Genomic DNA, 230,686 nt, shown 5'->3' with positions numbered 1-230,686 from the left:
CACCGTCGAGGACGTGATCTTTTCCTTCGAGATCCTGCGCGACAAGGGCCGACCGCATTTCCGCTCCCGCTATGCGCGAATCACGAAGATGGAGAAGACCGGCCCCCGCAGCATCCGCTTCACCTTCGTGAACGGCGACGACCGCGAGCTGCCGCTTCTCGTCGGCCTGTCGCCGATCCTGGCGAAGCACACCATTGATCCCGAGACGTTCGACCGCAGCACTCTGACGCCGCCGGTCGGTTCGGGCCCCTATGTGATCGAGAAAGTCGACGTCGGCAACGCCATCACCTACCGCCGCAATCCCGACTACTGGGCCAGGGACCTGCCGATCCGCAAGGGCCTCTACAATTTCGACCAGGTCCGGATCGAGTATTTCCGCGACGAGAACAGCCTGTTCGAAGCCTTCAAGAAGGGGATCGTGTCGCTGCTGCCGGTCCCTGATCCCGCGCGCTGGATGACGGCGCTCGACTTTCCCGCCGTCGCCAGTGGCGATGTGATCAAGGAAGGCTTCAAACTCGGCACGCCGGCTGGAATGCAGGGCTTCGTCTTCAACACCCGCCGCCCGATCTTTGCCGACGTGCGCGTGCGCCGGGCGCTTGCCATGCTCTTCGATTTCGAGTGGGTGAACCGCAACCTCTACTACGGGCTCTATCAGCGCACCGGCGGCTATTTCGACAATTCGGTGCTCTCCTCGCTCGGCCGCCCGGCAAGCGAGGGTGAGCGCATGCTGCTTGGCAAGCACATCGAGGAGATCGATCCGGACGTGCTGGCGGGAACCTGGAAGCCGACGCAGGCGGACGGTTCCGGACGCGACCGCAAGGTGCTGCGCGCCGCCGTGTCGCTGCTCGCGGAGGCCGGCTACACCATCGACGGCAAGACCATGCGCGGGGCCGACGGCACGCCGCTTGCCTTCGAGATCCTGACCGCGACGCCGGACCAGGAGCGGCTGGCCCTCGCCTACCAGCGCACGCTGCGCCTCGTTGGCGTGCAGGCATCGATCCGCTCCGTCGACGGCGCCCAGTATCAGCGTCGCCGCCAGACGTTCGACTTCGACATGGTGATGAACGTCTGGCTCGTGTCGCTGTCGCCGGGCAACGAGCAGCGCTACCGCTGGAGCAGCGATGCCGCCGGCCAGGACGGGTCCTTCAACTATGCGGGTGCGAAAAGTCCGGCGGTCGATGCCATGATCGACGCGCTGCTTGCCGCGCGCGACGCGGAAGGCTTCACCGATGCGGTGCGCGCCTTCGACCGCGCGCTGATCTCCGGCGCCTATGTGGTGCCTCTGTTCCATCTGCCCGAAAAGTGGGTGGCACGATGGAAAGACATCATGCGTCCCGATGCGCAGTCGCTGTCCGGGCCGCGTTTTGAAACCTGGTGGTCCGCCAAGAGCGGTTGAACGTTGTGGATGTAATGACATGATCCTCACGCCCCTGAAGACGATCGAGGCCCACCAGCAGAGCGGTATCTGGGGGCGCGTCACGCTCGACACCCTGTTCCGCAAGACCGCTGCCGGCCACCCGGACAGGCTCGCGTTGTGCGATCCCGAGGGCCCGGGGATGCGCGCCACCGCGAGCCCCGGCCGCAAGCTGACCTATGCCGAGGCCGATGCCGAGATTTCGCGGCTCGCCGCCTTCTTTGGCGCCGTGGGGATGTCGCCGGACAGCGTCGTCGGGCTGCAGAGCGCCAATTCGGTCGATGCCGTGATCGCGCTTCTTGCCGCGGTCCGCGCCGGGCTCGTCGTCGCGCCGCTGCCACTGTACTGGCGTCAGAAGAACGTGCTGGAGGCGCTGACCCGCGCCGGCGCGCGTGCGCTGATCGCCGGCGACAGCTTCGGCGGACGCAGCCTCGGGCATGAGGCCCGCGACGCGGCCGCCGAGCTCTTTGCCCTGCGCTTCGTTTTCGGACTGGGCAGCAATGTCGCGGACGGCCTGATGGAACTCGGCAACGTGCTTGACGAGCTTCCCGGCGACATCGGCGAAGTCCAGGGCCGGCGCGGCACGGACGCGGCCGACCATGTCGCCACGCTGACCTGGACGCGCTCGACCAGCGGCGAGCCCTTGCCCATCGCCCGCAGCCACAACCAGTGGATCGCCGCCGGGCTGATGCCCTTCCTCGAGCTGTCGCTGCCGCAAGCCCCGGTGATCGTGCAGCCCTATGCGCTGACCGGCATGGCCGGCCTCGGTGCGGGCCTCGTCCCCTGGCTGCTGAGCGGCGGCACCTTGCATCTGCATCACCCGGGCTCCCTGCGTCGGCTTGCGGCCCATGCCGATGCGGTCAAGGCCGATCTCGTGCTCTGTCCCGGCGCGCTGGTGCCGGCCTTCGAGCGCCGGCTCGACAGCGGATCGTGCCGCATCGTCGCGGTCTGGGGTCCGAATTCGGCCTCGCCCGTGCCGCACAACACCAACCGCGACCTGGTCGATCTTCACGTCATCGACGAATTTGCCATGATCGCGCGACGGCGCGAGGGCAGTTCGCTGCCGCGGCCCATCCTGCCCGGGCGCATCGGCTCCCCCTCGACCGCACCGCAGGGGCCAGCACTTCTCGAGATCGATCTCGACACGGAAACCGCGCCTTCGACACTGAAGGTGCGCGGCGCCATGGTTGCCGATTCCGCCTGGCCGGCCTGCAAGGTCCGCATTCCCACGGACAAGGCCGGCTTCGTCGACACCCTGCTGCCCGTGCGCCAGAACGAGAACGGCATTTGCGGCCTCGGCATTCCGGGAAGCAGCGCGCCGGGCATCGGCTCGCTCCCCGCCGTCGATGCGCTCTATTCGGCCTTCCCGGGCGTCCGCGAGGCGGCCGCCTTTCTGGTCGAGGATGGGATCCTCGGCGCGAGACTTTATGCCGCGCTCGTTCCCCAGCCCGGCCTCATCCTGGATGTCGAGGGCTTTTTCGCCTTCCTCGAGGCGGAGCATGCCGGCCTCGCCGAAATCCCGCACCGGGTGCTGGCGCTGCGCTCGTTGCCGCGCACCGAGACGGGCAAGGTCGACCGCGAGAGCCTCGCCGACCGGCTGGTCAACCCGTTACGCTCCGCCGTGGCGTGATGCCGATGGCGGAGGGGACGAGAGATGCAGTTGCAAGCGTGAGCGCACCGGCGATCGCGGTCGACGGCGGCGACGCGGGCGATGCACTGCGCACGCTCTTGCAGGCAGCCCTGCCCCAGGGGCTCCTTCTCGACACAGACGGCGCGCTGGCGCGCTTTCGCGACCAGGGCGTGGTGCCCGACGCGGTGGTCACAGCCGCGCCGCAAACGACCGACGCGCCGATGTCCGTGCTCGTGCGTCATGCTCGGGCGGCCGGGTCCATGCTCCCGGTCATTGCCGTCGCACAGGCCGGCGCGCTCCCCGTGTGCCAGCCGCACATCGATACAGCGGTGGATCCCGACTGCCCACCGGAGCGGCTTGCCTGGCGGATCGGGGAAACACTGCGGCTTTCCGCGCGCCTGGAGGAGGCCCTGCTTCGCCGGATCGCCTTCGGCAGTGGTTTTGCAGGCCCCCGTCATCCCTGCGTGTCGCACGCCGGAGCGACGGTTCTTATCCATGGCGACGGCCAGCGCCTCGGCCTCGCGCTCGCCGAACACGGCAGCCGGGTTGCGACGCAGGGGGCCTTCAGCGTCGCACAGGTGCATGAGCAGCTTGCCCAAGGTGGCGTCTGCGCGCTGCTGATCGATGCGCCATACGCGCGGACGATTGATCTCGTCGCAGCGCTGCGTCGCGACCCACGCCATGTCTCGCTTGCGATCCTCGCTCTTGCCACGCCGGGCGAGGAGGCGCAGGAGATCCACCGCGCCGGGGCGAGCGACGTTCTCTCCCGCGCCACTCCGGCCGCCGCGATCGCCGCGCGCCTGTCGCTGTTGCTGCGTTCCGGCGTTCGGCGCAGCCTCTCCTCCGCCCGGCTCGAGCGGTTCCGCGAGGCCGTTCTCGTGCGTGACGCCGAACTCGACGCGACCTGCTACGCGGACTATCTCAAGCGACTGAGCCGCGCGCTCGCGGTGCGCGGGCGCAGACCCGTCGTTGTTCGCCTTAAGGACGTGCACGCCGGACCGCGCCATCTCGCCCTGGCCAATGACGATGCCTTCGAGCGGGTGCCGCAAAGCCCGGTGCTCTCCACCGCGCTTGCCGCATCGCGCGACGAGGATTTTATTGCTAGGGTGGAGCAAATGGGCGAGCTCGCGGTGCTGCGCGACGAGGAAGCGCTTGCCGCGTTTCGCCGCAGGGTCGCTGGCATTGTCGAACGAACCAGTTTCACCTGAACGCCCGCACCCGGCGGGCGAGCCATCATGGAGACCGCCCGCATGGACGCAGCCCCCACGCCGGATCCGATGCCGATCGACGTCATTTCGGACGTGGTCTGCCCTTGGTGCTTCATAGGCAAGCGTCGGCTGGACAAGGCGCTGCAGAGCCTGCCCGACATTCCCGTCGCCGTGCGCTGGCAGCCGTTCCAGCTCGACCCGACGATCCCGCGCGAGGGCAAGGACCGGCAGGTCTATCTGATGGAGAAATTCGGCAGCCCCGAGCGCATCGAGGCTCTCCATGCGCCGCTTCGCGAGGCGGGCCTGCGCGAGGGCATCCCCTTCGCCTTCGAAAAGATCACCTCCTCGCCCAACACGCTGGACTGTCACCGGCTCATCCTCTGGGCGCGGGCGGAGAACGCGCAGTCGGCGATGGTCGAGCGGCTGTTCCAGCTCTATTTCATTGAAGGCGCCGACCTCACCCGCCCCGAAACGCTGGTGAAGGCGGCGGATGACGCGGGACTGATGTCGGATCTCGTCGCCGAGCTGCTCGGCACGGACGCCGATCACGAGAAGATCGCGCGGGACCTCGAAAAGGCCCAGGCCATCGGCGTGACCGGCGTGCCCTGCTTCATCATCGACGAGCGCTTCATGGTCGCCGGCGCGGAAAAGCCCGAGACGCTGGCCGCCGCGATCAAGCATGCGTATGAGACGAAGACGGGGTGACTGCAGGCGCAAGCGCCTCCCGATGGGCCACCCATAAAAAAACGCGCATGTGATGCGCGTCGGGCGCGCTCTGTACCGGCGACCAAACCGGAATCCACATTCGTGCGGAGTAGTGTCAAACTGCGCGCATTGCGGGAGGATGTCAGTATGCGCAGTATTTACCGTGAGATTTGGCTGAACAGATTTATGATAGCCTATTTTATCGTTCAGATGGTTAGCTTTTTATATCTGACGTTCTTCGACGGGTACGGCTACACTTGGTGGAACTGGATCATCTTGGTTCCGCTGAATTTCTTCGTTTCGACCATCTGGCCGATTTACTGGGGGCTTCTTCGTTGGGTGATCTAGCCGCCGTCCCTGACACTTAAGCCCTCGGCCGGTCCTGCATCATCATGATGATGACGCGAGGCCAGCCTGATGACGCTTCCCTATCAGCTTCTCCGCGAAACCCGTTCAAGCGGGCCGCAGGCCTTCGATGGCGCTTCCGTCACCTTCGGCCCGTTCCAGTTCAGAATCTTCGACACCGCCGACGTCATCGTACAGGTGAAGCATGCGGGCGAAGCGGGGTGGGCGGACACCGAAGCGGTGGCAGCCACCAAGAAAGATCCGGCCGCTGCCCACAGCTTCTTCACCATCACCTTAGACGCGGTGCACCCGGCCACCTGCCGGTACCGGATGATCTCCCAGCGGCTGCACGAGCGTTCGATGGCGCTGGCGCGCGGCAGCGGGTTCAACCTGTCCGAGTTGGAGAAGGAAATCACGAAGCAGGGCAGCGTCCTGCAAGAGCTGCGTCGCGAGGCCAACGCGCAGGCCGTGCAGCTCGGACGGACGCTGCGCCTGCCCGAGGGCGACGACGTTTCGCCTCTGCCCGGCAGTGATGCGCGCGCCGGGCATATCCTGGCTTTTGACCCCGTCACCCGGATCTTCGCCGATGTTGTGAGTGAAGGGCTCAAAGCGGCTCTTCCACTCCTGCAACGTGGCAACGCGGCGGATGGTGCCGGCGACGAACCGCGCCGCCGCCGTTTCTGACGACCTTTGACCGCGGCTGACCAGTGCCGCGCCCCGGATCGACCGCAGTTCAAAAAACGGAAAAGCCCAAGACAAAAGCCGCCGGATCGCTCCGGCGGCTTCGTGACGTTCGTGAAGATGTCGCAAGGGGCGCGATGCGCCTTCCCCTCACCCCTTCAGGATGCTGCGCCCCGCGTAGCGGGCCTGCGTGCCGAGCTCTTCCTCGATGCGGATGAGCTGGTTGTACTTGGCGAGCCGGTCGGAGCGCGCAAGCGAGCCGGTCTTGATCTGCCCGCAGTTGGTGGCGACCGCCAGATCCGCGATGGTGCTGTCTTCCGTCTCGCCCGAGCGGTGAGACATGACGGCGGTGTAGGCGGCCTTGTGCGCCGTATCGACCGCGTCGAGCGTTTCCGTCAGCGTGCCGATCTGGTTGACCTTGACCAAGATCGAGTTGGCGACGCCCTTGGCGATGCCCTCGCGCAGACGCGTCGAATTGGTGACGAAGAGATCGTCGCCGACAAGCTGGCACTTGCTGCCGACGAGATCCGTCAGCGCCTTCCAGCCGGCCCAGTCGTCCTCGGCCATGCCGTCCTCGATCGAGATGATCGGGTAGCGGTTGACGAAGTCCGCCAGATAGGCGGCCATCTCGTCCGGGCCGAGCAGCTTGTTCTCGCCGGCGAGGTTGTACTTGCCGTCCTTGAAGAACTCGGTCGAGGCGGCGTCGAGCGCAAGGAACATGTCCTCGCCTGGACGGTAGCCGGCCTTCTCGATGGCCTTCATCACGAAGCCGATGGCCTCGTCGGTGGAGCCGATGTTCGGGGCGAAGCCGCCCTCGTCCCCGACGTTGGTGTTGTGGCCGGCGTCCTTGAGCGCCTTCTTCAGCGTGTGGAACACCTCCGCGCCCATCCGCACGGCCTCGCCGATGGTCTCGGCACCGACGGGCATGATCATGAATTCCTGCACGTCGATCGGATTGTCGGCATGAGCGCCGCCGTTGATGATGTTCATCATCGGAACCGGCAGCACACGGGCGCCGGTGCCCCCGACATAGCGGTAGAGCGGCAGGCCGGAGGAATTGGCCGCCGCCTTGGCGACGGCGAGCGACACGCCGAGGATGGCGTTGGCGCCGAGGCGCGCCTTGTTCTCGGTCCCGTCGAGGAGGATCATCGCCTCGTCGATCTGGATCTGCTCCTCGGCATCGAGACCGCCGATGACGTCGAAGATCTCGCCGTTGACCGCGTCCACCGCGTTGCGGACGCCCTTGCCCAGATAGCGGGAGCCGCCGTCGCGCAGTTCGACCGCCTCATGCGCGCCGGTGGAGGCGCCAGAGGGAACGGCCGCGCGGCCGAAGCCACCGTCCTCGAGAAGCACGTCGACCTCGACGGTCGGATTGCCGCGGCTATCCAGGATTTCCCGGGCTTTGATATCGACAATTGCGGTCATTCTCGTCTCTCCTGCAAACAGGCTGGCTGACTGGCGGCGGTGGCTGGAGCGGACCGGAACGGTCCTGCGTCGTTGCAGCTGGAAGCGGTGTCGAAAGTCGACGACCGCGCTTTTAGCCGAGGCGGTGGGAAAGGGAAAGGTGCTCAGAGCGCGCGTGAACGCGACTTTGCCACCTTGTCGAATTCAATCAGATCCTGAAGAAGATCCTTCAAGTTCTTGAGATGAATCATGTTCGGGCCATCGCTAGGGGCGTTATCCGGGTCGTCGTGCGTCTCCAGGAAGAGGCCGGCGATGCCGACCGCCACGGCCGCGCGCGCCAGCACCGGCACGAACTCGCGCTGGCCGCCGGTCGAGCCGCCCTGCCCACCCGGCTGCTGCACGGAGTGGGTCGCGTCGAAGATCACCGGCGCGCCGGTCTGCGCCATCACCGGCAGGCCACGCATGTCGGACACCAGCGTATTGTAGCCGAAGGAGGCGCCACGCTCAGTCAGGAGCACGTTGGAATTGCCCGACTGCACGACCTTGTCGACGACGTTCTTCATGTCCCAGGGCGCCAGGAACTGGCCCTTCTTGACGTTGACCGTGCGCCCGGTCTCCGCCGCGGCGACGAGAAGGTCGGTCTGCCGGCACAGGAAGGCCGGGATCTGGAGGATGTCGACCACTTCCGCCGCGATGCCGCATTGCTCGGGCGCGTGCACATCGGTCAGCACCGGCACCGAGAACTTCTCGCGGATCTCGGCGAAGACAGGCAGCGCATCGGCCAGGCCGACGCCGCGCCGCCCGGAGAGGCTGGTGCGATTCGCCTTGTCGAAGGACGCCTTGAAGACGAGATCGAGACCGAGTTCGGTGGCGATGGCGTGCACCGCCTCGGCCATCTCGAGCGCATGCGCGCGGCTTTCCATCTGGCAGGGTCCGGCGATCAGCGCGAAAGGCGCGGTCTGCGAGAACGTGACATTGCCGACGGTGACGGTCGAATTGCAGCTTGTGGCCATTGCGGCTGGCGCTCCGTGTCTTGCCGCGCGGGGGCGCGGCACCCTGACTTTCCCCGTTCGTTGAGTAGTCCCCCGCGTCGCGAGGTGCAAGCGCTGACCGCCCTGCGCGTGCCGCAATGCAACCGTCAGCTTGGTTCCGCGTTCTATTCAGGCTAGACAGAGTTGCCTGTCGGCGCCCACCAAAGAACGTTGGCACTCAACGGACCGGAAGAGATAATTCATGCAGAAGAAGCGTATTCGAAAGGCTGTTCTCCCCGTCGCCGGGCTGGGAACGCGCTTTCTCCCGGCGACGAAGGCACTGCCGAAGGAAATGCTCACCATCGTCGATCGTCCGATCATCCAGTATGTGGTCGACGAGGCACGGGCGGCCGGCATCGAGCACATTGTCTTCGTCACCGGACGCAACAAACACGTCATCGAGGACCATTTCGACATTGCCTATGAGCTCGAGGATACGCTGAAGGCGCGCAACAAGGCCGGCGCGCTGAAGCTTCTGGAGGCGATCCGCCCGATGCCGGGAACCACCAGTTTCACGCGCCAGCAGGAGCCGCTCGGCCTCGGCCACGCGATCTGGTGCGCGCGCGACATCATCGGCGACGAACCCTTCGCCATCCTCTTGCCGGACATGCTGATGAAATCCGCGCCGGGGTGCCTGTCGGAAATGGTTGAGGTCTACAACGCCAACGGCGGCAACGTGATCTCGGTCGAGGCCGTGCCCGAGGACCAGACCCACAATTACGGCATTGTCGACATCAAGGGCTCACAGACCGACAGGACCTTCTCCATCACCGGCATGGTCGAGAAGCCCGCGCCGGGCGCCGCTCCGACGAACCTCTTCATCAACGGACGCTACATCCTGCAGCCGGAGATCTTCGAGCTGCTGGAGAATCAGGAGACGGGCGCCGGCGGCGAGATCCAGCTCACCGATGCGATGCTCGCGCTGATGGGAAAGCAGACCTTCACCGGTTTCCGCTTCCAGGGCGAGACCTACGATTGCGGCTCCAAGTCCGGCTTTCTCGCCGCCAACATCGCCTTCGCGCTGGAGAACGAGGAACTGGCGAGCGAACTGCGTCCACTGCTCAAAGCCTTGCTCGACGCCTGACGAACAGGGCTTGCACCTCCCTCCCCGATCGGAGACACAGAGCCACCGATTGCCGCCGGCGGATGCCCCGTCGGCGGACCGACAGGATAAGAGATGCGCAAGCTGCTTGTGACCGGTTCGGCCGGATTTATCGGTTTCCACCTCTGCCAGAGGCTCTTGCGGGACGGCTGGCACGTGATCGGGCTCGATTGCGTGAGCCCCTATTACGACCCGGCCCTGAAGGAAGCCCGGCTCGCGATCCTCAACGCCAACAACCATTTCAGCGAGGCACGGATCTCGCTGGAAGACCGTGACGCGGTCATGGAGCTGATGGCGCGCGAAAAGCCGGAACGCATCATCCATCTCGCCGCGCAGCCGGGCGTGCGCTATTCGCTCGACGAGCCGCAGGCCTATGTGGACGCCAATGTCACCGGTTTCCTGACCATCCTCGAGGCGGCCCGCCGATACACGGTCGACCATGTGGTCTTCGCCTCGACCTCCTCCGTCTACGGTCTGGACGGGGCGATGCCGCTGTCCGCCCACCGTGGCGGCAACCACCCGATCTCCCTCTACGCCGCGACGAAGAAGGCGAATGAGGCGATGGCCCATTCCTATGCCCACCTCTTCGGCATTCCGCTGACCGGCCTGCGCTTCTTCACCGTCTATGGCCCCTGGGCGCGGCCGGATATGGCGCTCTACAAGTTCACCCGGGCGATCCTTTCCGGCGAGCCGCTCGACATCTACAACAACGGCCAGATGGTGCGCGACTTCACCTATGTCGACGACATCGTCGAAGGCATCGTCAGGATCGCCGACCGCCCGGCGGCGGTGAACGCGGACTGGAACCCGGATGTGCCCGACCCGGCATCGAGCGGCGGCGCGCCCTACCGGATCTTCAACATTGGCAATTCGGAGCCGGTCGAGCTGCTGCGCTATGTCGATGCCATCGAGAAGGCCTGCGGCGTGGAAGCCATCCGCAACTACATGCCGCTGCAGCCGGGCGATGTGCTGGCCACCTGGGCGGATGTCGACGATCTGGCCGAGGCAACCGGCTTCCGGCCAAAGACCAGCGTCGAGGACGGCGTGCAGGCCTTCGTCGACTGGTACCGGGATTTCTACAAGGTCTGAAGCGCTTCTCCCGCGGACGAAAACACGCAAAAAAGGCGGGCCCAGTTGCCCGCCTTTGTCGTTTAGCCTGCCCGCGTCCCGCTGCTGCCTGCGCGCTTCAACCCTTGCCCTTGGAGGACTTTTCCTCCTTGGCACGCTGGAAGCGGGCCTTGAGGGATGCGCCGCGACCTTCCTTGGTCGTCTGCCGCGCGCGGCCGATGACGAGCGCGTCGGCCGGCACGTCCTGCGTCACGGTTCCTCCGGCCGCCAGGTAGGCGCCGTCGCCGATGACCAGCGGCGCCACCAGCGTCGAATTGGACCCGACGAAGACGCCCGCGCCGATGTCGGTGTGATGCTTGAGGAAGCCGTCATAGTTGCAGGTGATCGTGCCTGCGCCGATGTTGGCGTTCGCTCCCACCCGCGCATCGCCGATGTAGCTCAGGTGGTTGACCTTGGCGCCATCCTCGACAGTGGCGTTCTTGATCTCGACGAAATTGCCGATATGCGCGCCCGCTCCGATGACTGCTCCCGGACGAAGGCGGGCGTAGGGCCCCATCGTCGTGCCCGCGCCGACGCTGGCCTGCTCCAGATGCGAAAAGGCGCGAATGGTCACCCCGTCGGCCACCGTGACGCCGGGGCCGAAGACCACATTCGGCTCCACCGTCACATCCTTGCCGAGGACCGTGTCATGGGAGAAGAACACGGTTTGCGGGGCGATCAGCGTCGCGCCGTCGTCCATCGCCGCGCGCCGGGCGCGGGTCTGGAAGTCGGCCTCGACGTCGGCGAGCTGCGCGCGGGTGTTGATGCCCTGCACCTCCGCCTCCTCCGCCGTCTCGCTGGCGACGGAAAGGCCGAGACCTCGGGCAATTTCGACCGCGTCCGTGAGATAATATTCGCCGTTGGCGTTGTCGTTGCGCACGCGGTCCAGGATCTCGGCGAAACGCGCGCCGCGGAACGCCATGATGCCGGAATTGCAGAAGTCGACCCGCCGCTCGGCGTCGCTCGCGTCCTTCTCCTCGCGGATCGCGACGAGCGCGCCGTCCTTTTCCAGGAGCCGGCCGTAGCCGGTCGGATTGCGCGCGCGAAAGCCGAGCACCACGAGATCGGCGCCTTCCTCGAGCCGGGCGCCGATACGGGCGATCGTCTGCGGGCGCACCAGCGGCGTATCGCCGAAAAGCACGAAAATCTGCTCCGGCAGGGGCTCGAAGGCGGGGCGCGCGGCAAGAGCGGCATGGGCGGTGCCGAGCCGGTCGGTCTGTTCGTGGCAGGTGGCGGCAGGCGCAAGGCGCGCCACCTCCTGGCGCAGCTCCGCCATGTCCGGACCGACAACGACCGCGATCCGCGTCGCCTCGGCCGCTGCCAGCGCCTTCATCACATGACCGACGAGCGAGAGGTTTGCGACCTCGTGCATCACCTTCGGCCGCGCGGACTTCATGCGGGTGCCGAGGCCGGCGGCCAGAACGATGGCAAGACGGGTCGGTGCGGACATGAAAACCTCGCGCTGGTGGAACGTCGGGACTGTCTTCGGCACCCCGCGTCCCAGCGTCAAGTCCCGAGGCGGCGGACCGGCCAATTTTCCGGATCTATCGCCATGCTCCGATTTGGGCTATGGCTTGCATCAGCCTTAAGTTTCACGATGTCGAATATAATATCCGGGGGGAATGATGACCACGCGTGACGTCTCGCAGGGCGAGGCCGAGGGAAACGAGTCCTGGCTTGCGCATTTCCCGGTGACCTTCTTCGCCGTCGTCATGGGGCTTTCCGGCCTGACGCTGGCGACACATCGCATCGAGCTGAAATTCGCCGTTTCCCACACGGCGAGCCTGGCGCTTACCGCGATCACGACGCTGGTGTTTCTCGCGATCTCCACGGTCTTCCTCGCCAAGGCCCTTCGCTATCCGGCGTCGGTCCGCGACGAATGGAACCATCCGATCCGCATCGCCTTCTTTCCAGCCATCACCATCGGCGCGCTCCTCATCGCCGCCGCGATCCTGCCGTGGAACCGGCCGCTTGCGCACGGGCTTTGGCTGGCCGCCGCCGTTGCCCATCTCGGCGTGATCCTGGGCGTTGTCGCCGCCTGGCTGAGCCACCGCCCCTTCGAGACCGTGCATCTGACGCCCGCCTGGTTCATTCCCGCCGTCGGCAACGTGCTCGTGCCGATGGCGGGCGTGAAGCTCGGCTACATCGAGGTGTCGTGGTTTTTCTTCTCGGTCGGGATGCTGTTCTGGCTCGTGTTCCTGACGCTGGTCTTCAACCGGCTGATCTTTCACAATCCGCTGCCCGAGCGCCTGCTGCCGACGCTGGTCATTGTCATCGCGCCGCCGTCCGTCGGCTTCGTCGCCTGGCAGGAGCTGAACGGCGGCGAGATCGATGCCTTCGCCCGCATTCTCTACTACTCGGCACTGATGTTCGTGCTGATCACGCTGACCCAGGTCGGCCGGCTGGTCTCCCTGCCCTTCACCATGTCGTGGTGGGCCTATTCCTTCCCCGTCGCCGGCTTCACCATCGCGTCGTCGCGCTTTGGCGAGGCGACCGGAACGCTGGTGCCGAAGGCCCTGACGCTGGTCTCCTACGCCGTGCTTTGCGCGATCATCCTGCTGCTGGTGCTCAAGACCATCGCGGCGATGCGCCGCGACGAAATCTGCCGCCCCGAGGGATGAGAGCAGGCGACGAACGCGGCCGCCCCGCCTACCACAGCGAGGCGGCGGCGCGCTCCGGCCAGGCCTTGTCATAGCTTTCGCCGCCGACCCGCTCCTCGCTGAGGCGCGCCAGGATCTGCCCCGGTGTCGGAAGCCCGGAAATCTCCGGCCAGGCCGCTTGCGTCCACAGCTCGGCCCGCACGATGGCACGTGCGCACTGGAAGTAAACGCTCTCCACACTGACGAGGATCACCGAGCGCGGTGTCTTGCCGTCGACGGCGAAACGCTCCAGCAATTGCGGGTCGACGCTCACCACCGCCTTGCCGTTGATGCGCAAGGTGGTGCCGCTTCCTGGAATGAGAAAGAGCAGCGCGACGCGCGGGTCGCGGACGATGTTGCGCAGCGAGTCGATGCGATTGTTGCCGCGCCGGTCGGGGATCGCCACCGTTCGCGGATCCAGGATCTCCACGACCTGGCCCCGGTCGCCGCGCGGGGAGCAATCCAGCCCCTCCGGCCCGGCGGTCGCCAGAGCCACGAAGGGAGAGGCGGCCATCAGGGCCGCGTACTGGTCGTTGATCCAGTCGATTTCCTTGGCCGTCGATGCCTCGACGGGCGTGCCATAGATCTCTTCAAGCTGCTCAACAGTCCGGATGGTCGTCATGGGCGCTTACCTCCGCGTGAATCCTCGCGCGGCGCACATTAGCCCATCGGACGGACCAAAGGCACCGCCGCATGGCGCAAACATTCGGTCTTGCCGCAGGTTCCCCCTATTCCGCGGCCTGCGTGCGCGGCTTGATGACCGGCTCCATGCGCTCGAGTTCAAGCGGATCGAGATGACACGCGATCCTGTGGCCCGAGCCGAACGCGCGCTGCGGCGGAAGCTCCACGTCGCAGGTTCCCGGCATCATGTAGGGACAACGGGTCTGGAACGGACAACCCTTCGGCGGGTTCGACGGCGACGGGATCTCGCCCTTGAGCACGATGTGACGCTTCTCCACCCGCGTGTCGGCGATAGGCACCGCGGCAAGCAGCGCCTCCGTGTAGGGATGGTAGGGCGGCGCGAAGATCTCTTCCGTCGTCCCTTGCTCCATGATCCGGCCGAGATACATGACGACGACACGGTCGGCCAGATAGCGCACGACGGAGAGGTCGTGGCTGATGAAGAGCATGGTGGTGCGGTTTTCGCGCTGGATGTCCATCAGCAGCTCGGTGACGGCCGCCTGCACCGAGACGTCGAGCGCCGAAACCGGCTCATCGGCGATCACCACCTTGGGATTGCCGGCGAAGGCGCGGGCGATGCCGACGCGCTGCTTCTGGCCGCCCGAAAGCTGGCGCGGCTTGCGGCGGGCGAATTCGCGCGGCAGCTTCACCGTGTCGAGCAGCCGGTTGACGATCTCCTCGACCGCCTTCTCCTCGCGTGCGACGCCGAACTTGCGAATGACGCGGGCAATCTGGCTGCCGACCGTATGCGAGGGGTTGAGCGTGTCGAACGGATTCTGAAACACCATCTGCAGCCGCGAGATGGTGGCGGCATCACGCTTGTCGACCGGCAGGCCGCCGAGTTCGACCTCGCCGAGCATGACCTTGCCCTCGGTCGCGTCCTCCAGTCCCATCAGAACCTTGGCGAAGGTCGACTTGCCACAGCCGCTCTCGCCGACGATCGCCACCGTCTCCGCCTCGCGGGCCGAGAACGTCAGTTTCTCGTTGGCCTTCACCACCCGCTGCTCGCCGCCAAGGACAAGGAAGCCGCCGTCGTCGATGATGTAATGCTTGGTCATCTCCTCGACGGAGAGCACCACTTCGCCGGCCTCCACCGGCGGGCGGACGTCGCCCTTGGGCAGGTCGCGGTCCCAGTCGATCTCGCCGAAGCGCTCGCAGCGCACCCGGTGGTCGTCGTCGCCAGGCACGCCATGCATCCGCAGCCGGCCGACATTGCAAAGCCCGTCACGGAAGAAGGTGCAGCGCGGTCCGAAATTGCACCCCTCGGGCCGCTCGTGCGGCAGCGGCAACTGGCCGGGGATGGCGACGAGCGGATGGGCGTTCTTGTCGGCGCCCGGCAGCGGGATCGAGCCGAACAGGCCGCGCGTATAGGGGTGGCGCATCTCCTCGAAGACATCGTGAATGTCGCCGACTTCCACCGCCTCGCCGGAATACATCACCGTCAGCCTGTCGCAGGTCTCCAGGATGAGGCCGAGATTGTGGGAGATGTAGATCATCGAGGTGCCGAACTCCTCGGCGATCTCCTTGATGAGCTCGACGATGCCCGCCTCGACCGTGACATCAAGCGCCGTGGTCGGCTCGTCGAGAAGCAGAAGGCGCGGGTTCGACAGCAGCGCCATGGCAATGACGACGCGCTGCTGCTGGCCACCGGAGATCTGGTGCGGGAAGGAGTTGAGGATGCGCTGGGGATCAGGCAGGCGGACCTTGGCGAGCATCTCCTCGGCACAGGCCAGCGCCGCCTCGCGCGAGAGCCCGTCATGGAACATCGGCACTTCGGCGAGCTGGTCGCCGATGCGCATGGCCGGGTTCAGCGAGGCCATCGGTTCCTGATAGACCATGGCGATCTTCGAGCCGCGAAGCTGGCGCAGTTCCTCGTTGCTCATGGTGCGCATGTCGCGCCCCTCGAACAGGATCTCGCCGCCGGTGATCGCCCCGTTGCTGCCCATGTACTGCATGATGGCGAGCGCAACGGTCGACTTGCCGCAGCCGCTCTCGCCGACGATGCCATGGGCCTCGCCCGGCATGAGCTTCAGGTTGAAGTCGACCACCGCCGGAACCTCGCCGGAGCGGGTGTAATAGGAGATGCAGAGGTTCCGGCATTCCAGAACCGGTGTCTGATCGGTCATGGCCAGCCCCTTTTCAGTCGCGCAGGCTCATTTCCCTCAGGCCGTCGGCCAGAAGGTTGAAGCCCAGGATAAGGCTCGACACGGCCAGCGCCGGCACGAGCAGCATGTAGGAGAACTTCCACAGCATCGCCGTCTTGGCGCTCTCGCGGATCATCAGGCCCCAGTCCGGGTCGGGCGGCTGCAGGCCGAGCCCGAGGAACGTCAGCGTCGTGATCGCCACCGTGGTGTAGCCAAGGCGCAGGCAGGCATCGACGATGATCGGGCCGCGCACGTTGGGCAGAAGTTCCACGACCATGATGTAGAGCGGGTGCTCGCCCCGCGTCTGGGCGGCGAAGACATAGTCGCGCGTCTTGATGTCGAGCGTCAGGCCGCGAACGATGCGCATGATCGCCGGCGCCGAGGCGAAAGTCACCGCGACGACGATGTTGAAGCCCGACGGGCCCAGGTAGTTGAGGATGACGATGAACAGCACCATCACCGGGAACGACAGGAAGACGTTGGCGACGAAGGAGATCACCTCGTCCCACCAGCCGCTGAGATAACCGGAGATCAGGCCGAACATCGCCCCGATCACATAGGCGACAGTGGTTGCCGTCACGCCCCAGACGATCACGCGCTGGCATCCCCAGATCACCCGCGACAGCATGTCCCTGCCCTTGAAGTCGGTGCCGAGCCAGAAGAACAGGTCGCGCTTTTCCGACAGCGGCGTGACGAAGGGAGCGATTGGCTTGTTCGGATCGATGAGCGGCAGGAAGGGGGCACTCACCGCCATCAGCAGCCAGAAGAAGACGAGCGTCAGCCCGATCACCGCCACCCGGCTTTCCCGGAAGGTGCGGATGCCGAGCACGTAGAGCAACAGCGTTGCCGGAATGGCCGGCAACAGCACCATCTCCACATTCTCTCCGAAGACACCCCTGCCGAGCATCACATAGGCCATCAGCGGCAGCCACATGAGCGCGATGAGCACGATCACGGGTTTCGGATGTGCGAGCCTGTCGAGGAGGCTGGTCCTGTCATCAAGGTCGGTCGCGGTCATTGTCTCCCTCCCCTCAGGCGAAGCGGATGCGCGGATTGAGGAAGGTGTAGCCGATGTCGGAAATGATCTGCGACAGGACGGCGACGGCGACGGCGACGAGCGTACAGGCCTGGACGACCTCCACGTCGGGGAAGAGCGCGGCTTCGAGCAGGAGCTTGCCGAAGCCGTCGTACTCGAAGAACACCTCGACCACGACGACGCCCGAGAGCAACCAGTTGAGCTGCAGCACGATCAGCGTGAAGGGCGCGATCAGCGCGTTGCGCAGCGCGTGCTTCATCACCACCCGGCGATAGGGCAGCCCCTTGAGGATGGCGGTGCGGATGTACTGGGAGGTCATCACCTCGGCCATCGATGCCCGCGTCATCCGCGCCACATAGCCGAAGTCGTAGAGAACGAGGGTCAGCACCGGCAGCACCAGCTCGCGGAACGAGAAGCCGCCGATCATCGCCGACTTGACCGGAAGCCAGCCGAGCCCGAGTGCGAAGATGATCGTCAGCAGGATCGCGCTGGCGATCTCGGGAATGCTGGTGGTGAACACGGATACGAAGGAAATCACCCTGTCTTGCGGCGAGCCCTCCTTCATGCCCGCCAGAACGCCGAGAACCAGCGACAGCGGGATCATCAGAGCGAACACGAAGAAGGCGAGGATGCCGGTGTTGGCGAGCCGGTCGGCCAGCAGCGGGCCGACGGGGCGGTTCTTCTCGTAGGAGAAGCCGAGATCGCCGGTGACGATGTTGCCGACCCAGTTCAGGTAACGCTGGTGGAAGGGCACGTCGAGGCCGCGCGCGGCGAGCCAGCTCTTGTAGCTTTCCTCGCTCAGCGCGGACACGGCGAAGCCGCCGAGTTCCTGCACCGCGAGCCGCTTCTTGAATTCCGGCGTGTCGAAAATCGCAAAGAGCAACAGCGATGACACCGCCATGATCAGGATCATCTGAACAAGGCGGCGCAGGATAAGTTTAATCATGGGTGCCCACCGTTTCCGGCGCGCGCCCCGTGGTTCCAGCCCCGGTCAAACGCGCCCCCTCTCGCCGACGATGCCGGCCAACGTTCCTTACAGGTGCGCGCGGGGCGGCATGTGCCCGTCCGCCCCGCGCGTCCCGATGGTCGCGTGTCAGCCCATCCAGACCTTGTTGAACTGGTGGTACTGGGTCGGGTGGGCGGGGTAGCCGTGCACCTGGTCGGAGGCCATGCAGTAGACCGGGCGCCAGATCGGAAGCACGACGACAGCCGCGTCCTGCAGGATCTTCGATGCCTTGGCGAGAAGCCCCTTGCGCTTCTCCACGTCGAGCGTCGCCTCCGCGGCATCGATTGCCGCGTCGAACTCGGGCGAGGCAAAGCCGGACTCGTTCCACGGCACACCCGTGCGGTAGCCGAGGGACATCACCATGGTGCCGAGCGGACGATGGGTCCAGGCGGTGGCGCCGAACGGTGTCTTCGTCCAGATCTCCCAGTACTTCGACGCCGGAATGACGTTGATGTTCAGGGTGATGCCCGCGTCCTTGAGCTGGTCGCGCATCGCTTCGGCGACGGTCTGGTGCCAGGGGCCGTCGGTGTTGCCGACATCGATGGTCACCTCGATGCCGTCGGGATAGCCGGCATCGGCGAGCAGCTTCTTCGCGCCCTCGACATCGCGGCTGATCGGCGGCAGCGCCTCATAGTCCGGATGCACCGGAGCGACGTGGTAGTTCTCGCCGATGTCGCCGCCCTCGGGGTAGACAAGCGGCTTGATCGTCGCGTTGTCGATGGCCATGGCGATGGCCTTGCGAACCCGCACGTCGTCGAACGGCTTGGCATCGACACGCATGCGGCAGCACAGCGTCTGCGCCGTGCGCGCTGCGATGATCTGGCCCTCGATCGCCTTGGCCAGTTCCATCTGCTCGACGCCGAAATCGTAGATCGCATCGACGCTCTGGCCCGCGAAGGCCGTGAGCTGGTTGTCGGCGTCGAAATTGTAATAGTGGATCTCGTCGAGGTAGACCTTGCCACCCCAGTATTCGAACGGCTGGCCGTCGACCTCGGTGACGCGCTTCAAGATGCAGCGGTCGCCGACGACATTCTCGGCGATGGCATAGGCGCCCGTGCCGTTCATCGACGTGTCGAGCGGCGGCTTGAAGCCGCGATGAACGATCGCCGTCGGATAGTTGTACATGTCCTCGGGGAAGGACAGGACCGGCTTCGTCAGGTTGAAGCGGATCGTGTGATCGTCGACAATCTCGATGGCGCCGTCGATGAGCTGCTTCTTGCCGTCCTTGTCCTCGACCATGGCCGAGACCGAGGACAGGCCGATGTTGGACGAGCCAAGGTCGGGATCGGTCCAGCGCTCGAAGTTGAACTTCACGTCCTCGGCGGTGAAGTCATCGCCGTTGTGCCACTTCACGCCCTTGCGCAGGTGGAACGTCCACGTCTTGAGGTCGTCGGAGGCTTCCCAGCTCTCCGCCAGCATCGGACGGGTCACGTTGTCCGGGCCGGTCATCGCCAGATACTCGAGCATGTGCCGGGTCTGGTTGGAGGCCTGCGTCCAGGAGAAGGTCGCCGGGTCGTCGATTTTCTGCACCTGCATCGCGACCTTGAGGATGCCGCCGGTCTTGGCCGCGGCATCATCGGCCGGGAACGGCATGGTGCCGCCATCCGCCGCGAAGGCCGGTCCGGGAAGCCCCGCCATCGCATAGGCCGTACCGGCCCCGACGCCGAGAAGTGCTGCGAAGCGGACGAACTCGCGACGGCTCATGCGGCCGCCATCCATCTGTTCCTGCGCCTCGCGCACCTTCGGGTGCACCCTGTTCGAAGTGTGTTTGGTCGACATAGCCCCGTCTACCTCCAGGCTCTTTGTGTTCTTGTATCTGCGTTGATGTCGCGCCCGGCATGCCCCTGATGCCGGTTCCGCGCGCTTGCTTCTGCTTCCTTCTGCGGCATCCGTCCCGGCGCCGGAAACAGGCGACGAAATACGGAAACGCGTTGGTTCTACTTGCGCATCCCGCCAGACGGAGCGCGCATGTCATCCGGCGGGCTGCTTGCGCGTCGCTCGGCGGGTCGCGTCGAGATTAACATGCAAGTCAGTGGGTTTTGCAAAATATCCCTGTGATTTTTTTCCTTTTCCCAGAACAGCATGTCGTTATCGCGCCACTTGGCGTCGGTTTGTGGATATCGCCGGACACTCGGGATGCGAGCTACGATCCTTTTTGGCGACAACTTCACATGCCGCCATCGCGAAAAAGCGCGGTTGATACGCGTATTTTCGGGATCTCATCTTCACTAGACACTACGCCGGGAAAGTATTTCTTGGCGAATGGCGGAGCTTTGCATGCCATGCCCGACACTGGTGACCCAATGCCGGCGGACGGCGACGCCGCGCCGCGCGGGAGAAGCGGGCGCCGTTCGGCCCCGAGAAACCGCCGTATCGAGCAGCGTCCGTTCCGCGCCCGGCGCAATCCCTACCGCCCGGTGGAGGCGGTTTCACAGGATCAGCTCGAGGCCATTCATCTTGCTTCTCTCGAAGTGCTCGAGACGGTTGGCATCGATTTCATCAACGACGAGGCGCTGGCGATCCTGAAGGCCGCCGGCGCGCCGGCAGAGCCGGGTACGAAGCGTGTCCGCCTCGACCGGGGTCTGGTCATGCAGGCGCTCGCCGCCGCGCCGGCCGAGTTCACGCTTCATGCTCGCAATCCGGCACACAACCTGCGCATGGGCGGCGATTCCATTGTCTGGAGCGGGGTCGCCAGCGCCCCCAACTGCTCGGACGCGGAGCATGGGCGAAGGCCGGGGAACCAGGCCGACTTTCGCAATTTCGTCCGCCTCAGCCAGGTCTTCAACGTCATCGATCTCAATGGCGGCTACCCGGTCGAGCCGGTCGACCTGCATCCCTCGGTGCGCCATCTTGATTGCATCCATGACTTCATCACGCTCACCGACAAGGCGTTCCACATCTATTCGCTCGGGCGCGAGCGCAATCTCGACGGCATGGAGCTGGCCCGCATCGCGCTGGGCCTGAGCGAGGCGGAGTTCGACGCGACGCCCTGCACGATCTCGATCATCAATTCCTCATCGCCACTGCGCCTCGACACACCGATGCTTCAGGGCATCATCGAGATGGCGCGGCGCGGACAGCCCATCGTCCTCACCCCCTTCACCCTCGCCGGAGCCATGGCGCCCGTCACCATCGCCGGCGCGCTGGTGCAACAGAACGCAGAGGCGCTGGCCGGTCTCGCCTTCGCCCAGCTCGTGCGGCCTGGCGCACCGGTCGTCTACGGCGGCTTCACCTCAAATGTCGACATGAAGTCCGGTGCTCCCGCCTTCGGCACGCCGGAATACATGCAGGCCGCCATCGTCGGCGGCCAGCTCGCCCGCCGCTATCGCCTGCCCTACCGCTCGTCCGCCGTTTGCGCCGCCAACAGCCCGGACGCGCAGGCGGCATGGGAGACCGTGTTCTCCTTCTGGGGCGCGCTTTCCGGCGGCGCCAACTACATCAAGCATGCGGCCGGGTGGCTGGAAGGCGGGCTGACGGCCGGCTTCGAGAAATTCATCATGGACATCGATCTTCTGCAGATGCTCGACACCTTCCTCGAGCCGCTCGACACCTCGCCTGACGCGCTGGCGCTCGAGGCCATCCGCGATGTCGGACCGGGCGGCCATTTCTTCGGCACCGCCCACACCCAGGCCCGCTACAAGACCGCCTTCTACGCGCCGATCATCTCCGACTGGCGCAACTTCGAGACCTGGCAAGAGGCCGGCAGTCCGACCGCCTTCGACAAGGCGCGAACTGTGCTCAGCAGTGCCCTGGATGAATACGAGGCCCCTGCCCTCGATCCCTCCATTGCCGAGGAGCTTGCCGACTTCGTCGCCCGCCGCAAGGCGGAGGGCGGGGCTCCCACCGACTTCTAGAGGTCGGATTCGGGATGAAATTCCGGCCGATCCCCGTCAGACTTGCGGAACCCGGACTTGCGAAGCAAGGCCTCCGCTCACGCCAATCCGAAGAGGTAGCAACATGAAAAGCCATGCCCGCGTGGTCGTCATCGGCGGCGGTGTCGTCGGGTGCAGCGTGCTCTACCACCTGACGAAGCGCGGCTGGAACGACGTGCTGTTGATCGAGCGTTCGGAACTCACCTCCGGTTCGACATGGCATGCCGCGGGAGGCTTCCACACGCTGAACGGCGACCCCAACGTCGCCCGCCTGCAGGCCTACACGGTCTCGCTCTACAAGGAGATCGAGGAGCTGTCGGGCCAGTCGTGCGGGCTCCATCTGACCGGCGGCCTGCAGCTTGCCGACACGCCCGAGCGGCTCGATTGGCTGAAGATGGCCCATGCGCGCGGGCGCTACCTCGGCATGGAGACCGAGATCATCTCCGCGCGCGAGGCCAAGGAGATCCTGCCGCTCATCGACGAGCGCCATTTCGTCGGCGCCATGTGGGATCCGATCGAGGGCCATCTCGATCCCTCCGGCACCACCCATGCCTATGCCAAGGCCGCGCGCATCGGTGGAGCCGAGATCTCGCTGCGCAACCGCGTCACCGAGCTCAACCAGCGCCCGGACGGCACATGGGAGGTCGTGACGGAGCAAGGCACCGTGCTGGCCGAACACGTCGTCAACGCCGGCGGCCTGTGGGCGCGCGAGGTCGGGCGCATGGTCGGGCTCGAGCTTCCGGTGCTGGCCATGGAGCACCACTACCTGTTGACCGAGGACATGCCGGAGATTGCCGAGATCGTCGCCGCAAGCGGCAAGGAGATGGTGCACGCCATCGACTTTTCCGGCGAGATCTACACCCGCCAGGAGCGCGGCGGCATGCTGCTCGGCACCTATGAGCGCGCGGCAACGCCGTGGAGCCCGCGCCAGACCCCCTGGACCTTCGGACAGGAACTGCTCGAGCCGGATCTGGAGCGCATCGCCCCCTCGCTGGAGATCGGCTTCGAGCATTTCCCTGCGCTGAAGCACACCGGCATCAAGCAGTTCATCAACGGGCCCTTCACCTTCGCGCCCGATGGCAATCCGCTCGTCGGCCCGGTGCGCGGCCTCACCAACTTCTGGTGCGCCTGCGCGGTCATGGCCGGCTTCAGCCAGGGCGGCGGGGTCGGTCTTGCGCTCTCCAACTGGATGGTCGACGGCGATCCGGGCTTCGATGTCTGGGGCATGGATGTGGCCCGCTACGGCCCCTGGGCGACGCTTGCCTACACCAACGCCAAGGTTCGCGAGAACTACTCCCGCCGCTTCCGCATCCGCTATCCCAACGAGGAGCTGCCGGCCGCCCGCCCCCACCAGACAACCCCGCTCCACGACCGCCTGAAGGCGCAAGGTGCTGTCATGGGCGACAGCTGGGCGCTGGAAACGCCATTGTGGTTCGCCCCCGAAGGCGTTGAGGCGAAGGACGTCGTTTCCTTTCGCCGCTCCAACGACTTCGCCCATGTCGGCGCCGAATGCCGGGCCGTGCGCGAAGCCGTAGGCATCACCGAAATCGCCAATTTCGCCAAGTACGAGATCTCGGGCGCGGGCGCGGAGGCCTTTCTCGATAGGATGATGGCGAACCGCCTTCCCGCGGAAGGCCGCATGGCGTTGACGCCGATGCTCAACGAGGACGGCCGGATCATCGGCGATTTCACAATTGCTCGCGTGAGCGGCCGGCGTTTCCTGATGTGGGGCTCGAGCCAGGCCGAGATCTATCACATGCGCTGGTTCGAAAGGCATCTGCCGGCGGACGGCTCCGTCATCATCCGCCCGATCGGCCTTGGCTGGGTCGGGCTTTCCATCGCCGGGCCGAACGCGCGCGCGCTGCTGTCGCGGGTCGTGGGCGAGGACGTCTCGAATGCCGCCTTCCCCTTCATGGCCAGCCGGGCGATGGATGTCGCCGCCGCCCCCTGCCATGTGAGCCGCATCAGCTACACCGGCGATCTCGGCTACGAGATCTGGATGGCCCCTGAATACGAACGTCGCGTCTATGACGCGCTGAAGGACGCCGGCGCGGATCTGGGGCTGCGGGACTTCGGGATGCGCGCCCTGCTGTCGCTGCGGCTGGAGAAGAACTTCGGCACCTGGTTCCGCGAGTTCCGTCCGATCTACGGGCCGTACGAGGCTGGCCTCGGGCGTTTCGTCTCGCTGAAGAAGGGCGACTTCATCGGCCGGGAGGCGGCGCGCGCGGAAAAGGACGGCGGCGGCAGGCTTCGCCGCATCTGCATGACGGTCGAGACGGAAGACGCCGATGTGATCGGCGACGAGCCGATCTGGCACGATGGCAAGGTCGTCGGCTGGGTCACCTCGGGCGGCTACGGCCACCATGTCGGAGCTTCGCTCGCACAGGGATACGTGCCGAAGGACCTGGCCGGGGACCTCGCCAGCGGCGCCTTTCATGTCGAGATCATCGGAGAGCTGCGCCCGGCGACGGTGATTGCCGAACCCCTCTTCGACCCGACCGCCAACCGCATGCGGATGTGAGCGTGAAGGCGTTCATTTGACGAATCATGAAAGTTGATTATCTCATTGAATTGAAGTGATATATCTCACTTCAATTCATGGCGCTCGCCTTCAGCTCGTCGAAGCAGGCGACCACATGGCTGGCGAACGCATCCGTTGCCTTGCCCGCGTTGCCCGCTTCCTTGAGAATGAGATGGTAGTTGCCGATCTCCGGCAACCCATGCCGGTCGTCAAGGCGCTGCAACGGGGCGCCGATGACGCTGACCGGGAACGGCGCGACGGCGAGGTCCGCGAGAAGGGCCGCCTCCTGCCCGGCACTGTGGAAGCTCTGATAGGCGATGCGGTAAGGATGCTCGGCCTTGTCGAGGGCCAGCCGGGCGGCCTTGCGCCAGGGACAGCCGGAGACGGACAGCGCCAGCGGCAGCGGGTCGCGCGAATAGGCAACGCCATTCTCCAGCCCTGCCCAGGCGAGCGGTTCGGTGTACACGATCTCGCCCCCCCGCGCGAGATCGCTGTCGGGACGCGCGGTGTAGAGGATCAGGTCGAGCTGGCGATCGCGGAGCTTTTGAAGAAGCTGCGGGCTGCCGTCGAGATGAACGTCGACATTCACACCCGGATGCGAGCGGGCGAAGCGCGTCAGGATGTTGGGCAGGAAGCGCGTGCCGAAGTCGGACGGCGCGCCGAAGCGCACCTCGCCCTCGATCTCCGGAGAGCGGAACAGTGCCACCGCTTCCTCGTTCAACATCAGGATGCGCCGCGCGTATCCCATCAGCGCCTCGCCTTCCGGAGTCATGCGTATGCCGCGCCCCTCTCTTGCGAAGACGGCGACCCCCAGCAATCCCTCGAGTTTCTTGATCTGCATCGACACCGCCGAGGGCGTTCGCCCTATCGCCTCGGAAGCCTTTGAAAAGCTTCCCGTTTCGGCGATGACGAGGAAGGTCCTGTAGAGGTCCGTCTCGATCAGCGGCGTTCCTTTGCCGGGAACAAGATCCATCCGTTTCAGCCTTCGCTCAATTGATCAAATTTATTGACTCATAGCATAAGTTCTTTTCGATTGCCTGATGAACCGAATACGACCATATCCCGCTCATGAGCCAGGGAAACCGCAGGGGTTTCCCTACTCCCTTGAAACACTGTCGCACCAGGAGAGCGTCATGTCCTATCTGACGAAGGTCCTCGGCAACACCCTCGGTGTCGCCTCCCGTTTTACCTCGCTGCATGTCGCGGACTCCGACCCGCGCACGCTGTCCGATCTCGGCATTGCCGGAAATGACGCCAGCCGTGCCCGCTTCGCAGCGTTCCGCGTCGGTGAGCCTGGTGCGTCCAACGCCGCCCGCCTCGGCCTCAACGGCCGCTGAGACCTAACGCGGGGCTGGTGCCCCGCAAGCGGTTCCAAACGAAAACCCCGCCGGGATATCTCCCGGCGGGGTTTTCTTTTTTGATACAGATACTTGTATGAGATTTCAGAAGCGGCGGTTGAGTCGGTTCTCCAGAACCTCCTGCCGTCCCGAGACCGGCTGTGGATCCAGTCCCTCGCGCTCGACACGCGCCGCGATGTCGGCAAGCGAGCGTTCGCCGGCGAGCATCGCCTTCGCCTCGCCCCCCTCCCAGCCCGCATAGCGCTCGGCAAGCGGGGTGGAAAGATCTCCCTTCTCGATCATCTCGGCCGCCGACAGCAGGCCGCGGGCGCAGGTGTCCATGCCGCCGACATGGGCGAGGATCAGGTCGGAGGCATCGAGCGACTGGCGGCGCAGCTTGGCGTCGAAATTCATGCCGCCGGTGGTGAAGCCACCGCCCTGGAGGATGTGGTAGAGCGCCAGGGCCACTTCCTGAACGTTCATCGGGAACTGGTCGGTGTCCCAGCCGGACTGATAGTCGTTCCGGTTCATGTCGACCGATCCGAAGATGCCGAGCGCGTTGGCCAGTGCCACCTCATGCTCGAAGGAATGGCCGGCGAGCACCGCGTGGCCCACCTCGATGTTGACCTTCACCTCCTTCTCCAGCCCGTAGGCCTTGAGGAAGCCGTAGACGCTGGCGACGTCATAGTCGTACTGGTGCTTGGTCGGCTCCTGCGGCTTCGGCTCGATCAGGATGGCGCCCTGGAAGCCGGTCTTGTGCTTGTACTCGACGACAAGATTGAGGAAGCGACCGAGCTGGTCGAGCTCGCGTTTCACATCGGTGTTGAGCAGCGTTTCATAGCCTTCGCGCCCGCCCCACAGCACGTAGTTCTGTCCGCCGAGTTCGCGCGTCACATCAAGCGCCGTCTTCACCTGCCCGGCCGCATAGGCGAAGATATCCGGATCCGGATTGGTCGCAGCGCCAGCCATGTAGCGGCGGTGGGAGAAGAGATTGGCCGTACCCCACAGAAGCTGCGTCCTCGACGTTTCCATCTTCCTGGCGAAGACCTCGGCGATCTCGCGCAGGTTGCGGTTGCTCTCGGCAAGGCTTGAACCCTCCGGCGCCGCGTCCCGGTCATGGAAGCAGAAAAAGGGAACGCCGAGCCGGTCGAACATCTCGAAGGCGACGTCGGCCTTCAGCTTCGCCGCCGCCATTCCATCGCCGAACCAGGCGCGCTCGAAGGTCGGTCCGCCAAACGGATCTCCGCCCGGCCAGCAGAACGAATGCCAGTAGCACACGGCAAAGCGCAGGTGCTCCTCCATGCGCTTGCCGAGCACCATCCGCTCGGGATCGTACCAGCGATAGGCATAGTCGTTGTCGCTCTGCGGGCCCTCGTAGCGAACATGCGGGATTCCATCGAAAAACGCGGTCATGACTGGACCTCCTTCAGAGCCGGATAGAGGGCTCGGTAGCGGGCAAGCGCATCGGCATAGGCTGCAGCGCGCGCCGGGTCGGGCTCGATTGCGCGCGCCATTGGCGGGCGCTCGAACAGGGAGAAGTCGGACGTGCCGGATGCCGCGGCTCGGCCGAGCCGCGCCGCCCCGAAGGCCGCGCCATAGTCGCCCTGCGCGGGCACGTCGATCGGGGTCGCAAGCACGTCTGCGAGAATGCCGAGCCAAAGGTCGGAGCGCGCGCCGCCGCCGACTGCGGTCGCCCGGTTGACGCTGGTGCCGGCGGCCGCCAGAGCGTCGAGGCAGTCGCGAAAGGCAAAGGCGACGCCCTCCAGCACCGCCAGCGCCAGGTCGCCGCGCCCGTTCGCCCGGGCAATGCCGGTGAAGCTGCCGCGCGCGCCAGCGTCGTTGTGCGGCGTGCGCTCGCCGGAAAGATACGGCAGGAAGGTGACCGGCGACGGCCCGGCGTGCGCCGCCAGCACCCTGCCGGCCTCGGCTTCCAGTGTCGGCACATCCGCGCCGGTGATTTCCGAAAGCCAGTTGAGGCTGTCGGCCGCCGACAGGATCACGCCCATCTGGTGCCAGACGCCGGGAAGCGCGTGGCAAAAGGCATGGACCGCGCCGGCCGTGTTCGGCCGGAACCGGTCGGTCGAGACGAAAAGCACGCCCGAGGTCCCCAGCGACAGGAAGGCATCGCCCGGCCGCACCGCGCCGATGCCGCAGGCGCTCGCCGCATTGTCGCCCGCACCACCGGCGATCACCGGCGCCTTCGACATGCCCCAGCGCGCGCAAAGCTCCGGCAGCAGCCGCGCGGAAACCTCCGTACCCTCGACAAGGCGTGGCATCTGCGCGCGCGTCAGCCCGGTCGCGGCCAGCAAGGCGTCCGACCAGTCGCGCCGGGCCACGTCGAGCCACAGCGTTCCCGCCGCATCCGACATTTCGGAAACCGCCTCTCCGGAGAGGCGCAGCCGCACATAGTCCTTGGGCAGGAGAACCAGCCGCGTCGCGGCAAAGATATCCGGCTCGTGGCGGCGAACCCATTCGAGCTTGGGCGCGGTGAAGCCCGGCATCGCCAGATTGCCGGCGATGGCATGTACATCGGCGCGCGCCTCGAGTGTCCGGCACTCTTCGAAGGCACGGCCATCGTTCCACAGGATCGCCGGTCGCAGAACCTTGCCGGCATCGTCAAGCAGTGTCGCGCCGTGCATCTGGCCGCTGAGGCCGATGCCGTCGACAGCGGCCAGTTCCTTCGGATGGGATGCCTTGAGCCTGTCGACGGTGTCGCAGACGGCCGACCACCAGTCGAGCGGATCCTGCTCCGACCAGCCGGGATGCGGACGGCTGACGTCCAGCGCGCTGGTGGCGCTGGCGATGCCCTGTCCGGCGTCGTTCATGAGCACGCCCTTGACGCCGGACGTGCCGATATCGAGCCCTAGAAACACGTCTCCTCCCGCCCCCGGCGCATCCGGGGATCGCATTTATTTTCGACACCAAAATATACCAAGCGGCGAAGAAATAAAGGGGGGTGACGGCGGCCGGGCAATTGCCGGGCGCAACCGTTCCTAGTCGAAGTCGCGCCCGCGCAACCGCTTGACCGCGCCGCGCTGCTTCTTCGCGGTGATCCGCCGCTCCTTGGAGGCGCGGGTGGGGCGGGTCGGCTTGCGCGGCTTGGGGCGCTCGAAGGCGCGCCGCACGAGCGCCACCAGACGCTCCAGCGCGTCCTCGCGGTTGCGCTCCTGGGTGCGGAAGCGGTCGGCCTGGATGAGGATGTCGCCGGAAAGCGTCAGCCGGCTGCCGGCAAGCCGGGCGAGCCGCGCCTTCACGTCCTCGGGAAGGCTGGTGTTGCGCTCGAGGTGGAAGCGAAGCTGCACGGCGGTCGCGACCTTGTTGACGTTCTGCCCGCCGGGGCCGGAGGCGCGGACGAAGGTCTCGGAAAAGTCCTGTGCCGGAATGACGTATCCCGGCTTTACCTCGATGTCGTCCTGTCGCCGCGTGTCCATTGTCCCACTCGTCTTGCGTTCCCCCCTCCGATAGCGCCTATGGCAAGGGCACTGCAAGACCCCCGCCTCCGCCGTCCTTGGTCCACCCGGCATGCGATGCTATCAGAAGGCACCTTCCCCCCCCGCCCGACACATCGAGGCTCTCCCGTGACCCCATCCCGCGATATCCGCCGCCTCATCGAGATCATGGCAGCCCTGAGGACCCCCGGCTCCGGCTGTCCCTGGGACCTGGAGCAGGATTTCGAGACGATCGCCCCCTATACGATCGAGGAGGCCTATGAGGTCGCGGACGCCATCCAGCGCGGCGACCGGGTCGACCTGAAGGAAGAGCTCGGCGATCTGCTGCTCCAGGTCGTCTATCACGCCCGCATGGCCGAGGAAGAGCAAGCCTTCGCTTTCCCTGATGTGGTCGAGGCGATCACCGCCAAGATGATCCGCCGCCACCCCCATGTCTTCGGTGACGCCGAGGCCCGAGGTGCCGGCATGGCCAAGGGCATGTGGGAGAAGATCAAGCAGCAGGAAAAGCGCGACAAGGCGGACGCACGGGCAAGGGCCGGCATCAGCGAGCGCCCGACGGCCTATCTCGATGACGTGCCGCCGCTCTTTCCCGCCCTCACGGAAGCGGAAAAACTGCAGCGCCGCGCCTCCCGTGTCGGCTTCGACTGGGGCGCGCCGGGGCCGGTCCTCGACAAGATCCGCGAGGAAACGGACGAGCTTGCGGCCGAGGTTCACGCGCAAACGCCAGACAAGGACAGGATCGCCGGCGAGATCGGCGATCTCATCTTCGCGCTTGCCAACCTCTCCCGCCACCTCGATATCGACCCGGAAGAGGCGCTGAAGCGCACCAACAGGAAGTTCCGCCGTCGCTTCGGCGCCATCGAGGCGGAGGCGAAGCGGCAGAACCGCGAGCTTGAGGCGTTGACACTCGACGAGATGGAGGAAGCCTGGCAGGCGGCGAAGAAAACGGAAAGGCCGGCCGAGGACTGACGCCCTCGGCCGGCTTCAGCGCCGCCGCGCCTTTCGTCAGGGGACGATGACGTCCTTGTAGCGCTCGATGAACTGGCCGCGGTGGCGTTCGCCGACGCGCACGTCTATGCGCGTGTTCTCGTCTTCCTCGCGTCGCTCCATCACATCCGCATGGCGGTAGAGCCAGGCGATGCGCTCGCCGTCCTGCGAGGGAAGCAGCACCTCGTAGACGAGGCTTCCGGCGGACAGCACGGTCTCGATGCGCGTGAGCAACGTCTCCATGCCGGCGCCCGTGTACGCCGAGACGGCGACCGGCCCCTCCCCGCTCGCATTGGCGGCGAGCAGCGTCGTACGGTGATCCTCCGCCAGCAGGTCGACCTTGTTCCACACCTCGATGACGCGCGCGTCGCGGTCCTCGTCGAGCCCGAGGATGTCGAGCGTCGCGGCAACGTCGGCGGCCTGCGCCTCCGTGTCCTCATGGGCGATGTCGCGCACATGCAGGATCAGGTTTGCTTCCGTCACTTCCTCCAGCGTCGCCCGGAAGGCGGCGATCAGATGGGTGGGAAGATCGGAGATGAACCCCACCGTGTCGGACAGGATGATCTCGCCGCCGTGGGGCAGTTCGACCCGCCGCAGGGTCGGATCGAGCGTCGCGAACAGCAGGTTCTTCGCGAAAACGTCGGAGCGGGTCAGCAGGTTGAACAGCGTCGACTTGCCGGCGTTGGTGTAGCCCACCAGCGCGACGATCGGCTGGGGCACTTTCTTGCGCTTCTGCCGGTGCAGTTCGCGGGTGCGGGTGACCTGCTCGAGGTCCTTCTCCAGCTTGTTGATGCGATCCTGAATGAGCCGCCGGTCGGCCTCGATCTGGGTTTCGCCCGGACCGCCGACAAAGCCGAGACCGCCACGCTGGCGCTCAAGGTGGGTCCATGACCGCACCAGCCGGCTCTTCTGCCACTTGAGATGGGCAAGCTCCACCTGCAGCCGGCCTTCTGCCGTGCTCGCCCGTTCGCCGAAGATCTCCAGGATGAGACCCGTCCGGTCCAGCACCTTGCAATGAAGGGCCTTTTCCAGGTTTCTCTGCTGGATCGGGGTCAGCGGATGATCGACGATGACAAGCTCAATCTCCTCGGCCTTCACAATCGCGCCGAGTTCCTCGACCTTGCCCGAGCCGAGCAGCGTGCCGGGCTTCGGATTGGCAACCGTGACGAGGCCGGAGGAGATGACATCAAGATTGATCGCGGCCGCGAGCCCGACCGCTTCCTCGAGACGCGCCTCGTTGCTGCGCCCGGCCTGGTCGCCCGCCGTTTCCGTGCGGTAGCGCCCGGACAGAACAGGCACGACAACGGCCGTCCGCGCTCCAGCAGCTCCCGACGCCCCCTCGAACGGATCGTCGGGCTTTTCGTCGGGTCGCGGGCCGGCGCGCCGGTTCTTTCTACCTGAATCCTGTGTGGCCAATCAGTCCGCCGCCTTCTCGCCCGCCTCGTCGGCAGGATCGAACAGCTGCACCGGCGCATTCGGCATCACGGTGGAAATCGCATGCTTGTAGACGAGCTGCGAGTGCCCATCGCGGCGCAGCAACACACAAAAGTTGTCAAACCAGGTCACCACGCCCTGCAGCTTCACACCGTTGATCAGGAAAATGGTCAGCGGCGTCTTCTGTTTGCGGACATGATTGAGAAATGTATCCTGAAGGTTCTGAGCGCGGTCAGCCATGTTTTATTTTATCCTGCTATCGCTTTGTCTTTATTTGGTGCACGCACACCGTCGTCGCGCAGTCCGTTGAAACGACGGTCTCCGACGCGAGCCCCATCGTCAAGAGCGCGACGAACGTTCGCGGGCGCACGTTGCAATTCTAGCGCATTCAGGGCTGCATTTCTGCCCGATTCTTTGCACTGCACCCGCAAAGGTTTCAGACCGGCTCCGCCTCGCTCGTCTCGTGGAACGCCGCCCTGAGCTCGCGCGAGATCTCGCCCGGATGGCCATTGCCAACGGACGCACCGTCAATGCGCACGACCGGCATGACCAGCGTCGTCGCTGCGGTGATGAAGGCTTCCTTCGCCGCCTTCGCTTCTTCCACCGAGAAGGCCCGCTCCTCGAGCTTCAGCCCCTTGCGCTCGATCATGTCGAGCACGACCTGCCGCGTGATTCCCTTGAGAATGCCAGGCGTCGCCGGACGGGTGACAAGGCAATTGTCCTTGGTCACGATCCAGGCGTTGGTCGAGCCGCCTTCGGTCACAAGACCGTCGCTGTCGACGAACCAGGCTTCCTTGGCGCCCGCCTCCTTCGCCTTCTGCTTGGCGAGAACGTTGGGCAGCAGGCCGACGGTCTTGATATCGACGCGCTCCCAGCGGTTCTCCGGCACGGTGATGACCGCGACGCCCGCCTCGGCGGCCTTGTCCCCGGCTTCCGCGCGCACCGGGCGCGAGGTGATGACGAGCGCCGGCGCAACGTCGGGGCCCGGGAAGACGTGATCACGGCGGGCAACACCGCGCGTCACCTGAAGATAGACGATGCCATTGTGCACGCCGTTCTTTCGAATCACCTCGTGCATGACCATTTCCAGCGCCTTGCGCGACATCGGCATGCGGATGGACAGCTCGCTCAGCGAGCGTTCGAGACGGTCCAGATGGCGACGCGAATCGATCACCAGTCCGTCCCAGATCTCGCAGACCTCGTAGACGCCGTCGGCGAACTGATATCCCCGGTCCTCGATGTGGATGGCGGCATCCGCATGGCGCACATAGCGACCGTTCACATAGGCAATTCGGCTCATTTTCACACTCCGGATTTCCGGTCGAGGGCGCCTTGCGACGCCGGGAGAGGTAGCTGGGAAGAGATCCCGCGCGGAAGGCGGGATCGGATCAGAAGAACTCGAGGCTGACGCGGAACATCTGCTCAACCTGCCGCACCCGCTCGGCGATGGCAAACAGCACGCACCTGTCGTGGGCGCGAATGATGGTGCTGCCGTTCGGGGTGATGACGGTTCCGTCCCGGAAGATGGCACCGACGCGGATCCCGTCGGGAAGCTCGATGTCGCGCAGCGGCTTGCCGACCAGCGGCGAGGTTTCGAGCGCCTCCGCCTCGATCACCTCGGCCGCTCCGTTCTGCAGCGCGTGAACGCCCCGGATGCGGCCGCGGCGGACGTGCTGCAGGATCTTGGAGATGGTCACCTGGCGCGGATTGACGAAGGCGTCGATGCCGAGCGCATGGGTGAAGGCGGGATAGCTCGGGTTGTTGATCAGCGACAGGTTGCGCTTGCAGCCGAGCTTCTTGGCCATGACGCAGGACAGGATGTTGACCTCGTCCTCGTTGGTCACCGCAATCAGCGTGTCGGCGTCCTGGATATCGGCCTCGAGCAGGATCGTCTGGTCGAGGGCGCTGCCGTGCAGGATGACCGAGCGCTTGAGCGAATCCGCGATGCCGAGGGCGCGCTCGCGCGAGTGCTCGATGATCTTGACCTTGGCCGTCGACTGCCGCTCCTCCAGCATCCGCGCCACATAGTGGCCGATGTTGCCGCCGCCCGCGATGACGACGCGGTTGGCCTCGGGCTCCTCGTGGCCGAAGATCGCCAGCGTCCGGCGCACCCGCTCGCGTCGCGCCACCACATAGACGAGGTCGTTGACCATCAGCGAGTCCGAGCTCTTCGGCACGAACAGGTGGTTGCCGCGGAAGACGCCGGTGACGACGGCGCCGAGATCGGGGAAGAGTTCCGTAAGCTGGCGCAGCGGCGTGTTCACCACCGGGCAGTCCTCGCGGCACATCACGCCGACCACGACCACCTGGTCGTCGGCGAAGCGCACCGTCTCCACCGCGCCCGGCAGCGCGAGACGGCGCAGCACCATCTCGCCGACCTCGATCTCGGGCGAGATGATCACATCGATCGGCATGTGATCGCGCGAGAACAGGTCGCTCCAATGCGGCTTCAGATAGCTCTGCGCCCGCACACGCGCGACCTTCGTCGGCACGTTGAACAGCGAATGGGCCACCTGGCAGGCGACCATATTGACCTCGTCGTAAAGCGTGACGGCGATCAGCATGTCAGCCTGATCGGCGCCGGCCTGGGCAAGCACGTCGGGGTGCGCGCCGTGCCCGACGAAACCGCGCACGTCGAGCGTGTCGCGGATCGCGTTGATCAGCCTCGGCGAGGAATCGATCACGGAAACGTCGTTCTGCTCGGCGGCCAGCTTCTCGGCAATGCCGTAGCCGACCTGTCCGGCCCCGCAGATCACCACTCTCATGAAATGCCTCGTCCTCGTTCGACGCCGCGCCGGCCGGTTACTGCCTCGCGCGCGGTCAGGATAGTCCCAGCGACTTGAGCTTGCGGTGCAGCGCGGAACGCTCCATGCCGACAAACTCGGCGGTGCGCGACACGTTTCCGCCGAAGCGCTTGATCTGCGCCTGAAGATAGTCGCGCTCGAACAGCTCGCGCGCATCGCGAAGCGGCAGCGCCATCAGGTGCTCGCCGCCGCCGTTGGTCGGCAGGCTCGGCGCATCCGCGCCGATCTCTCCAGGCAGCAGGTCCGCGGTAATCACCGCCTCCGGGTCGCCGCGGGTGAGAATCATCAGTCGCTCCACGTTGTTGCGAAGCTGACGCACGTTGCCCGGCCAGTCATGGGCCTGCAGCACCGCCATCGCATCCTCGCCGATCTTGCGCATCGGCAGGCCGGAGGCAAGCGAGATCTGCTCCATGAACGCCTGCACGAGCAGCGGGATATCGTCGCGCCTTTCGGCGAGCGGCGGCACCTGCAGCGGCACCACGCCAAGCCGGTGGAACAGATCCTCGCGGAACCGGTGCTCGGAGATTTCCTGCTCGAGATTGCGCGCGCTCGACGACAGGATGCGGATGTCGACGTTGACCTTGCCGGCCCCGCCCACCCGCGTGAAGGTCTGGTCGACCAGCACCCGCAGGATCTTGCCCTGCGTCTCGGAGGGCATGTCGGCGACCTCGTCGATGTAGAGCGTGCCGCCGTGGGCCTCCTCCATCGCGCCGAGCTTGCGGATGCGTCCGTCCTGATCCTCGATGCCGAAGAGCTCCTCCTCCATCCGCTCCGGCGTGATGGTGGCGGCGTTGATGACGACGAAGGGATTGCGGGCGCGCTGCGACATGGCGTGGATCGAGCGCGCGGTCAGCTCCTTGCCCGAGCCGGAGGGGCCGGTGATCAGCACGCGGCTGTTCGTCGGCGCGACCCGGTCGATGACGTTGCGGAGCTGGTTGAGGGCGCTGCTTTCGCCCAGGAGCTCCGGTGCGTCGCCGCTGCGCTGCTTGAGCTGCTTGATCTCGCGCTTCAGCGCGCTCGCCTCCAGCGCCCTTTCGGTGATCAGCACCAGCCGGTCCGCCTTGAACGGCTTCTCGATGTAGTCGTAGGCGCCGCGCTTGATGGCGGAAACCGCCGTCTCGATGTTGCCATGGCCGGAGATGATGACGACCGGAAGGTCCGGGTCATGCTCCTTGATCACATCGAGAAGGCCGAGGCCGTCGAGCTTGCTGCCCTGGAGCCAGATGTCGAGCACGACGAGCGAGGGACGCCGCTCCTGGATCGCGGCAAGGGCGGCATCGCTGTCTCCGGCGGTGCGGGTGTCGAAGCCCTCGTCATCCAGGATGCCCGCGATCAGATCGCGAATGTCCGTTTCGTCGTCGACAATCAGAATATCATACGCCATCTGTCGCAACCGTTCCCGTTGGATGGGGCGTGTCGCCCTCCTCCGTGGCGGCGGTTCTGCTCGTGGTCGCCATGGTCAAGCGGACCATGGCGCCCCTACCGCCGCGCGTTTCGTCATCCGTCCCCGTCGACGGCGCATCGAGAAGCTCGATGCCGCCGCCGTGTTCTTCCATGATCTTCTTGACGATGGCGAGGCCGAGCCCCGTGCCCTTCTCGCGCGTCGTCATGTAGGGCTCGAGCAGCCGCTGCCGGTTTTCCATCGGCAGGCCGATGCCATTGTCCACCACCTCGATCACGACGTTTCCCTCACCGGTCAACAGCGTCACGCAGATCGCCCCGCCAGCCGCTTCTTCGGGCGGCAGGGCGGCGACGGATTCGGTGGCATTCTTGATCACATTGGTGAGCGCCTGCCCGACAAGCCGCTGGTCGAAGGACATCCTGACCGCATCCTCGGGCAGTTCCGTGCGGATCGAGATGTCCGGGTTCGCCACGCTCTGCAGGAATGCCGCCTCGCGCACCGTCGTCCGCAGGTCGCTGTCCGACATGGTCGGCTTGGGCATCCGCGCGAAGGACGAGAACTCGTCGACCATACGCCCGATATCGCCCACCTGGCGAATGATCGTGTCGATGCACTGATCGAAAACGGTCCGGTCCTCGGAGATGTTCTTGCCGTACCGGCGGCGGATCCGCTCGGCCGAGAGCTGAATCGGGGTCAGCGGGTTCTTGATCTCGTGGGCGATGCGCCGGGCGACATCGGCCCAGGCGCTGGTGCGCTGCGCGGTGACGAGGTCGGTGATGTCGTCGAGGGTGACGACGAAGCCGTGCTCGCTGCGGGTCGACTGCTCGCTGGTCACGCGCACGTTGACCGAACGCTCCCGCCCGTGACGGTGCAGCGACACCTGCCGCTCGCTCATGCGGTTGTCGGCGCGCGACAGCGCCTCGTCGACAACCTCCGCCAGCTCCGGGATCACCTGCGACAGCGGTTCGTCGAGAAGCGCGCTCTCGCTCATGTCGAGCAACGCCAGCGCCTCACGGTTGACGAGGGTGATCCGCCCGGTGTCGTCGATGCCGATGACGCCGGCCGTGACGCCGGACAGCACGGCCTCGGTGAAGCGCCGGCGACGGTCGATCTGGTCGTTGGCCGCCAGCAGCGCGTCGCGCTGGCCGCGCAACTGCGCCGTCATGTTATTGAAGGTCGATCCGAGGTTGGCCAGGTCGCCGGCCGACTTGTCCGTTTCGACCTGCACATAGAGATTGCCCTTCGACACCTGGTCGGCGGCGCCGATGAGGCGGCGGATCGGCGAGACCAGCATGTTGGCGAAGCCGAAGCCGATCCAGATCGACGACAGCAGCAGCACCAGCGTCACGCCCGTATAGACGAGCGCGAAGGCCACCTGCACGCCGAACCGGCTTTGCTCCATGCGGTTGTACTGGTCCGCTCCGTCCTCGGCCAGGCGCATGTAGTCGACCACCCGCTTGTCCATCGCGCGGGTGACATAGAGATACATGTCGTCATAGGCGGAAAGCTTCATCACCCCGCCGACCAGATTGGAGACGCCGGGCGCGATCAGCACCGGTTCGCCGGCCTTCGCCTGCGCGAACGCCTCCTCCGGTGGCAGCAGGACATCCACATCCGGGTTCGACACCACACGGGTGATCACCGTCCCGTCGGAAGACATCAGGAACGCAGCCAGCAGCGCCCGCAGATTCGTCTGGGTCTGGAAGAAACTGTCGAAGCGCGTCGGCTCGAAATCATAGATCGACTTCGCCCGGTCGATGTCGCTCGACATGGCGATGAGGTCGCCGCGCAGCACCCTTGCGTGTTCCTGCAGATAGGCCTGCGCCACGGTCAGGGCGTTGTCGATGATGAGCCGCGTACGGTCCTCGAACCAGCGATCGAGGCCCCTGTCGAGGGTGATGGTGGCGAGAATCGCGACAAGGATCGCCGGAACCGCGGCCACCACGCTGAACAGGGTGACAATGCGCACATGCAGTCGCGCCGCCGCCCTGCCCCGCCGTCGCGCCTGCAACAGCGAATGGAATTCCAGCCCGATCAGCACCAGCAGGATCGTCACCAGAACGCCGTTGGTGACCATCGCCACCTGGGCGACCGGCCCGTCGGGCGAGATCGGTGTCAGCCCGGTCAGAACGAAGAACGTGAGCGTGATCGAGATCAGGGAAACGATGACGAGCACGAGCCCGATATGGCGAACCCGCAGGCCCTTGCGGCCACGGTCGCCATCTGAGGAAGTGTCGCTCGTTTTGTCGGCAAGCACGATAAGACTACCATTGTCTGGAATCGGCACGCGCTGTTTCGGCACGCGGATGCGGCACCCTTAACACACAATGTTGCCAAAATACGACAGGTTTGCGGTCAATTCAAACGCCCGCGCACCGGAGCGTCGGCCGCGGGCGGTGGCCCGCCGCGGCGTGCCTCCCCCGCCCGCGACCGAGCATCAGCGCGTCGAGCGGATCACCTGCACGTCAAGGTCGCGGATCTTCTTGCGCAGCGTGTTCCGGTTCACCCCGAGCAGTTCCGCCGCCTTGATCTGGTTGCCCCGCGTTGCCGCCAGAGCCGCCCCGATCAGCGGATATTCCACTTCCCGCAGGATGCGGTGATAGAGGCCGGGAGGCGGCAGCGCGTCGCCGAAGGCCTGGAAATAGGCATTGAGGTATCGCTCGACCGACCCCGAGAGATCGACCTGCGCGTTCTCCTCCTCCTCGGCCGGGGCCGTCGGCTGGCTCAGCTCCGTGTCGATAAGCGCGGCGGAGATCACGTCCTGGGGGTAGAGCGCGGTGAGGCGACGCACCAGGTTTTCCAGTTCGCGCACATTGCCCGGCCAGCGGTAGCGGCGCAGCCGGTCGACGGCAGCCGCCTCGATCTGCTTGACCGGCAGCCCTTCCTTCTCGGCGAGCGCGAAGAAGTGGCGCACCAAATCGGGAATGTCCTCCGTGCGCTCGCGCAGCGGCGGCAGGCGGATCGGCACCACGTTCAGCCGGTAATAGAGATCCTCGCGGAAGAGCCCCTGGTTGATGAGCTGGCGCAGATCCTTGTTGGTCGCCGCGACGATCCGCACGTCGGTGCGGATCGGCACGCGACCGCCGACGGTGGTGTATTCGCCCTGCTGGAGCACCCGCAGGAGGCGGGTCTGCGCCTCCATCGGCATGTCGCCGATCTCGTCGAGGAAGAGCGTGCCGCCGTCGGCCTGCTCGAAACGGCCGGCGGAGCGCTGTTGCGCGCCGGTGAACGCCCCCTTCTCGTGACCGAAGAGCTCGGCCTCGATCAGGTCGCGCGGGATCGCCGCCATGTTGATGGCGACGAACGGACCGTTGCGCCGCTTGCCATAGTCGTGGAGCGCGCGTGCCACCAGCTCCTTGCCGGTGCCCGACTCGCCATTGATCATGACAGACAGGTCCGTCTGCATCAGCCGCGCAAGAACCCGGTAGATTTCCTGCATCGCCGGCGAGCGGCCGACCAGCGGGATGTTCTCGCCCGGCTCTTCCACATGCTCGATGCGCTGGCGCTTCGGCTCGGAAAGCGCCCGCCCGACGATGGTCGTCAGTTCCTTCAGGTCGAAGGGCTTGGGCAGATATTCATACGCGCCCTTCTCCGAGGCGCGGATCGCCGTCATGAACGTGTTCTGCGCGCTCATGACGATGACCGGCAGGTCGGGCCGCATCTTCTTGATGCGCGGCAGCACGTCGAAGGCGTTCTCGTCCGGCATCATCACGTCAGTGATCACCAGATCGCCGTCGCCGGACGACACCCAGCGCCAGAGCGTCGTCGCGTTGGAGGTGAGTCGGACGGTGTAGCCGGCCCGCGACAGTGCCTGGTTCAGCACCGTACGGATGGCGGCGTCGTCGTCGGCGACGAGGATTGTACCGGTTGGCATATGGTCGGGTTCCCCGGGGTTCAGGTCTCGTCATGCTCCGCGTAGGCGGGCATCAGGATGCGAAATGAGGTTCGGCCGGGCTGGCTGTCGCACTCGATCACGCCGCCATGATCTCCGATGATCTTGGCGACAAGCGCGAGGCCGAGGCCGGAGCCATTGGCCTTGGTGGTAACGAAAGGGTCGAAGAGATGCGGGAGCAGGTCCTCCGGCACGCCCGGACCGTTGTCGCGAACGCAGAACTCGAGCGGCAGACTGACCCTCTCCGAGGAACCCGGCACGGAAAGCCGGATCCCCGGCCGGTAGGCCGTCGTCAGCGTGATCTCGCCGCCCTGATGTTCGGAAATCGCCTCGCAGGCGTTCTTCACCAGGTTCAGGAACACCTGCACGAGCTGGTCGCGGTTGGCATAGACCCGCGGCAGCGAGGGGTCGTATTCGACGCTGATCGGCACGTTGCGGGCGAAGCCCGACTGTGCGAGGCGCTGGACGTGATCGAGCACCACGTGGATGTTGACCGGCTCGCGCTCGATCGGCCGTTCGTCGGAGAAGACTTCCATGCGGTCGACGAGTTTCACGATCCGGTCGGTCTCGTCCATGATCAGCCGGGTCAGCGGACGATCTTCCTCGGCCGCCGATCCCTCCAGGAGCTGGGCCGCGCCGCGAATACCCGAGAGCGGGTTCTTGATCTCATGCGCGAGCATGGTCGCCAGACCCGAGACCGTGCGCGCCGCGCCGCGCGAGGTCAGCTGGCGGTCGATCTTCTCCGCCATGCCGCGTTCCTGCAGCATCAAGACCACGGCGCCCGGCCGGTCGTTGACCGGCGCTGCGATGATGTCGATGATCTTCTCCGCGCCGATGCGCGGCGAGCTGATGTCGACCTTGTATTCGTTGACCGGCGCGCCGCGCTCGCGCACCTGCGAGATCAGCAGCAGCAGCGGGCTGCCGAACGGCACGAAATGGGAGATCGGATGCCGGCGCATGACCGGGGCGCTGGCGCGGAAGAAGCTTTCCGCGGCCATGTTTGCCTCGGCGATGCGCCCCTGCGGGTCGACCAGGATGACCGGATGCGGAAGAGCGTCGAGCACCTGTGCCATGGCCCCGTTGAGCGAGTGCGGCGTAGCGATGTGATGAACGTCTGTCATGCCGCCTCCCCAAGGCGTGTTGCGGATGAAAACCAGCGCGCCAGCGTCGCCAGGACGAAGCGCGGGTCCGTCGAGGTCAGGAGCGCCTTGCGCGCCTCGCCGGGCATCTCGCCATCGGCCGCGTCCAGATACCAGGCGATGTGCTTGCGCGCGAGCATCAGCCCCCGCGCCGTTCCGTAGTGATCAAGCATCATCCCGACGTGCTCGCACACGAGATCGGCCAGCGCCTCACCGGCGGGCGTTGCCACCGGCTCGCGCCCGGCAAGCTCCGCCCCGATCTGTCCGGCAAGCCAGGGCCGGCCGTAACAGGAGCGCCCGATCATCACCGCGTCCGCGCCACAGCGCACCCGCATGTCGCGAGCGTCCGCCGCGCTGGCGCAATCGCCGTTGGCCACCAGCGGAATGCCGATGCGCGCGCGCACCGCGCCAATTGCATCCCAATCGGCCGTGCCCTTGTAGAACTGGCAACGGGTGCGGCCGTGAACGGTCACCATCGCCACGCCCGCCGCCTCGGCGCGTGCGGCAAGCTCCGGGGCGTTGAGGCTGTCGCTGTCCCAGCCAAGGCGCATCTTCACCGTCACGGGAACGCTGGAGGCGGCGATCGTGGCCTCGATCAGCGTCACCGCGTGGTCGAGATCGCGCATCAGCGCCGACCCCGAATAGCCGGTCGTCACGCGTTTCGCCGGGCAGCCCATGTTGATATCGATGATGTCCGCGCCGGCGTCGACGGCGATGCGCGCACCTTCCGCCATCCAGTGCGCCTCGCGGCCGGCGAGCTGCACGACGTGGATCGCGCCGTCGATTCCCTCGCTGCGCAGCTTCGTATCGGCGTCGCCCTCGGCCAGTTGCTCGCAGGCAACCATCTCGGACACCACCAGCCCCGCGCCAAAGCGGTGGGCAAGCCGGCGGAAGGGCACATCCGTCACGCCCGACATCGGGGCGAGGAACGCGCGGTTCGCGAGAACATGCCCCCCGACGGTCAGGGCGTCATTCGCCGGATCCTGAAGCATCTTGCTCATATGATGTGCACTTCCCATTGTGCCTAGATAATAGTCATTGGCTATCTTGTCGCAAGGGCCAATTTTCCGCATTGCACTTAACTCTTGTCGGGACGGGAGGAAACCGACAAAACCCGCATGCGAAACATGCCGCAACCGCACAGCTCGCCAATCGCCGAGGAGTGATCGAATGCCCGCCGCCAGGAGACAGGACCAGGATACAGCCGCTGCCGATGGCACGGCCGTCCTGGTCGTCGCCGCCGGACGCGGCTCGCGCGTCGGCGCCGACGGCGCGCCCAAGCAGTACCGTGCCATCGGCGGGCAGACCGTGCTGCGCCGCACGTTGCAGGCGCTCGCGGCCGCTCCCCAGATCGGCAAGGTGATGGTGGTGATCCACCCCGACGACGGCGACCATTACCGGCAGGCCGTCGCCGGACTGGAGGCGCCCTACCGCCTGCTGCCTCCCGCCTCCGGCGGCAGCACGCGGCAGCAGTCGGTGCTGTTCGGCCTGCGCGCTCTTGCCGAGCACGGCATCTCCCGCGTGCTTGTCCACGACGCGGCCAGGCCTTTTGTCAGCCCGGCGGTGATCGCCGCCTCGGTCGACGCGCTGATGCGCGGCCACAAGGCGACGCTTGCCGCCATCGCCGTGTCCGACACGCTGAAGCGGGCCGACGCGGTCGGCGCTTCCGTTGCCGACACGGTCGAGCGCAGCGGCCTCTACGCGGCGCAGACGCCGCAGACCTTCGATTACGACGCCATCCTCAACGCCCATGAGGCGGCCGCCTCCGCCGGCGTCACCCACCTCACCGACGATGCCGCCGTCGCCCAGTGGGCCGGGCTCGATGTTGCCATCGTTCCGGGCGATCCGGCCAACGTCAAGATCACCACCTCGGAGGACCTCATGCAGGCAGACCGCCAGTTCAGGATGGCCGACCTTCTCGCCGAATTGGGCGAGACGCGCGTCGCCACCGCCTATGATGTTCACGCCTTCGAGCCGGGCGACCACGTCATGCTCGGCGGCATCGCCATTCCGCACGACATGGGCCTCAAGGGACATTCGGACGCCGACGTGGTGCTGCACGCGCTGACCGACGCGCTGCTCGCGACCATCTGCGATGGCGACATCGGCCACCACTTCCCGCCGAGCGAGGCGGAGTGGCACAAGGCCTCCTCGGATATCTTCCTGCGCTTCGCGGCCGAAAGGATCGCCGGACGGAATGGCCGCATCCAGCACCTCGACGCGACGATCGTCTGCGAACACCCCAAGATCGGCCCGCATCGCGAGGCCATGCGCGCGCGCATCGCGGAGATTTGCGGGCTCGCCCTCGACCGGGTATCGGTGAAGGCGACGACCTCGGAGAAGCTCGGCTTCACCGGCCGCTCGGAAGGCATCGCGGCGCTCGCCACGGCGACGGTCAAGCTGCCGCTCTCCCTCCCCGACCCGGCCGCCGGGGACGACGGCAAGGAGCCCGCATGACCGACCTCGCCCCGCTTTTCGACGATGCCGCTGCCCTGGTGGCGCGCTGCGCGCAGCGCGGCCTGATGATCGCCACGGCCGAATCCTGCACCGGCGGACTGATCGCCGGCGTGCTGACCGAGGTGCCGGGATCCTCCGCCGTGGTCGACCGCGGCTTCGTCACCTATTCGAACGAAGCCAAGATGGAGATGATCGGCGTGCCCGGGGCGCTGATCGAGACGCACGGCGCGGTCAGCCGCGAGGTTGCCCTGGCGATGGCCGAGGGGGCGCTGGCCGCATCCCGGGCCGATCTTGCCGTCGCGGTCACCGGCATTGCCGGCCCTGGCGGCGGCTCACCGGACAAGCCCGTCGGCTTGGTACATTTCGGGATTGCGAGAAAAGGCCAGCCGACGCAACATGTTGAGGAGCGGTTCGGACCGGAGGAAAGCCGTGGCGCAATCCGCCTCGCCACCGTACGACGGGCCCTTGCCGCTCTGTCCAATTTTATCGACCCCTGACACCACGCGTTCAGCACACCGAGGGGTTGTTGGTCGGGGCAGTTGATATTTTGAGGCGAAACGGCGAGCATATGGCGGGGAAGAGGACCAGTTCATGCGTATTTCCGCACTCGCGGCCCTCCTGATGTTCGTCTGTCCGGCGACATCTCTGGCCGCGGAAGACATGTTCATCGTTTCACGGTTGCCGGATGGCTCGTTCCATTCCGGCCATCGCCTGTACGACCGCACCGGCAGCAACCTGCACAAGGTGACCTTCTGCGGGCGCCCCTATTTCGTGCGCGCCAAGACCGTCGCCTGGATGAATTACGAGGCGGATGAAGGGCGCGTGGTCGGCCTTGAGTTCAACGTCGGCAAGGGCTGGGTGCATGTGTGCAAGGACCCGGCCGATCAGGTCAAACTCGCCGATATCGGCATCGACGAAGACAATGTCGACGTGATGTATGCCAGCGACGAGGCGCTGAACCGACGCGACCGCTTCCGCCACATCAGCCGCGCCTTCTCCGGCTTCAAGAATTCCGGCAACGTCAGTTCGTCCTACCACGCGCGCTGAGCGCCGGCGCATCTGACCTGCCCCCCCGATCCGCCCTATAAAAAAGGCCGCGTCCCGGAAGGAGCGGCCTTTTCTCGTGCGCGAGGTCCGGACTTCAGGCCGGGCCGTAAACCCGGTCGGCGCGCGCCTCGAAAGCATCCGAGAACTTGCGAAACGCCCGGTCGAACATCGCCGACATCAGCGCGCTCAGCGTGCGGCTCTTGAATTCATAGGTGATGAAGAAGCCGATCTCGCTGCTGTCGTCGGTCACCGGCACGAAGGTCCAGCGGTTCTCGAGATGGCGAAAGGGACCATCGAGATACTCCACCAGAATCTCGCCCTTTTGCGGAAACAGCGTCACCCGGCTTGTGAAGGTCTCGCGGAAGAGCTTGTAGGCAACCGTCATGTCGGCGACGAGAAGCGATGTCCCATCCTCGTTGTCGCGACGGCCGCGCACTGAAAGCCCCTCGCAGAGCGGCACGAATTCCGGGTATTTCTCCACATCCGCAACGAGCGCGAACATGTCCTGGGCGGAATGCGCCACCTTGTGAACGGTTTGGAACGAAGGCATTCTTTCTCGACGGCTTTGCGGGTCGATGGGTCACGCATCAGCGCGCGAAAAGGCAGCGCGCCGCGTCTCCTGCCGGAGCGCGGCGCGGGCCATTCGACTAGATGACGGCGGCTCCGAGCTTCGCCGCGCGCGCCTTCACGAGATCGGCGAAATCCTCGCCCGCGTGATGCGACGAACGCGTCAGCGGGCTTGCCGAAACCTTCAGGAAGCCCTTGGCGTAGGCGATCTTCTCGAAGGCCTTGAACTCGTCGGGCGTCACGAAGCGCGCCACAGCGTGGTGCTTGGAGCTCGGCTGCAGGTACTGGCCGATGGTCAGGAAGTCGACATCCGCCGTCCTGAGGTCGTCCATGAGCTGAAGGACCTCGTTCCGCTCCTCGCCGAGACCGACCATGATGCCGGACTTGGTGAACATGGTCGGGTCGAGTTCCTTCACCCGCTGCAGCAGGCGGATCGAGTGGAAGTAGCGCGCGCCCGGCCTCACGGTCAGATATTTGGACGGCACCGTCTCCAGATTGTGGTTGAAGACATCCGGTCGCGCCTCGACCACGATCTCCAGCGCGCCGGGCTTGCGCAGGAAGTCCGGCGTCAGCACCTCGATGGTGGTCTTCGGCGCGCGCTTGCGGATCTCACGGATGACATTGGCGAAATGGGTGGCCCCGCCATCGTCGAGATCGTCGCGGTCGACCGAGGTGATCACCACATGCTCCAGCCCCATGGTCGCCACCGCCTCGGCGACGCCCGTCGGCTCGTTCTCGTCCACCGGTCCCGGCATGCCCGTGCGCACATTGCAAAAGGCGCAGGCGCGCGTGCAGGTATCGCCGAGGATCATGAAGCTCGCGTGCTTCTTCGACCAGCACTCGCCGATGTTCGGGCAACCAGCTTCCTCGCACACGGTGACGAGGTTGTTGGAGCGCACCACCTGTTGCGTCTCGCGGTAGACCGGGGACGTCGGTGCCTTCACCCGGATCCAGGCGGGCTTGCGCTGGATCGGATTGTCCGGGCGGTGGGCCTTTTCCGGATGACGCGGGCGCTCCGCGCCCTCGGGCTTGTTCGAGATCGTGTCGAGGATCGTTACCATGGCCCTCACTTGTCCTTCTTCGTGCGCTTCGTCAAGCAGGACGAAGGTTCCAGGGCGCGGGGTTTCGCGTCGGCCTGTGGGATTTCCGAGAAACCGGACGGCCTGTCACCGCCCCCTGATCTTGCGCCAGACAAACAGGAAAAGCACCGCCCCGACGGTCGCCAGCAGAAGCTGGTCGATGATCCCGCCCGTGACATGCAGCCGCAGCAGGTCCGCAAGCTTGCCGCCCACGAGCGCGCCGATCAGGCCGACGACCAGACTGCCGAGGAAGCCGCCCCGGCTGTCGAAGACACGATGCGCCACCGCGCCCGCGATGAGGCCGATGACGATCCAGAGGAGAAAACCCATCTGTCGATCCTTGTATCCGTCGCTGGCTTGCCGCGTCCGCTCAGGCGATGAGGCGGGCGGCGAGAACCACCACGATCGCACCGATGGCGGCGATCACGATCTGGTTCACGAAGACATTGCCGAGATTGATGTTGATCCCGATGGCGTTGAACAGGAAGCCGCCGACGAACGCGCCGATGAGGCCGGTCAGCAGATAGCGGACCAGACCGCCACCGCCGATGATGAGACTTGCCAGCCAGCCGGCGATGAGGCCGATGACGCACCAGATCACGATGTTCTTCACGTCCATGCGCTAGTCTCCTGCTTGCGGATCCAGCACCCTTGCCGCGATCCCGAACTGTTGGCTCAGCCTAGCCTTTCGCGCTGCGACAGCAAACCCCGCGCGCACATGGCAGCCGCGCGGGAAAGGCTTGTCAGGCATTCAGCACGCGGCCGTAGGCGTCGAGCACGCTTTCCTTCATCATCTCCGAAAGCGTCGGATGCGGGAAGATCGTGTGCATCAGCTCTTCCTCGGTCGTCTCCAGGTTCATGGCGACGACGAAACCCTGGATCAACTCGGTCACTTCCGCGCCGACCATATGCGCGCCGAGCAGCTCGCCCGTCTTCTTGTCGAAGATGGTCTTGATCATCCCCTGGTCCTCGCCGAGCGCGATGGCCTTGCCGTTGGCATTGAAGCTGTAGCGGCCGACGCGGATTTCGCGGCCCGCCTCCTTCGCCTTCGCTTCCGTCAGGCCCACGGAGGCGACCTGCGGGTTGCAGTAGGTGCAGCCCGGGATCTTGCCCTTGTCCATCGCGTGGACGTTCGGCAGGCCGGCGATCTTCTCGATGCACACGACGCCCTCGTGCTCGGCCTTGTGGGCGAGCATCGGCGGGCCGGCGACGTCGCCGATGGCATAGAGGCCGGGCACGTTGGTCTTGCCGTAGCCGTCGATGACGATGCAGCCCCGCTCCGTCTTGACGCCCAGGTCCTCAAGGCCGAGACCCTCGACGTTGCCCTGCACGCCGACGGCGGAGATCAGGCGGTCGGCGGTGATCTTCTCCACCTTGCCGTCCTTCGTCTCGACATGGGCGGTGATCGAGTTCGCGCCCTTCTCGACCTTGGCAACCTTGGCCTCGGTCATGATCTTCATGCCGCGCTTTTCGAGTTGCTTGCGCGCGAGCGCCGAGATTTCGGCGTCTTCCACCGGCATCACCTGCGACATCACCTCGACGACGGTCACGTCGACGCCCATGGAGCGGTAGAAGGAGGCGAACTCGATGCCGATGGCGCCCGAGCCCATGACGACCAGCGACTTCGGCATGAAGTCCGGCTTCATCGCCTCGAAATAGGTCCAGATCAGCTTGCCGTCCGGCTCGATGCCAGGCAGCGCGCGCGGGCGTGCGCCGGTCGCGACGATGATGTGCTTCGCGGTGTAGGTGCCCTCGCCCTTGACGCCCTTGGGAACCGGGTTCTGCGGCTCGACTACCGGCTTCGACGATTTCGCCACCTTGATCTCGCCGGGCTTTGTCAGCTTCGCCTCGCCCCAGATCACGTCGATCTTGTTCTTCTTCATCAGGTAGGCGACGCCGCCGTTGAGGCGCGCCGAGACGCCGCGCGAGCGGGCGACCACGTCCTTCACGTCCGCCGTCATCTTGCCCTCGAGCTTCAGGCCGAAGCTCTTGGCGTGGTTGGCATTGTCGAGGATCTCGGCCGAGCGCAGCAGCGCCTTGGTCGGGATGCAGCCCCAGTTCAGGCAGATGCCGCCCAGGTGCTCACGCTCGACGATGGCCGTCTTCAGGCCGAGCTGCGCCGCGCGGATCGCGGTCACATAGCCGCCCGGGCCCGAGCCGATGATGATGACGTCGTAGGACGTGCCGCTCATGAAAAATCCTCCAGCTCGGACGGCGGGGCGCGGGATTGGCGCGCGCCGGCTGCCGCCCGGATATGGCAAAGGGCTAAAAGGACCGGCGGCGACCGGGGGATCTCCCGGCCGCCGCCAACGGTCATACCAGCATCGACATCGGGTTTTCGATGAACTGCTTGAACGCCTTGACCAGCTCGGCGCCGAGCGCGCCGTCGACAGCGCGGTGGTCGGTCGACAGCGTCACCGACATCACCGTGGCGATGGCCAGCTCATCGTTCTTCACCACGGCCCGCTTCTCGCCCGCGCCGACCGCCAGGATGGTGGCATGCGGCGGGTTGATCACGGCGGCGAAGTCCTTGATGCCGAACATGCCGAGGTTGGAGACCGAGGTGGTTCCACCCTGGTACTCCTGCGGCTGAAGCTTGCGCGTGCGGGCACGCGCGGCCAGGTCCTTCATCTCGTTGGAGATGAGCGACAGGGGCTTTTCCTCGGCGCGGCGGATGATCGGCGTGATCAGCCCCCCGTCGATGGCGACCGCAACGCCGACGTCCGCGTGCTTGTGAACAAGCATGCCGCCGTCGGTCCAGCTGGCGTTGGCCATCGGAACGGCCTTGAGCGCCAGCGCATGCGCCTTGATCACCATGTCGTTGACCGAAAGCTTGTAGGCCGGCTTGCCGTCCTTGTCCTTCGGCGCGGCGTCGTTGAGCTGGGCGCGCAGCGCCAGCAGCGCGTCGAGCTCGCAATCCACCGTCAGGTAGAAATGCGGCACGGTCTGCTTCGATTCCGTCAGCCGCTTGGCGATGGTCTTGCGCATGTTGTCATGCGGCACGACCTCGTAGGAGCCTTCCTCGAAGAGCTTGAGGATCTGGCTGTCGGCCATCCCGGCCGGGGCCGTCGCCTTCGGCGCCTCGGCGGCGGTAGCCTTGTCCGCCTTCGGAGCCTCCGCGCCCTTGCGCGCGGTGCCCGACTTCAGCGCCTCGTCAACATCGCGCTTGACGATACGTCCGTGCGGGCCGGAGCCCGTCATCGCGGCAAGGTCCAGCCCGCCCTCGGCGGCAAGACGGCGCGCGAGCGGCGAGGCGAAGATGCGCCCGCCATCCTGTGCGCTCGGCGGCGGCGGGGCCTTGGCCGGCTCCTCGCCGGAGGCGACCGGTCCCCGATCGGCGGCCGGCTTGTCCTCGGACGCCGTCGCGGGGGCCTCGTCCTTGCCGGACGGCGCCTCGCTCCCGGAAGCCTTGGGCCCGCCGTTGTCGTTGCCGACGCCGTCGAGCGCCGAGGCGTCCTCGCCCTCTTCCAGCAGCAGCGCAATCACCTCGTTGACCTTCACGCCCTGGGCGCCGGCCTCCACGAGGATCTTGCCGACGGTTCCCTCGTCGACGGCTTCCACTTCCATGGTCGCCTTGTCGGTCTCGATCTCGGCGATCACGTCACCGGAGGAAACGCTGTCGCCTTCCTTCACCAGCCACTTGGCCAGGTTGCCCTCTTCCATCGTCGGCGAGAGGGCCGGCATCAAAATCTTGATCGGCATGGCTTGGTCCCCCTCAGGCCGTGTAGGTGACGGCTTTCACCGCGTCGATGACTTCCTTCACCGACGGCAGCGCCAGCTTCTCGAGATTGGCGGCATAGGGCATCGGAACGTCCTTGCCGGTCACGCGCAGGATCGGCGCGTCGAGCCAGTCGAAGGCCTTCTCCTGCACCTGATAGCCGATCTCGGCCGAGACGGAGCACATCGGGAAGGCTTCCTCGACCGTCACCAGACGGCCGGTCTTCTTCACCGAGGCGAGCACCGTGTCGATGTCGAGCGGGCGAATGCTGCGCAGGTTTACGACCTCGGCCGAGATGCCCTGCGCCTCCAGCTCCTCGAGCGCCTTCATGACGTAGGTCATGCCGATGCCCCAAGAAACGATGGTCACATCCGTACCGGCGCGCTCCACCTTGGCCTTGCCGATCGGCAGGACGAAATCCTCGACGTCCGGCAGATCGAAGGTCTGGCCGTAGAGGATCTCGTTCTCGAGGAAGATCACCGGGTTCGGATCGCGGATCGCCGCCTTGAGCAGGCCCTTGGCATCGGCCGCCGACCAGGGCTGCACAACCTTGAGGCCCGGAACATGGGCATACCAGGCGGCATAATCCTGGCTGTGCTGCGCGCCGACACGCGCCGCCGCGCCGTTCGGCCCGCGAAACACGATCGGCGCGCCCATCTGGCCACCCGACATGTAGAGCGTCTTGGCGGCCGAGTTGATGATCTGGTCGATCGCCTGCATGGCGAAGTTGAAGGTCATGAACTCGACGATGGGACGCAGGCCCGCCATCGCCGCGCCGACGCCGAGACCGGCGAACCCGTGCTCGGTGATCGGCGTGTCGATCACGCGGCGCGCGCCGAACTCGTCGAGCAGCCCTTGCGAGATCTTGTAGGCGCCCTGGTATTCGGCGACTTCCTCGCCCATCAGGAACACATCGCCGTCGCGGCGCATTTCCTCGGCCATGGCATCGCGCAGGGCCTCGCGAACGGTCGACTGGACCATCGGCGTGCCTTCGGGGACGTCGGGCTCGCTGGCCGCGGGCGCCGCCGGGGCGGCAGGCGCTGCGGGAGCGCTGGCCGAAGCCTCCTCCGCCTTGCCCTGCGCCTTGGGCGCTTCGGCGGCCTTCTTCGGTGCCGCGTCGAGGGCGGAGGCGTCCTCGCCTTCCTCGAGCAGCAGCGCAATCGGCGTGTTGACCTTGACGTTCTCGGTGCCCTCGGCGACCAGGATCTTGCCGAGCGTGCCCTCGTCGACCGCCTCGACTTCCATCGTCGCCTTGTCCGTCTCGATTTCGGCGATCACATCGCCGGCCGATACGGTGTCACCTTCCTTCTTCACCCATTTCGCCAGGGTGCCCTCTTCCATCGTCGGCGAGAGGGCCGGCATCAGAATATCAATCGGCATCTTTGCGCCCCACCCTTAGAGGAGAATGTCGGTGTAAAGCTCGGACGCATCCGGCTCGGGATCGGTCTGTGCGAATTCCGCCGCCTCGGCGACGATCTCGCGAACCTTCTTGTCGATCGCCTTGAGGTCGTCCTCGCTTGCCCAGCCCTCGTCCAGAAGACGCTTGCGCACCTGCTCGATCGGGTCGTGCTCGGTGCGCATCTTCTGCACCTCCTCCTTGGACCGGTATTTCGCCGGATCCGACATGGAGTGGCCGCGGTAGCGATAGGTGATCATCTCCAGGATGTAGGGCCCCTTGCCCGAACGGCAGTGCTCAAGCGCCTTTTCGCTGGCCGCCTTGACCGCGCGTACGTCCATGCCGTCGACCTGCTCGCCGGGAATGCCGAAGGAGGCGCCGCGATGCGAAAGGTCCGTCGTCGCCGAGGCGCGCTCGACGCTGGTGCCCATGCCGTATTTGTTGTTCTCGATCACATAGACCACGGGAAGCTTCCAGAGCTCCGCCATGTTGAAGCTCTCGTAGACCTGCCCCTGGTTGCTCGCGCCGTCGCCGAAATAGGTCATCGAGACGGCGCCGTTCTCGCGGTAGCGGTTGGCGAAGGCGAGGCCGGTGCCGAGCGAGACCTGCCCGCCGACGATGCCGTGGCCGCCGTAGAACTGCTTTTCCTTGGAGAACATGTGCATGGAGCCGCCCTTCCCCTTGGAATAGCCGCCCCGGCGTCCGGTCAGTTCGGCCATGACGCCCTTCGGGTCCATGTCCATGGCGAGCATGTGGCCGTGATCGCGGTAGCCCGTGATCATCTGGTCGCCGTCCTTCGATGCCATGCGCATCCCGACGACGACGGCCTCCTGGCCGATGTAGAGGTGACAGAAGCCGCCGATCAGGCCCATGCCGTAGAGCTGGCCGGCCTTTTCCTCGAAGCGGCGGATGAGGAGCATGTGCCGATAGGCCTCGAGCTCCTGTTCCTTCGTGAATTTCTCGATCTCCGGAGCGGACTTGGCCGCCCCCCCGCGCGATCCGCCGGCGCCTTTCGCGCGCGCGCCGGCGCTCTTTGCTGACGATGCTGCCATATCCCTCGCCTCACATTGGCGTTCCTGTTTCGGAACGGCGTTTCCCCGACGCTAGGCTAGCGGAAGCCGAGCGCTTGTGGAAGTGAAATGGGGCGGGCTCGCGGGTATGTCAAACACACACTAAGTGATTGTCAAAAATAACGAATTCAGAGATTAACAGAAAATCCGTTAAGTCGACCTTTTGAACTGAAATCGAGTAAAATCAGTTGCGAGGCCGGGGGCGCAGGATCGCCAGTTCCTGGGGCTGCACGAGGTTCAGGCTCTCTCGCGCGCGCTCGTCGATCATGTCCGGATCGAGGCTTTCTGGCCGAAGCAGCATGACCCGGCGCTGCAACTCCTCGCGCTCGGCCGTAAGGTGGGTGAGCTCCTTCTCGAGCTCCGCATAGCGGTGCTCGATCCGCGCCTTGCCGACGAGACCAAGCTCACCGTTAAGGGCATGGAATCCGAAATATCCGACGAGGGCAAGCGCGAAGACCGGAGCCGTGAGGCGCTGGCGGAAGGTCTTGCGACGGTAGCGGGTGGCACTGAAGGGCACTTTGGACGAGACCTGACTGAATACGAACCGTTCTCTCCCGCCAGTGTGGCCCAACAGGCTTAATGGTTGGTTTCCGTTTCGCGAAACGCACGCCCCGCACGCCACCTGCCCCCCCAACGTCCACAGCAGCCGACCCGCCGCTGCTCGCCTACACCGCCGGTTGCCACATCGCCGGCCACCGTCCTCATCTCTGCCCCCCACATAGCCAGCCATCGCATCGCCGGCCGCGCGCCCCGCACCACCGTCACCCCGGGCTTGACCCGGGGTCTATTGGCTCCCACAGCGCCCGCAGTACGGGCTCCGGAACCTGCGGAACGCACCGGGCGAACCAGCCGCCGCCTCGACCGCCACAAAGTGGATTGGGTCCCGGGTCAAGCCCGGGATGACGTCTGTGAGATCTGCCGCAGCCTACCGCGCCGCAGCCCCCCATGCGACCGCACACGGCTCGCCCGCATCGCCGTCACCGCCCACATCGCCGGCCGCCACATCGCCGGCCACCGCCCTCATCGCTGCCCCCCACATCGCCGGCCATCGCATCGCCGGCCGCGCCCCCGCACCACTGTCACCCCGGGCTTGACCCGGGGCCTATTGGGTCCCGCAGCGCCCGCAGTACGGGCTCCGCATCCTGCGGAACGCACCGGGCGAACCAGCCGCCGCATCGCCGGCCGAGGCCCCCGCACCGCCGTCACCTCGGACATGCGGGAGCCCAATCGGTTCCCCGCCCGTCACTGCCCCGCCCGTCACTCCACAGTGACGGATTTCGCCAGGTTGCGCGGCTGGTCCACGTCGGTGCCCATGAAGACGGCCGTGTGATAGGCGAGCAGCTGCACCGGCAGGGCAAAGATGATCGGTGCCGTGAAATCGGGCGCGTCGGGCAGCACGATGGTCTTCCAGGTCGGCGCGCCGCAGGCTTCGCGGCCCTTCTCGTCGGTGATGAGCACCACCTTGCCGCCGCGCGCGGCGACTTCTTCCATGTTCGACACGGTCTTCTCGAACACCGCGTCGAAGGGCGCGATGACGACCACAGGCACGTCCTCGTCAATCAGCGCGATGGGCCCGTGCTTCAGCTCGCCCGCCGCATAGCCCTCGGCGTGGATGTAGGAGATCTCCTTGAGCTTCAGCGCCCCTTCCATGGCCAGCGCGAAGCTGGTTCCGCGTCCGAGGTAGAGCACGTCGCGGGCGCGCGACAGCGGCTGGGCGAGCTGCTCGACCTCCGCCTCGCAGGCCAGCGCCCGGTTCAGCGCGGCCGGCACTTCCGCGAGCTGACGCACCAGACGGAAGGCTTCGGCGGCGTCGATCGTGCCTCGCTGGCGGCCGGCATGGATCGCCAGCGAGGCAAGCACGGCGAGCTGACAGGTGAAGGCCTTGGTCGAGGCGACGCCGATCTCGCGCCCGGCGATGGTCGGAAAGATGAGGTCCGCCTCGCGGGCGATGGTCGATTCGGGCACATTGACGATGGCTGCCGTGGTGACGCCATTGGCCTTGCAGTAACGCAGCGAGGCGAGCGTGTCGGCGGTCTCGCCCGACTGGGAGACGAAGAGCGCCAGATCGCCCGGCCCGACAGGCGCCTCACGGTAACGGAATTCCGAGGCGACATCGATGTCGACCGGCAGACGTGCCACCTTCTCGAACCAGTATTTGGCGACGAGGCCGGCGTAATAGGCCGTGCCGCAAGCGGAGATGATCAGCCGGTTGATCCCGGTGAAGTCGAGAGTGCCCGCCCCTTCCAGCACGGTCTCCATCTTCGTCAGGTCAAGGTAGCGCGACAGCGTGTGGCCGATGACCTCCGGCTGCTCGTGGATCTCCTTGGCCATGAAATGGCGGTAGTTGCCCTTGTCGACCGCAAGCGACACGGCCTGCGAGGAAACCATCGGGCGCTCGACCACGGCGTCGGAGGCATCGCGGATCGTTGCCCCGGCGCGCGTCAGCACGACCCAGTCGCCTTCTTCCAGATAGGTGATGCGGTCGGTGAAGGGCGACAGAGCGATGGCGTCGGAGCCCAGGAACATCTCGCCATCGCCGTGGCCGATGGCAAGCGGCGAGCCGCGCCGCGCGCCGATCAGCAGATCGGGATGGTCTTCGAAGAGGAAGGCGAGCGCGAAAGCGCCCTGCAGGCGCGGCAGCACGGCGGCGACGGCCTGCTGCGGGCTGGAGCCGGCAGCGATCTCGCGCGAAACCAGATGGGCGACCACCTCCGTGTCGGTGTCGCTGGAAAGCACCGCGCCGGCGGACAGGAGCGCGCCGCGCAGGGACAGGTAGTTCTCGATAATGCCGTTGTGCACGACGGAGACGCCGGGGGCGGAATGCGGATGGGCATTGGCCTCCGTCGCCGCGCCATGGGTCGCCCAGCGGGTGTGACCGATGCCGGCCTCACCGGCCAGCGGCGCCCGCTCGAGCTTTTCCTGCAGGTTGCGCAGCTTGCCCGGCGCACGGCACCGCGCCAGCTTGCCGTCGCACAAGGTGGCGACGCCGGCCGAATCATACCCCCGGTATTCGAGACGCTTCAGCGCATCGACGATCTGCCCCGCAACAGCGCCCTTCCCCAGAATGCCGACAATTCCGCACATGAATGTTCGTCTCCGCGTTCGGGCGCCCGTCGCGCCACAACTCAACCTTCGCGGACAGCCATAGCGAAGACGGCGGGCCGACGCACAATCAAAACCTGTTTCACTTCGTGACAGCCAATTGCAAAGAAAGAGGCAACGCCGCGGCGGGATGCGGCAAGAGCGCAACGCGGGGCGACTTTCGCACCCCCACGCCGCCGGATTTAAGGCTTGTTAACCTTGTTGAGCCTCTTCTAGGTTCGACTTGGATCAGGCCCGGGGCGGGTTTTCGTGAAACGGCAAGACCACGGCGACGACAACTCTCCGCGCAAGGGCGGTAGAAGCGATGCCGGCTGGGTGGCCCTGTGGGGCTCCGCGGCCGCGTTGTCGGCCGTCATCGGTCTGTCCTCCCTGTACTTCGGCCAGAACATCGAGCACCGCCGCGAGGGCACGCGCACGGCCGCCGTGCTGCTGCCGCCGCCAGGCGATGTCACGTCAACCGCCTCGATCGGCCGCAGGTCCGCCGACGGCACGCGCATCGAGGTCTATCCTTCCTCCGGTGGGGTCGAGGGCGAGCAGGCGCGCCGCCGACTGACCGCGGAGGTCGATGCCCTGCGCCGGGAGGTCGCCGAACTGCGCCGCACGATGGCGGTGCTACGCGAGGGCGCGCGCTTCCCTGACATCCCGCGCGAAGGTGACAAGATCCCGCGCGAGGGTGACAAGGCGCGCACCGGCGACGGCAAGACGTCGGAAAAACGCTCACAGATCAAGGCGCCCGCGAAAGAGACCGCCGCGAAGGCCGCCGCCGTCTCGGCAAAGCCTGCGAGCAAGGTCCCCTCCCCGACGGCCGATGCCGGCCGGACGACGGCCAGCGCCGGCAAGGCGGTTGCCGGTCGCGCCTCGCCCCATCCAGGCAGCACCGACGGGCCCGCCACCACAGGATCCATCGCCCGCGACGCCAAGGCGTCCGCCGCCACGGCGGAGCCGGTTCAGGAAAACTTTCAGGACAGGCTCGACCGCGCCGTGGTGGCGGCCGTCGGCAGTCCGACGCCGGTCGAGACGATCCCGGCGCCGCGCGCCGAAAGAAACGCCCGGCGCATCGACGCCGACGGGCCCACCGGTGACGGCGACACCACCGCGTTCCGCTTTGTCCACGAAAATCCCGAAGCGACGGAAATGTCACGCCCCGCGCCGGAGAAGGACACCCGCCTCGTTGAAAAGGCGCTGCCGGAGACCATGCGCAAGCCGGTGCGCATCGTCGCGCTGCCCGGAGCTTCCGGGTCGGACGCGGTCGGCTCGATTCCCCGCCCGCTTGAAAAGCCGGTCGCGACCGCGACAGACGCCGCCGCAGTCTTGCCGGTGGCCGGTCCGGCCCCGGCGCTGACGGTCGGGCGCGCCGCCGGCCGCATTTCCGGCGCCGAGAGCGGGCGCATCGCCCGCACGGATTTCGCCATCGAGCTTGGCCGTTTCGACAGCGCCGCCGATGCGGATGCGGCCTGGAAGAAGCTGATCTCCGGCGCGACGAAGATCCCGGGCGAGCTGGCCCATCGTCTGGTCGAGACGGAAACCGGCGGCGCCCGCCTGCTCGCCGGCCCCTTCCCCAATGCCGCCGACGCCGCGACCGCCTGCGCCTTCCTCGCCGCGCCCGATCTGCCCTGCCGCCCCGTTGCCGATCCGAGACCGGAGAGCCTCGCAGCCGTGCGCTGAGCGCATGCCGCCTCTCGCGCGGTGGTCTTTAAAGCCTCCCCGAAAACCGTTAGCGTCTGCGCTCTCCCGACGCGCGCGCCGCGTCCTCTCCTTCTCGTGCAAACCGTCAGGACAGCATGATCGACCTCAAGGACCCTCGGCACAGGGCCTATGCCCTGCTTATCGTCATGCCGGTCTTCTTCTCTTCCAACCTGGTCATCGGCCGCGCCGCCATCTCCACGGTTGAGCCCTGGACGCTGGCGTTCCTGCGCTGGATCCTCGCCTTCGCGATGCTGCTGCCCTTCGCGCTCGCCGGCATGCGCGCCCACCGCGAGACGCTCCAGCGCGAGTGGACGACGCTCGGGATCATGGGCATTCTCGGCATGTGGATCTGCGGGGCCGGCGTCTATTTCGCGCTGAACTACACGACGGCCTCCAATGCGACGCTGATCTACACGTCTTCGCCGGTTCTCATCCTGCTGCTGGAATGGCTGTTCCGGGGGCGGAGGATCGGCACGCGCGAAGGGCTCGGCATCCTGCTCGCCATCGCCGGGGTGGTGTTGATCGTGGTCAAGGGCTCCCTGGCGACGCTGCTGGCGCTCGAGCTCAACGCCGGCGATGTGCTGATGGCGCTCGCCGCCATGGCCTGGGCGGGCTATTCGGTGCTGTTGAAGCGGCCAGCCTTCGCCGAAGTGCCGACGCTGTCGCTCTTTGCCACGCTCGCCGCCGCCGGCGCGCTGACGCTGCTGCCCTTCACGGTCGTCGAGATCGCCGAAACCGGCCGTTTCCCGGTTCACGCCGATGCCTGGATCTCCATCCTCGGCCTCGCGCTCGGCGCCTCGGTTCTCGCCTTTTCGACGTTCCAGTACGGAGTGAAGGTCGTCGGCCCCTCAACCACCGGGCTCTTCATGTACCTGCTGCCGCCCTATGGCGTGCTGATGTCGGTCGTCTTCCTCGGCGAGGAGCTGCACCTCTATCACTTTGCCGGCTTCGCATTCATCATGGCGGGCCTGATCCTGGCCACCGCTCCGCGCCGCTTGATTGATCGGATGCGCGCGCTTCTGCCGGAAATCCCGGCGCGTGACAAGCGTGCACAGCAGGCTGGAGCGGATTGAAATCCATGCAAAAAGGCCGGCGGTGATACACCGCCGGCCTGAAGGCTTGCAAAAGCAGCCGATAGAACTTTACCGGCTAATTTGTTTCCAAGGTGCGTTGTGAAACACCTGCGTCAATCGACGTTGACGCCAGCCGTCTCGTCGTCGCCGGCGTCCGGCGTCACGTCGATGATGCGCGCGCGCTTGGTGATCTTCACCTCCGCCTTGCAGTCGCTCATGCAGGGCTCGGCCTTCGTCGCCAGCGGTGTGTCGGGCCGGTCGTCGTCGGTGAAGCCACCCTCGTTCGGCATGCGGATCGTGGAGAAGTTCTCCTTCGACAGCTCGAACTCCTCATCCGTCACCACGTCATTCATGTAGAGCAGATAGGCGACGATGGCGTAGGTCTCGTCCGGTGTCAGGCTCTGGGCATCGCCAAAGGGCATGGCGCGGTGGATGTAGTCGTAGACCGTGGAGAGATACGGCCAGTAGGAGCCGATGGTCTTGACCGGGTTGTCGCTCTTCAGCGTCCCCTGTCCGCCCGCCAGCACCGGCCAGCGCCCTGCTCCTTCCGCGAAGTCGCCGTGGCAGGCCGCGCAACGCTCGGCGAAGAGCGCATCGCCCTCGCTCACCGTGCCGCGGCCCTCCGGCAACCCCTGGCCGTCGGGGCGCACATCAATGTCCCAGCCGGCGATCTCCGCCTCGCTCGCCCTGGTACCGAGGCCGAGCTTTCCGGCCGCGACCGGCCCGGCGGCGGCAACCGCCAGCGTCAGCGCCGAGGCGGCGAATGCCTTACGAAATCTCGACATTTTCAACACTCCCGTTCTCCGCCACATGCCAGGTCTGGATGCCGTTGTTGTGGTAGATCGAGTTGGTTCCGCGCACCGCGCGCAGCTCGTTCTTGGTCGGCTGCACATAGCCGGTGTCATCATAGGCGCGCGACTGCAGCAGCAGGTCGGATCCGTCCCAGTCGAACTCGAGATAGAAGCGGTGCAGCGCCTTGGGCAGGCTCGGTCCGTCGATGCGTGCGCGATGCCAGTTCTTGCCGCCATCGAGCGTGACATCGACGCGGGTGATGCTGCCGCGCCCCGACCAGGCCAGACCGGTGAGCACCGTCTGGCCCTTGCCATGGACGATGGGCGCCTGCGGGCTCGGACTGGTGATCACCGACTTGGCGTCCATCAGCCAGGTGAAGCGGCGCGCCCGGCCGTCGGCCATCAGGTCGGTGTACTTGGAGGTCTCCTCGCGGGCATGCCACGGCTCGTCGCCCACCTCGATGCGGCGCAGCCACTTCACCCACATGTTGCCTTCCCAGCCAGGCACCACGAGGCGGGCGGGATAGCCCTGCTCGGGCCGCAGCGCCTCGCCGTTCATCTTGAAGGCGACCATGCAGTCATCGAGCGCCTTTTCCATCGGGATCGAGCGGTTCATGGCGGAGGAATCGCCGCCCTCCGGCATGATCCAGCGGGCATTGGTCTTCAGCCCCGCCTCCTCCAGCAGATAGCGCAGCGGCACGCCGGTATACATCACGCAATGGACCATACCATGGGTGAACTGGCAGCCGTTGAGCTGGGCGCCGCGCCATTCCATGCCCGAGTTCGCCGCGCATTCCAGGAAGTAGATGCGGTTTTCGCGCGGGAAGCGCTTCAGGTCCTCCAGCGTGAAGATCAGCGGCGTGTCGACCAGGCCGTTGATCATCAACCGATAGTCGGTCGGATTCATGTCGGCGACGCCGCCGTGATGGCGCTCGAAGCACAGGCCGTTCGGCGTGAGGATGCCGTCGAGCTCGTGCAGCGGCGTGAAGTTCACCGAGCTCTCGCGCGAGGCCGTCAGCCATTCGACGCTGCGGCGCACCACATGCGCCTCGTGCTCGGAGGGCACGCCGTAAGGCGCCGCGTCGACGCCGGCGCCGAGATAACGGCTCCAGTCGGCCACATTCGGCGGAAGATTGTCGGGGTTGGCCTCATTCGCCCGGGCGATGCCGCCCGTTGCCGCCAGCCCGCCGGCGGCAAGCCCCGCCTTCAGCAGCAGGCGGCGCGACGGATCGGCGGGCGTCTCCCCGGAATTTCGCGATCTGGACATGTTCCACTCCGGCTCTCGCGTTTCAGATTTACAATTTCAGATACGTGAACATTAAAGACGGATTCCGCACCCCTTCGGGCGCGGATTTCAGATGCCGGTGACCTTCACCGACCTGTTGGGTTCGAGCGTGACGGTGCTGCGATCCTTGAGATGGGCCTCGACCACATCCCAGATCGCCGGCCCCTCGGTGCCTTCATTGACGCTGGCCCAGCCGGCGACGACATAGCTGCGCGAGGCGTCGATGGGGGTGCCGTCGGCCAGCAGCGTCATGTCCGAGATGCGGCTTCCGATCTCCCTGGTCGGGTCGATCGCATAGCCCATTCCGCCGACGCGCACCATGTCGCCACCCTGCTGGTAGTAGGGGTCGGCGTTGAAGAGATTGTCGGCCACATCCTCAAGGATGTCCTTCAGCGTCGCGCCGGTCATCTCGTTGCGGTAGACGGCCGGATAGGTCATCGAGACCGCGTTGTGCAGGTCCTCCACCCGGATCGCCTCGCCCGAGGGCACGCTGGTGCCCCAGCGGAATCCCGGCGACAGGGCGATCTCGGCCTCGCGCTGCTCCAGCAGCGCCTCGCAGATCAGGTCGTCGAAGGTTCCGTTGAAATTGCCGCGCCGGTAAAGCAGCGTGTCGGTGGTGGCCAGCTCGCGGGCGAGTTCGTCCGCATAGGGCGCGCGCACCTTCTCCACCAGCGCGGAAATCTCCGCGTCCGGTGCGATCACGTCGGAAAAGATCGGGATCAGCTTGTAGCGGTAATCCTTCACCTCTCCATCCCGCACATCCAGATCGAGGCGGGAAAGGAACTTGCCGTTGGAGCCGGAGGCAACCAGCAGCGTCTTGCCGACCAGCACGGGCTCGGGCAGCGCGTCATGGGTGTGACCGGTCAGGATGACGTCGATGCCGGTCACCCGCGACGCCAGCTTGCGGTCCACGTCGAAGCCGTTGTGGGAGAGCAGAACCACCACATCGGCCCCCTCCTCGCGCGCCGCGTCCACATTGGCCTGCACGTCCTCCTCGCGAATGCCGAAGGACCAGGTCGGGATCATCCAGCGCGGATTGGCAACCGGCGTGTAGGGAAAGGCCTGGCCGATGACGGCGATGCGCACGCCGCCGCGTTCGTAGAGCCGGTAGGCCTCGAAGACCGCCTCATCCCACTCGGTGTCGCGCACGTTGCCGCCAAGGAAGGGATAGGGCAAGGCATCGACCAGTTCCTTCACCCGGTCGGCGCCATAGGTGAACTCCCAGTGGCCGGTCATCGCATCCGGCGCCAGCGCGTTCATCACCTCAATCATGTCCTCGCCACCGGTCTTGAGCGAGGTATAGCTGCCCTGCCACGTGTCGCCGCCGTCGAGGAACAGCGTGTTGGCCTCGCGCTCGGCGCGGATCGACTTGAGCACCGTGGCGATCCGGTCGACGCCGCCCATGCGGCCATAGGCCCGCGACAGCGCGTCGAAGTCGGTCGAGGTCAGCGCATAGGCTTCCGGCGAGCCGGGCTTGAGGTTGTAGAGCTTGAGGAAGTCGTCGCCGGTCACATGCGGCGGCAGTCCCTTGACCTCGCCGACACCGAGATTGGTGGAGGGTTCGCGGAACCAGATCGGCATGAGCTGGGCGTGGATATCGGTCAGATGCACCAGCGTGACATTGCCAAGCGGGCGGAAGCCGAGAATGTCGTCCTGGGAAAGCGCCTGCTGCGCCGCAAGCCGGGCCCAGTTGCCGAAGCCCGACCCGGCGGTCAGGGCGCCGGTGGCAACCGCGGCCATCAGGAATTCGCGTCTCGAGATCATCGTCGTCTTTCCGGTCTTCTGGTCCGCTCCGCCAGGCCCGTTGCGGGCTGGGTCGCCGATTTTCTGTCGTTCGAGGCACCCGTCGGGAGCGGGCGTGGCTCGCGGCACGCGAGCCCGGGCGTTGCGGTTCGGGCAAGGCAAGGCCGTTGCGTCGCAAGGACGCCCGACCGGTCTTGCCGGGTTGATCTTGTGCGGTCGAAGGCGGGACGCCTTCCCTCGGGCCGCGCGCCGGCAGCGGCAATGGCCCTGACGGATCGTTCGACCCTGAAGCGACCGGCCCGGGCTTGAGCCCGGTCCGGTCAGCGCGTCAGTTGCGCACCGCGGGCGTTTCCACCGAAAGCCCCGTGCCGCGCCAAGCGAGATAGGTCTCCAGCGCCACCAGTTCGTCAGAGCCGACGTCATAGGGCTTGGCGCGCGTGTCCTTGATACAGCCCTTCAGGCGGCGGTGCAGCGAGCCGAGCTTCTGCCACTTGAGCCGATAGGTCGGGAAGCCATTCGACTGCCCCTGGCTCAGGTGGTCGGCGCGGATGTACTTGCCGTTGTTGTCTTCGTGGCAGTTGGAACAGGCAAGATCGAGCTGGCCGGTGCGGGTGTAATAGAGTTCCTTGCCGCGATCCCACCAGCTCTGCATGTCGCCAGCGGCCAGGTCGAGCTGCACCGGCATGCCGCGCGACTGCAGGCCCACATAGGCCGTCATGCCGAGCATCTTGTCCGATTCCCACTTCCAGGCCTCGGCGCCCATGCGCTCGGTGCGGCAGGCATTGATCGTCTGCTCGAGGGTGAGCGGCTTGCCCGCGGCGTCGCTCCACTTCGGCATGGCGGCGCGCACGCCCTTCATGCTTTCCGAAGCGTCATCGTGACAGCTCTGGCAGGATTTTCCCGCCGTGCCGTCGACATTGGACCATTCGCCCTCACCGACCTCGACCATCAGGAAACCTGGATTGGTGAAGTCATCGAGTTCGAGTTCCTTGGTCTCCTCGGTCCGGAACTCGAAGCCGGAAACGACTTCATCGAGCGGGTGCCCCTCCGGCGCCTTCGCCCGCGTGACGATGGTGACGCCATCGATCTCCGGCATCGCCGCGTCCTCGGCCATGGCAGGACCGGCCGCGATCATGGCGGCGCTCGCGCATCCCGCCAGGATGATCCCCGGAAGCTTCCTCATTTGGCTTTCCCTCCAGCGCGAACCGGTCTCTGGCTCGTCTTGTTGCTCTTCGGCCTTCTGCCCGCCTGCCCGAGGCGGGCACGGCCGGTGCTCCCGACACCGGCCGTCTTGCAATCACTCGACGGCGATCTTCGATTCCGTCTCGTAGATCGATCCGTCGTCATCCACCCAGGTGAACTTGAACGTGCCGCTCTCCGGCACCTTCGCGTTGAACTCCAGATAGGGGTTGGCCGAGATCGCCGGATCGAGATCGCACGAGAACACGGGCTTGCCGTTGAACTCGCAGGTGAACTTGTTGATGATCTGGCGCGGGATGATCTTGCCGTCGGCGTCCTTGCGCTGGCCCGACTCCATCTTGTGCGAGATCAGCGTCTTGATCTGGATGACCTCGTCCTTCGATGCCTTCTTGGGCACCTTCACGCGGGGCTTGGAATTCGCCATGTCACGCTCCTTGCAGCGTTGAATTTCACGAAAGCAGGGGCAGCGCTCAGCCGCCGCAGCCGCCGATCGTCACCTTGACCGTCTTGCGATCCACATAGACCTTGCCAGTCGACGTCTTCGCCAGCGCGATCACGTCCTGCGTCTTGGCGAGCCGCATGCGGGTGGTGGCCTCGGCCGCGCCCGACATCGGCGTGAAGTGGAACGTGGCGACGCCCGGGGCCGGGTTGCCGGCGGCGAGCAGGATCACGTCCGTGACATGGTCCTCATCGGTCATCGGGCTGTCGACGCTCACGCCGACCGGGACCGTATTGCCGTTCTCAGCGATCTCGGGGGCCGTCAGCGAGACCGTTCCCTCCTCGGGGGCCGTGCCGCCGGTAAAGGCGTCGATCGCCGCCTGCACCTTGGCATCGTCCGCCAAGGCGAACGCCGGAAGTCCGGCGACGGTCAGCACTGCGGCTCCGGCACCCAGCGCGAGTGCCTGGCGTCGTGTCAATGTCATTTGCGTTTCCTCACGGGTTTGCCCGAAGCGGATGGCCGCTCCGGCGCGCCGGACGTCAGTCCTTCAGCGTCATCAGATAGGCGACCACGTCCTCGACCTGTTGCGCGGTCAGGATCGACTTGCCCTTGAAGTCCGACCCCACGCGGACGAAGCCTTCGTTGCGGTAGAAGGCCGGCATGATCGTGCCGTCGTAGACGTTCTTGGCGTTGACGATGATCAGCCGCAGCGCCGCCTGGTCCCAGCGGTCGGCGACGCCGTCGAGCGGAGGCCCGACATCGCCGTGGAACGGCTGGTCCGCCAGCGCTTCCGCCGTATGGCAGGCGATGCAGTTGCCAAGCTTGCGGTCGATCATCGCCGCGCGCCCGGCATCCGGATCACCCGCCACGCCGGTCAGCGACTTCGGGATCGTTCCATCGACGATGTCATAGGAGACCAGCTCTTCGGCGGAGGCCGCGGCAGCGCTGAGTACAAGCGCGCAGGCGATCCCCATACCCCGACGAATGAGGCTCATAGGCGTTGTTCCTTCCCTCTGCCGGTTGAACCGGTCATTATCTCTCTCTCCCGCCGTTGTGCCACGGCATGAGGGAAGCCTAGCAGCAATGCGAAGGGCGATCAATTCACATATTCAATTATGAGAATGCGTCATCGGATATGAACATGCGTCGGCGCGCGCGTCTCCTCGCCGCCGCGGAAACGGGCTGCGGCCGCTCAGCCGATGACGGCAAGTGCCGGAAAGGTATCGAGAAGCCAGAACGAGACACGCGCCATCTGACCGGTCATGAAAGCGAGACCGGTGAGAATCAGGAACACGCCCATCACCTTCTCCACCGTCGACATGTGCCGACGGAAGCGCCCCATGAAGCGCATGAACGGACCGGCGAAAAGACTGGCGACCAGAAACGGCACACCGATTCCCAGTGCATAGGCGGCCAGCAGCACCGCGCCGTGCAGCACCGAGGCCTCGCTGCCGGCGACGAACAGGATCGAAGCCAGGATCGGACCAACGCAGGGTGTCCAGCCGAAGGCAAAGGCAAGGCCGATCACATAGGCGCCGATCAGGCCGGCGGGCTTGCGGTCCACCTGAACGCGGGCCTCCCGGTAGAGAAACGCGATGCGAAAGACGCCGAGGAAGTGCAGCCCCATGGCGATGATCGCCACGCCGGCGATGTAGCCCAGCACCTGCATGTGCTGGGTCACGAACTGGCCGATGAAGGAGGCGCTCGCTCCCAGGGCGACGAAGACGGTCGAGAAGCCGAGGACGAAGGCCAGCGAGGCGAAGAAAATGCGGCGCGGATCGGCCTTCTTCTCGCCCTCCCCGGTCAGTTCGTCCAGCGAGACGCCGGCCAGGAAGCCAAGATAGGGGGGCACCAGCGGCAGCACACAGGGCGACACGAAGGACAGGAGCCCGGCCAGAAAGGCGCCGGCGATGGTCACGTCGTCAAACATTCATGCGCTCCTGTTTCACGGACGGCGTCCGGTGCGTCGGCAGCCGGAAGATCTCATTCCGGCCCGCGCGCCCGCAGCGTCCTCGCATGTCCGGCGCCCCGCGACAATGTGACAGCGAGTCGCCATTTCGTATTCTGACTTTTGCATATGAATCGCGTACCCTGTTATAAGCAAGCGGGAACACGAACCCGCCTCAACTTTGCGCGAGCGATGGACAGCCGTGACGAGAACACGACAGATTTTCGTAATTCTGGCTCTGATCTTGCTGGAATTGCCGCGAATTGGCGCCGCGACGGCTGCCGAACTGATCATGTTCGAACAGCGCGGCTGCGAATGGTGCGCGCGCTGGAACGCCGAGATCGGACCGATCTATCCGAAGTCCGACGAAGGGCACCTTGCGCCGCTTCGCCGCGTCGACATTCACGCGCCAATGCCGGAAGATCTCGCCTGGATGCGCGGCGAGCGCTTCACGCCCAGCTTCGCGCTGGTGCATGAAGGGGTCGAATACGGGCGGATCCGCGGGTATCCGGGAGAGGATTTCTTCTGGGGCCTGCTCGGCGAGATGGTCGCGCGGTTTCAGGCACGAAAGCCGGCCGGCGTGGACCCGGCGGGCTAGCCCGGCAAGCGGAATCAGATCTTGAGCGAATACGCCCAAGCCCTTGTTCCAACAAGGTTTCAGGCCACCCTAGGCCATTGATCGAATGAAGGAGAACTGCGTGGCACTTCCGCGCGTGGAGGATCTGGAATGCTCCTCCGAACTCGACAAGATCATCGACAACGCCCGCAAGGCGAGCGATTTCCTCAAGGCGATCGCCCATGAAAGCCGGCTGCTGATCCTGTGTATCCTCTCCGAGGGCGAGAAATCGGTCACCGAGCTTGAGGCGCTCCTGTCGCTTCGCCAGCCGACCGTTTCGCAGCAGCTCGCACGCCTGCGCATGGACAAGCTCGTGACCACGCGGCGCGAGGGAAAGACGGTATACTACAGCCTCGCCAACGAGGACGCTCGCAAGGTGATCGAGACCGTCTACGACGTTTTCTGCAGGGATTGATGCGAGAAGGCCAACAGAACTCATACAAATCAATGGCCTGACCGTATCCGGTGTTGCGTGGGGAGGCGCGGCGATGGATTTCACGACACCACAGGTGATGGCGGCCTGCGGCTTTGCCGGCGGCGCTGTCCTCGGGCTTGCCGCCCGCGCCGGCCGCTTCTGCGCGATGGGCGCGCTGGAGGACGCTTTCCTCGGGCACGACACGCGCCGTCTCAAGAGCTGGGCGCTCGCCATCGCGGTTGCCCTCGCCCTCACCCAGGTTCTCGCCCACGCCGGCATCCTTGACCTCCGGCACTCGATCTACCTGTCGCGCGGCTTTCCCTGGTTCGGCGCCATCCTCGGCGGACTGATGTTCGGCATCGGCATGGCACTGGTCGGAACCTGCGGTTTCGGCACGCTGGCACGCATCGGCGGCGGCGACCTGCGCGCCCTGGTCAGCTTTTTGGTGATGGGCATTTCCGCCTATATGGCGATGGGCGGAATCACCGGAATGCTGCGGCTGCGATTCGTCGAGCCGCTCACGGTCGCGCGCGAAACCGGCCCCGCCCTCGACGACATCGTCGACCGGCTGCTGGGCATCGACACCGGCCCCGTCATCGGACTTCTGATTGCCGCGGCGCTGGCGGTCTGGTCCTTACGCGGCGGCGCCGTCCTGGGCCGGAAACGCTATTGGATGAGCGGACTTGCGGTCGGTCTTGCGATCACCGGCGGATGGCTTGCGACCTGCGTTCTGGGGGCTGATCCCTTTGCCCCGCAGCGCCCCGTCTCCTTCACCTTCGTCCGCCCGCTTGGCGAGACCCTTGTCTATCTGATGACCTTCTCCGGAGCGACGCTCGATTTCGGCATCGGCTCGGTCTTCGGCGTTGTCGCCGGCGCTTTCGCCGGCGCGCAGATCCGGCGTGAATTCCGCTGGGAGGCCTGCGACGACGTTCGTGAGCTGCGCCGCCATATGGTCGGCGCCTTCCTGATGGGAACGGGGGGCATTCTCGCCTTCGGCTGCACGGTCGGCCAGGGTCTCACCGCCGCCTCGACGCTCTCGGTCTCCGCACCGGTGACCATCGCTGCAATCGCGCTCGGCAGCCGCCTGGGACTGCAATGGCTGATCGAGGGATCGCTCACCGGTCTGGCGGAACGTATGGGCCTGTCATGGCGCGGAGGGCGTGGCTGAGCGTTGTGGCAAGAGCGACTGAGACATCGAATTGAGGGCGACGCCGTCAGTCGGGCCTCAGCCGACCGTCACTCCGGCTTGCGTCCGCCCTGGATGACCTCAAGGAAATGCCGACGCAGAACGGCCTCGTCCTGCCCCTCGCGCAACCCCTGACGCCACTGATCGATCACAAGCCGCAACGCCAGTGTCTCGCGCGTATGCGGAAGCTGGCTGAGATAGTCGGTGAAGAAATCATCGAGCGCCAGCCGGTCGAGCGCGCCCTGCGCGATCAACCCGTGAATCAGCGCCATGGTCGCGGCGATGTGTCCCTTGAGGAACTCGAACTCCGCGCCGCTCGGCGTATTTCCGTCCGATCCGTCGGTCATTGCCGGCTCCAATTCCGTCAGAAAGGTCGGCATGTTCGCCGCGTTGCGACGGGCACGCACTGGCATCTGGAGACGCAAGACGGGTCTGGCCCGGCTCCTGTCGATCCTCCCGCCACCAACGGCTCGCTCTCCTCCACGAGAGCCATTGTAGACGGGCGACGATTATAAATAGTTAAACCGGTTGCAGGCAATGTCAGATCGCTACCGGAGCGATAAACAGCGGAAAACACAGGAAAACAGCAGCGGCCACGCGCCAGCGCGGTGCGGCACGCACGCTCTGGCCGACGGTGCTTCGAAAAGGAGGGAGTGGTGAGCCCGCAGGGGCTCGAACCCTGGACCTACTGATTAAAAGTCAGTTGCTCTACCAACTGAGCTACAGGCTCACGACGCGTTTCCTGTAACAACGCGCGCGGGCCAAGACAAGGGGGTATCGGCCGCTTCCCACAAATCCGGCACCCCGGCCGCGGATCGGGACAGGAAAATGCGCCACCCCGGAACGCGAAACGGGCAGGAAGCGCAAGCCCCCCTGCCCGTTCGAATCCTGGGAAACCGCGAGGCGCCGGCCCGATCAGGCCGGCGCGGCTTTCGCCGCTTCCGGGCTTTCCGGCTCGCTCTCGGCGTCGATGCCCTTGTAGATGCCCTTGGCCCGCTCGCGCAGGATCTGCATGACCACATAGAGCACCGGCACGAAGACGACGCCAAACAGGGTGGCAAAGGCCATGCCGCCGAAGACGGCGAAGCCGATGGCCTGCTGGCTGGCCGCACCCGCTCCGTTCGCCGTCAGCAGCGGGACAACGCCGAGCAGGAAGGCCAAAGCCGTCATCATCACCGCGCGGAACCGCAGATGCGCCGCCTTGCGCGCCGCCTCGCGGATGGAACGGCCGGCGGCGCGCTCCTCCATGGCGAACTCGACGATCAGAATGGCGTTCTTGGCGCCAAGGCCGACGAGCATGATGATGCCGATCTGCGTGTAGAGGTTCACGTCGCGACCGGTCACCATCACCGCCACAAAGGCACCGAGAACCGCGATCGACACCGTCAGCAGGATCGCCACCGGCATCGTCCAGCTCTCGTATTGGGCGACGAGGAAGAGATAGGCGAAGAGCACCGACAACAGCAGCACGAAGACGACAATCGCGCCCGAACCCTGCTGTTGCAGCGCAGTGCCGGTCCACTCGAAGGTGTAGCCGGAGGGAAGCGCTTCCTGCGCCGTCGTCGCCATTTCCGTCATGACCGAGCCGGTCGAAGCACCCGCCGTGGGCGAAGCATTCACCGACGCCGCGCGGAACATGTTGTAGCGGTTCAGGATCTGCGGCCCGAGCACCGTATCGACCTGGACCAGCGCGCGCAGCGGCACCATGTCGCCCGCCTGCGAGCGCACATAGAGCCGGCCGATGTCCTCCGGACGGTCACGGAACCGGCCCTCGGCCTGAATCATGACCTTGTAAACACGTCCGAAGAGGTTGAAATCGTTGACGTAGTAGGACCCGAGGTAGGACTGCAGCGTGCTGAACACATCCGTGATCGCCACACCCAGCAGCTTCGCCCGGGACCGATCGAGGTCAACGAAGAGCTGCGGCACATTGGCCCGGAAGGTCGAGTAGGCCTGCGCGACGGACGGCATTTGGTTGGACGAATAGACCATCGAGCCGATGGCCGATGCCAGGTCCTGCGGCGTGCCGCCGCCGGTCTGCTGCACCTTCATCTCCACGCCCGCGGTCGTTCCCAGACCCGGGATCGGCGGGGCGTTGAAGGCGATGATGTTGGCCCCCGAAATGGTCGAGAAATCCCGCCAGAGCTCGGCCAGGATCGCATCCGCACTGAGCGAGGGCGCCTCGCGCTGGTTCCAGTTGGTGAGCTTGACGATCACCATCGCGGTGTTGGTCGACAGGCCGGAGTTGAGGATCGAGAAGCCGTTGACGGTGATCACATGCTGGACGCCGTCGACCTTCTTGAGCCTGTCTTCCATGTCGGCGGTGATGACGCCGGTCCGCGGCAGCGCCGCGCCATCGGGCAGTTGCACATCGACCATCAGGTAGCCCTGATCCTCGAGCGGCAGGAAGCCCTTGGGCAGCTTGCCGTCGAGGAACACGATGCCGCCGACGGCGAAGGCAACCGCCAGAAGCCCGATGAAGGAGCGCGGCAGAAGGCGCGAGACAACGCCCACGTAGCCATCGCGCGCTGCCCCGATCACCTTGTCGAAGAGAGCGAAGATGCCCGTCGACGGGCCCTTGCGGGCGCGCAGGATGAGGCCGCAGAGCGCCGGTGAGAGCGTCAGCGCGTTGATCGAGGAGATCAACACCGACACCGAGATGGTGATCGCGAACTGGGAGTAGAGACGCCCGGTGATGCCGGGCATGAAGATCGTCGGAACGAAGACGGCAAGCAGCACCAGCGTCGTCGCGATCACCGGCGTGGTGATCTGCGTCATCGCCTTGACGGTCGCCTCGCGCGGCGAGAGACCCTCGTCGTTGATGATGCGCTCGACATTCTCGACCACGATAATGGCATCGTCGACGACGATGCCGATGGCCAGCACCAGCGCGAAAAGGCTGATGGTGTTGAGCGACATTCCCGCCGCCAGAAGCACCGCGAAGGTGCCGATCAGCGACACCGGAATGGCGATGGTCGGGATGATCGTCGCACGCCAGTTGCCCAGGAAGATGAAGACGACGGCGACGACGAGCGCGAAGGTGATGGCAAGCGTCATCACCACGTCGTCGAGCGAACGCTGCACGAATTCGGTCGTGTCGAAGGGAATGGCGTAGGAGAGATCGTCCGGGAACGACTTCGACAGTTCGTCGAGCTTGGCACGCACGCCATCGGCGACGTCCAGCGCGTTTGCGCCAGGCGCCTGGTAGACAGCGAGAACCGTGGAGGGACGGCCGTCGAAACGACCGTTGGCGGAATAGAACTGGGAGCCCAGATCGACCCGCGCCACATCGCCGACGCGCACCAGCGCACCATCCGCGCCCGTGCGCAGGATGATCTGCTTGAACTCCTCGGGCGTCGACAGACGTCCCTTGGCCTTCACCGTGTACTGGAACTGCTGCCCCTCGGGCACCGGTGGCGCGCCGATCTGGCCGGCGGCGACCTGCACGTTCTGTTCGCTGATGGCCGAGATGAAGTCGCCGGGCGTCATCTTCAGGCTCGACAGGCGATCCGGGTCGAGCCAGATGCGCATGCCATAGGCGAAGTCGGTCAGCACGTCGGCCTTGCCGACGCCCGGAATACGGGCGAGCGCGTCCTTCAGGTTGATCGACGCATAGTTCGCCATGAACACCTCGTCATAGGTGTTGTTCGGCGAATAGAGCGTGACCACGAGCAGCATGTTGGTGGAGGCTTTCTGCACCGTCACGCCGTTCTTGGTCACGTCCTGCGGCAGCATGCTGGTTGCCTGCGCGACGCGGTTCTGCACGTTCACCGTGGCGATGTCCGGATCCGTCCCGACCTCGAAGGTGACGTTGAGCGAATAGCTGCCGTTGTCGGTGCTGTTCGACGACATGTAGATCATGTTGTCGACGCCGTTGACCTGCTCCTCGAGCGGCGCCGCCACGGTTTCCTCGACCACCTGGGCGCTGGCGCCCGAATAGGTCGCGGAGACGCTTACCACCGGCGGGGTGATGTTCGGAAACTGCTCGACCGGCAGCGAGATGTAGCCGAGCACACCCGCGATGGTGATGACGATCGAGATGACCAGCGCGAATTTCGGCCGGTAGATGAAGGTCCGCGAGAACATCGGGGTCTACTCCACCGGCTTGGCGTCGGGGGCGGTCTGCACCGGCACGCCAGGACGGACCTTCTGCAGCCCGAGGGTGATGACCCGCTCGCCCTGCTGGAGCCCCTTGGTGACGACGAAATTCGTGTCCACCTGCTGGCCAAGCTCGACGTAACGCTGCTCGACAAGGTTCTTGTCGTTGACCGCGAGCACGAAGGCGCCGCGCTGGTCGCGCTGGATCGCCGCCTGCGGAATCACAAGCGCCTTCTGGCCCTTGGCGGCCTCGATCACCACCGTGACGAAGGTGCCGGGAACCAGCAGCAGGTTCTTGTTCACGAAGCGGGCGCGGATCGAGATCGTGCCGGTCCTCGAATCGACCGCGTTGTCGATGAAGACGATTTCACCGTTTTCGCCGTATTTGTCGCCGTTGGGCAGCACCAGATGCACGTCCGGAACATTCTCGGCGACCATGTCGCCGGCCTTGCCTCCGCCCTGCATCGTGTCGAGATAGTCCTTCTCGCTGATGGCGAAATTCACATAGACCGGCGCCTTGCTGACCAGGCGGGTGATCGGGCCCGAAGTGGGGCCGACGACGTCGCCGACGCTGAAGGCGGTCTTGCTGATCTGGCCGTCGAAGGGCGCGGAGATCTTGGTGTAGCTAAGGTTGAGCTCGGCGGTCTTCAGCCGCGCCTGGGAGGCGTCGACATTGGCGTCCGCCTGCTCCTTGGAGGCATTGGTCGCATCGAACTTGGCCTTGGAGATATGGCCCTTCTGGTAGAGGTCCGTATCGCGCTCGAGGTCGGCGGCCTGCAGCGCCGCGCTGGCCTTGGTGTTGGCGAGATCCGCCTCGGCGGACGCGACGGCTGCCTCATAGGAGGTCTTCTCGATGGTGAAGAGAAGCTCTCCCTTTTTCACCATCGCGCCGTCAGCGACGTTCTTTGTCTCAAGAAAGCCCGAAACGCGGGCGAGGATCTGCACGTCGTCGATCGCCTGGATCTGGCCGACGAACTCGACCGACTGACGCACGTCCTGCTCGACGGCGGCGGCGACGGAGACCGTCGGCGGCTGCGCCTTGGGCGCGGCGGTGTCGTCGGAAGGGCTGCACGCGGAGAGCAGCAGGAGCGCGAGCCCCGTCGCGGCCGCGGGCACCGACAGCTTAGGCATGGCAGACATGTATCGATCCGTCCCTTTTCAATTCGCCGGCAAGGCCTCGGGCGCGGACGCCTTGCGCCCGATCCCCCAGCCGGTTCCCGCAGAGGAAAGCCTACACGCGGGCGTCAGACAAAAACAAGCGCGACGCCATTGCCGTCGCTTGCGGGGATCCGAAGACCCTCCGGTGTTTCGCCATGGGCAATGCCCTGATCCGCGAGGCGTTCGCCAAGAGCGCGGCGGTCCGCCCCCTCGATCACCAGCGCCGCGATACGCAGTCCGTCCTTCGGTGCCGGAGCGCTGTCGCCGAAAAGCGCCGCGTAGGCCGCCGGCGTCAGCACGCGGATCTCGCCGCGCGGCGTCTCGACCGAAAGCCCGAGGCTGGTCGCGCGCATCTCGCGCACACCCGTGAAGGCAGAAAGAAACTCGTGTTGGGAGGCCGGTTCGTCGCAGGTCAGGACGAGGCTTGCCAGACCCTGCGCGCCATTGGCGTGGGTCATGTAGGCCCTGGACCAGAAACTCGCGGGGAAGCGGTTGCGGCAGGTGAAATAACCAAGCTCCGCGTCGAACGGGTTCTCGACGAAGGTGAGATCAAAGCCGACCTCGCGCTTCTCGCCCGTCTCCAGCTCCTGCGTCCGGCCGAAGGAAAAGGGCTCGAACACCTTGAGCCCGGCACGAAGGAAATCGTCCCGGTCGGCCTGCGGATCACCGCTCTCCAGCACGATCATCGATCCGCCCTCGCCGTGCGCGAGGAAATCGCGGTTGAACGCGCCGAAGGAGAAGACCCGCTCGGAGGTCTCGGGGATCATTGCCCCCTCGCCCACCGACAGCAGCTCGATGAAGAAACCGTCGAGCTGGACCAGACGGTTTTCCGTGCCCCAGGGGTGGCGCGCGCGCGGCGTCACGGTGAAGCCGACGCGCTCAAGGCGGCTGGCTGCCGCATCAAGATCGCGCACCGGCCAGACGAGATGATCGAGTCCACGCGCCCGCATGGGCTCCTCCAGGTCAAGAAGTGCCCGCGCCGGGACCGGCGCGGGAAGGCCGTCAGACCAGCCGGCTCTGCTCCATGGCCGCCGCGATGAACGAGGCGAACAGCGGATGCGGCTCGAACGGCCGCGATTTCAGCTCGGGGTGATACTGCACGCCGATATACCAGGGATGATCGTCGATCTCGACGGTCTCCGGCAGCTCCCCGTCCGGAGAGGTCCCCGCGAAGCGCAGGCCCGCCTCCTCCAGCCGCTGGCGATAGCCGATGTTGACTTCGTAACGATGACGGTGGCGCTCGGAAATCAGCTCGCTGCCATAGATCTCGGCAATCCGCGAACCGGCCTCGAGCCGCGCCGGATAGGCGCCGAGGCGCATGGTGCCGCCCATCTCGCCGTCGGAGCTGCGCACTTCCATCGTGTTGCCGCGCGACCATTCCGTCATCAGGCCGACGACGGGCTCAGGCGTCTCGCCGAACTCCGTCGAGTTGGCGTCCTTGATGCCGGCGAGATTGCGCGCCGCCTCGATGACCGCCATCTGCATGCCGAAGCAAATGCCGAAATACGGAACCTTGTGGGTGCGTGCGAATCGCGCCGCGGCGATCTTGCCTTCCGCGCCGCGCTCGCCGAATCCGCCAGGCACCAGGATGCCGTGCACGTTCTCAAGCCAGGGCGTCGGATCTTCCTTCTCGAAGATCTCGGAATCGATCCACTCGGTCCGCACCCGCGCGCCATTGGCGATGCCGCCGTGCACAAGCGCCTCGATCAGCGACTTGTAGGCGTCCTTGAGCACCGTGTACTTGCCGACGATGGCGATGGTCACCTCGCCCTCGGGGTTGGCGAGGTTTTCGGAAATCTCGGTCCAGCGGGTCAGGTCCAGCGCCGGCGCGCCGGTGATTCCGAAGGCCGAAAGCACCTCTTCGTCGAGGCCTTCCTCGTGATAGGCGATCGGCACGTCGTAGATCGACTTGACGTCATACGCCGGCACGATGGCGCTCTCGCGCACATTGCAGAACAGCGACAGCTTGCGCCGCTCCCCGTCCGGGATCTTGCGGTCGCAGCGCACCATCAGGATGTCGGGCTGAATGCCGATGGAGCGCAGCTCCTTGACCGAATGCTGCGTCGGCTTGGTCTTGAGCTCGCCCGCAGTGGCGATGAAGGGCATCAGCGTCAGGTGGATATAGACGGCATGGCCGCGCGGCAGCTCGTTGCCGAGCTGGCGGATCGCCTCGAAGAACGGAAGCCCCTCGATGTCGCCAACCGTGCCGCCGATCTCGCAGAGCACGAAGTCGAAGTCCTCGTTGCCGTCGAGCACGAAGGCCTTGATCGCATCGGTGACATGGGGAATCACCTGCACCGTGCCGCCCAGGTAGTCGCCGCGGCGCTCCTTGGCGATGATCTCCTGATAGATCCGCCCGGTGGTGATGTTGTCCTGCTTGTTTGCGGGACGACCGGTGAAGCGCTCGTAATGGCCGAGATCGAGGTCGGTTTCCGCCCCGTCGTCGGTTACGAAGCACTCGCCGTGCTGATACGGGCTCATCGTGCCCGGATCGACATTGAGGTAGGGGTCGAGCTTGCGCAGCCGGACCCTGTATCCGCGAGCCTGAAGAAGCGCTCCAAGGGCCGCAGACGCAAGCCCCTTGCCGAGCGAAGACACCACGCCGCCAGTGATGAAGATGTAACGCGCCATGGACAAATACCATATCGCTGCGGGCAGTGATTCGTCCGCCCGACACTGAGTTAACACACAAGAAAATGCCCCGCGAACCGCATCGCGGGGCATTCGTCGAGAAGCTTGTCGCCGGCAGGACCGGCAGCCGGCCCTTACTGGGCTGCGGGGACCTGAGGTCCGCTCGGCTGCGGCTCGGCCGGAGCCGGCGGCTTGAGCTGGTCAAGGACGCCGTTGCCCGTGCCCGTCGTGCCTGCGGCCGGCGCCACGGGGGCTCCGGGCGCGGCATCGAGGATCGAGGCCGGGCGGTCGCCCATGCGGGCAACGATCGCAAGCGCCAGCGACGTGGCGAAGAAGACAGCCGCGAGAACCGCGGTCGCACGGGTGAGCACGTTGGCGCTGCCGCGCGCGGACATCATGCCGCCGCCGCCCCCGCCAATGCCGAGCGCGCCGCCTTCCGAGCGCTGCAGCAGAACGACGAGCACCAGTGAAAGCACCACCATCAGGTGAACAACGATGAGAACGGTTTCCATCGACAACCAGTCTTTGAATTGGGGATTGCGCCGGGTTCTACACCAAGCCCGAGCGTCTTTCCACCCTTGTTCGTCCCCGAAAGGGGCACCATCTCGAATACCCCGTACCGCGCCCTCGCCGCAGACACGGCAAAGGCTCCAGGCAAGAGGCGCGAAAATCAACCGAGCGCGGCAACGATACCGAGGAAATCCGCCGCCTTCAGGCTTGCACCGCCCACCAGGGCGCCATTGACGTCGGCAACGGAAAGAAGTTCCGCGGCATTCGCCGGCTTCACCGACCCGCCGTAGAGCAGACGGATCGCGGAACCGGCCTCCCCGAAGCGCCCGATCAGTTCGCGGCGCATAAAGGCGTGCATCGCTGCGACATCCTCGACCGTCGGCGTCAACCCGGTGCCGATCGCCCAGATCGGCTCGTAGGCGACGACGAGATTGTCGCCATTACCGCCCTCGGGCAGCGACCCGGCGAGCTGGCGACCGACGACAGCCTCCGCGTCGCCCGCGCGGCGCTCGGCCTCGCTCTCGCCAACGCAGACGATGGCGACGAGCCCGGCCCGCCAGACCGCCTCGGCCTTGGCCTTCACCGCGGCGTCACCCTCGCCATGGTCGGCGCGGCGCTCCGAATGGCCGACGATGACCAGCGATGCGCCCGCGTCCTTGAGCATTTCCGCCGAGATATCGCCGGTATGCGCGCCGTTTTCGGCGGCGTGACAATCCTGGCCGCCGACCAGCAGGGGCGTGCCCCCTGCCGCATCGGCAGCACGCGCGACGAGCGTTGCCGGCGGGCAGATCGCCACATCGACCGTGGCGCCGGCGATGCCCGCGGCAACGGCCTCCAGCTCGGCGAGCGAGGCCGCAAGGCCGTTCATCTTCCAGTTTCCGGCGATCAGCGGACGAAGCGCGGTGGTCATGTGTCGTGTCTCCCAGGGGTCGGACCCGTCGTCGGATCCCTCTCGGCCGGATGCGGGCGAACGGCCAAGGGTGGCCTACCAGAAATTCCCATCCGATCAAGCCGAAGCGGGTGGATTTCGGCCCTCGCAGCGCCTTGCCCCGGCAGCCGCGCCTCTCTATGATCCGCCCTCCTCGGTACCGTCCTGCGGAACCGGCACCCTTTTTATCGCCCGAGAACGACGGAAGCCGCAATGCTCGATGCTCTGCGCAATGGCGCAAAGTCCTGGATTTCAAAACTCCTCATGCTGCTGCTCGTGATGAGCTTCGCCGTCTGGGGCATCTCAGGCAACATGCTGACGATCGGCAGCGACAAGGTGGCCACTGTCGGCGACGAAAGCGTGTCGCTGGAGCAGTTCGACCTGTCCTATCGGCGCGAGCTCCAGCGCATCGGCCGCAGCATCGGCCGACCGCTTTCGACCGTGGAAGGCGCATCCTTCGGGCTGCCGGGCCAGGTGCTTGGCCAGCTCGTGGCGGAAGCCGCGCTCGACCAGACGGCGGCGGATCTCAATCTCGGCGTCTCCAACGAGGAACTCGTCAGGCTGATCCAGAGCGCACCGTCGTTCCAGCGGCCCGACGCCGGCGGCTTCGACCGCGCCCTGCTGGCCCGCGTGCTTCAGGCAAACGGCATGAGCGAGGACGAGTTCATCGCCGAGCGCCGCCGCTTCGAGGAACGCAGGCAGATCGCCGATTCGATCAGCGGCGGCATCACCACGCCCTCGCCGATGCTGGAGGTCTTCAACCGGCACGCCAACGAGGAGCGCAAGATCGCCTATGTCGTGCTGCCGAAGTCATCGGCCGGCGAGATCGCCGATCCGGACGAGGCGGCGCTGTCGGCCTATTTCGACGCCAACAAGGCCCGCTTCGCGGCTCCCGAATACCGCGCGGTCTCGCTGCTGAAGCTGACGCCGCAGGAGATCTCCCGTCCCGATGAGGTGACGGAAGACGAGATCAAGCAGGAATACGAAGCCTCGGGCGACCGCTTTGGAGAGCCGGAGCGCCGCCACATCCTGCAGCTCACCCTGTCCGGACCCGATGCCAGGAAAAAGGCCGAGGCGCTGCTTGCCGAGGGCAAGAGCTTCGACGAGATCCTGACCGAGTTCGGCACCACCGCGGACCAGATCGACCTTGGTTCGCTGACCCGCGCTGAACTGGTCGACCCGGCCATCGCCGAGGCCGCCTTCGCGCTTGGCGAGGGTGAGGTTTCCGGCCTTGTCGAGGGCCGTTTCGCTCCTGTCCTGCTGCGCATCGTCGAGGTGACGCCGGCCCACAAGACGCCGCTTGCCGATGTCTCCGACGAGCTTCGCACGCAAGTCGCGCTGCGCAAGGCCGAGCGCGAGATTCTCGACCTGCACGACGAGATCGAGGATGCCCGCGCCGGTGGCGCGACGCTCGCCGAGGTCGCCGAGCGCTTCAAGCTGAAGCTTGAGACGCCCGCCGCCTTCGACAGCGACGGCAAGGGCGAGAACGGCCAGGCCGTCGAGCTACCGGACGTTCCCGAGCTGGTGGGAGATGTCTTCGAGAGCGACATCGGCGTCGAGGCCGATGTTCTGCAGCTCGGCCGCGACGGCTTCATGTGGTTCGAGGTCACAAAGGTGACGCCGGCCCGCGACCGTACGCTCGACGAGGTTCGCGCCGATGTCGTCGCCGCCTGGAAGGAGCAGGAGCGCGGCAAGAAGCTCGACGCCATGGCCGCCGAGATCGAGACCGCTCTCAAGGATGGCGGTGCGTTCGATCAGATCGCCGCCGGCAAGGGGCTGGAGGTCAAGACCGCGCAGGGCGTCAAGCGCGCCTCGACCGACACGCCGCTGCCCCAGGCTGCCGTTTCCGGTGCCTTCACCGGCCCTGTCGGCGTCTCCGGCGCCGCCACGGGTCCTGACGGCACCCGCTACGTCTACGTCGTGACCGATACGAGCGTCCCTGCGTTCTTCCGCGAGGCAGGCGAGATCGCCGCCCTCGACCAGCGGCTCGCGCAGGCGCTCCAGACCTCGGTCATTGGCCAGTACGTGCAGGAGCGCGAGAAGCGCCTCGGCGTCAGCTTCAACCAGGCCAACATCAACCGCGTCATCGGCCAGGGGGGCTGACGCGACCGCGCCCCGCACCAGTCGCGGGGCGCGCGCACGCGCGAGGGGAAAGACGATGAGCAACCTCAAGGCCCTGATCGCCAAGGTGGCCGACGGCAACGCGCTGACACGCGCCGAAGCACGCCAGGCATTCGACGTGATCATGTCGGGCGCAGCCACACCGTCCCAGATCGGCGGTTTCCTGATGGCGTTGCGGGTTCGCGGCGAGACCGTCGACGAGATCGCCGGCGCGGTGGCGACGATGCGGGCGAAGATGCTTCCGGTCACGGCTCCCGAAGATGCCGTCGACGTGGTGGGCACCGGCGGCGACGCCTCCGGCAGCTACAACATCTCCACATGCTCGGCCTTCGTCGTCGCCGGCTGCGGCGTGCCCGTCGCCAAGCACGGCAACCGCTCGCTGTCGTCCAAATCGGGCGCTGCCGACGTCCTGATGGCGCTCGGCGTCAACATCGAGGTCTCGCCGGCGCAGATCTCCACCTGCATCCGCGAGACGGGCCTCGGCTTCATGTTCGCGCCGAACCACCATTCGGCGATGAAGCATGTCGGCCCCGCCCGCGCCGAACTCGGCACGCGCACGATCTTCAACCTGCTCGGCCCGCTTTCCAATCCGGCCGGCGTGAAGCGCCAGATGGTCGGTGTCTTCGCGCGCCGCTGGGTCGAGCCGATCGCCGAGGTGCTGCATGCGCTCGGCTCCGAAGCCGCCTGGGTGGTGCACGGCTCCGATGGCCTCGACGAGATCACCGGAACCGGCACCACGAGCGTCGCCGAGCTGAAGGGTGGAGAGATCCGCAGTTTCGAGATCTCGCCAGCCGACGTCGGCCTTCCGATCTGCCGGCCGGAGGACCTGAAGGGCGGAGAGGCAGCGGACAACGCCGTCGCGCTCAAGGGCGTGCTCGACGGCGAAAAGAGCGCCTATCGCGACACCGTTCTGATGAACGCCGGCGCGACCCTGGTGGTCGCCGGCAAGGCGGGCACGCTCGCCGAGGGCGTGGCCATGGCCGCCCGCTCGATCGACGATGGCGCCGCGCTCGACCGGCTGAAGCGCCTTGTCGCCGTGTCCAACCGGGAGAGCGGCAATGACTGACATCCTCAAGCGGATCGAGGCCTACAAGCGCGAGGAGATCGCCGCCGCGAAGGCCAGTGTGCCGCAGGCGGAGATCGAACGGCGCGCGGCCGCCGCCGACGCTCCGCGCGGCTTTTACGACGCGCTTCTCACGCGGCGCCGCGCCGGCGACTACGGTCTTATTGCGGAGATCAAGAAGGCAAGCCCTTCCAAGGGGCTGATCCGCCCCGATTTCGACCCGCCCGCACTTGCCCGCGCCTATGAAGAGGGCGGAGCGGCCTGTCTTTCGGTGCTGACCGATGGACCTTCGTTCCAGGGCGCACCGGAGTTCCTCGCCGCCGCGCGCGGCGCGACTTCCCTGCCGGCGCTGCGCAAGGACTTTCTCTTCGACACCTATCAGGTCTACGAGGCGCGTGCCTGGGGCGCCGACTGCATCCTGATCATTCTCTCCGCCGTCGACGACAAAACCGCAGCGATGCTCGAGAATACCGCGCTCGACCTCGGCATGGACGTGCTGATCGAGGTGCATGACGCGGTGGAGATGGAACGGGCGCTGCTGCTCTCCTCTCCGCTCGTCGGCATCAACAACCGCAATCTGCGCACCTTCGAGACCGATCTGGCGACCAGCGAGGCGCTTGCGCCGATGGTACCCTCCGACCGGCTGGTGGTGGGCGAATCCGGCCTCTTCACGCCGCACGATCTTGCCCGCATGGGCAACTCCGGCATTTCCACCTTCCTCATCGGCGAAAGCCTGATGCGCCAGGACGACGTCGCCGGCGCCACCCGCCGGCTGCTGGCGCGCGACGACGCCGCCGCGGCCGAGTGACCTTTCGCCCGTGCAAGGGACGCATGAGCACATGACTGCCGACACCCCCAAGCTCACCCATCTCGACGACAGCGGCGCGGCCAACATGGTCGATGTGTCCGGCAAGGCCGTGACCACGCGGGAGGCGACGGCCAGGGGGCATGTGCGCATGAAGCCCGAGACGCTGGAGATGATCCGCTCCGGCAACGCCAGGAAGGGCGACGTTCTGGGCACCGCGCGCATCGCCGGCATCATGGCCGCCAAGCGCACCCATGAACTCGTGCCGCTCTGCCATCCCCTCGCCCTGTCCCGGGTCTCCGTCGACATCGAGCCGGACGACGCGCTGCCAGGCCTCAGGGTCAGCGCCACGGTGCGTCTCGCCGGTCAGACGGGCGTCGAGATGGAGGCGCTGACGGCGGCCAGCATCGCCTGCCTGACGATCTACGACATGGCCAAGGCCGTCGACCGGGGCATGGTCATCGGCGACATTCGCGTCACCGCCAAGTCGGGCGGCAAGTCCGGCGACTGGGTGCTCGACGGCGACGACCTGGAGCCCGACACGCCATGAGCCTGATTTCCGTCGAGGAGGCGCTTGCACGGCTTGTCGGCGGCGTCGAGCCGCTGGCGGTGGAAACCGTCGCGCTCGCCGAGGCGAACGGCCGCGTCCTTGCCGCCGATCTCGCCGCCCGCCGCACGCAGCCGCCCTTCGCCGCCTCCGCCATGGACGGCTACGCCGTGCGCGCCGCCGACATCGCCGCGACGCCGGCGACCCTGCGACTAATCGGCGAGGCCCCCGCCGGCCATGCCTTCGCCGGACGGGTGGGTCCGGGAGAGACCGTGCGCATCTTCACCGGTGCGCCGCTGCCCGAGGGCTCCGATACGATCCTCATTCAGGAGAATGCGACGCGCGACGGCGACATTGTGACCGCGTTGGAGAGCGAGCCCGAAGGGCGTTACGTGCGCGCCGCCGGCCTCGACTTTGCCGAGGGAGATGTGCTGCTTTGCGCCGGAACCAGGCTCGGCTTTCGCGACCTGGCGCTCGCCGCGGCGATGAACCACGCTCATCTCGCGGTGCGTCGCCGGCCGCGCGTGGCGATCCTGGCGACCGGCGACGAACTGGTCGAGCCCGGCGGCAACCCGGCTGACGACCAGATCATCGCTTCCAACGACACCGGCCTTGCCGCCTTCGTCGAGGATTGCGGCGGCGAGGCCATCCGCCTCGGCATCGCCCGCGACACGCAGCACGCGCTGGCCGAGCGCATCCAGGCGGCACGGTCGGCCCGTGCCGACATTCTCGTGACGTTGGGCGGCGCGTCGGTCGGCGACCACGATCTCGTGCAGGATGCCCTCGGGCTTGCGGGAATGGAGCTCGCCTTCTGGCGTATCGCCATGCGCCCCGGCAAGCCGCTGATGGCTGGTGCCATCGGTGACATGCGCGTGCTGGGGCTGCCTGGCAATCCGGTCTCCAGCCTCGTCTGCGCCCTGCTCTTCCTGCGTCCGTTGATCGACGCGCTCTCGGGGCTGCCGGAAGCCGGCAAGCGCGGCGCGGAAATGCTGCCGCTGGCGGCGGCGGTCGGCGAAAACGACCGGCGCGAGGACTACCTGCGCGCCAGCCTTGTCATCGGCGAGGATGGGATCGAGCGGGTTCTCCCCTTCCCGCGACAGGATTCCTCGATGCTCGCCACGTTCGCACTGGCCGAGGCGCTGGTGGTCCGCCCGCCCCACGGCGCCGCGCTCGCCGCTGAAACCCGCGTCCCCGTCCTCCGCCTCGACCGCCGCTGACGACCTCGCCGCGAAACGGCGGTTGTGGAACAAGCCGGGAACGGCTAGACTATGTTCATGATTTGTCCGGGAACATGAGTCGCCGGCGCGCGGAGCGCCGATGGGGGATGCCGCAGAATGTTGACGCGCAAGCAGCACGAATTGCTTCTCTTCATCCATGAGAGGCTCAAGGAAGCCGGCGTGCCGCCCTCCTTCGACGAGATGAAGGATGCGCTCGACCTTCGCTCGAAGTCCGGCATTCATCGCCTGATCACCGCGCTGGAGGAGCGCGGCTTCATTCGCCGGCTGCCGAACCGCGCGCGCGCGCTCGAAATCATCAAGTTGCCCGAATCCGTTTCCCCCGGTCTGGCCGCGCCGCGCAGTCAGGGGTTTTCGCCTTCCGTCATCGAAGGCTCGCTCGGCCGGCCGCGCGAGACCGCCCCGCCCGCGCCTGTCACCGAATCGGAGAATATTTCCATTCCCGTGATGGGGCGAATTGCCGCCGGCGTGCCGATCGAGGCGATCCAGACCCACAGCCACACGATCTCCATGCCGGCCGACCTTCTCGGAAACGGCGAGCATTACGCACTCGAGGTGCGCGGCGATTCGATGATCGAGGCCGGCATTCTCGACGGCGACACGGTGGTGATCCGCCGTTCCGACAGTGCCGACAGCGGTGACATCGTCGTGGCCCTTGTCGACGACGAGGAAGCGACGCTGAAGCGGTTGCGCAAGAAAGGCGCGTCGATCGCGCTGGAGGCGGCGAACCCTGCCTATGAAACGCGCATCTTCGGTCCCGGCCGGGTGAAGGTTCAGGGCAAGCTCGTCTCGCTCTTCCGTCGCTACTGAGCGACAGGAACCGATGGCGTCCACGGACGGCGCCAGCGATAGGAAGGCACTGCCGTCACCCGCAACGCCGGGTGACCTTGCCCCTTTGCCCCCGATCCAGACAAGGAGGCGGAGGGCACGCCTGTCGCTTGCATCGCGCGCATCGGCGTTGCAGTTGCATCTGCCCGCACCTGCCGCTGCCGCGTATCTTGCGCCTCACTCTCCTCTATCCGCCTCCCCCCGGTCTGCTTTCCCCCCAGTTGCTCTGCCTGCTCTCCCTCTGTCTGTCCGCCTTCTCCTTGCCGCGCGCGAGGGCGACCTGCCCTCTTCTCGACGGAGATCGCAGCGAGGCTGGCGGCCGGCCCTGGAGGCTTTTCGTCCAGGTCGTCATCGCTGGCATTCCCGAGCGAAACACCGACGCGGGCCGGCGGGCCGATGCTCCGCTGCCCCGGTTCGGCCGCACTGCCCTGCCGGGCCGGCCTCGCAGGTTCCTCAGTGCCGACCGACAGGGTGGCGGCCTCTTCGCGACCAGGTTCCGCTGCGGTCTCGTCGACGTCAAAATAGAGCGCCGTGGCGCCGTCACGCGCAAGGCGCGGGCCGTCGAAGATCCAGCGCGCCGCGCAATCGGTCGGCGCCTGCAGCGGCGTGACGAGAATGTCGGCGCGCTCGCAATCCTCGGCAAGCCCCTCCGGCGCGCGCGTCAGCGCCACGACAAGCGGCGAGCCGGACGTTGCCGCATGGGCGGTTGCCACGCACCCGAGAGCATCGCAATTCATGCGCCCGCGCGTCAGGTGGCGTTCGGCAAAGGACTTCGGCCCCACCCCGTCGGCGCGCAGCCACATTTCGCCGGCAAAGCCTGTCGGCCGTGCCGTCACCATCAGCCGCCCCGCCGGATCGCGCAGCGCGACATGGCGACCGTTCTCCGCAATCAGCATGTCCGGATGCCGATCGACCGACTGCAGCCAGATCGCCAGCGCCAGTGGAACCCCGGCAAGCTTGCGTGTGCCACGCGGGGCCAGGCAAAGGAGCGCGCCCGTCGTCACCACCAGCAGCGTGGCGATGAGCGACGGCGCGCCAACGATGCCGTCCCCCGGCGTCCGCTCTGCCGCCCATCGCGACATGGCGACGACGAGATCGAGTCCGGCCCCCATCGCGGCAAGCGGCAGCAATTCGAGCCCCAGCGGCATCAGCGCCAGAGACAGCACCGCGAAAGGCATGACGACGAGCGTCACCACCGGCATCGCCAGGAGATTGACGAGAGGACCGAGCGGCGCGACCCGGTGGAAATGATAGGCGCCGATGGCGCCTGTCGCGGTGCCGGCGATCAGCGAGGTCAGCAGGATCGCACCGAGCCAGCGGGTGGAGACGCGCAAGCCGCTCACCGCCACCGCCGTAACGCCCGCGCCGCCACCGTCGGGCTCGCGCCGCGCCGGGCTCCGGCGGGCCAGCAGTTCCTCATAGGCGGCGATCAACGCGACGACCGCGGCAAACGACATCTGGAGCCCCGGATCGAGCAGCGCTTCCGGCGTCGCCACAAGGATCACGAGCGCTGCAAGCGCGGCATTGCGCAAGGTGAGCGCCCGTCGGCCGACCAGCCTGCCCATCAACACCAGAACGGTCATCGCGAAGGCGCGTTGGGTGGCGACCGAGGTTCCCGAGACGAGCAGATAGAAGGTCGCCGCCGCCAGTGCCGCGCCCGACGCCCAGATGTCTATGGGCTGTTCGTCCGCGAGCTTGCGCGAAAGCGCCAGACCAGCGCGTGCGACGAAAAACACCGCCCCCGAAAAGAGCGCCATGTGAAGGCCGGAGATCGCCAGGATGTGGGCCAGGCCCGCCGTCCGCAGTACCTCGGTGACATCTGGCGGAATGGCCGTTCGGTCGCCGACGATGAGCGCGACGGCCAGCGCGCCTGCGACCGTCTCCCCGAGTGCCGCCTGGACGCGGCCGGCGATCGTCATGCGCAACGCCCCGAGCCCCGCCTTGAGGCGCAGGAGCAGCGGGGCGGTTCCAAGATCAACCCGCTGCGGAGCGCCGAATGCGAAGCCGGTCGCCCCGATCCCGTCGAAAAAGGCGCGGAAGGAATAGTCATAGCTTCCCGGCATCACCGCCCCGGGCGGCGGCATCAGCCGGGCACGCACCCGCACGCCATCCGCGACGCGCAAGGGCGCATCGAGACGCGAGCGCACCGTGACCCGCACACGTTCCGGCATGACATCCGCCCGAAGTCCCTTGGCCGCGACGACCGCGACCTCGAGACGGACACCGCTTTCGGTCTCCTCCACCGTGGCGACAAAGCCCTCAAGCGTCACCGTTCGCGCCCGCTCGAGCACCGGTGCGGCCACCAGCACCGTGCGCAGCGCCCCGGTTGCAAGCCCGGAGACGACCAGAGCGCCCAGCAAGAGCAGCAGTGCGGCCTCGCCCCTGCGCCGCCCCCGCAAGACGAGAACGCCGAGCCCGCCCGAAACGGCAATCAGAAAGCCGGCGGACGGCTCGGCTGGAAGCGCGAAATAGCCGGCAATGCCGAAAATGAAGGCAAGGCTCGCCCAGGGGAGCCCGCGCCCGGCGGCCAGCGCCTCGACAACCGCGTCGCCAAGCCCCTGCCACCTCGCGTCGCCGTATCCAGCGCCCGAGAACCGGCTCCGTCGTCGAAGCATGAACCGCCTGAGCGCCCCCTGCCCCGCTTCGTCGCGCGATCCCTGGCGCGCATGATCATTGTCCAACGCGTCGACAAGATCGCCGGCGTGAGCGCGGCCCTTCCTGCCAGAATTCCCGCGCGGATCATCCCGAGAGAGCGACCGCGAATCTGAACGAAACGGGAACGAACGAGTGCGCGCGGGGCCCTTGTCCGCCCCGTCGTCCCGCTCCTCCCCCTTCGCCATCGCCGAGATCCCTCCGGCAAGCGCCCCCCGCGCTTGCGGTCTCCTGTCCGCCGGGAAGGCGCCATGCCGGAAAACGCGCCTCCGGACTGCGATTTCCGGCTTTGGCGGTGACAAGAGGCCATGCTAAACGGTGGCTCGCCGCCAACGGACGTGTGAGCGTGCATCGCAACCGCGTTTCGCGCAAGACGAGTATTTCCCTGGTGGCCGCATGCGAACGCCGGCAACGGCCGCTCCCGGCCGGCTGAACCGCAGGCTCTTGGCCGACCGGGCGTCCCGGCACCCGAGACCGCCAACCCACGACCGACGCACAACGAACAACAAGGCTCTCCATGACCGCTCCTGTCGTCACCCGCTTCGCGCCCTCGCCCACCGGCTTCCTGCATATCGGCGGAGCACGCACGGCGCTCTTCAACTGGCTCTATGCCAAGCGCTTCGGCGGCAAGATGCTGCTGCGCATCGAGGACACCGACAGGGAACGCTCCACGGACGCAGCAATCGCCGCGATTCTCGACGGTCTGACCTGGCTCGGCCTCGACTGGGACGGCGAGCCGATCTCGCAGTTCGCCCGCGCGCCACGCCATCGCGAGGTCGCCGAGGAATTGATCGCCGCCGGCAAGGCCTATCGCTGCTACGCCACCCAGGAAGACCTCGCCGCCATGCGCGAGGAGCAGCGCGCCAAGGGCCTGCCGCCGCGCTACGACGGCCGCTGGCGCGACCGCGCCCCCTCCGAGGCGCCCGAAGGCGTCGCCCCGGCGATCCGTCTCAAGGCCCCGCTTGAAGGCGAGACGGTCATCGAGGACCGGGTGCAGGGCCGCGTCGTGTTCCCGAACAAGGATCTCGACGACCTCGTGCTGCTGCGCTCCGACGGCACCCCCACCTACATGCTGGCCGTGGTGGTCGACGACCACGACATGGGCGTAACCCACATCGTGCGTGGCGACGACCACCTGACCAATGCCGCCCGCCAGACGCTGATCTACCAGGCTCTCGGCTGGGAGGTCCCGGTCATGGGGCACATTCCGCTCATTCACGGGGCTGACGGCGCCAAGCTCTCCAAGCGCCACGGTGCGCTCGGCGCGGAGGCCTATCGGGCCATGGGCTTCCTGCCGGCGGCGATGCGCAACTATCTGGCAAGGCTCGGCTGGAGCCATGGCGACGATGAGATCTTCTCCACCGATGACATGATTTCGTGGTTCGACCTCGACGCCATCGGCCGCTCGCCCTCGCGCTTCGACCTCCAGAAGCTGGAGAACCTCAACGGCCACTACATGCGCGCCAGCGAAGCCGACGCGCTGATGGGCGATCTGAAGACCTTCCTGCCGCATTGGGAAAACGGCGCACCGGTGCTGGCCTGGCTGGAAGAACCGGCCAACGAGGCGAAGCTCGAGGCCTCCATGCCCGGGCTCAAGGAGCGCGCCAAGACGCTGGTCGAACTCACGCAGAGCGCCGATTATCTCTGGGTCCAGCGCCCGCTCGCCGTGGACGAGAAGGCGACGAAGCTTCTGGATGCGGAGGGCGCGCGCGGCGTGCTCGCGGCTCTGGCCGAGCGCCTCTCGGCGCTGGAGAGCTGGTCGGCGGAAACCGCCGAGGCCTGCGTGCGCGCTTATGCCGAGGAAGCAGAACTGAAGCTCGGCAAGGTCGCCCAGCCGCTGCGTGCGGCGCTCACCGGCCGCACCACGTCTCCGCCGATCTTCGACGTTCTCGAAGTGCTCGGCCGGACGGAATCGCTCGACCGCATTCGCGACCAGGCCGACGCCTGACGATCTTGTCCGCTCCCCGCAAACCGGCGGCTTGCGTCCGTTTTTCCGCTGGGGCAGAACCTCCTGCCCTTGCGGAAAAACATGACACTTCGCTCACCATGAGACGAACGCCCTAGGGCGCCGCGCTTGCGGGGAGCGGACAAATGGGATACGCAACATCCGACCTTTCCTCCTGCCGCGCGGTCGGTCCGTCTCTCCCCTCTCCGGAGAGACCGGCCTGATTACCCGCCGGCTCCTGTCTCAAAATGGGGGTAGCCTATATGAGCGATAAGAATGCCAAGCTGACCATCGGCGATGAGTCTTACGACCTTGCCGTGCGCGAGGGCTCTGTCGGTCCGGATGTGATCGACATCGCCGCCCTTTACCGCCAGACCGGCCGCTTTACCTACGATCCCGGCTTCACCTCCACCGCCTCCTGCGAATCCGCCATCACCTATATCGACGGCGACGCCGGCACGCTGCTTTACCGCGGCTACCCGATCGAGCAGCTTGCGGAACACGGTGACTTCCTCGAGAGCTGCTATCTTCTGCTGTACGGCGAGCTGCCGACCAAGGCGCAGAAGGACGACTTCGTAAACCGTGTGACCTATCACACGATGATCCACGAGCAGATGTCGCGCTTCTTCTCCGGCTTCCGCCGGGATGCTCACCCGATGGCCGTCATGGTCGGCACGGTCGGCGCGCTGTCAGCCTTCTACCACGACTCGACCGATATCTCCGATCCGCACCAGCGCATGGTCGCTTCCCTGCGCATGATCGCCAAGATGCCGACGATCGCGGCCATGGCCTACAAGTACCACGTCGGCCAGCCCTTCGTTTACCCGCGCAATGATCTCGATTACGCGTCGAACTTCCTGAACATGTGCTTCGCGGTTCCCTGCGAGGACTACAAGGTCAACCCGGTGCTTGCCCGCGCCATGGACCGGATCTTCATCCTCCATGCCGATCACGAGCAGAACGCCTCGACCTCGACGGTGCGTCTGGCGGGTTCCTCCGGCGCCAATCCCTTCGCCTGCATCGCGGCCGGCATCGCCTGCCTCTGGGGCCCGGCACACGGCGGCGCCAACGAGGCGGCGCTCACCATGCTCTCCGAGATCGGCACCGTCGATCGCATTCCGGAGTACATTGCCCGCGCCAAGGACAAGAACGATCCCTTCCGTCTGATGGGCTTCGGTCACCGGGTCTACAAGAACTACGACCCGCGCGCCCGCATCATGCAGAAGACCACCCACGAGGTTCTGGCCGAGCTCGGCGTGCGGGACGATCCGCTCCTCGACGTTGCCATGGAACTGGAGCGCATCGCTCTCAGCGACGAGTACTTCATCGAGAAGAAGCTCTACCCGAACATCGACTTCTACTCCGGCATCACCCTGCGTGCGCTCGGCTTCCCGACCACCATGTTCACGGTGCTGTTCGCGTTGGCCCGCACCGTCGGCTGGATCGCGCAGTGGAAGGAAATGGTCGAGGATCCGTCGCAGAAGATCGGCCGCCCGCGCCAGCTCTACACGGGCGCTGCGCCGCGCGATTACCTGCCGGTTTCGCAGCGTCGCTGACGCGCGCTCACGCACCCCGCAAAAATGCGAAAGGCCGCCCCCTCGGGCGGCCTTTTTGCTTTATCAGGAGGAGATCGTCGCTAATCTTGTGCTGCCTCTTGTTCCTATCAGGTTCGACAGATGTCTCGCCAGATCAGCATATTCTCGCCGGCAGACGTTGGCGCCTATCCCTTGCGGGTCGTCGAGTTTCCCCGTGCCCCAGGCAGTCGCGTTGCGCGGGGCGATGTGATCGTGCGGCTGGAGGGCCCGCGAGGCGCGCTTCAGCTCGCGGCCCCCTTCGACGCAACCATCCTAAAAAGCCAGGTGCTCACCGGCACGACACTCGAGACACGCACGGCTCTGCTGAAGCTGGACGTGGCGGAGGCGGATCTCCCCTCACAGCCAAAGGCCGCGGCGCAGCCGCCGCGCGGGGAGCCTGAGAAACCCGCGGCACCGACCACGGCGGCCGAGGCGCCCCAAAGCGCGAGCACGCAGACGAGCCACTATGTCCATCCGGCCTTTGCCGATCTCGCTGGGGCGGCGGGTGGCGGCTCCTCAGGCTCTTCCCCGCGTGGCGAGGTCCCACAGTCCTCCGGGCAAGAGCGCAAACGCCGCCGCGCACGCACAGGCTTCTGGCTTGCCGGAACCGCAGCCGTTCTCGCCTTCATCTGGTGGAGCTTGCCGGAAACGCGCAGGGTCATCTCCTACGGCATGTGGGACCGCCCCGTCCTGCTCATGCGGGCCGCCAGAGCCGACATGCGCCTTCTGCCGAGCCGGGTTGTCAGTGGACTGGGCAGTCTTGCCGGGTTTCCCTCAGGGCTGTTTGCGGATGACAGTCCCGGTTTCGCGATGGCCGACTCCGGCACGGCGAAACTTCGCTGCACGGGAAAACGCACCTATTTCTTCGCGGGCTCGCTCTTCACCGGCGGCAAGGAGAGCGATACGACGACGGAGGACGGCCTGGCAACGGTCGCCTTCGACTTCGATCGTAAGAACGCCTGCATGCGCTTCGGCAAGGTGCTGACCTATCAGGACGGCTCGCTTCACGACGATCTCGGCCCGCAGAACTGCGCCGACTACGCCCGCTCCGACGACATCGTGTCCATGTTTACGTTCATGGCCTTCGGCAATCAGTTCCAGGACCGGACCGTTCTGGAGCTCGGGGACATGCGCCTGCGGTACACGGAGGGCGAGTACAATTCCGAAGACCAGTCCAACATCTCGCAATCCACGGCATGGGCGCTGACGTGCGCGCCCGCCAGCTAGATCAGGAGCACGGCCGGAGGCGCCGGCTCGCTCATCCCTTGCCGGCTGTTGCAACCTCGGCAACCAAGCGCGCGGCGGCGCCTGCCTGGCTTTCGCCCCCCTCCAGCCGCATCACCTCGTCCAGTCGGGCGAAGGCCTCGAGTTGGCGGGAGCGGGCAGTGCCCGGGGAGAGAAGCGGGCGCACGGCGTCGGCCAGCGCCACGCCGTTGGCCTCGTCGTCGAGAAACTCCGGCACGACGGACTCACCCAGAATGATGTTCGGCAACACCATCGAGGTGACCGAGGCGATGGGCAGAAAGCGGTTCAGGTCCTTGATGCGACGGTAGAACCAGTCCAGCTTGTACGCCACGATCATCGGTACCCCCGAGATCGCCAATTCCAATGAAACCGTGCCCGAAGCGGCAAGCGCGGCGTGGGCGCGGCGGAAGGCAGCATGCTTGTTCGCCTCCCCGGAAACGATCTCGACTTGCACCGGCCAGGTGGCGACGGCCTCCTCGATGCGCGCCCTTTGTCGGGGCACCGCCGGCAGCACGACCTCCAGGTCGGCCCGCTCGCGCGCCAGGATCTCGACCGCCCTGCCGAACTCCTCCAGCAACCGCGAGACCTCGCTTCCCCGGCTGCCGGGCAACACCAGCAAAACAGGACGGGCGCCCTGCTCCAGCGCGCTCCGCTCCCCCTCCGCGGGACGCAGCCGCGCACTGTGCTCGATGAGCGAATGGCCGACATAGTCCGTCGGTGGTCCGCCAAGGCGCGCGTGCACCGCAGGTTCGAAGGGCAGGATCGCCAGCAGCCGATCCACATAGGCCGCCATCTTGCGCGCCCGCCCGGGCCTCCATGCCCACACCGAAGGCGACACATAGTCGACGATGCGTACATGCGGCGCGCGGCGGCGAACCCGCTTGGCCACATTGTGGGTAAAGTCAGGGCTGTCGATGATGACAAGCACGTCCGGGTTCCAGGAAACAACGTCATCGACGGTCTGATAGACCCGACGCACAATGGTCGGCAGACGCGCCAGAACCGCCGTCATCCCCATCACGGCAATATCCTCGATGGGAAAGAGCGTCTCCATCCCCTCGCCCATCATCCGCTCGCCGGCGACACCGCGAAACTCCACCGCCCCGGAAAGACGCGCCCGCAGCGCCCGCATCAGCGGCGCGGCGAGCTGGTCGCCGGACTCCTCCCCAACCACAAGATAGACACGCAGCGGCGCTTGCCGGGTCATGAGGCGTTCTCCGTGGCAGTGGCCGTATCGAGACCGAAGAGGAAAAGACCGTGCTCGCGCGCCGCTGCCTCCGTGCGTGCACGCTCTGCGATGAGAACGCGCCCCGCCTCGATGCCGATGCCGGAAAGCCCCGCCTCGACGCAGCCCGCCACCGTGTCGGGGCCGATCGTCGGCAGGTCGACGCGCAGGTCCTGCCCGGGCTTGGCGCATTTCACCAGCACTCCGCCCGTCCCGCGCACCCTGCGGATGCGGCGCAACTCAGCGCAGCGCGCCAGCATGGCATCGGTGCCTTCGGCCCCCTCGACGGCGATCACCCGCCGGCCGACGGAGACCGCCGCCTGTCCGATATCGAGCCGACCGAGTTCCGCCACCGCTTGCGCGGCAAGAGCCAGATCCGCGGCCACATCGCCCCTGGGAGCGGCGCCGACGAGCGCTCCGGGCAACGCCAGCAGCGACGGCGCGATCCGATGCGCCCCGATGACGCGGAACCCGTCGTCCTCGAAAAGCCGTATGACCTTTGTGAGCAGACTGTCGTCGCCGCCGGCCAGCGCCGCGATAATACGCGGCAGTCGGCGCATGGTGCCGAGATCGCCGATGATCTCACGCATCTCCGGACGCTTGGTAATGCCGCCAATCATCACAAGATCGCGGCAATTCTCTCGCATGAGAAGATCTGAAAGCTTGCCGATCTGCCCGAAGCCGAGCCAGGTCGGCGCGAAGGCATCTATGGAGGGATCGGCCTCGCCCTTGATGGCGATTACGACGACGCGCCGTCCGGCGTCACGCGCCGCGGCGATCACCTCGCCTGGCAATCGCCCGCCGCCGCAAATGACGGCGACAGGCTCCGCCCCGCTTCCGATGCGGGTGGAGGCACCGTCATCGCGGCCCGCCACGGCTCAGCCGTCCAGTGCGGGCGTGCAGAAACGCCGGTCGGACTCCGCCAGGATGAAATCGGTAACCCGGCGCACCAGGGAGCCATCCGCGTGTGCAGCGGCAACGGCCTCCGCGCGATGACGCAGCGTGCCGTCCTCGCTCTCGAAGAGCTCCTTGTAGGCACTGCGCAGCGCGTGGATCTCCTCACGGGCAAAGCCGTGACGCTTCAGGCCGACGAGGTTAAGGCCGTTGAGCCGGGCCCTGTTGCCCATGACCATGCCGAAGGGAATGAGATCGTTCTCAAGGCCGGCGAGACCGCCGACAAAGGCATTGTCGCCAACGCGGGTGAACTGGATCACAGCAGCGCCGCCACCCATGATGACGTTGTTCCCGACCGTGACATGGCCGGCGATCATCACGTTGTTGGACAGGATCACGCCATCGCCGAGACGCGAATCGTGCCCGACATGGGAATTTGCAAGAAAGGCGCAGCGGTTGCCGACCACGGTTTCCAGCCCGCCGCCCTCGGTGCCCGCGTTCATCGTCACGCCTTCGCGGATGATGCAATCGGTGCCGATGACAAGGCGCGCCTCCTCACCCTTGAACTTGAGGTCCTGGGCGTGGTGACCGATCGAGGCAAAAGGAAACACCGTCGTGCGAGCGCCGACCGTCGTGCGACCAGCGACAACCACATGCGACTTCAGCTCGACCCCATCGCCAAGGACAACCTCAGGCCCCACATGGCAGAGCGGGCCGATCTTGACACCCTCGCCGAGCCTGGCTCCGTCTTCGACAACCGCGCTCGGATGCACATTCCCGGACATTACCACCGCCTCAACCGTCCACCAGCATCGCGCTGATTTCCGCTTCCGCAACCTTGACGCCATCGACCAGAGCGACGCCGTCGAACTTCCAGATGTTGGTCCGGTTGCGAATCTTCTTCATGTGATACTCGACCCGATCGCCAGGCTGAACCGGCTTGCGGAACTTCGCCCTGTCGATGGTCATGAAATAAACGAGCTTGGGAGACCCGGTGTCGCCGCGCGAATTGACACAGAGCGCACCGGCGGTCTGCGCCATGCCCTCGATCAGGAGCACACCCGGCATCACCGGCTGTCCGGGAAAATGACCCATGAAGTGCGGCTCGTTGGCCGTCACGTTCTTGATGCCAATGCCGGACGCGTCGCCATCCATCTCGATGATACGGTCGACCATCAGGAACGGATACCGATGCGGCAACAGCTCCATGATCCGCATGATGTCGGCGCTGTCCAGCGTGCTCGTCTTACCCTCGCTCATCTCGACGTCCTCAAATCCTGTTCTTCATTGTTATTTCTTGTTCGAGCGGTCATTCAGACCCCGCTCCGCAAGCTTGCTCAAGGTCATGACCTCACGGAACCAGACTTTTACCGGTTTCGCGGGCACACCGCCATAGCGCGCGCCGGCCGGCACATCGCCTTCCACCACGCTGACGGCGGCGATCTGCGCGCCCATGCCGATGGTGACGTGACCGCGCACGCCCGACTGACCGCCGATGGCAACATAGTCCTGTAGCGTGGCACTGCCGGAAATGCCGACCTGCGCGACGATCACGCAGTGCCGGCCAATCACCACGTTGTGGCCGATCTGCACCTGGTTGTCGATCTTGGTGCCCTCGCCGATGATCGTGTCGCGGTTCGCGCCTCGGTCAACGGTGGTGTTGGCGCCGATCTCGACGTCGTTCTGGATGATGACACGGCCGATCTGGGGCACCTTCAGGTGGCCGGCTGCGCCCATGGCGAAACCGAAGCCGTCCTGGCCGATGCAGACGCCGGGATGCAGGATCACCCGGTCGCCGAGAAGCGCGTATTGCAGCACCGCATTTGCGCCGACCGTGCAGTCGCGGCCGATGCGCACGCCGCGCGCGATGATCGCGTTCGCCTGGACATGCGAGCCGGACCCGATTTCCACGTCCGCGCCGATCACCGCTCCGGCTTCGACGACGACGCCCTCCTCAAGCCGCGCCGACGGGTCGATGCGCGCCAGCGGCGAAACGCCCTCAGTGCCCTCGAAGACGGGAGGACGCAACGCGGCGGGATAGAGCTTGCTGAGCACGATGCCCCAGGCTCGGTAGGGTTCGCCGACCACAATGGCGACGACCCCCTCGGGAACCTTGTCCGCATGGCGCTTGCCGATGAGGCAGGCGGCCGCACGCGTTTCCGCGAGCATCGGCAGGTACTTGGTGTTGTCAAAGAAAACGAGCTGGCCGGGTGCGGAATCCTCGAGCGGACCGACGGTCGAAATCATCGTCTCGTCGCCACCGCGCGGGAGATCTCCTCCCACCCAATCGGCCAGCTGGCGAACCGAGACGGGCTCGAAAGGCGCAAGGAATACCGGATCGCTCATGGTTGTCCCATAATAAAGCCGGCCGCCGGGTTACGGCGGCCGGTGTTCATGTCATCCCCGGGCAATCGCCTTAGAAGCGGGTGCCGCCGCCGATCCGGAAGAACTGCGTGCGGTCGCCGGTCTGCTTGATGATGGGCCAGGCGAAATCGGCGCGCAGCGGGCCAAAGGGCGAGGCCCACTTGATGCCGAAGCCCGCCGCAACACGCGGCTTGAAGTCGTTGGACTGCACCGAACCGGCGTTCTGGCTACCACCGCAACCGTCCTTAACCTGCACACAGGCAAGGATCGCCGGATCCGTGTCCCACACCGCGCCGAAATCGGTGAAGACAGCGCCGCTGAGGCCAAGCTCGCGCGGCAGACCGAAGATCGGGAACTCCGCCTCGGCGTTGGCATGGACATACCAACGTCCACCGAGCGCATCGCCGGTCGTGGCATCGCGCGGGCCGATGCCCTGGGGCTCGAAGCCGCGCAGCCAGTTGTCGTTGTGCTGGAACTGGTCGGACGCACGCAGATCGCGACCGATGCCGGCGATATAACCGCCGCCGCCGCGCAGGATACCGACAACGCCCCACTCGGGAAGGATTTCCTTGTAGGCGCGCGCATCGACAGTCGTCGAGATGTAGCGGGAATTACCACCGAGACCGGCAAATTCCTGACCGAAGGTCGCGTAGAAACCGTCGCGCGGATCGACGCGGCTGTCGCGGGTGTCATAGACCAGCGAGTAGCCGATGGCAGAAGTCAGGTTGTGACCGAGCGAGCTCTGCAGACCGTTCGAAAGCGCGGTGGTGTCCTGCTTCAGATCCTGGTCGAAGATCCGGTAGATCAGGTTCAGACGGAGCTCGTCATCGCGCAGCGGCAGGCCGAGACCGATGGAACCACCGGTCGTCGTCAGGTCGTAGTTGCGGTAGTCGTTCTTGTCATAGGCGCGACGATAAACATCGAGCGACAGGGCCATGCGACGACCGAGGAAATACGGCTCGGTAAAGGCGAACTCGTAGGACTGGGTCGAAGTACCACCAGCAAGGCGGGCGCGCACGAACTGGCCGCGACCGAGGAAGTTCTTTTCCTGGATGGTCACATCGCCGATGACGCCGTCCGAGGTGGAATAGCCGACACCGAAGCCGACTTCACCCGTGGGCTGCTCCTCGACATCGACGTTGATGACGATCTTGTCCGGCGCACTGCCGCGCTCGGTCGTGATCCGCACGTTCTTGAAGAACTGGAGATCCTTGAGGCGACGCTCTGCCTTGTCGACCAGCACGCGGTTGAACGCATCGCCCTCGGCGAGGTCGAACTCACGACGGACAACGTACTCGCGGGTGCGGTCGTTGCCACGCACGTTGATACGCTCGACGTAAACGCGCGGACCTTCCTCGATGTAGTAGGTCAGCGAAATCGTATGGTTCTCGTAGTCACGCTCGGCACGCGGACGGATCTGCGCGAAGGCGTAGCCCTGGCGCGACACGTCGAGCGTCAACGCCTCGAGCGACTTCTCGACATCGAGCGAGGAATAGGTGTCGCCCTGCTGCGTGCGCAGCTTGCGACGCAGCTCTTCCGGATCGACATCCGCCAGCGAGGTCTCGAGACCGATCTCGCCGAAGTCGTACTGGTCGCCCTCTTCCACGGTGAACGTCACGTAGAAGACGTTCTCCTCGCGATCGAGATCGGCAACGGCCGAGACGATGCGGAAGTCGGCATAGCCATGACGGTAGTAGAACTGGCGCAGCATCTCCTGATCCGCATCGAGACGATCCGGATCGAAATTGTCGGTCGTGCGCAGGAAGCTGAGCAGACCGCTCTGGCGCGTGCGGATCACGTCCCGCAGACGACCATCGGAGAAATTCGTGTTGCCGATGAAGGTGATACGCTCGATGCCCGTGCGATCGCCTTCGTTCACCTCAAAGACCAGATCCACACGGTTGTTCGACCGGGAAATGATCTTCGGCTCGACGGACGCGCGATAGCGGCCGGAGCGACGGTAGGCCTCGAGAATGTTCTGAACGTCGGACTGAACCTTGGCACGGGTCAGCATCGAACGCTCCTGGGTGCGCACAACACCCTCAAGCGTCTTGTCGTTAAGGCGCTTGTTGCCCTCGAAGGAGATCTTGTTGACCATCGGATTCTCGACCACCGAGACGACAAGCGTGCCGCCTTGCTGGGAGATCTTCACATCCTCGAAGAGGCCGGTCGCGAAGAGGGTCTTGAGCGATTCGTCGACATCGGCGGGGCCGTAGGGCCGGCCGGGACGAATGGTCAGGTATCCCTCGACGGTCGCAGCCTCGATGCGGGTGTTTCCCTGCACCGCGATACGGCTCGCAACGGCGGCCTCGGCCTGCGAGACACCGATCGCCGGAAGCGATGCCGGAAGCAACGGCGCCACCCCGCCCATCAGAGCGGATACCAGGAGCGTTTTGGTCAGTTTGTGCATACGCTGCATAAAAACGCTTCGCTTTCGTTTTTCCCTCGGGACCGGGAAAGCGCCGCAAACACGGCTGATACGGTCCAGATTCTTTATATCCGTCAGTCGTTTTACAGGCTTTTGCCGGAGACGCAACCGCCCAGGCGAGACCGACGCGGTTTCGCGCCGGATCGTTGCAACAGCGACACGCTTGCCAGAAGCGCGCCACTGCCGGATCCAGGCTCAAACCACCTCTTCCCGCCGGATCCGAAGGCGGGAAGGAGCGCGCCGCTTACAACGACGTCAGACGCATCATGTCGTTCCAGGTGGCAAACACCATGAGGAACAGGACGATGGCAATGCCGATGCGGAACCCGTACTCCTGCGCCCGCTCGCTGAGCGGCCGTCCCCGCAGGGCCTCTGCCGCGTAAAACAGCAGGTGACCACCGTCAAGCATCGGGATCGGAAGCAGGTTCAAAAGGCCGATGCTGACCGACAGAACCGCCGTCAGGTTGAGCAGCGCTGCGAACCCAAGGGTCGCAACCTGACCCGAAATCTGCGCGACACGGATCGGACCGCCAAGCTGGTCGGCCGATTCCCGTCCGGTCACGACGCGCGACAGATAGCCCGCGGTCCGCGCCACGACGAACCAGGTCTCGCGCACGCCCTCGCCGAGCGCCTCGACCGGGCCGAAGCGCTTGGTGACCACATCTTCGGCGCTGGCGCTGCGGCTGACGCCAAGCAGCCCGACACTCTGCACGTTGCCGAAGCGGTCGGTGATTTCCTCAAGCTTCGGCGTCACCGTCAGCGTCACGGCGCTCGCGCCACGTTCGACCTCCATCGACAGCGGCTGGCCTGCATGGAAGCTGATGATGCGCTGCAGGTCGGAGAAGGTCTCGATCTTCTGCCCGTCCACGGCGACGATCAGGTCGCCCGGCAGGATGCCAGCCGCCTCGGCGGCGCTTTCCGGCTTCACCGCATCGACGCGGGCGCTGATATCAGAGCGCCCCAGCGTGCCGAACAGGGCCGCGAAGATGACAATCGAAAGGATAAAGTTGGCGACCGGGCCGGCGGCGACGATGGCCGCGCGGCGCGCCACGGACTTGGTCTGGAACGCTCCGGCGCGCTCATCTGGCGACATGGCGTCAAGCGCGGCGCGATCGGGCGTGCTCGCCTCGTTCTCGTCACCGGCGAATTTCACATAGCCGCCGAGCGGGATCGCGCAGAGCTTCCAGCGGGTGCCATGCCGGTCGTTGCGGCCGATAAGCTCCGGCCCGAAGCCGACGGAGAATGCGTTGACCCGCACCCCGCACCAGCGCGCGACGAGAAAATGACCGAGCTCGTGGAAAAACACCACGATCGTCAGGACAAAGAGGAACGGCAGGAGATAGCCCGCAGCCGACCCGAAGAGCGATCCGATCAGTTCCATGTCGTCTCCAAATGCGGCCCCAGTGTGCGACCGTGACGTTAACAAGCCGTTGGTCCGGCGAGATCTTCTCAGGGGCCCTTGGCTGCGCCCAATTCGCCGGCGACCCGTCGCGCCCGGGCGTCGATGGCCAGCACGTCCTCGACGCTCGCCGGAGCCTGCAGCGCACCTTGCCCCGAGAGCCGGTCGAGAACGCGCTCCGCGAGGGCGGAGATGTCGAGAAATCCGATGCGCCGCGCCAGGAACGCCGCCACCAGCACCTCGTCGGCAGCGTTGAGCGCGGCCGTCGCCGCGGTGCCCCTGGCCATGGCGGCTCGCGCCAGTCCAAGCGCGGGAAACCGCGCGAGATCCGGCGCCTCGAAGGTGAGCGATCCCAATGCGGCGAGATCAAGGCGTTCGCACGGGGTCTCCATCCGGCGCGGCCAGGCAAGGCAATGAGAGATCGGCGCTCGCATGTCCGGCGCGCCGAGCTGGGCCAGCACCGAACCGTCACGGTAGTGCACCATGCCATGGATCACCGACTGCGGATGGACAAGCACGTCGAGCCGCTCGTCGGCGAGCGCGAAGAGATGATGAGCCTCGATGATCTCGAAGCCCTTGTTCATCATCGTCGCGCTGTCGATGGAGATGCGCGCGCCCATGCTCCAGTTGGGATGCCGCAGCGCCGCTTCCGGCGTCACAAGCGCCATCTCGGCCAGAGAGCGGGTGCGGAACGGTCCGCCGGAGGCGGTGAGCGTCAGCTTCTCGATCTGATCGAAGTTCTGCCGCTCGAAAACCTGGAAGATGGCGCTGTGTTCCGAATCGACCGGCAGCAGCGTCGCCCCGCCTGTCCGCGCAGCCGCCATGAACAGATCGCCGCCGCAGACGAGGCATTCCTTGTTGGCCAGGGCAATGGTGGTGCCCTGCCCCGCGGCCGCCAGCGTCGGCCGCAGTCCGGCCGCACCGACAATCGCCGCCACCATCATGTCGACAGGTCGCATCGCCGCCTCGACGATGGCCGCCTCACCGGCCGCGGCCGTGATCCCCGTTCCGGAAAGCGCCTCGGCAAGATCCGCGTAAGCCGCCGGATCGGCAACCACCGCGTGGCGCGCGCCAACGCGCTGCGCCGCCTCGGCCAGCGCGGCGGCGCTGGAGTTGGCCGTCAGCGTGTCGATCTCGAAACGGCCCGGATTGCGGGCGACCAGGTCGAGCGTGCTCGTGCCGATCGACCCGGTCGCGCCGAAAACCGAAAGCCGAAGCGGCGCACCCGCCCGGTCAGCGTCGCCGTCGGGTCGTTGCTGCTCGTTTCGCAAGGGTCACAGTCCTTGTGTGTTCAGGAACGCGGCGGCCGGATCGGCAAGCTGGCCGCCAATCGCAAGCGCCGTCAGGTAGCCAAGAACGGCGGCCCCGACGACACCGTCGATCCGGTCCATCACGCCACCATGGCCAGGAATGATCGTCCCTGAATCCTTCACGCCGAAACGGCGCTTCAGGGCCGATTCGGCAAGGTCGCCGATCTGCGCGTAAATCGAGAGCACGCCAGCGGCCAGGATCCAGGCGAACGCGGGGGCAAGCGCGGAGAAACCAGACGTCACCGCGCCGACGACAAGCGCGCCGCCAAGGCCTCCGAGCGCGCCACTCCAGGTCTTCTTGGGTGAGACCCGCCGCCACAGCTTCGGTCCGCCGACCTTGCGGCCAACGAAATAGGCGACAATGTCCGTCACCCAGACCACGAGGAAGAGGAACAGGATCAACAGCGCCCCTTCCGATCCCTGTCGCAGCAGAATCAGGACGATGCCCGTCGCTCCCGCGTAGAGGGTCCCGCAGGCAAGCCAGCGGTTCGGCGCATGGCTGCGCGCCAGACCCGACAGATAGAGACCGAGCGCCACGACAAAAAGAATGCCGAAGGCCGTCTGCGCATCACCGAGATACGTCAGCAGCAGAACCGCCAGCACGCCGACATGGGCCACGGCGGCAGCGACGAGGTCTCCCCCTGCCCCGACGATCACGCTCCATTCGCGCAGGAGAACCGTCGCCAGCAGCGCCGACATCAGCGCAAAGGCGATGCCGCCGAAGTAGATCAGCGCGAGCGCGGCAGGAACAAGGAGCGCTGCCGAAAGAGTCCGCAAGGCAAGCTCGCTCGCCCCACGAGGGCCCGGATCCCCCCCTCCGGCATCGCCCGTCATCTTGCCACTTTCGCGGAAAGCCCGCCGAAACGCCTGTCGCGCGCCGCATAGGCGGCAAAGGCGCGATCGAGCGCCGTTTCGTCGAAATCGGGCCAATGCAATTCCGAGAAATAGAACTCGGCATAGGCCGCCTGCCAGAGCAGAAAATTCGAAAGACGCTGTTCCCCGCTCGTGCGGATGATGAGGTCGGGATCGGGAAGATCGGCGGTGTCGAGACCGCCCGCCAGGCATTCTTCGTCCACATCCTCGGGCGAAAGACGGCCGGCGGCGACCTCCTCGGCAAGCTTGCGCGCCGCCCGGGCGATCTCGTTGCGCCCGCCGTAGTTGAAGGCAACGACGAGACGCATGCCCGTGTTGTCGCGCGTCAGCGCCTCGCCTTCCTCGATGAGACCGAGGATGGAGCGGTCGAGGCCGTGGCGCTCGCCGATCATCGAGACCCGCACGTTCTGGCGGTGAAGCTCCGCGATATCCCGGCGGACGAACCGCTCAAGCAGGTTCATCAGGAAGCCGACTTCGGCGGCCGGACGGTTCCAGTTCTCGGAGGAGAAAGAGAAGATCGTCAGAACCTTGACGCCGCGCGCGGCGCAATGGCCGACGGTGCGCCGAAGTGCGGCAACCCCGGCCCGGTGCCCCTCGGTGCGCGGCAGGCCGCGTGACACGGCCCACCGTCCATTGCCATCCATGATCACGGCAACGTGTCGCGGCACCCCGTCGCGCGCGCCCGCCTCCGCCTCAGCGGAGACGTCGAGGTCTGCCGTCACCGTCATCGGATGCTCCTGTCCCAAAGTCCCTCCTCCCGGTCTCGCGTCAGACCTGGGAGATTTCCTGTTCCTTCTTGGCGAGGGTCGAATCGATCTCGGAGATCATCTCGTCCGTCATCTTCTGAACGCGGTCGGCCGAAACGCGGCTCTGATCCTCGCCAATGTCGCCATCCTTCTCGAGCTTCTTCAGCGTGTCCATGCCATCACGGCGGACGTGGCGCACGGCGACCTTGGCCTGCTCGGCATATTTGTGAGCGAGCTTGATCAGGTCCTTGCGGCGCTCTTCGTTGAGCTCGGGAATGGGTAGGCGCAGTGTCATGCCGTCGACGACCGGGTTGAGGCCCAGGTTCGAATCGCGGATGGCGCGCTCGACCTTGCCAACCATGGTCTTGTCCCACACGGCGACCGAAATCATGCGCGGCTCCGGCACGCTGACGGTCGCGACCTGGTTGAGCGGCATCTGCGAGCCATAGGCCTCGACCGTGACCGGATCGAGCATCGTGGACGAAGCCCGGCCCGTGCGCAGCCCACCCAGATCGCTCTTCAGCGAATTGAGCGCGCCCGTCATGCGACGCTCGAGATCCGCGTAGTCCACATCCTGGTCGGCCATATCCATGTCTCCGCTTGCACTGGCGTTTTGACCGCCCCCGCATGGGGAACGGTCTTTGTGCGTCTTATTTCCATGACGGACAGGGGAAACGCAAGCGCTTCCAGCCACGCACCATGGGATGACGCGCTTGAAACACCGGATTGCGGGGCGCGGTGAAGCGCACCCGCCGCCGGCGCGCCGGATCAGTCCGAGATGACGGTGTACAGTCCCGCGCCGTTCATGACGTCGACCAGCGCGCCCGGCGTGCGGATCGAGAACACGATGACCGGAATACGGTTGTCGCGCGCAAGGGCGATCGCCGTTGCGTCCATCACCTTTAGGTCGCGACCCAGAACCTCGCCCGGCGTCAGCGTGTCGTAACGCTCCGCATCGGGCACCTGCTTGGGATCGGCAGAGTAGACGCCATCGACGCTGGTCCCCTTGAGGAAGGCGTCGCACCGCATTTCGGCCGCGCGCAGCGCAGCGCCGCTGTCGGTGGTGAAGAACGGATTGCCCGTGCCACCCGCAAAGACGATGACGTCGCCGTCCTCCATGTAGCGCTCGGCGCTACGCTGGGTGAAGGTCTCGCAGATGGAGGGAACCGGAACGGCGGACAGGACGCGCGCAGGAACGCCAAGACGGCGCAGTGCGTCGGCCAGTGTCAGGGAGTTCATGACGGTGGCGAGCATGCCCATGTGGTCGCCGGTGACCCGATTGCCGCCCTTGGCGGCCACGGCAACGCCGCGAAAGATGTTACCGCCGCCGACGACGACCCCGACCTGGGCTCCCAGGCTGACCGCCTCGGCGATTTCCTTGGCCACCCGGTCGACGGTCTCCGGATCGATCCCGAAGTCCTGCGATCCCATCAGCGCCTCGCCCGAGAGTTTTACGAGCACGCGCCGCCAGCGAAGTTTTCTCGACATTTTTTTCTCGTCGTTATGGTTTTCCGGGTGACGCCGGAGCGCATGCGCTCACGTTGACCCGCACGGTCGCGACGTCGTTTCCCGCGACCGTCAGTGCACAGAAAAAAGGCGCCGGTTTGACCGGCGCCTTGTTGCTTGCGGCTCAGTTGCCTACCGCTGCCGCGACTTCCGCCGCGAAGTCCGTCTCTTCCTTCTCGATCCCTTCGCCAAGGGCGAAGCGAACGAAGCCGGTGAGCTTGACCGGAGAGCCGATTTCCTTGCCGAACGCCTCGACAGCCTGCTCGACGGTCTTGTCCGGATCGATGACGAAGGACTGCTTGGTCAGCGTCACTTCCTCATAGAACTTGCGCAGACGGCCCTCGACCATCTTCTCGATGATGTTTTCCGGCTTGCCCGACTCGCGCGCCTGCTCGGAAAAGATCTGGCGCTCGCGGTCGACGACGGCCGGATCGAGATCCTCGACGCCGAGCGACAGCGGGTTGGTCGCGGCAACGTGCATCGCGATCTTGCGGCCGAATGCGGTCACCGCCTCGGCGTCGCCCTCGGTCTCGAGGCCGACCAGAACGCCGATCTTGCCGAGACCATCGGAGATGGCGCCATGGACGTAGGTCGCGACCGCGCCCTTGGAGACGGAAACGACGGCGGTGCGACGCAGCGACATGTTCTCGCCGATCGTTGCGATCGAGTCCTTGATGGTGTCGCTGACGGACTTGTCGGAGCCCGGGAAGGTGGCGTTGCCAAGAGCCTCGACGTCGCCATCGGCGGACAGGGCAGCCTTGGAGGTGCCGGAAACGAGGGCCTGGAAGCCGTCGTTGCGTGCCACGAAGTCGGTCTCGGAGTTCAGCTCGACGACGGCAGCCTTCGTGCCCTCGGATGCGACGCCGACCAGACCTTCGGACGCAACGCGGTCGGCCTTCTTGGCGGCCTTGGCGAGACCCTTGGTACGCAGCCAGTCGATGGCCGCTTCCATGTCGCCGTTGTTCTCGGTCAGGGCTGCCTTGCAGTCCATCATGCCCGCGCCGGTCTTCTCGCGGAGCTCTTTCACCATTGCAGCGGAAATGCTCATTAGTCGCCTCGTTGACGGGTGTTCACCCCGGCAGGCTTAGCCGAGGCCTCACGTAAGGTTTATGACAAAGACGTACGACAGAACGGCAACCGGCGGCCACGAGGGCCGCCGGAGCCGTATCAGGTCATTCGACCGCTGCTGCCGGGGCGTCCTCGGCAACGCCTTCCTCGGCGGCCAGAACCGGCTCGACCGGCGCTTCCTCGGCCGAACCGACGTCGATGCCCATGCCACCCTGGGCGCGGGAAATGCCGTCGATGGCGGCGCGTGCGATCAGGTCGCAGTAGAGGCCGATGGCACGGCCGGCGTCGTCATTGCCCGGAACCGGGTAGTCGATGCCGTCGGGATCGCAGTTGCTGTCGACGATAGCGGCGACCGGAATGCCCAGGCGACGGGCTTCCTGGATCGCGATGGCCTCGCGATTCGTGTCGATCACGAAGATCAGGTCCGGAAGACCGCCCATGTCCTTGATGCCGCCAAGGTTACGCTCGAGCTTCTCGCGCTCGCGATCAAGGAACAGACGCTCCTTCTTGGTCAGGCCGCTCGGGCTGCTCAGCGTCTCTTCGACCTTGCGCAGGCGCTGGATCGACTGGGAGATGGTCTTCCAGTTGGTCAGCATGCCACCAAGCCAACGGGCGTTGACGTGGTACTGGGCCGAACGGCGAGCTGCCTCGGCGACCGGCTCCTGCGCCTGGCGCTTGGTGCCGACGATGAGAACGCGCCCGCCCTGGGCGACCTTGTCGGACACAACCTTCAGCGCCTGATGCAGGAGCGGAACGGTCTGAGCCAGGTCGAGAATGTGGATGTTGTTGCGAACGCCGAAGATGTAGGGACCCATCTTCGGATTCCAGCGGTGCTTCTGGTGACCGAAGTGGACACCGGCTTCCAGCAGCTGGCGCATAGTGAAATCGGGCAGGGCCATGGCCTTGCTTCTCCTTAGATTTTCCGGTTGTACCTCCGCAGGGCGTGCCTTCGCTCGCGCGTCGACACCGGATGGACCCCGTCCGTGACGAAAACCGACCCTGCGTGTGGAATGCGCGCGTTATAATCTCGCGCACGGCTCAAGACAAGCCCGCAGGCCCTCCCAAATCGCACAAACGCACAATTCCATCCATCTGCGGACGGTGAAAACCCCGCCAGCGCCCGCAAGCGTCGCCCCAAACAGTCTGACGTAAGGTCAGGAAAGCTGCACCTCGACCACGCCGGGAATCGTTTTCATGGCGCCGGCAATCTGTGGCGAGAGCCGGTAGCCGCCTGGCAGCTTCACCTCGACTTCACGTCCGCCATTGTCGAGAAGCACCACGACGCTCACCTCTCCCTCGCCGCGCTCGCCGAGATGTCGGGGCAACCGCCGGGCGGCATCCGGATCGCGCAGGAACACGGTGAGGTTCTGCTGCACGCGCGCCGCCTCGTCCTCCAGCGGGCGAACCGACTGGATGCGCAGGCTCGGCTCGTCGTCGCGCATGTCCGCTCCTACAAGCAGCACCACGGAACGCCCCGGCTCGACCGCGTCGCGAAACTGGGCCAACGCCTCGGAAAACAGCAGCGCCTCATACTGGCCCGTCGGGTCGGAAAGCCGCACGATGCCCATGCGGTTACCGGAGCGGGTCTTGCGCTCCTGGCGCGCCAGAACGGTTCCCGCAAGGCGGCCGGCGCTTGCTCCCTGCTTCACCGCCTGGGCGAACTCGCTCCACATCTGCACCCGCATTCGCTTCAGCAGCGGCAGGTAGGAATCGAGCGGATGGGCGGACAGATAGAAGCCGATGGCGCCCTGCTCCCGCTGCAGCTGCTCCTCAGCCAGCCACGGCTCGGCGTCCGGCAGATGCACCGTCTCGCCTTCCGCGCCGCCGCCGAACATGTCGTTCTGACCGCTCAGGGCCTGTTCCTCGGTGCGTTGCGACACACCGACGATTCGCTCGATGCCGGCCGAAAGCCGGGCCCGTACCTGCTCGAGTACATCGAACGCGCCGGCATTGATCAGGCTTTCCAGGATCCGCTTGTTGAGCTGCTTGGCGCTCACACGGCCGGCGAAATCGCCAAGGGTCCGGAAAGGCCGGTCGCCGCGCATCTCGATGATGTGCTCGACCGCCCCCTCGCCCACTCCCTTGATCGCCCCCATGGCATAGCGGATTGCATTGCCCTCGACGGTGAAATGCACGCCCGAGCGGTTGACGCAGGGCGGGCGCACCGGAATGCGCATGCGCTTGGCCTCGACGCAGAAGTCCGACAGCTTGTCGGTATTGCCGAGATCCAGCGTCATGGAAGCCGCCATGAACTCCACCGGATGGTTCGCCTTCAGCCAGGCGGTCTGATAGGAGACGAGCGCATAGGCGGCCGCGTGCGACTTGTTGAAGCCGTAGTTGGCGAACTTCGCAACGAGGTCGAAGATCGTGCCCGCCTGCCCCTTGTCGACGCCGCGCTCGACAGCGCCATCGACGAAGCGGGCGCGCTGCACCTCCATCTCCGCGGCGATCTTCTTGCCCATGGCGCGGCGCAGCAGATCGGCTTCGCCGAGCGAGTAGCCCGATAGCACCTGGGCAATCTGCATCACCTGCTCCTGGTAGACGATGATGCCGTTCGTCTCCTTCAGGATCGGTTCGAGCAGAGGATGCAGATAGTCCGCTTCCTGCTCGCCGTGCTTGACCGCATTGTAGACCGGGATGTTGTCCATCGGGCCGGGTCGATAGAGCGCGACAAGCGCGATGATATCCTCGAAGCGGTCCGGCTTCATGCCCGCGATGGCCCGGCGCATGCCCTGGCTTTCAAGCTGGAACACGCCCACGGTCTCGCCGGCGGCAAGCAGCCGATAGGTCGCCGGGTCGTCCATCGGCAATCCGGCGATGTCGACCTCGATGCCCTTGTCGGCGATCAGCTTCACCGCTGTATCAATCACCGTCAGCGTCTTCAGGCCGAGGAAGTCGAACTTCACCAGACCGGCCTGCTCCACCCACTTCATGTTGAACTGGGCGACCGGCATGTCGGAGCGCGGATCGCGGTAGAGCGGCACGAGCTGCTCGAGCGGCCGGTCGCCGATGACCACGCCGGCGGCGTGCGTCGAGGCGTGCCGGTAGAGCCCCTCGAGCTTCTGCGCCATCTCCAGAAGCTTGGCGACGGTCTCGTCATCGTCGCGCGCCTCCTGCAACCGAGGCTCATCGCGGATCGCCTGTTCCAGCGTCACCTGCTGGCCCGGAGCCGCCGGCACCATCTTCGACAGACGGTCGACCTGACCATAAGGCATCTGCAGCACACGGCCGACGTCACGCAGCACGGCGCGCGCCTGCAGTGTTCCGAAGGTGATGATCTGCGCCACCTGCGCCCGCCCGTATTTGTCCTGGACGTAGCGGATCACCTCTTCGCGCCGGTTCTGGCAGAAATCGATGTCGAAATCCGGCATCGACACGCGTTCGGGATTAAGAAATCGCTCGAAGAGAAGCGCATAACGCATTGGATCTAGATCGGTAATCGTCAACGACCACGCAACCAGAGAGCCAGCACCCGAACCACGGCCCGGCCCGACCGGAATGTCATGCGCCTTCGCCCACTTGATGAAGTCGGCAACGATCAGGAAGTAGCCGGGAAACCGCATACGCTCGATGATACCGAGCTCGTAGTCGAGCCGCTTCCAGTAGTCCTCTTCCGGCATGTCCGGCGCGAGGCCATGCGCCTCGAGCCGCTGCACGAGCCCCTCCTTCGCCTGCCGGCGCAGCTCCTCCACCTCAGCGGCGAAAGCGGCTTCCGGGTCGGCGGAGGCACCGGCGAACTGCGGCAGGATGGGCTTGTGCTTGAGCGGTCTGGTCAGGCAGCGGCGAGCGATCTCCACCGTGTTGGCGGTCGCCTCTGGCAGATCGGAGAAGACCTCCAGCATTTCCGCGCGCGTCTTGAACCGATGCTCCGGCGTCAGCCTGCGGCGGTCATCCTCGGCGATCACCCGGCTTTCGGAAATACAGATGAGCGCATCATGCGCCTCGTAGTCGTCGGCGGTGGCGAAGAAGGGCTCATTGGTCGCGACGAGCGGCAGGCCCATGTCGTAGGCGGCCGCGATCATCTCCGGCTCGCACGCCACCTCGTCTGCCAGACCGTGGCGCTGCAACTCGACATAGAGCCGGTCGCCGAAGCCCTCGGCAAGCACACGGAGCCGCGCCCGCGCCTTGTCCGTGTCTCCGGCGATAATGGCCTGGCCGACAGGGCCGGCGGCTCCGCCCGTGAGCAGGATGACACCCTCGGCATGGGCGCAAAGCCGCTCGGCGGTGACATGCGCCCGGGTCGAGGGATCTGTATCGAGATAGGCGCGGCTCACCACATCCATCAGGTTGGCGTAGCCCTCGTCGCCGGCGGCGATCAGCACGACCTCGCTCAGGTGCACCGTCTCCCGGCCGCGCTTGACGCCACCATCGCAGAAGTCGACCGGGATCTGTACGCCGACGAGCGGCTGCACGCCGGAGCCCCAGGCCTTCTCGGAGAACTCGAGCGCGCTGAAAAGATTGGAGGTGTCGGTAACGGCGATCGCAGGTTGCTTGTCGGCCTTGGCAAGGTCGAGAAGCCGGCCGAGCTGCAAGGCACCCTCAAGCAGCGAATAGGCGGAATGGGTCCTGAGATGTACGAAGCCGACGTCGTCCATGGCGCTTACCGGGATGCTGGGTTTTCGCGCGATCACGGCACCTTGTCACAAGGCCCGCCCGCAGCGCCAGTCTTCCCCCCGCGTCGCCCCCCTGTCGAGCCAAAGCACCCGCCGGTCCCCAGAAAGACGCCCCGCCTGGGGATCGTTTCACCCGCGACCTCCGCCCGCTCCGGTTGCCCGAACGGACATCGGCGGCTTCAGACGGCCAGGAGTTCAGCCACGACATTGCCCCAGACCAGCAGCGTCACAGTGAAGAGCGAAAGCGCTCCGAAAGCGATAACATCCTGAACGGTCTCTCGAATTTCTGTGAACATGGCGCCCTCCCGTGTTCCGTGGTTCCGATGAGGTTTATTATGTTCACTATTTGTTCTTTTGGCAATACCCGCAATTTCAGGCACGGTCAGGATGGTAAACGCCGAGTAAAGCCCCGCAACCGCCGCGCGCGGCACACTGCCTTGCCAACACAGGCAACCAAAAGAAACAGAGACACCTGGGAAGAAAGGAGGGTGAGCAGCACAAGCGCGCCGCAAGCGTCCGGCTTCGCGGCTGCTGGCAAACGGCGGGCAAGCGCTCACAAAGGGAGAGGAAGCGTCTGCCGGCTCAGAGCTCGACCACCTGCTGGTCGCGCAGGGTGATGCGCCGATCCATCTTGCCGGCGAGTTCCATGTTGTGCGTGGCGATCAGCGCCGCGAGCCCGGAGGCCCTGACCAGCGCGACAAGCGCTTCGAACACATAGGAAGAGGTCACCGGATCGAGATTGCCGGTGGGCTCGTCGGCGAGAAGAATGCTCGGCGCATTGGCGACCGCGCGGGCGATGGCCACCCGCTGCTGCTCGCCGCCGGAAAGCTCCGAGGGGCGATGGTCGGCGCGGTTGCCAAGCCGCATGTACTCAAGCAGCTGAGCGGCGCGCTGGCGCGCCTCCGACTTCTCCAGCCCGCGAATGAGCTGCGGCATCATCAGGTTCTCCAACGCCGTGAACTCCGGCAGGAGATGATGGAACTGATAGACGAAACCGATCTTGTTGCGCCTGATACGGGTCCGCTCGATATCCGCAAGCCTGCCGCACTCGACGCCGTCGATATGGATCTCGCCGCTGTCCGGGCGCTCCAGCAGGCCGGCGATTTGCAACAGCGTCGACTTGCCCGCACCGGAAGGCGCAACCAGCGCCACCACCTCGCCCGGATGCAGAGCGAGGTTGGCGTTGGAGAGAATGTCGAGACGCCCCTCGCCTTCGCGAAAGCCGCGGCTGATCCCGGCAAGCACCAGCGGCAGGGGGGCGACGGTCGTGTCCATGTCGATGTCCGATGCGGCCATGGTGGTCATTCGTAGCGCAACGCCTCGACCGGATCGAGCTTCGCCGCCCGCCAGGCCGGGTAGAGCGTCGCAAGCAGCGACAGCACCATGGCCATGATCACCACCGTCGCCGTCTCTCCGGAATCCATATCCGCCGGAAGCCGGCTCAGGAAATAGAGCTCCGGCGAGAACAGCTCGGTGCGCGTCATCCAGGAGATTGCCTGGCGGATGCTCTCGATGTTGAGGCAGACGATAAAGCCAAGCACGAAACCGGCGAGCGTGCCCACGATGCCGATGCTGGCGCCGGTGATCACGAAGATGCGCATGATCGCACCGCGCGTCGCACCCATCGTGCGCAGGATCGCGATGTCGCGGCCCTTGTCCTTCACCAGCATGGTCATGCCGGAAATGATGTTCAGCGCGGCGACGATGACGATCAGCATGAGGATCAGGAACATGACGTTCCGCTCCACCTCCAGCGCCGAGAAAAAGGTGACATTGCGCGCACGCCAGTCGCTGACGAAGGTCTGCCTGCCCGCCCCCTCCTCGATGAGCGGACGCAGCGCGCCAACCCTGTCGGGATTGTCGGTAAAGACCTCGATGCCGGTGACGATGCCTTCCTGATTGAAGTAGAGCTGCGCCTGCGACAAGGGCATGAAGGCTATGGTGCTGTCATATTCCGACATGCCGATCTCGAAGATCGCGGTCACCGGATAGCCCTTCACCCTGGGCGTCACGCCAAGCGCGGTGACATTGCCCTTGGGAATGATGACGGTGACCATATCGCCGACGGCGACACCGAGCTGGCGCGCCATGCGCGTGCCGATGGCAATGCCGTCGCTCTGATCAAAATTCTCGAACGAGCCCGAACGCACATTCCCGGCAACGAGCGGCAGCTTGGCGAGATCCGTGCCGCGCACGCCGCGCACCAGCGCGCCGAACGAGCCAGCGGGCCCCGAAACCAGCGCCTGCCCCTCGACGAACGGCATGGTGAAGGTCACCCCCTCGAGGTTCTCGATTCGAGCCGCCACCGCATCATAATCGTCGAGCTCGCTCCCGATCGGCTGGATGAGCAAATGCCCGTTGATGCCGAGGATCTTGGTCAGCAGTTCGGCGCGAAAGCCATTCATCACCGCCATGACGATGATCAGCGTCGCCACGCCAAGCATGATGCCGAGAAAGGAAAAGCCGGCAATGACCGAAATGAACGCCTCGCGCCGGCGCGAGCGGAGATAACGCCCGGCGAGCATCCATTCGAAAGCGGCGAACGGCCGTGTGTCACCTGGCTGCTTCGTGGCTTTCGCGGCTGCGCTCATGCCTTTTCCCTAAAACTCCCGACTCACTGGCCGAGATCGGTCACAAGCCGATTGACGGCTTCTTGCGGCGAAAGCGTGACACGCTCGCCGGACGCACGGTTCTTGAGCTCCACGACGCCGTCCTTGAGGCCGCGCGGACCGACGATAAGCTGCCACGGCAGACCGATGAGGTCCATGGTGGCGAACTTGGCGCCCGCACGCGTGTCGACGTCATCCACAAGCACGTCGAGCCCCGCGCCGGAGAGCTGGCGCTCGAGGTCCGCGCAAGCGGCGTCCGCCTCCGCGTCGCCGGGCTTGAGATTGATCAGACCGACGTGGAACGGTGCGACGGACGCCGGCCAGACGATACCGGCCTCGTCGTGATGCGCCTCGATGATCGCTCCCAGAAGCCGCGACACGCCAACGCCGTAGGACCCCATGTGCACTGGCACGTCGGCGCCGTCCGGGCCGGCGACCTTGGCCCCCATGGGCTCGGAATACTTGGTGCCGAAGTAGAAGATGTGGCCGACCTCGATGCCGCGCGCCGACATGCGCGCCTCCTCGGGCACGGCGTCATAGGCAGCCGTGTCGTGCATTTCGTCGGTCGCCGCATAAGGCGTCGTCCAGGACTCGATGACCGGGCTCAGGTCGGACGTGAAGTCGGTGTCCGCATCGGGGATCGGCAGATCGAGGATCGCCTTGTCGCAGAACACCTCGCTCTCGCCGGTGGATGCGAGAATGATGAATTCGTGGCTCATGTCACCGCCGATGGGCCCGGTGTCGGCCCGCATCGGGATCGCCTTCAGCCCCATGCGCGCGAAGGTGCGCAGATAGGCGACGAACATGCGGTTGTAGGCGTGGCGCGCGCCTTCCTTGTCGAGATCGAAGGAATAGGCGTCCTTCATCAGGAACTCGCGGCCGCGCATGACGCCGAAGCGGGGGCGCACCTCGTCACGGAACTTCCACTGAATGTGGTAGAGGTTCAGCGGCAGATCCTTGTAGCTCTTCACCGAGGCCCGGAAGATGTCGGTGATCATCTCCTCGTTTGTCGGCCCGAACAGCATCTCGCGCTCATGGCGGTCGGTGATGCGCAGCATCTCCTTGCCGTAGGCATCATAGCGACCGCTTTCGCGCCACAGGTCCGCCGGCTGCACCGTCGGCATCAGGAGTTCCTGCGCGCCGGCGCGATTCTGCTCCTCGCGCACGATCTGCTCGATCTTGCGCAGCACACGAAGTCCCATCGGCAGCCAGGCGTAGATGCCTGCCGTCTCCTGGCGGATCATGCCGGCCCGCAGCATCAGGCGATGCGAGACGATCTCTGCTTCTTTCGGCGTTTCCTTGAGGATCGGCAGGAAATATCGGGACAGGCGCATTCGGGATCACTCGACAGGTGGCGCGGACAGAAACGGTCCGACAGGGCGCGGCGGCCAGGCGCCGCAGGTTTCGGCAGTCAAAGCGCATGCGCCGGAAAAACACAAGGCCCGGCGCATCCCCGCAAGGAACATTCGCGTTCGCGACGCGCGCAACAGACGGACATCCCTCATTTCTCGCAAGTGCGAAAGCAAAAAAAATGAGCTTCGCTTGCACAAAATGGTGACAAGCCGACGACATTGGTTTATGGTCCGTTTCCATAAGAAGGCAAGAAATCGCAAGATATTCTAAGCCACACAACAGACATCGCGGTCTGAGTCTTGGGAGGAAGCACCTTCATGGCGCGCCGAAAGGCAGCTGCCCGCCGTTAAGGTTTGAATTGAACTTGGCGATTGAAGGTATGATACGCGAAACCTGAAAAAGCGAGACCTCTGGTCTCGCTTTTTTTCTTTGTATTATTGCCCAGCCGTTCGCAAAATATTCCACGAAACGACGAATCTATTATGCCAAGCGATTCAGTCGAATTTCTTCCGTTACGTTATTTTTACCCTGGCGCTTTCGTTCTTTAAAAACCGAAACCGAAGTTGCCACTCTCTTCGGCAAAAAAACTGTCGAAAACGACAGTGTCCGAAGTACGGAGCCTGATCTGCCCCGTGCTCAGCTGCGGCTTTCGAACCAGGCATCGAGCGGCATGATCACCGGCGGCTCGCCATTGTCCTTCGGCCAGGAATCGATCGAGAACGCCTTGCCGCTGCCGCTTTCCCTGAGCACGGCCGTGGCATGCGGATACCGCCCGTCGAGAAAGAAGCCGCGCGCCACGGGACTGGCGACCGTGTGATGGCGCAAATATCCATGCGCGGCGGCAACCAGCAGAACGCTGGTCGTGTTGGTCGCCTCGTCGATACAGTCCATCTGGCCCGGTACGCCGGAATTGTGCAGGTCGTAGCCGCCAACATCCTTGCTCGATCCGACGACCGGGCCGATTTGCTGCTCCGACCAGGCAATGACGCGCGCAACCGCTTTGCGTTCGGCCTCCGGCGAGGCCTTGCCGGCGGCAAACATGCGCTTCATCACGGCAAGCTGCCTGCCTGAGAAATCGAACGGCGTCTTCCGGGCGCATCCAAACGCATGGCAGACATAGATCCGGTCTCCCTTCGGCGCGACGCCATTGTGAGCTCCGTACCAGGAGCCAGCCCGGCCGAGCGACTGCCCGGCGCAGCCGGCAAGCAGCAGCATGGCGGCAACGGCAAGCAAGCCGCCAGTGCGCTTGCTTGCCTGACACATCACACGGCCTGTCCGGTCCCTACCGGCGCCAGTGTCTCGAATCATTGTCGTCTCCTGCCTGCAAGGGATCTCCTTATCGCGCGTTCGTTTGCCAGGCGGAAGAGGACGCGCTAAGTCACCGCTTCAAGATCGATCAGGGCCTTTCGCGCAAGCACGAAGGCCACAGACAGGGACGAAGAAAACATGCAGCCCGTTCATGTCATCGGCGGCGGCCTCGCCGGTTCCGAGGCCGCCTGGCAGCTCGCCCGTCGCGGAGTTCCCGTCGTCCTGCACGAGATGCGTCCGGTGCGCGACACCGATGCGCACAAGACAGACGGCCTGGCTGAACTCGTCTGCTCCAATTCCTTCCGCTCCGACGACGCGGAGCAGAATGCCGTCGGTTTGCTTCATGCCGAGCTGCGCGACAGCGGCTCGCTGATCATGCAGTCTGCCGACGCCAATCAGGTGCCCGCCGGCGGCGCGCTCGCGGTGGACCGCGACGGCTTCTCCGAGGCGGTGACGGCCGCACTCACCGGTCATCCGCTCATCACCATCGAGCGCGGCGAAATCACCGGCATGCCGCCCGCAGACTGGGACAGCGTCATCGTCGCCACCGGCCCGCTCACCTCGCCTGCCCTGTCGCAGGCGATCCTCGAGGCGACAGGCGAGGACGCCCTCGCCTTCTTCGACGCCATCGCGCCGATCCTGCATTTCGATTCCATCGACCTCGACACCTGCTGGTTCCAGTCGCGTTACGACAAGATCGGACCGGGCGGAACCGGCAAGGACTACATCAACTGCCCGATGGACAAGGAGCAATACGCCGCCTTCATCGACGCGCTGATCGCCGCGCCCAAGACCGAGTTCAAGGAATGGGAGGAGAACACCCCCTATTTCGACGGTTGCCTGCCAATCGAGGTCATGGCTGAACGCGGACGCGAGACCCTGCGCCACGGACCGATGAAGCCGATGGGCCTGACCAACGCGCACAAGCCGGACCAGAAGCCTTACGCAGTGGTCCAGTTGCGCCAGGACAATGCGCTCGGCACGCTCTACAACATGGTCGGTTTCCAGACGAAGCTGAAGCATGGCGCGCAGCTTGAGGTGTTCCGCACCATCCCCGGGATGGAAGAGGCTGTTTTCGCCCGGCTTGGCGGCCTGCACCGCAACACCTTCCTGAACTCGCCCAAGCTGCTCGACCGGTCCTTCCGGCTCAAGGCCCGCCCGGCACTGCGCTTCGCTGGCCAGATCACCGGATGCGAAGGTTATGTGGAATCGGCAAGCGTCGGCTGCATGGCCGGCCTCTTCGCCGCGGCCGAGAGACTTGGCCGCGACATCGCCCCGCCGCCGCCGACCACGGCCATGGGCGCCTTGCTGGAGCACATCACCGGCGGCCATATCCTGCGCGAGGATGGCGGCCCGCGCTCGTTCCAGCCGATGAACGTCAACTTCGGCCTGTTTCCGCCCATCGAGGCGCCGAAGACCGACGCGGACGGCAAACGTCTCAAGGGCAAGGACAAGACGCGGGCCAAGAAACTCGCCATGACCTCGCGCGCCCGCGCCGATTTCAGCGAATGGGGTTCGGTGGCCCTGGCGCTTGCGAACGAGCCGGTCTGCTGACCTGGCGATCCGGCTCTGCTCCGCTCTGACGGAGCGCCCGAAAACGGAAAACGGCGCGCAATGACTTGCGCGCCGTTTTTTCTGTCCTCCGCGAGATGAGACCCGACAGGGCCTCTCGCCTCTTCTCAGGAGGCCCCCTCCTCGGTGGGGTTGTCCTGCCCCGCACCGCCCGCCGCGACCTGCTGCGGCAACCCGTGATCGCGACCGAGGTAGGTGACGTTCGACGGGAAGGCGAAGTTGGAGCCGCCCTGCTGCACGATCCGTGTGATCTCCACCAGAATCTGCTCCTGGATCTTCAGGAACTCGTTCCGGTCGGCTGTCGAGATGTAGGTGAAAAGTTCGATATTGAGCGAATAGTCCCCGAAGCCGACAAAAGTCACCCGCAGAGCCATCTGATCGAGCACCTTCGGGTTCTCCTCGAGAGAAAGACGGATCTTCTCGATGATGCTGAGCAGCACCGCTGCGTCGGTGTCCCGACGCAGGCTAATGACATGATTGAGCAGGAAGCGGTCGCGCCGGCTGAAGTTGACGATCTTGCGCTTGGCGAGGTCGGAATTGGCGACGGTGATCAGCGTCCTGTCGAGCGCACGGATACGCGTCGAACGAATGCCGATTGCCTCCACCGTGCCCGACAAGCCTTCGAACTCGCAGTACTCGCCGACACGCACCATGCGGTCGGCATAAAGAATGACGCCGCCGATGAGGTTTTCCAGCGTCGGCTGGGCCGCGAGTGCCACGGCCAGACCGCCAACACCCAGGCCGGCGATGACACCGTAGACCGGGATACCGATCTGCGTTGCGCCATAGCCCAGCAGAACGACCGAAAGCGCAAGACCGATCAACCGGAAGCCCGAAAGGAGAAGGCTGGAATCGAGACTCGCCGTCGGTGCCGTGGGGTTCTTCATCACCCAACTCGCGAGCAGGTCGATGGCCTGGTAGCAGAACCAGGAAACGCTGGCCCAAAGCACAGTGGCCGATACGGTTCCAACGATGACCATCGGAACGCCGGTAATGTTGACCTGGTCATTGGCCAGGAACCGGAAGCCGACCGCGGTGAGAAGCACGACAAGGGGCAGTTGCATGCGCCGCATGCGCCGACGCACGTCCGAAAGCGGAACCGCCCGCCACCTGTTCCAGCGCTGCACGCTCACCGGAATGACAATCGAAAGGATCGCCAGCAGACCCAGCGCCAGCCATTGCCAGACGGCCTGGTCACGGAACTCGTGGCGCAACCATTGCGGCCCTTCGAGAACAAGGTCGTACCAGCGCGGCGGCACGAGATTGCCCGGCGTGTAGATATAGTAGGCGTAGAGGTCCTCGCCCTTGTCCGAATGGGAGGGGAAGACCCTCACAGCCGCATAGTCTTGCGGGATGCGCGCCACCGTTTCCTTCGAAACGAGATAGCGCACGTCGCCCTTTTCCGTTCCCGTCTGGGCAAAGACGAGGCCCGTTCCCGGCAAACGCCAGCGCTGCGGCAGGGTGGCGGCGAAATCGGGGTCCTGCGGAGCCCCAGCGGCCTTGCCCGGCACATCCTCGAGCGAAGGCATGTAGATGCGGTCGATGATCTCCTGAAACTGCAGGACGGTTTCGATCCCGACATTCTCACGGGCCGTCTGAGGCACATCACTGAGATCGAAGAGCTCCGTTGCCTTGGAGATGAGCAACTGCACGATGGCGAGCCGGCGCTTCTGGTCCTCCGACAGAAACAGGGTGTCGCCCTCGAGGAATTCATTCCTCAGCGCGATCCAGATCCGGCTGGCCTCCGCCATCAGGACAAGAAAGCTCTCCAGCGAGGCGCGCGGGCTCTTGCTGTCCGGCGGGGCGATCGGATAATCGCGCAGCAACTCCTGCAGATTGGGAATGCGGCCCTCGATTTCCTTGTCGAGATCGGAAGAAGAGAGGCTCTTTCCGCCAAGAAGAACGCTCGGCTGGAGAAATTTTTCATACGCCGCCGGCTGGGCAACTGCGGCACCGGCAACCGAAATCGTCAGAAAAGCAACGACCGCGACAAAGAAAAGCCGAACAAGATCGCGACCTCGGCAGCCTGCGAACAAGTCAATTCCGCCACGCTTTCGATGCAGGTTCCCGGTCATTTCGCCCCCAATGATCCATAAAATCCACCCAGACCATAGAGACCAAAATTGAAACCAGTCTTAATCTAGTCGCTTGGAGCGTGCTTCCGCGCCAGCCGCACCGCCTGCCAGACATACCAGAGCTTGCGCAACCGCGAGATGTCACCGGTCATGCCGAACGGATCGAAACCGGCCTTTTCCACCCGCCGTAACGCCGGCTCCACAAGACTGGCCGGCAAGAACGCGGGCACGACGCCGCGCGGCACGCTGGCGATACGCGCGCGGGTCTGAAGGAGATGCCCCTGCGCCCGGTCGCAGAGTTCGGAGATAGCCGTGCGCAGCTGCGGCGTCGCCTTTCCGGAGAAGATGTCCTCAGGCTCCACTTCGTGGCGCGCAAGCAGATCGGCCGGCAGGTAAAGCTGGCGCCGGGCGGCGTGCCAGGGCAGCGCGCGAACAAGCCCGGCAAGCGCATAGGCGACACCGGCATGGCCGGCGGCCTCCGAGGTGCCCGGATCGCGGCCGTCCGCCAGCACGATCGCGGCAAGCTGGATCAGCGCGGAAGAGGTCTCGCCCGCGTATCCCTCAAGATCGCCGATGGTCGGCATCGGGTCGTCGTAAAGGTCGAAGGTCCGCGCCTCGATGAGATCGAGAAAGGCACCGAGCGGAAGATTGTAGGTGGCGATGGCCGCGCGAATGGCGCCGGCAACCGGGTGCTGATCGGCATCGCCGCCAGGTTCCGCGGCGAGCGCGTCGCGCCACCACTGGAACCGGATCTCGCCGGGCATCGGGTCGGAAACGATCTCCCGAGCCCGGGCGATCTCCATGTTGAAGGCATAGAGAGCTGCGAGCGCGGATCGCTTGGGCTCCGGTACGTGGAGCAGCGAGATATACCGGTCGAAGTCGAATTGCCGGACAAGCGCGAGGCAGTGCTCGCCGGCAGTCAGGGTCGGCGCTGTCATGAAGGGGAACCTAGGGCCATCGGCGGATCAGTCCACCGCAAGCAGCACCGCCGCGACGGCCCTGTCCTCGGCAAGCAGGACGTTGTAGGTGCGCACAGCCGCTCCCGTCGACATGGGATCGGACATGATGCCCGCCTCGCGCATTGCCGACTTCAGGTCCGGCGCCATGCGCGCGGGATCGCGGCCCATGCCAAGAAGAAGCACCTCGATGCCCGCCGCCTCGTCAAAGATCTTCTCGAGTGTCGCGACGGTCAGGTCGGCGGGAACCGTGGCATCGAAGCCATAGATGCCGCTTGGAATGCACAGGATCGATCCGCGATGGGACATGCCGGCGAAGCGGAAGCCGCCGTCGCCATACGCCTCGACCGGCGCCCGCCCTGGAAAATGGGCGTCCCGAATGACGATGCCTTCACCGCGCCGTGCCATGTCGCTCCCTCTGGCTGGAGGATGCGGGGTGCGCCCCCGCGTCCTCCCTCCGGCCTTGTCAGGCCTTTGCCGCGCCGTCGCCGCCCTTGGCTTCGGCCGTGCCCTTGTCATCGCCATCGCCCCCGGTCACGGCCGAAGGCCTGAGGTTCAGCGAAATCAGGAACGGAGCAGCCAGGAAGATCGACGAATAGGTGCCAATCACCACACCAAAGATCATGGCAAGCGTGAACGAGCGAATGACCTCACCGCCGAAGGCATAGAGAGCCACCAGCGCCAGCAGCGTCGTCAGAGACGTCATCACGGTACGCGACAACGTCTCGTTGATCGTGCGGTCGAGCAGGTCGGGCAGCGGCATCTTCTTGTAACGTCGAAGATTCTCGCGGATTCGATCATAAACGACGACTGTATCGTTCAGCGAATAGCCGATGATCGTCAGCACCGCCGCGATACTCGACAATGAAAACTCGAGTTGCAGCACCACGAACAATCCGAGCGTCAGCACGATATCGTTGATCGTCGTCAGGATCGCGCCGACGGCGAAATGCCACTCGAAGCGGAACCAGATGTAGAACAGGATCACCACCAGAGAGGCGACGACGGCCAGAAAACCGTCGGTCGCAAGCTCACCGGAGACACGCGGCCCGACAACCTCGACACGCCGGAACTCGACGCTCTCGCCGAAGGTCTCGCGCACGGTCTGCACGACCGCTTGCTGTTCCAGTTCACCGCCTTCGGGCTGCTGAACACGCACCAGGACCTCGTCAGGTGCGCCAAACTGCTGCACCTGCACGTCGCCCAGGTTGAGCGTGCCGAGCTGGGCGCGGATGCCGGCGACGTCCGCTGGCGACTCCATGGTCTTTATCTCGAAGACCGTGCCGCCCTTGAAATCGATGCCGAAGTTCAGCCCGACCGAGAAAAACAAAGCGATCGAAGCGACGAACAGCACCGCCGAGGCGGGAAACGACAGGCGACGGAACCGCATGAAGCGGAACTTGGTGTCGTCGGGGATGAGTTTGAGCAACATGAGCTTGGTCCCCGGGTCAGAGCGTCAGATGGCTCGGCCGCTTCCGACGCACCCACAGCGCGACCAACAGGCGCGACACGGTGAAGGCGGTGAAGACGGTCGTGAAGATACCGATCGCAAGCGTCACGGCAAAGCCGCGGATCGGACCCGAACCCAGATTGAAGAGGATCAGCGCTGCGATCAGTGTGGTGACGTTCGCATCGAGGATGGTGCCGAGTGCGCGGGAGTAGCCCGCGTCGATGGCGCTGATCGCCGAGCGCCCTGCCCTGGCCTCCTCGCGTATGCGCTCGAAGATCAGCACGTTGGCGTCGACCGCCATGCCGATGGTCAGCACGATGCCAGCGATGCCGGGCAACGTCAGCGTCGCCTGCAGGAAGGTCAGCGCCCCGAAGACGAGAAGCACGTTCACCGCAAGCGCCACGTCGGCGATAACACCGAAGCGCCCATAGGTCAGGATCATGAAGACCACGACGAGCCCTGCGCCGATGAAGGACGCAAGCTGTCCGGCGTCGACCGAATCCTGGCCGAGGCCCGGACCGATGGAACGCTCCTCGACGACGGTGAGCTTGGCCGGCAGCGCGCCGGCGCGCAGGAGCACGGCAAGATCATTGGCGCTTTCGACGGTGAAGCTGCCCGAGATCTGGCCCGAGCCGCCGGTGATCGGCTCGCGGATGACCGGAGCGGAAATCACCTCGTTGTCGAGAACGATGGCGAACGGACGTCCGACATTGCGCTGTGTGACGACGGAGAAGGTCCGCGCGCCGGAGGTGTTGAACTGGAAGTTCACCACAGGCTCGTTGGTATTGGAATCGAAGGACACCTGAGCGCCGCGAAGGTCCTCGCCCGTCAGCAGCGGAGCCTCGTCGAGCAGGTAGGGCAGCGGGGGATCGTCACCGGAGTACATCACAACCGTTCCAGCCGGCGGGCGCGAGGAAAGCGCCTGTTCAGCCGACATGGACTGGTTGACGAGATGGAAGGTGAGCTGCGCGGTCTGGCCGACCAGATCCTTGAGGCGCTGCGGATCGCCCTCGCCCGGCGCCTCCACCAGAATGCGGTCGTCGCCCTGGCGCTGGATGCTGGGTTCGGTCGTGCCGAACTCGTCGAGACGAAGCCGGATGACCTCGATCGACTGCTGAACCACCGAGTTGAGGCGCTGGGTCAGGCCGGCATCGGTGAAGGAGAAGCGAATCAGGCCGTCATCGGCAACCGCAATCTGAAACTCATTCACCGCGGCGCCGCCGAAGACCGAGTTATTCAGCGGATTGGTCAGCTCCGACAGCCGCTTGCGCGCATCCTCGAGGCGGGAAAGATCGCGAATGCGAACCTGCACCGTCTGCCCCTGCACGCCGAGGCCGGTGTAGCCGATGCGCTGGTCCTCGCGAAGGCGCTGGCGAACCTCGCCCTCGAGCGTCTTCAGCCGCTTCTGGATGTAGTCGGTCCGGTCGATCTCGTAGAGCAGGTAGGCACCGCCCTGAAGATCCAGACCGAGAACGATCTGCCGCTTGGGCATCCAGTTCGGCAGCGAAGCCAGCGTGGCCGGCGACAGGAAGTTCGGCAGGGTGGAGATTGCCCCGGCGAGGATGACGAGGACGATCAGAACGATCTTCCAGCGCGCGAAATAGAGCATGGCGATGCCGTTTCCGGTGTTCCGCGCGGCCCCAGGGGCCGCGCGGGAAAAGAAAAGAAGATCGGGCGGCGCTTAGCCGTTTTCCTTGACCGGCTCGGTCTTCGAGCGGACTTCCGTGATCATCGAGCGGACGACGCGGATCTTGACGCCCTCGGAGATCTCGACCTGGACTTCACCCTCGTCGACGACCTTGGCGATCTTGCCGATCAGGCCGCCGGAGGTGACCACCGTGTCGCCACGGCGCAGATTGGAGACCAGCTCCTGATGCTGCTTCATCCGCTGGCGCTGCGGGCGGATGATCAGGAACCACATGATCACGAAGATCAGGACGAACGGAAGGAACTGGACAAGCATCCCAACGCCGCCGGCGGCTCCGGCACCTTGCGCGAAAGCGGGTGTAATCAGCATAGGCATCTCCTGTGCAAGGCGCGTTTCTCGAGAACGGAGGGTGGCGGTACGGCTTTTGCCGTCGCGACTGCCCCATTCCGGCGCATGAACCAAAGTCGCGCGGACTATACAAGCCGCGCCCGTCTTTGCAAGGCGAACCGGAGCTTCGCGGCACACGCGGAATGCGCGCTTTGGCCACACGCTCGGTCATGCTAGGGAAGCCATTCGGGGCATCGCGTTGCACGCAATCCCTCCCCCTTCCCAAAGCACTTACCAGGCATGGCGTAGATATGGATCAATCGAACCTGCACAAGGGCGACCTCGACACAATCGCACGGCGTCTCGACACCCTTATCGAGTTGATCGCCCGCGCCGTGCCGGCGGAGCCGCGCAAAACCGACTTCGAGGCCGCCGATGCCTTCGTCTGGAACGCCGGTTCATCGGAGCTGGAAGCGGTCGAGCGGGTCAACCGCGTCGACATCGCCCTGCTGCAGGGTGTCGAACGCGCCCGCGACCAGCTTGTCGCCAACACCACCCGCTTCGCCAGAGGGTTCGCCGCCAACAACGTTCTCCTGTGGGGCGCGCGCGGCATGGGCAAGTCGTCGTTGGTCAAGGCCGCCCACGCCCGCATCAATGCCGATCTCGAGGCGTCGGGAAGCCGGGAACGCCTCAAGCTCGTGGAGATCCACCGGGAGGATATCGAAAGCCTGCCGACGCTGATGCGGATCGTGCGGGCCAGCGGCCACCGAACGATCGTCTTTTGCGACGACCTGAGTTTCGACTCGGGCGATGCCTCCTACAAGTCGCTCAAGGCCGCGCTCGACGGCGGCATTGAAGGACGCCCGGCGACGGTTCTCTTCTACGCCACCTCCAACAGGCGCCATCTGCTGCCGCGCGACATGATCGAGAACGAAAGTTCGACGGCGATCAATCCAGGCGAAGCGGTCGAGGAGAAGGTGTCGCTGTCGGATCGATTCGGCCTGTGGCTCGGCTTCCACAAATGCAGCCAGGATGAGTATCTCGCCATGATCGAGGGCTACGTCGCCCACTATGGCCTCGCCTACGATCCCGCCCGCCTGCGCGCCGAGGCGCTCGAATGGTCGACGACGCGAGGCAGCCGCTCGGGCCGTGTCGCCTTCCAGTTCATCCAGGACCTGGCCGGCCGTCTGGAGCGCAATCTCGGCGCGTGATCACACAGTGATTTCCGCGCGCAGGTTGATCCCTGAGCGCCGCGCGGCCACATGCCCCTTCTGTTCGACACGAAGAAAGGGACGGCATGACCCGTGAACGCCGCGGGATTTCCCGCATCTTGCTCGGCGCGGCAGTTGTCGCCGCCGTCCTTGCCCTGGGGCTTTTCCTCATCCTTCCCGGGCTGTCGGACTTCGATCTCGACGCGCGGGCAACGCGGGAAATTTCTTTCGACACGCCCTCCTCCCGCCTGTCCGGGACGCTGTTCCTGCCCGACGCTCCACAAGCGCCCGCCGCCGTCGCCCTGCTTGTCCATGGCGACGGCCCGCAGGACCGCGTGTCCGCCGGCGGCTACCTGCCGTTGATGAACGCCCTGCTCGACAGCGGCATCGCCGTCTACAGCTGGGACAAACCGGGGGTGGGAAAAAGCCAGGGCAACTGGCTGGACCAGTCGATGGACGACCGCGCCAGCGAGGCGGAAGCAGCGCTGCGGGCCGTGCTGCGCGACTATCCGCAGGCACGCGGGCGGATCGGGCTGCTGGGCTTCTCGCAGGCAGGATGGGTTTTGCCGAAGGTGGGCGGCGGGCCTGCGGCTGCGGAGATCGCCTTCATCGTCAGCATCGGCGCCGCCCTCGACTGGCAACGTCAGGGCGCCTATTTCACCCGGCGCCGGCTTCAGGCGGAAGGCTGGTCGCCGGAGCGCATCGCGGAGCATATCGCAAGCAGGCGCCAGACCGAGGAACGCATCTTCGCCGACGTCGACGCCGGACGCCTGGAGAGCACGGCCGCGGCCCACGATCTTGGGATACCGCCCCACCGCCTGGAGTTCGTCCGGCGGAACCTGTCGTCCAACGCAAGCGCAGACCTTGCGCGTGTCGGCCGGCCGTATCTGGCGCTCTGGGGCGCGGAGGATCTCAACGTGGACGCGCGGGCCAATGCCGATGACGCCCGCCGCCTCGTTCTGGCGAACAATCCCGCAAACCGGGTCACGGTCATCCCCTCAGCCACGCACAGTCTCTTGCGCGATGGCCTCTTCAACCACCAGCTTGCGGAGCAATGGCCCTGGTACACCAGGGCAGCGTTCGTCCTGCTCGGGCGCCGTGCCTATGCCGACGGGGCGGTGAAGACGATAACGGACTGGCTCCACGCTGTGGTGGGACAGGACGACAAGCCCCGCGCCGGCCTCACTGCGGCGGCTTCATCCGCGGCGTGACGCTGTCGGCTCCGATGCTCGGCGCAGTGCCGGCAAGCGGGTCCTCCCCGGCGGCCGCATCGGCGGAGATCGGTGGGCCGCTGTAGTTGTCCGGCGGGGCGACGGTCGAGGACTGCTTGCAGTTGGTCAACCACACGTCATAGACGGGGTTCTCGACCGCGTGCAGACCGGGGCTCGCGGCAAACATCCACCCGGTGAAGATCCGCCGCACCTCATTGTTGAGCGTGATCTCGTCCACCTCGACAAAGGCCGTCGTCTGCGGCGCTTCGGTCTGCGGCCGCGTGTTGCACTCGCGCGGCGTCACCTGCAGCGCGCCGAACTGAACGGTCTCGCCGATGTAGACATCGAAGGAGATGATGCGGCCGGTGATCTTGTCCAGGCCGGAGAAGACCGCGACCGGGTTCTCGATCCTTTCCGCCCGCGCGACACCCGGCACGAGAACGCAGGCGGAAAGCGCGGCGGCCACCGCGGTCTGGCCCAGTCTCGCCACGGGCGCCTTCTTCCGGCCGGAAGCCAGCCCAAACGCAGCTCGCATCATCCAATTCACCCTTCTTCGGTCCGCGACGGGCACAGGGCCCGCGCGGTCACGCTTCGGCCAGATCGGCAAGGCGCTTGCGCGCCTCGACCACGCGCTCGCGGCGCTCCATGAACTCAGCGCGCTTTTCCTGCTCCGCAACGACGATCTCTTCCGGCGCCTTGGCGACGAAGGCCTCGTTGCCAAGCTTCTTGTCGATCCGCGCGATCTCCTGGTCGAGCTTCTTCTCCTCCTTGGAGAGCCGCTCGGCTTCCGCGCCAAGATCGATGACGCCTGCCAGCGAGAGGCAGAACGTTGCCTCGCCAGCCACGATCTGGACACTGCCCTTCGGTGTGCGATCGGCAATCTCGATGCTCTCGACACGCGCCAGACGCAGGATCTGCGCTTCGTGGGTCTTGAGCCGCGCACGGGTCAATTGCCCCGCGCCGGTGACGATCAACGGCACGCGCGCGCCCGCCGGAACATTCATCTCGGAGCGGACCGAACGGATCGAGGTGATCAGCTCGACGACCCAGTTGATCTCCTCCGCCGCATTGGCGTCGCCTCCGAGTGAGGACGGCCAGCGCGTGTGCGCAAGGATCTTCTCGCGGGCAGCTTCCGGCTGCTCGTCGACGGCGCGCGCCCAAAGCTCTTCGGTCATGAACGGCATGAACGGATGCAGGATCTTGAGCGTCTCGTCGAGAACCCAGGCGGCCGTTGCCCGTGTCTCGGCCTGGGCCTCGGCGGAGCCTTCCGCGAAGATCGGCTTGGCGAACTCCAGGTACCAGTCGCAGAAGGTGTTCCAGACGAAACGATAGGCCGCGCCCGCCGCCTCGTTGAAGCGGAAGCCCTCGATCGCCTCGGTGACTTCGGTCATGCAGCGCCCGACCTCGGTCACGATCCAGCGGTTGACCGTTTCGCGCGCCGCGACGGGATCGAAGCCCTGCGGCCGCACCCCACCGTTCATCTCGACAAACCGCGCCGCGTTCCACAGCTTGGTGACGAAGTTGCGGTAGCCAGCAACCCGGCTGGTGGCCAGCTTGATGTCACGTCCCTGCGCCGCCATTGCAGCCAGCGTGAAGCGCAGCGCGTCGGCGCCATATTCGTCGATGAGCGCCAGCGGATCGATGACGTTGCCCTTCGACTTCGACATCTTCTGGCCCTTCTCGTCACGGACCAGGGCGTGGATGTAGACCGTGTGGAAGGGCTCGGTCTTCATGTAGTGATCGCCCATCATCATCATCCGGGCGACCCAGAAGAAGATGATGTCGAACCCGGTGACCAGCACGCTCGTCGGATAGTAGTTGGCAAGCTCCGGCGTCTTGTCGGGCCAGCCAAGCGTGGAAAACGGCCACAGCGCCGAGGAGAACCAGGTGTCGAGAACGTCCTCGTCGCGGTAGAGCGCGATCTTGCCGTCGGTGTCGCCGGTTTCCCAGCGCGCCAGCGCCTCCTCGACGCCGACGATCTCGACCTCGCGTCCGAAACGCGCGGCGGCGGCGGCAACGGCCTCTTCTTCGCTCTTCTCGACGAAGAGCGCACCCTCGGGGCCGTACCAGGCCGGAATGCGATGGCCCCACCAGAGCTGGCGCGAGATGCACCAGGGCTGGATGTTCTCCATCCACTCGTAATAGGTCTTGTCCCAGTTGCGCGGCACGAAATTGGTGCGCCCCTCGCGCACGCTGTCGATCGCGGGCCCCGCGAGTGTCTTGGCGTCGACGTACCACTGGTCGGTCAGCAGCGGCTCGATCGGAACGCCGCCGCGGTCGCCATGGGGAACCATGTGCGTGTGCGGCTCGATCCGGTCGAGCAGCTCCAGTTCCTCCATGCGCGCCACCAGGCGCTTGCGCACGTCGAAGCGGTCGCAGCCGTCGAAGGCGGCAATGGTTTCGCTCAGCGCCTCGCTCTCCGGAACCCCCTCGAGAAATTCCGGATTGTCGGTGAGACAAACCTTCGCCTCGCGGTCGAGCACCGAGATCATCGCCAGATTGTGGCGCTTGCCGACCTCGAAGTCGTTGAAATCATGCGCCGGCGTGATCTTCACCGCGCCGGAGCCGGCGGTCGGATCGGCATAGTCGTCGCCGACGATCCGGATGCGACGGCCAACGAGCGGCAGAACGGCGAACTTGCCGATCAGGCCCGCATAGCGCGGATCCTCGGGATTGACGGCAATGGCGGTGTCGCCAAGCATCGTTTCCGGCCGCGTCGTCGCAACGACGATGTAGTCGCGGGTCTCATGCTCGCTCGCCGTGCCGTCCTCGTCCCAGGCGACAGGCGCTTCATAGGTCGCACCATCGGCCAGCGGGTAACGGAAGTGCCACAGGTTGCCCTTGATCTCGATCTGTTCGACCTCGAGATCGGAGATCGCGGTCAGCAGCTTCGGATCCCAGTTGACCAGCCGCTTGTCCTTGTAGATCAGCCCTTCCTTGTAGAGGCTGACGAAGACTTCCAGCACGGCGCGGGACAGCCCCTCGTCCATGGTGAAGCGCTCGCGCGACCAGTCGCAGGAGGCGCCCAGCCGCTTGAGCTGGTTCATGATCATGCCGCCGGATTCGTCTTTCCAGCTCCAGACCCGCTCGACAAACGCCTCGCGTCCCATGTCGCGGCGGCCCGGCTCCTTGCGCTCGGCAAGCTGGCGCTCGACGACCATCTGCGTGGCGATGCCCGCGTGGTCCATGCCCGGCTGCCACAGCACGTCACGGCCGCGCATTCGCTCAAAGCGCACCATGATGTCCTGCAAGGTGTTGTTGAGCGCATGGCCCATGTGCAGGGAGCCGGTGACATTGGGCGGCGGGATCACGATCGAGAAGGATGCGGCACCGGGCTCCGCCCCCGCGCCGGCGCGGAAGGCATCTACGTCTTCCCACGCCTTCGCGATCCTGGGTTCGACGGTGGCGGCATCATATGTCTTGTCGAGCATTGTTCTTCCCAAGAACTGAAAACTGAAGGCGTGGTGTCTCGCAGGCGCGGGCCGAAGTCAACCATTCCCCGAAAGGCGGCGACAGCGTGGCGCGCCGCCATCCTGTCCACCGCAAGTCGCACGGTCCCCGGCGCAGGCTTGAAACAAAAAACGCCGCCCGGAGGCGGCGTCTGGATCGATGCGGTTTCCCAGGTCCGGGAAGCCTTGGCGAAATGATCAGCGGCCGCGGGAGATGCGTTCGATCTCCTGACGTACCATCCGCTCGACCATGGGCGGTAGGTTTTCATCAAGCCAGGTCTTGAGCATCGGCCGCAACAGCTCCTTGACCAGGTCCTCGAGCGTGCGGGCGTTATTGGACAGGATCGTGCCGGCGAGGTTGCTGAACGCGGAATGCACGGCCTGGTTCGCATCGGCCGAGAGCAGGCTGTCCTCAATGGACGGCGCGGCCTTCCCCTTGCCGGCAGACTGAAACGAGGGCGCGGGAGACGGCTCGTCATCCGGCTCGACAAAGGCAAGATCGTCGTCCGCCTCATCGACATCAGGCTTTCCGGAGAAAGCCATTTCGGCATCGCTTGCGTCGTCCTCGACCTCGAGGTCTTCCGTCAGCTCGAAGACATCGTCCACCTCGGCGGCGACCGTCTCCGGCTCCTCTTCTTCCGCGGGTTCTTCCACCACGGGCTCGTCGACCACAGGATCGACATCCATGTCCCCGTCGGAATCGAACAGCTTGTCGAGGTCGTCCTGGGACATCGCCTCGCCGGCAACGAGCTCGTCTTCGGCAGAGGTCGCAGCCTCTCCCGCGTCGGCAGCTGCTGCCGCCGGTTCCTCATCAGAAATGATCCGGCGAATAGAAGCCAGTATCTCCTCCATCGAAGGTTCTTGAGCTTGATTGGCGTTGGCCATCGCAATCCCCGCACTCGACATCCAAGCACCCGCCAAGAGCAACGTTCCGCCAGTTGCGGTAAAACGCGCTCACGCCAGCATCGGGCGACTCACTCAAACACACTATAGCGCGTTCCCCTTCCTCGGGAAAAGCGCATGCCGACCCGATTCCGGTCATGCCCTGCCGTAAAGACACACAATTTCCCGAGTCGTCGGTAAATTCAATCAAACTCTGGCCGCAAGGACGAAGGCCCGCCTCCCGCACACCGCATCATGCGGGTCGGGAAGCGGGCCTTGCCAACACGTCAGGAAAACAGGAAGTCGCTCAGCGGCCGTCCGGCGTCGTCAGGCCGAACCAGCTGTTGCGTACCTTTTTGTAGTGGGTCGTCTCGTCATACCGGGCAACGGAAAGGCCGATGCTGTCGGCGGTCAGCCTGCCGATCGCCGCCATGAGCTGGTAGGCCGCGACCGCGCGGTTCCGCTCGGCGGAGATCAGGTTCACCTGGCTGTTGACGAGCTCGAGCTGCGCATTGAGGACGTCAAGCGTCGTGCGCTGGCCGACGCGCTGCTCCTCGATCACGCCTTCAAGCGCCAGCTGGTTGGCCGAGACGGCGTCCTGGGCGGCCGCGATGGAGGCAACGGCGGCCTCATACTGCCCCCAGGCGGAGACGGCGGCAGCGCGCACCTGGTCGCGGGCAACGTCCAGCTGGACACGGGCCTGACCGAGATCTTCCTTCGCCTGGCGTACGCGCGAGGACACCGCGCCGCCCTGATAGATCGGGATGGACACGCGGCCGAAGACGCTCGCGGAGTTGATCGCATCGACCGAGCGCGACGACGGCGGGCTCCACTGGCGTCCGACATTGCCCTCGAGAGAAACTGTCGGAAGCAGTTCGCCCTCGACCGTCTTGACGGCGAAGACACCGGCATCGACGAGATGCTGAGACGAGAGAATGGCGGGATGGGACGAGGCGCCGCTCTTGAGCGCGACGTCGAGCTTCTTGGGAAGCTGACCATAGATGTTGGTGCGGGCCGAAAGCTTCTTGGGGTCGGCACCGACCACCTGCCGGTAGACGGCGCGGGCGGTATTGACGTTGGCCAGCGCCAGATTGAGGGCCGACTGCGCTTCCGAGTAACGGGCGCGTGCCTGCGAAACGTCCGTCCGCGTTCCCTCTCCAACCTCGAACCGGTCCTGCGCGGCGCGCACCTGCTCGGTGAGGAACTTGAGGTTGCTGCGGCGCAGCGAAACGATGGCCGTCGTGCTGATCACGTCCATGTAGGCGGTCGCGGCATCGGTCAGCACCGACTGTTCGGTCGAGCGCAGGCTTTCGCGCTGCGCGCGGACGATCGCTTCGGCCTGTCGGGTCGAGTTCACGGTTCGGAACCCGCGAAAGATCGCCTGGGTGACCTGAAGGCCGACGCTCGCGGTGTTGCGGTAGCTCGAACCGCCCGGCTCCAGGTCGGAATATTGAGCGCCGACGTCGACCTGTCCGAAGATCTGGGGACGCCACCCGCTAAGCGCCTGCGGGACGCGCTCGTCGACAGAACGCAATTCGGCGCGGGCCGCGTTCAATGTCGGATTGTTGGCATAGGCCTGGGCAAGCGAATCACCAATTGACTGCGACCACGCAGTGCCGGGCTGCGCGATTGCAGCGGCCGCAAGCGCGGCCGCAAGAAACCATGATCCAGTCCGATTCACTATAAACACCCCTGTTCGCGCAAGAACGCAAAACTGCGCCCTTCCTGTCTGACGCGGACCATTGCGCCCGCAACACCCATCCCGTTTCCGCAATCCCGGCTTGTCTGGTGCCTCTTCGGGCAAACGCCGGCATTCCGGTTCCGCGCCGCAAACGAACTCCCGCAAGTTCGCCAGGGCGCGAAAATATGACGGTCACACAAAACCGTCAGTGAGTTTACTGTTATCGGCAGGGGAGCGAGAGACAACCTCGGAAAGTGTCGCCAGACCGCATTCGGAGACGATTGCGACCTCTTGGCAACACATTCTTCAGGGATTTGCGTCTCAGGGTTTCGCGTTTCGCGAGGTCATCGCGCGACAGCCAAAGCCGCGACGCGGCATCAGCCGGCGGGCGGGCTGCATGAGCTGCCTCTGCCCGCCGGGATTCGATGCGATATCAGTATCTCAGAAGACGAATTCGGCGGCCCGCTCGAAGCCCGGCAGCACGTGCGCCGAGGCATTGAAGGCGAAACGGCCGGAAATCACATCGCCGGAACGGACATAGAGCTTGGCCACGCCTGCCCCGCCGGTGCCCTCGACGACAACGAGCCGCCCACCGTCCTTGAGCTGGGTGGTCAGTGCCTCCGGCAATACCTCGACGGCGCCGTCCACGACGATCACGTCGTAGGGGCCTTCGGAGGCCGCCCCCGTCACGAGGTCGCCAGACAGGATCGCCGCGTTCTCGATGCCGAGATCGACGATCAGCTCGGAAGCGGCATCCACCGCGCCCGGGTCCTTCTCAATGCCGACGACAGAGGCTGCAAGCCGCGCAATGACCGCGACGCTGTAGCCGGTCGCGCAGCCGACGCACAGCACGACGTCGCTGTCGCGGATGTTGGCGAGCTGCACGAGCTTGCCGAACACATGCGGCTTCATCAGGCTGCGGGTCTCATCGCCCACGGTCAACGGCACGTCCTGATCGCTGTAGGCGATGCAACGCTTGGCGGAGGGTACAAAGCGCTCGCGCGGGACCTCCTCCATCGCATCCAGGATGCGCAGATCCGTCACATCGTTCGTCCGCAGCTGGTTGTCGACCATGTGGGTGCGCACACGTTCAAAGTCGCCCATCGCGCCTGTCTCTTCCGTTGGTTAGCCTCGTCCGCCCGCGGCAGCCTGGCCGCGCGCTCTCGGTATCCGTCACCGTTGTCTGCGCGCCGTCGCCACCCGAAGGCAGCGCATCTGGCAGCGTCTCAAGGTTCCATAGCTTTGTCGAGCGCCCGTGACAAGCACGGACGCGCCGTTCAGCCGCTCGGCGGCTTCAGCGGAAAGTCGTCCAGCGTCAGCCCCGAGCGAAAGCGGAGCCAGTAGATACCGGCAAAGACGATGCCCGCAATAACCGTGGTCAGCAGCGCCTTGCGCCACAGCCGCGGGTGGATCGGGGCGCTTGGCGCCGTGCCGGGCGCGACGTCTCCGCGCTCCTGCTGGGTCACAACGCCGATGGGAAGGATCGTGAAGAGCACGATCCACCAGACGATAAAATAGATGGCAATCGCTGAAATCAGGGACACGGCAGTAGGTTCCGGGTCTTTCGGTCCGGGCGGGAGGCCCGGGTGTCAGGGAGGTGAAGCGCCCTCGCCCATCGGCGCGGTCGATCCGAGCGGGCCTCAGACCTGCTCAAGCTCCACCAGGGTTCCGTTGAAGTCCTTGGGATGCAGGAAGAGAACCGGCTTGCCGTGCGCGCCGATCTTCGGTTCGCCCGTGCCCAGGACCCGTGCCCCCTTCTCAAGCAGCCTGTCGCGTGCGGCAAGGATGTCCTCCACCTCGTAGCAGACGTGGTGGATGCCGCCGGAGGGATTGCGCTCCAGAAACGCGGTGACGGGCGAGCCCTCGCCGAGCGGCTCCAGCAGTTCGATCTTGGTGTTGGGAAGCTCGATGAAGACAACCGTCACGCCGTGGTCGGGTTCGGGCTGGGGCTGCGACACATGCGCGCCGAGCGTATCCCGGTACATGGCCGTCGCCGCACCCAGGTCCGGAACGGCGATTGCGACATGGTTGAGACGTCCGATCATCCTGTCCTCCTGCATTGCCTCACTCCTGCCAGAGCGAGCCTTGGCAAACCATCAGCCATTTGGTCACAGGCAGGGGCCTGATGTGCCCCTGCCCGCCTCATCCCGGGTCTTCGTTGCTCAGACCCGGAACACCAGAGCTTCCGTCAGCGGCTTCTTGCCCCAGCAATCGCGGATCGCCGCGCGTGCCGCCCGTCGGGCCGATTCGGCGACAACATCGAGATCGCGGCGGCGATTGCGCGGAATGCTCTCCAACGCGGAGATAACCTCGTCGATGACGAGATCCTCAAGGTCGTCGCCCCCCGTGGACACATCCGGCAGGCCGAAGAGTGCCGCCTGCGGCTCGCCCACCAGTCCGCCCTTGGCGTCAACCAGCACGGTCACGATCACCGCGCCTGCAAGCGCCAGCTTGCGACGCTCGATCGCCCCGGTTTCCTCCGGGTCGCCCGAGATGTTGCCATCGCGCACCTCGATGCCGACCGGCACCGTGTCGACCACGCCGGCATCGCCAGGCGCGAGACGAACAAGATCGCCGTTCTTCACCGACAGCACGGTCGGGATGCCATGGGCGATGCCCAGTTCGCGCTGTGCCTTCAGGTGCATCGCCTCGCCGTGCGCCGGCACCAGGATCTGCGGTTTGACCAGATCGTAGAGCTGCACCAGCTCACCGCGACGCGGATGACCGGACACATGCACCAGGCCGTCCTTGTCGGTGATGACGGTGACATCGGCCTCCGACAGTTGGTTGACGATGGCGTTCACCGCCTTCTCGTTGCCCGGAATCGTGCGCGAGGAAAACACCACCGTGTCCCCCTTCGAAAGCGCCACATTGCGGTGGTCGCCCGAGGCGATGCGCGCCAGCGCGGCGCGCGCCTCGCCCTGACTGCCCGTGAGCAGCAGCAGGCACCGCTCCGGCGGCAGGAAGCCGTAGGCATCCTCCGTCAGGAACGGCGGAACATCGTCGAGATAACCGAGTTCGCCGGCGACCTCGATGACCCGGTGCATGGAGCGTCCCATCACCACCACGTCCCGTTCGCACGCCTTGGCGGCGAGCGCGATGGAGCGGATGCGCGCCACATTGGAGGCGAAGGTCGCCACCGCGACGCGCTTCTTGGCGTTACGGATGGCCTCGATCATTCCCGCCGAGACATCCGCCTCGCTCGGGCTGACGCCCTCGCGCACGGCATTGGTGCTGTCGCAGACAAGCGCCAGCACGCCCTCTTCGCCGATCTCGGCGAGACGCGCCGTGTCGATCGGCTGTCCGATGCCAGGTGTCGCGTCCATCTTCCAGTCGCCCGAGTGCACCACCGTGCCCGCCGGCGTGCGGATGGCAAGTGCGCAAGGCTCGGGGATCGAGTGCGACATGGCCACCATCTCGACGTCGAAGGGACCGGCCTTGATCCGCTCGCCCTGCTTTACCACCGTGACCGGAATATCCGGCGCTCCCGCCTCTCCCGACGCCTTGGACGACAACATGCCGGCCGTGAACGGCGTCATGAAGATCGGCGCCTCGAGACGCGGCCAGAGCTGCAGGATGGCACCGTAGTGATCTTCGTGCGCATGAGTGATGAAGATGCCATCGAGACGGTCGCGCCGCTCCTCGATGAAACGGATGTCCGGGACGATCACGTCGACGCCCGGCAAGTCCGGCCCGGCAAACGTCACGCCGCAATCGACCATGATCCAGCGCCTGTTTCGCGCCGGTCCGTAGCCGTAGAGCGCCATGTTCATGCCGATTTCGCCAAGCCCGCCAAGGGCGACGAAAACGAGCTCGTTCTTGCCCGTCATTCGATACTCCTGTTCGCGCCCTTTCAGCGGGCGCAAGACCCGGCTCCAGGCCGGGACAATCCACATCTATCCGGGGGACGCCGCATCTGGTGCGGTCCTCTGTCCGGATGTCGAAACGTATGTGGCGTGCCCATCGTGGCACGTCCATCCGCATTTGGCGCGCCGAAAGCGGCGGCGCGCAAAAGCTCTGGTCAGGTCATGTTCGCGAAGAACACGTCTCCGGCCGAAATCACGGAAACGGTACCGTCGTCGCGGCGCAGCATCAGCCGGCCTTCACCATCCAGGCCCTGGAAGATACCGCTGGTCTCGCAGTTGTCGAGGCGGACCCGGATCGGCCCGCCAACGCCAACGGACCGTTCGAGCCAGTCCTCGATCTGCACGGCGAAAGGACGCTCGCGCCAGCTCGACAGGCGGGCCTCAAGGGCGCGCGCCAACTCGAGAAAGGCACGCTCCACATCGATCTGATAGCCAAGTCCGGCAAGATCGGCGGCGCGATAGTCGGCCAGGTCCGGATGATGCACCAGGTTGAGCCCGAAGCCGAACACCACGGCACGCCGTCCGTCGGCAAGCTGGGTCGCCTCCAGCAGGATGCCGGAGATCTTGGCGCCGTCGACGAGCAGGTCGTTGGGCCACTTGAGCCGTGCCAGACGGAGCGTGCCGCACATGCGGTCGACAGCCTCCGAAAGCGCTATCGCGGCGACGAGCGGAAGCTGTGCGAGCCGCTCCGAAGGTCCCGGATCGATACCGAGATAGGTCGCGTAGAGATTTCCCGGCTCCGACATCCAGGACCGGGCGCGCCGCGCCCGGCCGGCTGTCTGAAGTCCGCCAACGATCCAGAGGCCACCGGCCTCGCCCCGGGCGGCTGCCTCCAGCGCGAGCGCATTCGTCGACCCGACTTCACGATGGGCGGCCACGCGAATGCCCGGGAGGCCGGGCACCTCCCTTGGTCGCCCATCGAAGACAAGCGCCGTCAGAACAGCGTCCCGGCCGCCGCGCTGGCCATCTTGACGATGGAGCCGGCGAAGACGACGAAGAGCAGCACGAAGGCCGAGGACAGGCCGAGCGTGAACTTCAGCTCAGCCGGCATCGGCAGGAAGCCCCGCGTCGGCTCGTCGAAGAACATCACCTTGACCACCCGCAGGTAGTAGTAGGCGCCGACCACGGAGGCAAGAACGCCGATCACCGCGAGCGGATAGAGCCCCGCATTCACCGCCGCCAGGAACACGTAGAACTTGGCGAAGAAACCGACGAAGAACGGAATGCCTGCGAGCGAGAACATGATCATGCCGAGCAGCACCGCCATCGGCAGGTTGGTCTTCCACAGACCCGAAAGATCGGAGATCTCCTCGACCATGCCTTCCTTGCGACGCATCGACAGGATGCAGGAGAAGGCGCCGAGCGTCATGGCCAGATAGGCGGTCATGTAGACGATGACGCCAACCACGCCCTGCTCGGTGCCGGCAGCCAGGCCGACCAGCGCGAAGCCCATGTGACCGATGGACGAATAGGCCATCAGCCGCTTGATGTTCTTCTGGCCGATGGCGGCAAAGGCGCCGAGCGCCATCGAGGCGATGGAGATGAAGACGATGATCTGCTGCCAGTCGTGGGTGACCGGCTCGAACGCACCGACCACGACGCGGGTAAGCAGGCCCATGGCGGCTATCTTCGGCGCGGCGGCGAAGAACGCCGTCACCGGCGTCGGCGCACCTTCGTAAACGTCCGGCGTCCACATGTGGAACGGCACGGCCGAGATCTTGAAGGCAAGGCCGGCAAGGATGAACACCAGTCCGAAGATGAGGCCGAGCGACGAGCCGCCGGCATGCGCCAGCGACGCCGCGATCGGCTCGAAGCCCGTCTGGCCGGTGAAGCCGTAGACCAGCGACATGCCGTAGAGCAGCATGCCCGAGGACACCGCGCCGAGCACGAAGTACTTCAGGCCCGCCTCGGTGGAGCGCGTGCTGTCGCGGTTGAAGGCTGCGATCACGTAGAGCGAAAGCGATTGGAGCTCAAGCCCGAGGTAGAGCGTGATCATGTCGTTGGCCGACAGCATCAGCATCATGCCGACGGTCGCTAGCACGATCAGCACCGGATACTCGAAGCGCTCGAAATTCTCGTTACGGGCAAACGCCACCGACATGGCGATGGCAAAGCCCGAGCCGAGCAGCGTCAGAAGCTTCATGTACCGGGCGAAGCCGTCCAGCACGAAGGCGCCGTAGAAGGTCGTGCGCGCCTCGATGCCGAATTCGGCCGGCAGCAGGAGCGGCAGTGCCGCCACCGCCAGCAGCGCCACGGAAAGCGCCGTGACGTAGGGCGTGATCTTCCGCCCGCCAAAGACGCCGAGCATCAGCAGCACGAGCGCACCGGCCGCCAGCATCAGCTCCGGCAGGGCGGGCGCGAGGTCCGGGAGTTGGGAATAGGCGTTCATGTCGTCTTGCGTCCTCGGGCCTTAATGAACCAGCAGCGCGGTTTGCTGCGCCGCCTCGATCGCTGCCTGGTAGTTGGTCACCAGAGCATCGACCGACGCCGACGTAACGTCGAGAATCGGCGCGGGATAGAAGCCGAAAAAGATGGTCAGGATGATCAGCGGCACGATGATCACGCGCTCGCGGAAACTGAGGTCGACGATCGACTTCAGGCTCTCCTTGTCGAGCGCGCCAAACACCACCCGTCGGTACAGATAGAGCGCATAGGCCGCAGACAGGATCACGCCGGAGCTGGCGAACAGCGCCACCCAGGTGTTCACCTGGAACGCCCCCATCAGCGTCAGGAACTCGCCGACGAAACCACTCGTGCCCGGCAGGCCGACGTTCGCCATCGTGAAGATCAGGAACGCCACCGCGTAGAACGGCATCCGGTTGACCAAGCCGCCATAGGCGGAGATCTCGCGGGTGTGCATGCGGTCGTAGATCACGCCAACGCAGAGGAACAGCGCACCCGAGACGATGCCATGCGACAGCATCTGGAACAGCGCGCCCTGCACGCCCTGCGTGGTCATCGTGAAGATGCCCATGGTCACATAGCCCATGTGGGCGACGGACGAATAGGCAATGAGCTTCTTGATGTCTTCCTGCACCAGCGCCACCAGCGAGGTGTAGACGATGGCAATCACCGACAGCGTGAACACCAGCGGCGCGAAGGTCTCGCTCGCGAGCGGGAACATCGGCAGCGAGAAGCGCAGGAAGCCGTAGCCGCCCATCTTCAGCAGGATGGCGGCAAGCAGCACGGAACCGGCGGTCGGCGCCTCGACGTGGGCGTCGGGAAGCCAGGTGTGCACCGGCCACATCGGCATCTTCACGGCGAAGCTGGCAAAGAAGGCAAGCCACAGCCAGGTCTGCATGCCGGCCGGGAAGCCATGCTGCATGAGCGTCGGGATGTCGGTCGTCTTGGCCTCGCCATACATCGCCATCAGCGCGATCAGCATGAGCACCGAGCCGAGCAGCGTGTAGAGGAAGAACTTGTAGCTGGCGTAGACCCGGCGCTTGCCGCCCCACACACCGATGATCAGGAACATCGGAATGAGGCCGGCCTCGAAGAAGACGTAGAACATGACCAGATCGAGCGAGCAGAACACGCCGATCATCAACGTTTCCAGCACCAGGAACGCGATCATGTACTCCTTCACGCGCTTCTGGATGCTCTTCCAGCTCGCAAGGATGCAGAAAGGCATCAGGAAGGTGGTCAGGATGACGAACAGCATCGAGATGCCGTCGACGCCCATGCGGTAGCCGATGCTGCCGCCGAGCCACTCCCGGGTCTCCTGGAACTGGAAGCCCGGATTGGCGGCATCGAAGCCACCCCAGATGAACAGCGAGATCACGAAGGTGAAGGCCGTGGTGATCAAGGCCACACGGCGCATGTTCTCCTTCGCCCCGTCATCCTCGCCACGAACGAGGAGGATGAAGAACACACCGACGAGAGGCAGGAAGGTCGTGATGGAAAGAAGCGGCCAGTTGCTCATCAGTGAGCGCCCCCGACGGAGAACATCGACCAGGTGATCAGTGCGGCAACACCGATCAGCATGGCGAATGCGTAATGATAAAGATACCCGGTCTGCAACCGGACGACCCAGGTGGTCACGTTCTGGACGCGGGCGGCAACGCCATCCGGGCCGAGACCGTCGATCACCGCGCCATCGCCCTTTTTCCAGAGCTGGCGGCCGATCCACATGGAGGGCTTGACGAAGATCGCGTCATAGAGCTCGTCGAAGTACCACTTGTTCAGCAGGAACTGGTAGAGCGCGTCATGACGCTCCGCGAGCTTGCGCGGCAGGTCGGGCGACTTGATGTAGAACAGCCACGCCACCGCGAAGCCGAGCACCATCATCACGAAGGGCGACGCCTTCACCCAGAACGGGACCGAGTGGATCTCGTGCAGGATGTGGTTCTCCTCGGAGAGGTAAACCGCGCCCTTCCAGAATTCCTCGTAGCCATGTCCCATGAACGGCCCGGAGAAGACGAGGCCGGCAAACAGCGCCCCGAGAGCCAGAACGGCCAGCGGAACGGTCATCACAAGAGGGCTCTCGTGCACGTGCTTCATCACGTCGACGGAGGCCCGCGGCTTGCCGTGGAAGGTCATGAACGCCAGGCGCCAGGAGTAGAACGACGTCAGGCCGGCGGCGATCACCGTCATGAAGAAGCCGTACTGGGCAAAGGCATTCTGTCCGACGAAAGCTGCCTCGATGATGCCGTCCTTGGAGAAGTAGCCGGCGGTCAGCGGGAACCCGGTCAGTGCCAGCGTGCCGATCACCATCATCCAGTAGGTGAAGGGGATGTGCTTGCGCAGGCCGCCCATCTTGCGCATGTCCTGCTCGTTCGACACGGCGTGGATGACCGAGCCGGCGCCGAGGAACAGGAGCGCCTTGAAGAAGGCGTGCGTGAACAGGTGGAAGACGGCGATCGAATAGCCGCCAACGCCGAGCGCGACGAACATGTATCCGAGCTGCGAACAGGTCGAATAGGCGATCACCCGCTTGATGTCGTTCTGAACCAGGCCGACCGTTGCGGCGAAGAAGGCCGTCGTAGCACCGACCAGCGTGACCACCGTCAGCGCCGTGGGCGACAGATCAAAGATCGGCGACATCCGGGCGACCATGAACACACCCGCCGTCACCATGGTGGCGGCGTGGATGAGCGCGGAAACCGGTGTCGGGCCTTCCATGGCGTCCGGCAGCCAGGTGTGCAGCAGGAACTGCGCCGACTTGCCCATGGCCCCCATGAACAGCAGCAGGCAGATGGCGGTCAGCGCGCCATGCTGGTCGAGCTGCATGCCGAGGAAGTCGATCACCACCTTGGGCTCACCTTCGGCGAACCCCTTGGCGTTGGCGAACAGCGTTTCGTAATCGCTCGACTGGAACAGGTAGAACAGGCCGAAAATGCCCAGGATGAAGCCGAAGTCGCCAACGCGGTTGACAACGAAGGCCTTCATCGCCGCGGCGTTCGCGGACGGCTTGGTGTACCAGAAACCGATCAGGAGATAGGACGCGAGGCCGACGCCTTCCCAGCCGAAGAACATCTGCAGCAGGTTGTCGGAGGTCACCAGCATCAGCATGGCAAAGGTGAACAGCGACAGATAGGCGAAGAAGCGTGGCCGGTGCGGATCGTGGTGCATGTAGCCGATGGAATAGACATGCACCAGCGCCGAGACCGTGTTGACCACGACCAGCATGACCGCCGTCAGGGTGTCGACCCGGATCGACCAGTCGACATTGAACGTACCGGAGTTCATCCAGCGGAACAGCACCTGGCTGGTCTCATGCGTCTCGCCGAAGCCGACGGTGACGAAAGCCACCCACGACAGCAGCGCCGCAAGGATCAACAGACCCGAGGTGACGTACTCGCTGGCCTTGGCCCCGATCGCCCGGCCGAACAGGCCGGCGATCAGGAAGCCGATCAGCGGCAGGAACAGGATTGCCTGATACATCGCGTCCTCAGCCCTTCATCATGTTGACGTCTTCCACCGCGATCGACCCGCGATTGCGGTAGAAGACCACGAGGATCGCGAGGCCGATGGCGGCCTCCGCGGCGGCGACCGTCAGAACCAGAAGCGCGAAGACCTGGCCGACGAGGTCGCCCAGGAAAGACGAGAACGCCACGAGATTGATGTTCACCGCGAGAAGCAGCAGCTCCACCGACATCAGGATCACGATGACATTCTTCCGGTTCAGGAAGATGCCGAAGATCCCGATGGTGAACAGGATCGCTGAGACCGTCAGGTAATGTGACAGACCGATTTCCATGGGCGCGCCCCGTGATGCTCCCGAATTAGACATGAAAGGCAGGGCGCACGGGCGGCGCCTCAACCAAAACGCGTGAATGCGAGGGGATCGTCAGATCCCCTTGCCGGTTTCCACCTTGCGCACCTCGACCGCCGCCTCGCGCGTACGTCCGACCTGCGTGGAGATATCCTGGCGCTTCACCCCGTCCTTGTGGCGCAGCGTCAGCACGATGGCGCCGATCATGGCGACAAGGAGCACGAGGCCGGCCGTCTGGAAGTAGAGGATGTAGCGGGTGTAGATCAGCTCGCCGAGGCTGCGGATATTGCCCGCGTCCCCGGCGGCGGCGGCCGGAGCCGCCGTGTGCCCGATGATGTCCGGCGAGATCACCCAGCCTCCCAGCACCATCAGCAGCTCGATGAGCAGGATCGCCCCGATCAGGCCACCGATCGGCACATATTGCAGGACGCCCTGGCGCATCTCGACGAAGTCGACGTCGAGCATCATCACCACGAACAGGAACAGCACCATGACCGCGCCGACGTAGACGACGATCAGAAGCATCGCCAGGAATTCGGCCCCGAGCAGGATGAACAGACCCGCCGCGTTGAAGAACGTCAGGATCAGGAAAAGAACCGAATGCACGGGATTGCGAGAGGCGATCACCATGAAGGCGGAAGCCACCGCGACCGCCGCGAAGAGGTAGAAGAAGACGGCTTGCAGTACCATGTCTCGGTGTGCCCCTGTCCCGTTTCATCCAGGCCCGTGTCCGGGCGGGCCCGTCACGCAGGCCCTTGTTGTTTGTCCTGGGCGCGTCCCCTTCGAGACGGCCTCTCTTAGACCAGCCGTCCCGCCGCGTCCACCGTGGGCGCCTTAGCGATAAGGCGCGTCCAGCGCGATGTTGTTGGCGATTTCCCGCTCCCAGCGGTCGCCGTTGGCGAGCAGCTTCGCCTTGTCGTAGTAGAGTTCCTCACGGGTTTCCGTGGCGAACTCGAAATTCGGTCCCTCGACGATGGCGTCCACCGGGCAGGCTTCCTGACAGAAGCCGCAGTAGATGCACTTCACCATGTCGATGTCGTAACGGGTCGTGCGCCGCGTGCCGTCGTTGCGGCGCGGACCCGCCTCGATCGTGATCGCCTGCGCCGGGCAGATCGCCTCGCACAGCTTGCAGGCGATGCAGCGCTCCTCGCCGTTGGGATAACGGCGCAGCGCATGCTCGCCGCGGAAGCGCGGGCTCACCGGCCCCTTCTCGAAGGGGTAGTTGATCGTCGGCTTCGGCTTGAAGAAATAGCGCATCGCCAAGAAGAAGGCGGACACGAATTCCTTCAGCAAGAGCGATTTGGCAGCCTGTTGCAGTGCCATGGCGTAAAGCCCCGTTCTTTCGTTCTCTCGTTGCCGTCCGCCCTGCCCCGCCCGGAGCTTCCGTTCGGAGCCCCCTTTCAAGGGGTGGGACATACGGCCGCGTTTTCGACCCGGTGCCGCGCCAGGCGCGGCTGCCGGAAACTTCTAACCTGTAAGCGAGCTGGCGGCGAAATAGCCGACCAGCGGAAACCCGACCAGCGCCACCCCGAGCACCACCAGCCGAAGCTGGGGCTCGAAGCGCAGATATAGGCCGGTCTTTCCCGTCTGCTGGCGCCGCCGCTCGGCCGCGCCCCGCAGAACCCCGATCACGATCTTGTAGTCGATCCACCCGAGGTAGAGCCCGATGGCTGCACCGATCAATCCCGGGACCGAAATCGACATGTCCAGTCTCCCTGCCCCTTACGGCGCCCAGCCCATCGCCATCAGCACGGCGGCGACGATGAAGACCATTGCCAGCGACAGCGGCAGGAACACCTTCCAGCCGAGGCGCATGAGCTGGTCGTACCGGTAGCGCGGGACCATCGCCTTGACCATGGCGAACATGAAGAACACCAGCAGCGACTTCAGCAGGAACCAGACGACGCCCGGCACCCAGGTGAAAGGTGCGAAATCAAGGGGCGGCAACCAGCCACCCATGAACAGCACCGTCATCAGGCTGCACATCAGGGCGATCGAGACATACTCGCCCAGCATGAACATCATGTAGGGCGTGGAGCCGTATTCGACCATGAAGCCGGCGACGAGTTCCGATTCCGCCTCGGCCAGATCGAACGGCGGACGGTTCGTCTCCGCCAGTGCCGAGATGAAGAAGATCACGAACATCGGGAAGAGCGGCAGCCAGTACCAGTTCAGGATCGACAGCCACGGCACGCCAAGCGCCGAGGCAAGACCGGTCTTCTGCGACATCACGATATCGGTGAGGTTCAGCGAACCGGCGCACAGCAGCACCGTCACAACCACGAAGCCGATGGACACCTCATAGGAGACCATCTGCGCCGCCGAACGCAGAGCCGACAGGAAGGGATACTTCGAGTTCGAGGCCCAACCGCCGATGATGATACCGTACACGCCGAGCGAGGAGATCGCGAGGATGTAGAGAATGCCGACGTTGATGTCGGCGATCACCCACCCTTCGGCGACCGGCACGACCGCCCAGGCGCCGAGCGCCAGCATCACCGAGACGAGCGGCGCCAGAAGGAACAGGCCCTTGTTGGCACCGGCCGGAATAACCGGCTCCTTGAGCACGAACTTCAGCAGGTCCGCGAAGGACTGCAGCAATCCCCAAGGCCCGACCACGTTCGGGCCGCGACGAATCTGCACAGCCGCCCAGATCTTGCGGTCTGCGTAAAGAATATAGGCAACGATCACCAGCAGCACGACGAGCATAAGCACGCTCTGCGCCACCATGATGATCAGGGGAAGAAGGTAATCCGCCCAGACGTCCGCCATAATCGTCCCCGTTACTCCGCGGCCTCTGCCGCACGCGCCTTGGCGAGGGCCGAGCATTCGGCCATCGTCGCGGATGCCCGCGCGATCGGATTGGTCAGGTAGAAGTCCGTCACGGCGTTGTGGAACGCGCCCGAGCCGGCCTTGGTGTCAAGCTTGGCAAGCGCCTCGAGAGAAGCGGTGTCGCCGGCCGCGATCTGGTCGATCGCCGCCATATGCGGATGCGCCGCATAGAGCGCGGCGCGCAGTGCGCCGAGCGAATCATAAGGGAGCGTCGACCCCAGCGCGCCCGAAAGCGCACGCAGGATCGCCCAGTCCTCGCGGGCCTCGCCCGGAGGGAACGCGGCCCGCTCGCCGAGCTGCACGCGACCTTCGGTGTTGACGAAGGTGCCCGACTTCTCGGTGTAGGTCGCGCCCGGCAGGATCACGTCGGCGCGGTGCGCGCCGCGGTCGCCATGGGTGCCCTGATAGACCACGAAAGCGCCTTCCGGCACGTCGACCTCGTCGACGCCGAGCAGGAACATCACGTCCATGGCACCCGGCTCCAGCATCTCCGCCGTTGCCTTGCCGCCCTCGCCCGGCACGAAGCCGACATCAAGGCCGCCCACCTGGGCCGCTTCCGTATGCAGCACGTTGAAGCCATTCCAGTCGTCGCGCACGGCGTTGACCGTGACCGCGACCTTCGCCGCCAGCGCCAGCACCGCCGCACCGTCGGCGCGGTTGAGCGCGCCCTGTCCGACGATCACCATCGGGCGCTCGGCCTTCGGCTTGCCGTGATCCAGCAGCGACGCCAGCGTATCGGGGCCCGCGCCCAGATAGGTGTAGGGATAGGTCAGGTCGGTGTTTTCGCCGATCACGCCGATGGTCACGCCGCCGCGCGTATAGCGCTTGCGAATGCGTGCGTTGAGCACCGGAGCTTCCTTGCGCGGATCGGTGCCCACGAGCAGGATCGCGTCCGCGTCCTCGATGCCGGCGATGGTCGAGTTGAACAGGTAGCTGGCCCGGCCGTTTGCCGGATCGAGCGGAGAGCCGGGGAAGCGACAGTCCATGTTGTTCACAGAAAGCGCCTGCATCAGGCCCTTCAGCGCGAACATCTCCTCCACGCTCGAAAGCTGGCCGGCGAGTGCGCCGATGCGCTCCGGCGCGGCCGCCTTCACCTTTTCCGCGATCAGCGCGAAAGCCTCGGCCCAGGACACCGGCTTCAGCTTGCCGTCGACGCGGGCATAGGGCCGGTCGAGGCGCTGGGTCCGCAGGCCGTCGCGAATATAGCGGGTCTTGTCGGAGATCCACTCCTCGTTCACGGCCTCGTTGAGCCGCGGCAGAACGCGCATGACCTCACGACCGCGCGTATCGACGCGGATCGCCGAACCGACCGCATCCATCACGTCGACGGATTCGGTCTTGGTCATCTCCCAGGGACGCGCCTGGAACGCATAAGGCTTGTGGGTCAGTGCGCCGACCGGGCAGAGGTCGACGACGTTGCCCTGCATCTCGGAGGTGAGCGCCTGCTCGAGATAGGAGGTGATCTCCGCATCCTCGCCACGGCCGATCAGGCCGAGGTCGGCGACGCCGCACACTTCGGTGGTGAAGCGAACGCAACGCGTGCAGTGGATGCAGCGCGTCATGATCGTCTTGACGAGCGGGCCGATGTACTTGTCCTCGACCGCGCGCTTGTTCTCGGAGTAGCGCGAGGCGTCGACGCCATAGGCCATCGCCTGGTCCTGCAGGTCGCACTCGCCGCCCTGGTCGCAGATCGGGCAATCGAGCGGATGGTTGATCAGCAGGAATTCCATCACGCCCTCGCGGGCCTTCTTCACCATCGGCGTCTTGGTGAAGACCTCAGGCGCCTCGCCGTTCGGGCCGGGACGCAGGTCGCGCACGTTCATGGCGCAGGAGGCCGCCGGCTTCGGCGGGCCGCCCTTCACCTCGACGAGACACATGCGGCAATTGCCGGCAATCGACAGGCGGTCGTGGAAGCAGAACCGCGGGACTTCCGCACCAGCGGCCTCACACGCTTGCAAAAGCGTGTAATCCTGCGGGACCTCGACCTCCTTGCCGTCGACTACGATAACCCTGTTCATGCCTTGCTGCCCTCATGGCCTTTCTGCTTCTCAGCCCACAGGGCGAGAAGTTCGGTAACCTCGATGCCGTTGACCGTCATGCCCTGCAATCGGCTGTTCGTGATCGCAACGCCAGCGAGACACGCATTGTCGATCCGCATCCCGGCGAGATTGGCATCCGAGACCGTCAGACCCGACATGTTCATATCGCTGAACGTCGAGCCCGACAGGTTCACATTCGTGTACCGCCCGCCGGAAAGATTGACATCGTCGTAGCTGCAACCGGAGAGATTAACGTCACTGAAGCGCGAGCCGGAAAGATCGCTTCCAGCCACGTCCAGTCTCTGTTTCTCTCCGACCATGTTCATCGCCGTTGCCTCACTCCGCAGCCGCCAGCGGCTGCGCCGCCGGCTTGCGGCTCTTGGCCGTATATTCGTCGATGCGCGCCTCGATCACCGGACGGAAGTTCCGGATCAGCCCCTGGATCGGCCATGCGGCCGCGTCGCCAAGCGCACAAATGGTGTGACCCTCGACCTGCTTGGTGACCTGGAAGAGCATGTCGATCTCCTCCTTGGAGGCATTGCCCTTGGTCATACGCTCCATCACGCGCCACATCCAGCCGGTGCCTTCGCGGCATGGCGTGCACTGGCCGCAGCTCTCATGCTTGTAGAAGTAGGAGAGCCGGGCGATGGCCTTGATGATGTCCGTCGAACGGTCCATCACGATGACCGCCGCCGTGCCGAGGCCGGAGCCGAGGCCACGCAGGCTGTCGAAGTCCATCGAGCAGTCGGTGATGTTCTCCGCCGTCACGCACGGCACGGACGAGCCGCCCGGGATCACGGCCAGCAGATTGTCCCAGCCGCCGCGAATGCCGCCGCAGTGCTTGTCGATAAGCTCGCGGAAGGAGATGCCCATCTCCTCCTCGACCGTGCACGGATTGTTGACGTGCCCGGAGATGCAGAACAGCTTCGTGCCGGCGTTGTTCGGCTTGCCGAGACCGGAGAACCATGCGGCGCCGCGACGCAGGATCGTCGGCGCGACCGCGATGGATTCCACGTTGTTCACTGTCGTCGGGCAGCCATAGAGGCCAACGTTCGCCGGGAACGGAGGCTTCAGGCGCGGCTGGCCCTTCTTGCCCTCGAGGCTTTCGAGAAGCGCCGTCTCCTCACCGCAGATATAGGCACCCGCGCCGTGGTGGACGTAGATGTCGAAATCATAGCCGTTCTTGTTGTTCTTGCCGATCAGGCCCGCGTCATAGGCCTGGTCGATGGCAGCCTGCAGCCGCTCACGCTCGCGGATGAACTCGCCGCGCACGTAGATGTAGGCCGCGATCGCGCCCATGGCGAAGCCGGCGATGAGACAGCCCTCAACCAGCGTGTGCGGGTCGTGGCGCAGGATCTCGCGGTCCTTGCAGGTGCCCGGCTCGGACTCGTCCGCATTGACGACAAGATAGGCCGGACGCCCGTCCGACTGCTTGGGCATGAACGACCACTTGAGGCCGGTCGGGAAACCGGCGCCGCCGCGACCGCGCAGGCCGGACGACTTCATCTCCTCGATGACCCAGTCGCGGCCCTTGTCGATGATCGCCTTGGTGCTGTCCCAGTGGCCACGCTGGCGCGCGCCCTCCAGACCCCAGTCATGCAGGCCATAGATATTGGTGAAGATCCGGTCCTGATCCTTCAGCATACCGCTCTCCCGTCCTTACGACTTGCTCGTCGGCACATCGCCGCTGTCGACACGTTTGGAGAAATCAGTTTCCCCGCCTTCCGACAACACCTTGGCCTGGGCGATCCAGTCCTCGCGGTCGATACGGCCCTTGAACTTCAGCCGGGTCTCGACCCAGGCCTTGTTCTCTTCCGTCCAACCCGCGATCTGGTCGAAATGATAGACGCCGAGCTCGTTGAGGATGCCCTCGATCTTCGGACCGACGCCCTTGACACGCTTGAGATCGTCGGCCTTGCCCTCGCGGGCGGCCGACAGCAGCTTCGGCTCGCTCTCGCCCTCCCCGGAGGAAAGGTCGAGACTGCCCTGCCCGGCTGGCTTGGTATTCGCTTCGGCCTTGGCAACGACCGGGGCCTTGGCGACAACCGGCTTCTCGGCCTCGGTTCCGGCAGCATCGGCCTTCGCGGCTGTCGGGCGTGCGGCGGACTTCGCCGCCGCGCCCTTGGCCGGCACGCCGTTGAAGTCGGAACCACCGGCGTTGATGCTCTCGCCTGCAAACGCATGGGAGGCAGGCTCCGCGCCGGCAACCAGATGCGCCACGGGAAGACAGCCCTCCGTCGTGTCCTTGATCTCGGACAGCGACGTCTGACCGCTTGCCGGCATGCCGAAACGGCGACCGTTCTGCGGACCCGGCGTGACCTCGCGGCCGGCCGAGATATCGTCGATCAGCGCCTCGAGGCTTTCCGGCGTCAGGTCCTCGTAGGTGTCCTTGAAGATCTGGATCATCGGCGCATTGACGCAGGCGCCGAGACACTCGACCTCTTCCCAGGAGAAATCGCCATCCCCGGAGAGCTCATGTGCGTGTGCCGCGATCTTGCGCTTGCAAACCGCCACGAGGTCCTCGGCACCGCGCAGCTGGCACGGCGTCGTGCCGCACACCTGGATATGCGCCTTGCGGCCCACCGGCTGGAGCTGGAACATGGTGTAGAAGGTCGCGACCTCGAGCACGCGGATGTGCGGCATCGAGAGCATGTCGGCGACATGGCGGATAGCCGGTTCCGGTAGCCAGCCATTGTGCTGCTCCTGCGCCCGCCACAACAGCGGGATCACCGCCGATGCCTGACGGCCTTCGGGATAGCGACCGATCACCTTCTCCGCCCACGCCTTGTTATCCGGCGTGAACGCGAAGCTCTCGGGCTGCTCATGGTGAAGGCGACGAACGGCCATTACCGGTCAACCTCTCCGAACACGATATCGAGGGAACCGAGAACAGCCGACACGTCCGCCAGCATGTGTCCCCGGCACATGAAATCCATCGCCTGAAGATGCGCGAAACCGGGCGCCTTGATCTTGCAGCGATAGGGCTTGTTGGTCCCGTCGGCGACCAGATAGACGCCGAACTCGCCCTTCGGAGCCTCCACGGCGGCATAAACCTCGCCCTCGGGGACGCGGTAGCCTTCCGTGTAGAGCTTGAAGTGGTGGATGAGCGCTTCCATCGAGCGCTTCATCTCGCCACGCTTCGGCGGAACCACCTTGCCGTCCGCAGACGACACCGGACCGCGCTCGACGGTGAGCTTTTCCAGGCACTGCTTCATGATCCGCACCGACTGGCGCATCTCTTCCATGCGGATGAGATAGCGATCGAAGCAGTCGCCGTTCTTGCCGATGGGAATGTCGAAATCGAGCTCGCTGTAGCACTCGTAGGGCTGCGACTTGCGCAGATCCCACGCCGCGCCGGAGCCGCGCACCATCACGCCAGAGAACCCGCGCGCCCACGCATCCTCGAGCGACACGACACCGATGTCGACGTTGCGCTGCTTGAAGATGCGGTTGTCGGTCAGCAGTCCCTCGATATCGTCGAGGGTCTTCAGGAACGGATCGCAGAAGTCCCAGATATCGTCGAGCAGCTCCGTCGGCAGGTCCTGGTGCACACCGCCCGGCCGCACGAAGGCGGCATGCATGCGCGCGCCGCAGGCCCGCTCGTAGAAAACCATCAGCTCTTCACGCGGCTCGAAGCCCCAGAGCGGCGGCGTCAGCGCGCCGACGTCCATGGCCTGGGTCGTCACATTGAGCAGATGCGACAGAATGCGCCCGATCTCGGAGTAGAGAATGCGGATGAGCTGGCCGCGCTTGGGCACCTGGATGTCGAGAAGTTTCTCGACGGCCAGCGCGTAGGCGTGCTCCTGGTTCATCGGCGCGACATAGTCGAGCCGGTCGAAATAGGGCACCGCCTGCAGGTAGGTCTTGTGCTCGATCAGCTTCTCGGTGCCGCGGTGCAGCAGGCCGATATGCGGGTCCACACGGGTGACCACCTCGCCGTCCAGCTCAAGCACCAGACGCAGCACGCCGTGCGCGGCCGGGTGCTGCGGACCGAAGTTGATGTTGAAGTTGCGGACCTGGGCCTCAGCCATGTTGAGGATCCTGATTGGGCGCGAACAGGGCAAAAACCTCGGCGCCGGTCATCTTGTGGGTCTGATTGGCGAACGCGTAGTTGGCCGGCTGCTCGTCGACGAAGATTTCCGACGTGAACTCGAAAATCGACGGATCGTCGAAAGCCTGGGCCGAAACGACGTTGTGCGAACCGTCCTTCATCCGCCACATCAGCGAGGTGCCACAGGTCTTGCAGAAGACGCGCTCGCCATACTCGGACGACGCGTAGACGCCGAGCGGCGCTTCATCCTCGACCTTGACGACGCCGACGCATTCCACCGCCATGAAGGAACCGCCGCTCCAGCGCCGGCACATGGAACAGTGGCAAACGCTCATCTCACGCGGCTTCGGCTCGGCCGTAAACCGAACCGCACCGCAAAGGCATCCACCACAGAGACTGTCAGCCATCCCCGCCACCTCAGCTTGCCTTCTCGTCGCCGGGAAGGATGTACTCCGCACCCTCCCAGGGCGACATGAAGTCGAAGTCGCGGAATTCTTGGTTGAGCCGGACCGGCTCATAGACCACCCGCTTCTTCTCGTCGTCGTAGCGGACTTCGACATAGCCGGTCAGCGGGAAGTCCTTGCGCAGCGGATGTCCGTCGAAGCCATAGTCCGTCAGCAGCCGGCGCAGGTCCGGATGCGAGGAAAAGAGCACGCCGTACATGTCGTAGGTCTCGCGCTCGAACCATTCCGACCCGGCGAACACGTCGATGATCGACGGCACCGCCGTGTCCTCGTCGGCGCTGACCTTGACGCGGATGCGCAGGTTCTGCTTCGGCGACATGAAGTGATAGACGACATCGAAGCGCTGATCGCGCTCGGGCCAGTCGACACCGCAGATGTCGGTCAGGTTGACGAACTGGCAGCTCGTGTCGTCGCGCAGGAAGCGCACGACCTGCACGATGTCGGAGGCGCGCGCCACGAGCGTCAGCTCGCCGTAGGCGACCTTGTAGCCCTCGACAGCGTCGCCAAGCGCCGCCTTGATGTGTTCGCCGAGTTCAGCGAGCGTTTCGTCCATCACACCGATCCGTTCTGTACCGATCCGTCCTGTCGCCGGGCCCGACCCTTTCAGGCCCAGCCCGTGCACCGCCAGACTTGCGTCCGGCTCAGCGCTCGATCGTGCCGACGCGTCTGATCTTCTTCTGAAGCATCATCACGCCATAGAGCAGCGCCTCCGCGGTCGGCGGGCAGCCCGGCACGTAGATGTCCACCGGGACGACGCGATCACAACCGCGCACCACCGAGTAGGAATAGTGATAGTAGCCGCCGCCGTTGGCGCAGGATCCCATCGAAATGACATAGCGCGGCTCTGGCATCTGGTCATAGACCTTGCGCAGGGCCGGAGCCATCTTGTTGGTCAGCGTGCCGGCGACGATCATCACGTCCGACTGGCGCGGAGAGGCGCGCGGCGCGAACCCGAAGCGCTCGGCGTCGTAACGCGGCATGGACATCTGCATCATCTCGACCGCGCAGCACGCGAGACCGAACGTCATCCACATGAGCGAGCCGGTGCGCGCCCACTGGATCAGATTGTCCGCCGCCGTGACGACGAAACCCTTGTCGGAGAGCTCATCGTTGAGCTCGAGAAAAAACGGGTCGTTCGATCCGACCGGCTTGCCGGTCGCCGGATCGATAATGCCCTTCGGAGCCTGGGCAACGAGCGGCTCGCTCGACGTCAGTCCCATTCCAGTGCCCCCTTCTTCCATTCGTAGATGAAGCCGACCGTCAGCACGCCGAGGAACACCATCATCGAGCCGAACCCGTACCAGCCCAGATCGCCGAACGAGACGGCCCAGGGAAACAGGAAGGCGACCTCAAGGTCGAAGATGATGAAGAGAATCGCCACCAGATAGAACCGGATGTCGAACTTCATGCGTGCATCGTCGAAGGCGTTGAAGCCGCACTCGTAGGCCGAGAGCTTCTCCGAATCCGGATTCTGGTAGGCAAGAAGAAACGGCGAGATCAAAAGCGCCAGACCAATGACCAGCGACACGCCGAGAAAAACCAGGATCGGCACGTAGTCTCTGAGCAGCTCTTCCATGTCCAAACGTATCCTTGCGCCCGTGACCATGCGCCCGGCGAGCGGGCAGGCATGGCGCGTACCGCCGGAATGCGCGGCCCCTGCCTTTTCGGCTTCGGACTGGATCCCGGCGAAGTCGACGATGCCACGTGAGAGGACGTGATCGTCGAATGCCCATACCGCGCACGCTTAGCCCACGCCACATCGCAACGCAAGCCCGACGACCGCGGAATGCCCGCAGCGTTCTCGCACATGCGAAAGCGCCGGGGGATCAATCGCAAAGCGCCGGCGGCGCTCTTTCCCGCATGACGCGGCGGATTGCGCCTCGTCGTGAGACCCAAGGCGCTGCGCCGGCGGTGACGGCACATGCCGGTCATGCGGCGCTTTTTCGCACAGGCGGCACAGCGAGCACCCTGATACCGACGCAAGCAGCCCCTGCCCTGGCCGCAAGCCGACTCAGCCCGCGCGCGTGAACCGTCCCTTGCCGTCGCCGGTCACCGCGCTGGGGGCCGCTCTTTCGCCTGACGGGCAAGAGCCGGCCATTCCTTGACGAAGCGCGCCTGCACCCGCTTGCCCGGCGAGCCCTTGGCACCGTTCTCTTCCTGGATCATCCGCACGAACACCAGTCGCTCGGCACTGTCGCCCGCGCCACGCTCCGCCCAGCCGACAAACCAGCCCCAGCCGCGCGTCCGATCAAAGGAACCGTCGGCCTTGCGCGGATAGGCGCCGCCGGTCTTGCCGTGGAGTGTCCAGCCGTCCGCCGCCGCAAACTGCGGCATGGCGTCCTCGACGAGTGCCATGGAAGCATCCGTGAGCGGCAGATCGCGGGCCAGCAGCCGGGTCAGGAACACCGCTTGCTCATGAGGCGACACGAGCAGCGACGAGGCGATCCAGGCCCGCTCAAGCCCGTTGTTCTGCCCTGGATCACCGGAGAAGTCCGCATTGCCGAATCCGATGCGGCGCGTCAGCTTGGTCAGCCTGTCCTGCCCGAGCTCACGGGCGATGCGCTGCGAGTACCAGACCACCGAGCGGTCGAGCCATGTCTGCGGATCGATATCGCCGCGCCACGCATCGCCGCCCCAGGCGACTTCGCCCTTGCGCCAGGTCCACACCGGCGCGTGCAGGCCAGTGACAATGCCCTCCTCATGGGCGATGGCGGCAAGCGGCACCTTGAAGGTCGAGGCCGGGGTCACCTGCCTCTGGCAGTCGCCCGTCTCCATCAACGCGACCCCACCCCTCGAATCGATCACGATCGTGCACTGCGCGGCGGCAAGCGCCGGCGCACCGGCGCCGAGAAGGAGAGCAAGGGCGGACAGGGGAAGCGTAGCGGTCGTCAGGTGAGGCACGTGCCGTCTCCGAATTGCGGGATCGTCGTCGGCGGCGAGCCAAGCAATGAATTGGAGCGAAATCCGGGCGCGGGCGGACCGCATCGACGCGGATCCACAGCCCAGGCGCGACCGAAAGGGACCTGGCGACCCGCTCGAGCGAAACGCAACGCCCGGGAGGGCGGCGTGCGGTGAAGCTCACGATGTCCTGGAAAGGCCCGCGCCCCGGCGAGCGAAAGGCGAGTGGCGCGAGTGACGGGGCTCGAACCCGCGACCTCCGGCGTGACAGGCCGGCACTCTAACCAACTGAGCTACACCCGCTCGCCTTGCTCGTCCGATGGACGGCTCCCGATAGTAAAGAGGCAAGTGGCGCGAGTGACGGGGCTCGAACCCGCGACCTCCGGCGTGACAGGCCGGCACTCTAACCAACTGAGCTACACCCGCTTGGCCTCTTGGCGACACTTGGCCGCCGGGAGTGGCGGTGATTTACGGCGCGCCGCCGTGCAAGTCAAGCGCCTCTCCCCCTTGCGGGTGACGATTATAAGAAACAGGCCCACCTTGGCCCATACCAACTGTGGAAAAGCCCAAAACGCGGACGGGCACCCGAAGGTGCCCGTCCCATTCTCTTGCCTCAAGCCGCGGGCGGTTCATGACCGCACGCGGGAACCCAGTAGCGTCAGAGACTTGCCAGATACTGCATGGGATCGACCGGCTTGTTGCCCTTGCGCAGCTCGAAGTGAAGCTGCGGCTGGGTGACCGACCCCGTGGCGCCAACCTTGGCGACCGTCTGGCCGCGACGCACGGTCTCGCCGCGCTTGACCAGGAGTTCGCTTGCATGGGCATAGGCGGAGACCCAGCCGTCGTCGTGGCGCACCAGAACCAGGTTGCCATAGCCCTTCAGCTCGTTGCCCGAGTAGATCACCGTGCCGTCCTCGACGGCCTTGATGTCCGCGCCCTCGGGAAGAGCGAGATTGATTCCGTCGTTGCGTGTGCCGCCGGGCTTGGTCCCGAAGTCGGAGATGATCCGCCCCTTGGCCGGCCAACGGAAGCGGCGGTCGCCGCTTGTCTCGCGCTGCTTCTCGACGCCAAGCGGACGCTCCGGCGCGGTCTCGACACGCGCCACCTGCTCCGTCTTGGGCGTGCTGGCGGCGGGCGGACGAGCCGAGGAAACAGTCGGCTTGCGCTTGGGATGAGCAGCGGCACCCGGCACGGGCGCATCGCTCATCGTCGGCCGGGCGGTCCCCTGCGGTGTCGACAGGGATGCGACACGCACCCCCGGCTTGGCGTGCGGCTTGGGCGCTGCGGCGACGCTGGAACTCGGGATCGAGCCGGTCACGCTTGGCGCGCCGCCCGAGGGCGGCAGACGGACCGGCTGGCTCGCAGCCGTCTTGGTGGTGCCAGAGCCGTAGACATAGGTCGGGATCGTCACCCGCCGTCCGGCCGGGAAGGTCGCATCGGCGGAGACCCCGTTGATGTCGGCCAGGACGTGCGGCGGAATGCCGAAGCGCCGCGAGACGCTGTTGACCGTGTCGCCCGCCCTTGCGCTGACCTGCGTCGCACCGGCGGTGCTCCAGCCACGAACAGAGCGCGGCGCTTCGCCGGTCACGGCTGAGGAAGACGCGGTTTCCGGTGCCGGCAGCGTGGCGACACGCGGCTCGGACCTGGGAACAGGCACGGAGGAATAGGTTTGCGACGGCGTGCTTGGCTTCGACCGCGACGGGATCGACCCGGTCGAGATACGCTCAGAAGCGCCGGAGGCCGGCGGCAGCTCGGCGCGCTCGACCTTGCCGTTCTTCATCGGCCCGGCCGCGATCGCGTCGAACGTCGGCTGGCTGACCGGCTTGCCGCCCAGCATGCTGCGCTGGTTCGCGGTGTTTCCGGTGAAAATTGGATCTTCGAAACGTTCGACACCGCCGCTGCAAGCCGCCGCAAGAGCGGCCACGAGAACCACCGTGGCGGTTTGCGCGAGCATACGGGCAGACAAACGTGAATACTGCATGGACATGGCGCTACTCGGACCTAAGACACCCAACGTCGTTGAGTGTGATTAAATCCCGGTAACGTTGATAAAGACTTAAGCGGGCGTGTTTTGCCGTAAACCATGTTTGCAAGCGCTACGGAAAATGCGCCGTCACAGGCGGCTCGCGACCCCTTCGACGAGCGGCACGAACCGCACGCGCGCCAGCGTCCGCATCCTGACTTCCTGACCGAGCCGCTCGGCGATGACGAGGTCCTGCAAGGCTCCCTTGCCGCCGAGCGGCATCATCAGGAAGCCGCCGGGTGCGAGCTGGTTCAAGAGTTCGGAAGGAACCTCAGGGCCCGCCGCCGTCAGCACGATGCGATCGAAGGGCCCCTCTTCTGCAAGCCCCTCCAGCCCGTCGCCATGATGGACGGAGACCGTCGTGATCTTGAGGGCGTGGAGCCGCTCTCGGGCAAGGTCCACCAGCGTGCGATAACGTTCGACCGTATGCACCTCGCCAGCCATCAGACCGAGGATCGCCGCCTGATAGCCCGATCCGGTGCCGATCTCGAGCACCCGATGCTTCGGCGACAGGTCGAGCGCCTCCGTCATCAAGGCGACAAGGCTCGGCTGCGAGATGGTCTGACCGCATTCGATGGGAAGAGCCGTATCCTCGGCGGCGTGGCGCTGATGATTGGCCGGCAGGAACAGCCGTCGCGGCACCCGCTCCAGCGCCGACAGGAGCCGCTGATTGCGGATGCCGGCCTGACGCAGCTTCAGGATCAGCGCGGCCGTCGCCTCGCGGTCGGCCTCGACCGCCGCGTCCGGCGAAATCCTGCTCATGCCGCCGTCCTCGTCAGCCCCGCTCAAGGCGCCCTCCCCGTCGCCGGCGTCGGGTTCCGAATGCCGGCGTTTCGCATGTCGCTCAGCCGAGCACGCGGCGAAGATCGCCCAGGACCTCGTGTGCCGTCAGGTCGAGCTTCAGCGGCGTCACCGAGATAAGGTTCGCCTCGAGCGCCGCAAGATCCGTCTCGTGCTCAGGCTCTTCCTTCTCGTTTCGGAAACCAAGCCAGTAGTAGGGCACGCCGCGCCCGTCCCTGCGCCCCTCGACCGCGAGTTCGCTGACCTTGCGCTTGCCCTGTCGCGTTACCTGCACGCCCTGCACGGCCTCTGCCTCGCAGTTCGGGAAGTTGAGATTGAGCAGCGTGTCAGGCGGAAACGGGAAGTGCAGCAGCTTGTCGATCAGCGCCGGCGCATGTGCCTCCGCCGTGCGGTAGCTCGGCGCGACACCCGGCGCCCAACCGAAGGCCTGGGACAGGGCGATGGAGCGGATGCCCATCAGCGTGCCTTCCATGGCGCCGGCGATGGTACCGGAATAGGTGACGTCGTCGGCGGCGTTCTGGCCTCGGTTGACACCGGACAGGATCAGGTCCGGGCGCTCCTTCATGACCTCCCGCACACCCATGATGACGCAGTCGGTCGGCGTGCCGCGCACCGAATAGCGCTTCTCGCCGAGTTCGCGCACCCGCAGCGGGTCGTGCAGCGTCAGCGAGTGGGCGACACCCGACTGGTCGGTCTCGGGCGCGACCACCCACACGTCGGACGATAGCTCACGCGCGATGCGCTCCAGCGCGGCGAATCCATCCGCATGGATTCCGTCGTCATTGGTCAGCAGAATGCGCATCAAGCAGCTCCGATCTTGGAAAGGCCGCCCATATAGGGCCTGAGGGCCTCAGGCACGGTCACGCTGCCGTCGGCGTTCTGGTAGTTCTCGAGGACAGCGATCAGCGCCCGCCCGACGGCGATGCCCGATCCGTTGAGCGTGTGCACATGGCGCAGCCCCTTCTCGCCGTTGGGCCGATAGCGGGCGTTCATCCGCCGTGCCTGGAAGTCATCGCAGACCGAACAGCTCGAGATCTCACGGAAGCTGTCCTGCCCCGGCAGCCAGACCTCGATGTCGTAGGTCCTGCGCGCGCCAAAGCCCATGTCGCCGGTGCACAGCGCCATCACGCGATAGGCAAGGCCGAGACGCTTGAGCACCTCCTCGGCGCAGGCCGTCATCCGCTCCAGCTCGGCCGCCGACTGCTCCGGCGTCGTCACCGACACGAGCTCGCACTTCCAGAACTGGTGCTGGCGCAGCATGCCGCGCACGTCGCGGCCGGCCGAACCGGCCTCCGAGCGGAAACACGGCGTCAGCGCGGTAACGCGCATCGGCAGCACCGCCTCGTCGAGCGTTTCGCCCGCCACCATGTTGGTCAGCGGCACTTCCGCCGTTGGGATCAGCCAGCGCCCGTCCGTGGTCTTGAACAGGTCCTCGGCGAACTTCGGCAGCTGCGAGGTGCCGAAGAGCGCCTCGTCGCGCACCAGCAGAGGCGGCGAGACTTCCATGTAACCGTGCTCGCCGGTCTGCAGGTCGATCATGAACTGCCCGAGCGCCCGCTCCAGCCTCGCCAGTTGTCCCTGCAGCAGGACGAAGCGCGAGCCCGACATGCGTGCCGCGCGCTCGAAGGCGAGCCCCGACTGAATGCCGGAGATCTCGAAATGCTCCTTCGCCTCGAAGTCGAGCACGGGCGGCGTCCCGACGCGGCGCAGCTCGACGTTGCCGCTCTCGTCCGCGCCCTCCGGCACATCGTCATGGGGCATGTTCGGCAGCACGCTCAGCGCGTCCTGAAGCTCGGCCGAGATCGCGCGTTCGGCTTCCTCGCCGTCCTGGATCGCGGTTTTGAGCTTGGCGACCTCCTCGATCACCGCTTTCGCGGCAGCCTCATCGCCCGACGCCTTGGCCTTGCCGATCTCCTTGGAGGCGGCATTGCGCCGCTCCTGCGCCTGCTGCAGGTCGGAGACGAGCGACCGGCGGCGGTCATCGATGGCAACGAGGCGTTCGGCCTGCGGGCCGAGCCCGCGCCGTGCCATGGCAAGATCGAAAGCCGCGGCGTTGTCGCGGATCCATTTGATATCGAACATGAAAAACCCCGGGATGTCGGCCGGTGGGCGCCCGGTGGCCCGAAGAGGCGGGAGCGGCCTGCGGCCGACCGATGCGGCCGGCTCAGGCGTCCGCCTCGGCAGCCTCCCGTTCGGCCCGTTTCTTCTCGACCATCCTGACGCAAAGGATGGACACTTCGTAGAGAAGCAGTGTGGGAAGTGCAAGACCGATCTGGCTGATCGGATCGGGCGGCGTGAGCACCGCCGCCACGACGAAGGCGACGACGATGGCATATTTGCGCTTCGACCTCAGGCCCGCCGCCGTGACGATGCCGGCCCGGCCGAGCAACGTCAGCAGAACCGGCAACTGGAAGACCAGGCCGAAGGCGAAGATCAGCGTCATGATCAGGCCGAGGTATTCGCTCACCCGCGCCATCAGCTGGATCTTGGCCTGCCCTCCGGTTCCGTCCTGCTCCATCGACAGGAAGAAGCCCATCGCCAGTGGCATGACCATGAAGAAGACAAGCGCAGCCCCCATGGCGAAGAGGATCGGCGTCGCCACCAGGAACGGCACAAACGCATGCCGCTCGTGCTTGTAGAGCCCTGGCGCCATGAACATGTACACCTGGCTCGCGATCACCGGGAACGCGATGAACAGCGCACCGAAGAAGGCGAGCTTGAGCTGGGTGAAGAACAGCTCCTGCGGCGCGGTGAAGATCATCTCCACCGGATGACCGGCCGCATTCTCGTAGGGAATGACGAGAATGTTGTAGATGTCCTTGGAGAAGTAGAAGCAGACGATGAAGGCGACGATAACCGCCACCACCGTCTTCAAGAGACGGCTGCGCAGTTCGATCAGGTGCTCGATCAGCGGCGCCTTGGAAGCTTCGATATCGTCCTGGCTCATGCTGTATCGCCCTTGCCGGCTGTCGTCTGCCCGGCGGTCCTGTCGGGGTCGGCCACCGGCTCGGGAGCAGGATCAGGCGCTCCCGCCGCCGGTGCGTCGTCGGAGGCGGCCGGCGTTGTCTGGCTGGCGGCCTGCGCCTTGGCGGCGGCGCCGGCGTGCTTCTGCGGATAGGCTTTGGTGATGTCGCCAAGCGGATCGAAGTTGGCAGCCTTCTCGGCCGCCGCCTTCATGTCGGAGATATCGGCCTGCTTCTCCGCCTCGCGCAGCGCATCGTTGAAGGTCGACTGAAAATCATTCGCCATGCGCCGCACCTTGCCAAGCGTCTGGCCAAAGGTGCGCAGCATGCGCGGCAGGTCCTTGGGACCCACCACCAGGATCATGACGACGGCAACCACAAGCAGTTCCGTCCAGCCGATATCGAACATTGCGGTTCGTCTTCCACGTTCGAGGGTTCAGGCCCCTGCCCCATCCCCTTTCGCGCGAGGCGGCACCGAATGTCGGGCCCCGCACGTCAGGAAGAACGGTGGCGCCATGCGACCCGGCGCGACGCGCGGGCCGCATGGCCTTGCGTCACGCCGATTCCGGTCATGGTCGGCGCGTCGGCCTCAGCCGGCGTTCGACTTGTCCTCGGACTTGTTCGAGACGACGGTCTCTTCGGCCTTGTGATCGATCGTCTTGCTGCTCGTCTTTTCCGGCTCGTCGTCAGGCTCGTTAAGCCCCTTCTTGAAGCTGTTGATGCCCTTGGCGACGTCGCCCATGAGTTCGGAAATCTTGCCGCGACCGAACAGCAGAACCACGATCACCGCGATGATCAGGATCTGCCACATGCTGATACCCATACGCCAACTCCCTCGTCCTTCCGGTGCACACGCACCGGCGCGGCACTATTGCAACAAAGCGCAGTCTACCGCAACCGGCCGATGCCGGCAGCGGGGCAGACCCTACTCCTGTTCCGCCTCGCACGGAAAGGCAAGAATATCGCGCGGATCGAGGCGCACGCCAACATCCGTGCCGATGGCAAAGCGCCCACCGTCGCGCAGCCGGGCCTGCAAGGGCCGGTCGCTGCCGGGTATCGCGATTTCCACCAAGTCCACCTCGCCGATGAACCGGCGCCGCAGGACCCGCCCGTCGAGCCCCTCGCCCGGCTCGCCGAGAATGATTCCCTGAGGCCGAACGCAAACGTCGACCTTCATGCCGGCGGCGATTCCCTCCGCCGGGAACCGGCCGAAGGCGGTTTCCACCTCGCCGTCGCCGGCAACGCCGCTCAATTCGTTGAGCTCGGAAAAGAAGCGCGCGGCGAAGAGGTCCACGGGATGGTTGTACAGCGCATCGCCGCTGCCGAGCTGCACCAGTCGGCCGCGGCGCATCAGCGCGATGCGGTCGCCCATGCGCAGCGCCTCCTCCGGATCATGGGTGACCAGCATACAGGTCGCCCGCGTCTCGCGCAGCACCGACAGGGTCTCGTCGCGCACCGCATCCCTCAACCGCCGGTCGAGGCCGGAAAACGGCTCATCCATCAGCAGCACCCCCGGGCGCGGCGCGATGGCGCGCGCCAGCGCCACGCGCTGCTGCTCACCGCCCGAAAGCGCGTGCGGATAGTCGTCGGCATAGGTCTCCAGGCCAACGCGCTCAAGCGCCCGCAGCGCCGTCTGCCGCGCCTCGGACTTGGCCAGGTGGGTCAGCCCGAAGGCCACGTTCTCGCCAATGGTCAGATGCGGGAACAGCGCATAGTCCTGAAACATCAGGCCGACGCCGCGCCGCTCCGGCGGCAGGAAGATATCCGGCCCCGCAACCTCCCGCTCGTTGATGAGCACCCGCCCCAGCGTCTGGCGCTCGACGCCGGCGGCGATCCGCAGCAGGGTCGTCTTGCCGCAGCCCGAATGACCGAGCAGGCACAGCACCTCTCCGGGCTCGACGGAAAGCGACACGGATTTCACCGCCTGCACGCCATCGAAGTCGCGGCTCACCGCCTCGAAGGAAAGGCGCGCGGCGAAGGTCGTGCCCGCCGTGCCGCGCTGCCCCCAGGCATTGTCAGGGGTGGCGGCAACGGGAAGTCTAGCGGCTGCTGTCATCTGTCTGCTCGTCATTGTCCGACGCGAAGTCGAAGAGTTCATCCACGTCGAGCGGATCCTCCTCGTCGCGAAGCTCGGACGAATCGTCCGGCACCGGAACCAGGAAGCCGGCGGGCACGGCGCTGTCCAGCAGGCCCGAGCCCTTGAGTTCCTCAAGGCCCGGCAGATCCTGCACGGACGCCAGCATGAAGTGCTCGAGGAACGCGTCAGTGGTGCCATAGGTCACGGGCCGACCCGGTGTCCTGCGCCGACCGCGCATGCGGATCCAACCCGTCTCCATGAGCACGTCGAGCGTTCCCTTCGACGTGGACACGCCGCGGATCTCCTCGATCTCCGCGCGTGTCACCGGCTGGTGATAGGCGATGATGGCCAGCGTTTCCAGCGCCGCGCGCGAGAGTTTGCGCTGCTCCACCTGCTCGCGCGCCAGAAGCCAGGACAGATCCTCCGCCGTGCGAAAGGCCCATTTCTCCGCCACTCGCACCAGATTGACGCCGCGCATCGCGTAATGAGAGCGCAGCGTCTCCAGCACTGCCGGCACATCCGTTCCCGACGGCAGGCGCGCGGCGATCTCGCCTTCGCTCAGCAGCTCCCGCGACGCAAACAGCAGCGCCTCGGCCATGCGCAGCGCCGCCTCCGGCACCCGCGCCGCGCCGCCTTCCAGATCGAGCCGGCCTTCCAGATCGCTTTCGTCAGTCAACGGCATTCCCGTCCTTCAGGTCAGACCCGCCCGCATCGAGGGCGGCTTCGACGACCTCCCCCGCCCCCGGCAGCCGCCGCAGGTAGATCGGCGCGAAGGCTTCCGACTGGCGTATTTCCACCTCTCCCTCGCGCACCATCTCAAGGCTTGCGGAAAAGGCGCTGGCGATTACCGTGCTCGCCTGCCCGCGATCGGCGACATAGCGCGACAGATAGGCATCCAGCGGAGCCCAGTCCAGATGTGTGCCGATCAACCTGGTCAGAAGGTCGCGCGCCTCCTGCAGCGACCAGACCGTGCGCCGACGTACGTGAACCGATGTGACCGAGCTGCGCTGACGCTGCGCCGCATAGGCGATCAGCAGATCGTAGAGCGTGGCGTCGAAGGTGCTGCGACGGTCGACGCGGATCGCCTCCGGCTGGCCGCGCGCATGAACATCGCGCCCAAGCCGGTTGCGCGCCATCAGCTTGTCCGCCGTCGCGCGCATCGCCTCCAGGCGGCGAAGGCGGAAGGCGAGCGCGGCCGCCATTTCCTCGCCCGAAAGCGCGTCCTCCTCCTTCTGTTCGGGAATGAGAAGACGCGATTTCAGATAGGCGAGCCACGCCGCCATGACCAGATAGTCGGCCGCGAGTTCCAGCCGCAGACGGCGGGCCTCGGTGACAAACTCCAGATACTGCTCGACAAGCGCCAGGATGGAGATGCGTGCGAGGTCGACCTTCTGTTTGCGTGCGAGCGTCAAAAGCAGATCGAGCGGCCCCTCGAAGCCGTCGACATCGACGACGAGCGAGGGATCCGACAGGGCGCGTTCGTCGCCGCCCGCCGCCTTCGGGGTGTCTTCTTCGAAAAAGGAATCCTGCAATCCCGGCCCCTCTTCGCCCGAACCTCCGCCTCCTCGGCAATCGTCACGCCTGTTCAGGCAACCGCGGTGGCAGCGACAAGAAGTCTCTCGTACTCGCCGCGCAAAGCCTCGAGATCCGCATCGACCGGCGCTTTCACCTGCGCGAGAGCCGCCGCGCAGCGCCGCAGCGCATCCCCATGAAGCTCCGGAGAGACCGCCGCCACGGCGCGCATTTCCTCAAGCTCGCCATTGCAGTGAAGCGCAAGATCGCAGCCGGCGGCAAACAGTTTTTCCACCCGCGCGCCCATCTCCCCGCCGAGCGCCTTCATCGAGACGTCGTCGGCCATCAGCGCGCCGTCGAAATCGATCTCGTCGCGGATGAGCTCGATCATGGTGCGCGACTGGGTGGCGCAATTGTCGGGATCGAAGGCGGTGAAGACGACATGGGCGCTCATCGCCAGCGGCATGTCCCTGAGCGCCTTGAAGGGGGCGAAGTCGACCCGTCGCAGCTCGTCGGCCGGCGCATCGACGACCGGCAGTTCCAGATGGCTGTCGACGGTTGCCCGCCCGTGGCCGGGCATGTGTTTGATCACCGGCAGGACGCCCGCCGCAAGCAGCCCCTCGGCGATCTTGCGGCCAACATCGATGATCGTCTCGCGGGTCGTGCCATAGGCCCGGTCGCCGATCACGTCGCTCGTCACCGGCGTCGGCACGTCAAGGATCGGCGCACAGTCGACCGTGATGCCCAGGTCATGCAGATCCGCGCCGATCAGCCGCCCGCCGAGATAGGCCATCCGCCGCCCGCCGGCCGGGTCGCGCTCAAGCAGCCGGCCATAAACCTCGCCCGCCGGGTAATCGGCAACCAGCGGCGGTCGCAGGCGACGCACGCGACCACCTTCCTGGTCGATAAGGACCGGAGCCGCGGGATCGCCGACAGTCTCGCGCCAGTCCGCCACCAGATCGCGGATCTGCTGCGGATCGGAGCAGTTGCGCGCGAAAAGTATCAGTCCCCAGGGTCTCTCGGCAGCAAAGAACGCCCGCTCCTCGCCCGAAAGCGCGGTGCCCTCGCAGCCGCAGATGAACGCCTTTGCCATCGCTAAAGTCCCGCGCTTCACGGCCCGTCTTGCGGGCCTCCTGTCAGTAGTGTTTGCCCGCGCGCGCACTTCGCGCAAGCCGGCGGGCCGACGAAAGACGCCCGGCCCGCGCTTTCAGGCGCGGGCCGGGCGTGTTCTGCTACCCCGTCGGGGCATCTTGCATCCCATGTCAGTTGCGGCGGACGAAGCAGTCGCCGCCGGCCGTCTTCAGCCGCTCGCACAGCGAGATCGCCTCGTCGCGGCTGCCGGCGGGGATGCGCACCCGGTAGAAGGTTCCGCGATCACCCAGATCGGCGCGCTGGATCACCGGATTGACGCCTCCGAGCACGGTACCGAAGCGGCGTTGCAGATCGTTGAAGGCAGTCTGCGCCTGCTCCTGCGTGCGCTGCGAGGACACCTGCACGATGTAGGTTCCGGCCGGAATATTGTCCGCGCCCGTGGCCACCGGAGCGGCCGTGCGGGCAGGAGCCTGTGTCGCCTGCCCGTTGGAGGCGGTCAGGTCGAGCGGCGCGGTGGAGGCGCGCCCGGGAGCCTGCGTCCGCGCTGCCGGCGGCGGCGCGGCGTTCTCGGCGAGCGTCGAGATGTCGCCCGGCTTGTCGCGCGGAACGTTGGCGGGCGCATCGGCCTGCGTCGCACCGGCGGTGTTCGACGGCGCGGAGACAGTGTCGCCGGTGCCAAAGCCCGTGCGCATCGGGCTGACCGCTCCAGGCGTGCGGGTTTCAGCGCCGCCAAGATCCGTGCCGACATTGGCGGCGGTGCCGCCGATGGGCTGCGTCGAGACCGACCGCGGCGTATCGCTCGCCGGGGCATTGCCGTTCTGCGAGACGCGCGGCGCGGCGGCGCCATCGGCGCCGGAGGCCGCCGGTGCGTCGTCGCCGGCGGAAATGATGGTGCCGTCGGGACGCACGACCACAGTGCGCACCCGGCGCGGCCCGGAGGGAAGCGAGGTTTCCCCGCCGCTCGTGTCCTGGCTGGTCGGGGCCGGCGGCAGCGAGGCAACCGGCGTGTCCTCCGGCAGGACGAGACGCTCCTCGCCATTCGCGTCCACACCGCCGACGCGGTCGTAGATGAGCTTGCTCTGGCCGGAGGCGCCCTTGTCGTCGGTTTCCGGATAGACCTTCAACGGTTCATCGCCTGCGGCGATCAGCGGCGGCGGACCGGCAAAATCGTCTCCGCCGAAATCGAGAAGTGCGAAGGCGCCGCCGCCCAGCACGACGATCCCGAGAACCGCTCCCGCGACCACCAGGCCGCGCCGTGAATTGCGGGCAGGAGCAGCCTCTTCCTCCGCCTCCGAATGCGGTGGCAGAACGCCATGTCCGCCCAGATGCGGATCGCTCTCGCGCATGGCCTGCGCCACCGCGTCGAGATCGTAACCGCCCGGCGGCGGCGGCGCTTCGGGATCGAAGCCCGGCTCGCCATCGAGAAATTCATCGTCATAAGTCGGCTGCTGCGGCTGCGCCCACTGGTAACCGCCCTGGCGGAGAGAGCCGGCGGCAACAGCGCCGGCAGCGACAGCGCCCGCGTGATGTGGCGACGCATCGGCTGCTCCAAGCAGAAAATCATCGTCGTTGCCGCTGTCGGTCGGGGCATCGTCCCAGGCCGGTTCCGCATAGGCGTCGCCTGGCTGCTGCCACTGCGGCTCCTCGACGGCCGCCTCGTCCCAGCTCTCCTGCGGCGGCCAGTCGCCGGCCTCAAGGGGCTCTTCGACCGGCGGCGCGGGGGCGGCAACGGGTGCGCCAAGAAATTCGCTCTCAAGCGACGCGGCAAGGTCATCGGCCAGCGAACGCGGCACCTGCGTCGGCGCGTGGTCCGCGCTCAGCTGCGGCTGCGGTGCGAAGGCTTCGTCTTCAGCGAATTCGGTCGTTTCGAACTGCGCGGCCACATCGGGCTCATATCCGCCAGCCTCCAGCGGGTCGCCGAGGTACTGGGGATCGATGTCATAAGGATCCCCGCCCCGCGAATCGGTGTCGTAGGGGTCCGCCGCCGCATGAGGGACGGCGGCTGGCGGCGGCGAATCATAGGTCTCGGCGTAGCTTTCCTCGAAACGGGGCTCATAGCCACCGTCCGCGGGCTGGACAGGCTCGTCGTAATAGGCGGCCTCCGCCTCGGGCTCAGGCGCGACCGGCTGATAGGCAGCGGCTGCGCCACCGGCATCGCCGCCAAGGCCTTGCGCGTAAGCGTCGTTTGCGTAGGCGTCCTCGGCATAGACGTCTTCGGCGTAGGCCTCTTCCGCATAGGCGTCCTCGACGTAGCCGTCGCCCAGAGGCTCGCCGGGAACCGGCTGCGAAGGCTCGGGAGCATAGCCCCCGAGATCGCGCGCAAGCCCTTCCTCGAGATCACGCGCCCACGCCTCGTGGTCGACCAGAACGTCCTGGGGCTCGGCCTCGACAGGCGGCTCCATCTCCGGCTCCGGCTCGACCGGCGCGGCCGCCGGGCGGAACTTCGCGTTGCCCTCGCTGACGATGCGCGCCAGCTCGACGAGCGGATCCTCTTCGAATCCGCCGAAGCCGTCGTCGGCGCGCGCGTCACGACCGTGGCTTGGACCGACCGGATGGCTCGAACGATTGGACATAGCGTAAGGAACTTTCCCGCTTGGTTGCGCCGCGCCAGGCGGACACGAGGTCTCCCGCCGTCAACGCATCTCCTTCGGGGCATCCACGCCAAGAATTGTCAGGCCGGATGCAAGAACCAGGGAGACCGCATGTACGAGTCCTAGGCGGGCCATCGTTGTTTGTCGATCTTCAAGGTTAATAAAACGTAATTGCGGCAAATCCTTGCCTCTGTTCCACTGTGAGTGCAGGGCGCTGGCCAGTTCATGCAGGTAGAACGCCACCCTGTGCGGCTCATGTGCTTCGGCGGCGCTGTCGACGAGACGCGGCCAGGCGGCGAGCCGCGCCGCGAGATCGCGCTCGCCCTCGTCCGTCAGCAGCGTGAAGTCGGCCTTTCCAAGCACCTCCGGCGCAACATCGAAGCCGCCCTCCTCGGACGCCTGACGCATCACCGACGAGCAGCGGGCAAAGCCGTACTGAACATAAAAAACTGCATTATCCTTAGACTGTTCCGTGACTTTCTTGAAGTCAAAGTCGAGCGGCGCGTCGTTCTTCCGATAGAGCATCATGAAGCGCACCGGGTCACGACCGACCTCGTCCACCACATCGCGCAGGGTGATGAAGTCGCCGGAACGCTTCGACATGCGCACGGGCTCGCCGTCGCGGAAGAGTTTCACCAGCTGGCAGAGACGCACCACAACGCTGGCGTCGCCGCCGGAAACCGCCCGCCCGACCGCCTCCAGCCGCTTGACGTAGCCGCCATGGTCGGCACCGAGGATGAAGATCATTTCCTTGAAGCCGCGCTGGTACTTCGAAAGAAAATAGGCGACATCGGCTGCGAAATACGTATAGGAGCCGTCCGATTTCTTGAGCGGACGGTCGATATCGTCACCATAATCGGTGGCGCGGAACAGAGTCTGCTCACGATCTTCCCAGTCCTCGGGAAGCTGTCCCTTGGGCGGCGGCAGCGTGCCCTCGTAGACGAGGCCGCGCCCGCGCAGCTCTTCCAGCATCGTGTCGATCATCGAAGGCGCGTTGTCCTTGCGCTCATGCAGGGTGCGCTCGGAGAAGAACTCCTCGTGATGGACGTTGAGCAGCGCCAGGTCCTCACGGATCAACATCATCATCGCGTCGATGGTGCGATCCTTGACGAGCGCAAGCCGCTCCCCCTCGTCCATGGACAGCAACCGGTCGCCGAATTCAGCGGCCAGGGCCTTGCCCACCGGCACCAGATAGTCGCCCGGATAGAGCCCTTCGGGAATCGCGCCGATGTCCTCGCCGAGCGCCTCGCGGTAGCGCAGCAAGGCGGAATTGGCGAGCACGTCGACCTGGGCCCCGGCGTCGTTGATGTAATATTCACGGGTGACGTCGAAACCGGCGAAGTCGAGCAGAGAGGCAAGCGCGTCGCCCACCACCGCGCCGCGGCAATGGCCAACGTGCATCGGACCGGTCGGATTGGCCGAGACATACTCGACGTTGACCTTCTTGCCACCGCCGAGCGTGGAACGCCCGTAGTCGGTGCCGGAGGCGACGACCGCCGACAGCACCCGCGCCCACACCGAGGCGTCGAGCCGCAGGTTGAGGAACCCGGGGCCGGCGATCTCGACCTTCACCACATCCTCGCGCCGCTCCAGGATCTCGCCGAGCTTCTCGGCCAGGGCGCGCGGGTTGGTCTTGAGCGGCTTCGCCAGCACCAGCGCCGCGTTGGTGGCGAGATCGCCATGGGCGCTGTCGCGCGGCGGCTCGACCACGCATTTGGCGAGAAGCGCCTCATCCACCTCGCCTCCCGGATAGAGCTCAACGATGGCGGAGCGCACATAGCCGGCAAATTCGCTGAAAATATTCATCTTGGCACTTCTCTGGGCGACTTCGTTTCAGGCGGTGCGCGGAAGGCCGCGCGCGCCTGCGATCTCGGGTGGGACCCGGCCTTTCGGCCCGGCGGGGGCCTATCCCAATTCGGGGGTATGGTCAAACAGGCGTCGGTGTTCATCGATGGCGAAGCGGTCGGTCATGCCGGCGACGAAATCGCAGACGCGCCGCGCCCGCTTTTCCGGCGTCGCGCCCTCCAGACCGCTGCGCCACTCCGCGTTCATCTCCTCCGGCCGCTCGAGATAGAGCGCGAACAGGTCGCGCACCACCTGCGCCACCTGCCGGCGCACGGCCAGCACCGACTCGTGCCGGTAGAGATTGGCGAAGAGGAAGGCCTTGACCTCCTTCTCCTCCCTGGCCATCGACGGGGAAAAATCGACGACCGCGTGGCCGGCGTTGCGGATATCCTCCACCGAGCGTGGAGCGAGCGCGGCGATGCGGCGGACGGATTCCTCGATCACGTCCTCCACCATCCGCGTGATCGAACGACGCACGATCTCGTGGATCTGGCGCACCGGCTCGAGATCGGGATAGCGCTGCAGCACCTCGCCGCGGATGCGGGCGAGGAAGGGCACGGCGTCCATCTGCTCGAGCCGCAGCAGGCCGGCGCGCAGGCCGTCGTCGAGGTCGTGCGCGTCATAGGCGATGTCATCGGCGATCGCCGCCACCTGCGCCTCCGCCCCTGGCCAACTCGAAAGCCGCAGATCCTGCCGCTGCGCATTGGCGCGGATGGCGAAGGGAAGCCCCGTCTTCGCGAACTTGCCGAGCGGGTTGCCGGCCGCGTCGGTCAGCGGGCCATTGTGCTTGACCAGGCCCTCGAGCGTTTCCCAGCTCAGGTTGAGCCCGTCGAACTCCGCGTAGCGGCGCTCCAGGCTGGTGACGACGCGCAACGACTGGGCGTTGTGGTCGAAGCCGCCATGGCCGGCCATGCACTCGTCCATCACGTCCTCACCCTCATGGCCGAAGGGGGTGTGACCGAGATCGTGGGCAAGCGCCAGGCATTCAGCCAGATCCTCGTCCAGCCGCAGCGCGCGGGCGAGCGAGCGGGCTATCTGCGAGACCTCGATCGTGTGCGTCAGCCGGGTGCGGAAATGATCGCCCTCGTGATAGACGAAGACCTGCGTCTTGTGCTTCAGCCGGCGGAAGGCGGTCGAATGAATGATCCGGTCGCGGTCGCGCTGAAACGGTGTGCGCGTCGGGCTTTCCGGCTCGCGAAAGAGCCGGCCCGCGCTGCTATCCGGGTCGGTCGCATAGGGCGCGCGCGGCTGGGCGCCATAGCCGATCGCTGCTGTCATCCTGTCCTCGTTCATCAGGCAGTTCGTCGCGCCGCACGACGCGGCGGAGTTGACGCATGCCGCCCGTGTTCATACCTATCAGATAACGTCTTGCACAGGGTGGCGGTCGGCGAGCGCGCGAAAAATCGCGTTTCCGGCCGTAGCGGCGCGTCCCGCCGCCCCTTTGCCGGACCTGGCCCGCCGCGTCGGCCCAGATCAGGAGACCATCGCCATGCAGGAACAGACCACGCACGATCCGTCCGCAGCGCCCGCCGCCGCCGGCACGGACCTGCCCGTCAAGCTGAGCGACAGCGCCGCCCGGCGCATCGCCAGGATACTTTCGAACGAGCCGGAGGGCACCAGCCTGCGCATCAGCGTCGAGGGCGGCGGCTGCTCGGGCTTCCAGTACAAGTACGATCTCGTCACCGGGCGTGAGGACGACGACCTTCTGCTGGCCCGCGACGGCGCCACGGTGTTGATCGATCCCGTCTCTCTGGAATACATGAGCGGTTCGGTCATCGACTTCGTCGACGACATCATGGGACAGTCGTTCCAGATCAACAATCCGCTCGCCGCCGCCGGATGCGGCTGCGGCACGAGCTTCTCCATCTGACGCCGCACGCGTCGACCGCGAGACAAGGAACACCGCCGTTGAAGATCGCCACCTGGAACATCAACGGCGTCAAGGCGCGCCTCGAGACGAGCCTTTCCTGGCTCTCCGAGGCGCGGCCCGACATCGTCTGCCTGCAGGAAATCAAGTCCGTCGACGAGGGCTTCCCCGCCTCCGCCTTCGAAGAACTCGGCTATCACGTCGAGACCCACGGCCAGAAGGGCTTCAACGGCGTCGCCATCCTCAGCCTCGAAAAGCCCGTAGGCGTGAACCGGGGCCTGCCGGGCGACCCGTCGGACGAGCAGGCGCGCTATATCGAGGCCGTGTTCGAGACGCCGGCCAGCCCCTTGCGCGTCGGCGGCCTCTACCTGCCAAACGGAAACCCGCTCGGCACCGAGAAGTTCGACTACAAGCTGCGCTGGATGGACCGCCTCCATGCCCATGCCCGCGCCTGTCTGGCGCGCGAGGAGCGCTTCATGCTGCTGGGAGACTACAACGTCATCCCGGATCCCATCGACGCGCGCAACCCGGCCGCCTGGACGCAAGACGCACTGTTCCAGCCGGAAAGCCGACAGGCCTTCCGCGCGCTGGTGAACCTCGGCTTCACCGAGGCGGTTCGCGCCACCTCCGACATGCCCGGCGTCTACAGCTTCTGGGACTATCAGGCCGGCGCCTGGCAGAAGAACAACGGCATCCGCATCGACCACATCCTTCTCGCGCCCGAGGCAAGCGACAGCCTGACCAGCGTCGGCATCGATGCGCATGTGCGCGGCTGGGAGAAGCCGTCCGACCACGTTCCGGTCTGGGTCGAGCTCTCCGTCTGACCGCCGCTGCCGCCCGCACAACCAACGCCGGACACCTGACGCAGCGGACTTCTGATGTTTTTGATGCGCACGGTGCTGTGGCGTGCTATGGTTGCACATGCGGTACGTTGTGCACCTTGGCTGCCTCGTCGCAGTCCTGATCTGGTCCGCCTCCGGTTTTGCCGGTGAGCTGTCGCAGCACGCCTCTGCCCTCGCCATACCGGTCGCCGCCTCCGGCGGCACGTCCCGCACAACACAGCCGGTCATGCGCCCGACGCTTGTGCAGTCCGCGGACCGGAACTGCACCTGCCGGTATTTCGGCGAGAAATACAGCATCGGCGAGACCGTTTGCCTGCGCGGCCCGGAGGGTCCCCGGATGGCGCGTTGCGCCATGAACCAGAACAACACCTCCTGGAAGATGCTTGAGGATCCCTGCCCCACCGCACGCCTCTGCCCGCGCCTGGACATGGCAGCGCGCGCCGGCTGAGCCCGGCCGCGGCCAACATATCCGCCGCCCCCTGTAAACACACGCAAGACAGCCACGCCCCCGGTCCCGGGTGACGTCGCCTCATGTCTGGGTTCTGGTGATGGGCTTGAAAAGGGACGTCGGAACCGCGTTCCGCCCGGGAGCGACCCTATATCGGAAGCCGACGCTCGCCATGCCATCACCGGCGCGGAGACAACCAGCCCCTCTCACCTCAGATGACGGGCGGAGTCACGCCGCCACCCACAACGGTGTCCGGCGCCAGCGGAGAGGCCGCCTTGCGGGCGGCGCTTCCGTTTGAGAGCCCTTCGCGCCGCCGCCTACTGGGCGGCGTTGTGGGCGACCGTGGCCGGGTTGCTGTTCATCCACTTGTCGGCGAGTTGAGCCGCACGGCGGCGCACAGGCTCCGGCGCAAGGCCGAAACAGCGCTCCTGCAACTCGCTGATCCAGGCGTCGCCCTCGTCCACCGCGTGCTTTTGCGCGACCGTCAGCCACATCAGACCGGCGGTCTCGTTCTCGGCACCGTGAAAGTCACCGATACAGAGCAACTCGCCAAGCCGCCCCTGGGCATCGACATGGCCCTTCTGTGCCGCCAGCTTCAGCCAGCGCGCGGCCATGCGCGGGTCGCGGTCGCGCTCGTCGAGATAGAGCATGCCGAGATGATACTGGGCATCGGCATCGCCGAAATAGGATGCCGCATAGGTGAAGATCTCACGCGCACGCACGAGGTTCGGCCGGATGGCGCTATCGTTGATGCCGGTGAGATAATAGGAGCCGAGCTCGACAAACGCGCTGGCGATGAACGGCGCGCGCGGCGAGTTGGGATTGTCGTCGGCATAGTTCGAGGCGATCTGGCTGAAATACTCGAACGCCTTGACGTCGTCCTCCTGGACGCCGTCGCCACGCGAGTACATGCGCCCGAGCTTCCAGGCCGCCAGGGGGTGCCCCTGCTCGGCGGCGAAGCGCAGCGAGTCGAGCGCCCGCTTCTTTTCGCCCGCATAGTAAAATCGCGCGCCGGCCCTGAGAGCCTCGCCTGGTGTGAGATCCTTGCCTGCCGGAGCGGCGCCCGACATGCGCGCAGCCGCATCCGCTGCGGTGTCCTGCGCCAGCGCCGGACAAACCGCTCCCAGACCGATCAGAAGCCCCCCGATCAAACCTGCAAATGTGATACGCATTCTCGACCGCCTCGCGCAGCAGGACAGTGTAAAGGCACCCCCGCTTGCGCCCTTCGTCCGTTCCGCCCGGCATCGAAGGTCGCGACCGGGCACAAGCAGCCCGCCGCGAGCCCCTTCGGCCCGGGCGCGCCCTTCCGGCTCGACGAGCCGGCAGAAGCGCATTCAGTATCCGGTCCGCCGGAGCGGACCCAGCGCCGTGCTCCCCGCTCTCGCGAAAGCCGGTGCCTTGAAGCCGGGACACCTTTCCCGGCAGGTCGCCGGTCGGTGAGGACCGCGACATGAAAGCAACAGGTCCGCGTTTCGCCCCGCATGGGGAAGGCCCGCAGGACCCGCCATCCCGATTTCATACACTAGGGAGTCCGCCTAAAGATGGCCGAAAGGGGGCATCATTGCCACGATTGCGGGCCATCCCTGCGACGGAGAGAAAGGTGTGGCCACGCGGCCACAGGACTCGCCGCGACCGGGCATGGCAGCTTAGCCGGCAACCACGAGCACCAGTGCATTGGCGAGCAACAGCCCCGCCGCGATCAGGTCGACCTTGCATTCAAAGCGTTGCTTGAGGCGCATCGGGCCATCCTCCTTCGCCGTTCCTCTTCCTGGACGAGGAGAATGCCTGGAAGGGGTTGAAAAACGGTTCCCGGAAGCGCCAGTTGGGTGCACCCCTTTGCGCGGGACTTCCCGGCTTGGCAGAATCATGGATGATTCGCTGCCAGCACCGCTTTGGCGCGAGCCGGCGCTGCAAGTCCGGGTGCCCGGCGCATTGCCGTTTGCCGCGACTTCGGATAGCTGACAGCCTTGCTGATTGACGAAAGACGACCGGCGGCCGCCCGGACGCCTCCCGAACTGGACCCTGCATGACCGCCAACGACGACCTCTTCGACGCCCCCGCAGCCACTCCGCAGAAGCCGGAGCCGGCGGCAAGGTCCGCGCCGCGCGCCGCTCCGGCCCGCCGCAGCGAGCCTGCGCGCGACAAGGGCGACCCGTCCGACTACACGGCGGCCGACATCGAGGTTCTGGAAGGACTGGAGCCCGTGCGCCGGCGGCCGGGCATGTACATCGGCGGCACCGACGAACGCGCCATGCACCACCTCTTCGCCGAGGTGATCGACAACTCCATGGACGAGGCCGTCGCCGGCCACGCGAGCTGGATCGAGGTGACGCTGTCGGCCGACGGAACGCTGACGGTGGCCGACAACGGCCGCGGCATTCCCGTCGACCCGCACCCCAAGCACCGCGACAAGTCGGCGCTCGAGGTGATCATGACCACGCTGCACGCGGGCGGAAAGTTCGACAGCAAGGTCTACGAGACCTCCGGCGGCCTGCACGGAGTCGGCATCTCCGTGGTCAACGCGCTGTCGGAAGAGCTCGTCGTCGAGGTCGCCCGTGCCCGCAAGCTCTACCGGCAGGTGTTTCGCCGGGGCATTCCCGCCGGGCCGCTGGAATCGGTCGGCGACGTGCAGAACCGGCGCGGCACGCTGGTGCGGTTCCGCCCGGATCCCGAGATCTTCGGCGCGGGAACGACCTTCAAGCCGGCGCGCCTGTTCAAGATGGCACGTTCGAAGGCCTATCTGTTCTCCGGCGTCGAGATCCGCTGGCGCTGCGCGCCCGAGCTGATCGGCGAGAAGGACGAGGCCGAGGCGCAGGCGACCTTCCACTTCCCCGGGGGCTTGCGCGATTTCCTCGGCGACGCGCTCGGCAAGGAGCGCCGGGTGATCGACGACATCTTCGCCGGCAAGACCGGCGAGACCGGCCGCCATGCCGGCGTCGAATGGGCCGTCACCTGGTTCGCCGGCGACGGCTTCACCCGCTCCTATTGCAACACCGTGCCGACGCCCGAGGGCGGGACGCATGAATCCGGCCTGCGCAGCGCGCTGCTGCGCGGTCTCAAGGCCTATGGCGAGCTGGTCGGCAACAAGAAGGCGGCCATCATCACCGGCGATGACGTCATCACCTCCGCCGCCTCGATGCTTTCCGTCTTCATCCGCGAGCCAGAGTTCGTCGGCCAGACCAAGGACAAGCTCGCCTCCGGCGAGGCCGCGCGCATCGTCGAGAACGCCGTGCGCGACGCCTTCGACCACTGGCTGACCGCCTCGCCGAACCAGGCCAACAGGTTGCTCGAGTGGGTCGTCGACCGCGCCGACGAGCGGTTGCGCCGGCGCCAGGAAAAGGACGTCGCCCGCAAGACCGCTGTGCGCAAGCTGCGCCTGCCGGGCAAGCTTGCCGACTGCTCCTCCAGCCAGGCGGCGGACTCCGAGATCTTCATCGTCGAGGGCGATTCGGCCGGCGGTTCCGCCAAGCAGGCGCGCAACCGCAAGAACCAGGCCGTGCTTCCCCTGCGCGGCAAGATCCTCAACGTCGCCAGCGCCGGTCGCGACAAGCTCGTCGCCAACCAGCAGATCGGCGACCTCGTGCAGGCGCTGGGCTGCGGCACCGGCGCCTCCTACCGCAGCAAGGACCTGCGCTACGAGAAGGTGGTGATCATGACGGACGCCGACGTCGACGGCGCCCACATCGCCTCGTTGCTGATCACCTTCTTCTACCGCGAGACCCCGGACCTCATCCGCGAGGGGCATCTGTTCCTCGCCGTGCCGCCGCTCTACCGCATCAGCCAGGGCGGCAAGACGCTCTATGCGCGCGACGACGCCCACAAGGAACAGCTTCTCAAGAGCCAGTTCCGCGCCAATGCCAAGATCGACATCGGCCGCTTCAAGGGCCTTGGCGAGATGCTGCCCGCCCAGCTCAAGGAAACGACGATGGACCCGTCGCGGCGCACGCTGCTGCGCGTCGTCATCGACGAGGAGAACGCCGAGGGCACCCGCGACACGGTCGACCGGCTGATGGGCAACAAGCCCGAGGCGCGGTTCCACTTCATCCAGGAAAACGCCCAGTTCGCCGAGGAACTCGACATCTGAGGCGCCCCGCCCCGCCGGACGGGCGACACGGTATGGACACGTTCGCGTGATGCGGTAGGGTGAACCGTATGCGGGAATGCACCGCACACCTGCAACCGACACGCGGGGACAGGGCACGACCGGGCCTTGCCCATCCACGGGAGACGACCACTGTTCAAACCGATCCTGCGCGCTGTTGAGCGGCGCCGCCGCCCCTTGAGCGAACACAGCTTCCTGGTTCTTGCCGGCATGGACCTGGCCTATGGCCGTTGCCCGCACGCCGGCAGCGAGGGCGTGCGCGATGCTTTGCTGCGGCTTGCCCGACGCCCCGGCGGGGACCTTCCCGCGCAGGAACACCACACCGACTACACCACCGGCACGCTCGGCTCCTGGGTGGACGGGCTGACGCTGCTTTCCGGGCGCCAGCTCGCGCGCCAGTACCCACGGGCAACGGTCTTCGCCGCGATCCGGGATCCGCTCGACCGGCTCGCCGCCTGCTACGGCGCATGGACAGCGGACACGCCGCATTCCCCGCCCCGGCCCGCGGCGGCTGCCGGCCTGACCTTCGCCGATTTCGTCGCCCATGTCTGCGCGACCCCCGACCTGAAGAGCCCCAACGCCTTCCGCAGCCAGACCGCGATCCTGTCGCACAAGGGCCGGCTGCTGCCGACCCATCTCGTGCGTCACGAGCGCAGCGAGGCCGACTGGAACGCCCTGCGTGAGCACGTGCGCGATCGCGGGCTGGGCGATATCGGCGCCCTCCCCGCCGGCCCCGACATGACTGCGGAAACGCGTGCGGATCTCATCGGCGAGCTTACGCGGGATCTTCTCGAAGCGGTGCGCCGGCGCTATCGTGCGGACTACGATATCTTTTACCCGGATGCGGCCCGGTCCGCCGCCTAGGCGTTCCCCGCGCTGCCCGTGACCGAGACAGGCCCGCTCCCGAGACAGGCCGGTTCCAAGGACGACACCATGCAGAAGACGACACGCGCCCTCCGCTTTGCCGTTCCCGCCCTCGCGCTCTGCCTGCTCGCGCCGCACGCCGCGCACGCCGATCCGGTTTCCGACATGCTGCGCGCACTGCCGGCGTCCGTGCAGGCGGTCAGCCGCGTTCCCGGCCCCGAAAACAAGGACGTCACGTTCTTCATCGTCCGTGAGGACAAGCGCGACAGGCTGTTCCTGGCCAAGGGCGGCGACAGCCTCGTTGAAATTGCGGAGGCGGCCGAAACCGGCGGCCGGGTGAGCGGACTGCGCTCGGAAATGGACGACCTCGGCCTCGCCGCCTTTGTCGATTTTCGCGACGGAAACGGCGAGGAAACGACCTTCGAGCTGTTTCTGGAGGGCGATGACCCCGAAGCCTACATATTTCGGCCGGCAAGTAACTGACGCGCGATCGCCAGAGCCCCGCCGCGCGCAATTCTTGCATGCGCGGGGCGGGAACCTTCGAAAGATTGACAATTTATTTTGAAACTGTAGTGTGCGCGCCAAGGTATCGGCCCAAAGCGTCCTGCGGGGCCGGCAGGGTAATCAGGTCCTCACGACCCGTCTTGATCATAAGGTAATATGTCCTTTTCCTCACTCGGACTGAGCGAAAAAGTGCTCGCCGCCGTGGAAGCGGCTGGGTACACCGAACCGACCGCGATCCAGGCGGCCGCCATCCCCCACGTGCTTCAGAAGCGTGACGTTTTGGGTCTCGCGCAGACAGGCACGGGCAAGACGGCGTCCTTCACCCTGCCGATGCTGACCCTTCTTGAGAAGGGCCGCGCAAGGGCGCGCATGCCGCGCACGTTGATCCTCGAGCCGACGCGCGAACTCGCCGCGCAGGTCGAAGAGAACTTCAACAGATACGGCGTCAACCACAAGCTGAACGTCGCGCTGCTGATCGGCGGCACGTCCTTTGGCGACCAGGGCAAGAAGCTCGACCGTGGCGTCGACGTGCTGATCGCAACGCCCGGCCGCCTGCTCGACCACACCGAGCGCGGCAAGCTGATGCTCCAGGGCGTCGAGATCCTCGTCATCGACGAGGCCGACCGGATGCTCGACATGGGCTTCATCCCGGACATCGAGCGCATCTGTAAGCTCATCCCCTTCACGCGCCAGACGCTCTTCTTCTCGGCCACCATGCCGCCGGAGATCCAGCGTCTCGTCGACACGTTCCTGCACAATCCGGCTCGCGTCGAGGTGGCACGCACCTCCTCCACCGCCGAGACGGTGACGCAGAACATCGTCGCCTCGGACTCCAAGGATGCCGAGAAGCGCGCCACCCTGCGCCGGCTTGTCGACGACGCCGGCGAGGATCTTGCCAACGCCATCATCTTCTGCAACCGCAAGCGCGACGTGCAGACGGTATTCCGCTCCCTGCAGCGCCACGGCTATTCCGTCGGCGCGCTGCACGGCGACATGGACCAGCGCTCGCGCATGGCGACGCTTGACCAGTACCGCAACGGCGAGCTGCAGCTTCTCGTCGCCAGTGACGTGGCCGCGCGCGGCCTCGACATTCCCGCGGTGAGCCACGTCTTCAACTATGATGTGCCGACCCACGCGGAGGATTACGTCCACCGCATCGGCCGCACCGGTCGCGCCGGGCGCAGCGGCGCAGCCATGTCGATCGTCACGCCGAACGACCAGAAGTACCTGGCCGGCATCGAGAAGCTGATCGACAAGAAGATCCCCTGGCTGGACGCTCCGATCGATTTCGACGCGGTCCAGAGCGAGGGTCGAGACCGTCGCCGCTCTTCCGGCAGCACGCGCGGCCGCAAGCCCGCGGGCGAGGCCCTCTCCGAGGACGCCGCTGCTGCTCCGGAAACCGCCCGTTCGAGCGAACGCAAGCCGCGCACCCGCAGGCCGAGCGCACGCAAGGCGGCAGAGGATACGGCCAAGACCGACGAGGTCCAGGTCGTCGACGCGCCGAAGCCCCAGGCTGAGGCCGCGCCGAAGTCCGAGCCGCGCAAGCCGGCGGAACAGCGCAAGGCGCAGGCGCCCGAGACTGGACGGACCGAAGGGTCTGCCGGTGGCGAGCGCAGGCAGGCAGAGCCGCGCCGTGGCCGCGGCCAGCAGCAGGCCGACAACGGCAACAACAACAAGCAGCGCCGCAACAATGATGGCGGCGGCAAGTCCCGTCGCCGTGGCGGCGAGCGCGACGACGAGCCGGTGATCGGTCTCGGCGACCATGTTCCCGCTTTCCTTCTGCGCGATCCGCGTGATCGCAAGAAGGCCGGCTGAGACCCGCGCGAGTTCTGAAGAGCTGACAAAAGGCCCGCCAACGCGGGCCTTTTTTGCGTTCCGGCACCGCCATGCCAGAGCCCGCCCACGGCGTGCTGCTGCCGTTGCCGGGAAAGGTCGCGCTTGGCAACACGAGAGCGCATGAATTGAGGCACGCTTAACTGAGGCTTAACGCCTGAATGAGAAACTCTCCGCCATTCCGGTGGCAAGGAGTGCCTCAGCCGGTATGCGTGCTCAGATCACGTGTGGATTTGCGATGGCTCAGGAAGACGACCATAAGCGAACCATCGTCTATGGCGATGCAGCGATGAAGTATATTCGCAAGAATACACTTCCCGCATATCCGCGTTTCTATGAATTATGGTATACATACGCTGCAGGTTTCAATCATTCATTGAACCGCGCGGTCAACGAGATCGCTGGAGATGGCAATCCGATCAGCACGGAACAGCTCCAGCAGGTCTACAACAGCTTCCTGTCCCCCACCAAGATCGGCGACCGCATCGACGAGGTCGGCGAAAAGATCTCCGAGGAGATCCACACGATGGTGGACCTGCTCGGCCAGAGCGCCGACACGGTCGCGGAGTACGGCGCATCGCTGGCAGGCGTGCAGTCTGAACTCGAGCGCCTGAAGGACCCCAAGCAGCTCAAGGCGCTCATCGGGCACATCATCAAGGCGACCCAGGACACTGCGTTGTCGAACCGGGCTCTCGAGAAGCAGCTCGTCGACTCCCGCCGCCAGATCGGCGACCTGCAGGAGAACCTCGAGGCGATCCGCCACGAATCCCTTACCGATGAATTGACCACGCTGAGCAACCGCCGGCACTTCGACCAGACGGTCGAGCGCATGGTCTCAGAGGCGGCAAAGACGCAGGAGCCGCTCACCCTGCTGCTCACCGACATCGACCATTTCAAGAAATTCAACGACACCTATGGCCACCAGACCGGAGATCAGGTTCTTCGTCTCGTGGCCCTGGCCGTCAAGCAGAACGTCAAGGGCCACGACGTGGCCTGCCGCTATGGCGGCGAGGAATTCGCCGTGCTGCTCCCCCACACGTCGCTGCGCCAGGCCGTGACCGTCTCCGAGCACATCCGCCGCGCCGTGCTGTCGAAGGAACTGGTGAAGCGCTCCACGGGTGAGAATCTCGGCCGCATCACCATCTCCATCGGCGTGTCCTCCTTCCGCCCGCGCGACACCGTTCAATCGATGATCGCGCGCGCCGATGCCGCCCTCTACGCCGCCAAGGCGGCAGGGCGCAACCTCGTGCGCTGCGAGACGGATCCGGACGTGGAAACGGACATCAGGGTGGCGTAAGGCGGCGTCCGCGTCTCCGCGCGCCCCTCTTCTTGGCATCGATCACAGACAGCCTTGCGCGCCGCCTCGAGCCTCAATCGGGATGGAAACAGGCGGCAGCCCGTCGGCACGTTGTCGCGCCGCGCGTCACTCACTTGCGCGCCATCACCAGCAGCACACCGGCGAAGATCAGGCAGATGCCCAGCCATGCCTTGAGGCCGAGTCGTTCGCCCAGGAAAATCGCGCCGAACACCGCGACAAGCACGACGCTCAGTTTGTCGACGGGGGCGACCCGACTGGCGTCAGCGAGCTTGAGGGCGCGGAAATAGCAAAGCCATGACGCGCCGGTCGCAAGGCCGGAGAGGATGAGAAAAAGCAGGCTGCGTGGGGCGATCTCGGAGGGCGGGCGATACTGCCCGGTAAAGATCACGATGCCGGCGACCAGCAGCAGGATAACCAGAGTCCGGATCAGCGTGGCATAGTCGGAGGAAATCCCGTCGACCCCGACCTTGGCGAAAACAGCCGTCAGCGCGGCGAAGGCCGCCGCGCCGAGTGCCCATAGCTGCCAGGTCAGTGTCACGCTTGCGAGCGCTCCCCTGGCGCGGTCGTGGCCGAAACGGACCCGTGGGTGGCGATCATGCGCCGCCTGCGGGGGCTCCCGCCAGCGCGCCGTCCACCGGCTTGAGGTTCACCGATTCGCCGCACCCGCAGGCCGAAACCTCGTTCGGATTGCGGAAGACGAAGCCGGAGCGGAACTTCGTGACCTCGTGGTCCATCTCGGTGCCGAGCAGGAACAGCGCGGCGGACGGATCCACGAAGATCTTCACGCCCTTGTCGTCGATCACGTCGTCTCCGGCCTTCGCTTCCTCGACGAGGCTCATGTCGTATTCCATGCCGGCGCAGCCGCCCTTCTTGATGCCGACGCGAAGGCCGACGGCGGGCTTGGTGGAATTCTCAATGATCTCGCGCACGCGCTCCGCGGCGGCGTCCGTCAGCTTCAGCACCTGAAATCTCGAAGCCATGATGATCCTCTCGGGGGTTTGCCGGCGATGGGCCTGGCTGGGCGGGGTGCTTTCCCTCGCCTTGCGGGCCGCGCTCGCCTGCTTGCGGATCCTTCGGGCGGCCCGGACGCATCTTGCGCACCGCCACCCGCTCTTGTTCCCAATATAGGGTCTTGCGACCGCACACGCCAGTTCGCGCAAACCCGGTGTCCGGGAGCGCGCGGGTGCGCTCAGTACCAGTTGAGCGCGACCTTCGCTTCTTCCGACATGCGATCGGGCGTCCACGGCGGGTCGAACACCATCGCCACCTCGACCTGACCGACGCCTTCGACCGAATTGACCGCGTTTTCCACCCAGCCGGGCATCTCGCCGGCAACCGGACAGCCCGGCGCGGTCAGCGTCATGTCGATCTTCACCGAGCGATCCTCCTCGATGTCGACCTTGTAGATCAGGCCGAGCTCGTAGATATCGCAGGGAATCTCCGGATCGTAGACGGTCTTCAGCGCACCGACGATGTCGTCGGTGAGCCGTTGCAGTTCCGTCTCGTCAAAGCCGGACGCGGGCGACTGGATCTCCGTCGCATGATCCTCGTCCACCTCGCGGGTGATGCTCGCTGTAGCCGTTTCGTCGCTCATCTCGCCCTCACGCGAAAAAGTCATGGGCTTTGCGAAGGGCCTCGACCAGTCGGTCGACCTCGTCCTTCGTGTTGTAGAGGCCGAAGCTCGCCCGGCAAGTGGAGGTGACTCCATAACGGGCGAGAAGCGGCTGGGCGCAGTGGGTGCCGGCGCGCACCGCCACGCCCTCGCGGTCGATGATCGTCGACACGTCGTGGGCGTGCACACCCTTCATCTCGAAGGAAACAATGGCCCCCTTGCCGGGCGCCTCGCCGAAGATGCGAAGCGAGTTGATCTCGCCGAGCCGCTGGTGGGCGTAGTCGCGCAGCTCCGCCTCATGGGCGGCGATGCGCTCGCGGCCGACGCCATCCATGTAGTCGAGTGCCGCCGCAAGACCGATCGCCTGGACGATGGGCGGCGTGCCCGCCTCGAAACGGTGCGGCGGAGCGTTGTAGGTGACCATGTCCTCGGTGACGTCGAGGATCATCTCGCCGCCGCCGTTGAAGGGCCGCATCCGCTCCAGATGCTCCATCTTCCCCCACAGCACGCCGATGCCGGTCGGCCCGTAGACCTTGTGGCCCGTCAGGCAGAAGAAATCACAGCCGAGCGCCTGGACGTCGACGGGCATGTGCACCGCCGACTGGCTGCCGTCGACCAGAACCGGAATGCCGCGGGCATGGGCGATGTCGCAGATCTCGCGGATCGGCACCACGGTGCCGAGCACGTTCGACATGTGGGTGATCGCAACCATCCTGGTGCGCGGCGAAAGCGCCTCCTCGAAGGCCGCCAGATCGAAGGACCCGTCCTCGGCGACCGGCACCCAGCGGATCACCGCGCCCTGCCGCTCCCGCAGGAAGTGCCAGGGCACGATGTTTGAGTGATGCTCCATGATCGACAGGACGATCTCGTCGCCCTCGCCGATCCGATCCGCGCCGAACGTCTGGGCGACGAGGTTGATCGCCTCGGTGGTCGAGCGGGTGAAGATCACCTCGTCGCCCGACGGCGCGTTGAGAAAGCGTCGCGTCGTCTCGCGGGCCGCCTCGAAATTCTCCGTGGCGGTGTTGGAGAGGTAATGCAGGCCGCGGTGGACGTTGGCATATTCATGCGAATACGCCTTCGTCACCGCGTCGATGACCGCCTGCGGTTTCTGCGCGGAGGCGCCATTGTCCAGATAGACAAGCGGCTTGCCGTAGACTTCCCGCGACAGGATCGGGAAATCCTTGCGGATCTCCGTCACGTCATAGGGGCCGACGGCTCCGGCTGGCTGCGATGATGCGGTCATGCTCATGGGCGTGTCCCCTTGTTACTTGCCCTCGGCGAGCCAGGCGCCGATGCGTCCCTCGAACGCCTCGACGATGGTCTCGTCGCCCATCTCCTCGACCGCCTCGGACAGGAAGGCCAGCACCAGCAATGTGCGGGCCTCGTCCTCGGGAATGCCGCGGGCGCGCAGGTAGAACAGCAGGTCCTCGTCGATCTCGCCGCTGGTCGCGCCATGGGCGCACTGCACGTCATCGGCGAAGATCTCGAGCTCCGGCTTCAGCGCCATCTCCGCGTCTTCCGACAGAAGCAGCGACTGGGTCATCATCTGCCCATCGGTCTTCTGCGCATGGGGGCGAACGATGATCTTGCCCTGGAAGATGCCCTTGGCACCGTCGCCAACGACGGTCTTGAAGAGCTCGCGGCTCTCGCAGTTCGGTACCGCGTGATCGACGACCAGCGTCTGGTCGACGTGCTGCCCGGCCCGCACCATGGTGATGCCGAGCAGGTCGGCGCGCGAATCCTCGCCGGTGAAGGAGACGAAGGACTGGTGCCGGGCAAAGCCCGCGCCAATGCCCGCGCCGATGAGCTTCACCCGCGTCTGCGCCCCCATCGTCAGCACGGCCGTGCCGACATGGGTGGTCCCGGCGGCTTCCGCCTGCAGGCGGGCGACGGTGATCTCCGCCCGGTCGCCAGCGCGGATATCGGTCAGCGTGTTGGAGAAGCTGCCCTCCGCGCCGCCGAGAAAGTTCTCCAGAATGCGCGCGCTGGCGCCCTCGCCCACCCGGATCACGACCCTTTCGGAGGTCGCGACCGGCGTTTCAGCGGACAGCGCGTGCACGATCTCGACCGGCTTCGACAGCGTCCGCCCGGCCTCGATGCGAATGTCGACGCCGTCGGCGCAGAAGATCGCGTTGAGGCCGACCGCCGCATCGTCACGGGCGATCTCCGGCAGACCCATCAGCGCCTCGCCCTCCTCGGCCAGCGCATCGGCGAGCGGGCGCAGCGTTACGCCCTCGCCGGCAAGGCCGTCCACGTCGGAAAGCTCCGCATGGTAATGGCCGTCGACGATGACGATCCGGTGGCGCCCGGTGTCGCCATAGACGTCGTCCAGCGCGGCAAGGGCCTTGCCGGCGGCAGCGGCGTCACGCTTCGGCGCGAAGGCCGGCACGTTCTTCAGCCGGGCGCGCAGGTCGGAGTATTTCCACTCCTCGACGCGCCGATGCGGCAGGCCGTGCGCGCGGAAGGCGTCGAACGCCTCGGTGCGGATCGCGGCAACGCCGGCGCCGCCGGGTAGTGCGCCGCGGGTGCCCTCGAAGGCCGCGGCGAGATCGGTCTCGGCGCGGGTCTCTGGAATTTTCTGGTCAGTGCTCATGTCGTATCCCTCGCGCCTCAGGCGGCCGCGTCGACATAGTCGGCGTAACCGTTCTTCTCCAGCTCGAGCGCCAGCGACTTGTCGCCGGTCTTCACGATCCGGCCCCGCGACAGCACATGCACCACGTCCGGCACGATGTGGTCGAGCAGGCGCTGGTAGTGGGTGATGACGACAAAGGAGCGATCCGGCGACCGCAGCGCGTTGACGCCGTCCGAGACGATCTTCAGCGCATCGATGTCGAGACCGGAATCGGTCTCGTCGAGCACGCAGAGAGACGGCTCCAGCAGCGCCATCTGCAGGATCTCGGAGCGCTTCTTCTCGCCGCCGGAGAACCCGACGTTGAGCGGACGGCGCAGCATTTCCGGCGTGATCTGCAACTCGGCCGACTTCTCCTTGACCCGCTTCATGAAGTCCGGGGTCGAAAGCTCCGCCTCGCCGCGCGCCTTGCGCTGCGCGTTGAGCGCGGTCTTGAGGAAGGTCATGGTCGCCACGCCCGGGATCTCGATCGGGTACTGGAAGGCGAGGAACAGGCCGGAGGCGGCGCGCTCGTCCGGCGACATCTCCAGGATGCTCTCGCCGTTGTAGAGAATGTCGCCCTCGGTCACCTCGTAGTCGGACTTGCCGGCGAGGATGTAGGACAGCGTCGACTTGCCGGAGCCGTTCGGCCCCATGATGGCATGCACCTCGCCCGGGTTCACGACAAGGTCGATGCCGCGCAGGATCTCGGTGCCGTCGTCGGCGATGCGGGCGTGCAGGTTCTTGATCTCAAGCATTACTCTAACCTTCATCTATGGCTCGGCTGATGCGCCTCACAGGTCACTGTCCAAACCAGCGTCTGTTCATCGCGCGCAGCAGTTGAGGAAACTGTTCCCCACTCACGCCGAGCTCAGCGACGTCCTGAACGGAAATGACGGAATCGATGCCGCAGTCCGGGCACATGGCCGTGACCTCGCTCTCTCCGATTTCGTCACACCATTCGTCGATCTTCTTTGCCAGGAAGACCGCTTCGCAGTGAAAGCAGCCAACAGGCGTGTTGTCCTCGTAGCGTCGGCGTTGCCGGGCGCTGAATTCGTGCGCGGCAACGACGGCTACGGGCGGGATCACCCCACGCTTCCCTCAAGGCTGATCGAGATCAGCTTCTGCGCCTCGACCGCGAACTCCATCGGCAACTGCTGGATCACGTCCTTGACGAAGCCGTTGACGATGAGCGCCACCGCCTCCTCGTCGGACAGACCGCGCTGCTGGCAGTAGAACATCTGGTCGTCGGAGATCTTCGAAGTGGTTGCCTCGTGCTCGAACTGGGCGGAGGCGTTCTTCGATTCGATGTAGGGCACCGTATGGGCGCCGCAATCCTGACCGACGAGCAGGCTGTCGCACTGGGTGAAATTGCGCGCGTTCGACGCCTTGCGGTGCGCCGAGACGAGGCCGCGATAGGTGTTCTGCGAGAAGCCGGCGGAAATACCCTTGGAGATGATGCGGCTCGACGTGTTCTTGCCGAGATGGATCATCTTCGTGCCGCTGTCGATCTGCTGATGGCCGTTCGACACGGCGATCGAGTAGAACTCGCCGCGCGAATTGTCGCCGCGCAGAATGCAGGACGGGTACTTCCAGGTGATCGCCGACCCGGTCTCGACCTGGGTCCAGGAGATCTTGGAGTTCTTGCCGCGGCAGTCGCCCCGCTTGGTGACGAAATTGTAGATGCCGCCCTTGCCGTCCTTGTCGCCCGGATACCAGTTCTGGACCGTGGAGTACTTGATCTCCGCGTCATCCAGCGCGATCAGCTCGACCACGGCCGCGTGCAGCTGGTTCTCGTCGCGCTGCGGGGCCGTGCAGCCCTCCAGATACGACACATAGGCGCCCTTCTCGGCGATGATCAGCGTGCGCTCGAACTGGCCGGTGTTCTTCTCGTTGATACGGAAGTAGGTCGACAGCTCCATCGGGCAGCGAACGCCCTCGGGCACATAGACGAAGGATCCGTCGGTGAAGACGGCCGAGTTCAGCGTGGCATAGAAGTTGTCGCTGACCGGCACCACGGTACCGAGATATTTGCGCACCAGCTCGGGATGATCGCGCAGCGCCTCGGAGATCGAGCAGAAGATGACGCCGGCCTTCTTCAGCTCTTCCTTGAAGGTGGTGACCACCGACACGCTGTCGAAGACGGCATCGACGGCGACGCGGTTCTTCGGCTCGACGCCCGCCAGGATCTCCTGCTCGCGCAGCGGGATACCCAGCTTCTCGTAGGTGGCCAGAAGCTCCGGATCCACTTCATCGAGGCTCTTGGGCCCGGGAGCCGACTTCGGCGCCGAATAATAATAGAGGTCGTTGAAGTCGATCTTGGGATACTCGACCCGGGCCCAGGTCGGCTCGGTCATCGTCAGCCAACGGCGATAGGCGGCCAGACGCCATTCGAGCATCCACTCCGGCTCGCCCTTCTTGGCGGAAATGAAGCGGATAACGTCTTCATTGAGCCCCTTGGGCGCCTTGTCGGACTCGATGTCCGTGACGAAACCGTACTTGTATTGATCCACATCGATCGACCGGACGCGGTCGATCGTTTCCTGAACAGCAGGCATGCGTGTCTCCATCCACTGCGGTGTCAAGGACCGCGGGTTGTCGCACTATGTAAAGCGGACGCGTACGTCCGCCATGGGTTTCAGAGCCGATCCTCAGGCAGCGCGTCCCGCGCCAGCCCCCCGCATCCGCTCGGAAAGTCGCCGCCAGGCGGCAAGAAAAACTTCGACCTCCTCCGCCCGCGCATCGGGCGAAAAGCTGACGCGCAGGGCGCAGCGGGCAAGCCGTTCCTCCACGCCCATGGCCGTCAGCACATGGGACACGGAGACCTTGCCGCTCGAGCAGGCGGAGCCCGAGGAGCAGGCAATGCCTTCGAGATCGAGCGCGATCAGCGCGGTCTCGGCGGCAACTCCCGGAACGGCGAAGCAGCTTGTGTTGGCAAGTCGCTCGACACCGCCCGAAAATATGAACGTGTCACTCCATATATGGCGAAGACCGCTTTCGAAACCATCCCGGAGCCGACGAATTTCGTCCCAATGGTTGATTTCTTGGGCGCAAAGCTCGGCCGCGATCCCGAAGCCGGCGATGGCCGCGACGTTCTCCGTCCCCGCCCGGTTCCAGTGCTCCTGCCCGCCGCCGGTCAACAACGGCGCGGGCTTCAGCCCCGCGTTGCGCACCACCAGCGCGCCCGCCCCCTGCGGTCCGCCGATCTTGTGCGCCGAAAGCGCGATGCTGTCGGCCTGCCAACCGGCCATGTCGAGGGCGACGCGGCCGGCCGCCTGCACCGCATCGACATGAAGGATGGCCCCGGCTGCCGCGACGATCTCGCCGATGCGCGCCAGCGGCTGCACCGCTCCGGTCTCGTTGTTCGCCGCCATCACCGACACGAGAATGCGCGCGCCCTCGCGCGCCGCCGCCTCGTCGGAAAGCTCCGCGAGCCGTCGCGCCAGATGATCCGCGTCGACAAGCCCATCGCCGTCCACCGGAAGAATCTCAATGGCGTCCTTCGCGAAACGCCCCCCGGCGATCACGGAGGCATGTTCGCTCGCTCCGACGAGCACCCGGAAAAACCGCGCCTCGCCCCTGCCCTTGCGCCAGATCGGCGACAGGGCGGTGACATTGGCTTCGCTCGCACCGGACGTGAAGGTGACATGGGACGCGGGAACGCCGGCAAGCAGCGCCACCTGGGCGCGGGCCTTTTCAATGTGCGCGCGCGCCGCCCGCCCGGCACCATGCACCGACGAGGGGTTGCCCGTGACACCGGTCAGCGCGCGGACGAGTTCGACCGCTTGCGGGCGCATCGCGGCCCCCGCATTGTGGTCGAAGTAGATGTTCGTCCGTCCAGCCATCCCCGGCCCGACCTTTCCCCGTCTCCCGACACCGCGTCCCGAAGCGAAACCCGGCGGCCGGAAAATGACTTCCGGCGTTATCGGCTATTGATGGAAGCCTTGCAATTCTCCATGGAGATCGGGATAAGACATCCCTATATACGCGGGCACAGGCATCGATACGTCCGCCAATCCAGCGCGCTTGTCGACGGATTGGCGCCGATCAGAGCGCGGAGCCCGGCGGAAACGTTCGTCGCCCTTGGCAGAAAAACTTTCAGCCATTGAACTTTCGAACGATTCTAAAGTAGTTTTAGGTAAGGGGCACAGCCGAGTCAAGCGCGGATCTACGCAGATTCCCGCACTCTCGAATGGCCTGGCCGGCCGCGCGCGCCCATCGGCCGCGCCGGTGCCGGCCCGCGAAAAAGCGCGACAAGGCGCAAGAAAAGGAAGACGAACGCCATGCACGAGGTGGTCCATGCCTGAGGTGATTTTCAACGGACCGGCGGGCCGGATCGAGGGCCGGTTCCAGCCGGCGAAGTCGCGCACGGCGCCGATTGCCCTGATCCTTCATCTGCATCCGCAATTCGGCGGAACGATGAACAACCAGATCGTCTACCAGCTCTATTACATGTTCGCGAAGCGCGGCTTCGCCGTGCTGCGGTTCAACTTCCGCGGCGTCGGCCGCAGCCAGGGCACCTTCGACCATGGCCAGGGTGAGCTTTCCGATGCCGCCGCAGCACTCGACTGGGTGCAGTCGGTGCACCCGGACGCGCGCGCCTGCTGGATCGCCGGGTTCTCCTTCGGCGCCTGGATCGGCATGCAGTTGCTGATGCGCCGCCCCGAGGTCGAGGGCTTCATCTCCGCCGCCCCGCCGGCCAACCTGCATGACTTCTCGTTCCTGGCGCCCTGCCCGTCCTCCGGCCTCATCGTTCATGGCGACGCCGACAAGGTCGTGCCTCCCAAGGACGTTCAGAACCTGGTCGACAAGCTCAAGACCCAGAAGGGCATCACCATCGACCACAAGGTGATCCCGGGTGCCAACCACTTCTTCGAGAACCACATGGACGAACTCATGTCCGAGTGCGGCCAGTATCTCGACAAGCGCCTTGGCGTCACCAGCGAGCTTGCCTGAAAAGACGCCCTTTCGGCTGCAGGCAAGACCCGACCCCGAACATGAAACGCCGGCCCTTGTGGCCGGCGTTTTTCGTTTCGCCCCTCCCTTGCGTGGGCGGAGCCTGGGACGGGACCCCGGTGCAAGAACGGCTTCCGCCGTTTTGCGGAATCCGTTTCTCAACGACCGGAATCGGTTTCTTCGCAATGTGCCGCAAGCCATTGGCGGGAATCAAAAAACCCGGGCACGGACCACGCCGCACCCGGGTTTGAAAGCAGTCTTCGCCGGACAGTCCCACGAACGACCGGGCGCCACGAGCACCCGGGCGCGCCGGAAAGATCAGGGATCAGGCGTCCGGCGACCAGGCCTCATAGTCGCCCGAGACGGTCGGGCGGCTCGCCGGCGTCAGGATCGAGCCCTGCGGGCGATAGGCGGCGGCGGTGCCGGTGTGGTTGCCCTGATGGGGCGCCTGCCAGTCGCGCGGCTTGTAGTCGATCTCGGTCGGCGGGGTATCGGTGCGGTGATGCATCCAGCCGTGCCAGCCCGGCGGGATCATCGAGGCTTCGGCAACGCCATTGTAGATGACCCAGCGCCGCTTGCCGCCGCGCTCGCGGTAGTAGCTGTTGCCGAACTCGTCCTTGCCGACGAATTCGCCCTTGCGCCAGGTGAAGAAGCGAGTGCCCCAGGTGGCGCTGTTCCACCAGGTGAAGAACTGAATGAGGAGCGTTTTCATGGCGCCGAGCCTGTCGTTTGCATTCATTTCGTCACGCAATAGCGCAAGGCGCGACATTTCGCAATGCGAAGCGACGCTTCGCCGCCCCCGTCCCTCATGCGCCTTGCCGCTGTTTCCGCCCTCTCAGGGCTCCTTCCGGGGCTTGCCGGCACTCTGCCTCGCCCCTGCCTCAGGCGGCGGAAGACTGCGGCTTGCCGCGCGCGACCTGGGCGAATCGCTGCCGCAGCGCCGCCTCCGCATCAAGCGGCAGGCCATCCTCGCCCGCGATGACCGCATCCTGCCCCAGCACCAGCGCCGGTTCGGCCGCCGTCTCCACCCGCCGGTCGCGCCGGCGCGCCTCCGCCGCCACCTTGCCGAGATTGCCCGCGCCGATCTGCTGCCACTTGCGCGCCTTGGCATCGAGGCTCTCGGCCACCCCGTCGACCACATAGCGTCCGTCGCCATTCATGACGAGCGGCCGGCTGTCGTTCAGGGTCCACAGGATCCGGGCGTGGAGCCCGGCCGGCGAAAGCGGCTTGACGAGCACATGCTGCGCGCCGTCGCGCAGGGCCCTGTCGACCAGCGTGCGGGTGCCGTAGGCGGTCACGAAGATCACCGGCAGGAAGCAAAGCGGCGCATTGCGGCGCTGGCGCACCGCGCGCAGCAGTGCGATGCCGCTCATCGGCTTCATCCGCCAGTCGCAGATGATCATGTTGGGCGGATCCAGCCGCATCATTTCGAGCGCGGTTGCGCCGGTGTCGTAGGTCCGCACCCGCCGGACCCGGAAACTCAGCAGCGTCGAACGCAGGATCGCCTGCATCGGTTTGGAATCGTCGACCACCGCGATGTCGAGATCTCCGATATCCAGTCCATAGGCATAATGTCTGGTCATGCGCGCCACGAGGCCGTTCCGGTTCAAGTTCAAGGCCTTGCGAGAGTGGCATGGCCGCCTTGCCGGTCGATTGCGGGACTGCGGACAATTTGGCGTCAGTTTCGCTCAATTTGACGTAAAATTGAGTCTAGAATTGTCGCGCTTGTCGTGATTCTGCGCGTCGTCGGGCCACACCGCGATCCCACTCCATCCCCGCGAACGAGCCCGCTCGCCAGGGGCGGAGGATGCGGATCCGGGATACCAGATCTTGTGGCCGCCCACCCGCCTCCGCGACACGGCCAACAGCACGCCGAAGGAGCCCGCGCGGCGAAACCTCGGCGCCCTCACCCCCTGAAAACCGCGCAAATCCGCGGACTTTCGGGCCTCTGCCCGTTATCCACATCAACACACTACATTTTGTTACACCCACCCAACAAACCACAACAGGTGGCCCCAAGACCCTTGACGGTCACGGGTGATTCACCTTAGGTTCGGGACATCGAGCAATCGTATCCGGTACGGAGCGCTCCAGCGGCGTTCCACGCGTTCTCACAATCGATGTAGACCTCGAAAAAAGCCGACGGTTTCCGATCCGATCGGGCAACGACGTCACCCTGCGCGGTGGTCGGCGATAGCCTTTTGGTGTTTTGGGAACGCGATATGTTGTAACGACCGGGAGCGCGCACACCATATCCAGCGCTCACTCATAAGCAAGACGGGCCGGGCGGACAACGCGCGGCCGGATTTCAGGGAAGGCGATCGTGACGGGTCCGCGCGGCGGCGCGCGCGGATCGTGGCGGCATGGCCGTCTTCTCTCACCCGCGGCCATGCCGCGACCGATGATCGAAAGCCCGCCTGCCGGCGGCGAACGACTGAAGAGGCTTTGGGATGAAAATCGAGCGGCGCTACACCAGCGAAGGCCAGTCGCCCTATGCGGATATCGAGTTCCGCGTGGCCACGAGCGAGATCCGGAATCCCGATGGGTCGATCGTGTTCCGCCTTGAGAACATTGACGTTCCGGCCCAGTTCTCGCAGGTCGCGGCTGACATCCTGGCGCAGAAGTACTTCCGCAAGGCCGGCGTCCCGGCCCGCCTGAAGCCGGTCGAGGAGAACACCGTTCCCTCCTGGCTGTGGCGCCATGAGGCCGATGCCGACGCGCTGGCCGATCTGCCCGAGAACGAGCGTTCCGGCTCCGAGATCGACGCCCGCCAGGTCTTCGACCGGCTCGCCGGCACCTGGACCTATTGGGGCTGGAAGGGCGGCTACTTCGATACCGAGGACGATGCCCAGGCGTTCTATGACGAGCTGCGCTACATGCTGGCGACCCAGAAGGTGGCGCCGAACAGCCCGCAGTGGTTCAACACCGGCCTGCACTGGGCCTACGGCATCGACGGCCCCGGCCAGGGCCACTTCTACGTCGACTTCGAGAGCGGCGAGCTGACCCGCTCGACCTCGGCCTATGAGCACCCGCAGCCGCACGCCTGCTTCATCCAGTCGGTCGAGGACGATCTCGTCAACGAGAACGGCATCATGGACCTTTGGGTCCGCGAGGCGCGGCTGTTCAAATACGGCTCCGGCACCGGCTCCAACTTCTCGCGCGTTCGCGGCGAGGGTGAGAAGCTGTCGGGCGGTGGCAAGTCCTCCGGCCTGATGAGCTTCCTCAAGATCGGCGACCGCGCCGCCGGCGCCATCAAGTCGGGCGGCACCACGCGCCGCGCCGCCAAGATGGTGGTCGTCGACGTCGACCATCCCGACATCGAGGGCTACATCAGCTGGAAGGTGAAGGAGGAGCAGAAGGTCGCCGCCCTGGTGACCGGCTCCAGGATCTGCCAGAAGCACCTCGGCGCCATCATGAAGGCCTGCGTCAACTGCGAGGCCGACAATGGCGACTGTTTCGACCCGGCCAAGAACCCGGCGCTGAAGCGCGAGATCCGCGCCGCCAAGAAGATGATGGTGCCGGAGAACTACATCCAGCGCGTCATCCAGTTCGCGCGCCAGGGCTTCACCAAGATCGAGTTCCCGACCTACAACACGGACTGGGATTCCGAGGCGTATCTGACCGTTTCCGGGCAGAACTCCAACAACTCCGTGCGCGTCACCGACGGCTTCCTGACCTCGGTGATCGAGGACGGCGACTGGGACCTGACCGCGCGCAAGGACGGCCGCGTCACCAAGACGCTGAAGGCCAAGGACCTGTGGGAGCAGATCGGCTACGCGGCCTGGGCTTCCGCCGATCCGGGCATTCAGTACCACACGACGATCAACGACTGGCACACCTGCCCGGCATCCGGCGAGATCCGCGCATCCAACCCGTGCTCGGAATACATGTTCCTCGACGACACGGCCTGCAACCTCGCGTCGCTGAACCTCTTGCAGTTCCGCCAGGACGACGGCGCCTTCGACATCGACAACTACGAGCATTGCGTCCGCCTGTGGACCATGGTGCTCGAGATCTCGGTTCTGATGGCGCAGTTCCCCTCGAAGGAGATCGCGGAGCTTTCCTACCGCTTCCGCACTCTCGGCCTCGGCTACGCCAACATCGGCGGCCTGCTGATGACCTCCGGCATTCCCTATGACAGCGACAAGGGCCGCGCGATCTGTGGTGCCCTCACCGCGGTCATGACCGGCGTCGCCTATGCGACCTCGGCGGAGATGGCCGGCGAGCTCGGCCCCTTCCCGGGCTATGAGGAGAACGCCGAGCACATGCTGCGCGTCATGCGCAACCACCGCCGCGCCGCCCATGGCGAGACCTCCGGCTACGAGGGGCTCAACACCGATCCGGTGCCGCTCGACCACGCCTCCTGCCCCGAGCCCATCCTTGTGGAGCGCGCCCGCAACGCCTGGGACAAGGCGCTGGAGCTTGGCGAGAAGCACGGCTACCGCAACGCCCAGTCGACCGTGATCGCGCCCACCGGCACCATCGGCCTGGTGATGGACTGCGACACGACCGGCATCGAACCCGACTTCGCGCTGGTGAAGTTCAAGAAGCTGGCCGGCGGCGGCTACTTCAAGATCATCAACCGCGCCGTGCCAGAGGCGCTGCGCACGCTCGGCTACAGCGAGAGCCAGATCGCCGAGATCGAGGCCTATGCGGTGGGCCACGGCTCGCTCGACCAGGCTCCGGCGGTGAACCCGGGCGCCCTGCGCGCCAAGGGCTTCGACGACGCGGCGCTGGCCAAGCTCGCCGACGGCATGAAGTCGGCCTTCGACATCAAGTTCGTCTTCAACCGCTGGACGCTTGGCGACACGCTGCTGACCGAAACGCTCGGCGTTCCGGCCGAGAAGCTGGACGATCCGGAGTTCGACCTGCTCACCCACCTCGGCTTCTCGAAGTCCGAGCTCGAGGCGGCCAACACCCACGTCTGCGGCGCCATGACGCTGGAGGGCGCGCCCTTCCTGAAGGAAGAGCACTACGCGGTCTTCGACTGCGCCAACCCCTGCGGCCGCCTGGGCAAGCGCTTCCTGTCGGTGGAGAGCCACATCCGCATGATGGCGGCCGCCCAGCCGTTCATCTCGGGTGCGATCTCCAAGACGATCAACATGCCGAACGACGCGACCGTCGAGGACTGCAAGGACGCCTACATGCTGTCCTGGCGCCTGGCGCTCAAGGCCAACGCGCTCTACCGCGACGGCTCCAAGCTGTCGCAGCCGCTGAACTCCCAGCTTCTCGCCGATGACGACGAGGACGAGGATGACGTGGCCGAGGCGCTGTCGGCGCAGCCGATGGCGGCGCGCACCGAGGCGGTTGCCGAAAGGATCGTCGAGCGCATCATCGAGCGGGTCGTGGAACGCAACATCCGCGAGCGCGAGAAGATGCCGGACCGCCGCAAGGGCTACACCCAGAAGGCGCGCGTCGGCGGCCACAAGGTGTATCTCACCACCGGCGAATACGGCGACGGCCGCCTTGGCGAGATCTTCATCGACATGCACAAGGAAGGCGCCGCCTTCCGCTCGCTGATGAACAATTTCGCCATCGCCATCTCGCTTGGCCTGCAGTACGGCGTGCCGCTCGAGGAATATGTCGACGCCTTCACCTTCACCCGCTTCGAACCGGCGGGCATGGTGCAGGGCAACGAGGCGATCAAGAACGCGACCTCGATCCTCGACTACATCTTCCGCGAGCTGGCCGTGTCCTATCTGGACCGCAACGACCTGGCCCATGTGCCGCCGGAATCGCTGTCGACCACCTCGATCAGCGCCGGCGAGAACGAGGGTCGCCCGGCGGGCGGCGCCCACAGCGGCGTTGTCTCCAAGGGGCTGGTGCGCGGCCAGACCGAGCGCTTCCGCCTGGTGAGCAATCCGGGCGAGCCGGCAGGCACGCTCGGCGGCGGCACGACCAAGACCGCCTCCCCGTCCGGCAGCGTCCAGGGTCGCACGAGCGCCATCGCCACCGCCTTCAAGCGCGATGTCGCCATCGAGGCAGCCCCGGAAGCGGAAGTCGGCAACACCAGCGCCCAGCCGGCCCACAGCCATGCCCAGCAGATCGCCCAGGCCCGTATGAAGGGCTACGAAGGCGAGAGCTGCTCGGAATGCGGCAACTTCACCATGGTGCGCAACGGCACCTGCCTGAAGTGCGACACCTGCGGCGGCACGAGCGGCTGCAGCTGAGGACAGAGGAATCGGGGCCGTTGCGCAAGCGGCGGCCCCGCCTCGCGTCCTGCGGACCGATCAGACCAGCGTCAGACCGATACGGCCCCGAAAACACGAAACCCGCCCATCGGAAACGATCGGGCGGGTTTTTGTTGGGGAGGGGGAGCAAGAACAGACTGTCAGCTCCTGGAAATTGGCTCACCCGAACCGACGTTCGTCGGGACAATTTCTGCGGTAGCTTTCGGCCCGGAGCTGCCGTTCACCGAGAAGTTCGTCGCGGCAATGCGGCTTCTCGAGAGCGGAAATTTTGGTAGGTGAGCTCTACAAGTGCGCCAACATTGCCTCTTGGAAAACGTCTGCCACCAAGGTCATCACTTTGCCGACGAGCGAAATGTGCTGCGAGGCGTCCAAGCTTCCCAAATTCGGAGCATCACCGTGCGCGACACCATGACGCCAACCGACCACTTCCTTGTGCAGGCGGTTTCGGTGTTCTCGAAATCGCGCTAGATCGAAATCGAGTATCTGGAAATTCTGGTCGAGCTTGTCCCAATCGAGGTTCGACGTCGCCTTTACGGTCTTGCGATCGAAGTCGGCGAAGTCGCAGGCCAGTTTATTCTGTAACTTCTCGACGAAGTCTCGTTTTGCCATCGGCGAATGGTTCCGGCTGCGCAAAGAATCGAACTCAGGTCCAAGAGCCCCTACAAGCATCTTCCAGCCAGTATCCGAGACCTTTTTCCCTCGTGTTTGGAGGAAGTCACAGTAGGCATCGACGCACTCGTTATAGAAGCCTTCCCAGGCTGCGTAGCTCAAAACAATGAGCGCCTTCGACTGGACACCCATAGGGTCAGCTGTAGAAGACGGAGTTCCGAATAGCCTTTTGATTTCCGACAACTCGCGGACTCGGGTTGACCTTGCCGCGTCGATGTCGTCGAAATAGTCGTCAATTGTTTTGGGCATCCGGCTCGAACCACTCCGCACCGAAAGGAACGCTTCGTTGAATTCTGGTGGTGCCCCGCATTCCGGCGCTGCTCAATTCTGCCGCAATTGGGTTGAGCCAGAAGCCTGCAATCTTGGATCGAATGAACTCTTCAGCATCAGCTTTGACAGCGAGCGCCTCTCGGTTCTTCGCAATTCCAACACCGATGACTTCCAAGGCTCGCAGTGAAAATCTCCTGCCGCCTCCGACTCCATCGATGCGTGCTTCCGCGGGCAAGAGTGCTTCGTCACCTCCGACACTTCGTAGAGTCTCAATAACCCAGATCACCATTTCGATTGCTTCGTCCTGACGTCGGAGCTCGATTACTTCAAGAATTCCGGTGCTCAGGTATTCTTCGATATCCATCTTTGTCGAGTATTCAACCATGGTGTGGACTATCAAACGCACGAGATACTCGAGGTCGCGTTGCTTCTGATGCTGCTCATTAGTCACCCCGAATAGCGCCCGAACCTCTTGCCGGCCGGCGATGTCCTTAAGCCTCTGCGTGAAATCTTCGTCAGCCAATACCATGGAGCAAGTGCGGACTTCCTGTTCATTCGCATAGGCGCCACCACGGTTGAGGCGCTGGAATAAGTCATACTTGGTCTTCGGGTCACTCGGGTGTTTTAGAATCTCGAAGTCGAGCCTGGCGCGCCGGAAGAAAAGCTGCATGGACTTCTCGAGAGTTGTCTCACCAGCGTTGATCGCGGCCCATACAACACCTTCGAGGCTTGGAAGATACTTCGTGCCAGCCAAGATGCTTCTTTTGGTTTCGCCAGGATTGTCGACGTTCCGGAGCAATCCCATGAACTCGAGAATGGTCGACACTCGTTGAAGCCCGTCTACAAGTTCCCATGTGCCTTCATCTGTCTCAAATACGAAGACGGGGGGAATGGGAATCCCAATCAAGATTGATTCAACAAAGTTGGATTTCTTCTCCAAGCTCCAACGATGGAGCCGCTGAAAGTCGGGGAGAATATTAAGTTCTTCCGACGAATACATGGTCGCAACTTCGCCAATGGTGATCTGAACGCGATCTGTATTCACAGTACGCTTAGCGGTGTCGATCTCAGCCTTGAGCATGGAGTAAACCCTTTTCATTCAAGCCAACTGTAGACCCACGCAGTAGCAGTTTGCCAGCCCCCGTCGGCTTGATTTCGCAAAATCAAGAAGCGGGCATTTCCGTTCTTGCAATTGTTGGCCGATCCCTTCGCTTTCACAGCGAAAGTCGGCTTTTCGCCCTATCAAGACGTTATCGCGATGCGCAACGAATGGCAGCTTTCGGGAAATTCTTGAAGTACATTGAACGGTCGCCATGGGGACACAAAGCGGTTGTTCGGATCTCCTTGTCGGAATTCCCCCCTCTCACGCGCCCCTCTCCGGCGCCCCCCGGGCAAAAGCGACAAGCCCGCGCCCCGGGGTACATTGGCACCCTCAGCGACAGCGGAAAGCTCCCTGGCAGGCGCGAGGATGGCAGCGCCTCCCGATGGCGATGTCCCATGCGGATACGTGGATTGGACCCCGGATCTCCTCTCCGCTGCATCCGGGGTGAGGAAAGCGGCGCCCGGTCGACCTCGTCGCCAATCTCATCAGCAACACAGTCAGGCGGCCACCCAGGCTGCCCAATGTCATGCGGGACCGGCAGTCCCACGCAACCGTTCAGGGGGCCGCGCACCAGAAACGCGGAAGGGGCCCATGCTTCCGCACGGGCCCCTTCCAAGCTCTCACTCTCGCACGGTTCAAGCAGACAGGGGGCGGCTCACCGCGTGGGCTGAATGTCCCCTGCAGGCGCCCACCGGCTTTGCGGGAAGACGTTCGGACATCCGCCCCGCCCCGTGCTCGTCATCGCCCTAGAAATCGCCATACCCTCGCAAGCGCATAGGATCATATGGCTCTTGTTTCCTTCAGGTAGTCGTCCACTTCGACTCTCAAGGCCTGAGACTGCTTGGAAAGCTCCTCGGCCGTATCGACAAAGTTTCCAACAGACTTGAGGTTCCCCTCGGAAACATTGGCCACATCCGAGATGTTGTGGGCAACGTCTTTCACTCCGTTCGCGGCCTGTTCGACATTGCGCGCGATTTCCCGGGTGGCGCTGTCCTGCTCCTCAATGGCGGCGGCGACGGAAACCGAGATCTCCTTCACCTTGCCGATCGTTCGACCGATGCCATCAATGGCATCAACGGCTTCTTGTGTGGCGCTCTGGATTTGCGCAATCTGGCTTCCGATGCTCTCCGTCGCGCTCGACGTCTGATTTGCCAGTTCCTTGACTTCCGCTGCCACAATGGCAAAGCCCTTGCCGGCATCCCCGGCCCTGGCAGCTTCAATGGTGGCATTGAGGGCCAGAAGATTGGTCTGCTCTGCAATGGCAGTGATCATCTGGACAACCTCGCCAACCTTGAGCGAGGCCTTGGCCAACCCCTGAATCTTCTGGTTGGTTTCTTCTGCTTCCCTCGCAGCCCCATTGGCAATATCGGTCGACTGGGTGATCTGCATGCTGATCTCGGCGATCGACGCTGAGAGCTCTTCGGACGCTGCCGCCAATGTTTCGAGATTGATCGAGGTCTCATTGGCCGCCTGAGACATGGTCTGGCTTTGCTGGTTGGTCTGCGTCGCTCCGGCAGCCATTTCCTGGGCCGACGTCCGAAGATTGGACGATGCGGAGGACAAATATCCGACAACACCCGCCACGCTCTTGTCGAGCTTCTCAGCCAACGCAAACATGGCCGTCCGCTTGGTTTCTTCCTGCTGGGCGCGGTTCCTGGTTTCCTCCACCAGCTTGCTCGCCTCGGCCTGAGCCAGGTTCAGATCCTTCATCGCCTGATGATTTTCCGTGAACTGGCGATTGATGCGATAGGCCAGCCAAAGCATCGGCCCGCCCACGAGCACAACATATGTGGCATGTATGAGAAAATGATGCAGAACGTATTCGTTCGTCGGCCAGATATAGAGCGGCAGAAGCAGAGAAAAGACCACGTGGTGCACGGTCGCCAGCGCATTGACTATGAGGATAGTGCGCCAGCAGCAGTAGATGACCAGAACTGCATTCAGAACGAAAAACAGCATGTGGGCATCCAGAACCAGCCCATCCGGCAACCCGCTGGCGCTAAAAACCAGCAGCGCCCAGTCAGTGGTCAGGGCCGCCCCAATGGCAAATCTGGTCGCCGGCCCAATCGGATCCTTGAGAAACATGAGCGTCGTGGCGCCGGCAAGCGCTGCTGCGACCACGGATGTCGCCAGCACTGGCGCAGACGCATAGGAAGCCACACTTCCAATAACGAGCACCATGAACCATAGGCATGCAATGAAAGCCTTGCTCGCTATCTGGCGAAGTCTTGTAAGCTCTGGAGCGGTTTCCACAACGGAAGACGGGGATGTCGCGTGCATTTCTGGCCTCTGGGTAAGCGTGATCAGGGTTAAGCCGATTTTGTTCTTTCTATTAGATGTTGCTGCCGTATTTCGTTGTTGATCTCGGACTGCAGCCTCCGATACCAAAGGAGCTGATGACCGTCCAAGCACCGAGCGCCTTCACCTTTGCCGAGTAATCCTGTTGCTCTGGCAAAACCATCACAAACGTTCCGTCAAAGTAGGATCGTATAAGTTTTGATGCAGGCGTCAGAGCACGGGTAATCGCCTGCTGCTCACCCTCCCAAGGAGATGAAATGACAATAACCGGAGAGCCATCTGAAAAACTAAACAAGGTCAGATAGCCAACAACCAAAAATCCAGCAACGCCGATTATGGCCATCGGCACGTAGGATGAGATCGAATACTCTAAATTGACCTGATGTCTTTGCATGGCATATTTTCTATTGCCGCATCACCGGCGGAGATCCAAACCAAGAAACAGGCGCTCCTTGTTGAACCTTACGTAATGTGACAATAGTCACGTCCATTTAATGAGGGCTTAATTTGACCGGCGAGCGATCAGGCCAGCAGTCCCAGTGGTTAAATCAAGTTTAATAAATCGAAGTCAGTTCGAACGTGAGCCGAACCTGTGCCCTCTCCGATCCGCGGGCAGGATCTGGCGATATTCAAGTCATCCGTCGCATCTGCGGATCAGGCCGATTGAGCCCATTTCCTTGCCAACAGCCCCGTGCCAGCGGCCCGCCATCCAAGACCGAGGGGGCGGGCGCTGGCGGTTGCGGTGGGGCCTTCCATTTTCGGATGGCGGCGTTCGTCCTTGAACCCTTGTCCAAATTCGGGGGAGCTCAGGTCACCTCGCCCCCCTATCTCACGAGCAACACCGATAGGTGGTAGCCACGGCTGTGCATGTCGGCATAGCCATTGGTCAACTCGAAGAAGTAGAACATGTCCGGGATCGCTTCCGTTGACGTCCAGAACTTCGCTCCCTCGCCAAAGTCGGAGGCAGCGATATCGGGAAAGGCGACGCCATCGATCTTCGGACCTTCGCAGGTCTCCAGAAGAAGGGTTTCCAATTCCATTCCGGTGGGAACGCGCCAGCCGTTCCCCTCCTTCCGGGCATGGTCCAGCGCCTCATTCAGCCCAAGACCAAGCACGTTGCCGGCGCAACGCTTGGTCTCCCGATCCCATCGCATTCCGACCGCACATCTTTTCCAGGTCAAACCATGCCTTGGATCCGTTGCCTCGCCCCCACGGAGAACGAAGCCGGACCCATCGCCAGTGACACAGGCGCCATGAGCGTGAAGCGGGAGGCTGACCAATAGAAAGAAGGCCAACATAAACTTTGACTGCATGTGAACTTGCGCTCCTGGGCTCGCATGACTTGCGGATCAGGAGCTGTGAGATAAGGATCAATGGGATCGAATTGTGGCGGCCGGCGGCGGCACGAGCGGCTGCAGCTACCGGCAAGGATCAAGAGGGCCGTCGCGCCAAGCGGCGGCCTTCCTTCTCGATCCGCCCGACAGGCCAGCTGATCAATCCAGCGCCAGGTCGGAAAGGCCCCGAAAACACGAAACCCGGCCATCGCAAACGATCGGGCGGGTTTTCTATATCGGCAAGTAAGGCTGTCTGCTTTGGGGCCGGGAGTGGACAATCTTCTGGACGCCATATCCGGACTTTCAGCTGACGTTCGGCTATACTAGTCGCATCGGTGTTTTCGGCCCAAACCGGTCTCTCGTTGTCGTGCAGGATGCTGCGGTTGCAGCCCATACAGCCGATATATAAGGTGCAGGCGCAGTGCGAGTGTACTATTTCTCGGGCAGATTTGGACTCCACCCTAATACATTCGGAGGTCTCCCGGTGGGCGCAAGGCACAGGGCAACGCCAGACACATCGCTGCACCTCTGTGGATATGAAACCGGCGGCAGGCCAGAGAGCAGATCATGGCTCACGTCAGCATCCGGCTTTATGGGGGCGCTCATGGCTCTTCGCAGAGGTTCGGCGCGCCGTCGAAGTTGTATTCGCCTCGGTAGAGCCGCCGCAGGGTCGTGACCATCGCCTCGAACGACTCATCGAACCTTACCGAGGTGCGCTCGGTCGGGGCGATGTAGATGGATTTCCCTACCGGCTCGCGCCGCAGGTAGCCGCTTTCGACCAGGCCGTTGATCTTGCGGTGCAGGGTGCTGATCGGCAGGTCGAGAACCTCTGACAGGGCCGAAAAATCATAGAGCTTGCCCTGCATTCGGCCCTGCACGACCGTCCGGATGATCAGGCTGTCCAGCGGCTTGCCCCACATCCCCGTTTCCATCGCATAGAACCGGTTGAGGCATTCGATGATCTGCGCCTGAACCGCCGCCCGCATCGCGTCGGACTCTTGCTGACGGTCTATGGCGTTCTTCATTTTCCGGCCCCTCCCTCGCGCTGCTGCTTTCCAAAATGGAAAGGTCGGCGCTTGGTCGCAAGCCCAAACTGCCCGTATCTGGACCTCGGGTCCGAAGTCCACCGCACTGGTGGGCGGAGGGTTCCAGTATTCCAAGGGAGGGATCATGCAAAAGCATATACTCGTGGTCGGTGGCGGTATCGGCGGTACGATGACCGCGAACAGCCTTGTCACCAAGTTCTACAGAGAGATCGCCAACGGCAAGGTCAAGGTGACCATGCTGTCGGACAATCCGTGGCACTACTACAAGCCGGCGTTCATGTATGTTGCCTTTGACATGTACTTTAAGGGTGAACTGCGCAGGAAGCAGCAGTCCCTTCTGCGTCCCGAGATCGACTTCCAACTCGACAAGGTCGAAGCCTTCGATTTCAAGGGCTCCAAGGTCAAGACCGCCAGCGGCAAGACGATCAGCTACGATTACATCGTGGTCTCCACCGGCTGCCTGCCCGCGCCGGAACGGATCGAGGGGCTGAAGGAAGGCGGAGACTATTTCTATCAATACGAACCGGCCAGGAAGCTGTCGAACAAGCTGCTGACCCTTGAAAAGGGCCGGGTGTTCGTCACCGTGAACTTCCCCGAAACGCCGAACGTGCCGCACCAATGCGGCATCGCGCCGATGGAAACCACGCTGATGCTTGACGAGTATCTGCGTCGCAAGGGCGTGCGCGACCAGGTCGAGATCGTCTATACCTATCCGACCGTTTCTCAGCTTCTGCGCAACTGCCTGTTCATGCAGGAAGAGGTCTGCTCTGTCCTGCCGCCGATCTTCGAAGAGCGCGACATCAAGTACAAGCGCAGCTTCACGCTGGCCAAGGTCGATCCCGAGCGCAAGGTCGCCATCTCCAGCGAGGGCGAGGAAGAGGAATTCGACATCCTGATGTCGACCCCGCCGATCCGCGCCGTGGATGCGGTGATCAACAGCGGTCTTTCGCAGGCGTCGAACAACGAGGGCTGGCTGCCCACCGACCGGGACACGCTGCAACTCGAAGGCTATCCGAATGCCTATGTGATGGGCGACACGGTCGATCTGCCGATCTCCAAGGCCGGGGGCTCGTGCCACAACCAATGCCCGGTGATCGTCAACAATATCGCCGGGGATATGCGGCTGGGCCGGGTCGTCGACCATTACGACGGCAAGGTGCAGGCCGTGGCGCAGATGGGGTTGGAGGCGGGCATGCCGCTTTTCTACAACTACGATGAGGATGTGCACCCGACGCCACCGACCAAGGTTGGCGGGCTGCTGCGCAAGGCCTTCAACCGCGGCATCTACTGGTCCGTCGCCCGTGGCATCATCTGAGATCTGAATTCAAGGAACAGGAGGGCGCCATGGCGAACCCCACAGCAAACGGCGCGGAAACCCCGCTGCTCGAACGTCTCAATCAGGAAGGCGTCTTTTCCGACGCGGCAACCGAGGAGGGCCTGATCGATCTGGCCAACAAGCTCGCCCCGTTGATCCAGGGCCGGCGCCTGCACAATGTCATCGACCTGATGTCGCTTGCCTCGGACGGTGTGGACATGGCCGATGACGCCATGATCCAGAAGATGATGACAGCCTATGAGGACATCACCGGCACCGTCTGGGCGCTGGGCAATGCGGCGCGTTACGCGGCCAATCAGGCGGCAACCACCCCGGTGCCGTCGCGCCTGGGCCTGCTGCGCGCCGCGGGCGATGAGGATGTTCGGCGCGGGATGCATTTTGCGCTGCAGTTTCTTGCCGTGCTGGGCCGCCAGGCGATGCCCGAGCCCGACGTCGATTGACCGGGACCACGAATGAGGCGGAACTGGCCGCCCTCTACAGACCGCGCATCCGAGAGCTTGCCGCTCGGGTGCGTTCCGACCGCCGGTTGAAGACCCCGGAGGTTACGGTTTCCCGCAGAAGCCAGGTTTGCGGCAGCACGATTACCCTGGACCTGGTGCGCGAGCAGGGCCGGATCACCGCTCTTGGCTGGCGGTCGCGGGCCTGCACCCTGGGCATGGCCTCGCTGGGCCTGGTCACCGACGTCGCCGTCGGTCAGAGCCGGGCTGAGGTTGCTGCGGCCGCGGCGGCACTATGGGACCTGCTGCAGGGGCAGGAACAGGCCTTTGCCCCGCCATGGGAAGAGTTGTCAGTCTTTTCCGCCGCCCGCGGATTCCCGACGCGGTTCGATTCGATCATGCTGCCCTTCGAAGCGATCGATGAGGGTTTCAGGCAACTGGGATGAACTGGCAGGTGCTACGCCCTGCTTCTGCGCACAGTCGATCCTTGATGCGCAACGCAGCACTGGGAGCCGGGTCCTTGAGGAGTTGAAAGGCCGCTTTCGCCTGCCCGAAGTGTCATCTTCGCACCTGCGGCGAAGGTCGGCTCACCGCCCTGCCCAGACCTTAGAGCAGAGCGCAGCGAATGGCTGCTTACGGGATCTGGGGCTACTGTCGCGAACGACCGCCATGAGGGCGCAAAGCGGTTGCCTGGATCTTTTGGTCCGACGGCTCCCGCTGGACCGTAGGAGCACGCAAATTCATCTTGCGGAAGCGTCGATCCGGCTCCGGCGGCCATGGCCGAGGCAGGGAAGCGCTTCGTTTCACCTTCCCGCCAGCCGCTCGACCAGAAAGTCCATCTCGCTCGACAGCGAGGCGCCCGGCAGGCCGATGAAACGCTTTTCCAGGCTGATGGCGACGAGGCCGTGGACGGCGGCGAAACAGGTGCGGGCGCGCGCGGCGAGAGCCGCCTCGTTCAGGCTCGGATCGAGGGCGTGTATCTCGCTGCCGATGAAGGAGAGCAGCATGACGTTCTCCTGCCTGTGCTCCTCCGGGATCGGCTTGTCATCGGGCAGATCGTGGTCGAAAAGGCCGCGCCACAGGTTGGCGTTGTCGCGCGCGAAACCGAGATAGGCGGCGGCGAGCGCCTTCAGGCGGACAACCGGACCGGACAGCCCCCTTGTTGCCGCCGTCATCGCCGCGCGGATGCGTGTCAGGGTTATGCCGTTCACCGCGATGATCAACGCGTCGACATCGGCATAGTGCTTGTAGACCGAGCCGACCGAACAGCCCGCCCGCTCCGCCACCGCGCGGATCTGCAGGGCGCGCAAGCCCCCCTCCTCCATCAGCGCGGTCGCCGCCGCCAGCACCCGGCGCTGCGTCTCCTCGCTCCTAGCCTTCTGCATGCCCGCCATTCGTCCTGCCCCGACCCGATAATTGAACATTGTTCATTTTCTTCTTGACCCTGCCTCCCCAGCGTGATTTTGTCAAATGGTGAACATTGTTCACTTGTGCAGTCCGCCCCGCGCAACCGCGCCGCATCGCACGTCACGCCGAAACCAACTGACCCGACTTTCAAGGAGACACCGCCATGCAAGACTTCGCCCCCAAGCATTCGCAGGCCTGGACGCTGTTCACGATGGCCAGCTTCGCCGTCGCCGCGACAATGACGACGATCGGCATCTACTCCATGGAGGCGAGCTTCGCCGCCAAGGGCTTCTACGCCATGGCCGCGGTCATGCTGGTGCACACCACGGTGGCGCTGACCAAGACCCTGCGCGACCGGGAGGAAGCGCTGAAGTTCCACAACCGTATCGAGAATGCCCGCACCGAGAAGCTGCTGATGGATGTCGGCGCCTCCGGCAAATCCTGATGCCGCAAAATTCCTCTGCCGGCCGCGCACGGCCCCACTGCCCTCAAGGGAGGCCCTCATGACCAGATCCTTGATGAAATCGCAGCGCTTCGCGCCGCTGTTCTGGACCCAGTTCCTGTCCGCCTTCAACGACAACTTCCTGAAGAACGCGCTCGTTTTCCTGATCCTGTTCCACGTCGCCGACGGCTCCGCCGCGCTCGTCTCGCTGGCCGGCGCCGTTTTCATCGCCCCCTTCCTGCTGCTTTCCGCGATGGGCGGCCAGATCGCCGACCGCTGCGACATGGCAACCGTCGCGCGGCGGCTGAAGCTTGCCGAAGTCGGCGGCGCGGCGGTCGCCGTTGCCGGCATGGCGCTCCAGTCGATCCCCCTCCTCTTCGTCGCGCTCTTCATTTTCGGCACGATCTCGGCGCTGTTCAGCCCGGTGAAATACGGCATCCTGCCCTATCACCTGGACACCGAGGAATTGCCGCGCGCCAATGCCTGGATCGAGGCCGGCACGTTCATCTCCATTCTCGGCGGGACGATCGCCTCGGGCCTTCTGTTCGCCCGCGGCGAGGCTCCGCTCCTCTTCGCGCCCGTCATGATGACGCTTGCCGCCGTCTGCTATCTCGTCAGCCGCAAGATCCCGTCCACGCAGGTCGCGGCCCCCGGCCTGAAGATCGACGCCAACATCCTGCGCTCGACCTGGGCCATCCTCGCCGATCTCGCCCGCGACAGCCGCCTGTTCCGCGTCGCCGCCATGAGCGCCTGGTTCTGGGTCGCGGGTGCGGTGGTGATGGCGGTGCTGCCGGTCATCGTCAAGGAGGTGATGGGCGGTGGCGAAGCGGCCATCACCTTCTTCCTTACCGTCTTCGCGGTCTCCATCGGCATCGGTTCGGCCATTGCCGCATGGTTCTGCGCCGGCCGGGTCGTGCTTCTGCCGGCGGTGCTGGGCACAGCGCTGATGGCGCTCTTCAGCCTCGACATCCATTTCGCCGTCAACGGCTTCGCCGCCCCGGCCGCCCAGCTTCCGCTCGCCGACTTCCTCGGCCAGGCGGGCGTGGCGCGCATGGCGCTCGACATGGCGGGGCTGGCGATTGCCGGCGCGATGCTGGTGGTCCCCACCTTCACCGCGTTGCAGACCTGGGCTGCCCCCGATCACCGGGCACGGACCATTGCGGGTGCCAACGCATTGGGCGCGGCCACCATGGTCGTCGCCGGCGTCGCGCTCGCGGTGGCGCAGAAACTGGGCTTCGGCGTGTCGAGCGTGATGCTGGTGCTGGCCGCGCTCAACGCTCTCGCCGCCGTGGTGATGCTCAAGACGCTGCCGACCTCCCCCTTCCGCGACCTCATCTCCATCATCTACCGCGCCTTCTTCCGCATGGAGGTGAAGGGGCTGGAAAACCTGCAGAACGCCGGTGAGGCACCGATCCTGGCGCTCAACCATGTGAGCTACCTCGACGCCGCCATGGCGCTGACTCTGAGCGAGCGGAAGCCCACCTTCGCCATCGACTATCATGTCGCGCGCAAGCCCTGGATCAAGCCGTTCCTGAAGCTCGCCAACGCCCTGCCGGTCAACCCGGCGAAGCCGATGGCGACGCGCTCGCTGATCAAGGTGGTCAATGCGGGCGAGCCGATGGTCATATTCCCGGAAGGAAGGATCACCGTCACCGGCAGCCTGATGAAGGTCTATGACGGCGCGGCCATGGTCGCGGACAAGACCGGGGCGAAGATCGTGCCCATCCGCATCGACGGTTTCGAGAAGACGCCGTTCTCCTATCTGAGCCCGACGCAGATCCGCAAACGGCTTTTCCCGAAGGTGACGGTGACGATCCTGGAGCCGCAGCACTTGACCGTGGCCGAGGATCTGAAGGGTCGCAAGCGCCGCGCGGCGGCGGGCTCCGCGCTCTACGGCATCATGTCCGACCTGATGTTCTCGACCAGCATCCGCGAGGACAAGACCGTGGTCGAGCGGGTCATCGACACGGCGCGTGAACGCGGCATGAAGACGACCGCCATCGAGGACCCGATCACCGGCCCCCTCACCTATGGCACCTTGCTGACCGGCGCGGCCGTGCTCGCGCGCAAGCTGACAGACATGCTGCCGGACGAGGAAAACGTCGGTCTGATGCTGCCCAACGCCAACGGCACTGTCGTGACCATGCTGGCGCTGATGTCCGCGGGCAAGGTGCCCGCGATGATCAACTTCACTGCCGGCGCACGCAACATCGCCTCCGCCTGCCGCTCCGCCAAGGTCACGACCGTGCTGTCCTCGCGCGCCTTCATCACCCAGGCGAAGCTCGACGGTCTCATCGCCGAAGTCGGTCAGCAGGTGCGCTTCATCTGGCTGGAGGACGTGCGCCAGGAAATCGGCTTCGCCCGGAAGGTCGTCGGACGCCTGAACCGCACCCGACCGCTGGCGACCCGCAGCGCCTCGCAGGTCGCCGCGATCATGTTCACCTCCGGCTCCGAGGGCCAGCCCAAGGGGGTGGTGCTGAGCCACCGCAACATCCTGGCGAACGCGGCGCAGGCGGCGGCGCGCATCGACTTCACGCCGAGCGACAAGCTCTTCAACGTGCTGCCGATGTTCCATTCCTTCGGCCTGACGGCCGGCACCATCCTGCCGCTCGTCTCCGGCGTGCCGATCTACCTCTACCCCTCGCCGCTGCACTACCGCATCGTTCCCGAGCTGATCTACGCCTCCAACGCGACGATCCTGTTCGGCACCGACACGTTCCTGAACGGCTATGCGCGGATGGCCCATGCCTACGACTTCCGCTCGCTGCGCTACTGCTTCGCAGGCGCGGAGCCGGTGAAGCCGTCCACCCGCCACACCTACATGGAGCGCTTCGGCGTTCGCATTCTGGAAGGCTACGGCGTCACGGAGGCCGCCCCCGTCATCGCCATCAACACGCCGATGTTCAACAAGCCGGGCACGGTCGGAAAACTGCTGCCGGGCATGACGGCGCGGCTTGAGAAGGTGCCCGGCGTCGAGGTTGGCGGTCGGCTGCATGTCGCGGGCCCGAACGTGATGCTCGGCTACCTGCTCGCCGAGGAGCCCGGCGTCATTCGTCCGCTTGGCGACGGCTGGCACGACACCGGTGACATCGTCGACATCGACGAGGACGGGTTCCTCGCGATCAAGGGCCGGGCGAAACGCTTTGCCAAGATCGGCGGCGAGATGGTGTCGTTGGCCGCGGTCGAGGAGATGGCCGGCCATCTGTGGCCTGGACACCTGTCGGCGGTGGCGGCCATGGCCGACGACCGCAAGGGCGAGCGGCTGGTGCTCATCACCGAATGTCCGACCGCGACCCGCGCCGATTTCCTCGCTCACGCCAGGAAGACCGGCGCGCAGGATCTGATGGTTCCGGCCGAGGTCCGCGCCGTCGCTAAGGTTCCGGTTCTGGGCACCGGCAAGCTCGACTTCGCCGCGATCAACCGGCTGGCCCAAGCCGGAGACCAGACCGGCTGAGGCCGAACCGCCGACATCCGCAAGGCCGTGCCCGCTTTGAGCGGCGCACGGCCTTTTTCCCGCGTGAGGCACCCTCTCCATCGGCCTCCCGCAGCGCCCCGCCTGGAACACCCGCGGCAGCCTCAAGCCGCTCCGGCGCATCCCCACCTGGCACGACAAGATTGCGGCCGGCGCCCTGTCGGCCCTAGCCTCGGTGGCGGCCGGCGCCCTCCCGCCGCGGCCGGATCATGTAAACCGCTCAACGACGGAGAGAATTATGGTGGTCAAGCGCATAGTCGCCAACATCGCGGCACCACAACCCGATGCCGCTCGCGCCTTCTACAGCGAGATCCTGGGCCTCGACGTCGTCATGGACCACGGCTGGATCATGACCTTCGCCGCACCGCCCGCCCTCGGCGCGCCGCAGATCAGCATCGCCAGCGAGGGAGGCTCCGGCACGCCGGTCCCCGATCTCTCGATCGAGGTCGACGATTTCGAGGATGTGCTGCAACGCGCCAGAGCGGCAGGACTTGCCGTGGAATATGGCCCCCGGCAGGAGCCCTGGGGCGTGAGGCGATTCTACGTCCGCGACCCGTTTGGCCGCCTCGTCAACGTGCTTACCCACCTGGAAACGACACAGCCGCAACGCACTGAGTGATCCTCCGCAAAAAGCCTTCGTCCATCTCCCGCAGCAGTCGCGACAATCCCCCCCCTTCCTTTTCAGCGGTTCGCTCGAACCGGCTGCGCCTCACCGCTGCAAGCCATTGCAGGCCCTCGCAGGCCCAAAGAATGACGTGACCCATAGCGTCCGCAAGGGCTTTCGTGCCCATGCCTTCAGGTGTCAGGGCGCCGCGCGCGCGGTACCGAGCACCAGTGCCCGACATGCTCTGGCTTGAGTGCAAATCCCGCAATACGGAACGACAGACCTTATTTTGAGATTCCAGATTGACGACAGGCTTTCTCTGTCCCTACAGTTTTATCGGAACTAGATTCCGCTAATCGGAATGGAAGGGATTTTTGAATGAACGTCGATGCTAGGATCAGCGCGCTGGACAAGCCTGCGCTGAAGTCGCGGCTCACCGGCATCCTGCCCCCGGTGACCATGCCGTTCGACGCGCAAAGCCGGCTGTTGCCGGAGGCGATTGCCGCGCAGATGGAATGGACGCTCGCCGCAGGCGCCTCGGGCGTCGTCGCCGGCGGCTCCACGGGCGAGGGACACGCGCTTTCCGACGGTGAATTCCGCGACGCAATGTTCGCCACCGCCGAGGCGGTCGACGGGCGCGCGCCCTTTGTCGCCGGGCTGATCGTCAACTCCACCAAGGAGGCGATCGACCGGGTGAAGATGCTCGACGGGCTGAAGATCGACGCGCTGCAGGTCACGCCGGTGCACTATCTCTTCAAGCCCGGCGCCGACGCCACGGTGCGCCACTTCAAGACGATCTGGGAAGAAACGGGTATCCCGATCCTGATCTACAACGTGATCCCGTGGAACTACCTCGACATCAACCTGATGCTGCGCGTCATGGACGAGGTGCCCGGCGTGGTCGGCATGAAGCAGAGCTCCGGCGACCTGAAGTCGCTCTCGGACCTGATCCAGACCTGCAAGCCCGACAACATCGTGCTCACCGGCATCGACGCCCTGCTCTACCCGGGCTTCGCGCTCGGCGCGGATGGCGCGATCTCGGCGCTGACCGCCGCCCTGCCCGGCGCGACGACGAAGCTCTTCAAGCTGACGCGCGCCGGCAATCACCCCGAGGCGCTGGAACTGCACCGCCGCCTCAACACGCTGTGGAACGCGCTGCGCCACGACAACCTGCCGGCCTGCGTCAAGTACATCCAGCATTGCCAGGGCCTGCCGATGTACGCACCGCGCGCGCCGATGGAGCCGGTCACGGCCGAGCAGCGCACGGCGATCGACGCCGCCCTCAAGGGCCTGATCTGACCGCCTCGCCGAACTGACGGCCGCCGCCCAGCCCCACAGGGCCGGGGCGGCGGCACCGGTTGCGGACCCGGAGGAGCGGGCGCGCGACCGACTGAAAAAAGCCAAAGGGTTCTATGGAGGAAGCCCCATGATCACGAAGTTCAAGCGCACAGCCACCCTCGCCGCCGCGGCGGCGCTCATGCTCGCCAGTGGCCCCGCCTTCGCCGACTATCCCGACCGCGCCGTCACCATCATCTGCCCCTGGTCGGCGGGCGGCGGCTCGGACGCCACGGCGCGCATCGTCGCCAAACTGCTGCAGGACGAGCTGGGCCAACCGGTCAATGTCGTCAACCGCACCGGCGGCGGTGCCGTGATCGGCCACACCGACATGGCCGAGGCCAAGCCCGACGGCTACACGCTCGGCAACATCACCACCGAATTGTCGATGTTCCACTGGCTCGGCCAGTCCGACCTCGACTACACGTCCTACACGCCCATCGGCCTGTTCAACGCCGACTACGGCGCGGTCTTCGTGGCCACCGGCTCGCCCTACAAGACCCTGCAGGGCCTCGTCGACGCGCTCAAGCAGGACAGCGCCGCCGTGCCGGCGGGCGGCGCCAACATCGGCGGCGTCAACCATCTCGCCTGGGCGCAGCTCGTCAACGAGGCCGGCGGCGGGGAAGCCTTCTGGGTGCCTTCCGAGGGCGCGGCCCCCGCGCTCCAGCTTCTGACCTCGGGCGTCATCCAGGCGGCGGTGGTTCAGTTCCCGGAGGCGCGCGCGCTGCTCGACGCCGGCGAGATCCGTCCGCTCGCCACCCTGGGCACCGAGCGCAACGTCAACTATCCGGACGTGCCGACGGTCAAGGAAGCGGCCAACCTCGACGTCGCCATCAGCGGCTGGCGCGGCCTCGCCGCGCCCAAGGGGACCGCGCCCGAGATCGTCGCAACCCTCGGCGCCGCGCTCGAGAAGGTTACCGCCTCCGACGAGTTCAAGGCCTTCATGGAAGCCCGCCAGTTCGGCCCGACCTACCTCCCGCCGGAGAAGTTCGAACAGTATCTCGCCGACCGCGACGCCCAGTTCGGCAACGCGCTGAAGGCAGCGGGCCTCGCCAAATGACGAGCAGGCCGTCCACCACGGACGACAGCGCCCCGGCATCCGCCGGGGCGTCCCCGCCCGGGCCTTCGCAAACCTCCCCGCTTCTCGATCTTGTCATCGCCGGCGTGTCGCTGGCGATGGGCGTGGCACTCGTCATCCACGCACAGGACTACCGGGCGATGATCCCGCGCACGGTGATCGGGCCAGGCCTGCTGCTGACGATCTGCGGCGTCGTCTTCACCGGCCTCGGCGTGACAATGGGTCTCGGCGCGGTCCGCCGCCTCCCGGTCGGCGCCCCCCGCGGCGCTGCACCGCAGTCCCTGCGCTTCGCCTTGCTCGTTCCCGCACTTCTGGTCGCCGCGCTGGCGGCGACGCCGGCCATCGGCTTCCTGCCGGCCGCCGCCCTTTCCGCATTCGTGCTGATGAAGGCCAGCGGCGCGCGCTGGCTGCCGGCGCTGGGGGCAACGCTCGTGCTGGGCGCGGCCGTCCATCTGGCGTTCGCCGAAGTCATGCGCGTCCCGTTGCCTGCCGGCAGCCTGTTCTGAGAGGAAGGCCCGTTCAATGCTCGACACCCTTGCGCAGGCCGTGGCGCTGGTCGGCACGCCGACAACGCTGCTGGCGATCCTGCTGTCCTGCGCCTTCGGTCTCTTCGTCGGTGCGATCCCGGGCCTGAGCGCGACCATGGCGACCGCGCTGCTCGTGCCCTTCACCTTCTATCTGGACCCGATCCCGGCCATCGCGACGGTGATCGCCTGCACGACCATGGCGATCACGGCAGGCGACATTCCCGCCGCGCTGCTGCGCATTCCCGGAACCCCGTCCTCCGCCGCCTATACGGACGAGGCGCACGCCATGACGCGCAAGGGAGACGGCGGGCAGGCGCTCGGCACGCTTCTGGTCTCCGCCTTCCTCGGCGGCCTGTTCGGCTTCGCCGTGCTCGCCATCGCCGCCCCGGCGCTCGCCACGGCGGCGCTGCGCTTCTCCAGCTTCGAGTATTTCTGGCTGGCGGTCCTCGGCCTGTCCTGCTGCGCCCTCGTCACCGGCGGCTCGCTGGCGAAGTCGACCTTCGCGCTGTTCGTCGGCCTGCTCGCCTCCTGCGTCGGCATGGACCCGCTCACCGGCGCCGCGCGGCTGACCTTCGGCAGCACCAACCTCATGGGCGGCCTGTCCTTCGTCCCGGCGATGATCGGCCTGTTCGCCATCAGCGAGCTGATGAACGGAACCCAGACCGGCGCGACCGGAGGCGTCACCCGCATTCGCAATCCCTTCGCCGGCGTCGGAACGATCCTGCGCCGGTATCGGGTGAACCTTCTGCGCGGCGCCGGCCTCGGCACGCTGATCGGAGCGCTTCCCGGCGCCGGTGGAGACCTCGGCGCGTGGATCTCCTATGCCAACGCGCGCCGCGCCTCGAAGACGCCCGAAAAATTCGGCACCGGGCACCCGGAAGGGCTGGTCGAGGCGGGCGCGACCAACAACGCCGCGCTCTGTTCCGCCTGGATCCCGGCCACCGTCTTCGGCGTTCCAGGCGACGCGGTGACGGCGATCGCGGTCGGCGTCCTGTTCATGAAAGGGCTGAACCCCGGCCCGCAACTGCTGACGGAAAATCCGCAGAACTTCTACGCCGTCATCCTCATCTTCCTGATCGCCAACCTGCTGATCCTGCCGCTCGGCTATCTCGCCATCCGCGCCGCCGGGCTGATCTTCTCCGTGCCGCGCGCCTATCTCAACGGCGGCATCCTGCTCTTTTGTGCAATCGGCGCCTTTTCGGTCAACAACTCGCTTTTCGATGTTGGCGTCATGATAGGCTTCGGCATCATGGCCTGGATCTTTTCCCGCGCCGCGATCCCCGTTGCGCCCGTCATCCTCGGCCTCGTCATGGGCCCGCTGGTGGAGCGCAACTTCCTCACCTCGATGATTGCCTCGCGCGGCGACTTCCTGGGCTTCTTCGAACGCCACGTCTCCGCCACACTCGGCGTCGTCACTCTGCTCGTGTGGCTGATTCCGCTCGCGCGGATCGCCTGGCGGAAGATCTCCGCGACCCGATCTCTCCGGCATGCGGAGGCACACGCCTCGCGCCATCCGGAAACGCACTGAACGAAAGGTCCTGCCATGAAAAAGCTCATCAACGACCCGCGCAACACCGTCGCCGACCTGCTCAAGGGCCTGGTCGCCAGCGACCCGGCGCTGGCGCTGCTGGAGGGAGAGGCTGTCGTTCTGCGCGCCGACATTCCCCAGGACACGGCAAAGCGCCCGGTCTCGATCATTTCCGGCGGCGGCAGCGGGCATGAGCCGGCACACGCGGGCTATGTCGGCGAAGGCATGCTGTCGGCCGCCGTCGCCGGCGACGTCTTCACCTCGCCGAGTGTCGATGCGGTGCTGGCGGCGATCCTCGCCACCTCCGGCCCCAAAGGTTGCGTGCTGGTGGTCAAGAACTACACCGGCGACCGGCTGAACTTCTCGCTCGCCGCCGAGATGGCGCGCGAGGAAGGCATCCCGGTGGAAGTGGTCTTCGTCGCCGACGACGTGGCGCTCGGCGAGCGCGTGCCTCGCGACCGCCGACGCGGTATCGCCGGCACCGTGCTGGTGCACAAGGTCGCGGGCGCGGCGGCGGCAAGCGGGCGGACGCTGGAGGAGATCGCCGGGCTCGCCCGCGGCGTCGCAAGCGACCTGGTGAGCATGGGCGTCGGCCTCGGCTCCTGCACCGTCCCTTCCGCCGGCAAGCCGGGTTTCGAACTGGGCGAAGACGAGATCGAGTTCGGCCTCGGCATTCACGGCGAAAAGGGCGTGGAACGCAGTCCCATGCGTCCCGCAACCGAGATCGTCGACCGCCTGCTCGACACGCTGGTCGCGGAACTGCCGTCAAAGGGGCGCGTCGGCGTTCTGATCAACGGGCTCGGTGGCACCCCGCCGATGGAGCTGGCGATCATCGCCGGGCTCGCGCTCGACAGCCTGAAGACGCGCGGCCTCCGACCGGAGATGATCTGGACGGGGAATTTCATGACCGCGCTGGAGATGCCGGGCTGCTCGATCACGCTGCTGCCAATCGACGATGCGCGCGCGACCTGGCTCGCAGCACCGACGAAGGTCCGCGTCTGGCCGGCGACCGCAGGCGTGGGCACCGGCAAGCGCGTTGCTGGCAGGCAGGTCGAAAGCACCATCCCCGCGCCTCAGGCAGGCCCCCTGACCCCGGCACTGAAGGCCGCCGGCGCGCGCGCGGCACAGTCCATGATCTCGGCCGAAACGCTGCTCACCGACCTGGATGCCAAGGCCGGCGACGGCGATCTCGGCGCCAGCATGTACCGCGGAGCGGAAGCCTTGAAGGCCCTGCCGGACGGCGCATACAACACCCCGCGCCTGTTCCTCATGAGCCTTGCCGACGCCATGCGTCGGGCAATCGCCGGAAGCTCCGGCCCGTTCTACGCATCCGCCCTGATGCGTGCGGCCCATGCCCTGCCCGACAGCGCACAGCCGGCTGACGAGGACTGGGACCGCGCCTTCGCGGCCGGCATCGGTGCCGTTTCCGACATTGGCGGAGCAAAGGCCGGCGACCGCACCATGGTCGATGCGCTTGCCCCCGCGCTCGCCGCCTGGCAGGCGGCGCGGCAGTCCGGCCGCCCCCTTGAGGAGGCGCTCGCGGCGGCCGCGACGGCTGCGCGCGAGGGAGCGGAGGCGACCAGCGAGATGTCGCCCAAGCTCGGCCGCGCCAGCTACCTCGGCGACCGAGCTCTCGGGCATGCCGACGGTGGCGCGGTCGCCGTCGCCATCTGGATGGCCGCCCTTGCCGGCAAGGACGCCAGCGGGACCTGGCAAGGCTGAGAACGCCCCGTCCGGCGGGGTGTGAAACCCGGCCGAAACACGAGACAGTTGAAGCCGGCTGCGCTAGATTCGCAGCCGGCCCCAAGGGAAGATGCGGAATTCATGGACCAGAACGATGCTCGGGCACCGGAGACAACGCCGGTCAAACGCGATGAAGGAATGAAGTCGCTCGGCAAACTGGTGCGGGTGCTCGACTGTTTCACGACATACGACAGAACCCTGTCGCTTGCCGAGATCAGCGACCGGACCGGCTTTCCGCGGTCGACGACGCACCGGCTCATGGCCTCCTTGCGGGACGTGGGCTTTCTCGATCAGGACCGGCACCGCGACGCCTACAGGCTCGGCCTGAAGCTCTTCGAGCTCGGCAACATGGCACTGTCCAACCTCGACATTCACCGTGAGGCCTACCCCATCGTCGATGCGCTCGACCGGATGACGGACCATGTGGTGACGCTGGCGATCTTCGACGGCTACCGGGCGGTGGTGATCCGGCGCACGGAAACCGGCAGCGACCCGGCCTCCGGGGTCAACCGGATCGAAAACGCCCCGGCGCATTGCACCAGCGTCGGCAAGGCGGCGCTCGCCTTTCAGCCCGACGAGGTCGTCGACCGGCTGGTCGAAAGCGGGCTGCCGAAATACACCGACACAACCATCACCGACGGCGACCGCCTGCGCGAGGAACTGCGTGTCATCCGCGAACGCGGCTATTCGCTCGACGAAGGTGAACACCGCCCCGGCCTGCGCTGCGTGGGAGCACCGATCCGCAACCAGAACGGCAAGGTCTTCGCCGGCCTGTCCGTCTCCGGCCCCAACTGGCGCCTCACCGAGGCCGACGTCGAGGAACTGGCCAAGGTGGTGGTCTATCACGCCGACCAGATCTCGCGCAGCCTCGGCTACACCGGCGCCTGAACGCCGGCGCGCCATGCGACCCCGTTCAGACCACCGCTCCCGCATTGGCGTCGGCCACCCAGCCGAGACGTTTCGAGATCGCCTCGGCGTGGCCGATCACATAGGGCGCGAGCTGAAGCTGGCGCTCTTCCGGCATGCGCCGCGCCGGGCCGCTGGCCGAAAGGGCCGCGATCACCCGGTTCGACGAATTGCGAATGGGTGCCGCAACGCAGCGCACGTTGATCTTGTGCTCCTCACGATCGAGCGCGTAGCCGCGCTCGCGGATCCCGGCCAGTTCCTCCAGCAGCGCCGAGGGCTCGACGATCGTGTGGGGCGTGAAGCGGTCCTGGCCGGCGGCGATCACCCGGTTGATGATCGGCTCTGGCTGAAAGGCGAGCGTCGCCTTGCCCACCCCCGTGCAGTAGCAGGGCGAGATCTCCATCACGATGGTGTCGTTTTGCTCGCCCGTCGGGCCACCGACAGCGCGCTCGACGAAGACCATGCGCTCGCCGTCGAACACACACAGATGCACGCTCTCGCTGGAGAGGCTGCTCAGCGCCTCGCAGATCGGCCGCGCCTTGCGTTGCAGGTCGAGATTGTTGAGCACTGTGGCGCCGAGCTGGAACAGCCGCAAGCCGAGGCGATACGCATCCCGAGCCCGGTCCTGCTCGAGGAAGCCGACCTCCTTCAGCGCCAGAATGGAGCGGTGCGCCGTGGAGCGTGGCAACCCCGTGCGTTCGGCGATCTCCGAAACGGAGAGCGTGCGCTCCGTTGTCGAGAAGCAATCCAGCACGCTCACCATCTTGCCCAGCGTCTTGACGTTCTTGGTCTCCATCTCCCCTCCCTCATATCCCGCATTACGAGATTAATAGTAGCAATCAGATTTTCCTACAACCAAACACAAATCCCGCATTCCGGTATAATATTGCAGTGCAAATAAAGACGTGAGCGTTATCGCATTGCACAATTGTTCAAAAATAGCTGCTTCTTCGACTTGCATCAAAAAGAAAATCAATTCCAATCCCGCATTGTGGTTTTGAATTCGAATTTCCGTTTGACGGAGAGGAAAACCCACAGATACTCCTCCACCGAAATACGGGAGAGGAGCATTTCCATGAAACACAAGATCCACGGGATCATTCCGCCGATCGTGACGCCCTTCGATGCGGCCGGAGAGATCGATGAGGCGGCGCTTCGCGAGAACGTCCGTTTCGTCATTTCACGCGGGGTCCACGGCATCTGCTTCGGCGGCAGCACCGGCGAGGGTCACACGCTCACGTCGGAGGAACTGGAGCGGGTGGCGGAAATCTGCGCGCAGGAAGCACAGGGCCGCGTTCCGGTCATCGCCGGGATCATCACAAACTCGACCCGCGACGCGGTTCACAAGGCGCGGCTGATGACGAAATTCGCCATCGACGCGCTGCAGATCACGCCAGTGCACTACGTCTTCAAGCCGGATGCGGAGGCGACCTACGCCCATTTCACGACCCTGTCGGACACCACCGACCTGCCGATCCTGATCTACAACGTGGTGCCGTGGAACTATCTCTCGCCGGAGCTCCTGGTGAAGATCATCCGCGAGATCCCCAATGTGATCGGCGTCAAGCAGAGCGCCGGAGACCTCAAGCTCTTCGCCGACCTGATGATCACCGCGCCCGACGACGCGCTGATCTTCTCGGCGGTGGACGCGCTGCTCTATCCCTCCTTCGCCATGGGGTCCTGCGGAACCATCGCCGCCAACCCGGCCGCCGTGCCCGGCGTCTGCGTGGCGCTCTGGGATGCCGTGCAGGCGGGCAACCACAAGCTGGCGCGCGAGATCCACGAAAGTCTGCTGCGCTTCTGGAACACCATCTCGGCCGACAATCTGCCGGCGAACGTCAAATATGCTTTGTCGCAACAGGGCGTGCCGAGCGGCCTGCCGCGAGCGCCGATGCCCGCCACCAGCGCGGCCCAGGCGGAGCGTATCCGCGCCGCGCTTTCGCAAGTGCTGAAGTACGAGAAGCTGACCGAGCCGGCCTGACGACAGGGAGGGCGCCCGCCAGGGGCGCCCTCTCCTGCCGGCCGCGATTGCAGGGGGGATGCAATGACACGAGACGGAAACCCGACCGCGGCGGCGCGCGCCGGAACGGGACGGCGCCATGACTGAACGGCCGCGCCCCGCTGCCCTGGCCACCGCCGGCGAGGCCCTGCGCGCGCTGCTCGGCGACCGGCTGGTCGCCTCCGAGGCGGAGCGCACGCACCACAGCCACGGCGAGGGACTGCCGGACGCCGGCATGCCCGATCTTGTCGCCTATCCGCAGACCACCGCCGAGGTCGCAGACCTCGCGCGCATCTGCCACGCCCATCGCATCCCCATGGTCCCCTATGGGGCGGGCTCCTCGCTCGAGGGACAGGTCGCCGCCCTGCGCGGCGGCGTCAGCGTCGACCTGACGCGCATGAACCGCGTCCTGGACGTTTCAACCGGCTCGCTGGATTGCCATGTCGAAGCCGGGGTAACGCGCCTGCAACTCAATGCCCGGCTGCGCGACACGGGGCTGTTCTTTCCGCTCGACCCGGGCGCCGACGCGACGCTCGGCGGCATGGCCGCGACTCGCGCCTCGGGCACCAACGCCGTCGGTTACGGCACCATGCGCGACGTCGTCCTGGGCCTCACCGTGGTCACCCCCGACGGCCGCGTCGTGCACACCGGCAGCCGCGCCCGCAAGTCGGCCACCGGCTACGACCTCACCCGTCTTTACATTGGCTCCGAGGGAACGCTCGGCATCATCACCGAATTGCGCATCCGGCTCGTCGGCCAGCCCGAGGCGGTGATCTCGGCGGTCTGCCAGTTCCCGACGCTCGAGGCGGCGGTGAAGACGGCCACTCTCGCCCGGCAGATGGACCTGCGTGTGGTTCGGCTCGAACTGCTCGACGAGGTCCAGGCCGATGCCTGCATCCGCTATTCCAGACTTCAGAACATGCAGGCCGCCCCGACGCTCTTCGTCGAATTCCACGGCACGCCCGGCGCCGTGCGCGAGCAGGCCGACCTGTTCCAGGAAATGGCCCGCGACACGGGCGGCCTGTCCTGGCGCGAGGCGGAGACGCCGGAGGCGCGCACGGCTCTGTGGAGCGCGCGCCACCATGCCTACGAGGCCTGCATCGCGCTCGTGCCGGGTTCGCGCAACATGGGCACCGACGCCTGCGTGCCCATCGAGAACCTGGCCGCCTGCCTTCTGGAAACCCAGGAAGACGTTTGCGCCAGCGGCCTCACCGTTCCCATTGTCGGGCATGTCGGCGACGGCAACTTCCATCTCGGCATTCTCTTCGACCCCCGCGACCCCGACCAGCGCGCCCGCGCCGATGCGCTCGCCGACCGGGTCAGCTGGCGGGCGATCCGCTACGGCGGCACCTGCTCGGGCGAGCACGGGGTCGGCCTGCACAAGATGCGCTACCTCGCCGAGGAACATGGCGAGGGGCTCGAGGTGATGCGCGCCGTGAAGGCAGCGCTGGATCCGCTGGGGCTGATGAATCCCGGCAAGCTCATTCCGCAGCGGCACGACCCGCCGCCCGGATGAAGGTCGCCTTCGACCGGGGTGGAGGAGCCCCGCCGGATGCGAGCCAGTCAGAAAAGCGAAGCAGCACGCCTTCGCCACCAGGGAGGAACACATGAAACTGGGATGGAAAGCAGCACTTCTCGCCACCGCGCTCGTGACGGCGCAACCGCTCGCCGCGCAGGAGACGCTCAAGGCCACATGGGCCGATCCGGATGATCCGGCAACGGCGCCGGTCTCCGCCTACATGCACGTCTTCGCCGACCAGGTCGGCCGTCTCACCGGCGGCGAGTTCGACGTCGAGCTCTACCCCAACGGACAGCTCGGCGACCAGCGCGCCATGGTTCAGCAGATCTCGCGCGGTTCGCTGGGCTTTGCCAATGTCGCCTCAGGTGTCCTCGCCTCGCTGGGCGATTCCAAGCTCAGCATCGTCGACATGCCGTTCCTGTTCAAAAGCCGCGCGCATTTCAACGCCACGATGAACCGCAACAATCCGTTCATCGCCAAGCTGCTCGACGAGGTGGCCGCCGAGACCGGAATCCGCGTGATCTCGCTCCACCCCTACGGCTTCCGCGACATGACCTCCAAGACGCGCGCCATCATGGAGCCGGCCGACATGGCGGGCCTGCGCATCCGCACCATGGAAGTGGTGCCGCACCAGAAGATGATGGAGGCCCTGGGCGCAACGCCGGTGCCGATCCCCTACCTGGAGACCTACACCTCGCTGCAGACCGGCGTCGTCGACGGCCAGGAGAACACCCCCTCCAACATCATCCTGCAGCGTTTCTACCAGGTGCAGGGCCATCTCACCGAGACCCAGCACGTCATGACGACGGGCGCGATGATCACCAATGAGGACTGGTGGCAGGGCCTGAGCGAGGCGCAGCGCAGTGCCATCCTGGCCGCCGACGCGGAAGCCTCACTGGCGCATGACGGCATCGGCGCGGTCCAGGACCTGATCGGCATCAACGAGATCCGCAAGAACGGCGTCGAGGTTCACACCCTCTCGCCGGCACAGTTCGCGGCCTTCCGCGCAGCGAGCATCGAGCCGACCAAGGCCTGGGCGGTGGAGGAGTTCGGCGAGGAGTTCGTCGACGGCTTCCTCGCCCACATGGAAACCACAGGCGCCGGCTTCTGACCTGCCTCCTTGCCGCCCGCGCCAGGCGCGGGCGGTCCCTCTTTCCACCAACAAGGGAGGTCCAGGATGACTTCGCGAGGATGGATCGGCAGGCTGGATCGCTTCTTCCAGCTCCTCTTCAGCAATCTCGTCGTGCTGTCGCTCGTCATCATGGTGGCGGTGGTGCTCACCCTGGTGATCGGGCGCTCGGTCTTCGGCATCGCCTTCTTCTGGGGTGAAGAGCTTGCCCGCTATACGATGATCTTCATGGCCTTCCTCGGCGGCGCGGTCGCCCTGCGGACGGACCAGCACCCGCGACTGACGATCTTCACCGACATGCTGCCGGCCGCCGCGCAGCCATGGATCGCCCGCCTGCTGGTCGCGCTGATGGCGGCGACCTTCGCCGTTCTGTTCTGGCAGGGCCTCGACGTCGCGCTTCACGACGGCCGGATGCGCACCCCCGCCCTGCGCATCCAATACTTCTGGATCTTTCTCGCCGTGCCCATCGGTGCCGCGGCAATGCTGATCATGCTGGCCTTCAAGCAGCTCCAGCCACCGCTTGTCGACCTCGACGAGCAGGCCGACGTCAAGGAGGTCACTGAATGAACCCCGCCTTTGCCTGGATGCTGGTCGCCTTCGGCCTGCTGACGGTCGCGGGCTTTCCGCTATCGTTCGGAATGCTGCTGGCCTGCATCGTCTATTTCACCGTTGCCGGCGAGCCGATGTACCTCGTCGCGCAACAGTTCTTCAACGGCATCGACTTCTTCACCATCATGGCGATCCCCTTCTTCATGCTGGCGGGCGAGCTCATGGTGGCGTCCGGCACCGCGGACCGGCTGCTGAAGTTCGCCCAGCTTCTGGTGGGACGTCTTCGTGGAGGCACCGGATACGTCAACATCCTCGCCTCGATGCTCTTCGGAGGCTGCTCCGGCTCCTCCATCGCCGACATCGCGGCGCTCGGGCGGATGCAGACGGACATGATGACGCGCTCCGGCTTCAGCCGCGACTTCGCCGCCGCGCTCACCGTGTCGACCTCGATCAAGGGGGCGATCATTCCGCCCTCCATCCCGATCGTGCTCGTCGGCGCGGTCACCGGCACCTCCATCGGCGGCATGCTGGTCGGCGGCCTCGTGCCGGGCCTGCTCGTCGCCATCGCCATAGCCATCGCCGTCTTCATCACCACCCGTCGCAACAACATCGCGCGCAGTCCGAGCCGGTCGGCGGGCGAAGCCGCCCGGATCGTCGTCGGCTCACTGCCGTTCCTGGCCATGCCCGGCATCATTCTCGGCGGTATCCTGTCGGGTGTCTTCACCCCGACCGAGGCCTCCGCCGCCGCCGTCGGCTGGGGCTTCCTGCTGCTGCTTGCGGAAACCGGAATGCGGCCCGACCCGAAACTGCTGTGGCGCATCTTCCTGCGCTCGGGCACGCTCTCGGCCGCCGTGCTGATGCTGACGGGCGCCTCCAACGTGTTTTCCTGGGTCCTGGCGACGGAGCAGGTGCCCGCGCTGGTGGCGCGGACGATCTTCGCCATCACCGACAACCCGATCCTCGTCCTGCTGATCATCAACGTCTTCCTGCTGTTCTGGGGACTGTTCATGGACATGCTGCCGGCGATCTTCATCGTCATGCCGATCCTGATGCCCCTGTCCGTCGAACTCGGGATCGATCCGGTGCACTTCGGCGTCATGGCCACGTTCAATCTGGTGATCGGCCTGATCACGCCCCCCTATGGCACCGCGCTGTTCACCGGCTCCATCGTGCTCGGCATACCGATAGAGCGCATGGTGAGGCACATGATGCCCTTCTTCCTGGCGGCCCTCGCGGTGCTGATGCTGATCACCTATGTGCCGGAGACGGTCCTTTTCCTGCCGCGCATGATGGGCCTGCTCTGACGCAGCCGGTCCGGCGACGACCGCACGACAAAAAACCGGGCGCCTCGCGGCGCCCGGTGGCAGTTATGGCCTTCCTCCCGGCTCCGCCCCGACGGGAGGGGGGAAAGGAGCGGAGTGAACGGGAGGAAGGCCGGCCGGAAACAGGCATCGCTGCCTGCACCCGGCGACCTCATGCGGGCTGGAGGCGTTCCATGACCTGCTTGAAGACCTCCACGGGCCGATACGGATACTCGATGAAACCGTCGACCCCCGTCTGGGACAGACCGTCCTTCTGCTCCGATGTCAGGTTCGGCGGCGACAGCATGATGATCTTCGCCTTCGACGCCGCCTTGCTGCGGTCGACGATGTATTTCAGGCAGAGGTGAACGATCTTCGAGTAGTTGAGGAAAACGAGATCCTCGTGGCTGAAGTCGGCCTGGCTGTGCTTGAGCGTTTCCTCCGACACGAGCGTCACCACACAGCCCAGCTCCTCCAGCGCCGACTTGATCGGCTCGCTGATCTTCGCCGGCCCGGCGACAATCGAAATCCGCACCGGTCCCTTGCTGCTCGACTTCTTCAAGATGGCTTCCTGGATCTTCTGAAGCTGCGTGCGGTAGAGCCCGTCGATGCGCGCCACCTGCGACAGCCGCGTCTCTATCGTGGCGAACAACAGGTCGAAGTCTATCGGCTTGGTGAGATAGTCGTCCGCCCCGAGCCGCTTGCCGCTGATGATGTCGTCGCGGGTCGCCAGCGCCGTCAGGAAGATGAACGGCATGCGGCTCAGGCGCGGGAACTCCTCGCGCACCCGGCGCAGCACCTGCGGTCCGTCCATCGCCGGCATCATCATGTCGCACAGAACGAGATCGGGCGTGTGCTTCTTCAGCAGCTCCATCGCCTCGGCGCCGTTGTTGGCGGCCAACGCCTCGTAACCGGAATCCGTCAGTTCATCGACCAGATCGACCAGCAGCAGACGCTCGTCCTCGATGCACAGGATCTTTGCCTTACGCCCCATGTGCTGCCCTTTCCTGCTTAACTTCGTTCTGCCCGGCGCCATCCCTGACACCGCTTTCAAAGACCGGGAGAAGAATATCGACGCTCGTCCCCTCCCCGACCTTGCTTGTCACGACCAGCCTGCCCCGATGCTTCTTCATCACCATCTGAGCCATGTTCAGGCCGATGCCCGTGCCCGCGATGCCGCTCGATGTCGACGCGCGGAAGTAGCGGTTACAGATCTTGGGAATCTCGTCGGCGGGAATGCCGACGCCATAATCGCGAACGCGGATGACGTTGTAGCGCCCCTTGCGCGAGCCGGTGACCTGCACCTTCTCGGCGCCGGGCGAATATTTCACCGCATTGGAAAGCACATTGATCAGGCATTGTTCGAACATGTTCTGGTCGATCATCGCCTCCTCGCCGAGCCCGCCCAGGTCGATGTCGATTGCATGGGTCGCGGCGATGCGCGACTGGCGTCGGCACACGCTCTCAACCACGTCACGCAACGGCTTTGGCGCCAGCTCAAGCTCGAGGTCGCCGGTCTCCGACTGGGACGCGTTGAGGAAGCGGTTGATCAGATACTGCATCCGGTCGACCGACTCGCGAATGTTGCCAACACGCGTGGCCAGCGCCTGCGTGTCGATATCCTCGATGCGCCGCAGGATGCGCTGGGCGTTGCTGTCGATGATCGCAAGCGGCGTGCGAAACTCGTGCGAGGCCATGGAGACGAATTCACGCTGCATCTCGTTGAGCTGAATCTCCTGGCGCAGCATGCGCACCAGTTCGTCCGTGTGCCGGCGCAGCTTGGAATGCTGCTTCTTGAAGGCTGTGATGTCCGTGAGCTTGAAGATCAGCCCGTTGTCGCCGGTAGGCCGGCAACTCACCCGGTACCATGTGCCGCCCGAGAACTTGTGCTCCGTCGCCCCGTCGCCGCGGAATTCGGCGACCGCCTCGGAGAGATCGTCGCCCTCTGCCTGGCGCAGGACCTCGATCACGTCGGCGCCGGCGACGAGCCTGTCCTCAACACCCGACAGGATCTTGCGGAAGCTGCTGTTGGCCAGAAGCAACCGCCCCTTGTCGTCGGCGATGGCAAGCCCATCACGCACCGCATCCACCGCGGCGAGCAGCATGCCGCGATTCTGCTCAATCTCCAGCGAACGCTCCTTGAGCCGGAGTTCGAGGCGGTCGTTCTCCTCAAGGATCGAGGCTTTCTGGCGGTACGGCTCGGTCACATCGGTGAACATCGTGACGAAGCCGCCACCCTCAAGCGGCGTGCCCTGAATGCGGATGACCTTGCCATCCGGGCGGACGCGCTCGAAATCATGCGGCGCGCGCTCCATCGCGACCTTGATGCGTGTGCTGACCTCGGCCTCGACATCCTCCACGCCGTCGCGCACGACACTCAGGCGGATGAGTTCCTCGAGCGAGAAGCTGCGCTCCAGGAATTCCTCCGGCAAATCGAGCATCGCGGCCGCGGTCTTGTTGACGAGGACGAAGTTCAGGTCGGCGTCCATCACAGCGATGCCCTGATGCACGGATGCGGAAATGTGCCGGAGCAGTTCGCTCGCCGAGAAATTGCCGTGGATGATGGGCATCGCAGTCCTCCTTCAACGGAACAACCCTGCGTCACCCTCCTTCAAATCGAACAAACACGAAGATTAAAAGTTTAGGTATCGCAAAATATACCTATCATCACACGTGAAAAAGCGCGGAACCTAGAGATAGCGCTCAAGTATCTCGGCCACTTCCGCGTCCCGCGCCGCCTCGCTCTTGCCGCCCATCACGACGGCGATGACACGATGTCCGCCGCGCCCGGCGGAAGCCGCCAGGTTGTACCCGGAAAGGCTGATGTAGCCGGTCTTGATGCCGTCGACGCCGGCGACCTGGCCGAGCAGATTGTTGGTCGTCTTGAAGGTCTTTCCGCCATAGCTGACGGACCGCGCGGTGAACGCCCCGGCCCGGTCCGCATGGCGCGTTTTCAGCGCCCGCGCGAGGATCGCCATGTCACGGGCCGTCGTCACCTGACGCGGATCGGGCAAGCCCGAGGCATTGACGAAGCGTGTCCGCGTCATGCCGAGCGCGCGGGCTTTCGCCATCATCCGCGCGGCAAAGGCATCTTCCGAGCCGCCGAGGTTTTCCGCCACCGTCACGGCCACGTCATTGGCCGACTTGACCGCCAGGGCCTGGATCGCCTTGCGCACGGGGATCGTGGTTCCCGCCTTGAGGCCGAGGCGGGCCGGCGGCCGGCTCGCCGCGTTGGCCGACACCTTCAGCGGTGTGTCGAGCGTCACCTCTCCACGGTCGAGCGCATCGAAGAGCAGATAGAGCGTCATCATCTTGGTGAGCGACGCAGGATAGCGCAGACCGTCGGCGGCCTCCTCATGCAGCACGCGCCCTGACGCCGCATCCACGACGATAACCGAATGTCCGCGCACCACCGCGCTACCGACCGGAGCATAGGCCAGATCCGAGGTCGACGCTCCGCTGTCCTGGAGAGCCGGAAGTGCCGCCGAGGCGACCGCCGGAGACGGCGTGACGGGCGCAAGCGCCGTTGTACGCCCGCTATCCCGCGCCCCCTGGCAGGCAGCAAGCGCCAGGGCGAGCGCACCCGCGAGCGCGGCAAAGCGCAGGCGGGCGCGTCGTCCGCTGTGGATGCGTGTTTCGAGGGAACGAGGAGAAAGGGAGGAACTGGACACGAGAACTGCCGCCTGCTGGTACGAAACGGCGCCACCATAGCGAAAGCCGCCTCACGGAAAAAGCCGCAAGACGGCGCATGGCTGAACTGCACGGGATGGAGGGCCTCAGGCGACTGCGGCGGCGTCCTCGGTGTCCTCGTCCTCCTCGCCGGCGCCCTCGCCGTTGCTGGCGAGCGCCTCTGCCAGATCGATGAACAGATTGGCGGGAAGCGGCGGAGAGAAGATATAGCCCTGGGCAGCGGACACGCCGAGCGCGCGCAGCCGCTCGATCTGCTCCATGGTCTCGACGCCCTCCGCGATGATGCCCATGCCGAGATTGTCGGCAAGCTCGACCATCGTGTCGACGATGGTCGTGGAATTGTCGTCCGTCCCGAGGCTGTCGATGAACATCTTGTCGATCTTGATGATGTCGATGCCAAGCTTCTGGAGATAGGCGAAGCCGCCGTGGCCGGTGCCGACGTCATCGAGCGCGACGCGCAGGCCCAGGGCCTGCATCTCGGCGATGATCTTGCGCGCCGTCTCCATGTCGGACAGCGGCTGGCGCTCGGTCACCTCCATCACCAACTGCTGGAAGGCAATCTGCGAGTTCCCGTAGATCTCGCGCAGGTCGTCGACGATCCTGCGATCCTCGAAGTGACCGGCAAACAGATTGAGCGACAGTTTGAAATCCGGATTCCGGTAGTAAAGGTCGCCGACCTCCACACAGGTCTTGCGCATGATCTGCCGTGTCATCTCGAAGACGTGGCCGGAGGTCTCGGCGAAGGTCATGAAGGCGCCGGGCGAAATGACCGTGCCGTCGGGGCGAACCCACCGCATCAGCACCTCGCAGCCGCGAAGCCGCCCGGTCTCGATGTCCATGACCGGCTGGTAGTAGGGCACGAACTCGCTCTTGCGGATGGCCTGGACGAAATCGTCCTCCGCCTCGCTTTCCGGCCGCCACGAGAACCACACGCCGAACGCCACGAACAGGATCGCGACGCCAACGCTGGCAATCGCCGCAACCACCTTGAGATCCTTGACCATGGTCTCGGCCGCCGAGACCGGAGCCGTCACCGTCGCCGACATCGGATACTTGCTGGAAAGAGCGGTGACGGCGAGCTGGCGCTCGGCCGCGGTCGCATCGAAGCTGCTCTCCTCGCCCGAGCGCAGCCACACGACACCGTCGCCGAGCTGCAGCTCCACATGGCGGAAGGGGCGCAGGTATTCCGCGCCCGGATCGATGGAAATCGAGACCGGCGAGATTTCGGCGAGCAGCCGCTGGCCGTTGCCGATCCGCCAGCTCACCAGCGCGACGTTGGTGCCCTCGTAGCTCTTGTCGCGCATGCCGATGCCGACGAGCGGCGAATCCGGTTGCAGCACGGGAAGCACCGGCTTGCCGCTGGTCGCCTCATCGGGAACGTTGCACATGAGCACGCCGCCGCTGTCGACCACACCGATCATCTGGACGAAGGGAGCTTCGAGCAGACCGGCATGAAAGGCCGCCCGGTCCATAGCCGCGCAGGTGACGAAACCGCCCTGGTGCAGCTTCTGGAGAACCGACACGGCGTCGCCGATGGCCTTTTCCGCGCGCAGGATGTAGCGCTCGGCGATCGCCTTCATCTCGCTTTCAGCCTGTGCCTCGGCGTAGTTGCTCAGGATGTAGTTGGCAGCGATCAGCGGCGCTATCGCAAGTGCGAGCGCGAGTGTCAGCGTTCGAAAGAACAGGGCATAGCGATGGGACACGCGCGATTCCGAGATTGACCGATGTCGCTATCCTGCACAGTTTTGGTAAATGAGCCCTGAAGATGGGCTTTGCGGTCCCGGAAATCCGGGCTCGCGCCGCCCCTCCCGCCCCGCTCGGGATACCGGCCCCGCCCCGGACAGCAAGAGGAAATCCATGCAGGCACTGTTCATCGGCCAGACCTATATCGACATCACCTTTCTCACCGACGAACTGCCGACCGGCGACGAGAAAACCATCGCCCGCGACTATGCGGTCAGCTTCGGCGGCAATGCCGTCACCGCCGGCTTCGCCTGCGCCAGCCTTGGCTCGCGCCCGGACATCATGTGCTCGCTCGCCGACGACTGGCTGGCGCGCATGTTCCTCGACATGGCGGCAAAATACGGCATCTCCATCCACGGGCGGAAAGTGCGCGAATCCTCCCTCTCCTTCATCATGCCGAAGGACGGGAAACGGGCCATCGTGCGCTGCCGCGACGACGATTACCTGCACCCCTGGCAGCCGCTTAACCTCGACGGCTGCCGCGCACTGCATCTTGATGGCCACATGCCCGACGCGGCCCTGCACTATGCCAGAGCCTGCCGCGCCGGCGGCATCCTGACATCGCTCGATGGCGGCGCGGTGCGCCCCGGCACCGAAGACCTGCTGGAACTGATCGACGTCGCGGTGGTCTCGGCGCGCTTTTGCGAGCAGCTCGGCTTCGGCATCGCCGACACGCTCGACTACTTGCGCTCCAAGGGCTGCCGCATCGGCGCCGTGACCATCGGCGACGAGGGCATGCACTGGTATGAGGGCGATGGCACAAACCAGCACATGCCCGCGCTCGATGTGCCCAGCGAGCGCATCATCGACACCAACGGCGCCGGCGATATCTTCCACGGCGCCTATATCCACCACTTTCTCGCCCGCCCGGAGGCGGGCTGGGAGGCGCATTTCCGCTTTGCCCGCGGCGCCTCCGCCAATGCAATCCAGCACCTCGGCAACGAAGCCAGCATGCCGACCGAGGCAAGGGTCGCCGAGGCAATCGCGCAATGGCCGGAAAAGTCTTCCACTGTCACGGTTTAGACATTGTCCGTGATCACCTTGCCGCCACGCATCGCCCGGGGCTGGGGCGAGCCTGTTCGCGCGCGGGTTGTTCGCGCGCGGCAATTGACGCAATCTAGCGCGACCGCAGGCAGGGAGCGGTGCAAGGAAACCCGAATTTCGGAGATGATTGAATGATGCACATGGCCCCCCGTTCAGCGCTCGCGATCGCGCTCGCCTGCCCGATGCTCGCGGTGTCGCCCGCGCTGGCCTTCGAGCCGACGGGCAATGAGATCGCCGACCGGTTCCTGGCGATCGTCGAGGCCGGAAATGCCACGGTCACCGTTCAGGACGGCGTGTCCGAAGCGGGCGGCGCGGTCACGATCAAGGGCCTTGAGACCCTGATCAAGGACAAGGGCAACGAAGCCAAGCTCATCGTCGGTACCACCGTGATCACCGATGGTGTCCTGCCCGCTTCCGGCGGACTGAATGCCGACAGCATGGTCATGTCCGGCGTCACCGTCGACGGCAAGGATGGCGAC

At 65.5% G+C, this 230,686-nt stretch carries 198 protein-coding genes and 3 tRNA genes (2 of these 201 cut by a window edge); 61 read left to right on the top strand and 140 right to left on the bottom strand.

What is annotated here, in order from left to right:
- The 5 genes from ACSLUQ_RS06625 to ACSLUQ_RS06605 form a co-directional block, all read left to right on the top strand.
- Positions 1-1,396, top strand: the 3' portion of a protein-coding gene (locus ACSLUQ_RS06625) for an extracellular solute-binding protein (RefSeq protein ID WP_461808026.1). The gene continues 476 nt to the left of window position 1, outside the view; only the last 1,396 of its 1,872 coding nucleotides appear in the window; its start codon lies beyond the left edge, outside the window; it ends in the stop codon at positions 1,394-1,396.
- 19 nt (positions 1,397-1,415) lie between these two features.
- Positions 1,416-3,044 (top strand): AMP-binding protein, encoded by a 1,629-nt coding sequence (locus ACSLUQ_RS06620; protein ID WP_417773297.1) that lies wholly within the window; start codon positions 1,416-1,418, stop codon positions 3,042-3,044.
- A 38-nt stretch (positions 3,045-3,082) separates the two neighbouring features.
- Positions 3,083-4,252: a hypothetical protein gene (locus ACSLUQ_RS06615; protein ID WP_461808025.1), complete on the top strand. Its 1,170-nt coding sequence runs from the start codon at positions 3,083-3,085 to the stop codon at positions 4,250-4,252.
- Positions 4,253-4,294: 42 nt separating this feature from the next.
- Positions 4,295-4,957 (top strand): DsbA family oxidoreductase, encoded by a 663-nt coding sequence (locus tag ACSLUQ_RS06610; RefSeq protein ID WP_417773295.1) that lies wholly within the window; start codon positions 4,295-4,297, stop codon positions 4,955-4,957.
- A gap of 417 nt (positions 4,958-5,374) precedes the next feature.
- Positions 5,375-5,986 carry a hypothetical protein gene (locus ACSLUQ_RS06605; protein WP_461808024.1) on the top strand — a complete coding sequence of 204 codons (612 nt, stop codon included), beginning with the start codon at positions 5,375-5,377 and terminating at the stop codon, positions 5,984-5,986.
- A gap of 147 nt (positions 5,987-6,133) precedes the next feature.
- Here the strand turns inward: ACSLUQ_RS06605 and eno are convergent, their stop codons facing one another.
- Positions 6,134-7,408 (bottom strand): phosphopyruvate hydratase, encoded by a 1,275-nt coding sequence (gene eno, locus ACSLUQ_RS06600; protein ID WP_417773294.1) that lies wholly within the window; start codon positions 7,406-7,408, stop codon positions 6,134-6,136.
- A gap of 143 nt (positions 7,409-7,551) precedes the next feature.
- The gene (kdsA, locus tag ACSLUQ_RS06595) at positions 7,552-8,400 is read right to left on the bottom strand and encodes a 3-deoxy-8-phosphooctulonate synthase (protein WP_461808023.1); all 849 of its coding nucleotides are present in this window, start codon (positions 8,398-8,400) and stop codon (positions 7,552-7,554) included.
- Positions 8,401-8,620: 220 nt separating this feature from the next.
- Between kdsA and galU the strand changes: the two genes are divergently transcribed.
- Together galU and ACSLUQ_RS06585 are read left to right on the top strand one after the other, a co-directional pair.
- Positions 8,621-9,502, top strand: a complete 882-nt coding sequence (gene galU, locus ACSLUQ_RS06590) for a UTP--glucose-1-phosphate uridylyltransferase GalU (protein WP_417773292.1) — start codon at positions 8,621-8,623, stop codon at positions 9,500-9,502.
- Between the two features lie 93 nt (positions 9,503-9,595).
- Positions 9,596-10,609: an NAD-dependent epimerase gene (locus ACSLUQ_RS06585; RefSeq protein ID WP_461808022.1), complete on the top strand. Its 1,014-nt coding sequence runs from the start codon at positions 9,596-9,598 to the stop codon at positions 10,607-10,609.
- A gap of 97 nt (positions 10,610-10,706) precedes the next feature.
- On the opposite strand, the gene glmU is transcribed toward ACSLUQ_RS06585, so the two are convergent.
- A complete protein-coding gene (glmU, locus tag ACSLUQ_RS06580; RefSeq protein WP_461808021.1) occupies positions 10,707-12,077 on the bottom strand; it encodes a bifunctional UDP-N-acetylglucosamine diphosphorylase/glucosamine-1-phosphate N-acetyltransferase GlmU in 1,371 nt (456 codons plus the stop codon).
- 175 nt (positions 12,078-12,252) lie between these two features.
- On the opposite strand from glmU, the gene ACSLUQ_RS06575 reads away from it, so the two are divergent.
- Positions 12,253-13,248 carry an SLAC1 anion channel family protein gene (locus ACSLUQ_RS06575; protein WP_461808020.1) on the top strand — a complete coding sequence of 332 codons (996 nt, stop codon included), beginning with the start codon at positions 12,253-12,255 and terminating at the stop codon, positions 13,246-13,248.
- 28 nt (positions 13,249-13,276) lie between these two features.
- Here ACSLUQ_RS06575 and ACSLUQ_RS06570 read toward each other — a convergent pair whose 3' ends face one another.
- The 5 genes from ACSLUQ_RS06570 to ACSLUQ_RS06550 all read right to left on the bottom strand — a co-directional run bounded on the left by ACSLUQ_RS06570 (position 13,277) and on the right by ACSLUQ_RS06550 (position 19,912).
- Positions 13,277-13,888: a pyridoxamine 5'-phosphate oxidase family protein gene (locus ACSLUQ_RS06570; protein WP_461808019.1), complete on the bottom strand. Its 612-nt coding sequence runs from the start codon at positions 13,886-13,888 to the stop codon at positions 13,277-13,279.
- 106 nt (positions 13,889-13,994) lie between these two features.
- Positions 13,995-16,073, bottom strand: a complete 2,079-nt coding sequence (locus tag ACSLUQ_RS06565; RefSeq protein WP_461808018.1) for a dipeptide ABC transporter ATP-binding protein — start codon at positions 16,071-16,073, stop codon at positions 13,995-13,997.
- Positions 16,074-16,086: 13 nt separating this feature from the next.
- Positions 16,087-17,109 carry an ABC transporter permease gene (locus tag ACSLUQ_RS06560; RefSeq protein ID WP_417773286.1) on the bottom strand — a complete coding sequence of 341 codons (1,023 nt, stop codon included), beginning with the start codon at positions 17,107-17,109 and terminating at the stop codon, positions 16,087-16,089.
- A gap of 13 nt (positions 17,110-17,122) precedes the next feature.
- Positions 17,123-18,073 carry an ABC transporter permease gene (locus ACSLUQ_RS06555; RefSeq protein ID WP_417773285.1) on the bottom strand — a complete coding sequence of 317 codons (951 nt, stop codon included), beginning with the start codon at positions 18,071-18,073 and terminating at the stop codon, positions 17,123-17,125.
- A gap of 147 nt (positions 18,074-18,220) precedes the next feature.
- Positions 18,221-19,912, bottom strand: a complete 1,692-nt coding sequence (locus ACSLUQ_RS06550) for an ABC transporter substrate-binding protein (protein ID WP_461808017.1) — start codon at positions 19,910-19,912, stop codon at positions 18,221-18,223.
- 503 nt (positions 19,913-20,415) lie between these two features.
- On the opposite strand from ACSLUQ_RS06550, the gene ACSLUQ_RS06545 reads away from it, so the two are divergent.
- Together ACSLUQ_RS06545 and ACSLUQ_RS06540 are read left to right on the top strand one after the other, a co-directional pair.
- Complete coding sequence (locus ACSLUQ_RS06545; RefSeq protein WP_461808016.1) at positions 20,416-21,987, top strand: trimethylamine methyltransferase family protein; 1,572 nt, start codon at positions 20,416-20,418, stop codon at positions 21,985-21,987.
- A gap of 103 nt (positions 21,988-22,090) precedes the next feature.
- Positions 22,091-24,526, top strand: coding sequence for a GcvT family protein (locus ACSLUQ_RS06540; protein WP_461808015.1), 2,436 nt, complete (start codon positions 22,091-22,093; stop codon positions 24,524-24,526).
- A 70-nt stretch (positions 24,527-24,596) separates the two neighbouring features.
- Here the strand turns inward: ACSLUQ_RS06540 and ACSLUQ_RS06535 are convergent, their stop codons facing one another.
- The gene (locus ACSLUQ_RS06535; protein WP_417773281.1) at positions 24,597-25,499 is read right to left on the bottom strand and encodes a LysR family transcriptional regulator; all 903 of its coding nucleotides are present in this window, start codon (positions 25,497-25,499) and stop codon (positions 24,597-24,599) included.
- 160 nt (positions 25,500-25,659) lie between these two features.
- Here ACSLUQ_RS06535 and ACSLUQ_RS06530 point away from each other — a divergent pair, with 160 nt between their 5' ends.
- Positions 25,660-25,863: a hypothetical protein gene (locus ACSLUQ_RS06530; protein ID WP_417773280.1), complete on the top strand. Its 204-nt coding sequence runs from the start codon at positions 25,660-25,662 to the stop codon at positions 25,861-25,863.
- Between the two features lie 105 nt (positions 25,864-25,968).
- Here the strand turns inward: ACSLUQ_RS06530 and xylA are convergent, their stop codons facing one another.
- The 3 genes from xylA to arfB form a co-directional block, all read right to left on the bottom strand.
- On the bottom strand, positions 25,969-27,276 hold the full coding sequence (gene xylA / locus ACSLUQ_RS06525) for a xylose isomerase (protein WP_461808014.1): 1,308 nt from the start codon (positions 27,274-27,276) through the stop codon (positions 25,969-25,971).
- Positions 27,273-28,736, bottom strand: a complete 1,464-nt coding sequence (gene xylB, locus ACSLUQ_RS06520; RefSeq protein WP_461808013.1) for a xylulokinase — start codon at positions 28,734-28,736, stop codon at positions 27,273-27,275. The genes xylA and xylB overlap by 4 nt, the downstream gene beginning before the upstream one ends.
- 120 nt (positions 28,737-28,856) lie before the next feature.
- Complete coding sequence (gene arfB / locus ACSLUQ_RS06515) at positions 28,857-29,294, bottom strand: alternative ribosome rescue aminoacyl-tRNA hydrolase ArfB (RefSeq protein WP_417773277.1); 438 nt, start codon at positions 29,292-29,294, stop codon at positions 28,857-28,859.
- A gap of 147 nt (positions 29,295-29,441) precedes the next feature.
- On the opposite strand from arfB, the gene mazG reads away from it, so the two are divergent.
- Positions 29,442-30,281, top strand: coding sequence for a nucleoside triphosphate pyrophosphohydrolase (gene mazG / locus ACSLUQ_RS06510; protein ID WP_461808012.1), 840 nt, complete (start codon positions 29,442-29,444; stop codon positions 30,279-30,281).
- A 36-nt stretch (positions 30,282-30,317) separates the two neighbouring features.
- On the opposite strand, the gene hflX is transcribed toward mazG, so the two are convergent.
- From hflX to dusB, 9 genes are all read right to left on the bottom strand, one after another.
- Positions 30,318-31,598: a GTPase HflX gene (gene hflX / locus ACSLUQ_RS06505; protein ID WP_417773275.1), complete on the bottom strand. Its 1,281-nt coding sequence runs from the start codon at positions 31,596-31,598 to the stop codon at positions 30,318-30,320.
- Between the two features lie 117 nt (positions 31,599-31,715).
- Positions 31,716-31,973, bottom strand: a complete 258-nt coding sequence (gene hfq / locus ACSLUQ_RS06500; protein WP_306027403.1) for an RNA chaperone Hfq — start codon at positions 31,971-31,973, stop codon at positions 31,716-31,718.
- A gap of 196 nt (positions 31,974-32,169) precedes the next feature.
- A complete protein-coding gene (locus ACSLUQ_RS06495) occupies positions 32,170-33,033 on the bottom strand; it encodes a D-amino-acid transaminase (RefSeq protein ID WP_417773274.1) in 864 nt (287 codons plus the stop codon).
- Positions 33,034-33,121: 88 nt separating this feature from the next.
- Positions 33,122-34,498 (bottom strand): Trk system potassium transporter TrkA, encoded by a 1,377-nt coding sequence (trkA, locus tag ACSLUQ_RS06490; protein WP_461808011.1) that lies wholly within the window; start codon positions 34,496-34,498, stop codon positions 33,122-33,124.
- A gap of 55 nt (positions 34,499-34,553) precedes the next feature.
- Complete coding sequence (gene ntrX / locus ACSLUQ_RS06485) at positions 34,554-35,921, bottom strand: nitrogen assimilation response regulator NtrX (RefSeq protein WP_417773272.1); 1,368 nt, start codon at positions 35,919-35,921, stop codon at positions 34,554-34,556.
- A complete protein-coding gene (locus tag ACSLUQ_RS06480; RefSeq protein WP_417773364.1) occupies positions 35,911-38,199 on the bottom strand; it encodes a sensor histidine kinase NtrY-like in 2,289 nt (762 codons plus the stop codon). Before ACSLUQ_RS06480 ends, ntrX begins: the two co-directional genes overlap by 11 nt.
- A 177-nt stretch (positions 38,200-38,376) precedes the next feature.
- On the bottom strand, positions 38,377-39,813 hold the full coding sequence (gene ntrC / locus ACSLUQ_RS06475; protein WP_417773271.1) for a nitrogen regulation protein NR(I): 1,437 nt from the start codon (positions 39,811-39,813) through the stop codon (positions 38,377-38,379).
- 20 nt (positions 39,814-39,833) lie between these two features.
- A complete protein-coding gene (locus ACSLUQ_RS06470) occupies positions 39,834-40,952 on the bottom strand; it encodes a two-component system sensor histidine kinase NtrB (RefSeq protein ID WP_417773270.1) in 1,119 nt (372 codons plus the stop codon).
- On the bottom strand, positions 40,949-41,971 hold the full coding sequence (gene dusB / locus ACSLUQ_RS06465) for a tRNA dihydrouridine synthase DusB (protein ID WP_461808010.1): 1,023 nt from the start codon (positions 41,969-41,971) through the stop codon (positions 40,949-40,951). Before dusB ends, ACSLUQ_RS06470 begins: the two co-directional genes overlap by 4 nt.
- Before the next feature lie 169 nt (positions 41,972-42,140).
- On the opposite strand from dusB, the gene ACSLUQ_RS06460 reads away from it, so the two are divergent.
- From ACSLUQ_RS06460 to ACSLUQ_RS06450, 3 genes are all read left to right on the top strand, one after another.
- Positions 42,141-43,427 (top strand): bifunctional 2-C-methyl-D-erythritol 4-phosphate cytidylyltransferase/2-C-methyl-D-erythritol 2,4-cyclodiphosphate synthase, encoded by a 1,287-nt coding sequence (locus tag ACSLUQ_RS06460; RefSeq protein WP_461808009.1) that lies wholly within the window; start codon positions 42,141-42,143, stop codon positions 43,425-43,427.
- Positions 43,424-43,924 (top strand): CinA family protein, encoded by a 501-nt coding sequence (locus ACSLUQ_RS06455; RefSeq protein WP_461808008.1) that lies wholly within the window; start codon positions 43,424-43,426, stop codon positions 43,922-43,924. The genes ACSLUQ_RS06460 and ACSLUQ_RS06455 overlap by 4 nt, the downstream gene beginning before the upstream one ends.
- Positions 43,925-44,018: 94 nt before the next feature.
- Positions 44,019-44,474, top strand: coding sequence for a hypothetical protein (locus ACSLUQ_RS06450; RefSeq protein ID WP_417773266.1), 456 nt, complete (start codon positions 44,019-44,021; stop codon positions 44,472-44,474).
- A gap of 94 nt (positions 44,475-44,568) precedes the next feature.
- Here ACSLUQ_RS06450 and ACSLUQ_RS06445 read toward each other — a convergent pair whose 3' ends face one another.
- The 10 genes from ACSLUQ_RS06445 to glmS all read right to left on the bottom strand — a co-directional run bounded on the left by ACSLUQ_RS06445 (position 44,569) and on the right by glmS (position 55,388).
- On the bottom strand, positions 44,569-45,024 hold the full coding sequence (locus tag ACSLUQ_RS06445) for a type II toxin-antitoxin system RatA family toxin (protein WP_417773265.1): 456 nt from the start codon (positions 45,022-45,024) through the stop codon (positions 44,569-44,571).
- A gap of 97 nt (positions 45,025-45,121) precedes the next feature.
- On the bottom strand, positions 45,122-46,102 hold the full coding sequence (gene lipA, locus ACSLUQ_RS06440; protein ID WP_417773264.1) for a lipoyl synthase: 981 nt from the start codon (positions 46,100-46,102) through the stop codon (positions 45,122-45,124).
- A 105-nt stretch (positions 46,103-46,207) separates the two neighbouring features.
- Complete coding sequence (locus ACSLUQ_RS06435) at positions 46,208-46,450, bottom strand: GlsB/YeaQ/YmgE family stress response membrane protein (RefSeq protein ID WP_417773263.1); 243 nt, start codon at positions 46,448-46,450, stop codon at positions 46,208-46,210.
- Positions 46,451-46,490: 40 nt separating this feature from the next.
- Positions 46,491-46,739, bottom strand: coding sequence for a GlsB/YeaQ/YmgE family stress response membrane protein (locus tag ACSLUQ_RS06430; RefSeq protein WP_417773262.1), 249 nt, complete (start codon positions 46,737-46,739; stop codon positions 46,491-46,493).
- Positions 46,740-46,863: 124 nt separating this feature from the next.
- Complete coding sequence (lpdA, locus tag ACSLUQ_RS06425; RefSeq protein WP_461808007.1) at positions 46,864-48,312, bottom strand: dihydrolipoyl dehydrogenase; 1,449 nt, start codon at positions 48,310-48,312, stop codon at positions 46,864-46,866.
- A 121-nt stretch (positions 48,313-48,433) separates the two neighbouring features.
- Entirely contained in the window at positions 48,434-49,783 is a 1,350-nt protein-coding gene (locus tag ACSLUQ_RS06420; protein ID WP_461808471.1) for a pyruvate dehydrogenase complex dihydrolipoamide acetyltransferase, read from the bottom strand.
- 52 nt (positions 49,784-49,835) lie between these two features.
- On the bottom strand, positions 49,836-51,218 hold the full coding sequence (locus tag ACSLUQ_RS06415) for a pyruvate dehydrogenase complex E1 component subunit beta (protein ID WP_461808006.1): 1,383 nt from the start codon (positions 51,216-51,218) through the stop codon (positions 49,836-49,838).
- A gap of 15 nt (positions 51,219-51,233) precedes the next feature.
- Positions 51,234-52,286 (bottom strand): pyruvate dehydrogenase (acetyl-transferring) E1 component subunit alpha, encoded by a 1,053-nt coding sequence (gene pdhA / locus ACSLUQ_RS06410; protein ID WP_417773258.1) that lies wholly within the window; start codon positions 52,284-52,286, stop codon positions 51,234-51,236.
- A 202-nt stretch (positions 52,287-52,488) separates the two neighbouring features.
- Entirely contained in the window at positions 52,489-52,821 is a 333-nt protein-coding gene (locus ACSLUQ_RS06405; protein ID WP_417773257.1) for an FtsB family cell division protein, read from the bottom strand.
- 740 nt (positions 52,822-53,561) lie between these two features.
- Positions 53,562-55,388 (bottom strand): glutamine--fructose-6-phosphate transaminase (isomerizing), encoded by a 1,827-nt coding sequence (gene glmS / locus ACSLUQ_RS06400; RefSeq protein ID WP_417773256.1) that lies wholly within the window; start codon positions 55,386-55,388, stop codon positions 53,562-53,564.
- A 267-nt stretch (positions 55,389-55,655) separates the two neighbouring features.
- Between glmS and ACSLUQ_RS06395 the strand changes: the two genes are divergently transcribed.
- Positions 55,656-57,071 (top strand): SPOR domain-containing protein, encoded by a 1,416-nt coding sequence (locus tag ACSLUQ_RS06395; protein WP_461808005.1) that lies wholly within the window; start codon positions 55,656-55,658, stop codon positions 57,069-57,071.
- Between the two features lie 116 nt (positions 57,072-57,187).
- Entirely contained in the window at positions 57,188-58,165 is a 978-nt protein-coding gene (locus tag ACSLUQ_RS06390) for a DMT family transporter (RefSeq protein ID WP_461808004.1), read from the top strand.
- A gap of 113 nt (positions 58,166-58,278) precedes the next feature.
- Here ACSLUQ_RS06390 and ACSLUQ_RS06385 read toward each other — a convergent pair whose 3' ends face one another.
- The 8 genes from ACSLUQ_RS06385 to ACSLUQ_RS06350 all read right to left on the bottom strand — a co-directional run bounded on the left by ACSLUQ_RS06385 (position 58,279) and on the right by ACSLUQ_RS06350 (position 65,553).
- Complete coding sequence (locus tag ACSLUQ_RS06385) at positions 58,279-58,950, bottom strand: c-type cytochrome (protein ID WP_417773253.1); 672 nt, start codon at positions 58,948-58,950, stop codon at positions 58,279-58,281.
- Positions 58,934-60,223: a sulfite dehydrogenase gene (gene soxC, locus ACSLUQ_RS06380; protein ID WP_417773252.1), complete on the bottom strand. Its 1,290-nt coding sequence runs from the start codon at positions 60,221-60,223 to the stop codon at positions 58,934-58,936. Before soxC ends, ACSLUQ_RS06385 begins: the two co-directional genes overlap by 17 nt.
- A gap of 87 nt (positions 60,224-60,310) precedes the next feature.
- Complete coding sequence (soxB, locus tag ACSLUQ_RS06375; protein ID WP_461808003.1) at positions 60,311-62,005, bottom strand: thiosulfohydrolase SoxB; 1,695 nt, start codon at positions 62,003-62,005, stop codon at positions 60,311-60,313.
- 307 nt (positions 62,006-62,312) lie between these two features.
- Entirely contained in the window at positions 62,313-63,167 is an 855-nt protein-coding gene (soxA, locus tag ACSLUQ_RS06370) for a sulfur oxidation c-type cytochrome SoxA (RefSeq protein ID WP_417773250.1), read from the bottom strand.
- Positions 63,168-63,281: 114 nt separating this feature from the next.
- Positions 63,282-63,608, bottom strand: coding sequence for a thiosulfate oxidation carrier complex protein SoxZ (gene soxZ / locus ACSLUQ_RS06365; protein WP_417773249.1), 327 nt, complete (start codon positions 63,606-63,608; stop codon positions 63,282-63,284).
- 46 nt (positions 63,609-63,654) lie between these two features.
- A complete protein-coding gene (soxY, locus tag ACSLUQ_RS06360; protein WP_417773248.1) occupies positions 63,655-64,107 on the bottom strand; it encodes a thiosulfate oxidation carrier protein SoxY in 453 nt (150 codons plus the stop codon).
- A gap of 55 nt (positions 64,108-64,162) precedes the next feature.
- Positions 64,163-64,618 (bottom strand): sulfur oxidation c-type cytochrome SoxX, encoded by a 456-nt coding sequence (gene soxX, locus ACSLUQ_RS06355; protein ID WP_461808002.1) that lies wholly within the window; start codon positions 64,616-64,618, stop codon positions 64,163-64,165.
- A gap of 197 nt (positions 64,619-64,815) precedes the next feature.
- The gene (locus ACSLUQ_RS06350; protein ID WP_417773246.1) at positions 64,816-65,553 is read right to left on the bottom strand and encodes a cytochrome c biogenesis CcdA family protein; all 738 of its coding nucleotides are present in this window, start codon (positions 65,551-65,553) and stop codon (positions 64,816-64,818) included.
- A 310-nt stretch (positions 65,554-65,863) separates the two neighbouring features.
- Here ACSLUQ_RS06350 and ACSLUQ_RS06345 point away from each other — a divergent pair, with 310 nt between their 5' ends.
- The 3 genes from ACSLUQ_RS06345 (at position 65,864) to ACSLUQ_RS06335 (ending at position 67,770) form a co-directional block, all read left to right on the top strand.
- A complete protein-coding gene (locus ACSLUQ_RS06345) occupies positions 65,864-66,169 on the top strand; it encodes a thioredoxin domain-containing protein (protein ID WP_461808001.1) in 306 nt (101 codons plus the stop codon).
- A 100-nt stretch (positions 66,170-66,269) separates the two neighbouring features.
- Positions 66,270-66,602 (top strand): ArsR/SmtB family transcription factor, encoded by a 333-nt coding sequence (locus ACSLUQ_RS06340; protein ID WP_417773244.1) that lies wholly within the window; start codon positions 66,270-66,272, stop codon positions 66,600-66,602.
- A gap of 73 nt (positions 66,603-66,675) precedes the next feature.
- A complete protein-coding gene (locus tag ACSLUQ_RS06335; RefSeq protein WP_461808000.1) occupies positions 66,676-67,770 on the top strand; it encodes a YeeE/YedE family protein in 1,095 nt (364 codons plus the stop codon).
- 68 nt (positions 67,771-67,838) lie between these two features.
- Here the strand turns inward: ACSLUQ_RS06335 and ACSLUQ_RS06330 are convergent, their stop codons facing one another.
- The 8 genes from ACSLUQ_RS06330 to tpiA form a co-directional block, all read right to left on the bottom strand.
- On the bottom strand, positions 67,839-68,135 hold the full coding sequence (locus ACSLUQ_RS06330; protein WP_417773242.1) for a hypothetical protein: 297 nt from the start codon (positions 68,133-68,135) through the stop codon (positions 67,839-67,841).
- Positions 68,136-68,442: 307 nt separating this feature from the next.
- A tRNA-Lys gene (locus ACSLUQ_RS06325) sits at positions 68,443-68,518 on the bottom strand.
- A gap of 185 nt (positions 68,519-68,703) precedes the next feature.
- Positions 68,704-71,874, bottom strand: coding sequence for an efflux RND transporter permease subunit (locus tag ACSLUQ_RS06320; protein WP_461807999.1), 3,171 nt, complete (start codon positions 71,872-71,874; stop codon positions 68,704-68,706).
- A 6-nt stretch (positions 71,875-71,880) separates the two neighbouring features.
- Positions 71,881-73,026 carry an efflux RND transporter periplasmic adaptor subunit gene (locus ACSLUQ_RS06315; protein WP_461807998.1) on the bottom strand — a complete coding sequence of 382 codons (1,146 nt, stop codon included), beginning with the start codon at positions 73,024-73,026 and terminating at the stop codon, positions 71,881-71,883.
- A 104-nt stretch (positions 73,027-73,130) separates the two neighbouring features.
- Positions 73,131-73,994, bottom strand: a complete 864-nt coding sequence (locus ACSLUQ_RS06310) for a VOC family protein (protein ID WP_417773239.1) — start codon at positions 73,992-73,994, stop codon at positions 73,131-73,133.
- A gap of 52 nt (positions 73,995-74,046) precedes the next feature.
- Positions 74,047-75,675: a CTP synthase gene (locus tag ACSLUQ_RS06305; RefSeq protein WP_417773238.1), complete on the bottom strand. Its 1,629-nt coding sequence runs from the start codon at positions 75,673-75,675 to the stop codon at positions 74,047-74,049.
- 134 nt (positions 75,676-75,809) lie between these two features.
- Positions 75,810-76,187 carry a preprotein translocase subunit SecG gene (gene secG / locus ACSLUQ_RS06300; protein ID WP_417773237.1) on the bottom strand — a complete coding sequence of 126 codons (378 nt, stop codon included), beginning with the start codon at positions 76,185-76,187 and terminating at the stop codon, positions 75,810-75,812.
- A 158-nt stretch (positions 76,188-76,345) separates the two neighbouring features.
- Positions 76,346-77,095 carry a triose-phosphate isomerase gene (gene tpiA, locus ACSLUQ_RS06295; RefSeq protein WP_461807997.1) on the bottom strand — a complete coding sequence of 250 codons (750 nt, stop codon included), beginning with the start codon at positions 77,093-77,095 and terminating at the stop codon, positions 76,346-76,348.
- A gap of 231 nt (positions 77,096-77,326) precedes the next feature.
- On the opposite strand from tpiA, the gene ACSLUQ_RS06290 reads away from it, so the two are divergent.
- The 6 genes from ACSLUQ_RS06290 (at position 77,327) to lexA (ending at position 83,694) form a co-directional block, all read left to right on the top strand.
- A complete protein-coding gene (locus tag ACSLUQ_RS06290; RefSeq protein WP_461807996.1) occupies positions 77,327-79,216 on the top strand; it encodes a peptidylprolyl isomerase in 1,890 nt (629 codons plus the stop codon).
- Between the two features lie 55 nt (positions 79,217-79,271).
- Complete coding sequence (trpD, locus tag ACSLUQ_RS06285) at positions 79,272-80,300, top strand: anthranilate phosphoribosyltransferase (protein ID WP_461807995.1); 1,029 nt, start codon at positions 79,272-79,274, stop codon at positions 80,298-80,300.
- Positions 80,293-81,105: an indole-3-glycerol phosphate synthase TrpC gene (gene trpC, locus ACSLUQ_RS06280; RefSeq protein WP_461807994.1), complete on the top strand. Its 813-nt coding sequence runs from the start codon at positions 80,293-80,295 to the stop codon at positions 81,103-81,105. Before trpD ends, trpC begins: the two co-directional genes overlap by 8 nt.
- 31 nt (positions 81,106-81,136) lie before the next feature.
- Positions 81,137-81,652, top strand: coding sequence for a cyclic pyranopterin monophosphate synthase MoaC (gene moaC, locus ACSLUQ_RS06275; protein ID WP_417773232.1), 516 nt, complete (start codon positions 81,137-81,139; stop codon positions 81,650-81,652).
- Positions 81,649-82,866 carry a molybdopterin molybdotransferase MoeA gene (locus ACSLUQ_RS06270; RefSeq protein WP_461807993.1) on the top strand — a complete coding sequence of 406 codons (1,218 nt, stop codon included), beginning with the start codon at positions 81,649-81,651 and terminating at the stop codon, positions 82,864-82,866. Before moaC ends, ACSLUQ_RS06270 begins: the two co-directional genes overlap by 4 nt.
- Before the next feature lie 117 nt (positions 82,867-82,983).
- Complete coding sequence (gene lexA, locus ACSLUQ_RS06265) at positions 82,984-83,694, top strand: transcriptional repressor LexA (RefSeq protein WP_417773230.1); 711 nt, start codon at positions 82,984-82,986, stop codon at positions 83,692-83,694.
- On the opposite strand, the gene ACSLUQ_RS06260 is transcribed toward lexA, so the two are convergent.
- Positions 83,688-86,327 (bottom strand): ComEC/Rec2 family competence protein, encoded by a 2,640-nt coding sequence (locus ACSLUQ_RS06260; protein WP_461807992.1) that lies wholly within the window; start codon positions 86,325-86,327, stop codon positions 83,688-83,690. The genes lexA and ACSLUQ_RS06260 overlap by 7 nt on opposite strands.
- Before the next feature lie 554 nt (positions 86,328-86,881).
- On the opposite strand from ACSLUQ_RS06260, the gene gltX reads away from it, so the two are divergent.
- From gltX to ACSLUQ_RS06245, 3 genes are all read left to right on the top strand, one after another.
- Positions 86,882-88,312: a glutamate--tRNA ligase gene (gene gltX, locus ACSLUQ_RS06255; protein ID WP_417773228.1), complete on the top strand. Its 1,431-nt coding sequence runs from the start codon at positions 86,882-86,884 to the stop codon at positions 88,310-88,312.
- Between the two features lie 260 nt (positions 88,313-88,572).
- Positions 88,573-89,865 (top strand): citrate synthase, encoded by a 1,293-nt coding sequence (gene gltA / locus ACSLUQ_RS06250; protein WP_417773227.1) that lies wholly within the window; start codon positions 88,573-88,575, stop codon positions 89,863-89,865.
- Positions 89,866-89,985: 120 nt separating this feature from the next.
- Positions 89,986-91,110, top strand: coding sequence for a hypothetical protein (locus ACSLUQ_RS06245; protein WP_461807991.1), 1,125 nt, complete (start codon positions 89,986-89,988; stop codon positions 91,108-91,110).
- Positions 91,111-91,141: 31 nt separating this feature from the next.
- Here the strand turns inward: ACSLUQ_RS06245 and lpxB are convergent, their stop codons facing one another.
- The 19 genes from lpxB to ACSLUQ_RS06150 form a co-directional block, all read right to left on the bottom strand.
- Complete coding sequence (gene lpxB / locus ACSLUQ_RS06240) at positions 91,142-92,335, bottom strand: lipid-A-disaccharide synthase (protein ID WP_417773225.1); 1,194 nt, start codon at positions 92,333-92,335, stop codon at positions 91,142-91,144.
- On the bottom strand, positions 92,332-93,228 hold the full coding sequence (locus ACSLUQ_RS06235) for an LpxI family protein (RefSeq protein WP_461807990.1): 897 nt from the start codon (positions 93,226-93,228) through the stop codon (positions 92,332-92,334). Before ACSLUQ_RS06235 ends, lpxB begins: the two co-directional genes overlap by 4 nt.
- 3 nt (positions 93,229-93,231) lie before the next feature.
- A complete protein-coding gene (gene lpxA, locus ACSLUQ_RS06230) occupies positions 93,232-94,032 on the bottom strand; it encodes an acyl-ACP--UDP-N-acetylglucosamine O-acyltransferase (protein WP_417773223.1) in 801 nt (266 codons plus the stop codon).
- A gap of 10 nt (positions 94,033-94,042) precedes the next feature.
- Complete coding sequence (gene fabZ, locus ACSLUQ_RS06225; protein WP_417773222.1) at positions 94,043-94,507, bottom strand: 3-hydroxyacyl-ACP dehydratase FabZ; 465 nt, start codon at positions 94,505-94,507, stop codon at positions 94,043-94,045.
- A gap of 30 nt (positions 94,508-94,537) precedes the next feature.
- On the bottom strand, positions 94,538-95,593 hold the full coding sequence (gene lpxD, locus ACSLUQ_RS06220) for a UDP-3-O-(3-hydroxymyristoyl)glucosamine N-acyltransferase (protein ID WP_461807989.1): 1,056 nt from the start codon (positions 95,591-95,593) through the stop codon (positions 94,538-94,540).
- Between the two features lie 70 nt (positions 95,594-95,663).
- Positions 95,664-98,030 (bottom strand): outer membrane protein assembly factor BamA, encoded by a 2,367-nt coding sequence (gene bamA / locus ACSLUQ_RS06215; RefSeq protein WP_461807988.1) that lies wholly within the window; start codon positions 98,028-98,030, stop codon positions 95,664-95,666.
- A gap of 253 nt (positions 98,031-98,283) precedes the next feature.
- Positions 98,284-99,420 (bottom strand): RIP metalloprotease RseP, encoded by a 1,137-nt coding sequence (rseP, locus tag ACSLUQ_RS06210; RefSeq protein WP_417773219.1) that lies wholly within the window; start codon positions 99,418-99,420, stop codon positions 98,284-98,286.
- 68 nt (positions 99,421-99,488) lie between these two features.
- Complete coding sequence (gene dxr / locus ACSLUQ_RS06205) at positions 99,489-100,709, bottom strand: 1-deoxy-D-xylulose-5-phosphate reductoisomerase (RefSeq protein WP_461807987.1); 1,221 nt, start codon at positions 100,707-100,709, stop codon at positions 99,489-99,491.
- 3 nt (positions 100,710-100,712) lie between these two features.
- Positions 100,713-101,525 (bottom strand): phosphatidate cytidylyltransferase, encoded by an 813-nt coding sequence (locus ACSLUQ_RS06200; RefSeq protein WP_461807986.1) that lies wholly within the window; start codon positions 101,523-101,525, stop codon positions 100,713-100,715.
- 53 nt (positions 101,526-101,578) lie between these two features.
- Positions 101,579-102,349 carry an isoprenyl transferase gene (locus ACSLUQ_RS06195; RefSeq protein ID WP_417773216.1) on the bottom strand — a complete coding sequence of 257 codons (771 nt, stop codon included), beginning with the start codon at positions 102,347-102,349 and terminating at the stop codon, positions 101,579-101,581.
- Positions 102,350-102,389: 40 nt separating this feature from the next.
- Positions 102,390-102,953: a ribosome recycling factor gene (gene frr / locus ACSLUQ_RS06190; protein ID WP_417773215.1), complete on the bottom strand. Its 564-nt coding sequence runs from the start codon at positions 102,951-102,953 to the stop codon at positions 102,390-102,392.
- A gap of 182 nt (positions 102,954-103,135) precedes the next feature.
- A complete protein-coding gene (pyrH, locus tag ACSLUQ_RS06185; RefSeq protein WP_417773214.1) occupies positions 103,136-103,855 on the bottom strand; it encodes a UMP kinase in 720 nt (239 codons plus the stop codon).
- A 142-nt stretch (positions 103,856-103,997) separates the two neighbouring features.
- Positions 103,998-104,921, bottom strand: a complete 924-nt coding sequence (gene tsf / locus ACSLUQ_RS06180) for a translation elongation factor Ts (RefSeq protein WP_417773213.1) — start codon at positions 104,919-104,921, stop codon at positions 103,998-104,000.
- Between the two features lie 124 nt (positions 104,922-105,045).
- The gene (gene rpsB, locus ACSLUQ_RS06175; RefSeq protein WP_417773212.1) at positions 105,046-105,840 is read right to left on the bottom strand and encodes a 30S ribosomal protein S2; all 795 of its coding nucleotides are present in this window, start codon (positions 105,838-105,840) and stop codon (positions 105,046-105,048) included.
- 255 nt (positions 105,841-106,095) lie between these two features.
- A complete protein-coding gene (gene dnaE, locus ACSLUQ_RS06170) occupies positions 106,096-109,536 on the bottom strand; it encodes a DNA polymerase III subunit alpha (protein ID WP_461807985.1) in 3,441 nt (1,146 codons plus the stop codon).
- Between the two features lie 600 nt (positions 109,537-110,136).
- The gene (locus ACSLUQ_RS06165; RefSeq protein WP_417773210.1) at positions 110,137-110,850 is read right to left on the bottom strand and encodes an ABC transporter ATP-binding protein; all 714 of its coding nucleotides are present in this window, start codon (positions 110,848-110,850) and stop codon (positions 110,137-110,139) included.
- 5 nt (positions 110,851-110,855) lie between these two features.
- A complete protein-coding gene (locus ACSLUQ_RS06160; RefSeq protein ID WP_417773209.1) occupies positions 110,856-112,145 on the bottom strand; it encodes a lipoprotein-releasing ABC transporter permease subunit in 1,290 nt (429 codons plus the stop codon).
- Between the two features lie 23 nt (positions 112,146-112,168).
- The gene (gene proS / locus ACSLUQ_RS06155; protein ID WP_461807984.1) at positions 112,169-113,497 is read right to left on the bottom strand and encodes a proline--tRNA ligase; all 1,329 of its coding nucleotides are present in this window, start codon (positions 113,495-113,497) and stop codon (positions 112,169-112,171) included.
- Positions 113,498-114,152: 655 nt separating this feature from the next.
- Positions 114,153-114,779 (bottom strand): hypothetical protein, encoded by a 627-nt coding sequence (locus tag ACSLUQ_RS06150; RefSeq protein WP_461807983.1) that lies wholly within the window; start codon positions 114,777-114,779, stop codon positions 114,153-114,155.
- A 183-nt stretch (positions 114,780-114,962) separates the two neighbouring features.
- Here ACSLUQ_RS06150 and trmFO point away from each other — a divergent pair, with 183 nt between their 5' ends.
- Positions 114,963-116,378, top strand: coding sequence for a methylenetetrahydrofolate--tRNA-(uracil(54)-C(5))-methyltransferase (FADH(2)-oxidizing) TrmFO (gene trmFO, locus ACSLUQ_RS06145; RefSeq protein ID WP_417773206.1), 1,416 nt, complete (start codon positions 114,963-114,965; stop codon positions 116,376-116,378).
- Between the two features lie 125 nt (positions 116,379-116,503).
- On the opposite strand, the gene ACSLUQ_RS06140 is transcribed toward trmFO, so the two are convergent.
- The 6 genes from ACSLUQ_RS06140 to yajC form a co-directional block, all read right to left on the bottom strand.
- Complete coding sequence (locus ACSLUQ_RS06140) at positions 116,504-118,432, bottom strand: mechanosensitive ion channel family protein (RefSeq protein ID WP_461807982.1); 1,929 nt, start codon at positions 118,430-118,432, stop codon at positions 116,504-116,506.
- 104 nt (positions 118,433-118,536) lie between these two features.
- A complete protein-coding gene (locus tag ACSLUQ_RS06135) occupies positions 118,537-119,409 on the bottom strand; it encodes a phytoene/squalene synthase family protein (protein WP_461807981.1) in 873 nt (290 codons plus the stop codon).
- A gap of 27 nt (positions 119,410-119,436) precedes the next feature.
- Positions 119,437-119,835: an Mth938-like domain-containing protein gene (locus ACSLUQ_RS06130; RefSeq protein ID WP_417773203.1), complete on the bottom strand. Its 399-nt coding sequence runs from the start codon at positions 119,833-119,835 to the stop codon at positions 119,437-119,439.
- A 58-nt stretch (positions 119,836-119,893) separates the two neighbouring features.
- Positions 119,894-120,859, bottom strand: a complete 966-nt coding sequence (gene secF, locus ACSLUQ_RS06125) for a protein translocase subunit SecF (protein ID WP_417773202.1) — start codon at positions 120,857-120,859, stop codon at positions 119,894-119,896.
- A gap of 16 nt (positions 120,860-120,875) precedes the next feature.
- Positions 120,876-122,486: a protein translocase subunit SecD gene (gene secD / locus ACSLUQ_RS06120; protein ID WP_417773201.1), complete on the bottom strand. Its 1,611-nt coding sequence runs from the start codon at positions 122,484-122,486 to the stop codon at positions 120,876-120,878.
- 72 nt (positions 122,487-122,558) lie between these two features.
- Complete coding sequence (yajC, locus tag ACSLUQ_RS06115) at positions 122,559-122,894, bottom strand: preprotein translocase subunit YajC (RefSeq protein ID WP_417773200.1); 336 nt, start codon at positions 122,892-122,894, stop codon at positions 122,559-122,561.
- A gap of 269 nt (positions 122,895-123,163) precedes the next feature.
- On the opposite strand from yajC, the gene ACSLUQ_RS06110 reads away from it, so the two are divergent.
- Positions 123,164-124,063 (top strand): ATP-binding protein, encoded by a 900-nt coding sequence (locus ACSLUQ_RS06110; protein WP_417773199.1) that lies wholly within the window; start codon positions 123,164-123,166, stop codon positions 124,061-124,063.
- Positions 124,064-124,149: 86 nt separating this feature from the next.
- Entirely contained in the window at positions 124,150-125,274 is a 1,125-nt protein-coding gene (locus ACSLUQ_RS06105; protein WP_461807980.1) for an alpha/beta hydrolase family protein, read from the top strand.
- On the opposite strand, the gene ACSLUQ_RS06100 is transcribed toward ACSLUQ_RS06105, so the two are convergent.
- The 43 genes from ACSLUQ_RS06100 to ACSLUQ_RS05890 form a co-directional block, all read right to left on the bottom strand.
- A complete protein-coding gene (locus ACSLUQ_RS06100) occupies positions 125,246-125,809 on the bottom strand; it encodes a DUF2155 domain-containing protein (protein ID WP_417773363.1) in 564 nt (187 codons plus the stop codon). The genes ACSLUQ_RS06105 and ACSLUQ_RS06100 overlap by 29 nt on opposite strands.
- Positions 125,810-125,858: 49 nt before the next feature.
- Positions 125,859-128,705, bottom strand: a complete 2,847-nt coding sequence (locus ACSLUQ_RS06095) for a valine--tRNA ligase (RefSeq protein WP_461807979.1) — start codon at positions 128,703-128,705, stop codon at positions 125,859-125,861.
- 216 nt (positions 128,706-128,921) lie between these two features.
- Positions 128,922-129,608: a PopZ family protein gene (locus ACSLUQ_RS06090; protein ID WP_461807978.1), complete on the bottom strand. Its 687-nt coding sequence runs from the start codon at positions 129,606-129,608 to the stop codon at positions 128,922-128,924.
- A gap of 304 nt (positions 129,609-129,912) precedes the next feature.
- Positions 129,913-131,286 (bottom strand): TolC family outer membrane protein, encoded by a 1,374-nt coding sequence (locus ACSLUQ_RS06085; RefSeq protein ID WP_461807977.1) that lies wholly within the window; start codon positions 131,284-131,286, stop codon positions 129,913-129,915.
- 441 nt (positions 131,287-131,727) lie between these two features.
- The gene (locus tag ACSLUQ_RS06080; protein WP_417773194.1) at positions 131,728-132,390 is read right to left on the bottom strand and encodes a protein-L-isoaspartate O-methyltransferase family protein; all 663 of its coding nucleotides are present in this window, start codon (positions 132,388-132,390) and stop codon (positions 131,728-131,730) included.
- Positions 132,391-132,563: 173 nt separating this feature from the next.
- Positions 132,564-132,830, bottom strand: a complete 267-nt coding sequence (locus ACSLUQ_RS06075; protein WP_461807976.1) for a DUF1467 family protein — start codon at positions 132,828-132,830, stop codon at positions 132,564-132,566.
- A 96-nt stretch (positions 132,831-132,926) separates the two neighbouring features.
- Positions 132,927-133,331 carry a methylmalonyl-CoA epimerase gene (gene mce, locus ACSLUQ_RS06070; protein WP_417773192.1) on the bottom strand — a complete coding sequence of 135 codons (405 nt, stop codon included), beginning with the start codon at positions 133,329-133,331 and terminating at the stop codon, positions 132,927-132,929.
- A 117-nt stretch (positions 133,332-133,448) separates the two neighbouring features.
- Positions 133,449-135,116 (bottom strand): ribonuclease J, encoded by a 1,668-nt coding sequence (locus ACSLUQ_RS06065; RefSeq protein ID WP_417773191.1) that lies wholly within the window; start codon positions 135,114-135,116, stop codon positions 133,449-133,451.
- Positions 135,117-135,307: 191 nt separating this feature from the next.
- A complete protein-coding gene (locus ACSLUQ_RS06060) occupies positions 135,308-136,030 on the bottom strand; it encodes a biotin--[acetyl-CoA-carboxylase] ligase (protein ID WP_461807975.1) in 723 nt (240 codons plus the stop codon).
- Between the two features lie 56 nt (positions 136,031-136,086).
- Positions 136,087-137,541 (bottom strand): NADH-quinone oxidoreductase subunit NuoN, encoded by a 1,455-nt coding sequence (gene nuoN, locus ACSLUQ_RS06055; RefSeq protein ID WP_417773189.1) that lies wholly within the window; start codon positions 137,539-137,541, stop codon positions 136,087-136,089.
- Between the two features lie 21 nt (positions 137,542-137,562).
- Positions 137,563-139,074: an NADH-quinone oxidoreductase subunit M gene (locus ACSLUQ_RS06050; protein ID WP_461807974.1), complete on the bottom strand. Its 1,512-nt coding sequence runs from the start codon at positions 139,072-139,074 to the stop codon at positions 137,563-137,565.
- On the bottom strand, positions 139,074-141,035 hold the full coding sequence (gene nuoL / locus ACSLUQ_RS06045) for an NADH-quinone oxidoreductase subunit L (RefSeq protein ID WP_417773187.1): 1,962 nt from the start codon (positions 141,033-141,035) through the stop codon (positions 139,074-139,076). Before nuoL ends, ACSLUQ_RS06050 begins: the two co-directional genes overlap by 1 nt.
- A gap of 7 nt (positions 141,036-141,042) precedes the next feature.
- Entirely contained in the window at positions 141,043-141,351 is a 309-nt protein-coding gene (gene nuoK / locus ACSLUQ_RS06040) for an NADH-quinone oxidoreductase subunit NuoK (RefSeq protein ID WP_417773186.1), read from the bottom strand.
- Positions 141,352-141,441: 90 nt separating this feature from the next.
- Positions 141,442-142,056, bottom strand: coding sequence for an NADH-quinone oxidoreductase subunit J (locus ACSLUQ_RS06035; protein ID WP_461807973.1), 615 nt, complete (start codon positions 142,054-142,056; stop codon positions 141,442-141,444).
- 144 nt (positions 142,057-142,200) lie between these two features.
- Positions 142,201-142,689, bottom strand: coding sequence for an NADH-quinone oxidoreductase subunit NuoI (nuoI, locus tag ACSLUQ_RS06030; protein ID WP_417773184.1), 489 nt, complete (start codon positions 142,687-142,689; stop codon positions 142,201-142,203).
- A gap of 144 nt (positions 142,690-142,833) precedes the next feature.
- Complete coding sequence (locus tag ACSLUQ_RS06025) at positions 142,834-143,070, bottom strand: hypothetical protein (RefSeq protein ID WP_417773183.1); 237 nt, start codon at positions 143,068-143,070, stop codon at positions 142,834-142,836.
- Positions 143,071-143,088: 18 nt separating this feature from the next.
- Positions 143,089-144,138 carry an NADH-quinone oxidoreductase subunit NuoH gene (nuoH, locus tag ACSLUQ_RS06020; protein ID WP_417773182.1) on the bottom strand — a complete coding sequence of 350 codons (1,050 nt, stop codon included), beginning with the start codon at positions 144,136-144,138 and terminating at the stop codon, positions 143,089-143,091.
- 11 nt (positions 144,139-144,149) lie between these two features.
- Positions 144,150-146,216, bottom strand: a complete 2,067-nt coding sequence (gene nuoG / locus ACSLUQ_RS06015) for an NADH-quinone oxidoreductase subunit NuoG (protein ID WP_461807972.1) — start codon at positions 146,214-146,216, stop codon at positions 144,150-144,152.
- On the bottom strand, positions 146,213-146,563 hold the full coding sequence (locus ACSLUQ_RS06010; RefSeq protein WP_461807971.1) for a pentapeptide repeat-containing protein: 351 nt from the start codon (positions 146,561-146,563) through the stop codon (positions 146,213-146,215). Before ACSLUQ_RS06010 ends, nuoG begins: the two co-directional genes overlap by 4 nt.
- Positions 146,564-146,573: 10 nt before the next feature.
- Complete coding sequence (nuoF, locus tag ACSLUQ_RS06005; protein WP_417773179.1) at positions 146,574-147,881, bottom strand: NADH-quinone oxidoreductase subunit NuoF; 1,308 nt, start codon at positions 147,879-147,881, stop codon at positions 146,574-146,576.
- A 15-nt stretch (positions 147,882-147,896) separates the two neighbouring features.
- Positions 147,897-149,084 (bottom strand): NADH-quinone oxidoreductase subunit E, encoded by a 1,188-nt coding sequence (locus tag ACSLUQ_RS06000; protein WP_461807970.1) that lies wholly within the window; start codon positions 149,082-149,084, stop codon positions 147,897-147,899.
- The gene (locus ACSLUQ_RS05995) at positions 149,084-150,268 is read right to left on the bottom strand and encodes an NADH-quinone oxidoreductase subunit D (protein ID WP_417773177.1); all 1,185 of its coding nucleotides are present in this window, start codon (positions 150,266-150,268) and stop codon (positions 149,084-149,086) included. Before ACSLUQ_RS05995 ends, ACSLUQ_RS06000 begins: the two co-directional genes overlap by 1 nt.
- Positions 150,261-150,695, bottom strand: coding sequence for a GFA family protein (locus ACSLUQ_RS05990; RefSeq protein ID WP_417773176.1), 435 nt, complete (start codon positions 150,693-150,695; stop codon positions 150,261-150,263). Before ACSLUQ_RS05990 ends, ACSLUQ_RS05995 begins: the two co-directional genes overlap by 8 nt.
- Positions 150,696-150,705: 10 nt before the next feature.
- A complete protein-coding gene (locus tag ACSLUQ_RS05985) occupies positions 150,706-151,305 on the bottom strand; it encodes an NADH-quinone oxidoreductase subunit C (protein ID WP_417773175.1) in 600 nt (199 codons plus the stop codon).
- An 88-nt stretch (positions 151,306-151,393) separates the two neighbouring features.
- Complete coding sequence (locus ACSLUQ_RS05980; RefSeq protein WP_417773174.1) at positions 151,394-151,972, bottom strand: NuoB/complex I 20 kDa subunit family protein; 579 nt, start codon at positions 151,970-151,972, stop codon at positions 151,394-151,396.
- Positions 151,963-152,328 carry an NADH-quinone oxidoreductase subunit A gene (locus ACSLUQ_RS05975; RefSeq protein WP_417773173.1) on the bottom strand — a complete coding sequence of 122 codons (366 nt, stop codon included), beginning with the start codon at positions 152,326-152,328 and terminating at the stop codon, positions 151,963-151,965. Before ACSLUQ_RS05975 ends, ACSLUQ_RS05980 begins: the two co-directional genes overlap by 10 nt.
- 473 nt (positions 152,329-152,801) lie before the next feature.
- Positions 152,802-153,653 (bottom strand): penicillin-binding transpeptidase domain-containing protein, encoded by an 852-nt coding sequence (locus ACSLUQ_RS05970; RefSeq protein WP_417773172.1) that lies wholly within the window; start codon positions 153,651-153,653, stop codon positions 152,802-152,804.
- Between the two features lie 223 nt (positions 153,654-153,876).
- Positions 153,877-153,953: transfer RNA gene (locus ACSLUQ_RS05965), tRNA-Asp, on the bottom strand.
- A gap of 46 nt (positions 153,954-153,999) precedes the next feature.
- Positions 154,000-154,076: transfer RNA gene (locus ACSLUQ_RS05960), tRNA-Asp, on the bottom strand.
- Between the two features lie 232 nt (positions 154,077-154,308).
- On the bottom strand, positions 154,309-155,637 hold the full coding sequence (locus ACSLUQ_RS05955; protein WP_461807969.1) for a peptidoglycan DD-metalloendopeptidase family protein: 1,329 nt from the start codon (positions 155,635-155,637) through the stop codon (positions 154,309-154,311).
- Positions 155,638-155,763: 126 nt separating this feature from the next.
- Entirely contained in the window at positions 155,764-156,435 is a 672-nt protein-coding gene (locus ACSLUQ_RS05950) for a protein-L-isoaspartate(D-aspartate) O-methyltransferase (RefSeq protein WP_417773170.1), read from the bottom strand.
- An 82-nt stretch (positions 156,436-156,517) separates the two neighbouring features.
- Entirely contained in the window at positions 156,518-157,276 is a 759-nt protein-coding gene (surE, locus tag ACSLUQ_RS05945; RefSeq protein WP_417773169.1) for a 5'/3'-nucleotidase SurE, read from the bottom strand.
- Positions 157,276-158,556, bottom strand: a complete 1,281-nt coding sequence (gene serS / locus ACSLUQ_RS05940; protein ID WP_461807968.1) for a serine--tRNA ligase — start codon at positions 158,554-158,556, stop codon at positions 157,276-157,278. The genes surE and serS overlap by 1 nt, the downstream gene beginning before the upstream one ends.
- A gap of 82 nt (positions 158,557-158,638) precedes the next feature.
- Positions 158,639-159,421, bottom strand: coding sequence for a twin-arginine translocase subunit TatC (gene tatC / locus ACSLUQ_RS05935; RefSeq protein WP_461807967.1), 783 nt, complete (start codon positions 159,419-159,421; stop codon positions 158,639-158,641).
- Positions 159,418-159,846 carry a Sec-independent protein translocase protein TatB gene (tatB, locus tag ACSLUQ_RS05930; protein ID WP_461807966.1) on the bottom strand — a complete coding sequence of 143 codons (429 nt, stop codon included), beginning with the start codon at positions 159,844-159,846 and terminating at the stop codon, positions 159,418-159,420. Before tatB ends, tatC begins: the two co-directional genes overlap by 4 nt.
- Before the next feature lie 180 nt (positions 159,847-160,026).
- On the bottom strand, positions 160,027-160,260 hold the full coding sequence (locus ACSLUQ_RS05925) for a twin-arginine translocase TatA/TatE family subunit (protein WP_417773165.1): 234 nt from the start codon (positions 160,258-160,260) through the stop codon (positions 160,027-160,029).
- Between the two features lie 102 nt (positions 160,261-160,362).
- On the bottom strand, positions 160,363-161,493 hold the full coding sequence (locus ACSLUQ_RS05920) for an ABC transporter ATP-binding protein (protein WP_417773164.1): 1,131 nt from the start codon (positions 161,491-161,493) through the stop codon (positions 160,363-160,365).
- Complete coding sequence (gene scpB, locus ACSLUQ_RS05915; RefSeq protein WP_417773163.1) at positions 161,477-162,190, bottom strand: SMC-Scp complex subunit ScpB; 714 nt, start codon at positions 162,188-162,190, stop codon at positions 161,477-161,479. The genes ACSLUQ_RS05920 and scpB overlap by 17 nt, the downstream gene beginning before the upstream one ends.
- Positions 162,183-163,046: a segregation and condensation protein A gene (locus ACSLUQ_RS05910; protein WP_417773162.1), complete on the bottom strand. Its 864-nt coding sequence runs from the start codon at positions 163,044-163,046 to the stop codon at positions 162,183-162,185. The genes scpB and ACSLUQ_RS05910 overlap by 8 nt, the downstream gene beginning before the upstream one ends.
- Before the next feature lie 53 nt (positions 163,047-163,099).
- On the bottom strand, positions 163,100-164,119 hold the full coding sequence (gene nagZ / locus ACSLUQ_RS05905; protein WP_461807965.1) for a beta-N-acetylhexosaminidase: 1,020 nt from the start codon (positions 164,117-164,119) through the stop codon (positions 163,100-163,102).
- A 169-nt stretch (positions 164,120-164,288) separates the two neighbouring features.
- Complete coding sequence (locus ACSLUQ_RS05900; RefSeq protein ID WP_461807964.1) at positions 164,289-166,691, bottom strand: SPOR domain-containing protein; 2,403 nt, start codon at positions 166,689-166,691, stop codon at positions 164,289-164,291.
- 60 nt (positions 166,692-166,751) lie between these two features.
- The gene (gene argS, locus ACSLUQ_RS05895; protein WP_461807963.1) at positions 166,752-168,515 is read right to left on the bottom strand and encodes an arginine--tRNA ligase; all 1,764 of its coding nucleotides are present in this window, start codon (positions 168,513-168,515) and stop codon (positions 166,752-166,754) included.
- Between the two features lie 99 nt (positions 168,516-168,614).
- Positions 168,615-169,832 (bottom strand): deoxyguanosinetriphosphate triphosphohydrolase, encoded by a 1,218-nt coding sequence (locus tag ACSLUQ_RS05890; protein WP_417773158.1) that lies wholly within the window; start codon positions 169,830-169,832, stop codon positions 168,615-168,617.
- Between the two features lie 211 nt (positions 169,833-170,043).
- Here ACSLUQ_RS05890 and ACSLUQ_RS05885 point away from each other — a divergent pair, with 211 nt between their 5' ends.
- From ACSLUQ_RS05885 to ACSLUQ_RS05875, 3 genes are all read left to right on the top strand, one after another.
- Positions 170,044-170,424, top strand: coding sequence for a HesB/IscA family protein (locus ACSLUQ_RS05885; RefSeq protein WP_461807962.1), 381 nt, complete (start codon positions 170,044-170,046; stop codon positions 170,422-170,424).
- 38 nt (positions 170,425-170,462) lie between these two features.
- Positions 170,463-171,245, top strand: a complete 783-nt coding sequence (gene xth / locus ACSLUQ_RS05880; RefSeq protein WP_461807961.1) for an exodeoxyribonuclease III — start codon at positions 170,463-170,465, stop codon at positions 171,243-171,245.
- A gap of 97 nt (positions 171,246-171,342) precedes the next feature.
- On the top strand, positions 171,343-171,711 hold the full coding sequence (locus ACSLUQ_RS05875) for a hypothetical protein (protein ID WP_461807960.1): 369 nt from the start codon (positions 171,343-171,345) through the stop codon (positions 171,709-171,711).
- Between the two features lie 317 nt (positions 171,712-172,028).
- Here the strand turns inward: ACSLUQ_RS05875 and ACSLUQ_RS05870 are convergent, their stop codons facing one another.
- Positions 172,029-172,883, bottom strand: a complete 855-nt coding sequence (locus tag ACSLUQ_RS05870) for a tetratricopeptide repeat protein (protein ID WP_417773154.1) — start codon at positions 172,881-172,883, stop codon at positions 172,029-172,031.
- A gap of 854 nt (positions 172,884-173,737) precedes the next feature.
- On the opposite strand from ACSLUQ_RS05870, the gene parE reads away from it, so the two are divergent.
- From parE to ACSLUQ_RS05845, 5 genes are all read left to right on the top strand, one after another.
- On the top strand, positions 173,738-175,795 hold the full coding sequence (gene parE / locus ACSLUQ_RS05865) for a DNA topoisomerase IV subunit B (RefSeq protein WP_417773153.1): 2,058 nt from the start codon (positions 173,738-173,740) through the stop codon (positions 175,793-175,795).
- Positions 175,796-175,990: 195 nt separating this feature from the next.
- Positions 175,991-176,677 carry a sulfotransferase family 2 domain-containing protein gene (locus ACSLUQ_RS05860; protein WP_461807959.1) on the top strand — a complete coding sequence of 229 codons (687 nt, stop codon included), beginning with the start codon at positions 175,991-175,993 and terminating at the stop codon, positions 176,675-176,677.
- A gap of 69 nt (positions 176,678-176,746) precedes the next feature.
- Complete coding sequence (locus tag ACSLUQ_RS05855; RefSeq protein WP_417773151.1) at positions 176,747-177,160, top strand: hypothetical protein; 414 nt, start codon at positions 176,747-176,749, stop codon at positions 177,158-177,160.
- 177 nt (positions 177,161-177,337) lie between these two features.
- Positions 177,338-178,996, top strand: a complete 1,659-nt coding sequence (locus ACSLUQ_RS05850; protein ID WP_461807958.1) for a DEAD/DEAH box helicase — start codon at positions 177,338-177,340, stop codon at positions 178,994-178,996.
- A 256-nt stretch (positions 178,997-179,252) separates the two neighbouring features.
- Entirely contained in the window at positions 179,253-180,311 is a 1,059-nt protein-coding gene (locus ACSLUQ_RS05845) for a GGDEF domain-containing protein (protein ID WP_417773149.1), read from the top strand.
- A gap of 130 nt (positions 180,312-180,441) precedes the next feature.
- On the opposite strand, the gene ACSLUQ_RS05840 is transcribed toward ACSLUQ_RS05845, so the two are convergent.
- The 9 genes from ACSLUQ_RS05840 to ACSLUQ_RS05800 form a co-directional block, all read right to left on the bottom strand.
- Positions 180,442-180,870: an EamA family transporter gene (locus tag ACSLUQ_RS05840; RefSeq protein ID WP_417773148.1), complete on the bottom strand. Its 429-nt coding sequence runs from the start codon at positions 180,868-180,870 to the stop codon at positions 180,442-180,444.
- A gap of 55 nt (positions 180,871-180,925) precedes the next feature.
- Positions 180,926-181,312: a Fe-S cluster assembly scaffold SufA gene (gene sufA / locus ACSLUQ_RS05835; protein WP_461807957.1), complete on the bottom strand. Its 387-nt coding sequence runs from the start codon at positions 181,310-181,312 to the stop codon at positions 180,926-180,928.
- Between the two features lie 209 nt (positions 181,313-181,521).
- Positions 181,522-181,926 (bottom strand): SUF system Fe-S cluster assembly protein, encoded by a 405-nt coding sequence (locus ACSLUQ_RS05830; protein ID WP_461807956.1) that lies wholly within the window; start codon positions 181,924-181,926, stop codon positions 181,522-181,524.
- Positions 181,927-181,933: 7 nt separating this feature from the next.
- Entirely contained in the window at positions 181,934-183,187 is a 1,254-nt protein-coding gene (locus ACSLUQ_RS05825; protein ID WP_461808470.1) for a cysteine desulfurase, read from the bottom strand.
- 21 nt (positions 183,188-183,208) lie between these two features.
- Positions 183,209-184,537: a Fe-S cluster assembly protein SufD gene (gene sufD, locus ACSLUQ_RS05820; RefSeq protein ID WP_461807955.1), complete on the bottom strand. Its 1,329-nt coding sequence runs from the start codon at positions 184,535-184,537 to the stop codon at positions 183,209-183,211.
- 17 nt (positions 184,538-184,554) lie between these two features.
- The gene (sufC, locus tag ACSLUQ_RS05815) at positions 184,555-185,310 is read right to left on the bottom strand and encodes a Fe-S cluster assembly ATPase SufC (RefSeq protein WP_417773144.1); all 756 of its coding nucleotides are present in this window, start codon (positions 185,308-185,310) and stop codon (positions 184,555-184,557) included.
- Positions 185,311-185,353: 43 nt separating this feature from the next.
- Positions 185,354-185,641 (bottom strand): cytoplasmic protein, encoded by a 288-nt coding sequence (locus ACSLUQ_RS05810; protein ID WP_417773143.1) that lies wholly within the window; start codon positions 185,639-185,641, stop codon positions 185,354-185,356.
- Complete coding sequence (gene sufB / locus ACSLUQ_RS05805) at positions 185,638-187,110, bottom strand: Fe-S cluster assembly protein SufB (protein ID WP_417773142.1); 1,473 nt, start codon at positions 187,108-187,110, stop codon at positions 185,638-185,640. The genes ACSLUQ_RS05810 and sufB overlap by 4 nt, the downstream gene beginning before the upstream one ends.
- Positions 187,111-187,203: 93 nt before the next feature.
- Entirely contained in the window at positions 187,204-188,397 is a 1,194-nt protein-coding gene (locus ACSLUQ_RS05800) for a cysteine desulfurase family protein (RefSeq protein WP_461807954.1), read from the bottom strand.
- 454 nt (positions 188,398-188,851) lie between these two features.
- On the opposite strand from ACSLUQ_RS05800, the gene ACSLUQ_RS05795 reads away from it, so the two are divergent.
- Positions 188,852-189,508 carry an alpha/beta hydrolase gene (locus ACSLUQ_RS05795; RefSeq protein ID WP_417773140.1) on the top strand — a complete coding sequence of 219 codons (657 nt, stop codon included), beginning with the start codon at positions 188,852-188,854 and terminating at the stop codon, positions 189,506-189,508.
- 325 nt (positions 189,509-189,833) lie between these two features.
- Here the strand turns inward: ACSLUQ_RS05795 and ACSLUQ_RS05790 are convergent, their stop codons facing one another.
- Positions 189,834-190,220 carry an NADH:ubiquinone oxidoreductase subunit NDUFA12 gene (locus ACSLUQ_RS05790; RefSeq protein ID WP_417773139.1) on the bottom strand — a complete coding sequence of 129 codons (387 nt, stop codon included), beginning with the start codon at positions 190,218-190,220 and terminating at the stop codon, positions 189,834-189,836.
- A 169-nt stretch (positions 190,221-190,389) separates the two neighbouring features.
- Positions 190,390-191,091, bottom strand: coding sequence for a response regulator (locus ACSLUQ_RS05785; RefSeq protein ID WP_461807953.1), 702 nt, complete (start codon positions 191,089-191,091; stop codon positions 190,390-190,392).
- Positions 191,092-191,958: 867 nt separating this feature from the next.
- Here ACSLUQ_RS05785 and ACSLUQ_RS05780 point away from each other — a divergent pair.
- The gene (locus ACSLUQ_RS05780; RefSeq protein WP_461807952.1) at positions 191,959-195,678 is read left to right on the top strand and encodes a vitamin B12-dependent ribonucleotide reductase; all 3,720 of its coding nucleotides are present in this window, start codon (positions 191,959-191,961) and stop codon (positions 195,676-195,678) included.
- A 303-nt stretch (positions 195,679-195,981) separates the two neighbouring features.
- Here ACSLUQ_RS05780 and ACSLUQ_RS05775 read toward each other — a convergent pair whose 3' ends face one another.
- From ACSLUQ_RS05775 to ACSLUQ_RS05750, 6 genes are all read right to left on the bottom strand, one after another.
- Positions 195,982-196,617: an MAE_28990/MAE_18760 family HEPN-like nuclease gene (locus tag ACSLUQ_RS05775; protein ID WP_461807951.1), complete on the bottom strand. Its 636-nt coding sequence runs from the start codon at positions 196,615-196,617 to the stop codon at positions 195,982-195,984.
- A complete protein-coding gene (locus tag ACSLUQ_RS05770; protein ID WP_461807950.1) occupies positions 196,601-197,719 on the bottom strand; it encodes a DUF262 domain-containing protein in 1,119 nt (372 codons plus the stop codon). Before ACSLUQ_RS05770 ends, ACSLUQ_RS05775 begins: the two co-directional genes overlap by 17 nt.
- Positions 197,720-198,520: 801 nt before the next feature.
- Positions 198,521-200,020: a methyl-accepting chemotaxis protein gene (locus ACSLUQ_RS05765; RefSeq protein ID WP_461807949.1), complete on the bottom strand. Its 1,500-nt coding sequence runs from the start codon at positions 200,018-200,020 to the stop codon at positions 198,521-198,523.
- Between the two features lie 52 nt (positions 200,021-200,072).
- Entirely contained in the window at positions 200,073-200,432 is a 360-nt protein-coding gene (locus tag ACSLUQ_RS05760) for a hypothetical protein (RefSeq protein WP_461807948.1), read from the bottom strand.
- 430 nt (positions 200,433-200,862) lie between these two features.
- Positions 200,863-201,336 (bottom strand): Lcl C-terminal domain-containing protein, encoded by a 474-nt coding sequence (locus ACSLUQ_RS05755; protein ID WP_461808469.1) that lies wholly within the window; start codon positions 201,334-201,336, stop codon positions 200,863-200,865.
- 638 nt (positions 201,337-201,974) lie between these two features.
- A complete protein-coding gene (locus ACSLUQ_RS05750) occupies positions 201,975-202,397 on the bottom strand; it encodes a helix-turn-helix domain-containing protein (protein ID WP_461807947.1) in 423 nt (140 codons plus the stop codon).
- Between the two features lie 145 nt (positions 202,398-202,542).
- Between ACSLUQ_RS05750 and ACSLUQ_RS05745 the strand changes: the two genes are divergently transcribed.
- From ACSLUQ_RS05745 to ACSLUQ_RS05735, 3 genes are read left to right on the top strand one after another with little or no spacing between them, the layout of a single operon-like run.
- Complete coding sequence (locus ACSLUQ_RS05745; RefSeq protein ID WP_461807946.1) at positions 202,543-203,733, top strand: NAD(P)/FAD-dependent oxidoreductase; 1,191 nt, start codon at positions 202,543-202,545, stop codon at positions 203,731-203,733.
- Between the two features lie 29 nt (positions 203,734-203,762).
- Positions 203,763-204,194 carry a DUF1641 domain-containing protein gene (locus ACSLUQ_RS05740; RefSeq protein WP_461807945.1) on the top strand — a complete coding sequence of 144 codons (432 nt, stop codon included), beginning with the start codon at positions 203,763-203,765 and terminating at the stop codon, positions 204,192-204,194.
- Positions 204,191-204,637: an iron-sulfur cluster assembly scaffold protein gene (locus ACSLUQ_RS05735; RefSeq protein WP_461807944.1), complete on the top strand. Its 447-nt coding sequence runs from the start codon at positions 204,191-204,193 to the stop codon at positions 204,635-204,637. Before ACSLUQ_RS05740 ends, ACSLUQ_RS05735 begins: the two co-directional genes overlap by 4 nt.
- A 357-nt stretch (positions 204,638-204,994) precedes the next feature.
- Here the strand turns inward: ACSLUQ_RS05735 and ACSLUQ_RS05730 are convergent, their stop codons facing one another.
- Positions 204,995-205,576 (bottom strand): TetR/AcrR family transcriptional regulator, encoded by a 582-nt coding sequence (locus ACSLUQ_RS05730; RefSeq protein WP_417774412.1) that lies wholly within the window; start codon positions 205,574-205,576, stop codon positions 204,995-204,997.
- A gap of 185 nt (positions 205,577-205,761) precedes the next feature.
- On the opposite strand from ACSLUQ_RS05730, the gene ACSLUQ_RS05725 reads away from it, so the two are divergent.
- From ACSLUQ_RS05725 to ACSLUQ_RS05685, 9 genes are all read left to right on the top strand, one after another.
- A complete protein-coding gene (locus tag ACSLUQ_RS05725; protein WP_461807943.1) occupies positions 205,762-206,043 on the top strand; it encodes a YiaA/YiaB family inner membrane protein in 282 nt (93 codons plus the stop codon).
- Between the two features lie 58 nt (positions 206,044-206,101).
- Entirely contained in the window at positions 206,102-209,494 is a 3,393-nt protein-coding gene (locus ACSLUQ_RS05720) for an acyl-[ACP]--phospholipid O-acyltransferase (protein ID WP_461807942.1), read from the top strand.
- Positions 209,495-209,750: 256 nt separating this feature from the next.
- A complete protein-coding gene (locus ACSLUQ_RS05715; protein ID WP_417774409.1) occupies positions 209,751-210,131 on the top strand; it encodes a VOC family protein in 381 nt (126 codons plus the stop codon).
- A 363-nt stretch (positions 210,132-210,494) separates the two neighbouring features.
- The gene (locus ACSLUQ_RS05710) at positions 210,495-211,415 is read left to right on the top strand and encodes a dihydrodipicolinate synthase family protein (protein WP_417774408.1); all 921 of its coding nucleotides are present in this window, start codon (positions 210,495-210,497) and stop codon (positions 211,413-211,415) included.
- Between the two features lie 127 nt (positions 211,416-211,542).
- Positions 211,543-212,511, top strand: a complete 969-nt coding sequence (locus ACSLUQ_RS05705; protein ID WP_461807941.1) for a tripartite tricarboxylate transporter substrate binding protein — start codon at positions 211,543-211,545, stop codon at positions 212,509-212,511.
- Positions 212,508-213,035: a tripartite tricarboxylate transporter TctB family protein gene (locus ACSLUQ_RS05700; RefSeq protein ID WP_461807940.1), complete on the top strand. Its 528-nt coding sequence runs from the start codon at positions 212,508-212,510 to the stop codon at positions 213,033-213,035. The genes ACSLUQ_RS05705 and ACSLUQ_RS05700 overlap by 4 nt, the downstream gene beginning before the upstream one ends.
- A 16-nt stretch (positions 213,036-213,051) precedes the next feature.
- Positions 213,052-214,584: a tripartite tricarboxylate transporter permease gene (locus ACSLUQ_RS05695; RefSeq protein WP_461807939.1), complete on the top strand. Its 1,533-nt coding sequence runs from the start codon at positions 213,052-213,054 to the stop codon at positions 214,582-214,584.
- Positions 214,585-214,599: 15 nt separating this feature from the next.
- Positions 214,600-216,306 (top strand): dihydroxyacetone kinase family protein, encoded by a 1,707-nt coding sequence (locus ACSLUQ_RS05690; RefSeq protein ID WP_461807938.1) that lies wholly within the window; start codon positions 214,600-214,602, stop codon positions 216,304-216,306.
- Between the two features lie 102 nt (positions 216,307-216,408).
- On the top strand, positions 216,409-217,215 hold the full coding sequence (locus tag ACSLUQ_RS05685) for an IclR family transcriptional regulator (protein WP_461807937.1): 807 nt from the start codon (positions 216,409-216,411) through the stop codon (positions 217,213-217,215).
- 25 nt (positions 217,216-217,240) lie between these two features.
- On the opposite strand, the gene ACSLUQ_RS05680 is transcribed toward ACSLUQ_RS05685, so the two are convergent.
- Positions 217,241-218,029, bottom strand: coding sequence for an IclR family transcriptional regulator (locus tag ACSLUQ_RS05680; RefSeq protein WP_417774402.1), 789 nt, complete (start codon positions 218,027-218,029; stop codon positions 217,241-217,243).
- A gap of 279 nt (positions 218,030-218,308) precedes the next feature.
- Here ACSLUQ_RS05680 and ACSLUQ_RS05675 point away from each other — a divergent pair, with 279 nt between their 5' ends.
- From ACSLUQ_RS05675 to ACSLUQ_RS05655, 5 genes are all read left to right on the top strand, one after another.
- A complete protein-coding gene (locus ACSLUQ_RS05675) occupies positions 218,309-219,214 on the top strand; it encodes a dihydrodipicolinate synthase family protein (protein WP_461807936.1) in 906 nt (301 codons plus the stop codon).
- Between the two features lie 118 nt (positions 219,215-219,332).
- On the top strand, positions 219,333-220,748 hold the full coding sequence (locus ACSLUQ_RS05670) for an FAD-binding oxidoreductase (RefSeq protein WP_461807935.1): 1,416 nt from the start codon (positions 219,333-219,335) through the stop codon (positions 220,746-220,748).
- 91 nt (positions 220,749-220,839) lie between these two features.
- A complete protein-coding gene (locus ACSLUQ_RS05665) occupies positions 220,840-221,862 on the top strand; it encodes a TRAP transporter substrate-binding protein (RefSeq protein WP_461807934.1) in 1,023 nt (340 codons plus the stop codon).
- A gap of 66 nt (positions 221,863-221,928) precedes the next feature.
- The gene (locus ACSLUQ_RS05660; RefSeq protein ID WP_461807933.1) at positions 221,929-222,447 is read left to right on the top strand and encodes a TRAP transporter small permease; all 519 of its coding nucleotides are present in this window, start codon (positions 221,929-221,931) and stop codon (positions 222,445-222,447) included.
- A complete protein-coding gene (locus tag ACSLUQ_RS05655) occupies positions 222,444-223,733 on the top strand; it encodes a TRAP transporter large permease (RefSeq protein ID WP_461807932.1) in 1,290 nt (429 codons plus the stop codon). Before ACSLUQ_RS05660 ends, ACSLUQ_RS05655 begins: the two co-directional genes overlap by 4 nt.
- 169 nt (positions 223,734-223,902) lie before the next feature.
- Here ACSLUQ_RS05655 and ACSLUQ_RS05650 read toward each other — a convergent pair whose 3' ends face one another.
- The 4 genes from ACSLUQ_RS05650 to ACSLUQ_RS05635 all read right to left on the bottom strand — a co-directional run bounded on the left by ACSLUQ_RS05650 (position 223,903) and on the right by ACSLUQ_RS05635 (position 229,123).
- Complete coding sequence (locus ACSLUQ_RS05650) at positions 223,903-224,724, bottom strand: response regulator (RefSeq protein WP_461807931.1); 822 nt, start codon at positions 224,722-224,724, stop codon at positions 223,903-223,905.
- The gene (locus tag ACSLUQ_RS05645) at positions 224,714-226,300 is read right to left on the bottom strand and encodes a sensor histidine kinase (protein WP_461807930.1); all 1,587 of its coding nucleotides are present in this window, start codon (positions 226,298-226,300) and stop codon (positions 224,714-224,716) included. The genes ACSLUQ_RS05650 and ACSLUQ_RS05645 overlap by 11 nt, the downstream gene beginning before the upstream one ends.
- A gap of 120 nt (positions 226,301-226,420) precedes the next feature.
- Positions 226,421-227,401 carry a D-alanyl-D-alanine carboxypeptidase family protein gene (locus ACSLUQ_RS05640; RefSeq protein ID WP_461807929.1) on the bottom strand — a complete coding sequence of 327 codons (981 nt, stop codon included), beginning with the start codon at positions 227,399-227,401 and terminating at the stop codon, positions 226,421-226,423.
- A gap of 105 nt (positions 227,402-227,506) precedes the next feature.
- The gene (locus ACSLUQ_RS05635; RefSeq protein WP_417774393.1) at positions 227,507-229,123 is read right to left on the bottom strand and encodes an EAL domain-containing protein; all 1,617 of its coding nucleotides are present in this window, start codon (positions 229,121-229,123) and stop codon (positions 227,507-227,509) included.
- Positions 229,124-229,277: 154 nt separating this feature from the next.
- On the opposite strand from ACSLUQ_RS05635, the gene ACSLUQ_RS05630 reads away from it, so the two are divergent.
- Both ACSLUQ_RS05630 and ACSLUQ_RS05625 read left to right on the top strand, forming a co-directional pair.
- Complete coding sequence (locus ACSLUQ_RS05630; protein ID WP_461807928.1) at positions 229,278-230,186, top strand: sugar kinase; 909 nt, start codon at positions 229,278-229,280, stop codon at positions 230,184-230,186.
- A gap of 161 nt (positions 230,187-230,347) precedes the next feature.
- A protein-coding gene (locus tag ACSLUQ_RS05625; RefSeq protein ID WP_417774391.1) for a hypothetical protein crosses the window boundary here: on the top strand, positions 230,348-230,686 show its 5' portion. 852 nt of this gene lie beyond the right edge of the window; only the first 339 of its 1,191 coding nucleotides appear in the window; it begins with the start codon at positions 230,348-230,350; its stop codon lies beyond the right edge, outside the window.

Source organism: Stappia sp. ICDLI1TA098, from assembly GCF_054880955.1.
The sequence above is the reverse complement of the archived record's forward strand: the minus strand, read 5'-3'. Positions and strand labels throughout refer to the sequence as shown.

Coding starts and splice junctions, on each gene's coding strand:
- ACSLUQ_RS06620 (WP_417773297.1), top strand. CDS start 1,416: ATGATCCTCACGCCCCTGAAGACGATCGAGGCCCACCAGCAGAGCGGT.
- ACSLUQ_RS06610 (WP_417773295.1), top strand. CDS start 4,295: ATGGACGCAGCCCCCACGCCGGATCCGATGCCGATCGACGTCATTTCG.
- ACSLUQ_RS06605 (WP_461808024.1), top strand. CDS start 5,375: ATGACGCTTCCCTATCAGCTTCTCCGCGAAACCCGTTCAAGCGGGCCG.
- eno (WP_417773294.1), bottom strand. CDS start 7,408: ATGACCGCAATTGTCGATATCAAAGCCCGGGAAATCCTGGATAGCCGC.
- kdsA (WP_461808023.1), bottom strand. CDS start 8,400: ATGGCCACAAGCTGCAATTCGACCGTCACCGTCGGCAATGTCACGTTC.
- galU (WP_417773292.1), top strand. CDS start 8,621: ATGCAGAAGAAGCGTATTCGAAAGGCTGTTCTCCCCGTCGCCGGGCTG.
- ACSLUQ_RS06585 (WP_461808022.1), top strand. CDS start 9,596: ATGCGCAAGCTGCTTGTGACCGGTTCGGCCGGATTTATCGGTTTCCAC.
- glmU (WP_461808021.1), bottom strand. CDS start 12,077: ATGTCCGCACCGACCCGTCTTGCCATCGTTCTGGCCGCCGGCCTCGGC.
- ACSLUQ_RS06575 (WP_461808020.1), top strand. CDS start 12,253: ATGACCACGCGTGACGTCTCGCAGGGCGAGGCCGAGGGAAACGAGTCC.
- ACSLUQ_RS06570 (WP_461808019.1), bottom strand. CDS start 13,888: ATGACGACCATCCGGACTGTTGAGCAGCTTGAAGAGATCTATGGCACG.
- ACSLUQ_RS06565 (WP_461808018.1), bottom strand. CDS start 16,073: ATGACCGATCAGACACCGGTTCTGGAATGCCGGAACCTCTGCATCTCC.
- ACSLUQ_RS06560 (WP_417773286.1), bottom strand. CDS start 17,109: ATGACCGCGACCGACCTTGATGACAGGACCAGCCTCCTCGACAGGCTC.
- ACSLUQ_RS06555 (WP_417773285.1), bottom strand. CDS start 18,073: ATGATTAAACTTATCCTGCGCCGCCTTGTTCAGATGATCCTGATCATG.
- ACSLUQ_RS06550 (WP_461808017.1), bottom strand. CDS start 19,912: ATGTCGACCAAACACACTTCGAACAGGGTGCACCCGAAGGTGCGCGAG.
- ACSLUQ_RS06545 (WP_461808016.1), top strand. CDS start 20,416: ATGCCCGACACTGGTGACCCAATGCCGGCGGACGGCGACGCCGCGCCG.
- ACSLUQ_RS06540 (WP_461808015.1), top strand. CDS start 22,091: ATGAAAAGCCATGCCCGCGTGGTCGTCATCGGCGGCGGTGTCGTCGGG.
- ACSLUQ_RS06535 (WP_417773281.1), bottom strand. CDS start 25,499: ATGGATCTTGTTCCCGGCAAAGGAACGCCGCTGATCGAGACGGACCTC.
- ACSLUQ_RS06530 (WP_417773280.1), top strand. CDS start 25,660: ATGTCCTATCTGACGAAGGTCCTCGGCAACACCCTCGGTGTCGCCTCC.
- xylA (WP_461808014.1), bottom strand. CDS start 27,276: ATGACCGCGTTTTTCGATGGAATCCCGCATGTTCGCTACGAGGGCCCG.
- arfB (WP_417773277.1), bottom strand. CDS start 29,294: ATGGACACGCGGCGACAGGACGACATCGAGGTAAAGCCGGGATACGTC.
- hfq (WP_306027403.1), bottom strand. CDS start 31,973: ATGGCTGACCGCGCTCAGAACCTTCAGGATACATTTCTCAATCATGTC.
- ACSLUQ_RS06495 (WP_417773274.1), bottom strand. CDS start 33,033: ATGAGCCGAATTGCCTATGTGAACGGTCGCTATGTGCGCCATGCGGAT.
- trkA (WP_461808011.1), bottom strand. CDS start 34,498: ATGAGAGTGGTGATCTGCGGGGCCGGACAGGTCGGCTACGGCATTGCC.
- ntrX (WP_417773272.1), bottom strand. CDS start 35,921: ATGGCGTATGATATTCTGATTGTCGACGACGAAACGGACATTCGCGAT.
- ntrC (WP_417773271.1), bottom strand. CDS start 39,813: ATGCCAACCGGTACAATCCTCGTCGCCGACGACGACGCCGCCATCCGT.
- ACSLUQ_RS06470 (WP_417773270.1), bottom strand. CDS start 40,952: ATGACAGACGTTCATCACATCGCTACGCCGCACTCGCTCAACGGGGCC.
- dusB (WP_461808010.1), bottom strand. CDS start 41,971: ATGAGCAAGATGCTTCAGGATCCGGCGAATGACGCCCTGACCGTCGGG.
- ACSLUQ_RS06460 (WP_461808009.1), top strand. CDS start 42,141: ATGCCCGCCGCCAGGAGACAGGACCAGGATACAGCCGCTGCCGATGGC.
- ACSLUQ_RS06455 (WP_461808008.1), top strand. CDS start 43,424: ATGACCGACCTCGCCCCGCTTTTCGACGATGCCGCTGCCCTGGTGGCG.
- ACSLUQ_RS06450 (WP_417773266.1), top strand. CDS start 44,019: ATGCGTATTTCCGCACTCGCGGCCCTCCTGATGTTCGTCTGTCCGGCG.
- ACSLUQ_RS06445 (WP_417773265.1), bottom strand. CDS start 45,024: ATGCCTTCGTTCCAAACCGTTCACAAGGTGGCGCATTCCGCCCAGGAC.
- lipA (WP_417773264.1), bottom strand. CDS start 46,102: ATGGTAACGATCCTCGACACGATCTCGAACAAGCCCGAGGGCGCGGAG.
- ACSLUQ_RS06435 (WP_417773263.1), bottom strand. CDS start 46,450: ATGGGTTTTCTCCTCTGGATCGTCATCGGCCTCATCGCGGGCGCGGTG.
- ACSLUQ_RS06430 (WP_417773262.1), bottom strand. CDS start 46,739: ATGGACGTGAAGAACATCGTGATCTGGTGCGTCATCGGCCTCATCGCC.
- lpdA (WP_461808007.1), bottom strand. CDS start 48,312: ATGAGCGGCACGTCCTACGACGTCATCATCATCGGCTCGGGCCCGGGC.
- ACSLUQ_RS06420 (WP_461808471.1), bottom strand. CDS start 49,783: ATGGAAGAGGGCAACCTGGCCAAGTGGCTGGTGAAGGAAGGCGACAGC.
- ACSLUQ_RS06415 (WP_461808006.1), bottom strand. CDS start 51,218: ATGCCGATTGATATTCTGATGCCGGCCCTCTCGCCGACGATGGAAGAG.
- pdhA (WP_417773258.1), bottom strand. CDS start 52,286: ATGGCAGCATCGTCAGCAAAGAGCGCCGGCGCGCGCGCGAAAGGCGCC.
- glmS (WP_417773256.1), bottom strand. CDS start 55,388: ATGTGCGGAATTGTCGGCATTCTGGGGAAGGGCGCTGTTGCGGGGCAG.
- ACSLUQ_RS06390 (WP_461808004.1), top strand. CDS start 57,188: ATGATCGACCTCAAGGACCCTCGGCACAGGGCCTATGCCCTGCTTATC.
- ACSLUQ_RS06385 (WP_417773253.1), bottom strand. CDS start 58,950: ATGTCGAGATTTCGTAAGGCATTCGCCGCCTCGGCGCTGACGCTGGCG.
- soxC (WP_417773252.1), bottom strand. CDS start 60,223: ATGTCCAGATCGCGAAATTCCGGGGAGACGCCCGCCGATCCGTCGCGC.
- soxB (WP_461808003.1), bottom strand. CDS start 62,005: ATGATCTCGAGACGCGAATTCCTGATGGCCGCGGTTGCCACCGGCGCC.
- soxA (WP_417773250.1), bottom strand. CDS start 63,167: ATGAGGAAGCTTCCGGGGATCATCCTGGCGGGATGCGCGAGCGCCGCC.
- soxZ (WP_417773249.1), bottom strand. CDS start 63,608: ATGGCGAATTCCAAGCCCCGCGTGAAGGTGCCCAAGAAGGCATCGAAG.
- soxY (WP_417773248.1), bottom strand. CDS start 64,107: ATGACATTGACACGACGCCAGGCACTCGCGCTGGGTGCCGGAGCCGCA.
- soxX (WP_461808002.1), bottom strand. CDS start 64,618: ATGAGCCTCATTCGTCGGGGTATGGGGATCGCCTGCGCGCTTGTACTC.
- ACSLUQ_RS06350 (WP_417773246.1), bottom strand. CDS start 65,553: ATGTTTGACGACGTGACCATCGCCGGCGCCTTTCTGGCCGGGCTCCTG.
- ACSLUQ_RS06345 (WP_461808001.1), top strand. CDS start 65,864: ATGTTCGAACAGCGCGGCTGCGAATGGTGCGCGCGCTGGAACGCCGAG.
- ACSLUQ_RS06335 (WP_461808000.1), top strand. CDS start 66,676: ATGGATTTCACGACACCACAGGTGATGGCGGCCTGCGGCTTTGCCGGC.
- ACSLUQ_RS06330 (WP_417773242.1), bottom strand. CDS start 68,135: ATGACCGACGGATCGGACGGAAATACGCCGAGCGGCGCGGAGTTCGAG.
- ACSLUQ_RS06320 (WP_461807999.1), bottom strand. CDS start 71,874: ATGTTCTCGCGGACCTTCATCTACCGGCCGAAATTCGCGCTGGTCATC.
- ACSLUQ_RS06315 (WP_461807998.1), bottom strand. CDS start 73,026: ATGTCTGCCATGCCTAAGCTGTCGGTGCCCGCGGCCGCGACGGGGCTC.
- ACSLUQ_RS06310 (WP_417773239.1), bottom strand. CDS start 73,994: ATGCGGGCGCGTGGACTCGATCATCTCGTCTGGCCGGTGCGCGATCTT.
- ACSLUQ_RS06305 (WP_417773238.1), bottom strand. CDS start 75,675: ATGGCGCGTTACATCTTCATCACTGGCGGCGTGGTGTCTTCGCTCGGC.
- secG (WP_417773237.1), bottom strand. CDS start 76,187: ATGGAAACCGTTCTCATCGTTGTTCACCTGATGGTGGTGCTTTCACTG.
- tpiA (WP_461807997.1), bottom strand. CDS start 77,095: ATGACCACCGCGCTTCGTCCGCTGATCGCCGGAAACTGGAAGATGAAC.
- ACSLUQ_RS06290 (WP_461807996.1), top strand. CDS start 77,327: ATGCTCGATGCTCTGCGCAATGGCGCAAAGTCCTGGATTTCAAAACTC.
- trpD (WP_461807995.1), top strand. CDS start 79,272: ATGAGCAACCTCAAGGCCCTGATCGCCAAGGTGGCCGACGGCAACGCG.
- trpC (WP_461807994.1), top strand. CDS start 80,293: ATGACTGACATCCTCAAGCGGATCGAGGCCTACAAGCGCGAGGAGATC.
- moaC (WP_417773232.1), top strand. CDS start 81,137: ATGACTGCCGACACCCCCAAGCTCACCCATCTCGACGACAGCGGCGCG.
- ACSLUQ_RS06270 (WP_461807993.1), top strand. CDS start 81,649: ATGAGCCTGATTTCCGTCGAGGAGGCGCTTGCACGGCTTGTCGGCGGC.
- lexA (WP_417773230.1), top strand. CDS start 82,984: ATGTTGACGCGCAAGCAGCACGAATTGCTTCTCTTCATCCATGAGAGG.
- ACSLUQ_RS06260 (WP_461807992.1), bottom strand. CDS start 86,327: ATGCTTCGACGACGGAGCCGGTTCTCGGGCGCTGGATACGGCGACGCG.
- gltX (WP_417773228.1), top strand. CDS start 86,882: ATGACCGCTCCTGTCGTCACCCGCTTCGCGCCCTCGCCCACCGGCTTC.
- gltA (WP_417773227.1), top strand. CDS start 88,573: ATGAGCGATAAGAATGCCAAGCTGACCATCGGCGATGAGTCTTACGAC.
- ACSLUQ_RS06245 (WP_461807991.1), top strand. CDS start 89,986: ATGTCTCGCCAGATCAGCATATTCTCGCCGGCAGACGTTGGCGCCTAT.
- lpxB (WP_417773225.1), bottom strand. CDS start 92,335: ATGACCCGGCAAGCGCCGCTGCGTGTCTATCTTGTGGTTGGGGAGGAG.
- lpxA (WP_417773223.1), bottom strand. CDS start 94,032: ATGTCCGGGAATGTGCATCCGAGCGCGGTTGTCGAAGACGGAGCCAGG.
- fabZ (WP_417773222.1), bottom strand. CDS start 94,507: ATGAGCGAGGGTAAGACGAGCACGCTGGACAGCGCCGACATCATGCGG.
- lpxD (WP_461807989.1), bottom strand. CDS start 95,593: ATGAGCGATCCGGTATTCCTTGCGCCTTTCGAGCCCGTCTCGGTTCGC.
- bamA (WP_461807988.1), bottom strand. CDS start 98,030: ATGCAGCGTATGCACAAACTGACCAAAACGCTCCTGGTATCCGCTCTG.
- rseP (WP_417773219.1), bottom strand. CDS start 99,420: ATGGAACTGATCGGATCGCTCTTCGGGTCGGCTGCGGGCTATCTCCTG.
- ACSLUQ_RS06195 (WP_417773216.1), bottom strand. CDS start 102,349: ATGACGGTGACGGCAGACCTCGACGTCTCCGCTGAGGCGGAGGCGGGC.
- frr (WP_417773215.1), bottom strand. CDS start 102,953: ATGGCCGACCAGGATGTGGACTACGCGGATCTCGAGCGTCGCATGACG.
- pyrH (WP_417773214.1), bottom strand. CDS start 103,855: ATGTCGAGAAAACTTCGCTGGCGGCGCGTGCTCGTAAAACTCTCGGGC.
- tsf (WP_417773213.1), bottom strand. CDS start 104,921: ATGAGCATTTCCGCTGCAATGGTGAAAGAGCTCCGCGAGAAGACCGGC.
- rpsB (WP_417773212.1), bottom strand. CDS start 105,840: ATGGCCCTGCCCGATTTCACTATGCGCCAGCTGCTGGAAGCCGGTGTC.
- dnaE (WP_461807985.1), bottom strand. CDS start 109,536: ATGGACGACGTCGGCTTCGTACATCTCAGGACCCATTCCGCCTATTCG.
- ACSLUQ_RS06165 (WP_417773210.1), bottom strand. CDS start 110,850: ATGGCCGCATCGGACATCGACATGGACACGACCGTCGCCCCCCTGCCG.
- ACSLUQ_RS06160 (WP_417773209.1), bottom strand. CDS start 112,145: ATGAGCGCAGCCGCGAAAGCCACGAAGCAGCCAGGTGACACACGGCCG.
- proS (WP_461807984.1), bottom strand. CDS start 113,497: ATGCGCCTGTCCCGATATTTCCTGCCGATCCTCAAGGAAACGCCGAAA.
- ACSLUQ_RS06150 (WP_461807983.1), bottom strand. CDS start 114,779: ATGTGTCAGGCAAGCAAGCGCACTGGCGGCTTGCTTGCCGTTGCCGCC.
- trmFO (WP_417773206.1), top strand. CDS start 114,963: ATGCAGCCCGTTCATGTCATCGGCGGCGGCCTCGCCGGTTCCGAGGCC.
- ACSLUQ_RS06135 (WP_461807981.1), bottom strand. CDS start 119,409: ATGACAGCGCCGACCCTGACTGCCGGCGAGCACTGCCTCGCGCTTGTC.
- ACSLUQ_RS06130 (WP_417773203.1), bottom strand. CDS start 119,835: ATGGCACGGCGCGGTGAAGGCATCGTCATTCGGGACGCCCATTTTCCA.
- secF (WP_417773202.1), bottom strand. CDS start 120,859: ATGTTGCTCAAACTCATCCCCGACGACACCAAGTTCCGCTTCATGCGG.
- secD (WP_417773201.1), bottom strand. CDS start 122,486: ATGCTCTATTTCGCGCGCTGGAAGATCGTTCTGATCGTCCTCGTCATC.
- yajC (WP_417773200.1), bottom strand. CDS start 122,894: ATGCTGATTACACCCGCTTTCGCGCAAGGTGCCGGAGCCGCCGGCGGC.
- ACSLUQ_RS06110 (WP_417773199.1), top strand. CDS start 123,164: ATGGATCAATCGAACCTGCACAAGGGCGACCTCGACACAATCGCACGG.
- ACSLUQ_RS06105 (WP_461807980.1), top strand. CDS start 124,150: ATGACCCGTGAACGCCGCGGGATTTCCCGCATCTTGCTCGGCGCGGCA.
- ACSLUQ_RS06100 (WP_417773363.1), bottom strand. CDS start 125,809: ATGCGAGCTGCGTTTGGGCTGGCTTCCGGCCGGAAGAAGGCGCCCGTG.
- ACSLUQ_RS06095 (WP_461807979.1), bottom strand. CDS start 128,705: ATGCTCGACAAGACATATGATGCCGCCACCGTCGAACCCAGGATCGCG.
- ACSLUQ_RS06090 (WP_461807978.1), bottom strand. CDS start 129,608: ATGGCCAACGCCAATCAAGCTCAAGAACCTTCGATGGAGGAGATACTG.
- ACSLUQ_RS06080 (WP_417773194.1), bottom strand. CDS start 132,390: ATGGGCGACTTTGAACGTGTGCGCACCCACATGGTCGACAACCAGCTG.
- mce (WP_417773192.1), bottom strand. CDS start 133,331: ATGATCGGACGTCTCAACCATGTCGCAATCGCCGTTCCGGACCTGGGT.
- ACSLUQ_RS06065 (WP_417773191.1), bottom strand. CDS start 135,116: ATGACGGGCAAGAACGAGCTCGTTTTCGTCGCCCTTGGCGGGCTTGGC.
- nuoN (WP_417773189.1), bottom strand. CDS start 137,541: ATGAACGCCTATTCCCAACTCCCGGACCTCGCGCCCGCCCTGCCGGAG.
- ACSLUQ_RS06050 (WP_461807974.1), bottom strand. CDS start 139,074: ATGAGCAACTGGCCGCTTCTTTCCATCACGACCTTCCTGCCTCTCGTC.
- nuoL (WP_417773187.1), bottom strand. CDS start 141,035: ATGTATCAGGCAATCCTGTTCCTGCCGCTGATCGGCTTCCTGATCGCC.
- nuoK (WP_417773186.1), bottom strand. CDS start 141,351: ATGGAAATCGGTCTGTCACATTACCTGACGGTCTCAGCGATCCTGTTC.
- ACSLUQ_RS06035 (WP_461807973.1), bottom strand. CDS start 142,056: ATGGTACTGCAAGCCGTCTTCTTCTACCTCTTCGCGGCGGTCGCGGTG.
- nuoI (WP_417773184.1), bottom strand. CDS start 142,689: ATGGCACTGCAACAGGCTGCCAAATCGCTCTTGCTGAAGGAATTCGTG.
- ACSLUQ_RS06025 (WP_417773183.1), bottom strand. CDS start 143,070: ATGTCGATTTCGGTCCCGGGATTGATCGGTGCAGCCATCGGGCTCTAC.
- nuoH (WP_417773182.1), bottom strand. CDS start 144,138: ATGGCGGACGTCTGGGCGGATTACCTTCTTCCCCTGATCATCATGGTG.
- nuoG (WP_461807972.1), bottom strand. CDS start 146,216: ATGAACAGGGTTATCGTAGTCGACGGCAAGGAGGTCGAGGTCCCGCAG.
- ACSLUQ_RS06010 (WP_461807971.1), bottom strand. CDS start 146,563: ATGAACATGGTCGGAGAGAAACAGAGACTGGACGTGGCTGGAAGCGAT.
- nuoF (WP_417773179.1), bottom strand. CDS start 147,881: ATGCTGAAGGATCAGGACCGGATCTTCACCAATATCTATGGCCTGCAT.
- ACSLUQ_RS06000 (WP_461807970.1), bottom strand. CDS start 149,084: ATGGCCGTTCGTCGCCTTCACCATGAGCAGCCCGAGAGCTTCGCGTTC.
- ACSLUQ_RS05995 (WP_417773177.1), bottom strand. CDS start 150,268: ATGGCTGAGGCCCAGGTCCGCAACTTCAACATCAACTTCGGTCCGCAG.
- ACSLUQ_RS05990 (WP_417773176.1), bottom strand. CDS start 150,695: ATGGCTGACAGTCTCTGTGGTGGATGCCTTTGCGGTGCGGTTCGGTTT.
- ACSLUQ_RS05985 (WP_417773175.1), bottom strand. CDS start 151,305: ATGGACGAAACGCTCGCTGAACTCGGCGAACACATCAAGGCGGCGCTT.
- ACSLUQ_RS05980 (WP_417773174.1), bottom strand. CDS start 151,972: ATGGGACTGACGTCGAGCGAGCCGCTCGTTGCCCAGGCTCCGAAGGGC.
- ACSLUQ_RS05975 (WP_417773173.1), bottom strand. CDS start 152,328: ATGGAAGAGCTGCTCAGAGACTACGTGCCGATCCTGGTTTTTCTCGGC.
- ACSLUQ_RS05955 (WP_461807969.1), bottom strand. CDS start 155,637: ATGTCCATGCAGTATTCACGTTTGTCTGCCCGTATGCTCGCGCAAACC.
- ACSLUQ_RS05950 (WP_417773170.1), bottom strand. CDS start 156,435: ATGAGCAGGATTTCGCCGGACGCGGCGGTCGAGGCCGACCGCGAGGCG.
- surE (WP_417773169.1), bottom strand. CDS start 157,276: ATGCGCATTCTGCTGACCAATGACGACGGAATCCATGCGGATGGATTC.
- serS (WP_461807968.1), bottom strand. CDS start 158,556: ATGTTCGATATCAAATGGATCCGCGACAACGCCGCGGCTTTCGATCTT.
- tatC (WP_461807967.1), bottom strand. CDS start 159,421: ATGAGCCAGGACGATATCGAAGCTTCCAAGGCGCCGCTGATCGAGCAC.
- tatB (WP_461807966.1), bottom strand. CDS start 159,846: ATGTTCGATATCGGCTGGACGGAACTGCTTGTGGTTGCCGTCGTCATG.
- ACSLUQ_RS05925 (WP_417773165.1), bottom strand. CDS start 160,260: ATGGGTATCAGCATGTGGCAGATCCTGATCATCGCGGTGATCGTGGTT.
- ACSLUQ_RS05920 (WP_417773164.1), bottom strand. CDS start 161,493: ATGACAGCAGCCGCTAGACTTCCCGTTGCCGCCACCCCTGACAATGCC.
- nagZ (WP_461807965.1), bottom strand. CDS start 164,119: ATGGCAAAGGCGTTCATCTGCGGCTGCGAGGGCACCGCGCTTTCGGGC.
- ACSLUQ_RS05900 (WP_461807964.1), bottom strand. CDS start 166,691: ATGTCCAATCGTTCGAGCCATCCGGTCGGTCCAAGCCACGGTCGTGAC.
- argS (WP_461807963.1), bottom strand. CDS start 168,515: ATGAATATTTTCAGCGAATTTGCCGGCTATGTGCGCTCCGCCATCGTT.
- ACSLUQ_RS05890 (WP_417773158.1), bottom strand. CDS start 169,832: ATGACAGCAGCGATCGGCTATGGCGCCCAGCCGCGCGCGCCCTATGCG.
- ACSLUQ_RS05885 (WP_461807962.1), top strand. CDS start 170,044: ATGCAGGAACAGACCACGCACGATCCGTCCGCAGCGCCCGCCGCCGCC.
- ACSLUQ_RS05875 (WP_461807960.1), top strand. CDS start 171,343: ATGCGGTACGTTGTGCACCTTGGCTGCCTCGTCGCAGTCCTGATCTGG.
- ACSLUQ_RS05870 (WP_417773154.1), bottom strand. CDS start 172,883: ATGCGTATCACATTTGCAGGTTTGATCGGGGGGCTTCTGATCGGTCTG.
- parE (WP_417773153.1), top strand. CDS start 173,738: ATGACCGCCAACGACGACCTCTTCGACGCCCCCGCAGCCACTCCGCAG.
- ACSLUQ_RS05855 (WP_417773151.1), top strand. CDS start 176,747: ATGCAGAAGACGACACGCGCCCTCCGCTTTGCCGTTCCCGCCCTCGCG.
- ACSLUQ_RS05850 (WP_461807958.1), top strand. CDS start 177,338: ATGTCCTTTTCCTCACTCGGACTGAGCGAAAAAGTGCTCGCCGCCGTG.
- ACSLUQ_RS05845 (WP_417773149.1), top strand. CDS start 179,253: ATGGCTCAGGAAGACGACCATAAGCGAACCATCGTCTATGGCGATGCA.
- sufA (WP_461807957.1), bottom strand. CDS start 181,312: ATGGCTTCGAGATTTCAGGTGCTGAAGCTGACGGACGCCGCCGCGGAG.
- ACSLUQ_RS05830 (WP_461807956.1), bottom strand. CDS start 181,926: ATGAGCGACGAAACGGCTACAGCGAGCATCACCCGCGAGGTGGACGAG.
- ACSLUQ_RS05825 (WP_461808470.1), bottom strand. CDS start 183,187: ATGACCGCATCATCGCAGCCAGCCGGAGCCGTCGGCCCCTATGACGTG.
- sufD (WP_461807955.1), bottom strand. CDS start 184,537: ATGAGCACTGACCAGAAAATTCCAGAGACCCGCGCCGAGACCGATCTC.
- sufC (WP_417773144.1), bottom strand. CDS start 185,310: ATGCTTGAGATCAAGAACCTGCACGCCCGCATCGCCGACGACGGCACC.
- sufB (WP_417773142.1), bottom strand. CDS start 187,110: ATGCCTGCTGTTCAGGAAACGATCGACCGCGTCCGGTCGATCGATGTG.
- ACSLUQ_RS05800 (WP_461807954.1), bottom strand. CDS start 188,397: ATGGCTGGACGGACGAACATCTACTTCGACCACAATGCGGGGGCCGCG.
- ACSLUQ_RS05795 (WP_417773140.1), top strand. CDS start 188,852: ATGCCTGAGGTGATTTTCAACGGACCGGCGGGCCGGATCGAGGGCCGG.
- ACSLUQ_RS05790 (WP_417773139.1), bottom strand. CDS start 190,220: ATGAAAACGCTCCTCATTCAGTTCTTCACCTGGTGGAACAGCGCCACC.
- ACSLUQ_RS05785 (WP_461807953.1), bottom strand. CDS start 191,091: ATGACCAGACATTATGCCTATGGACTGGATATCGGAGATCTCGACATC.
- ACSLUQ_RS05780 (WP_461807952.1), top strand. CDS start 191,959: ATGAAAATCGAGCGGCGCTACACCAGCGAAGGCCAGTCGCCCTATGCG.
- ACSLUQ_RS05775 (WP_461807951.1), bottom strand. CDS start 196,617: ATGCCCAAAACAATTGACGACTATTTCGACGACATCGACGCGGCAAGG.
- ACSLUQ_RS05770 (WP_461807950.1), bottom strand. CDS start 197,719: ATGCTCAAGGCTGAGATCGACACCGCTAAGCGTACTGTGAATACAGAT.
- ACSLUQ_RS05765 (WP_461807949.1), bottom strand. CDS start 200,020: ATGCACGCGACATCCCCGTCTTCCGTTGTGGAAACCGCTCCAGAGCTT.
- ACSLUQ_RS05760 (WP_461807948.1), bottom strand. CDS start 200,432: ATGCAAAGACATCAGGTCAATTTAGAGTATTCGATCTCATCCTACGTG.
- ACSLUQ_RS05755 (WP_461808469.1), bottom strand. CDS start 201,336: ATGTTGGCCTTCTTTCTATTGGTCAGCCTCCCGCTTCACGCTCATGGC.
- ACSLUQ_RS05750 (WP_461807947.1), bottom strand. CDS start 202,397: ATGAAGAACGCCATAGACCGTCAGCAAGAGTCCGACGCGATGCGGGCG.
- ACSLUQ_RS05745 (WP_461807946.1), top strand. CDS start 202,543: ATGCAAAAGCATATACTCGTGGTCGGTGGCGGTATCGGCGGTACGATG.
- ACSLUQ_RS05740 (WP_461807945.1), top strand. CDS start 203,763: ATGGCGAACCCCACAGCAAACGGCGCGGAAACCCCGCTGCTCGAACGT.
- ACSLUQ_RS05730 (WP_417774412.1), bottom strand. CDS start 205,576: ATGCAGAAGGCTAGGAGCGAGGAGACGCAGCGCCGGGTGCTGGCGGCG.
- ACSLUQ_RS05725 (WP_461807943.1), top strand. CDS start 205,762: ATGCAAGACTTCGCCCCCAAGCATTCGCAGGCCTGGACGCTGTTCACG.
- ACSLUQ_RS05720 (WP_461807942.1), top strand. CDS start 206,102: ATGACCAGATCCTTGATGAAATCGCAGCGCTTCGCGCCGCTGTTCTGG.
- ACSLUQ_RS05715 (WP_417774409.1), top strand. CDS start 209,751: ATGGTGGTCAAGCGCATAGTCGCCAACATCGCGGCACCACAACCCGAT.
- ACSLUQ_RS05710 (WP_417774408.1), top strand. CDS start 210,495: ATGAACGTCGATGCTAGGATCAGCGCGCTGGACAAGCCTGCGCTGAAG.
- ACSLUQ_RS05705 (WP_461807941.1), top strand. CDS start 211,543: ATGATCACGAAGTTCAAGCGCACAGCCACCCTCGCCGCCGCGGCGGCG.
- ACSLUQ_RS05700 (WP_461807940.1), top strand. CDS start 212,508: ATGACGAGCAGGCCGTCCACCACGGACGACAGCGCCCCGGCATCCGCC.
- ACSLUQ_RS05695 (WP_461807939.1), top strand. CDS start 213,052: ATGCTCGACACCCTTGCGCAGGCCGTGGCGCTGGTCGGCACGCCGACA.
- ACSLUQ_RS05690 (WP_461807938.1), top strand. CDS start 214,600: ATGAAAAAGCTCATCAACGACCCGCGCAACACCGTCGCCGACCTGCTC.
- ACSLUQ_RS05685 (WP_461807937.1), top strand. CDS start 216,409: ATGGACCAGAACGATGCTCGGGCACCGGAGACAACGCCGGTCAAACGC.
- ACSLUQ_RS05680 (WP_417774402.1), bottom strand. CDS start 218,029: ATGGAGACCAAGAACGTCAAGACGCTGGGCAAGATGGTGAGCGTGCTG.
- ACSLUQ_RS05675 (WP_461807936.1), top strand. CDS start 218,309: ATGAAACACAAGATCCACGGGATCATTCCGCCGATCGTGACGCCCTTC.
- ACSLUQ_RS05670 (WP_461807935.1), top strand. CDS start 219,333: ATGACTGAACGGCCGCGCCCCGCTGCCCTGGCCACCGCCGGCGAGGCC.
- ACSLUQ_RS05665 (WP_461807934.1), top strand. CDS start 220,840: ATGAAACTGGGATGGAAAGCAGCACTTCTCGCCACCGCGCTCGTGACG.
- ACSLUQ_RS05660 (WP_461807933.1), top strand. CDS start 221,929: ATGACTTCGCGAGGATGGATCGGCAGGCTGGATCGCTTCTTCCAGCTC.
- ACSLUQ_RS05655 (WP_461807932.1), top strand. CDS start 222,444: ATGAACCCCGCCTTTGCCTGGATGCTGGTCGCCTTCGGCCTGCTGACG.
- ACSLUQ_RS05650 (WP_461807931.1), bottom strand. CDS start 224,724: ATGGGGCGTAAGGCAAAGATCCTGTGCATCGAGGACGAGCGTCTGCTG.
- ACSLUQ_RS05645 (WP_461807930.1), bottom strand. CDS start 226,300: ATGCCCATCATCCACGGCAATTTCTCGGCGAGCGAACTGCTCCGGCAC.
- ACSLUQ_RS05630 (WP_461807928.1), top strand. CDS start 229,278: ATGCAGGCACTGTTCATCGGCCAGACCTATATCGACATCACCTTTCTC.